This is a genomic window from Prevotella sp. E9-3 (assembly GCF_022024015.1).
Lineage (GTDB): Bacteria > Bacteroidota > Bacteroidia > Bacteroidales > Bacteroidaceae > Prevotella.
Map to the genome: position 1 here is coordinate 749,730 of NZ_CP091786.1, position 230,686 is coordinate 980,415.

The following is a 230,686-nucleotide window of genomic DNA, read 5'->3' on the forward strand; positions in this document are numbered from 1 at the left end:
CCATACCACCAATCCTACCCTCAGCAAGGTATTGAACCAAGTTACTAGTGTCCGCGTGCGTGAGGATGGTGGCATGGGCAGCAACTACAGTTTCTCAATGAACGGTTTCTCGGGCAATCAAGTGAAGTTTTTTCTTGACGGCATGCCCATGGACCATTTCGGCTCCAGTTTCAGTCTGGCCAGCATCTCGGCCAGTCTTGCCGATCGCATTGAGGTGTATAAGGGAGTGCTGCCCGTGTCGTTGGGTACCGATGCGCTGGGAGGAGCCGTCAACATCGTGTCGCGTGTGAATGCCAACTATCTCGATGCCTCTTACAGCATGGGCTCGTTTGGCACCCATCGTGTCAGTCTCGATGGTGCCTACACCGATTGCGCCAGCGGTTTCACGGTGCGCACAAATGCCTTCTTCAATTATTCGGACAACGACTATAAGGTAGATGCCCCCATTGTAGACCTTTCCACTGGCCTTACCATTGGTCAGCAACGAGTCAGACGGTTCAATGATCGTTACCATTCCATGGGTCTTCGGTTTGAGACGGGCTTGGTCAATAAAAGTTGGGCCGACTATCTTCTATTTGGCGTTATTGCCTCCGAGAACCGGAAGCAGATTCAGACAGGTGCCACGATGGATGCCGTTTATGGAGATGTGAAACAGCATAGCTATTCGCTGATTCCAAGTCTGCGCTATAAGAAGACCGACCTGTTTACACCTGGCATGGACCTTTCTCTCTTTGCCACTTATAATATGGTGAATGACTACAACACCGATACTGCTCAAGTTCGATACAACTGGTCGGGCGAACAGGCAGTGTCTAACAGTCGGGGTGAGGGCTATCTGACCGATGCCACTATCCACAATCGTGAGTGGCAGGCCATGGCCAATCTCAACTATGTCATTGACCGCTATCAAAGTCTGACGCTGAACCATGTGTTTACCACCCTTCGTCACAGGCAGGACGATGCCGAACATCCTGAGTATCCATTGAACAATGTGGCACAGAAACTGACAAAAAATATTACAGGCTTGGGATATCAGGTACGAGTGGGCCGTTGGACGGCAAATGTCTTTGGTAAGTACTATCAGATGCATTCCTCAACTCATAAGCTGTTAGACCAGTTCCTTGCCACAGAGCGATATGAGCAAGTGAGTGCCGACAAACGCCAGTTGGGCTATGGTGCTGCTACCACCTACTTCCTGTTGCCAGGATTGCAGGCCAAACTGAGTTTTGAGCAGACCTATCGCATGCCAGAAGCCCTTGAACTCTTTGGCGACGGTTTCCTCCAGAAAAGTAACACCGATTTGAGGCCCGAGAGTTCAAAGAATCTGAATGCAGGCCTGTTGTTTGACCATCGTTTCGGTCTCCACCATGTCATGGCTGAGGCTAATTATATCTACCGATACACCAAAGATTTTATCTACAAGGGAATCAGTCTGACGAACAATCCTACTACAGCTTACGAGAATATTGGCAAGGCTATTACCCATGGCATCGAGACCAGCGTTCAGTACGACTACAGCAAAACGGCCCATGCCGGTTTTAACCTGACCTGGCAGGACATTAAAGACCGTCAGAAAACAGACGAAGCCACCAACTCCTACGTGAGCAACGGCATTACTGAAAACCTGACCTATGGCCAGCGCATGCCTAACATTCCATACTTCTTCGTGAACGGCGACCTGAGTTGGAACTTCCACAATCTTCTGGCCAGAGGAAACACCCTCACATTGGCCTACGATTGCCACTATGTGTATAAGTACTATCTGAGTTTCCCCGGACTAGGACGCCCCGACAGTAAGAAATATATTCCTACACAGTTTTCACACAATGCCTCAATCACCTATTTGATGGCAGGAGGAAAATACAGCATAGGCATGGAATGCAACAATCTTTCCAACGAAGCCCTCTACGACAACTACCGACTGCAGAAGCCCGGACGTTCTGTAGCTATGAAATTCCGCTTGTATCTCTCTAAAATGTAGGAAGTTAAATTAATTCAAGAAAAATGAAACACTTTATTTATATATGCATAGTCATAGCTGCGCTCGGCCCCCTGTTGGCATCTTGCGACAGCGATATGGGCAGCACCGAAGTTCCCTATCAGCCCTATGTGATGGCACTGGGCATAACAGCCAACAATACCACTACCTATTATGTAGTGAACACCGCCGACCTCATGCGCACCGAAGGCACCATCAATGCCTTGGGCAACGGCATCGAACAGACCGGTTATCGTGACTATCAGCAAGCCGGACAAACAGTATTCTCTATTGGAGGCATGGGCGTTACCAGCGCTACAGGCGTTCAGCGCGATGCCGACGGCTTTATTCAGGAACGGGGACGTTTCGTGTTTAATGACACCCCCATTGGATTCTGCCAGGTAGATGACCATCACATGGCAGCCCTCGAACTGCCCACATCAACGAGCAAGGGTGGACGGCTGACTTTCTATACCGTTGACATCAACACCCTCGAACTCACCAACAAAGTGACCACCACCCCCGTGGCCCCCATGGACACCCACGACTGGCCCTACGTTACGGGCATGGAGTATGCCGGCGGGCATCTCTATGTGAGCTACGAGCCCATGAATCCCAACACCTTTGCCTCCGATTATGCTGATACTGCCTTTGTGGCCGTCTATTCTTATCCCGACTGCCAGTTCCGGGGCCTTATCAAGGATGTGCGCTTTGGCAATATAGGCTCGTGGAATGCCTTCAACGGACTACAGAAAGACGAGCATGGCGACCTCTATGCCATGTCCAACACCTCCATGGCCAACGGCTTTTCCCAGTCGCCCACTCACTGCGGCTTTCTCCGCATCAAGGCCGGGCAACTGCAGTTCGATCCCACCTACGCCTTCGACTTTGAGGCTCTCACCGGTCAGAAGGTGGCCCATTGGCTCTATCTGGGCGGTGGCAAGGCCTTTGCCGAGGTGACCACCCGTTTGGATGCGCCCGCTTGGAGCGATGCCGACTTGAAATGTTGTATCATCGATTTGGTAAATAAAACCTCCACCGATGTGGCCGGAATACCCGTTCACAATGGCAACGGCGGTCGCCGTTTTGCCTGCTTTTCCGAGAACGGCTTTGTCTATACCCCTATAGCCACCGCCGATGGCGTTTATATTTATCGAACAGATATAGCAACAGCCAAGGCCCAGCGTGGAGCCAGAGTAGAAGCCAGTTTCGTGGCAGGAGTATTCAGGGTGGAATAGAACTAATTAACGTTACCATAGATAATGCCCTTCGAGAGTTTATATTGCTCTTGGAGGGCTTTAAATGTTTATAGGCTTTTATTATATATGTACGCACGTAAAGGCTAAATGTTGAAATAATGTTAATTGTTATACGATTCTTTTCTTCAAATTTGCTTTGAGTATATAATATTTCTACTTTTGCAGTGTACTATTTTGGTGGTACACGTAAAACCGCCTATATCAACCTATTATAAACTATTATTCTATGATTGAGGTAAATAACATTTTCTTTAAGTACCCTGGCGCTAAGCAGCCAGTTTTCGATGATTTTAGCCTAAAACTGGAATCCAACCAAATCTATGGCCTATTGGGCAAGAATGGTACAGGCAAGTCCACTCTGCTCTATCTGATTGCCGGTTTGTTGCGTGCCCAAAAGGGTAGTGTGCGTATGGATGGCATTGAAACTTGGCGCCGAGATGCCGACGTGTTGAAAGATGTGTTCCTTGTTCCTGAAGAGTTCGACTTACCCTCTATGTCGCTCAGCAAGTATCTTGAGTATAACGCACCATTCTATCCCAACTTTAGCAGGCAGATTCTTGAAGCTTGTTTGCGTGACTTTGAACTGGATACTGAGCTGAACCTGAAAGTTCTCTCCATGGGACAGAAGAAAAAAGTATTCATGTCCTTCGCCTTGGCCACTAATACAAAGTATTTGCTGATGGACGAACCAACCAACGGCCTCGATATCCCTTCAAAGTCGCAATTCCGTAAGGTAGTTGCCCAGAACATGAGCGATGAGCGTACCATTATTATTTCTACCCATCAGGTGCACGATATTGAATCACTTCTTGATCACATTCTGATGCTAAACCAGCACGAGCTGTTGCTCAACGATTCGGTAACCGGTATTATGGAGAAATATGTGTTTGAGTATCGCCGTCAAGATCAGATGGAGGGTGTCATCTATGCTGAACCTACCCTGCAGGGCAATGCGGTGATTGCCCGTCGTCAGGTAGGTGACGATGAGACACAAGTGAATCTGGAACTATTGTTTAATGCTGTAACGAAAGGATTAGTAAAATGAAGAATTTTAATATGAAACGTTTCGGCTATGTGCTGAAACTCGACTTTGCTCAGGGTTATAAGTCTATATTATGGGGCTCGCTCCGCATGTTATTACTCTACCTGTTCCTTTTCTGGTTTGCCCACAAGACAAGTGGTGGCACCTACGATTATTACAATCTTGAAGGGTTTCTGAGGAGAGTTATTCAAACAGCCGCAGGTTTTTGTGATTTTTCCTTGTCCATCTTTTTCTTGGTTGTTGTAAGCATGATGTTTCGTGCTGAACAGAAGAAAGAAAACCGTGTTGTTTTGCTGATGCTTCCGGCTTCAAATCTTGAAAAATTTGTTTCGCGTTGGCTTTACGTGTTGGCCTACTCTGTCATAGGTGGTGTGGGTATGTTCTTTGTGGCCGATGCTCTCCACATGCTATATCTTTGGGCCACCGATTCAATTGTAATGTCGGCATCGCCAGTATTTTTAGACTATATCGTACCCGATCGCAAGACATTAACAGTCATCAACGTATATGTTGCCACAATCAGCGTATATACATTCTTCCTGCTGGGAGGAATATTCTTCAAGCGCAACAATTTCCTTATTTGTGCCACTTTGTTTGTGGTATTTATAACTGTTTTGGTGTTTAACACAATCAATATGCCCGTTTATCAGTCATCCCAACATTTTGGCACCACCTATATACACACCATTATTCATCTGTGCCTTATAGCCCTATTCACTTGGCTGAGCTATAGGCTATTCTGCCGTTGGCAAGTAGTAACCCATAAATATGCAAACATATGATTTTTACAAACGATAAAGCAATCTACTTACAAATGGCCGACCGACTGTGCGACGAGATACTTTCCGGCACCTATCAGGACGACGAACGCATCCCCTCGGTCCGTGAGTATGCCGTACTCTTAGAGGTGAACACCAATACGGCGGTAAAGGCCTACGACGAGTTGGCTCGCGCAAATATCATCTACAACAAGCGTGGTCTCGGCTATTTTGTTATGAAAGGGGCAAAGAAGCAAATTCTGAAAGAGCGCAAAAAAGAGTTCGTGAAAGAGCGACTTCCTGAACTCTTCCGGCAGATGCAGTTGCTTGACATCACTATTGATGATGTTGTTGAGGCTTACAACAATCAGTAGCGTTATTGCCAAAAAACAGAAATAAAGCGGGTAGCTATACCGAACTCTCTCGGATTTAGCTACCCGCTTTTTCAGGTTGTCAAGAACGATTATTTAGTATTTCATCTTTCTCGTGGTTCCATCTGACATTCTTACAATATAGATACGTCCTACTGATGGAGTGTTGGTACAACGGCCGTCGAGTGTATAATAGGAAACGGGGCTGACAGACTTCTGAATATCTTCTACGTTGGTAATATCAACATCAGCTATTCTTGCAGAAGCGTAGTTGCCCACATAGTAGATGCGGAAATTATCGAATATAGCCCAGTCGGCCGATTTCGATATGCTCTTTCGAACACCAAAGCGCAAAGTTCCATCAGCTACATAAACACGGAGAATATTCTCATAGAGGCCTGCCACGAAAGCCGTTTCGGCATCGTGCATGTTGTTGGGATAGGCAGTCAGTCCCGTTGCTGCCAGCAAATCGTTCAATCCAATACTACTGCGAAGACGTACAGCCTGAGTCGCATCGTTGGCATAGAATGTAGCCAACTTGTTGGTCTCGTTGTCGTTTACGCCATTACGATAGAAACCGTTGACGGTCAGAATATACCAGCCGTTCTGCATGCCGGTAAGTGTCTGATAGGTGTCAAAGGTCTTGTTGTAGTGCTCGGCATCGGTGTATGACTGGAAAGCAAATGCTGTTCCGCTCCAGCCGCTATTGTTGTTATTGTTGAAACCACCGTTGTTCACTGTTATCTCGTAGGCATTTTCTATGCGACAGTTCAGTCTGATATTGTCAAACTGCATCTGTCCGGCATAACGGTTGGTGTTATAAACAATGCTTCCCACCTTTACAAACGATGAGCCGATATTGATGCGTGTACCGTCAATATAGAGTGATGTGCCAGCTTGTGACGAACGCAACGAAACATGATGATTGATGGTAGGAGCAGTCTCTGACTTGAAGTAAGTGCCCTTCGTAACGCTGTAGTTGCCCACAACGTTTCCATTCACAACAATCTCGCCGTTGGTAGCTCCGGTGAAAGCGCGGAAAGTAGCTATTGCACCATTGTTCTCATCACGAAGCACAAAGTCGCCGGCACGGTCGGCATTGCTGCCAATAATAGATGTCTGGGCAAAGTCGAAATCAAACTGATAGACTGTGGTATTCTCATATTCTGCGATTTCGGGAAGTGTGAAGGTGGCTGATGTTCCGTTGTTGGCATCAAGCACACTCTTCAGCCAGATACATTTCGAACCGCTGGCACCATTGGTCTGCTGAACGGCAGTAAGGCGACTGCCCATTGCGATTGTCCAGTTGTCGAACCAGTCGGCATCTTCAAAGTTCTGAGTAAACACATCGAGGTAAATACCGTTGTCTATCTGATATGAGGCATCGATAGCGCCACCTACATGCAGGTAGTAGCTCTTATTGGAAGTGTTGAAGAATACGGTACCGAAGTGTCCGCCTACTTGGGCTGAGCATTCCACTCTTACGTCAAGCAGACTTGCCGATCCGGCAGCCATGCCCTGAAGTGTGCCCAACAAGTAGTCGCCGTCGGCAAGTGAACCATTTGAACGGATATCTATTACGGGCATCAGGTACTGAGGACCATACTGCCAGTTCTGGGTGCGTACAAACAGGGAACCTATGTTGAGGCGGTCACCATTGGCATTGCCGGCTCCATTGATGTCAAATACCAGTCGCGAACCTTCCTTAATGGTCAGGTTGCCAACTGTCATGTGGGCATAGCCGTTGTCGTTCACATAAGGAGTGGTCTTCAGGTTGCTGGTGATGTAAAGGGCTGAGCCATATTCCATTGAAACCGACTTGTACTGACTCTCGGCAGCATTCAGGTCTGAACCTAAGAACAACTCTGTAAAGCGGTTGGCCCAGATATCGCTGTTGGTGATGCTTCCGTTGCAAATCAACGCACCCTGCCATACATCTGTCTTACCAGAATGCGTATGAGTCTGATAGGGCAGATGAGCGGCTGAAGAACCTTGTTTGCAGAGATTCGTGGTACCGGAAAGACCGTTGCCAGTCAGACGGATACGATCCCATGTATGCTTGGTTTCGAGATACTGCACACGGTCGCCGCCTTCAATAGTGGTGCGCGAGTTCAAGAAGAGTGTTGAAGGTTTGGCTCCTGCGTTGATGTTTACTGAGTACTGTGAACCGTTGCCGTCGGGCCATACAAATACGTCTCTGCCGTTCAGCGAAGTGGTGATAGAACCATTGTTGCCAATGCCTGTGCGCCCTGTCCAAGTAAGTACAGGAGGCGCTTGGGTGAGTCCTTCCAGTTCGCCCACGAAGAAACTGGGGTGAGGAGGCTGGTTATAGCCTTCTGTCTGCCAGACCATTGCCTGACGATACTGGTGGTCGTACCAGAGAGACTGCATGCGGTGCTCGGTTGGCGTAACAGTAGTATAAACACGAATAAAACGGTTGTCGGATGAACGCATCACCAACTCTTCGCGCCAGTCGCCCAGGATATCGCCTGTGGCACAAGGATTCTTCTTGGTACCGTTGATGCAGGCAGTGGCATACGAGCCATGATTGGTGTCAAAGATGCGCTGTCCCAGTTTGTCAATATAAAGATAGCTCTCGTTCGAACCAGGACCATTGATAGTTTCCGACAGCAGGTCGCCATCCCAGTAGATACGGAAGTTCAAGGCCATGGGATAGGGCGTCTGCGCATTCCAGTTGTTGGCCATCCCGTTAATATATACAGGAGAGGTAGGATTAGGCTGTACATAGCTAAGCGGAATGATGCCCGATGCTGTCGATGCACCGATACCGCCAGGATACTGGTTGGTGAAGTTTCCGGCCATGGCACGTCCGTCGTCACCGCTGCCTGATGTGCGGGCATAGATCTCGCAGGTGGTGGCATTGCGGAAGTTGTTGCAAGGACGGTCCTCGTTGCAGGCAAAGGTCTCAAGACCGCGGCGGAACGGGTCCAGATCGCCCGTGTGTGAGGCATCGCCATGTCCCAGTCCTGTTGATGAGCATCCGTGCAGGGAGGTATCGCCGGTATGGAAGTCGAGCACCATTGAGCCATAAATGATTTCATCACTTCCGTCCTCATCAACATCAGCGATAGAGAAGTTATGGTTGCCCTGACCGTACCATCCGCTGTTGTTGTAACTGTGCCAGGTGTTGCCCACCTTATATAATTTATTAGTGCTCTTGTTCACACGATAGGTGCATGCATCAATCTTCGTATAGATGCCTCTGCCCAGGAAGATATAAGGATTCACACCGTCCAGATAGGGTGCCCCCATGAAATACTTACTGGAACGGTGACCGTAGGAGTCGCCCCAGTCGGACGCATTGCCTCGGGGTAATGGATAAGAGATGACGTCGTAAGTATATCCAGTACGTCCGTTGATATACATGAGCCATTCTTCACCAGCATTCGAGAAAGTCATATTGGCAGTGTGGGTGATACCGTTCCTGATGTTCTCGTTTACATTGCCGATGGTCTGAGTGGTACCATCTGAATGGTGAATCACCGTATTTGCACCGCCTCGGTATAGCACCTCACAGGCCCCGTCCTCGTTCCAGTCGAAGGCTACGGCATCCCATTGCTCGTCGGCACCATAACAGATATTCGGACCGCAATCTATCCACCACAAACGGCCATAGTTAATACTTGATGCATAGACTTCTATCTGGCAGTACATCTGATAGTTGTTGGCTGGGAAAAGATTGTCCTGGTCGGTCTGGTTTTTGCGCTTTACAATGAAGTCGATCTTGCCGTCACCATCCACATCGCCCAGCGATATATCGTTAATCACATAGTTGGCCATGGCTGTCGATGGATTGTTCTGCTTCCATACTGTGACACCATTTCGTGCCTGAACATTGGAAACAGGGATTTCCAAATACTGATTCTGCCAAGGTGTTACGGCTGCACATTGCTGTCCTTCCACACCATTTCTCACTGCGGCAACGGTGTACTGGCTGGAAGTGCTGCCACCAGCATCAGCATAGTTAGAGGCATACAGGTTTTGGGCAATCAGAGAACCGTTTCGGTAAAGTTTATAGGTCACATCGTAATACTCATCGGCCTGTACACGCCAACTGACATATACACCCGAAGAAACTTTTACGGCTACCAGACCACGGTCTAACTGGTCTGTCTTTCGCTGAGCATTGGCATTGCTCACGAATACTGATGAAAGCATGGCAAGTACTGCCACACGTCCATACCTTCTGAGAAAGTTATACAATCTTCCCATTTTTGATAAGTAATTAGGTTAATTAAAAAGAAATTATTGGTTAGTAAAAAAAAGTAGTAATTGCGTTTAGGTACTGCAAAAATAGATGATTGTTGTCGTAATGACAATTATTTCCCTTAAAAAGTGTGAGAATGAATCAAAAATAAAAGTTTTTGTGTCAATAATTACATCCTGTTGCTGTAAAAGCACTACCTTTGCAACTTTAAAAACCAAAAACAACGTTATTAGTGACTAAAAAGAGCTTATTGGCAGTGATGCTGGGAGGCATGCTGCTCCATGCCTCGGCCCAGGTGAGGCTGGCTGAGAACAAAGGAGAAAATTTCCCCTTGTTGAATGGAAAAGAGAAGGCAGTGATTTGCTATGACAAAGAGGATGCCTTGGTGGTGGAACGCAGTGCCAGGATGCTGGCCGAGGATGTGGCCGGTGTGACGGGCACACCGTTGAGGGTGCAGCAAGGCACCGCCGATGCCCGCTATGCCGTCATTGCCGGCACAATGGGGCATAGCCCTACCATAGACCGATTGATTGAGGCCGGCAGGATAGACACCACGGGGCTTACGGGCGCTTGGGAACGCTATCATGTGGCTATGCTCAAGGCACCGGTAAAAGGGGTAAAGAGGGCCCTCGTGGTGGTAGGCAGTGATCGCCGCGGCACTGCTTATGGACTGCTGTCTGTAAGCAGGGCTATAGGGGTGAGCCCCTGGCGCTGGTGGATGGATGCACCGGCCGAAAAACGCAAATCCTGTGTGCTGCAAGTGAGGCCTTTCACATCGCGTACACCCAGCGTGCGCTATCGAGGCGTGTTTATCAACGATGAAGACTGGGGACTGCTCAGGTGGGCACGTCATAACTTCGAGAAGAACCTTGGCAACATCGGTCCGCGCACCTATGCGGCGGTTTGCGAACTGCTGCTCCGCCTCAATGCCAACTATCTGTGCCCGGCCATGCACGAGGCCTCGCTGGCATTCCATCGTCTGCCCGAGAACAGGCTGGTAGCCGATTCGTTTGCCATCGTCATGGGGTCGAGCCATTGCGAGCCATTGTTGCTGAACACCGCCAGTGAGTGGGACCGTGGCAAGTATGGCGCATGGGACTACAACAACAACCGCAGGGTGGTGGACAGTGTGCTGAATGCACGTGCGCTGGAGCTGGCACCCTTTGAGAATGTCTATACCCTGGCGCTGCGCGGCCTGCACGATGTGGCCATGACGGGGGGCAACAACATGACGGAGCGAAAAAACACCATGCAAGCTGCCCTGACTGCTCAGCGGCGGATGGTGGCACAGGCCACAGGACTGCCTGCCGAGAGTGTTCCGCAGGCTTTCACACCCTATAAGGAGGTGCTGGATGTTTACGACAAGGGATTGCGGTTGCCCGACGATGTGACCATCATTTGGCCCGACGACAACTATGGCTATATGAAGCGACTGTCAAGTCCCGACGAGCAGAAACGCTCAGGACGCAGCGGTGTCTATTATCATGCTTCCTATCTGGGACGTCCGCACGACCATCTGTGGATGAACACGCAGTCGCCCTGTCACATGTACGAGGAACTGAAGAAGGCCTACGACCTAACGGCCGATCGCATCTGGCTGCTGAATGCCGGAGATATCAAATCGTGCGAGTTTGCCACCGATCTCTTTCTGGCCATGGCCTACGACTTGGATGCCTTCAACTATGAACGCTGTGCCGACTACCGCACTGAATGGACCTGTGGACTTTTGGGCAATGAGTACAAACCTGTGTATCAGGACATCTTCCGCACATTCTATCGCCTGGCCTTCCAGCGCCGCCCCGAAGGCATGGGGTGGGGACAGGAGTGGGCCACCGACGACCGTCCCATAGAGCAGACCACCGATACGGAGTTTTCGCTCACCAACTATCGTGAGGCCGAACAGCGCCTTGCTGACTATCGTCGTATTGCTGCTATGGCTGAGGACTTGCTCGGCATGATGCCTGCCGAGAAACGCAGTTGTTTCTACGAAGCCGTTTACTATCCTGTGAAGGGCTGCGAGCTGATGAACCGTATGGCCATCGGCGCACAGAAAAACCGATGGTATGCCCAGCAGCATCGTGCAGCTACGGCCAGTGTAAAGGCTGAGGTGCAGCAGTGCTATGACTCTCTGCAAGTGATCACCCGCGACTATAACGCTTTGGAAAATGGCAAGTGGGAGCATATCATGAGCATGGCTCAGGGCGTCACCGCTTCCTATTTCAACTTGCCCGAGCTTAGGGATGCCGAGCTGGCTGGTGAGCCTACGCTTGGCATAATGGCTGAAGGGGAGTATGGGATGCAGGGCCCTCACAGCATACAGACGCTGCCAGCATTTTCAAAATACCGCCCCGATTGTCGCTATTATATAGATGTGTACAATCAGGGAAAGGGAACGCTGGCTTGGCAGGCCACAGCCAGCAGGGAATGGATATGCCTGAGCGAGACAGCCGGCACCACCGACCTGCAACAGCGCATCATGGTTTCGTTGGATTGGGAAAAGGTGCCGCAGGAGGCAGAGGCTACGGGTTTTGTCACCTTCAAGGCAAATGACGGGGCAGAGAAGACCGTTGTGGTAAGTGCCTTTAATCCGGCACGGCCTTCTGTAGATGAACTTAAAGGTATGTACGTGGAGGACAATGGTGTGGTGGTGATTCCTGCCAAGGGCTATGCACGCAAAAAGGAGAATGAAACGGTAAAGATGATTGAGGTGCCCAATCTGGGTTGTGAGGACACCATCATCATGATGGGTGACCCCACACTACCTCGTCAGAACAGTCGTTCGGCCAATGCACCCTGCTTGGAATACGATTTCTACACTTGGGAACAGGGAATGGTGGATGTATATACCTATGTGATGCCAACGTTTACCACCAGTGTGGACCGTGGCTTTGCAGGGCACGAACGCACCAATATTGAGAATCAGTATGGGGTGCGCATAGATGATGGAGTGCAGATGCATCCCGCCACCAACTCGTGGGAGTATGCCCAGCAGTGGTACGAGAGTGTGCAGCGCAATGCCCGTATCAACAAGTGCACGCTCTATGTGAAAGAGCCCGGAAGGCACACACTCCGCATTGTCTGTCAGGACCCCGGAACCATGCTTCAGAAAATTGTTATAGACTTCGGAGGCATGAAACGCTCATACATGGGGCCCTCGGCTTTTAAGCCAGTGGGAAAGTAGTTTGAAGAGTTAAAAAGAATTAATATTTAAGCACGATTGCAAAAAAGATGTATTTTTGCATATCGTGCTTAAGCATTTTTGTATAATAATTTGCTTCCTGCTCATGTCGGTCTCGGCACTCGCAGAAGGTGGGCTGCCCATCGTAGAGATGAGGGGCGACAGGCTAATGATCTACCCCCAGCGAATGGAACTGACGGGCGAGGAGTCGCTGATGGAGGTGCTGCAGATGGTGCCAGACCTGACGGTATTAGGCTACGAAGATGTGATAGGCAACTACAACCTGCGCATAGACAACTGTCCGATGAATGGCGACACAAGGTTGATTCTCAGTCAGATGAAAGCCAGGGATATTGCTACTATTCAGGTTTGCGATAATACTGGTGTGGCCAAGGGTACCATAGGCATGGGGAGGGTGTTGGACATCAACATGAAAATGCCTGAGGGGGCCAGAGGTTTTGTGGAAGGACAGGGCGAGGGCGGAAAGGAAATGACCGGGAATGGTACTGTGAATACGCTGTACGGCAGCCGTCACACCGACCTCTATGCCAATGCCTCCTATCGCCGACAAGAAGGGGACAGGGAATTCCTAACCCTGCACATGACGAATCGATTTGATCGTAGAAACAGACTATTAACCTATTTCACTCAGCAATATTTTGATACTCCTGCAGGCTCGTCACAGAAAGTGATGGGCAGGGCCCGATACTTCCACACGTTCAACGACCAGGGTACTGAACTGCTCGTGGTGGGCAGCTATCAGTATGCGGAAACGCCCGGCTTATCCCACAAGTTGCCATTGTATAATTTTGAGTTGAACACGCCGTTGTTCATCCCACGGCTATCCATGATGCTGGGCACGGAGGGCGATTTCCTGATGACCACTCAGAAGGCTGCCAACAGGGAGTGGGAGGTGTTCAACTATGATGTGTATCTTCAGTTCGTTTATTCTTTGCCCAAGTGGAGGTTCACGGTGGGCCGTCGTGTCATGTGCTATGACTACAAGCTCTATGGACAGCAAAGTGAGCAGACGTCACTGCAGAATACCGAGACCACTCAGAGGTATTCTGACACCCGCCACAATGCAAATGCCAGCGTCATCTTTCTGCCCGACAGCCGTCATCAGGTTCAGTTGGGCTTTTATCGCAAATACTATAATCCGTCCTATGAGCCTCTCTTTGAAAATGCAGCTACGCTTTCTGACGAAGTATGGGCTGTGACTAAGGGACAGTTGGCCGAACGGACTATCAATCAAATGAAGTTGGCGTATGCCTATAGTCAGCAGAAGCTGACCGTGCAGACAGAAGCAAGTTATTATAACATAGAAGGTGATGAGAATTTTACAAAACTGAGTGCATCGGCTTATTGGAAAACGGGATGGCTCAGCATGTCAGGAGGCCCCCACCTCTATGTGGCTGGGAGTGGTGCCTATGCTTCATTCCGATTGGCTCCCACGGTATGTCTGCCACAGGCATGGCGGGTGGGCGTGCAGTTGGTGGCCCACACCGAGAAATCCCCTGAACGGGAGAAGACGGGAGTCCCTGTATATGGATGTTTATCTGTCAGCAAGCAGTTTGGGCAGCACTGGCATTTGGGCGTTGACTGGCACGACATGTTTGATGCCTTCTGCAGCGGGGCAAAAGTAAACAGGCATGCAGCCAATATGAAGTTGCACTATAGGTTCTGACAAAAAAGGAGGTTTGTATGACGAGTATTCAACTGGACATGATTCAGACGGCTGGCATCGGTGCCCTGGCACTCATCGCCGGTATGGTTTTAACACGAAAGGTGGCTTTCCTTCAGAAATTCTGCGTGCCATCGCCAGTAAGCGGGGGCATCATCTTTTCATTGCTCACACTGGCATTGTATGGCTGGTTCGATGTGGAGGTGTCGTTCGACGACACACTGAAGGATGTCTTCATGTTGGCCTTCTTCACTAGTGTGGGCTTCCAGAGCGACCTGAAAGTGATTAAGAAAGGTGGCCGACTGCTGGCCATTATGCTGGGCCTGCTGGTGGTCATCATCGCCATGCAGAACCTGATGCCCATGGGAATCACCCGACTGATGGGTGTTGACCCTCTGATAGGCATGGCCGCAGGAAGCATTTCCATGACTGGCGGACACGGTACGGCAGGCGGATTTGCAGGCGTGCTGGAAACGATGGGACTGCATGGGGCTGGAACTATAGGCATGGCTGCCGCTACTTTCGGACTGATAGCGGGGTCGACGATAGGTGGACCTTTGGCAGAAAAGATTATCCGCACCAAACTCACTCAGGAACAGGTGCAACAGGATGAGGAGATAGACCCGGCCATGGCTGGTATAGAGAGCGACGAGGCATCGCCAACCGGTCGTGCCAAGCGTGTCAGCACCAACGAGCTGGAGTTCCAGCAGTATGCCAAAGCCACTTACTGCCTACTCCTGGTGATGGGAGGCGGCACCCTACTGAGCTGGCTATTGGACAAGACGGGTGTTACGTTCCCCACCTATTTCGGAGCCTTGATACTGGCAGCTATAGCTCGGAACACGCTGGGATTCGTCAGATACAGGAAAGAAGGAGAAATGGTGAAAGCCGACAGGTTGCTCGATATGGAGCGAATCATCAGTGTGGGAAACATCTGTCTGTCCATGTTCCTCGGCATGGCCATGATATCCCTGAAGCTATGGGAACTTCAGAGTCTGGCACTTCCCTTGATCGTCATCCTGGTGTCACAGGTGCTGCTGATGGCCCTCTTTGCATATTTCGCTGCCTTCCCCCTGTTAGGCAGCAATTATGATGCTGCCGTACTGTGTGCTGGCATGTGTGGCTTCGGCCTTGGCGCAACTCCCAATGCAATGGCCAATATGAGTGCTGTGTGCTATAAATACCGCTACACAGTCAAGCCTTTCCTCATTGTCCCCATCATAGGAGCCATGTTTGCCGACCTCATCAACACAGGCATCATCACTCTTTTCCTGAATATTCTATAGGTTCAAGTGAGGTATAACCTATGTGTTAAAAATGTACATTTTATTTGTTCAAATATTCGATTATTTTGACAAATGAAAATCGTAAACTAGAACGGAAAATGCCTCTTTCGCCGCCTCAAAAGGTACTTCTGGACCACTCCCTGCACTCTTTTTGATGAAAAAGTGGTCGTTTAATGTGCTTTTTGGTGTCTATTTCATCTGTTTTGCTCTATTTGCATAAGTGTTGTAATGCACCTGAATAGAAGCTAAATCGCAGTAGAACGTTGATTGCAGTGCAATTTAACGGGATTTGCAGTTCAAATCAATGGTAATTGCAGTGTAATTTAATGGTGATTGTAGCTAAAAAATGGCATTTTTCGGCATAATTTGACGGTGGTTTCTTCCTGTTTTTACCCCTAAATAGTGGCGTTTTGGGGAATTTGACAATTTTTGAAGTGTTTTCCATCTCCATAACTTGCAAATTTTCGACCTGGAATGCACTCGGTGATTTCCGTGCGAGTTATGAGCGTGTTCAAATGTTAAAATGCTAATAGTGTAATGATGGAAAAAAGGAACAAAAATTATCGCTGGGAAGATTGTACTTCAATCGAAAACAAGCAAACGTTTTTATCATGCTCGTTGCAGGGAAAAAGTGAAGGGAAAAGTCTATTATTAATCGTGTTTTGCGGAAAAATGGATTTCTTTTCTTTATTTCGTGGAAATTAATTAATTTTGTACGCATATTGTTCGTGGAGAGTTACAAAAATTAAAAGTAATACGAAAGAAACATGGCTGCAATAGATCAATATATAGAACGCATAGCTGACGAGAATCTGAGAGGAGAAATACAGATGGAGTTACCTCCTCGTGAGGTGCTGCAACGCCCGATTCAGAAGTCCCTGGAGATTGCTAAGGCCCGTTTCGAATACTTGATTGAAGAAGAATAAAAACGACAAAATTATGGACATTCAAAAGATACAACAGTATAAGACAGCATTTGACCAAATAGCAAAGACGGTCAAGGACGACGATGACAATGCTATAGAGGTATGGTACGCCCGTGAACTCCAAGAGGTGCTTGGATACGTGCGATGGGAGAATTTCATTGGCGCCATAGGTCGTGCTATGGAATCGTGTAAAACGTTGGGAATCAATGTTGATGATCATTTTCGTGAGGTCACGAAAATGATAGCTTTGGCCAAAGGCGCACAACGTGAAGTGCAGGACTTTATGCTCACCCGATATGCCTGCTATCTGATTGCTCAGAATGGTGATCCTAAGAAGGAAGAGATTGCTTTTGCCCAAAGCTATTTTGCCGTGCAAACCCGCAAGGCCGAACTCATAGAAGAACGTCTGAACGAGATTGCCCGCTTGAGCACCCGCGAGCGACTGCGCACATCAGAGAAACAGCTGAGCCGAAACATTTTCCAGCGTGGAGTTGATGACCGTGGTTTTGGACGCATCCGTTCCAAAGGTGATCAAGCCCTGTTTGGCGGTTTGACTACAGAACAGATGAAGAAGCGGCTCGGCATCAAGAGTGGAGCCCTTGCTGACCGCCTGCCAACCTTGACCATTGCCGCCAAGAACCTGGCGACGGAGATGACCAACTACAACGTAGAGCAGAAGGATCTCTATGGCGAGACAGATATCACGGCAGAGCATGTACAGAACAACCGTAGTGTTCGTGGCATGTTGGGACAACGGGGCATCAGGCCTGAGTCGCTGCCTCCAGCAGAGGATATCAAGAAGGTGGAGCGTCGTGTGGCGAAGGACGAGAAGGAAATGCAGAAGGAAACTCAGAAACTGCCAAAGAAATAAAACAAGAAAAGATACATGACAGATTTACAAAAAAAATACAGTCAGGCAGACGAGAACAACCGAATACTATCTGCTTATCGTCCGCTGCCACCAGAGACACTAAAGTCGCTGCGTGAATACTATCGTGTGGGGCTGACCTATACCAGTAATGCCCTGGAGGGCAACAGCCTGACTGAATCTGAAACCAAAGTGGTTATTCCTGCTATCTTTCGTCACGAATATATCTATTCGCTCGAAACAGCTCATACCCGCCCAGAGGTGTTCACCGACTTCATTGCCGACCGTGTGATAGCCACCCAACTCGACCTGCTAAGGCTGATGAGAGACGATGGTACGATAAATGGTACGATAAATGATACGATAAATGATACAATAAATGCCAAAGTGTTATCTGAAGCTTTAGGCACAAGTGTCATAACCATCAAACGAGACCTCTATGTCCTTCGTGACATGAATCTCATTCGGTATGTGGGCAGTAATAAAACAGGTCATTGGGAGGTGATTAACGAAGTTATACGTGAATCTTGAAACCAAAAGTAGGCTTATACCTTCGGAGATGGCTCGAAGATGGAAGATAGATTGAAATGAAAAGTGTGTAGAAATACGGAATTAAAAGACAAAGATAAATAACAAATAATATGAAACCAAACGAAGAGCAATTTGAGAAATTCGTGAAGGTTCTCCGCGAAATGTTCATGATTGACGATGCTGCAGATTTGGACTTCGGCATCTATAAAGTGATGCATCAGAAACAGGAGGACATTGAAAAATATCTGAAAGTAGACCTGCAGAAGAGCGTTCAGGACGAAATAGCCCAAAATGTAGGCGGACGGCGTGTTTTTGTTAAAGAAGAGCTAGAGAAAGCAAAACAGAATGCTTTGAATCTTGGTATGTCTATGAGCGACATCATGAACGTGCCTAAGATAAAGGCGCTTGCTGAAGAATTAAAAGGGCTCACTCCAACAGATGAATTGGAGAATATGACCTACGACCACCTGGCAAGGTTCTTCAGTCGCTATTATGATGATGGTGACTTTATTAGCAAACGCAGGTATAGTAGCGTCCACGATGACAGCAAGTATGCTATTCCCTACGGCGGTGAAGAGGTGATGATGTATTGGGCCAATCAAGACCAGTATTATATTAAGTCGAGTGAGTATCTGAAAAATTACTCTTTCAAGCTTGATGGCGACAAAAAGGTGGTGTTCCGTTTGGTGAATGCCACACCAGAGGATATTGGAAACAACAAGACGGATGAAGACCTGATTCGTTGTTTTGCTTTGGCTGATAGCGATGACGAAGATTTCATTTTCGCCGACGGAAGTGAACTCACTATTCGCTTCACATACGAACTGATGAAAAAGGAGCGTGACATTCAAGAAAAGCTAATCAATTCTGCAAGCACAAAGATTGTTGAACGTGTAAATACCGACTTCTCAGCTTTCAATGCATTGATGTATCATTCAAAGGCTGGTATTGATGATTCTCCGTCTATTCTTCAAAAACATTTAAAGGCTTTTGTGAAGCGAAACACCTGCGACTTTTTTATACACAAGAATCTCAAGAGATTTCTTGAAAGGGAGTTGGACTTTTATATCAAGAACGAAATCCTCCATATTGATGACATCGACTCCAGTGAACACAGGATGCGCAGTTATCTGACTCTTATAAAAACCGTAAAGCATGTCGGCTACAATATCATTTCTTTCCTTGCAGGGATTGAAAACTTCCAAAAGAAACTATGGTTGAAGAAGAAATTCGCAATTGAAAGTGAATTTTGTATTACACTCGACAGGATTCTTGACAGAATTGACGAGGCCTTGCTTGAAGAAATCACCAACAACGACGAACAGATTAAGGAATGGATAGATTTGTATGCAATCAATGAGATTGAGGTGGACATATATCACCCGCATGCTTACACAAATCCATTGACAAAGGAATTCTTGAAAGAAAATTCGTTTCTCGTACTTGACACAAAGCACTTCACAAAAGATTTTAAACATCATTTAATAGCAAGTATTGAGAACTTTGATGCACAATGTGACGGACTGTTGATTCATTCTGATAACTTCCAGGCGATAAAGTTTCTCCAAGGAAAATATTTGGAGCAAATAAAGGGAATTTTTATCGACCCGCCTTATAATACTGGTGATGACGGCTTTGTTTATAAGGATGGTTATTCTGATAGCAGCTGGCTTTCGATGCTATATGATAGGTTGGTCAATTCCAACTTGTTATTATCGAAAGACGCCTCAACCATGATTTCTATTGGTGATGAAGAACAAGAATATCTTGCTTCTTTAATTCGCCAAATGGTTGGGAAGGAATCATTCTTTGCAACTTTGGTTTGGGAGAAGAAGAAAAAAGGCAGCTTCCTTAGTGGCAATATAGCAAAAATGAAAGACTATATCCTATGTTATGCCAAAGATATAAAAGAATTTATGGGATATATAGGAGAAATAAATGAAGAAACTGAAACGTATCCTTGCGTCAATCCTGACAATCCCATTAGCACTCGTACATTTAAGGCTGGCATAATCAGTAAATACAGAGAGTCCACTGTGTTTAAACCTGCAGGAAGTATTATATCAGCAGGAAATATGTCATTAAAGCTTTTAGGTGATTTGGTTATCCGTAACAAAATTTTACAGCAAGATATAACCATAGAAGCAAACTGGAGGTATTCCCAATCCAGTTTGGACGGATTTATGGATGAAAATGCCTTGTATATTACTCAAGATTTATATATAAGACGTATAGTCTCAGAAGCGAGGCGTAAACGGATGAAAGACCTTCTCTTGCGTCTGGGAGAAGAAAGTGGTGACGATTTCAGAAAGTTTGACATTAACAATGTAAACAGGTTTGGATGGGGTTCTAATGAAGATGCTAACGAAGAATTGCATCAAATATTGGGAACACAATATGCTGTATCTTATCCCAAGCCATCAAAATTGATAACACTATTACTTGCGTCAACTCGTTCAAAAGCAGGCGTGTTTGCTGACTATTTCGCAGGTTCTGGAACAACGGCTCATGCCGTAATAAACCTTAATCGTGAAGATAAAGGGCAAAGAAAGTATATACTTTGTGAAATGGGTGATTATTTCGATACAGTGATGAAGCCCCGCATCAAGAAAGTAATATACTCAAAAGACTGGGATAACGGCAAGCCAATTTCTCGTCAAGGCATTAGTCACTGCTTCAAGTACATTACGCTGGAGCAATATGAGGACACGCTGAATAACCTTGTTGTAAAGAGCAACAACGGCGGTCTGTTCGGTACTTACTCTGAGAGCTATCTGGGCTACATGCTTGACTTTGAGACACGTGACTCGCTCTTCTCTATTGAGAAATTTGACAGACCATTCGACTATAAGATGCAAATTACACGCCGCAATGAAACCTGCGAGCAGACTGTTGACTTGGTAGAAACCTTCAACTATCTGATTGGCCTCTATGTAGAACATGAAGAATGGCCTGACAAAAATCTATGTATCGTGAAGGGTACAACCCGCGATGGAGAGCGCACCCTCATCATTTGGCGCAATGTAGCCGAGGTGGATAGCGAAAAGTTGAATACCATTTTCGCTGGAATGGAGGACAAGTCTTTTGACCGTATATATGTGAATGGTGACAACAACCTGGATAACCTTCGCACTGACGCTGACATTTGGAAGGTGAGCCTTACGGAGGAAACGTTCAAGCACAAAATGTTTGAGGAGGAATAAAATATGCCTGAGAGAATAAGAACAAAACTGGCAAAACTCCGCCACTCATTAGTGCTGAACCAATATATGTTCAGCTTATTGGGACCAGATGCCAATATCGAGCGTTTAAGCGAACTGTTGAAGGCCCCCATTCTTGAGGGATGGGACGAAGAGAACCATTCACGATATTCGCTGGTGCTGAAGCAATATTTCCGTAACAGCCCAATAGCTGAGAAACTGGAAGAATACGATGAACATATATTCCGGCATACTGAGCGCATCAACAAACTGCGCAAGGAGGCAATTCAATGGAAATACTTCCAATATCTATCCCTGCTTTTCACAGAAGCTTACCTTGATCGCTACTTCAACGGTAGAGAACAACTGCTCGAAGATCTCAACCTGTTCCTGCAAGGTGACCGCTCACATCCCAACTGTTTCAATTCTAATCCAGAAAACTATAACGGACTGGAGCCTTTCATCGAGAAAGACCTGAACAAACTGGCCTACTGGAACGCAACAGGTAGCGGAAAGACGCTGCTCATGCATGTGAATATCCTTCAATATTTGTGGTACTATGAACGCAGCGACAAACGTGAAGGCCGTCTAAACCGCATCATCCTGCTTACACCCAATGAAGGCCTTTCAAATCAACATTTGGAAGAATTTGCTCAGAGTGGAATCAATGCCATCGGTTTCAACAAGGATGCCACAAGACACCTCTTCGAAGGCACTCATATAGAAGTGATGGAAATAACCAAACTTAGTGACGACAAAGAGAAGAACAATGTGACGCGTGTTGACCCCCACGAGTTTGAGGGCAATAATCTCATCATTGTCGATGAAGGTCATCGTGGCTCGTCAGGAGATTCTTGGAAGGACTATCGCAACACACTGGCTGACGGAGGTTTCACCTTCGAATATAGTGCTACTTTCGGCCAAAGCGTTTCGGCAGGCAGTGACCCACAAAAGAAAAAGCAACTCTTGAATGAGTATGCTAAAGCGACCATCTTTGACTATAGCTATAAGCATTTCTATGAAGATGGTTACGGCAAAGACTACAACATTCTCAACCTCACAGAATCACTACAGGCAGGGCAACTTAATCGCTATCTTACGGCTTGCCTGCTTAGTTTTTATGAGCAAATGAGGTTATACGAAGAAGAAAGCGACATAATGCGTCCATTCAATATTGAGAAGCCCCTGGCCATCTTTGTGGGAACAACGGTACTCAAGTCGAATAGCAAGTCGAGTGCTGCCTATAAGGAAAGCGTGAGTGACGTTATATCCATCCTGCGCTTCTTCTATTCCTTCATTTCTAATCACAATACCGTTATTGAAGACATAAGACTGCTGATGACAGGACAGGCAGGACTGCGTGATGAGGAAAACCGCGAGATTTTTGAGGACTCATTCCGCTACCTGCGAGTTTCCGATATGGATGCCAATTTTATCTATAACGACATGCTTCAGCGCCTGTTTAAGGCACCTACGTTGGGAGCAAATATCTATGTTGATAATTTGAAGACAACTGAAGGAGAAATAGCATTACGTATAGGTAGCAACGGGGAATACTTTGGTGTTATTAACGTGGGTGATTCCGATGGTTTGATGAAGAAAATCAAAGAAGAGAAAGATGAAGAAGGAAATGCCCTCTTCGTATGTACAGATGTGGACTTCACCAACAAGTCACCCTTTGCCACCATCAATGATAGAGACAGCAGCATCAATATACTTATTGGTTCGAAGAAATTCACTGAGGGTTGGAACTCTTGGCGCGTTTCAACTATGGGGCTGATGAACATAGGCCGTGGTGAGGGTAGCCAGATTATTCAGCTCTTTGGTCGCGGTGTCCGTTTGAAAGGCTATGGTTTTAGTTTGAAGCGAAGCCATAAATTGGAAGGCTATGAGCACCCTGAGTTACCAGCTTTCATCAATCTGCTTGAAACACTCAACATCTTTGGTGTTCGTGCAGACTATATGCAGAAGTTCCGTGAATATCTGGAGAGCGAGGGAATCAATAAAGGCCCAGAAATGGAACCAATAGATTTACCAGTACTCCCAACAGTCGATTTAGAAAAGACCAAGCTGAAGTATATCAAAGTCAAAGATGGAAAAGACTTCAAGATTGATTGTCCACATATTGAGCTAAAAGCAGAGGAGAAATTGAAGGTTACGCTGAACTATTATCCTCGTTTACAGCGACTGCCAAGTCAGCAAGTAGGAGCCAATGTTACGCATGATTACAATGATGAGAAACTTGAGAAGTCATATTGGCCTTATATTGATTGGGATGATGTGTATTTCGAGTTAGAGCAGTTCAAGCGTTCCCGCAAATGGTCGAACCTCTCGTTTACACGCGATTCTTTGAAAAAAATGTTCGAGGATACCCAATGGTACACTTTGTACATATTAAAGGACGATATGCGCCCTCTTGACTTTATGGCTTGTGTACGCTTATGGCAATCACTGGCAACGAAGCTGCTGAAACTTTACGTGGATGCATTCTATAATCATCGTAAGCACGAATGGGAAGCCGAGAATCTGGAAACAACGTGGTTAACACCTGATAGCGAGAATTTCTTCGAGGAGTATAATATTCTTGTAGACAAGAGCAAAGAGGAAATCGTTGGAAAACTCAAAGCGCTTAAAGCAATGCTTGATGATGCCAAGAATGAAGGAAAAATTTTTGATTTGGTGAAAGAGTATCAGGGGCAGCCATACGAATTTGACCGTACCAATCCCTTCAAGGCGCTTTTCCTGGAACAGCACCTTTATCAACCTCTGTTATATCTGAAAGGCGATGAATATGAAGATGCAGAAAAGGGGCCTCTTGTGGTAATTAAGCCTGCGGCTTTGGTTCCGAGCGAAAAAGACTTTATAGATTCACTCCTGAAATTTATCCAAAACGATCAGGGACTGCTTAATGGTAAGTCTTTGTATCTGCTTCGTAACCGCAGCAAAAAGGGCCTTGGGTTCTTTGATTCGCTTTATTTCTATCCCGACTTCATCCTATGGATTATTGATGGCAAGCACCAATATGTTACCTTTATTGAACCTCATGGCCTTCAGCATGAGAAAGGCTACAAGAGTGCAAAGATTGGCTTCTTCAACAAATTGAAAGAAGAAATCGAGCAAAAACTCCACGATAAGGATATTTCACTTGATTGCTACATTATTACGCCAACGCAAGCTGAAGCAATTGAACATTGGGGTGGCTCAATACTGGATATGAATAAGAACCACATCTACTTCCAGAAAGAACAAAGTGACGGGTATATGCGAATGATAGTGGAGAAAGTTTTGAACGGTTGAATTGAAAGATCATAACACATTATATATTGGATAAAGATGGACGTTTATAATTTCCAGTTCGCAGAAAAATATCAAGGCTTTTGGAAAATAAAAGGAAGCCGAAGGAGACCATTAGCTGGTGTCCTAACAATCAAAAATGACGTTATCTCGTTAGAGGTAATAGGCCAGGATGTCCTAATTAAGAACTGGGCTGTCTCATATATTCCGGTAATTGAAGGTTATGCGTTTTATAAAGATGAGAATCAAAAGAATCATGATTATCACTTTATTTTGAAAGGGCTTTCATTTAAAAAACATTCTGTTTTTGGTGATCATATGCTTAATGCGGAATATGATGTCCGTGTCATATTAGTATCAGACAAAAAGAAATTAGAAACAGATAGAGTGCGTAGTTGCTGCATAAGAAATGGCTTAATGGATAGTTGGGTTAAGGACATTACTATTAATTCCTATTCTTTCGAATTCCCTCCAAATCTCCAGCTTAAATATAAACAGAGTGAGTCTTTGGTTCTATACCAAACGAAATCAAATAGAATATATCTTTACTTTGGTTATGATTATAACTTCCCTGATAAGAATGGTTTCAGACTAGCTCATAAATCATTCTTAAATGTAGAATTTGATGGTCTGAAACACTTTGATGAATCCTTAATTAGTTTGTTGTCTATTCATTGGCTCTTTTCACTTATATGGAACAATAATTCCTCACCTGAGTATTTATGTTTTAGGACACAAAAAGGACAATTCTTATACAAAGAAAGTAGAAAATACACTTATAAATATTCTTTAAAAAGCGGTTCAATAAGTACAGATGTTACTGACTTTGATGAAGTGGCGTTCCCAGAGTTGTTTAGAAAATGGTTTCTTGTTTTGGAATCCAATCTCTCATCAGTAGAATCAATTTTTGAGTCATTAGATAATGACTTCATGAACCCATCATCAAAAATAAAGAACTATACAACAGCTATAGACGGTTTAGTAAAGAGTGAGAAGACAGAATTGGTAGAAGTCGAACAGGGATGTTCTGATTTAATAGAGAAGGTGTCAGGGTACATTAATAAAAAAGAGGCCCAATTACTCAAACGCTTCTTGTTTAAACATGAGCCTTTCACACTCAAAGAGAAATTAGAGAAGATTCTAGGTGACCTAAACTCTTATATTGAATTAAATGTTGAAGATGGTTTTAGTTCAAAGGTTGTTAATACGAGGAATATTTTAACTCATGGTCGTATTCGCAAAAAGGCAGACAAAATATATAATAAGGAACAATACCGAGATTTAGCGCTCTGTTTAGAGTCACTAGTAATGGCATACCTGCTTCAACAAATTGGTATTCCTTCTGAGACTGCAAAGAAAATAACAGGAACTGTTTCATCCCCCAAATGATTTGAATATGGACGACGAATAAAGAATCACGGGATGGTTCTTTGATCCGCTGAAGATGACTGAGGTAAGAGGGCTGATGTTAGATGTATGAAGGCTGATAGTATTATGGAGGCACGAAATAAGGACGGAATAAAAACGTTATAAGAATATAGGTAAGACGAGATATGAGCGAAAAGAACGATAAGGAGCTATACTTTAACTTTGACGAGTATATTCGTCAGGGAGAGCCGTCGCAGCGTGAAGCTGCATACGCCTGGAGTACGGCTATTGGACTTCAGGCGGTGGATGGGCTGAAAACGTCAGAGTATCTGAACGACTTGGCTCGCAGAAACATCGAGGGTGAAATAACCATCGATGAGGTGGAACAGTTGCTCAATAGTTATTACGAGAATAAAACGACTCGTGAAGCTGACGATGATGACAAACAGGAGGCTGACAAAGCCTCGAAGAACATCAAGCGCATACTCTCGGTAAAAACATGCGACTTCTCGACAAATGGCTACATATCCTTGCATCGCAGAATCTTCGAAGGCGTAATGAAACATGCTGGTGAAATGCGAAAGTACGACATTACCAAGCGTGAGTGGGTATTGGAGGGTGACACCGTGAGCTACCTGAATTGGGAAGATCTGCGCAGGGCTGTTGATTATGATATCCAGCAGGAACGTGATTTCAGTTATAAGGGCATCAGTAATGATGAGTTAGTGGCTCATATTGCCAATTTCGTATCTGGACTTTGGCAGATACATGCCTTCGGTGAAGGAAACACACGCACTACGGCCGTATTTACTATTCAGTATCTTCGTTCACTAGGCTTTAATGTGGAGAACGACTTGTTCGCTAAACATTCTTGGTATTTCCGTAATGCACTTGTGAGGGCCAAATACAAAAATGCCATAAAGGGTATCGACTATAGTCCTGTTTTTCTGGAGCGTTTTTTCCGTAATCTACTGCTTGGAGAGCAGTGGGATCTGCGCAATCGTTATCTGCATATTAACCCGCCTGCAGAATGGAAAGAACAGCCAAACCTTACAGTTCCCTCAAAACAACCGACAAGTACCCCGACAAGTACCCCGACAAGTACCCCGACAAGTATAGCTTACACCGACAATAAAAATATTATTAGGCTGGTAAAGGCTTTGGGTGAGGAGCAACTATCCGTCAAAGTGATGATGGAGAAAATCGGCTTGAAAGATAGGGAAAACTTCCTTGACTACTCTCTTAATCCTTCTATGAACGAGGGCTATATCCGTATGCTATATCCTGATTCGCCCCGTCACCCTCGCCAGAAATACTTGCTGACGGTAAAAGGACTGGCTCTTTACAATAGCATATGTCATGGGGACAGTTGATATATAGAAGGCTGATGGCTGATGGCTGAGGTCTGAAGGCTGAAGGCTGAAAGTATTACGGACTCACAAATCTAAGGATTCATTGAAATAAGGCCGGAATAAAAACGTTATAAGTATATATGGAACATGACACTAACAACATCCCCGAACTCCAATCTCCTTTCGAGCAGTTGAGAGAGGTTGATGCCGATGGCAAGGAATGGTGGAACTCACGCAAGTTAGCGCGAGTGATGGGCTATGGCAAGTACTGGAACTTTGAACGTGTCATAGCCAAAGCACAGGCATGGACTTCACAAAAGGGCTATCATCTAAGGGAGCATTTTGTGGAGATAACGGAAATGGCGGAACTGGGCAGTGGTGCTGTCAGAAAAGTGACGAGCATTCGACTTTCACGTGCTGCATGTATGGCTGTGGCTATGAATGCCGACCAAAAGAAAGAGATGGTGAAGGCTGCACAACAGTATTTTAGTTCAACCATGTCTCCAGATGTTGCTGTGAGAAGCATGGAGTCCTCAGTACTCATGTATAGAAGTGGACATGGGAAAGTACAGGTTCAAGTTATCTTCGACACCAATACTTTTTGGCTTTCACAACAGAGAATGGCAGAGTTATTTGGTATCGACGTTCGTACAGTTAATTATCATCTTAAACAGATTGATGAAAGCGGAGAGATACATTTGTCCGACACTATCCGAAAAATTAGGATACCTTCGGACAAATGGTCTGGTGAAGTGATGATGTATAACCTAGATGTGGTCATTGCAGTGGGGTATCGTGTGAATAGCTACGAGGCTACTCAGTTCCGTATCTGGGCAACACAAGTCTTGAAAGAATACCTTACCAAAGGCTTTGTATTGGATGATGAGCGCCTGAAAGGTAAAAACGTATTCGGGGCAGACTACTTCGATGATTTGCTTGACCGCATTCGTGAGATACGTATCAGTGAGCGACGTTACTATCAGAAGATTACGGACATATATAGCGAGTGTAGTTCTGATTATGATAAGGATTCTGAGGAAACTCAGTTGTTCTTCAAGACGGTACAGAACATCATGCATTATGCCGTAACTAAACAGACTGCTGCTGAGATTATCTATGACCGTGCAGATGCAGAACGCCCTCACATGGGATTGACTACCTGGAAGAATGCACCAGACGGAAGAGTTGTGAAATCGGATGTTACTGTGGCCAAGAACTATCTCAGCGAAAAAGAGGTTGATTCGTTGAACAGGTTGAGCAATGCCTTCATAGACATTGCAGAGCAACGCGCAGAAGACCATATCTTGATGACAATGGCGGACTGGTCGGCTCTCCTACAGCGCTACATGGATTTGAATAACCGTCCTTTGCTTCCAGATGCTGGACGTGTGACTCACGAACAAGCGGTAGAAAAGGCACTCACAGAATATGACAAGTTCCGTGTCATTCAAGATAGAGAAATTATGAGCGATTTCGACAAGCAATTGAAATTATTGTTTGGAGATAAGAAAGATTGATTATAATAATTCCATAGTTCACCCATACAACTACCCATACAAGTTCAATCGACATACGACCTTCTTCTGAGAATGTTACACGTTTGGAATTGGCAATCGGTAGAGAATAAATGGGTGTGAAGAGCATGATGGAGGCTGTTGGTTTGAAGAATTATCCGAACTTTATAGATTATTCTCACACCAGCAATAAGAGAAGAATTTTAAATTATTACTTGAATGACGATGGATACTACTCAGAATATATGGAACGGGGCGGTGCAGAATATTGATTCAGTTCCCTTGGTGGTTACCCATAACGAGGAGTTTCTGCGCTGCTTCCGGACAAAAGAACGCATCATGCAGCTCACTGCCGACGATGTGCAGCTGTTGCGTAAGATGGCCGATATGGGCGATGCGTTCGCACAATATGGACTGGGGCGTTGGCTCTATTACATGCAACCTGCCGATGATTCGATGAGTGAGGCTGAAACGCTTTTCCTCGCTTCTATGAACCATGTGCCTGATGCCATGGCGGCCTATGCGCTGATGTGGCGCTATGGTGAAACCAAGGAGAACGTGATGGACCTTGAGAAAAGCAACAAGCTGCTCGAAGAAGCCATCCATCGGGGAAGTGAACGGGCTGCCCAGCAGATGGATCGTTTCCGTATCTTCGGTATGTTCTGTGATGCAGAGCCAGAGAACGTAGCACATGAGATAGAACAGCGACTGGAGCACGATGACGATGCTGACTCTTATTGGAATGTCCTGTTGGCATATGCCTATGAAGCACAAGACCGCAAGGAAGAGGCTGTTGAGCAATATGATGAAGCTATCAAAAAGGGTAACAAAGAGAGTTATTACGATTTGGCAGCTATATATAAGCAGCGTGGCAATATGGCGCTCTACGATAGTTTGATGGAGGAGGGCATCAGGGAGGGCAGTGCCTACTGCTGTTCCCATCGGGCTGACATGATGGAGGAGGATTTCCAACTGTTGTCGGCCGACGAACAGCAACAGTTGCAGCAGTTGTTGTCTGCCCAGTTAGCGAAAGGCCTGAAGATGGGCGATGGCTATTGTGCCTATCTTCTCTGGTCGAATTACTATTATGGTACATTGGGATTCCCCGAGGACACGCTGAAGGGAGTACAATACCTGAAGCGGGGGGCACGACTGGGCGATGTCAGTTGCATTGAGCAGATAGCCACATTGCATGATGACCAGGAATGGCCCGAAGTGATGAGCTGCACCGAGCGCTATGAGCTATGGTTGCGCGCGGCACGCTATCTGCCTGACGACAAGGACGCCCTCTGTCAATTGAGAAGATGTAATGACGAAGCATTCCTGTTGAGGCATAAGGACGAGCTTGAGCGCTACTGGAAGACGCAATGGGAGAAACTGCTGATTGTCAAGGATGAAGAAGATGGTAAATATGATGCCTACGTATGATAAAACTATTTAAGACCGAAAACGAAAAAAGAGCAGAGCGTGTCGTCAAGAATATTGAGAAGATGCGCCAAAACTCACAGGAAATGCGGATGTGGAAGAATATTCCGCTGGCCAAGGAAAGTATGGAACTACTCCAAGCAATTGATGACGATGAGGCCGCATCGGGTATGGCTATGGCCTGTGACGCTATTGTTCAGCAATTGCCTGAATACGACGTGCCACGATTGGTGCTCGATTTGCTGCACCTTGAACTGACACTGATGCAACGTGCCGGTGGACAACTCCCCGATTGCTGTTCTGCTGAGGAGGATGTACGCAACGACATTTGTCGGTTGCAGGACTATATTGACATAGCGCATGTCAGCTATAGCGAATTCATGGAGCGCCACCACCGCCATCTTAATTTTGACCCCATTGAGCGTACCCCGGAGTGGGAGGAGAACTTTTATGAAATAGAGAAAGAATGTGACCACCGTTTAGGAAACGAACCTCGTGGCATGGGCTTCTGCTTCAGTTACTGGAGTACGCTTAGGCAGGTTTTAGCCGAGCACGGTATTGAGTGGCATTCGCCCTCGGAGTTGAATCCAAGAGTGATGTTTGATTAAGTGGCATAAGAAGAAAGTATCACCTGTGAAGAAAAAAATAGCGTGTAACTCATTGAGCTACACGCTATAGTTATAGAATTGTTTGTCAGATTTTACTTCACCTCCTCAAAAACGACTTTAACTGACTATCAATGCGTTAGCACCGGATGTTGCACACATGTCGCAAAAACGGAAATAACCATTGATAATCAACATGTTACAAAATCACTGCAAAGGTACAGATTTATCCCCAAGCAACCAAAAGAAAACACATAAAATATCACATTCTTGCTACATTTTCTTGATTTGGATTGGCAATGGAATTCTGAAATGACATAATTTTATTCTGCCAAATAAGAAGTCTTTGGTGTGAAATAGCCTCTTTTTTGCCCTAAATATATCCTTTGTCCACCAAAAATGGTTAAAATTTGCCCGAAATAAGAAATATTTTCCAAAATGGAAATTATTATCTAATATATTTAGTATATTTGCAAACTGAAGTTACGAAAAGAGTGTAATTTATTGGAAATGAGCGTAGGTTAATTGCTCTTGATAGTAATAGGTTACGATTTAGTTAGTTATCTACTGCATTATCCTTCTGCGCGTTGCGTAACCTTCAAAGAACTCTTCGTATGCAAAAGTAGCTATTTAATTCGAGATTTTGATATAAACTCCCGTTTTTTATCCCCTCATTCATAAGAATTTTCCGTAAAAGCGGTATTGTCCGTCGGCACACCATTGCCCAAAACGAGTTTGGAACAAACGTGTGCCGACTACCGCATAGCTGGAGAAAAGGGCATTGCCTCACGCCTAAACGATGTTTAGACAGATGAAGCAATGCCCCTTTCTTTTGCGCCTATGCCAAGAGGTGCTTTTACGGGTTTTCAAATGATTTTTCTTTTTTCGCTGTCTCTTTTGCCGGAAGCGGAAAGTGAATGCAGAGTGTGTCAGCCTGCCCCATGAATGAAACAGGCGCCCACACACAGCCGGACAAACCGGGAAGAATGATTGTTGCCACCCGGCTGAACAAGTTCCGTCGGATCGGAAACAATCATACTTCCTTTGTTGTGGTTTGCCCTTTTCACGCTTCCGGTGATGTCTTTTTCCTTTTGGTGATTCTTTTTTTTACGGATTTTCCCCTGAAGTTTTTTTCTACACAATCTGCCTCTGTTTTCGTTTACCTCCATTTTGCGCCTTTCAGTAAGCCGCATCAGTCAGTCATTTTCGTTCTGGGCGCAAAGGTAATTCCGGGATTGGACGGGAAAGCAAGGTCAAGCCTCCTGTTTTCGGTAAAAATCTCCAGCCCTGCGGGTAGTATTTTGACCGAAAAACCTTGCATTCCCTAATCCCTACCTTTTCAAGCACCCGAAACGAAAACGACCGATGCGACAGAAAGACGCATAAAAAAAATGTCGGATAAACGAGAGGCAGATAAGATAGTTTGAAACTCAACTCCCTCAGCTCTTGAATCCGCATTAAAAACAAAAAAATCAAAAACAGCGAAGATATGACGGCAACGGCAAATTTCAGACAAATGGCGCAACACATCGGGTTGGCGATATGCGGCTTGATGATGCGCACCGCCTTCGGGGTGTTCGGCATCCTTTGGGGCATCATCAGAGAGATTGTAAACGGAGTGTTCCGAGTGGCGATAGGTGTAATCGTGGCTATCCTTTCCACCATTGCCTTCTTTGGCTTCATCCTTTGGTTATTCACCCTTTAACCCTTACCGACATGGCAAAAAGAAACAGCAAGACGGCAGCGCAGCAGTGCAGATATTACGAGGTGGACAACATCTTCGTGTATATGGTGGAAACGTACATCAACGGCAATTTTGAAACTTTCCGAAGATTGTACCACGAACTGAACAAGGACGCACGGAGGGATTTCATGGACTTCCTTCTCAGCGAGGTAGAGCCGACCTATTGGAGAGAGATACTGAAACAGATAATCTAAAAATGACAGCGATATGAAAGGAACAGACCATTTCAAGAGAACGATATATATGTACTTGGAACAGCGTGCGGAGGAAGATGCGCTATTTGCAAAGAAGTACCGCAACCCTGCCAAGAACATGGACGAGTGCGTGACCCACATTCTGAACTATGTGCAGAAAAGCGGATCGCATCGCTCGAAGGGGAACGCAAGTCGTTCAACAAGGGCAAGCGTGATTCGGAGTTCAAGCTGGAGTCAAAGACCGGCGAGTTGCGCAACAACACGGCTTTCATAGATGCCATGACGGAGGACTGGAACCGCTTCCTGTCGGTGGTGCAGACCGACAAGGAGGGCAACCGCCTTAATATAATAAAGGTGGACGGAGTGGATTCCGCCGATGAGAAGGTCATCGGAAAGCGTTTGCAGGAGATAGCCAAGAATGCCACGACCGGAGGGTTGTACACGCAGGTCGGTGAACTTTACGGTTTTCCGATAAAGGTGGTGAGCGAAAGGATACTCAAAGAGGGATTGGAGTTCACCGACAACCGCTTCGTGGTCGAGGGGAACTACAAGTACACCTACAACAACGGGCATCTGGCGATGGCTGACCCGTTGGCCGCCGCCCGCAACTTCCTCAACGCGATGGAGAGGATACCCTCCATCATCGACCAGTACAAGGCGAAGAACGAGGTGCTGGAGATGGAGATACCGCAGTTACAGGAGATAGCGGGTAAGGTGTGGAAGAAGGAGGACGAGCTGAAGCAGTTGAAGTCCGAACTTGCCGCCCTTGACCGAAAAATTCAGCTGGAGCTTGCGCCACCCACGCCCGAAGTCGCAGAAAAGGAGAATGAAGGGCAACAGCTCAAGCCGGAAGCGGAAGATGTGAGGAACAGGCAGGCGCAATATCCCGAAAATGCACCGCCGCAGATACGCAGTCCGGCGGATAGTATCGTTGCCAACCATGTCATAATCGGGCGTCCGGGACTGTATGCCAAGGAGGAAACCCGGTCCAAAGGATTGAAAATATAACCTAAGGAATTTTATCTGAAGTATTAATAAGGGCTATCCCAAAAGGTCTAAAAGTAAATTTTATCCTTTCTGCAAGTATCTATAGGATGGCAACTGCATTTTTTTCTTTTTGGGCAGCCCTTATTAAAATTTATTCTTATTTTAGGTTATATACATTCATGTCCATTTATGTAAAAAATTCCTGCTGACCTTGTTTATGTCTTGTCAGTCACCATTTGCAAAACCATATTTGACCCTCAAAGAGGCTGAATTTGATAAGTAACTTGCTACATACTCATAATAAGGAGCTAAATAGAACACGAATGGGAAATACACAAATGCTAAACTAAAGAAGATATTGGCCAAAATAAACGCTATACCGAGAGAGAAACTTGATTTTTCAACTTCCTAAAACGGTGTTGTTCAAACATTTCTACTTATTTGTACTTGCCAGTTGAACCTACGCTTCCCTAATAAAATGTCTATGGTAAAAAAAGTTAAAAAATCCTCCCACTTTTGTTAGATATATTTTTTTTGTGTAATTTTGTAATCGTTATGCGGCAGTAATAATATACATATTAATACGAGTTAGTAATCCTGTAGTTCTCATATGCTACGAGGAGGTATTAAAAGGTGCGTTTCGACAATGCATCTATTGTAGTATATTATTGCTTAATCCAAATGAATATTATAAATTTAGGAATTCTTGCTCACATTGATGCAGGAAAAACTTCCGTAACCGAGAATCTGCTGTTTGCCAGTGGAGCAACGGAAAAGTGCGGCCGTGTGGATAATGGTGACACCATAACGGACTCTATGGATATAGAGAAACGTAGAGGAATTACTGTCCGGGCTTCTACGACATCTATTATCTGGAATGGAGTGAAATGCAATATCATTGACACTCCGGGACACATGGATTTTATTGCGGAAGTGGAGCGGACATTCAAAATGCTTGATGGAGCAGTCCTCATCTTATCCGCAAAGGAAGGCATACAAGCGCAGACAAAGTTGCTGTTCAGTACTTTACAAAAGCTGCAAATCCCGACAATTATATTTATCAATAAGATTGACCGTGCCGGTGTGAATTTGGAGCGTTTGTATATGGATATAAAAACAAATCTGTCGCAAGATGTCCTGTTTATGCAAACTGTTGTCGATGGATCGGTTTATCCGGTTTGCTCCCAAACATATATAAAGGAAGAATACAAAGAATTTGTATGCAACCATGACGACGATATATTAGAACGATATTTGGCGGATAGCGAAATTTCACCGGCTGATTATTGGAATACGATAATCGCTCTTGTGGCAAAAGCCAAAGTCTATCCGGTGCTACATGGATCAGCAATGTTCAATATCGGTATCAATGAGTTGTTGGACGCCATTTCTTCTTTTATACTTCCTCCGGCATCAGTCTCAAACAGACTTTCAGCTTATCTCTATAAGATAGAGCATGACCCCAAAGGGCATAAAAGAAGTTTTCTTAAAATAATTGACGGAAGTCTGAGACTTCGAGACGTTGTAAGAATCAACGATTCGGAAAAATTCATCAAGATTAAAAATCTAAAGACTATTTATCAGGGCAGAGAGATAAATGTTGATGAAGTGGGTGCCAATGATATCGCGATTGTAGAAGATATAGAAGATTTTCGAATCGGAGATTATTTAGGTGCTAAACCTTGTTTGATTCAAGGATTATCTCATCAGCATCCCGCTCTCAAATCCTCCGTCCGGCCAAATAAGCCCGAAGAGAGAAGCAAGGTGATATCCGCTCTGAATACATTGTGGATTGAAGACCCGTCTTTGTCCTTTTCCATAAACTCATATAGTGATGAATTGGAAATCTCGTTATATGGTTTGACCCAAAAGGAAATCATACAGACATTGCTGGAAGAACGATTTTCCGTAAAGGTCCATTTTGATGAGATCAAGACTATCTACAAAGAACGACCTATAAAAAAGGTCAATAAGATTATTCAGATCGAAGTACCACCCAACCCTTACTGGGCCACAATAGGGCTGACTCTTGAACCCTTACCGTTAGGGGCAGGGTTGCAAATCGAAAGTGACATCTCCTATGGTTATCTGAACCATTCTTTTCAAAATGCCGTTTTTGAAGGGATTCGTATGTCTTGCCAATCTGGTTTACATGGATGGGAAGTGACAGATCTGAAAGTAACTTTTACTCAAGCCGAGTATTATAGCCCGGTAAGTACACCTGCTGATTTCAGACAGCTGACCCCTTATGTCTTCAGGCTGGCTTTGCAACAGTCAGGTGTGGACATTCTCGAACCGATGCTCTGTTTTGAGTTGCAGATACCCCAAGTAGCGAGTTCCAAAGCTATTACAGATTTGCAAAAACTGATGTCTGAGATTGAAGACATCAGTTGTAATAATGAGTGGTGTCATATTAAAGGGAAAGTTCCATTAAATACAAGTAAAGACTATGCCTCAGAAGTAAGTTCGTACACTAAGGGCTTAGGCATTTTTATGGTTAAGCCATGTGGGTATCAAATAACAAAAGACGGTTATTCTGATAATATCCGCATGAACGAAAAAGATAAACTTTTATTCATGTTCCAAAAATCAATGTCATTAAAATAATGGAGCGGTCAGGAAATTTCTATAAGGCAATACGGTTGGGATATATACTTATCTCCATTCTTATCGGATGTATGGCATATAATAGCCTCTATGAATGGCAGGAGATAGAAGCATTAGAACTTGGCAATAAAAAAATAGACGAGCTCCGAAAAGAAATAAACAATATCAATATTCAAATGATAAAATTTTCTCTATTGGGTGAAACAATACTGGAATGGAACGATAAAGATATCGAGCATTACCATGCACGGCGTATGGCAATGGACAGTATGCTCTGCCGTTTCAAGGCCACCTATCCAGCAGAGCGCATCGATAGTGTGCGCAGTCTTTTAGAGGATAAGGAACGACAGATGTTCCAGATAGTCCGGTTAATGGATGAACAACAATCTATTAACAAGAAGATAGCCAATCAAATTCCGGTTATTGTACAGAAAAGTGTGCAGGAACAGTCCAAAAAGCCAAAACGAAAAGGTTTCTTAGGCATATTCGGCAAAAAAAAGGAAGTAACTCCAGCAGTATCAACCACTATCCTTCATTCGGTCAATAGAAACGTAATCAGCGAACAGAAAGTGCAGGATCGCCAATTGTCGGAACAAGCCGACAGCCTTGCAGCTCGTAATGCAGAACTTAACAGACAACTGCAAGAATTGATTTGCCAAATAGAAGAAAAGGTACAAACCGAACTGCAAAGCCGGGAAAACGAAATAGTTGCCATGCGTGAAAAGTCATTTATGCAAGTAGGCGGTTTAATGGGATTCGTTCTTCTATTGTTGTTAATTTCCTACATCATCATACATCGTGATGCAAAAAGCATTAAACAATACAAGCACAAGACAACTGATTTGATAAGGCAACTGGAACAATCCGTACAACGGAACGAGGCACTGATAACGTCAAGGAAGAAGGCGGTACATACTATCACCCATGAACTGCGCACACCGCTGACAGCAATAACAGGCTATGCCGGACTGATACGGAAAGAACAGTGTGAGGATAAGTCCGGGCAGTATATCCAAAACATACTGCAATCCTCCGACCGTATGCGGGATATGCTTAACACTTTGCTTGACTTCTTCCGCCTGGACAACGGCAAGGAACAGCCCCGTCTGTCACCCTGCCGGATTTCAGCAATCACGCACACACTTGAAACGGAGTTCATGCCTGTTGCCGTGAACAAAGGGCTGTCCTTGTCCGTGAAGACTGGACACGATGCCATTGTATTGACCGACAAAGAGCGAATAATACAAATCGGGAATAACCTGCTGTCAAACGCTGTCAAGTTCACAGAAGAAGGCGGTGTTTCTTTGATTACTGAATATGATAATGGAGTTCTGACACTGGTCGTTGAAGATACAGGTACAGGCATGACAGAAGAGGAACAGAAACAAGCGTTCGGTGCGTTTGAACGTCTATCAAATGCCGCCGCAAAGGAGGGTTTCGGGCTTGGGCTTGCCATAATGCGTAATATTGTGTCGATGCTTGGCGGAACAATCCGTTTAGACAGCAAGAAAGGGAAAGGCAGTCGTTTCACAGTTGAAATTTCTATGCAGGAAGCTGAAGAACAGCTTGGATATACAAGCAATACACCTGTTTATCATAACAATAAATTCCATGATGTTGTCGCCATTGACAATGATGAGGTATTACTTCTGATGCTGAAAGAGATGTATTCCCAAGAAGGAATACACTGCGACACTTGCACCGATGCTGCGGCACTGATGGAAATGATACGCCAGAAAGAATACAGCCTGTTGCTGACAGACTTGAATATGCCCGATATAAACGGTTTCGAATTGCTGGAACTGTTGCGTTCGTCCAACGTGGGCAATTCACCAACAATCCCGGTGGTTGTGGCAACCGCTTCGGGCAGTTGTAACAAAGGGGAACTATTGGCAAAAGGCTTTGCCGGATGCCTGTTCAAACCGTTCTCCATATCGGAACTGATGGAGGTTTCCGACAGGTGTGCCATAAAAGCGACACCGGACGGGAAACCGGACTTTTCCGCCTTATTGTCCTATGGCAATGAAGCCGTCATGCTGGAAAAGTTGATAACTGAAACAGAAAAGGAAATGCAGGCGGTACGGGATGCAGCAAAAGAAAAAGACCTGCAAAAGCTGGATTCCCTGATCCACCACCTGCGCAGTTCGTGGGAGGTGCTCCGTGCCGACCAACCGCTGAATGTACTTTACGGATTGCTTCGTGGCGATGCTCTCCCGGATGGTGAAGCGTTAAGCCATGCCGTGACTGCCGTGCTGGATAAGGGAGTGGAAATAATACGGTTGGCAGAAGAGGAAAGGAGAAAATACGAAGATGAATAAGACAAAAATAATTGTGGTGGAAGACAACATCGTGTATTGCGAATATGTCTGCAATATGCTGTCACGGGAGGGCTACCGCAATATGAAGGCTTACCACCTCTCAACCGCGAAGAAACATCTGCAACAGGCAACAGATAATGATATCGTGGTTGCCGACCTGCGTCTGCCTGACGGCAGTGGCATAGACCTTTTGTGCTGGATGCGAAAGGAGGGAAAGATGCAGCCCTTCATCATTATGACCGACTACGCCGAAGTTAATACCGCCGTGGAAAGCATGAAACTCGGCTCGATAGACTATATTCCCAAACAGCTTGTGGAGGATAAACTTGTCCCCCTGATCCGTTCCATACTGAAAGAACGTCAGGCAGGACAACGCCGTATGCCTATATTCGCCCGTGAAGGTTCCGCCTTTCAGAAAATCATGCACCGCATAAGGCTGGTAGCCGCCACCGATATGAGCGTGATGATATTTGGTGAGAACGGCACGGGCAAGGAGCATATTGCCCACCTGTTGCATGACAAGAGCAAACGTGCAGGCAAGCCATTTGTGGCGGTGGACTGCGGTTCACTCTCCAAAGAGCTTGCACCGTCGGCTTTCTTCGGACACGTCAAAGGTGCATTTACAGGTGCGGACAATGCCAAGAAAGGATATTTCCATGAGGCGGAAGGCGGCACGTTGTTTCTGGACGAGGTAGGAAACCTCGCGTTGGAAACCCAACAGATGTTGCTCCGTGCCATACAGGAGAGGCGGTATCGCCCGGTCGGAGACAAGGCAGACCGGAATTTCAATGTCCGCATCATCGCTGCTACCAATGAAGATTTGGAGGTATCGGTGAATGAAAAGCGTTTTCGGCAGGATCTTCTGTACCGCCTGCACGACTTCGGGATAACCGTTCCTCCGTTGCGTGACTGTCAAGAAGACATTATGCCGCTGGCAGAGTTCTTCCGTGATATGGCAAACAGAGAGCTGGAGTGTAGCGTGAGCGGGTTCAGTTCCGAAGCACGTAAAGCGTTGCTGACACACGCATGGCCGGGCAACGTGCGGGAACTTCGGCAGAAAGTTATGGGTGCTGTATTGCAGGCGCAGGAAGGTGTTGTCATGAAAGAGCATCTGGAACTTGCCGTGACGAAACCGACCTCTACTGTCAGCTTCGCCTTGCGCAATGACGCGGAGGATAAGGAGCGGATATTGCGTGCGTTGAAACAGGCAAACGGCAACCGGAGTGTCGCCGCAGAACTGCTCGGCATAGGCAGGACAACACTATACAGCAAACTTGAAGAGTATGGACTTAAATATAAATTCAAGCAATCATAGCCCGTAATTCACTGAATTTGGCTATCTTTGCATAACATTTGAGAAAAACGGCGATTGGCAGGAGCTTTTCGCCGCCAACATATAGGATAAGACCGCAAGGCGTTTCAAGCGAAAATCTGGTAAATTGGAACTACGGAGACGATTGCGTGATGCTTATGCTATGCTTACGCATAGCGTGCATTCACGTACTCTCCGTAAAGGCTTTACCAGAGCCATCGCTTGAAGGTAGTGTGAATTGCACGCTACTTTTTTACCCTTGCCTAACGAAAGGAAACGATTATGGGTAAAGTTCAGATTCTCGCCGTACTGACGATGGACGGATGTCTTTCTTCAGAGTTATATGATAAAGCACATCAGGATTTGTGCCTTGACCGTTGCGGTCTTGATGAAATCAGGAAGAAAGCCTTTTACCGTGTGACACCGGACTATTCCATTTCAATGCTGCACGAATGGAGAAAAGACTGCACAAACATCCGTTACCTCGCGGAAGCCACACCGGACACGGCAGACTATATAAACGGACTGCTGCGGATGCACGCTGTGGATGAAATCATACTATACACCGTTCCTTTCATATCCGGAAGCGGACGACATTTTTTTAAGTCGGCTCTGCCAGAGCAACACTGGACGCTTTCCTCTTTGAAAAGCTATCCCAACGGTGTATGTCGCATTATCTATATCCTTGATAAAAAAGCAAGATAGCCAAAATGTGCGGCAAGCATACATTTCTATTTTCAGGAATAGAATAAATGTTCCGATTACAAACAATTTAAGTCGGAGATAATTTGTCCTTGTGAAAAAATACTGAATTTTATACCTCTGAAATCCAGCACTTTGTAAAATTGAGTGTTGGATTTTTTATTTTCTGCCGCGTTTTTTGCCAATTATATTCATGTGCGCAGGCAGAAAACAAAGTGTAATTTTCAAAATTGACAGAACCATGAATTATTTCTTGCTGGCGGAAACCGACTTTTTCCGCCTGATAAACGAAGCCGGCGACTGAAATTCTTGCCTGTAATCAAGAAAACTTTCCTGCTTTGAATATTGATGTTAGTGATGACTTGAATAGTCGTACTATACAAACTATGGATGATGCTTTGCAAAAGAACATACGAGATGAAATCACGCAATTGGCAATTTCAAAGAAACGTCCTTGGTTCAAACATATTCCTGGTGGAGAATTCCTTGCTTGTATTGTAATGGATTCTATTGATGCCATCCATGATGATAGTGTGCTAAAAAAGAACATTCAAGAATTGACCAGATGACAGAACTGAATGATTTCATACATAGTCATCGTGGGGTACTTATCGCTCCTGCTGGACATGGAAAGACAACAGCTATTGCTGATTGTCTATTGCAATGTCCAAATGGAGTATGTCAACTCGTTTTAACTCATACACATGCAGGAATAGCGTCTTTACGCAAGAAATTCAGAGCAAAGAATGTGCCAACTTCACGCTATGAACTAGAAACTATAACAGGATTTGCTCAACGTTACGTCTTGGCCTTTATGGGAAAATCGGCTCTACCAGATGAAGATGATAAACATTATTTTAATCAAGCCGTTTTTAAATGCAAAGACTTATTGTGCTCGCGTCTTGTTCAATCGGTCATTACTAATACATACGGAGGCATCTTTGTAGACGAGTATCAGGATTGCACAATAACTCAACATGAGATGATAATGCTCTTGGCTAAAGAATTACCTCTGCATATTTTAGGCGATCCTTTGCAGGGTATTTTCTCCTTTGACCACCAGCAATTAGTAGATTTCAATCGTGACCTGTCTTTCTTCAATCAATATGTTTTTTTGAAAACGCCTTGGCGCTGGCACAATACAAATCCATGTTTGGGAACTGCCATATTCAACATGAGACAGCAACTGTTACAAGGAGAGGAAGTTACTCTTTGTGCCAATACAAATGCTCAGATATTTGTAGAACAATACTCGAAGACTCATGGCAATTATGACATAGATTATAATCGTTGGTTACGAGGAGTCATAAACAAACACGATAGTGATAGCCTATTAATAATCTGTCCATCATATCGAGACATATCAAAATATGGTCAAGAGCGTTTACGGGGAGACTTGAGTGACAGAATATCTCTGAAGTCAATTTTTGACTTTAGTAATAGGTTCCGTGTGATAGATGCCATAGATAGCTCCGAGTACTATTCGGTAGCCAAAGCTATAGACAAGTATATAGAACAGATTCTCACTAATCGAAAGATAAAAAGACTAGACCGTCTTATTGATATACTTGATTCTATGCATATTACCAAAACATCCGTTGATAAATGGATAAAAGGGAATCACATCATCTCCAAAAAATCTAAGAATGCAGAAAGAGGGAAAGAACTGGAACAACTTTTTCAAGCGTTCGAGACACAAACCAATATTGAAACATTGTTTCATGTCATTGATTATGTCATGGAATTACCCGGTATAAAATGTCGTCACAAAGAGGTGTTCTATGCAATAAAATCATGTGTGGAGATTGTAAGAAACAATGGAGTGTCAGTATTTGATGCTATGAAGATTTATAAATCTCGAATTCGGCATCAAGGCAGATTTGTTGATGGTCGATGTATAGGCACTACTCTCTTAACAAAGGGATTAGAGTTTGACACTGTAATTGTTATGGATGCCCATAAGTTTTCAGACGCTAAGAATTTTTATGTAGCTATCTCACGAGCCAGCAAGCGTCTTGTATTTATTACTGATTCCCCAAAAGTTTCATTTAAATAATGAAAGAATAGTAACATTTTCCAAGGGTGTTCAAATTTTTCTAATAGTGCTGGACGAATGGTCAAACAAAAGCAGGTGTTTCCAATTTGGAAATACCTGCTCCTTAATATATATACGTATGCGCGTGAGGACTATTTGCTCAGCGACCGTTTGAGCCTATTGCCTGGATAATGTTTGGCATGGGCATATCGCATAGCACGGCGAGCCCAATCGAGAAAGTCTTCATCCTTATCTCGCCATGGCATATCGTTTGATGTGCCGCCACCGCCTGACACCTGGGCTACGCCAGTCGCGCCATCTATTCCGGCAATGAATACTCTCAGACCAGTGCTTAGCACATCCTTCCAACGGAAATTGTTACGGTCATCAATGAATGTGTCCTCTGCCATCGCATCTGCTTCGGGGATTTCTCGGCATATTTTGACTGCTTCATATAGAACTTGATCAAAAATTGAAGCTTTGAGAATAATCTCGGCTTCTCTGTTGATATAGTTTATCATGACATTGTCTTTCTTCATGATAGCGTCCAACCTTTTCAATTTGGCATTGTAGGTAGATTTGAGACTATCCAATTCTTGATTAACTTGGTCAAGTTTTCCTCGCTTTTCTCTCAAATTGATTCTGATTTCAGTCAGCGTTTGATTGAGAAACTTTATCTGGCGCAGAATATCCTCCTTGTTGGAGTCGGATTCCTGTTGTTGCGCTTCAAGTTCTGCTATCTGTGATTGGATTTCCTCTTGACGACGTGTAAGATTCTCAATCATGGTGGTGAGTCCTTTCACTGCACGACGCTTAGTTTCAAGTTCCTCTTCGAGAGATTTGTTCTCGCGATGCAGTTCACGGTTGTGTTCTTCGAGTGATTTGTGACGTGCGCCTGTTTCATGGATGTCATCGCCACGTTCCAGTCCCCACTTCTCATTGACGGCAGCATACCAATCATGCCATTCACGCATCTTGTCGCGAGCTGCAACAAGAGAACCGCCTCCGAACATGTCCTTTGCGGATAGGCGACCGTCCTCCAAGATTGGAGTAATGGTCGCATGAATGTGACAATTCTTCTCGTCACAGTGTGCAATAAAAGAAATGATGTTCTTCTCACCGATACGTTCTGCGAGAGCCTTGTAATTGTCGAGAGCGAACTGCTCTATCTCAGGCATACGCTTGATGTGAGCATTGTTTCCTCGCTCTTGAAGCACTTGATTTCCGAATGCAAGCTCATTCATGCGTTCACTGTTCCCACCTATAACAAGAGAAACAGAGAGATGTTGAGTGCTTCTGACTATAGGCTCTTTGCCTGTTGCAGCAAGCCTTTCAGCTTTCCATTCTACGATACGTGCATCTACTTTTTCCTTGATGCAGACCAATTGATCTACTGGTGCGATGACACCTCCTTTGCGTACCTCGAAGTTGAGATGCGCACGACTTTTGTCATAATTACGTTCGGGGTCATCAAGTTTACAGTCCCATCGGGACTCATCCCATTTGCGCTGATGTTCTGCGCCGAGTGCTGGAGTCATCTTCATTTTGCTGACTTCGAGCATAGCTTTCTTACCTTTACCCATATAGTTATCCTGTATAATGGTTTGACATAAATGTAATTATTCTGCCAGAGCTTGCTCTTTCATTAGGCAGATCCCAACCCCTCGGAGAGCCTAACAGCCAAGTGCGCTTGGTGTATTAGGCTACACCAAAGGGTTATAATGTCTGCAAGCAGACTCGTTACGGCTTACTTCTCCCAAGGTTCAGCCCCGAGGTACCTGTTCAGATACATCTGGTCAATGGCGTTTGGCGTTTGACTGATGTAGGTTTGAACGTAACCGATGGCTTTACGTTTCTTCTCTTCGCTGAAGGATTCCCAAATGGAGAGCGATTCGTTGCGATAAGTACCGAGTTTCGGATATACCGCTTCGATTGCATCAAGTGGGAGCGATTCCTCAACTGCTTCTGACGCTTCGGTAGCATCGTCTGCGATTTGCTGCGATTCGCTATCAGTTGCAGTTGCTCTCTTGGCGGCCTTCTTCTTTGCAGCCGACTTTTTGCCCATGGCATTGGTCGTATTGATTTCGCTGCGTTTTGCAGAAGACTCACGCTGCGCATCGATAATTGAGCGAAACAGAGTGAAGATAGCTTTGAGCGCACTATTGCTGAACGAAGGAGCAATACCTTTGTTGGCATACTGGGCGATGGCTTTTGCCATCAGTCCCGCGTCCTTATCATCAAGTTCAGCCAACATCACAAGATGATCAATAGGAATAATAAGATTTTTCATACACTACGCATTTAAGATTTTGGAATACACATTAGCATAGACCTGACTGTTGACAGCATAGGTGCAACTTGCAAGTTTGGGATTCGCATAGAATGTGTGATAGAACGAAACCTGCTGATTGCTACTTGTTGCACAGATTGATTGTACAGGCTTCACAATGCCAGCGAGGATTAGCAATACGCCAACACAACGGCAGTATGCGTCAATATCCTTCTTATTTCCAGCATTGGCAGCAAGACTTCCACCGAATATGCACTGGAGTGTGAAGGCATCACGTACAGTTGCCAAAGGACTCTTGTCGTCAAGATTGAGTTCCTGAATGGCCACAATCTCCGAAGGAGTAAGATACTTGCGTCCAGAAGGAAGTTCGTCATATTCGGTTTTGCTGCGATCGAAATCCATGACAACCTTCATGGGCTCATTCATACTGATTGTATTGATAGAAGGCTTGTTTGCCTTAGTTGTCATCTTAACTTTGGTTGGAATGATGGCGAATTCCTTTTTCTTGAACTGTTTCATTTTGAAAGTGTTTTTTGTGGGCTTTCGCCCGGTTTAATACTTTTCTAACTCTTCACATAATTGCCTTTGCTCGTTCGCTTGAGTCGTCCGTCCTGAATGAACTTGTCAATCCACTTGGCGGCAGTGTTGGGATTCTCGTTCATTTCAGAAACGATTCGGTCGTAAACGGATTTGTCGAACTCATCCGGAAGTTTGTGATACAACGCATAGCGACGGGCATTGACACCAGTCTCGATGTCGGGGAGGACATTGCGATTGTTCGTCAGACGCAACTTCAAATAGATGTGTATAGAGTGATAGAGCAAGATCTCACAAATACACAACACAGTATTGAAATCCTCTTCGGAACACTCCAGAATAATCCTTCCGTCTGGAGTTCTGGTTGGCGGTAGGGAACTATCGAATGCACGAATGGCTGTAAGCATCATCATCATGCGAAAGGCAATAAGTCCCAACCGTCGGACGATTCCCTGCATACCATTGTCAACTTCATCGCAACACTCATCATTGAGCCTGGCCAGCCACTCAACAAAGCGACGTTGAAGATGAGTTGGCAATACGAATACAAAAGAACCTTGATTTATGAATATATCGAGCAAGTGTAGAAATTCATCACCCATAATCTTGAATACGGCATGTTTCGAGCGAGTCACATCATCGGTGGCGAAGACATCGCGTATTCCTCGACGAAAGGGAATAAAATAGAAGATGAATCGGCTGAGCAGTCCGTTTTCCGCATCGGGTATGAGGTGGCGTATCTGTTCGGGAGTACCAGCCAAGACTACAGAGACTCTCGGATTGTCGATTTCCAAGTATTCTCTATCTTTGCGACGGCTCATACTGATTGTTTCATGATGGAACGCCTTGCGGAGCAAGTCGGAGTAATTGCCATGCTCGGATTTGAGCGTCTGGCTAAGCGTGTCACCCTCGGTCTCAAAGAGTAGCCCTATACCATCGTTGTCATGCAGTATGCTAATCAAAGAGCTTGCGCTGCTATTGGCTGGAATGATAAGAGTCTTCTGTGGTGGAGTAACTGGCTCCATCGCTTCAGGATTTTTGCCTTTGCACTTCTGATACTCGGACAGTTCAAGCTTATATTCAATCATCCTCTGGGCAGTCTGTTCGTGTAGACGTTGATTGATTGGTGCCACAAGTTCACGGCAGAGCGTCAAAGTTCCTTTGCCCATACCGGCTTCGGCCACAACAAACAGATAAAGGTTGGAGTAAACCACACGTTCATCATAGACACCACACACATTGTAGAAGCAGACAGATAGGCAGCCAATAGCTCCAAGCAGTATCACATCGCGGTCTTCAATGGAGATGGCATTGCCGACTACTTTCTGCAAGAAGGGCGGCAAAGCTCCGAAAATCTCCTCGGGGAAGTGAGGCAGTTCGCTTTCTGATTTTACCCATTTTGCCGTTTTACCATTTTGGTAATTTGGTAAAATGGTATTAAAAGAGTGATGGAGTTCGATGCCAGCCTGGGCTGCATAATGGAAGAAGGAGGCGATGGTCACACCCGAGCCTCTGCCATTCAGACAATGAGTAAACTGCTTGTCTGTGTTCGCTGGCTCATAATCAGGATGGAGTCGGCTGACTCTGTGAAAGAAGTCTCGTCCACGTTCTCCCAATCCATCGGCCAAAGCGAAACCAATATTCACCCACATACCATAATCGGGGGCAATGTCAACGCCATTGGCCTCAATCTCCTGAACAACTCTGTCTATATCAGTAGCGAGGTCTGTTGTAGTCTCAGGAGTGTCATGTGTCTGCAAGGCAGGTAGCGAAGCCTCTTGTTTAGAAGGGACATTCTCCCATTCTTGGGCGGAAAATATTTTCTTCGACATATTCCGAGTATTTAGGGTTAATGTATGCCTGTGGGTCGTAGGGCAGGAAGCAGGAACGAGCCACATCGCTTCCCGATTTATCCACAGGAGGTAATCCAGTTGACTCAATGCAGTTGGCTACAGCCTTGAAATAGCGGGAATGTTCCCAGCCTTTCAAGTCGATGGGGATAATCCACTTCACGCCATCGCCAGAGGGACTCGTGAACATCAGTTCCGTATCGAAGTAGTCGTGCTTTAGCAGTTGCTCTTTGAACCTGTCGGGATTTCCGACATGATCAAAATCGAGGCACAACAAACCTGAGTGCTGAATCAGCTCTTTCTCATTTCGCTTGCGAAACAATCCCGAAAAAGTACAGTAGTCAAAGTGCGTTGCCTTGTACTTCTTAGCTTCTGTGGGTGATGTCAATGAGCGGAGTGTGTCGGTCTGCGGCTTGGCATAGTGACCGACAAGATAGCGATAGACATCAACCACCGTGATGGCACGGCATGGCTCGATATTCTGAATGGGGTTTCGGTAAAAGGAGAATCCATGCAGGTCGTCCATACCGCGCCAGAAATCGGTTGCGTAGTCTTGCATCATACTTCTTTCCCTTTCTTTGAAAGAACAAATTCACGGGCTTCACGCATAAGATCTTCCTCGGACTTCTGAGCGCCCTTTTTTAGCCACTCATCTATTTCCGACTGTAGGAACATAAGTCCCTTGGTCATCTTATGATAGGGAATTGTCTTCTTAGATACCCATTCATAGACAGTCTGCTTCTTGGGATGACTGGGGTGATAAGCACAAAGCTCATCGATGTTCATCCATCGAGGTGATTCACTGGCCTGCTGTTTGTGTCGCAGTGTGTTGACTGTCTCCTGAAGACTGTCAACTTTTTCAATGAGGTAGGTCAATGCTCTTGGCATCTCCTCCAACGATTTTACCTGAAATGTTTCGGTCATATACTTGTATTTTTTTGAATTGAATTTTATGCCTTTTTTCGTTGAATGGCAATGCAAAGTAAGTCACTATTTTACGAACAGCCATAAAATTCGAGTTTCAACAGACCGATATTATAATTGCTTAAGATTTGAGTATGATTTTGCAGCAAAAATCATACTATAAACCTCATAGACAGAGCTTTATAACAACAAAACAAAAGGTGATGAAAACATGTAAATAAGGAAGGGTAATGACATAAAAAAGCCCCCGAAAACTCGGAGGCTCAACCCGATAAAGCAGGTAGAAATCAGATAGCAGGAACACTTTCTACGTTATCATTGGTGGGAGTAAGATTCTCAATATGGATGACATCGGCAGCATTACGCTTACTCTTATCAACAATGTGAGCATAAATCTGAGTGGTCTTTACATTCGTATGTCCAAGCATTCCTTTAATGGTATAGATGTCGGTATCACGTTCGAGTTGCAGAGTTGCGAAGGTGTGACGGCTGCAATGGAATGTGATATGCTTCTTGATGCCCGATGCTTCAATCCATTTCTTCAATGGACGAGAAATCCAAGACGAACCAGTCAGTCCTTCAAATACACGCTGATTTGGTTCTCTACGTTCTCCGCAAAGGGAGTAGGCCTGTTCGTTGATAGGGAGATAATCTACCACATGTGTCTTTCGCTGGGTGAAGTCCACTCGCCATCCACTTCCTGTTTGAGTTATTTCGCCCCATGTAAGATCATGAATGTCACACAGACGGATACCAGTGAGTACAGCAAAGAAGAAAGCACGCTTCAATACTTCATTCTCACAAGGAGTCTTGGCCAATGTTTCTGCTTCTTCAAGTGTCAATGTTTCTCGCTTGACTTTCACATCAGGAATGCCTTTCACCTTGGCTGCGATGTCAACAGTAAGGTATTCGTCAATGAATGCACGATGCAAACCTGCCTTTACAATAGAGAAATATGTAGCGGCAGAGTTTTGCGAGAGAGTACCACCTTTGTTACCTCCCTGTGGAGCAGAGAGCATGAACAGCTTTATGTCTTCAAGTAGTTTTGCTGAGATTGTCTTGAACGGGATGGGCTTTCCTTTAGAGTAGATGGACAGCAATTTACCTACACGAGTCCAGTTGACGATGATAGAGTCAGAGCTGTTAGGATGACACTTGTAAATAATGCTGTTGAAGTATGCAATGAAATCCTGTTCGCCGCGTTCGTTCTGAGCAATCATTTCCTGCTCTCTATCGGAATAAACTACGGCGGTGTCGTACTCCTGCTGACGCAAGGCACGTACCTTGTCGGCATATCGACATGCCTCCTTGTCCAACTGCGATGTGCATTGGATGATGCCATTTGAATCCCGCTTCGGTTTGTACTTGTAGTTACCGTCCTCATCAATCTTGCTGATGGCAGTCATATCCCAGATAGGGGTAGTGATGGTACGGTTAACTGCCTCAATGACTCTCTTAGGCTTTGTGCTGCCCGGATTACGTACAGGGTACGACTCGATGTAGAGGTACCACTCTTCACGGAAGATTGACTTACGGAGCTTAACCGTGACTTTGGTGTGCAATAAAGGTCTTCTCATTTTGTTTCTGATTTATATAAGTTATCAATTTCTTCTTTGGGTACATACACATAGTTGCCAATTTGACGAGAGGGGATGGAGTACTTTCTGACATGTGCCCACACAGAACTATCGTTGATGTGGTATTTCTCGCAGACTTCTCCGATGGTGTAGCAGTCCTCAGGTTCGAGACTGTACTTCTTGGGCAGAGGTGTTTCCTTGATGTGCTTGGCTATCGGCCGCTTCGCAAACATCTTCTCCAGATCCTTACGGTTTATTCTTGTAAGCCTGGTACCAATGTTGATGCTTGGTATCTGACCTCGACGAACCATCAGATACAGCGTATCGCGTTCTACACCATAGATGGCAACAGCTTCCCTGATGGAGATATACTCTCTCACCTTGGGAACACTTTTGGCAATCAAAGCCAACTGCTTTTCTCTGGCTTCTGCTCTCTTCTTACGTGCGTAAGCCACATCACTGCATTTCTTGCAGCAGTAGAGGCTATCGAGCGTTTTGATGATAAACACCTTTCCGCAGATTCCGCACCTTCTTTTGATTTCAAGTCCTAAATTTGGCATCTTTTTGCTTTTTATGAGTTAATATGTGACATGTAACAAATTGAAACAGCCCTCAAACGCCCATTTTCGTATCCTGTACGTCACCGACTATTAAGTACGGATTAGTAGGAATAAGTAGGTTTTAGTCGGGCTTTTCCTACGTTTTTGTCGTGCTACACACATGTAACAAAAAAGCCGTAAAAAAAGGCAGAATAAGCACATAGAAAACATGAGCCCATAAAAAGCAAATGGCGTGTAACTCATTGAGCTACACGCCATTTGATAGTGTTTTGTTATGTCTTTACTTATGCGTCTCATTTGACCTCCTCGAAGTCGGCATCCTGAATGTTGTCGTTAGGATTCGACTGAGCCTGCTGACCACCCTGATACTGCTGACCAGCGTCGGCACCGGGCTGAGGGCCAGCCTGACCCTGCTGGTACATCTTCTGAGATGCAGCCTGCATAACGGTGTTCAGGTTGTTGATGGCATTGTCGATGGCAGCAATGTCACCGCTCTTGTGAGCATCCTTCAGCTGCTGAACAGCCTGCTCTACGTTGGCCTTGTCGGCACCCAGCTTGTCGCCATTCTCGTTGAGGAATGTCTCGGTCTGGAAAATCATAGAGTCGGCCTGATTCATCTTATCGATGCGCTCACGCTCCTTCTTGTCGTTCTCGGCATTCTTCTCAGCCTCAGCCTTCATGCGGTCAATCTCTTCCTGTGAAAGACCTGAAGATGCCTCGATGCGGATGGCCTGTTCCTTACCAGTAGCCTTATCTTTGGCTGATACTTTCAGAATACCGTTGGCATCGATGTCGAATGTAACTTCAATCTGAGGAACACCACGACGGGCGGGAGCAATACCGGTGAGGTTGAACTGGCCGATGCTCTTATTCTGAGCAGCCATAGGACGTTCACCCTGCAGCACATGAATGGTTACCTCTGTCTGATTATCGGCAGCGGTAGAGAAAGTCTCACTCTTCTTGCAAGGAATGGTTGAGTTGGCCTCGATCAACTTGGTCATCACACCACCGAGGGTCTCAATACCCAGTGTAAGAGGTGTAACGTCGAGCAGCACGATGTCCTGACCAGTCTCCTGATTCAGAATAGCACCCTGGATGGCAGCACCTACAGCAACAACCTCATCGGGGTTAACACCCTTTGAAGGCTCCTTGCCGAAGTAGTTCTTAACGAGTGTCTGTACAGCAGGAATACGGCTTGAACCACCTACGAGGATTACCTCGTCGATGTCGCTTACAGAGATACCTGCATCGCGAACTGCATTCTGACATGGTACGAGACAAGCCTGAATGAGGTTATGAGCCAACTGTTCAAACTTTGCACGTGTAAGAGTCTTTACAAGGTGTTTAGGACCTGCAGCAGTAGCTGTGATGTAAGGAAGATTGATTTCTGTTGATGTAGAGCTTGACAACTCAATCTTTGCCTTTTCAGCTGCTTCCTTCAGACGCTGCATAGCCATAGGATCATTCTTCAGGTCAGCGCCCTCGTCGTTCTTGAACTCCTGAACCAACCAGTCGATGATTACCTGGTCGAAGTCGTCACCACCAAGGTGAGTGTCACCATTGGTTGAAAGTACTTCAAATACGCCACCACCGAAATCGAGGATAGAGATATCGAATGTACCGCCACCAAGGTCGAACACGGCAATCTTCATATCCTTATTGGTCTTGTCGATACCGTAAGCCAATGCAGCAGCAGTAGGCTCGTTTACAATACGACGTACGTTCAGACCTGCAATCTGGCCGGCTTCCTTTGTTGCCTGACGCTGAGAGTCAGAGAAGTAAGCAGGAACTGTAATTACAGCCTCGGTCACTTCCTGTCCCAGATAATCCTCAGCAGTCTTCTTCATCTTCTGAAGTACCATTGCTGAGATTTCCTGAGGAGTATATTTGCGGCCATCGATATCTACGCGAGGATAGCCACCTTCATTTACTACATGATAAGGTACGCGTGAGATTTCTTTCTCAGTCTGCTGCCAGTTCTCACCCATGAAGCGCTTGATAGAGTAAACGGTCTTCTGAGGATTGGTAATAGCCTGACGTTTAGCAGGATCACCGATCTTACGCTCACCGCCATCTACAAAACCCACTACAGAAGGTGTAGTACGCTTACCTTCGCTATTTGCAATCACAACGGGTTCGTTGCCTTCAAATACGGCAACACAACTGTTAGTTGTACCCAAGTCAATTCCAATAATTTTTCCCATAGTTGTATTATTTTTAATTATTATTATTCAAAAATCTATGCGGTATTAACCACCAATGAAATAGCAAAGCGTATGCCAAAAGTGATTTTTTTTGCACTTCTCTGCCAATTAACACGCCATTTTGTCATAGAAATAAAAGTTTTTTTCTATCTTTGCAGCGTGAATTATAGTTCTTTTACAATAAAAAAGCCATGACAAAGAAATTTTTTTTATTAGCTTCAATTACTCTTTTGTCCGTATTGGCTAATGCCCAAACCCGTGATCCAAACAATAAGTATTTGGTATGGACCAATAATATTATTTTCTCTGAAGAGAAGCCTGAGGAAGAAAAAGAGGAATTGGCTGAAGAAGAGGAACAAGCCAAAGGTTTCATTGAGACTTATTTCCGCTATGTGAGTATGTGTGATTGGAAGGAAGGCATGAAATTTATGGTGGTTCCTGACAAGAAAGATATGGTGGTACGCACCTTTGCCGACAGTTTAGGACGTTTGGTGAGCAGTATGTCACTGCGTCATAAAATTATGGTTTACAAGGGGCATACTGGTGAAGGTGACCTTCACGAACGTGTAAACTTCGTGTGTGAGGATGACGGAAAGACCTACTACTATGAGTTGCCGACAGCCACGTTCGAGGATTACTGTTTCTCTAAGTTTGGTGTGCCTACGTTAGCCTATTTGGGTGATGTGGATACGGCTATTGAGCAATTGGTAGGTAAAAAACTCATAACAAAGAATGATGTATATAATGTGGACGTTAGTACCACGAGCTATGGATATGAGAAAATCAAGGTTCCTGTAGGAACTGAGGTTACTGTTGTAGCTGCTGGTGTGGGTACTCGTAATTATCCTGTTAAATTGATTGTTGCTGATAATTCCGGACGCGAGTTCTTTCAGAATGTAGCAATCAGCCGTACCAACAGTGGTATGCGTGACAATGAGTTTACCGGCGATGAAGTTAAGCATACCTTTGAGGGCTCTTTTGATTTGTTGGGTGATGCTGCTTTGGCTGACAAAGAATATGATAAGTATATTGGACGTAAAGTGTTCACCCTCTATAAGACAGACATGAAGCTTGAGGATGGAACTATTGAGAGTATTCCACGTTTGACAGGCTTCGAAATTAAAACAATGCATGTACTGGGTGGCACACATTATGTCAAAATGACACTCGACCGTGATGGAAAGCTATACACCAAGCAGGTGACCTTCCAGCAGGAAAGTGTGATTGGCGATATGGCAGGTGAGCATGAAGATTATTATTTTAACCTGTTTGCCAGTGGTAATGTAGGAACTATCAAAGGTGTTCGCAAGGAGCACATGAACGATATTCGCCAAGGTGTTGTTCGTAAGGGCTTCAATGAGTCGGAGGTTAAGCTGGCATTGGGCAATCCAAACAGAACGCTTAAAACCAATAAGACTACATATTCATGGGTTTACACCTCGGCAAAGAATGGTTCACATTCCGTTGTCACTTTCAGTTTGAAGAACAAGGAAGTGTTATATGTGAAATAGTCACTGGACTTTAAGCGTATAGAAAAAGAATCGGCAAAGCAATCGTAATGATTACTTTGCCGATTCTTTTTCTATACGCTAATGGGCAGTTCTTATACCTCGCTTTCTTTAAGCTTCTCCATAATCTGTGCTTCAAGTTCCTCGCACAGTTCTGGGTTGTCTTTCAGTAATGCTTTAGTGGCATCGCGTCCTTGGGCCAGTTTTGATTCGCCGTAGCTGAACCAAGAACCACTCTTTTTGATGATGCCGAACTCAGTGCCCAAATCAACGATTTCGCCGATTCTTGAGATTCCTTCGCCAAAGGTGATCTCAAACTCTGCTTTGCGGAAAGGAGGAGCAACTTTGTTCTTTACTACTTTTACGCGAACCTGATTGCCAATGACATTATCGCCATCCTTAATGCTGGTTACACGGCGAATGTCCAAGCGAACAGAAGCATAGAATTTCAAAGCATTACCACCAGTAGTGGTTTCGGGATTACCAAACATTACACCGATTTTCTCGCGCAGCTGGTTGATGAAAATACAAGTAGTGTTGGTCTTGGCAATGGTCGAAGTGACTTTGCGCAGTGCCTGACTCATCAGACGTGCATGAAGACCTACAGCCGAGTCGCCCATGTCGCCTTCAATTTCTTTCTTAGGTGTTAAGGCTGCTACTGAGTCAATAACGATAATGTCGATAGCAGCAGAGCGTATCAGCTGGTCGGCAATTTCTAAAGCCTGCTCGCCATTGTCGGGTTGTGAGATGTACAGATTGTCTATGTCCACGCCCAGTTTCTGTGCATAGAAACGGTCAAAAGCATGTTCGGCATCGATGAATGCTGCAATACCACCTGCCTTTTGGGCTTCGGCAATTGCATGGATGGCCAATGTGGTCTTACCGCTGGATTCTGGGCCATAGATTTCAATGATACGTCCTTTGGGATATCCACCTACTCCAAGTGCAGCATTCAGAGAGATAGAACCAGTTGGAATAACTTCTACGTTTTCGATTTTCTCCTCGCCCATACGCATGATAGAACCTTTGCCAAAGTCTTTTTCAATTTTTGACATGGCTGCCTGCAAGGCTTTCAGTTTTTCTTGTTGAGGTGAGAGAGCCTCAGTGCTTTCAAATTCTTTTTTTGCCATAATTAGTGTTATTATTATCGTATTATTTCATTGTAAACTCCAGTGTACCTCCATCAACAATCTGTTGGTGTGTAAGGGTAAAGCCTTTCAACGGTTTCCCATTAAGTCTCACCTTTTTTACATAGATACGTTCCGGTGTTTTGTTTTTTGCTGTGATTATAAAGTCTTTTCCATTGGCCATGTGTAATGTGGCGCGTTGGAAGAGTGGTGTGCCAAGCACATATTCGGCGGATCCTGCATGGAATGGGTAGAATCCAAGTGACGAGAAAATGTACCATGCTGACATTTGGCCGCAGTCGTCATTTCCTGCATAACCGCATGGCGTGGCGCGATAGAACTCCGTACGAACCTGATGAACCAATTCCTGAGTACGTTCCGGACGACCGGCAAAGTTGTACAGATAGACCGTATGATGACTTGGTTCGTTGCCGTGGGCATACTGTCCGATGAATCCACTGGCATTGCCGTTTATCTCTCCACTTGTAGCAGTTAGGGAGAAATTCTCGTCAAGCTTCTTCAAAAAGGGCTTTTCACCTCCGAAGAGGCTGATAAGACCTTGAGGATCGTGAGGAACGAACCACATATATTGCCAGGCGTTGCCTTCAACAAAGCATGGCTGTTCGTATGAGAGCGGATCAAATCCTTCTATCCATTCTCCTTTCTCGTCTTTCGGACGGAAGAATCCTGTTGTCGGGTCGAAAAGGTTTCGATAGAAGAGACTGCGGCGGTGAAAACGCTCATAGTCTTCCATTCGTCCCAACTTCTTGGCTACGGCTGCTACGCATGCATCATCAAAACATTGCTCAAGGGTAATGCTAACACTTGTGTTCTGAAGTGTCTGAGGCATATAACCATATTGTTCCCATATTTCAAACGGTGAGTTCAGGTGAGTACGAGTGCTACTTTCTATCATTGCCTGATAGGCTTCCTCAACGTTGATTCCTGGAAGGTTAGCCAAAATAGCATCAGCCACAACGGGAATGGCATGGTTACCGATCATACAGTAGTTTTCCTGTCCCCAAAGATCCCAAATGGGCAAATAGCCATAAGTCTTATGGTGAAGAATCATGTCTCGGACAAACTGACTGGCTACCTCAGGCGCAATGAGTGTGTATAGTGGATGAGCAGCTCGGAACGTGTCCCATAGACTGAATGTGCTATGGTAGGTCTGTCCTGCAGGCATCTGTTTTATCTCGTAGTTGGTGTCCATGTAGCGTCCATCTACATCGCTCATGGTATTGGGCTGCATGAGTACATGATAGAGTCCCGTATAGAAAATCGTTTTCTGTTCGTCGGTTCCTTCTATCTCAATGCGTTTAAGTTCGTGCTCCCAACAGTCGTGCGCAGCTTTTGTGTAGGCATCAAACTGCCAACTGCTGGCTTCGGCTTTCATGTTTTTGCGCGCTCCTTCTACATCAACAGGTGAGATTGCTACTTTTACCGTCAAATGGCGACTGTCTGCTGGGGAGAAACTTAGCGCGCAGCGTAATGTCCGTCCATTGACCACATCACTCTTTCCTGCGTTTCTACTACCATCCATAAGTAATCGTTTGTTGAACGGACGTGAGAATTCTGCACGGAAATAAACTTTGCGAAGTTTTGCCCAACCTGTTATTACACGATAGCCTTCTATTGTATGATCGTTAATGATGCGCAACTGGCTTTGGATAATGTCGTATGAACGGCGACCAGAATAGTAAGCCTGTCCGCGGAATGTTCCACGATCTAAGTCCAACACAATAGTTTGCTCCTTCCCTTCTGGGAAAGTATAACGATGTATTCCTGTGCGTACGGTTGAAGATAGTTCGGCACGTACGCCACTCTCCTGTAAATAGACGCTGTAATAGCCTGGGTGAGCCTCTTCTGCGTTATGACTATAATGTTGACTGAAGTCGGCTGCAGCGAGTTGTTCGGGCGTCACTTCAGAAGAAGTTGGCATCAGACTTACATCGAAAAGGTCTGTACATCCCGTGCCGCTTAGATGGGTATGGGTGAATCCGTAAATTTTGTCTTTGTTGTAGTCATAACCAGAACAAGGATCCCAAGTGACCATTTGTTCTGTTTCAGGACTTAGCTGAACCATGCCCTGTGGCATTGTGGCACCAGGGAAGGTACTACCACTCAGCGCTCCCGTTTCATCAGTTTGTGTGCCAATAAAAGGGTTAACATAAATGGTATAATCCTGTGCCTGCGCCATCAAAAAGGCGCAGGCAGACAGGATGAGAATGGTAAAAGTTCGTTTTTGTGTCATGCTTCAGTGATTACAGTTCTAAATCACCGTCATGAATCTCATGCCAAGGCAGTCCTTGCTTGTTCAACTGTTCCAGGAATGGATCTGGGTCGAACTCCTCAACATTGTGTACACCTGGTTTGTTCCAGAGACCCTTGCAGAACATCATCGCACCTATCATGGCAGGAACACCGGTGGTATATGATACACCTTGCATACCAGTCTCTTCATAAGCAGCACGGTGTGAGCAGTTATTATATATATAATAGGTGTGCTCCTTACCGTCGTTGCCAATACCACGAATGCGGCAACCAATAGAGGTCTGTCCTTCGTAGTTTTCGCCAAGATCCTGTGGGTTAGGCAGAACAGCCTTGAGGAATTGCAGAGGAACAATCTTTACTTTAGCAGTGCCTGAGCCATCAGCAAGTGGTGCCTCGTATTCTACTTCGTCAATGCGGCTCATGCCGATATTCTGAATAACTTCCAGGTGCTTCAAGTATTGCTGACCGAAGGTCATCCAGAAACGTGCACGCTTGATAGTGGGGTAGTTGATTACCAGCGATTCAATCTCCTCATGGTGCAAAAGATAGCTGTCGCGAGGTCCAATCTCTGGATAGGTGAGATCCTTGTGTATCTCCAGAGGTTCTGTCTCTACCCATTTGCCATTCTCCCAATAAAGACCCTTTTGGGTGATTTCACGGATGTTAATCTCTGGATTGAAGTTAGTGGCGAAAGCCTTGTGGTGGTCGCCTGCATTGCAATCAACAATATCTAGATACTCAATTTCCTTGAAGTGGTGTTTCGCAGCGTATGCAGTGAAGATGCTTGTTACACCTGGGTCAAAACCGCAACCGAGAATAGCAGTTAGTCCTGCTTTCTCAAAGCGCTCACGGTATGCCCACTGCCATGAATATTCAAAGTGAGCCTCATCCTTTGGCTCGTAGTTGGCTGTGTCGAGATAGTTGCATCCGCAAGCCAGACAAGCATCCATAATGGTGAGATCCTGGTAGGGGAGGGCGAGGTTGATAACAAGCTCAGGCTTGTAGCTGCTGAAAAGTGCCTTCAACTGTTCTACATCATCGGCATCAACCTGTGCAGTCTGGATAGGCATGTCATAACCTTTGTCATGTATAGCCTTTACCAATGCATCACATTTCTCCTTGCGACGGCTGGCAATCATGAACTCTGTAAACACATCTGCATTCTGAACAATTTTGAATGCAGCTACCGTTGCGACGCCTCCGGCGCCAATCATCAGTACTCTACTCATTTTTTATATAAATATTTATCGTTATTTTATTGCTTAATAATATACTCTCTTTTTATATGTCTTGTTATTGACGACGAAAGATGCCGAGATAACGGGCTTATACACGTTTACCAGTTTGCTTGGTATGTTGAATGTACGAGATTCGCCTTTCTTTATTTTGATAAATGCATTGTCGTCATCCTTCACATTAATATTGAATTGCCCATCAATACCTAATGAAGACAACGTGATAGTACTTGAATAGTTGTTGGTGATTACAATCGGACAGTTTGCTGTCACCATGTCGTTTGCTTTCTGGTAGTCACCACCTCCACGTACTATGTTGACTTTGTCGGATGCAATGAATACAGTAACGGTGCAGTAATCATTATAGTCATCCACTCCCATGTAATTACCGATTGATGCGGTAATTCGTACCTTGGGGGCAGCTTCAGGACCAGATGCCTTCAGTTCTCTTTCAGTTGTTTTATTGTCAATGGATCTTACTATACCGTTATCAACTGTGGCAATAGACTCCTTATCCGTTTTCCATGTGATGGTTCGGCCAGTGTTGGTCTTGGCTACGAGTACAAATGACTGACCTTCTTCAACCTCATGTTCTGCTTCGTTCAGGTAGATGTACTTATGTTGCAGGATGGGGAAAGTCACTGTTTCCTTGAAATTTGAAATAGTGATGGTGTCTCGACGCTCGAAAGCATTGCCAGAGAAGTAAGGTATGGTAATCTTGTGATAGTATTGGTCTATACCAGATGTGGACTTGGCACCAATGCTTACCCATGTCCCTTTCTTGTTGATCTTATAATCAGGTGTCAGAGTCTTAATGGGAAGATTGAATTCACCACCTTCTTTAGCGAAGTTCATACTCTTTCTGTTGTCTTCGAAGTTGATTTCAATCTTTGGATTGGTCGTTTGGGTGAGCGGAATCTTTGCCAATTCCTCGCCACTTACTAATAGTTTTAAATCGCCAATATGCTTCTCATTCGTTTTGTTTTCTGAGAAGTTTAGGGTGATAATCTCATTGTTCTCGTCTATTGGCTTCAGAATATAGTCCACCCAAGTACCCGGTAATTTTACTTGATACTTTGCATTACTGGTTACGTGGAGGTCAATACTTTGCTGTGTGTAGTCAACATCAACCCTCTTTTCTGTGATTTTTATCTGAGTGCGATAATTCTGCGTCAGCTTGAAACTGGTTTTAATAGTACTCGATTCCACATTGGTGCCATCAAGCAGATAGAGGGTAACTGTTGCAGAACGTGCATTGAACGCGTTGTTTACTGCTGAAGTGAATATCACGTTCTTCCCACTGACTTTTCCACTTACCCACTTAGCACCTTGTAAAGTCTCATTGTCAATGATCTGACAACGAATGTTTTTCAGCTCCGTTCCGTAGTGAAGGGTATCTGCAGTTTGATTGTATTCGATAGTCCGATCATTTATTTTCTTGTTGTCGAAAATAGTGTAGTGTTGTTGTTCTATGTTGAAAGAGGTCTTCACTGTGCTTGACTCTATATTACTTCCATTGGGAAGATAGAGTAAAACCTTGGCAGAGCGGTCTGTCTTGGAATTGAGTACATTCGAAGTGAGAACAACGATGTTTTCTTTCTCTCTCACATCAGCTTTCAGCCATGTGGCATTGTTGTGAGTCGTATTATCTGTAACCTGACATTTAATGTCTTTCAGCGAATGCTCGAACTTCAGCGTGTCTGTCTTCTGATCCCAAACGAGTTTTCTGTTTTCAATCTTCAGCGAGTCAAAAATGTCATTGTGCTTCTGGGTTACTGTGAAAACGTACTGCGCACAGGTAGAATCGACAGTATTCGTGTTGCTCATGAAAAGTGTAATCTTTGCAGCGCGATTTTCCTTATTGGTCAGTTTATCTGCTGAAACAATGAGCTCTTTACCGTCTTTTGCCAGCTTAAGCCATGTTGGAGCTTTCTGGGTTGTTGGGTCGGTAAGAATGTATTTAACGTTTGTCAGGTCGAAATTGGGCTTGATGGTATCTTTCTGTTGATCCCATGCCAAAGTGCGATTCTTGACATTGTTGTTGTCGAAAAGATCATTGCGAAGTTGTCTCACTACGAAAGTAGTATGTACGGTAGTGGTATCGATAATCGTACCATTATTGGGTAGATAGAGTGTTACTGTCGCTTTGTTGGTGAAACGGGCATTATTTACTTGAGGTTTCAATATCACCCAGTTGTTCTTTTCGTCAACGGTTGTCTGAAGCCATTTAGGCGCAACATTGGTTACACTGTCAGTCATGACATACTTGATTCCTGTCAGTGGCTTGTCAAAGAATAGTGTGTCACCCACTTGGTTCCATTTAAGGGTGATGACTGTATCTGATGGGAATTTTTCAAACACAGGATTCTGATGTTGAGTGACAAGGAATGCAAAGTTGGCTAATAGCGAGTCTGCCGTTAACGTACTTGCGTTCTTTGGTATCATTCGGATAAGAGCTTGTCTTACACCTGCTGATTTGTAGTTATCAACATGCAGTTTGAGTATTGATGAAATTATTGAGGTCTTGCACCAAGATACATTCTCATCGTCAACGCCCATGACCTTAAGGTTTACAGCATCCTGCAAAATGCGGCCCAGATCAATTATTGTATCACTTGCTGTATAGGGCATAACCAGCTCTGAGATGTTCAAACCGTCAAACATCTTGTTCTTGCGTTGTACAATTTTGAAAATCACTCTCAGTGAAGTGTCGTCAAGGTCAGTACGGCTTGGGTCGGTAGTCAGAACAACTTGCGCACAACGGTCTAAAATGGTTGTGTTCTCCTCAAGTTTTATATCAATTTTCCCATTGGAGAGTTTAATCTCTTTTACCCAAAGTGCCTGCATGTTTGTAGCTGTATCGATAGCTTCCCAGAGAACAGAACGGCTCAGGTCTGCATCTATCAGAAGAGTGCGATTTGTTTCATCTGAATTCATGTAAACAGGAGAAATCTGTAATCCTGTCAGTGGGGAAGGGTAGGTCTGTTTCTCTACGCAGGCATACATAGAGAAAATTGTAATCATTATAAGTAGGTTGTTTATCAAAAACTTTTTCATAATCGCTTATTTCTGTACGTATTCAAATTCAGATAGTTTGTCAAGGTAGTATTGTCTTAAGACTTTCCATGGATAGTAGGGCCACTTGTCTGTTTTTACAGGCAAGGTGGCTTCGCGTTCGTTCAACAGAGCTTTCACCAGCACTTCTCCACTCTTTCCTTTCTTTGGGCGGTAGAATACCAACTGTATATTGCAGGCCATGGGGAATATGTTGTAGTTCCGCCAATAACGATCCAAAGAGTCTGGATTTTCTACGCTGATTCCGCATGAATCAAGTTCAAGCAGGCATGCCAGCGGCATAACACAAACTTCATGGCCAAAACGTAAAGTTGCTTGGACGTTGGCTTTTGCTGCGTCTGCTCCCAATACAGTGTCAGTGGTCTCTATGATGTTCTTTAGAAGATTTCTTTGGCTAAAGGGCATGATGCCACCGGTTTGTGGGGCGGCACCGTAGTTCAGATACCAACCGACGTTGCGTACACACCATTGGGCATAGAGTTCGTCAGTGGTAAAAAGGCTCAGCAAATCAATATCAGTATCATGGCTCTGCATGTTTGCTGCAACCTCAAACAGGTTGTATGTCATATCTATGGCATTGATGCTGTCCTTCACCCATTGCTGGTCGTTGAAGAGAAGTTTCATCAGCCGCTCCGGTTTAGTGACTCGCTCCTGATAAGCCCTTTTCTCTTCCTGTTTTACTCTTTTGCTATGTTCCTTTAAACGGTCATCCCACGGCTGGTTAAGATAATATTGTAGTGACTCACTCACATCGTTATGGATACGAGCTGAGGGATTGGCAGCCATCATTTCCTCGCATTCGGCAATCATAGAAAGAATGCAACGTGGAACTACTGTAGAACGTGCATCAATGGCTACATTTTTCTTTTTAAAAATTTCAGGGAAATGTTCGGTCATGCGTTTGCCAATACCATGGTGCTGGCGCTCGCCAACAGTTGTCAAATCGCCCAGGCGTTTGATGGTACATGGAATAAAAATCTCTAGTTTTTCCAGAACTTCACATCCTGTTGGCGTGAGCTTTCCTTGGCTTTCTGCCTTGCGCAATACATCGGCAACTCGCGAGTAGTCCTGCTTTCCAATCAGCCATCGTGAACCATGACGACCATAGTGACTCAAGTAGAATGGCTCATATCCTTTAGGAGCAGGAGTTAAGGGTTTTGTAGCCGGGTAACGGTCATAGTCCAAGTAGTTGCTTCCGCATAGGAATGGGTTCTCGGCAATTTCTTCGCGTGCCGTTTTCTGCGCCTGAATGGTAAGACAGAGTACAATTGTACAAAAAGAAAGAATGACTTTTTTCATATGGTTTTTGTCAATAAACCTTTTATATAATAAGGTAAATGCAAAATTACAAACTTTCTGTAGAATGACCAAATTCTGTTGGATAAAATACAAAAAAGAAAGCTCTTCTTTTTATTATAAAGAGCTTTCCTTTGGCTGATAAATATATTATTGGGGATTATTTTGCGTCCTTCCCCTCTTCTTTGTTTTCAGCTGATTCGTCTTTAAAATCGCTGATACCGTTTTCAATGAGAATATTGTACCACTGGATAAGTTTCTTGATGTCACTGTTGTGAACACGGTCACGGTCGAAGTTTGGCAGAATCTTAGCAAAGTATTCACGCAGTTCATCACCGCTGGCTTTCTTTACATCAATAGATGCTTTCTTGCCCTTTTCGAGGGTCTTCATGTTGTCAAGAACGGTGGTGAGGGCTACGTCCTCATCGTCGGTGAACATAGCGATGTCGTTGAGGGATGTAATACGGTCTGTTGCAAATGCAGGCTGACGACGGTGTGTGGCGTCAAGTGCCTCTACAATGAGGTTGTTCTTGCCGTTTGTCACAAGCTTGTAAAGACCGGGCTTGCCGGAGATTGCTAAAATTGTTTGTTGCATTTTATTCTTTCTTTAGTTATTATTGTTGTAATTTATTCAAAATGGTCTCTAACTGTGGTAAGAGTGGCTGTATGCCATCGTTCACTATTTCAAAGTCTGCAGCTTGTCGCACCTTCTCCTGTGGCCATTGGCGGTTCATCCATTGACGGGCTTTCTCGTTGCTGATGTTGTCACGCTTCATGATTCGCTCCAGACGGATGATCTCAGGCGCTGTGACAACAATAACCCGATCTACTAAATGACTGATGCCCGATTCGAATAGGATAGCACTCTCCATCCATTGCATTCCGCTTTGTATGAAATCGTTGACTACAGCGGGATGAACAATGTTGTCTATTGCGTGGGCATTGTCTTCAGAAAGCAGTAGAAAACGTGCTACAACTGCTTTGTTCAGTAGTCCGTCGTCGGTATAAGCGTCTGGCCCTAGTAGTTTAATGAGCTGGGACTTTAATTCTGCAGACTCGTGCATCAACCGCTTGGCTGCTTTGTCGCAGTCGTACACCTCAATATTACGTTCAGCCAGGAGTTTGCAAACATAACTTTTCCCGCTCCCAATACCGCCTGTGATGCCAATCTTCATGAATGAAACTATTGGATAGAGTCGTTGTCGTTTACAGACTGCTGTTGCTTGTGGTGGTGAACAGCGATACTGTCAGCAGATGCTGTGTCTGTAGATTCGTTTTTCTGGCTCTGTTCTTCTATAAGGTAGTCAACCTGTTTGACGCTCAGTGCAGCTCTTGTAATGCCTTCTGGGGAAGACTGAAGGTAGATGTTGCATTTGGACGATTGACTTCTCTGTATTTCCTCGTAGTCGGCAACAACCCTAAAATCGTTCTTTGACAAGGACTGATAAGTCTTTACGCCTGTCACGAATTTTACCTTTACTTTTGCCGGGAACGTGCGAAGAATCTTTCCCTTTGGCATGTTAATACCTACCACGGGCACATCGTCGAAACTAACCTCCGTAAGTACATCGGTCATGAATCGTATTGACACCATGTTTGGAAGCATTTTTACACCGGCAATTTTCTGGAGTCTGGCATCTACTGTCAGCGTGTCGCGAAAATCAGAATAGTTCAGCACTTCTGTGTACACCGTGTTGATGCTGTCGAGTTTGGAATGTGACGCATAGATGGTGACACTGTCTGGGTCGTATTCCACACCTGAGATGAAGAATAGCTCTTCTGGTGTTACTGAACCACGCCATTTGATAGGCACGCGCTTCTTCTCTCCGTAGTTGTAGTAGAACGTGAGCTTCTCCGGCTTTATGCTGATCAGTTTTGAAGAACTGGTCAAACGAGAGGTTATCTTCTTGCTCAATTCGCTCGCAGGTACTTCGCCCATTCCATTGTGGCGGGCGTTGCTTTTAAAGTCTATTGTGATATTTTGCATGGCGTCACCATACATATATCCCAACAGAATGATACCTTTGTCGCGTATGGTGACCCGAAGTGTGTCGGTCTCGGGCGAGGTCATCACCACTGTCTTTGGTATGTTCGTGTAATGCACAGGAATGCGTATTTCCTGTTCGTAGTTGTCGTTGAGGGCCATGAGTATCCAGAATACTCCGGCAACGGCAAAAAAGAACAGGAAAATCAAAAATTCTCTGTTTGCTTTACTGAACAGGAAATTGATGATGGAGCGGATGATGTCGCTTGCTTTCACTTACGGGAAAACCTCGTCAGTTCAATTCATACAAGTACAAGAACTTCTATTTCTGCAGAGGAGTGTTTGCTGAATCCTTGAACACTGAACCGCGGTCTACTGTGATTACTACGTCGCGGGCAATTTTTACTTCGACGGTGTTCTTTGTCAGGTCAATGCTTTTTACTGTTCCGTAGATACCGCCGCCTGTAACAACAGACGTGCCTTCGGTCAGTTCGTTCTGAAATTTCTGAATTTCTTTCTGACGTTTCTGCTGAGGGCGAATCATAAAGAAATACAGGATTCCAAACATTGCTACCAGCATGATAATGGTACCCATGCCGCTACCTTGTGCGGCCTGTGCCTGAAGAATGATGTTGGTCATATTCTTACTTTGTGTTATTTTGTTGATTATTCTTGTCTGTCTCTTCTATCCTCAATGGTCTTGAACAACCGTCCTGTCGCAATCAAATGGCGGGCGATAGCATCAAGCATGCCGTTGATATAGCCGGCACTGCGTGGGGTAGAGTAGTATTTAGCCAGTTCTACGAACTCGTTGATAGTAACATTCAGGGGAATGCTGGGGAAAGTGAGCATTTCTGCAATAGCAATCTGCATGATGATGACATCCATATAGGCCAGACGGCTGAAGTCCCAGTTGCGTGAGGCTTCGCTCATGAATCGCTGATACTCCTCGCCATTCAAAATTGTGGCACGAAACAGTTTGCGGGCATAGTCCTTCTCGTCCTCGCTGTCGTATTCTGGCAGCAATTCCTGCTTGGGTCCATTCTTTTCGTCAAAGCGTTTGATGGTTTTCAGTACAAAGGTGTCAACAACTTCTTTGTCGTCGTTCCAATAAAGACTTTGTTCTTCTAAGAGGGCATCAAGGTCGGCGTTGTCTTGAATGAGAGTGCGATAAATCTTACGCCACAGCTCGCGGTCTGCGTCGTAATTGTCCTCATTACTCTCCATGTAATCTTTGTAGATTTGGCTTTGCTCTATCAGTTCAAATAATTTTCCTATGAACTCTGGGCTGTCTTCCCAATGGCGTTTTTGTGTTTCTGAAGACTCTAAAAGTTGCTTGTTGTTCTCAAGCTGCATGGCAAAGCGATTGTAAGCAAACTTCTGTGATGGTTCCACTGAACCCTCTCGTTGTGCTTTTGCCTGTAAAATGTTCAATCTGCGGCGCGATTCTTTTGTAACGGCTACGATAAGAGACAATAAATAATTGTACAGATCGTAAGCTTTCGACAAACTAAAGAACAATTCTTTTTCAGCCGTGTCAATGTTCTTGTTACCGTTTTGATAGTACGCGTAGGTTAACTGAACAATTTTAATTCTGATGATCTCTCGATTAATCATTATTAATACTTTCCTTATTGTTATGCGTTGCAAAATTAGCTATTTTTCCTCTATTTGACAAGAAAAACCATGAAATTTTAGGAATTTAATATTAAAAGGTTTCGTAATTCAATATAAATTAGTAACTTTGCACCCGCTTTTCGCGAAAGCACATTGAATAATTTCGTGTGATGGTGAATTAAGCAATTATTTTTATTAACAACTTAATTTAGAGTAACACATTTAAAGTTATGAGAGAAATTGCTATCAACGGCAAGAAGCGTGAGGCTACCGGCAAGAAGGCTTCTAAGCTGCAGCGCAAGGAGGGACTTGTTCCCTGCAATCTGTATGGTGAGGTAAAAGGCCAGAATGGTCAGCCCGAAGCTTTGGCTTTCTCAGCTCCTATGTCTGAGTTGCGTAAGGCAATCTACAGCCCCCATGTATTTGTCGTAAACCTGAACATCGACGGTAAGGAGTGCAAGGCTATCATTAAGGAGCTGCAGTTCCATCCCACTACCGATGCTCTGCTGCACGCTGACTTCTATGAGGTAAATGAGACAAAGGCTATCACCGTGGGTATTCCCGTTAAGCTGAACGGTCTGGCTCAGGGCGTTCGTGAGGGTGGTAAGCTGAGCTTGTCAATCCGTAAGATTAATGTTACTGCTCCCTACAAGCAGATTCCTGAAGTTCTGAACGTTGACGTTACCAACCTGGGTCTGGGTAAGGCTATCAAGGTAGGCGAACTGAGCTTCGAAGGTCTGGAATTGGCTACTCCCGCTCAGGTAGTTGTATGCTCAGTGAAGGAGACTCGTGCTTCTAAGGCTGCTGCCGCTACTGCAGAGTAATTGTAAGGAATGGACAAGTACTTAATTGTTGGCTTGGGAAACGTCGGCAGTGAATACGATATGACCCGCCACAACACTGGATTTATGGTATTGGATGCTTTTGCGAAGGCATCCAATATCGTTTTTGAGGATAAGCGATACGGTTTCGTAGCCGAGACGACCATCAAGGGCCGCAAAGTTTTTCTTCTGAAACCGTCAACCTATATGAATTTGAGTGGTAATGCTGTTCGCTACTGGTTGAACAAAGAGAATATCGACCAGCAGCGCCTCCTTGTCATTAGTGATGATGTGGCATTACCCTTGGGTGCATTCCGCTTGAAGGCTAATGGTTCTAATGGAGGACATAACGGTTTAGGTCATATTCAGCAACTGATTGGTCAGAACTATGCCCGTCTGCGTATGGGTATTGGCAATGAGTATGCTCGAGGTCAGCAGGTTGACTGGGTATTGGGCCGTTATAGTGATGAAGAGATGAAAACTCTTCAGCCCAGTATTGAGCTTGGTGTAGAGATTATCAACAGCTTCGTGTTGTCAGGTATTGACATCACGATGAATCAGTATAATAAACTGGGGAAGAAATGAGTGAGGCCCGTATAGACAAATGGTTGTGGGCAGCGCGTATTTTCAAAACGCGCAGTATTGCTGCCGATGCCTGCAAGAATGGCCGTGTGATGGTGGGTGGAACTACGGTGAAGCCTTCGCGCATGGTGAAAGTTGGCGAAACGGTGAGTGTGCGCAAACCGCCTGTGACCTATTCGTTCAAGATTCTGAAAACCATCGAGCAGCGTGTTGGTGCCAAGCTCCTTCCTGAGATCTATGAGAATGTTACAACGGCCGACCAGTATGAACTGTTGGAAATGAACCGTATCAGCGGTTTTGTGGATCGTGCACGTGGTACAGGACGCCCCACCAAGAAAGACCGTCGCGCTATGGATGCATTCGTTTCGCCTGCTCTTGAAGGTTTTACTGACTTCGATTTTGATGAAGATTGGGACGAAGCGGATGAAGAGTAAAAATATATTATAGCTATAATCGCACGAATTATAGCTATAATTCTGAAAATTTTAGCTATAATTTATTTCAATAAAAACGCTCCGACTCTTGAATCGGAGCGTTTTTGGTATGTAATAGTTATTGTTTTCCTGTGTTTTCAGAAGAACACTACGTGCGTTTCAATGAAACTCTACAAGCGTTTCAAAGGAAATGATTAGAAACCGTAGATCTCTTTCAGCTTTTCTCCAAGTGCCTCACCGCGCAGGTCGTTGGCAACGATTTTTCCTTTCGGGTCGCAGAGAATGCTTGAGGGAATACTGCGAATGCCGTATGTCTGTCCAGCAATCGACTGCCAGTACTTCAGGTCTGACAGATGAATCCAGTTCAGTTCTTTTTCACGGATGGCACGCTTCCATGCACCTTCTGAACGGTCGAACGAAAGACCGACAACGTTGAATCCCTTGGCTTTGTACTTTTCGTAGTTGGCCTTCACATTTGGCATTTCCATCATACAGGGACCGCACCATGAAGCCCAGAAATCAATCAGTACATAGTTTCCTTTGCCTACGTATTCACTCAGTTTGTGGGTGTTACCCAAAGTGTCTGCTTCAACAACATCGGTAAACATTGCACCAATAGCGCGCACATTCTTTGCGTCCTGTTGTGAACTTACTTGTGCCGTGATGGGCAGTGATGCTAACATCAGGGCAGCCATTAAAAGGATTTTCTTCATTTTCATTGTGTTTAATTTTTGTTCCGTTGGCAAAAGTACATATTTTTCCTGAGAATGGTCGATTGATAATTGCAAAAAAAACTTGAAATATGGTTTAAGATAATATCAAAATCATTATCTTTGCAATCAATCAATTATAAAATTGATGCAAAATAAGGAACTATTCAAAATACTAATCAATCATTATGAATAATCGTGTTGTTGAAGGTTATATGCCTTTTATGGGGCATCAGACCTACTATCGCATTGTTGGCGAGCAGTCGGGAAAAGTCCCTTTGTTGTTGCTTCACGGAGGACCAGGAAGTACCCACAATTATTTTGAGGTTCTCGACTGTATAGCCGATACGGGCCGGCAAGTTATCTCGTACGATCAGATAGGTTGCGGCAATTCCTATCTCGATGGGCATCCTGAACTATGGACACTGGACACGTGGATAGACGAACTTATTGCTATTCGCGAATATCTTCATTTGGATACCGTTCATATTCTTGGTCAGTCGTGGGGTGCCATGCAGGCCATAGCGTATGCAATCGACCAAAAGCCTGTAGGCATTAAATCGTTGATTCTTTCTTCTGGGCATGCCTCCAGCAGTCTGTGGGCCAGTGAACAGCACCGGCTTATTAAGTTCATGTCGGCCGAGGATCAGGAGGCCATCAGGCAAGCTGAAGCCACGGGGAAGTGGGATGATCCTGATTATCTTCGTGCCAACGAGCACTATTTTGAACTGTATGTGACCAGCGTTGATGAACACTCGCCAGAATGTCTAACACGTCCGAAGCGTGCCGGTACGGAAGCTTATTTATATGGATGGGGCCCTAATGAATATCAGCCTTTGGGAAGTTTGAAGGATTTTGAATACACAGACAAGCTTTACCAAATATCTCAGCCCACCTTAATATGTAGTGGTACGCGCGATATCTGTACTCCTGTTGTTGCCGCTTCACTCTATGAGCATATCCCACAGAGCAAGTGGCATCTGTTCAAAAAGGCCCGCCACATGTGTTTCGTGGATGCTCACAAGGAGTATTGCGAAGTGCTTGCTGAATGGTTGCGGGAGAATGATTAGTTTGCTTTGTACTAAGACGTCTGCAAAATAACATGGGGCGCATCCCTGCGCCCCATGCCGTTTTTGCTTTTTATGGAAAAATGACTACTTAATATTGTATTTATAATTAAATCTCTCTTTACTTACCTTTATTTGGAAGCTCGCCTATGCGTGTGAGTTTGAAGTCTGTTGCTGAGAACCATTGCGAATGGCAGGGCTGACCGGTGAATGACTTGTCGGTAGAAACGCCGTAGGCAATAGAGTCGCCAGTCACCATAATGCTGTCAATCAGCAGGTCCGACCAGCCATAGCCTTCCTCGCCGTTTGCCTCGGCAATCTTCTGCCAAAACTCCTGTTTCCACTTCGGCTCTTTTCTCAAGTCGTCCGTTTCTTTAATCTGTGACTTTGCAATTGTGATACTCTCCCAAAGCTCGCCGCCATGATTGCCATAAGCGGGAATCTCTTTCAGTTGAGTCTGATTGCCAATAGCATAGATGAAGGTGCCAGGTCCTTCAGCACGTACGTCACAGTTAAGTGTGTAAATGCCTGGTTCTACTTTCTCCTTACGCTCTATTTGGACAATTTCTTCGCAAGCGGGATTGTAAGCGTCAAGATATCTGATATTGTGATTGCCGTCTAAATATTCTCCGGCCGAGGTGTAGTGCTCGCAGTTCACCGCGGTTAGCAGATTCCATCCCCCTTTGGCTAAATAGTCGGCATCCTCTTCGCTCATCTCGACACCTTGATAGGTGGTGGAGTATGTCTCGAAATCGTTTTCGTGGTCGTACTTTTCTTTATAATTAACTATAAAGATGCTGCATATAATGATGCTGCAGAGTGCTGCTATCCAGATGACGATCCATACGATACGCTGGACGATGCTCATGGGCTGAACCTTATTGGTCAGCGAGAGAATCATGTGTATGGTGGCATAAATGGGAATAAGTAGCAGAATGAATACCGAGCAGATTAAGGTGACCACCACAATGGGGCTGCTGTTGTATATCTCACTAAGCCCCAGGAGACCCAATGGGGCTAAGCTCAGTGAAGGAAATAAAAGTGCTGATATCAGAACGACGATACCAGAAAGTAGGCTGATGCCGCATGCAATACCTACTAATACAGCAATGGCAATGAAAAAGCCGAAGGCGATTTTCAGGATCAGCGTAAAGAAATTGCGCAACAGACTTTGTTGCTCTATTGGCTCGTTTTTGTCAATGACTGCATCGGCCAAGTTTTGTGGTGTCACATTCTTTCCCTCCATTTGAAGCAGTTGTTCTGGAGTTTTTGCTTCAGGCATCACAATGGCCAGAATGATGTATGCCAACAGTCCAAAGCCGTGGGCAAAAAATAGAAGGATAGCCAGCAGTCGCCATACCATTGGGCTGGTGTTCGTATAGGCAGCAAAACCAGATAGTACGCCCGCAAGCATCTTGTCTTTAGGGTTGCGGAACAATTTCTTGCCAGCTGTTCTTTCGCGTATATTGTTATAAATATTCTGTGCAGCTGAACGGGCTGACTGTTCTTGATCATTATCCTCGTTATTGGTTGAGGATTTTTCGTTTTCCTCTCCAGTCAGCTCCTCTGGACGACCAATGCGGGTGATGATGTCTTTTACATGGTCGATAGTGATGGCTTCGGTACCTCTGGTCTTCAGTTCGTCGAACAGTTCGGCAATGCGTGCCTCGATATCATCGACAATCTCATCGCCGCCTTCCTGCTTGCCAAATGAAGAGCGGAGCGACTCGGTGTAGTGCTGCAGCATCTCGTAGGCATCTTCATCTATCTGGAAGAGTCTGCCGCAAAGGTTGATGGTAATATTCTTTTTCATGACAAAAATACTTGGTTCTAAATTGTTAATTTTTTGTTCGGCTCAGCCGATGATTCAGAAGTTGTAATCTGTAGTTCTTAATTCTTTAAGGTAAGAGACTGTACTCGAGAGTTCGCTCCAGGCTGAATCAAGTCCTTCCAGGAATAGCTCGCCATCAGAACTTAGCGCATAGTACTTTCGGGGAGGCCCTTGAGTAGATTCCTGCCATTCGTATTTGAGCAGTCCGTCATTCTTCAGTCGGGTGAGCAGTGGATAAAGGGTGCCCTCCACAACTAGTAGTTCGGCCTGCTTAAGCTGCTGAATAATGTCGCTGGCATAGCAAGGACGACGTTTCAGTAGTAACAATACGCAGTACTCCAACATGCCCTTGCGCATCTGTGATTTTGCGTTTTCAATATTCATAATGCATCGCTTTTATATGTTCACGATGCAAATGTATGTAAAATATTAGTACCTTGTAATACAAAGTACTGTAAAACTATTAATAATTAACATTGTTAAACGAATAAGAAGCGCTGTCACCTCTTTAATATAAGGGACAGCGCTATTTGTTTGGAGGAAGAAATTACGTTGGGTGCTATTGCTTTCAGGGTGATAAATGTTCTGTGGGCTACTGTCTTAAGTATTTAGTAGAGTAGTAGCAGACCAGCAAAAGCACTCATCACAATCATCTTGATAGGGTTGATTTTAAAAACCAGTGTGCCAACAAACGTGGCAATAAAGAGTATAACACTAATACTGAATTGCCAGATATCTTCGTATGGCGTAGAGAAATTTTCCTTGGTACAAAGCAATAGGGTAGCGGCTAAGAGTAATCCTACCACAGCAGGGCGAAGACCTATGAATACTGACTGAACGGTCTGGGTATGCATGTACTTGATAAACATCTTGCTGATAAGAATCATCAAAATGAGTGAGGGAAGCATGAGTGCAAAGGTGGCTGTAAACGAACCTAAGATACCCATGGGGACTGAGTAGCCGGCGTTCACTACGGCCTGATAGCCGCAATAGGTGGCAGAGTTGATGCCGATGGGGCCCGGAGTCATCTGACTGATGGCCACTATGTCGGTGAATTGCGAAGAGGTCATCCAATGCCAACGCTCAACAGTTTCATGCTGAATGAGTGACAGCATACCGTAGCCGCCGCCAAAGCCGAAGAGCCCTATCTCAAAAAATGTGATGAAAAGATATAAGAATATCATGATTTCCTTTTAAGTTTCCCTTTTCTCTGAAAGAGTCAGGGAAAGTGTCCTACTCAGTTGGTTTTATTAGATTACCATATAGCCAGCCGCCAATGCCAGCCGCCAGTATAATGAAGATAGGTGAAACGCCAAGTGCCCAGATAAGCAGAGCACAGGCAACGGGAATCCAAATGGTGGCCCACGTGAGCTGAGCACTCTTTGCCAGTTTGAACGTAGGAACAGCAATGAGTGCCACTACTGCCGGACGAATGCCGCGGAAGATAGAGGCAACGATTGGATTGTCCTGAAACTGGTGAAAGAACATGGCAATAATCAGAATGATCAAGAACGAGGGAAGGGCAGTTCCCAATGCGCAAGAAATGGCACCGTTCGTCTTCTTCAGTTTATAGCCAATGAAAGTGCTGATATTGATGGCAAACACACCGGGACAACTTTGAGAGATGGCTATCAAATCCAGAAACTCCTCTTTCGATATCCATTTATGCTTGTCAACAACCTCAGCCTCTATCAAAGGTATCATGGCATATCCACCACCAAGGGTGAATATGCCAATCTTAAAGAATGTTTTAAATGAATCCCAGTATATGTTCATTACTTGTGAGCTTCAACCCATTTACGTGCATTGACAAAGGCCTCAATCCAAGGCGTTACCTCGTCCTGACGGCGGTCTGCAGGATACCAAGCGTTCTGCCAAGGGAATACGGCACGCTCCAAGTGAGGCATCATGCACAGATGGCGACCATCCTCAGAGCAGATACCTGCTACATTATAGTCAGAACCGTTTGGATTAGCGGGATAGCCTTCGTAGTTGTACTTGGCTATCACGTTGTAAGCGCTTTCAGCTTCAGGCAGTGAGAACTTACCTTCTCCGTGAGCGACCCACAGACCGAGCTTGTTACCGCTCAGCGAGCCGAACATCACGCTGTTGTTCTGAGGAATACTCAGGCTGATGAACTCACTCTCGAACTTGTGTGAGTCGTTGTGCAGCATCTTAGCACCTTTAGCACCTGTGAGGCCAAGTTCAACCATCAACTGACAACCGTTACAGATACCCAGTGACAGGGTGTCCTTGCGGGCATAGAACTTATCGAGTGCCTCCTTAGCCTTGGGGTTGAAGAGGAAGGCACCAGCCCAACCCTTAGCCGAACCAAGTACGTCGGAGTTAGAGAAACCACCGCAGAACACAATCATGTTGATATCCTCGAGTGTCTCGCGACCAGAAATAAGGTCGGTCATCATCACATCCTTCACGTCGAAGCCTGCCAGATACAGACAGTAAGCCATCTCACGCTCACCATTGGTACCCTTCTCACGGATGATGGCTGCCTTGACACCAGAGGGTTGACGGCGATCAGCAGAGATACCATACTGAGCCAATTTTCCTGTGAAGTCCTTGTTGAACTTCATCTCCAGAGGCTGCTTCTTGTAGTTCTCGAAACGCTCCTTAGCCTTACCATTGAAGCTCTGCTTGCAATCGAGCAGATATGATGTCTTATACCATACGTCACGCAGAGCATCGATATCGAAGGTCAGGTCCTTGTCGCCAGCCTTTACCACGATGCTGCGGCTGTCTTCTACCGGATAGCCGATCTTGGCAAAGCCAACACCCTGCTCCTCCATGAAGTCCTTGAACTCCTGCTTGTGCTCATCGCTTACCTCGATCACCACACCGGGGTTCTCAGCGAAGAGTGTCTTTACTACATCGCCATCCTTGCAGATGTCGTGCAGGTTGATATGCATACCACCCTTGGTGTTGGCGAAGCACATCTCCAGCAGGGTGGTAATCAAACCACCGGCAGAGATATCGTGACCGGCCATAATCCAGCCCTTCTCAATCATCTCCTGAACAGCCATGAAGGCATCGGCAAAGTACTCGGCGTTTTTCACGGTAGGAACATCGTCACCCACCTTGCCAAGGCTCTGGGCAAAAGCAGAACCACCCAGGCGCTGCTCGTCGAACGAGAAGTCGATATGATAGAGTGATGCGTTCTTATCGTTCACCAATACGGGGCTTACCACCTTCTTGATGTCTGAAACCTCACCACCAGCTGAAACAATCACGGTTCCTGGAGAGATAATCTTCTCGCCGTTAGGATACTGCTGACTCAAAGACAGCGAGTCCTTACCTGTTGGTACGTTGATATGCAGGTCGCAGCAGAAATCTGAGAGCGCCTTCACGCCCTCATACAGACGGGCATCTTCACCCTCCTGAGAACGACAAGGCCACATCCAGTTGGCTGAGAGACTCAGCGAGTCCATACCTTCAGCAAGAGGAGCCCAAACAATATTGGTCAGTGCCTCGGCTACAGACAGAACAGAACCTGCAGCAGGATTAGCCAAGCCTGCCTGTGGAGCATGACCTATGGCTGTAGCGATACCCTTTACGCCACGATAGTCGAGAGCTACAACACCACAGTCGCTCAATGGCAACTGAATCTCACCCTGACACTGCTGACGGGCAATCTTACCTGTTACAGAACGGTCAACCTTGTTGGTCAACCAATCCTTACAAGCCACAGCCTCCAACTGAAGCACACGGTTCAGGTATTCATTCATCTTATCTTGACTGTAGGTCACGTCCTCGTAATGACGCTCTACAGTATTGTCACGCATGATGGTCTTAGGAGAGTGACCAAACATCTGAGCCACATCAAGGTCGAAAGGTTTTACACCGTCGCCCTGTTTGAATGAGAAGTGGGCATCGCCGGTGGTCTCACCAACCACATACAACGGAGCACGCTCGCGCTCAGCAATCTTACGTACATGTTCGATATGCTTTTCGTCGATGAGCAAGCCCATACGCTCCTGACTCTCGTTGGCAATGATTTCCTTACTTGAAAGGGTCTTGTCGCCAATAGGCAGCTTGGTCATATCAATCTCGCCACCGCACTCTTCAACAAGCTCAGAGAGACAGTTCAAGTGACCTGCCGAACCGTGGTCGTGAATAGAAACAACGGGGTTCACATCCTCCTCACAGAGTGCACGAACCAGGTTGTAGGCTCGCTTCTGCATCTCAGGGTTGGCACGCTGAACGGCATTCAACTCGATACCATTGCTGTAGCGACCTGTATCAACCGATGATACAGAACCACCGCCAAGTCCGATGCGGTAGTTGTCACCACCAACAACAACGACCTTGTTACCCTTCTGGGGCTTCTTCTTCAGACAATCGCGCTTGGTTCCGTAACCAACACCACCAGCCAGCATGATGACCTTGTCGTAAGCGTACTTCTCCTTACCCTCTTGGTGTTCGAAAGTCAGTACAGAACCACAGATGAGTGGCTGGCCGAACTTGTTACCAAAGTCAGAGGCGCCATTTGAAGCCTTGGTAAGAATCTGCTGAGGTGTCTGGTATAGCCACTGGCGGACGGGCAGGATATCCTCCCAGTCCCTCTTAGATTGAGAGTTGAGATTTGAGAATTGAGAGTTTGCTTCCGCATCATCAAGACGGGGATAGGCTGTCATATATACAGCCGTACCGGCGATAGGCCATGAACCTACACCACCACCCATACGGTCGCGAATCTCACCACCCGTACCGGTAGCAGCACCGTTGAATGGCTCTACGGTAGTGGGGAAATTGTGAGTCTCAGCCTTCAGCGAGATCACACTCTCGATATCTTTTATTTGGAAATAATCGCTGGTACTCTGATCCTTTGGAGCAAACTGCTCAACAACAGGACCCTGTGCAAAAGCCACATTGTCTTTATAGGCAGAGAGAATCTTGTTGGGGTTCTCTTGTGTAGTCTTCTTGATCATAGCAAAGAGGCTTGACTCCATCTCCTTGCCGTCAATGATGAATGTACCACCAAAAATTTTGTGACGGCAGTGCTCAGAATTAATCTGAGCAAAACCGAAGATCTCAGAATCAGTAAGAGGACGACCGTTCTGCTTCTCCAGTCCATGCAGATACTCTATCTCTTCAGGACTGAGGGCCAAACCCTCCTGCTCGTTATATTCCTCCAGATTGTCCACATACTTGATGGGCTCAGGTTTGATGTTGATAGTAAAAATGTCTTGGTTTAGTCCGTTATACTTGCGTTGCAGCATGGGGTCGAAGTCTTCGCTGTCTGCAGCAATAGGGAAATACTCCTCTATACGCGAAATGCCGCCAAGATTCATGTTTTGTGTAATCTCAACGGCATTTGTTGACCAAGGAGTCACCATTTCACGGCGCGGACCAGCGAAACAACCTTCCAGCGTTTCGCCATTTAAGAGCGTAGCACCGCCATAAAGCCAACAAAGTTCATCGATTTCCTGTTTTGCGAGCTGATGGTCTACCTCAGTAGCTATCACGCTCTGTTGTGGAGTCTTGAAGAAAAGAATCATAATTTTCTTAATACCTTAATATTATATTAAAAATTTGGTTGCAAAGGTACGAATAAGCGAGCGAAATACCAAATTTTTATGATATGTTTTCAGAAATGGAATATATTGTTCACGATTTGTGAGTCATGAAAGATAACAAGTGACGTTGTTTCTGTTTTGATTTATATCAATTATTTATAAAAACATGGCTAAAAACTTACAATTTGTTTGTAAAGTGGGTAAATTAGTTATACTTTTGCAATGTGTTTTTCATAGTATTAGATTTAAGGTTAACAAAGGTTGGGTCACAGCGGTGACCCTTTTTTGTGCTCGCAAACAATTTGTATTATAAAATTTTTTATAATTTTCTTTGGCGGAATTAGATTTTTTTTCATACTTTTGCTTTTGTGAATACTTTATGTTTCAATCTGATAATATCAATCTGACAAAACTTTAATTCAATATTTTTTTCAACCTAAAAACGTTTATAACATGAAAAAGTATTTAGCAGAACTAATTGGTACGTTCGTATTAACTTTCTTGGGCTGTGGCACGGCTGTAGCTTTGGGCTGTGGTGCTGATACTGCATCAATAGTAGGAACCGCCGTAGCTTTTGGATTGGCTGTAGTGGCTATGGCTTATACCATTGGCGGAATCTCAGGATGCCACATCAATCCTGCCATCACCTTGGGCGTTTACATCAATGGCGGCATCAGTACTAAAGATTGTGTTCTGTACATGGTGTTCCAGGTTATTGGTGCTGTTCTGGCCGCAGCTTGTCTGTATGGCATTGTTTCTACCGATCCTTCTCTTGTTATTACTACCTCTACAGGAGCCAATGCCTGTGCTTACGGTACAACCAATGGCTTGCTGGTAGAAGTTCTGTTGACAATGATTTTTGTGCTGGTGGTATTAGGTGCCACCTCTAAGACCAATGGCGCTACCAACAATTTTGCAGGTCTTGCCATTGGCTTGTCATTGATTCTCATCCATTTAGTAGGCATCCACTTTACAGGAACCTCTGTCAATCCTGCCCGTTCTATAGGTCCAGCCTTGTTTGAAGGTGGTAAGGCATTGACCGATCTCTGGGTGTTCATTGCCGGTCCGTTTATTGGAGGCGCACTGGCTGCCTGCGTGTGGAAACTTATCGAACCTACTGAAGAGAAGTAAACTATTTGTAAACTGCGCGTTACATTTTTGGCCTGCGGGTTTATCAGAAGAGTAGGAGAACTTTAAAAAATCCGAAAAACCTGATAAATCCGTAGGCTCTTTTTCTGTTTTATTGAAAGATTTCCGTAATTTTGCGCTCAGAAATTTGATAATTAACAGTTTAATTGATTAATTAATTATGGTAAACTACAAAGATTTGGGTCTCGTAAATACTCGCGAGATGTTCAAGAGAGCAGTAGCTGGTGGCTACGCTATCCCCGCTTTCAACTTCAACACAATGGAACAGATGCAGGCTATTGTACAGGCTGCTGTTGAAACAAAGTCACCTGTTATCATGCAGGTTTCTAAGGGCGCACGCAACTATGCTAACGCTACTATCCTTCGCTACATGGCTGAGGGTGCTGTGGCTTATGCCAAGGAACTCGGTTGCGAGCATCCTGAGATCGTACTTCACCTCGACCACGGTGATAGCTTCGAGCTCTGCAAGGACTGCATCGACATGGGCTTCTCTTCTGTAATGTACGACGGTTCTTCACTGCCCTACGAGGAGAACATCAAGATTTCTCGTCAGGTTGTAGAGTATGCACACAAGTATGATGTTACTGTTGAGTGCGAGCTCGGTGTGCTGGCTGGTGTTGAGGATGAGGTTGCCTCAGAGGTAAGCCATTATACAAAGCCCGAGGAAGTTATCGACTTCGCTACACGTACAGGTTGCGACTCACTGGCTATCTCTATCGGTACTTCACACGGTGCTTACAAGTTCAAGCCTGAGCAGTGCACACGTGACCCCAAGACTGGCAAGCTCGTTCCTCCCCCACTCGCATTCGACGTTCTGCACGAGATCGAGAAGAAACTTCCTGGATTCCCCATCGTTCTCCACGGTTCTTCTTCAGTTCCTCAGGACGAGGTTGACACTATCAACAAGTTCGGTGGTAACCTGCCCGACGCTGTAGGTATCCCCGAGGAGCAGCTCCGCGAGGCTTCTAAGAGCGCTGTTTGCAAGATCAACATCGACTCTGACTCTCGTCTGGCTATGACTGCTGCTATCCGTCAGTACCTGGCTGAGCACCCAGATCACTTCGATCCTCGCCAGTACCTGAAGCCCGCTCGTGAGAACATGAAGAAGATGTACATCCACAAGATTAAGGAAGTACTCGGTTCTGACGGCAAACTGGCTCAGTAAACCATAAAAGACAATAATTTAAGGGGGCATGTCGATAACAGACATGCCCCCTTTTCTTTTCTATTTCTTTTTCTTCTATCTTTTCTTTTTAAAGAAGTCTTGCATCAATTGCCTACATTCTTCTTCGAGAATGCCACCAGTAATATTTGCTTTTGGGTGCATCACATTGGGTGCATAGCGCCGAAAACCTTTCTTTTCATCGGGTGCGCCATAAACAATGCGAGGCAGTTGTGCCCAACCGATGGCTCCGGCACACATGGGGCAGGGTTCTACCGTCACATAGAGCGTACACTCAGTAAGGTATTTCCCGCCCAGTTCGTTGGCTGCCATCGTAATAGCCTGCATCTCGGCATGAGCAGTTACGTCGCACAAGGTCTCTGTAAGGTTGTGGGCTCTGGCTATGATACGGTCTTTACATACGATAATCGCCCCAATGGGCACCTCACCCTTCTCCCCTGCTTTGCGAGCCTCATCGAGTGCCCGTTGCATGTATTGTTCGTCTTTACTCATTCTTCATTCTTCACTTTTCACTCTTCACTCATCCAGCTCACGGTCATGTCGTAATCGTCACCGTCCCACACGCAGCCGTCGTGGTCTTCGTAACCATCGATGCTGTTCGAGAAATGAATGGACTCACCTGGGGTTAGGATTCTCGACGGGCAGTCATATTCCTTGAAAACGATGGCGTTGGGACGAATCTCTTCAATGCGCACACTGCGAAAACCTTGGATGTCCAGTTCTCCTACCTTAGCCTCAATATCGAACTTTTTCCTTTCCACCTTGCTGCCACCGCCCATCGACCATTCATCGTCTGTCCAGTGTACGTGAAGCATGATGGGGCCGTCGGGAGCTTCTGAATCCAGAAACTTGCCGTTCGCCCAAGATCCTTCCTGACGAATGCCTGCACTGGGGTAGGTATAGATCCCATGTCCGTGGCAGAGTCCGTTATGGAACTCTCCTTCATAGCGACGAGGCTCTTCTCCGTAGTCTACGCTGTCAGCGTCGGTGTAGATGCCTTTACCCTCAGGACGACCGTCCTTGATTTCTCCTTCGTAGACCTTCTTATAGTCATACTCTATGCGGTCGGCCCATACCAGTACCTCCTCTGTGAGCTTGTTGCCGTAGGGGTCGGTCTCCAGCTCCATCCTCTTGGCTCCCTGTGGGTCGTATTCCCATTCTGCCTTTTCGTCCGTCTGCTTGCCCTCTTTCCATTCGCCCTTCAGCATCTTACCGTCGCTGGCACGGTGATAGGTGCCGTAGCCGTTCCAAGGCTGAAGCAGTCGCGTGCTTCTTCCATAGTGCGAGAACGAGTCACCGTTCTTATAATAGACAACGCATGAGGGGAAGCTTACGTCGCATTCGGCCTTCCCGCCCCATTGTCTTATGCGGATGCCGTTGGGCAGCAGTATCTCCATGCGACTGGTATCGGTTGAGTCATTGTTGAACTCATAGGTTACTTCGCTCTCCCATCGCTGCACTTCCTTGCCGTTACAGTATTCTATAGCGACAGGCTTCTCGCCCTCAATGATTTCGATGCCCCATTTCACGCCGCATACCCACATGGTGATGCGCTTCAGTCCCTGTGCATCCTTCCAGCGGTAGATGCCCATCAGTTGGTCGTTGCCGTCAATCCAGCAGTCGGGTACCTCGCTGCCGTCCTTGAACTTGTACTTGCCACTTGCTGTGTAAGCTGGCCCGTTAATATGCGCGTAGCTCAGATGGAAGAAACCCTCGAAACGGTCGCCGTTGGGATAGTCGATAGCTCCGTTGCCGATGGGACCTTGCAGTTGTTGCCGGATGGTATCGCCCCACTGCCAGTCACCATAGTATTTCTTTCCGTTTTCGTTGAGTTGTCTCATAGCTAATAGGTGTTATGGGTTCATCATGCATGTCTTTGCTACAAAGATAGTCAATTTCCAGATAAATCATGAAGAAATCAGATATAAATTTGCATAAGTCGGGGAAAATGGCGATATTTGCAAAGATAAAAGACATGCATTTCCAGCTTGATACATATTGCCGAGACCGATTCCACCAATCGCTGGCTGAAAGAGCACAGGGGGGATGAAGACTGCGTAGTAGTGACCGACTACCAGACGGCCGGGCGTGGTTGCGGTACCAACCGTTGGGAGTCTGAAAGGGGGAAGAACCTGCTATTCTCAGTGCTAATCCATCCGCCCAGTTCGTTGGCTGCCATCGTAATAGCCTGCATCTCGGCATGAGCCGTTACGTCGCACAAGGTCTCTGTAAGGTTGTGGGCTCTGGCTATGATACGGTCTTTACAGACGATGACGGTACCTATCGGTATTTCGCCTTTTTCTTCCGCTTTCCGAGCCTCGTCCAAGGCCTTGAGCATAAATTGCTCGTCCTTTTTCTGTTGTTCCTCAGTTGTCATGTGAAATGTTCTTCAGTTGTCAAATGATGTATTGTACTTCTTTGAATGCATATCGGCGCTCATGTCCGCTGTCATCTGTCAGAAGCAGATGACCGTCATCTTCCACATTGGCTATTTCGGCCATGAACACACCGTCCTTGTCAGTATAGGGGTGATAACCTTTGCGGCGATAGAGCGCAGCCATATAGTCAGCTTTCAAATCCTGACAAAGTCTCTGTTTAAAGCATTGCAGGATGCTGTTCAGTAATTCTTCGCGGTTGGTTTCCTGTTCTGTAATCTGCCAAAGTGATACAGGATTGGGAGCATCACTTTCAAACATCTGCTGGTTCACGTTCAGTCCCACGCCAATGATGCTTTCCTTGATGAACTTCCCTTGGAGTGTATGTTCTATCAGAATACCGCATATCTTCCCGTTTCGCCAATAGATGTCGTTGGGCCATTTGATGCTTAGGTCGCCGATATACTGTCCCAATGCGTCGGTAATAGCCAGTGAGATGGCCATAGAGATATGAAATTGTCTGTTGGCAGACAGTTTCCCTTCTTGGGCAATCGTTCCCAGAACAGACTCAGTAGGGTGTATGCGTATAGAGAAAAGCAGGTTCTTTCCGCGCTCACTTTCCCAGCGGTTTGTTCCGCATCCTCTACCAGCCGTCTGATAGTCGGCTACCACCACCATGTCCCTCTCTGAAGGATTGTCTTTCAGCCATCGGTTGGTGGAATCGGTCTCGTCAATATATTTAATAATGTAGTCCATAATGATTGTTTTGCAAATTTCGTAAAATAATTTTTAAGTGCCAAAAGAATGGAGAAGCTTTTTCATTGTTTGAATGCCTGTTCTAAATTTTGGCCATTATTTTCTGAATTTTGGCCAAAATTTGAAAAATAATGGCCAAAATTTATTTTCGTATTTAGTGAATTGCGACGGAACAGAAATTAGGGAAACATGGAAAACTTCAACAGCTGTAATCGTATTATTTTGCGGTATATGAGAAAAAAGTTTCTATTTTGTTTGGAACTTATTGTTTTTTTTTTATCTTTGCGCCCGAAATGCGTTAAATGGCTGAAGATAGCCTGTTTTGATGCATTTCTTGGAATAGCCAGGAAGCTAATTCCTATACTAGCCCGACCAATATTAATCTTAACTATAAATTAAATAGTCATGAAAATTAAATCTTTTTTCTTATTAACTTTTTTGAGTCTATCATTACTTGCAAAGGCACAGTGTTTCCCCGTTGACACACTGAAGTTGAACACCACTTACCGATTGCTTGAGAAGAATCCGGGCAATGAGGAGTTGAAGAAACAGTTTTTTGATTCATTCCCTAACACTTGGTTCGATTTTATCTCAACGTACGGATATTCTTCTCAAGAAGGATATGACCTTTCTATGTATTTTATGGTAAATAAGCACCTAGATGCATTGGGCTCGCAGTCTTCAAAGGTTTCGGATGCTGCTTATTGTGAGAAAATTGTGAGTCTTGCAATTGGTGCTATCTTAGATGCCGACGGTCCGAATGCCCTTCACGGTCTGGAACACGCAGTTATGAAAAACAAGACAAAGGCGATGATGAGCGTGATTGCAAACTTGACAGAGCCTGACCAGATGTTGTACTGGCAATTCTACTGGTCTGCCTTGTTTAAAAAGGATTACGTTGATGAATACGAGCAATTGCGCAAAAAGCTGATTAACGATTATCCTAACGAAACGAAGATTATGGATATCGCCTTTGAATATTTTTGTGGCAAGGTGCTTTTCGGATCCTGGAACCATATCAATGGCCGTAAATTAGCTTTTGAAGGGCGGTAATGAAAATAAATTCTGTTTACCAATTGATTGAAAAGAAAAATTCTTATCTTTGCATCAGAGATTAAACAATTGTTATACTATGGCAAGATTTAAGAGAATTCTTTTGAAGTTATCAGGCGAAAGTCTGATGGGTAAACAGGGATTCGGTATTGACCCTGAGCGACTGAGCGACTATGCGCAGCAGATTAAAGAAGTGAGTGAAATGGGAGTGCAGATAGGCATCGTTATTGGCGGTGGCAATATCTTCCGCGGATTGAGCGGCTCCCAGAAAGGCTTTGACCGTGTAAAGGGCGATCAGATGGGCATGTGTGCCACGGTTATCAACTCGCTGGCGTTGAGTTCTGCTTTGGGCGCTATCGGCGTGAAAAACAAGGTGCTGACGGCTATCCGCATGGAACCTATCGGTGAGTTCTACACCAAATGGAAGGCCATAGAGGCTATGGAACAGGGGCAGGTATGCGTTTTTTCCGCAGGTACAGGCTCGCCTTATTTCACTACTGATACGGGCTCGTCGCTGCGTGGTATAGAGATTGAGGCCGACGTGATGTTGAAAGGTACACGTGTGGATGGTATCTACACGGCCGATCCAGAGAAAGACCCCACCGCCACTAAGTTCAACGATATTACTTATAAAGAGGTGTTGGCTCGTGGCCTGAAGGTGATGGATCTCACAGCCATCTGTATGTGTCAGGACAACAACCTGCCTATCTATGTGTTCAATATGGATGTTGTGGGCAATCTGAAGAAGGTAATGGAGGGCCAGGAAATCGGAACTCTGGTGCACAACTGATTCCGGTCACGCCTTATTCAATTTAGAAGGCTTCAATAAATAAAAGAAATCAGAACAACGATTCCCATTGTGCTGGTTTCTTTTATTTATATAGATGGGGAACAGCAAATAAATACAATGATTACTTTTCGGTGAATTCAACGTATTCGCCCTCATCCTGGCTGAATATCTTCTTTTTACGTTCTTGGCGTGAGCGGTCGTCAATGATGGTGAATCCTTGATCGGTAGTAGCTGTTTGGTGTTGCTGCTCCTTTTGCTGTTGCTGAGCGTTGGGCTTACGGAAATGACTTCCGGTGTTGGTACCTTTAAAGTAGTCCTTATCAAATTGAGGGCCCTCGCCATCACCACGGTAATGCTTGTCGGCCATTCGCTTAAAGGTCTCCTCGTCGTAATCGCCTGTGATATGCTGACGGATGCGCAGGTACAGTTTCCGCAGGTGGTAAAAGGCAACCAATAAAATGACCGCCCCGAATGCTGCAAGAAATAAGATTACTGCACCGAAAATCTTCATGATGAGAAATTTATTTGCGGGTAATCAAAGAAAGTATCACATACCATGCAATCACAGCAGCGATGCCGATAACGCTGAAATTGATAGCGAGAGGGCAGATAATCATCAGTGCAGAAGTGATGACAAAGATGTATTTCACTTCGTTACCTTTCCATCCCCAATGCTTGAATTTCAATGCGAAAAGGGGCAGTTCGGCTACAAGCAGATAGCTGCTTACTAACAGCATTGCCACGATGATCAGGAATAGATAAGTATCAGGAATTTCGAGAGAGTTTACAAAATCTGTCTCTTCATCGAGAAAACTGATGAGTGAGCCCCAGAACAATGCGTTGGCTGGGGTGGGCAGTCCGATAAAAGATGTGGTCTGTCGCTCATCCAGGTTGAACTTGGCCAGTCGCAGAGCTGAGAAAGCTGCCATGATAAAAGCTACGAAAGGCATGAAAAGCGAGTGCAGGTCAAAACACGAGAGGTATGAGAACACAATGGCTGAGGGCGCTACACCGAAGGTAACGACATCGGCCAGTGAATCAAGTTCCTTACCAATGGGCGAGCTGACGCCAAGAAGTCGTGCCGACATGCCGTCAAAGAAATCGAATACGGCACCAATGATAATAAACAACAATGCTATTGACAACATGCCATAGATTGCAAAGACAATGGCAATACAACCAGATATCAGGTTGCAACAAGTAATGGCATTGGGAATATGCTTCTTCATAATTCCAACTATTTTAAATGTATGAACTATGAATGATTATTGGGGCAAACGTGCAATAACGGTCTGATCGCCTGTAGTAGGCTGCCCCATATTTACCTCAACTTTTGAGCCGATAGGCAGGAATACATCGACACGCGAGCCTAACTTGATAAAACCCAAGTGCTCGTCAATATAGCAGTCTTCCTGTTCCTTGGCATAAGTAACAATGCGACGTGCCATAGCTCCTGCAATCTGACGAACGAGAATGTCCTGACCGTCAGGGGTTTGAATCATGGTGTCGGCATGTTCGTTTTCTTCACTGGCCTTGGGAAGCCAGGCACGGTGATAGTTGCCGTTAAAGTGTTTCACGAATTTTACCTTACCGTCAACGGGGAACCAGTTGGCGTGAACATTCAGCGGACTCATGAATATACTGATCATGAGACGCTTATCGTGGAAGTAATTATTCTCTTCAACTTCTTCGATCACCACAACCTTACCATCAGCAGGCGCCACAACAATACGCTCGGTGTCGCCCGAAAAATAACGGATAGGACAACGATAGAAGTTCAGCATCAGCAGCCAAGCAGTGCCAAAGATAGCTATAAAAATGATAAAAGGAATTGGCGTGTCGAACGAACGTCGCAGAATAACGCCTAATGCGATGATTGCAAAAAGAATGTAGAGCAACTCTTCAGTGCCCTCTCGATGTATTCTAATTTTCTTAAGTTTCTTGATTCTTTCTCCCATGGTTAGCGTTAGCTAATTGTGTATATTAACTGCAAAGGTAATGCTTTTTTGTAAAATGGCAAACTTTTTGATTGTTTCTTTGCGTTTTAGTGAATAAAATGACCATTTTATGTTAGATTAATCTTTACAGTTCTGCTTCATTTGGGACATTATCAGTCCATTTTATAACCGGTAATTCTTTTTCGTTGAAACTGATAGGCAACCAAAGGTGAAGACTCTGTGACAGATGGCGCGGATTCCAGATATCAGCCATGAACACGAACTCTTTTCCTGTTTTCATGATATAGGTGCCCTGTGCACCGAAAGTTTTGTCGGCAGGCATGTCGTGATAGCCTGTAGCCACACCCATGAAAGGGGAGGGCAGTTGGTGCCAAGGCCCCCAGATGTTGTCGGCTGTAAACAAACGCGCTTCGTTTGGAGCCCAACCGGTGCATCCCGAACAGATGAGCCAGTAGCGCCCGTCGTGCTTGAAGATACAAGGCGCTTCGTTTTGTCCGCCTGGTGCCACCATTACATATCGCCCCGTGTAATCAAGATAGTCGTTTGTCAGTTCACTGATGAGAAGTGTAAGGTTTTCTTGCGATGAGGTGAGGTGATAGGCACGTCCGTCATCATCGATATAGACCGTCATGTCGCGACTCATTTGTCCGCTATTCATATCGCGCCACAGGTACATGCCTTTCTCTACCTCTTTGCGCCATTCAGGTGTCCACCACTTGTCCCATTTGGAGGCATCAGTATTTTTTGCGGCAGCTATCTGCTGCTGATTCATGTTGAAAGGCCATTTCCCTGCGTGCAAGCGAGTACTTCTCAGGTATCGGAACGGACCAGTAGGCGAGTCGCTCTCAGCAAAGGCCACTCGGGCGGCTTCATAGCCGCGTCCTTTCAGCTCTAAATGAAAAAGCATCACAAATTTTCGCGTCACCTTGTTGTATATCACCTTTGGTCGCTCCATAATACATCCGCGCTCAATGTCGTGCCCGTTTTCTTCACTTACGCTTAGAGCGATGCCTTCGTTTTTCCATTGTTGAAGGTCGGCGGATGAATAAACGGCAATACCTTTCTCTGTGGTGAATCCGCGATAAGGGCGATGCTCACCGTACCAATAGTAAGTACCTTCGTGGAAAATGATGTTTCCGCCGTGGGCGTTGATATGCTCCCCGTCTGTAGCAAGCCAAAGTTGGCCGTTCTTGAACTGAGCACAGATGGCTGTTGCAAAACACGATGTGATAAAGAGGACGAGAAGTCGTAGTAATGTTTTGTGATGTTTCATCTTTTTGGGTAGTTATTTTGTTCGGTACAAATGTACAAATAAAAAACAGAAAAACTTGTAACAATGACAGAAAAGATGTAATTTTGCAACAGAAACAGACTATCATTATTATTTTTTTTATTTATTCATTTGTAATGGTAAAACATATAATTCTTTGGACATTGCGTCCTGAACTCTCAGAAGAAGAGAAACAGACGGTAAAGGCTGGCATCAAAGCCGGTTTGGAAGGCTTGGTTGGCAAAGTGCCAGGCTTGTTGGAGGTGAAAGTGAATATTGACGGTCGCCTCGCTTCTTCAAATGCCGACGTGATGCTTGATTCCACCCTTGAATCGGAAGAGGCCCTAAAAGGTTATGCCGTACATCCAGAGCATGTAGCCGTAGCCAATAACAAGGTGCGCCCTTATACAGTAAGTCGTTCATGTCTTGATTTTGAAATCTGATAGGCATGGAAGACTTTATTCATCTGCACGTACATACTTATTATTCCATCCTTGACGGACAATCGAAAATCAAGGACCTTGTGAACAAAGCCATTGGTGATGGCATGCGCGGCATGGCCATTACCGATCACGGCGATATGTTTGGCATCAAGGAATTTCACGATATCGTGATGGGTGTAAACAAAGGCCGTAAAAAAGAGGGCCTGGACCCCTTTATACCGATCTTCGGTTGTGAGATGTATGTAGCCCGAAATGGTCCAAAGGAACAAAAGAATGGCAAGCAGGACCAGAGCGGCTATCACCTGATTGTGCTGGCCAAGAACTATAAAGGCTATAAGAACCTTATCAAACTTGTTTCCAATTCGTGGGTGGATGGCTACTACATGCGCCCACGTACCGATCGTGCCGATCTGGAGAAGTATCATGAGGGACTGATAGTCTGTTCGGCTTGTATTGCCGGTGAAGTGCCTAAGAAAATTCTTAATGGCGATATTGCCGGTGCCCGTGAGGCGATAGAATGGTATCATAACCTTTTCGGTGACGACTATTACTTGGAGTTGCAGCGCCATGAGGTAAAAGACCCAACCATCCGTGCCAACCGTGAGACATTCCCTTTGCAGCAACAAGCCAATAAGGTGCTGATTGAATTGGCTCATGAATATGGCATCAAACTGATTTGTTCGAACGATGTACACTTCGTAGAGCAGGAGAATGCCGAGGCTCATGACCACCTGCTTTGTTTGTCAACGGGTAAGGATTTGGATGATCCCACGCGTATGCTTTACTCCAAACAGGAGTGGTTCAAGACAAAAGCCGAGATGAACGAGATATTCTCGGATGTGCCTGAAGCTTTGAGCAATACTTTGGAGATTCTTGACAAAATTGAAATCTACTCCATCGATCACGACCCAATCATGCCTTTCTTCCCCATTCCTGAATCGTTTGGTACTGAGGAAGAGTGGCGAAAGCGTATCACCGAGGAACAACTCTATGAAGAGTTTACACGCGATGAGAATGGTCAGAATCCTATGCCGCGTGAGGAGGGTGAGAAGAAAATCAATAAACTGGGCGGTTACGACAAACTCTATCGCATTAAGTTTGAGGCCGACTATCTGGCTGAACTTGCCTATCGTGGAGCCAAACAACGCTATTCACCCGATGAGGAGATAAAACTGGAGCAGGTGAAGGTGGAAACCGAAAATCCCGATGCCTCATTCTTTGTGCTTCGGTCTTCACTCCCCAAGGACGTAGATGATCGTATCCGTTTCGAACTGCACATCATGAAGACCATGGGTTTCCCAGGTTACTTCCTCATTGTGCAAGACTTTATCAACTCTGCCCGTGACGAACTTGATGTATGGGTAGGCCCTGGTCGTGGATCTGCAGCAGGTTCGGTAGTGGCCTATTGTCTGGGTATCACCAAGATTGACCCGCTGAAGTATGACCTGCTGTTCGAACGTTTTCTGAACCCGGACCGTATTTCTCTCCCTGATATTGATACCGACTTTGACGATGATGGTCGCGGAAAGGTACTGAAATGGGTAATGGATAAGTATGGACATGAGAACTGTGCGCATATCATTACCTATGCCTCAATGGCCACGAAGAACTCTATTAAGGACGTGGCCCGTGTAGAAAAGCTGCCACTTGCACAATCGAACGCCCTTTGCAAGGCCATCCCTGACCGACTGCCTGATGGCTTGAAGATGAACCTTAGCAATGCCATCAAATGCACTCCTGAGTTGAGAGAAGCTGAGGCGTCAAACGATCCGGTGCTGGCCAATACCATTAAGTATGCCAAAATGCTGGAGGGAACCGTGCGTGGTACTGGTATCCATGCCTGCGGATTCATCATCTGTCGTGATCCTATCAGCGATTGGGTGCCTGTTTCTACAGCCGATGACCCAGACTTCAAAGATACAAAAACCAACTGTACGCAGTACGATGGTCACGTAATTGAATCTACGGGACTCATCAAGATGGACTTCCTTGGACTGAAAACTCTTTCAGAGTTGAAGGAAGCTTGTGCCAATATCAAACTCACGCGTGGAATTGATGTTGACCTTGATCATATCCCTATCGACGACCCCAAGACCTATGAACTTTATCAGCAGGGACGAACCATTGGTACCTTCCAGTTTGAGTCGGCGGGTATGCAGAAGTATCTTCGTGAATTGCATCCAACAGTTTTTGAGGACCTTATTGCCATGAACGCCCTCTATCGTCCAGGCCCTATGGACTATATTCCACAGTTCATTGCCCGAAAGAACGGTCGTGAGGAGATTACCTATCCTATTCCTTGTATGGAGAAATACCTGAAGGATACCTATGGTATTACGGTCTATCAGGAGCAGGTGATGTTGCTCTCTCGTCAGTTGGCCGACTTTACCCGTGGTGAGAGTGACGCTTTGCGTAAAGCTATGGGTAAGAAGAAGATTGAGATCGTAAACGCCATGAAGCCGAAGTTCATTGAGGGCGGAAAGAAGAATGGGCACGATCCGAAAATTCTGGAGCAGATCTGGGCCGACTGGGAGAAGTTCGCTTCCTACGCTTTTAATAAGTCGCATGCTGCCTGCTACTCGTGGGTGGCCTATCAGACGGCTTACATCAAGGCTAACTATCCTGCCGAGTATATGGCAGCTATCATGACGCGCCGCCGTGATCAGATTACTGAAATCACCAAACTGATGGATGAATGTAAGCAGATGGGCATTGCTACGCTAGGTCCTGATGTGAACGAGTCGTACCTGAAGTTCGGTGTGAACCATAAAGGCGAGATTCGTTTTGGACTGGCTGCTATCAAAGGTATGGGCGATTCGGTGGCTGAAGCAATCATCAATGAACGTAATCAGAATGGTCCTTTCACCAGTATCTTCAATTTTGCTGAGCGTGTGTCGCTGAGTGTGAACCGCAAGGCTTTCGAATCGTTGGCTTTGAGTGGAGGTTTTGATTCGTTTGGCATCCGCCGAGAGGTTTTCTTTGCCGAAAACAGTAAGGGCGAAACATTCCTCGACTCGTTGGTTCGCTATGGTCAGAATTATGCTCAAGCCAAGAACGAAGCGGTGAACTCTCTATTTGGTGGGTTCGATAGTGTTGAGATCGCTACTCCTCCCATCCCAAAGACCGATGAGCGCTGGAGCGACATCGAACGACTGAATAAAGAGCGTGATCTGGTGGGCATCTATCTTTCTGCTCATCCTCTCGATGAGTATAAGATAGTGCTCGACAATCTGTGCAATGCACGTTGTGATGAACTGGCTGATAGGGGCGCAGCCCTTAAAGATCGTGAGGAGATCACCTTGGGCGGCATCGTAACGAGTGTACAGACACGTTTCGGAAAAGACAACAAACCGTGGGGAATCATCACCCTCGAAGATTTCAATGGATCGGGCGAGTTGGTGTTCTTTGGCGATGACTGGGTGAATATGAATGGAAAGTTTATTGAGGGGGCTGCCGTCTATGTCACTGGAAAGATGCAGTCGCGTTTCTACAATTCCGATCAGAAATCGCTGAAGGTGACCAATGTTGAGCTTCTTCAGACTGTTAAGGAGAAAGCAATCGACCGCATCACTATATCGATGAATACGGATACTTTGGACGACAGCATTGTGACCGAACTGACTGAGCTTATTTCTGAACACCCAGGCAAAACGAAACTCTTCTTCCAGTTGAGAGATTCTTCAGGAAAACGTCATGTGCTGCTGCGCTCGCAGAAGATGATGGTGGATGTGCGCCATTCGCTCATTGACTATATAGAACGAACGGAATCGCTCGACTATAAGATTAACTAAGGTGCTCAGAGTACAATCTTGATGATAGGAAGAGTACTATTCTATACAGAGAAAAAGAAACGCTGACCAATTGGCCAGCGTTTCTTTTTGGTATTTATTCTCGGTCTATTTAACCAGAACCTTCTCGCTTATGGTCTGTCCGCCATTGGTGCGTACAGTCTTGATGAACATGCCGTTGGCAGGCTTAGCCACCTTGCGACCAGAAAGGTCGTAGTAAGTTACCTGAGCATTCTTCAAGTCTGCGCTCATATCAGCAATACCTGAAGGGTTGGTCACATTGGCCTTATTGGCGTTCACTACCTCACCAGTAGCGGTGTTAATGAGCAGGGCAACCACCTTCAGCTTGCTCTTGTCCTGAATGATTGACTGATTGCTGGTGTTCTTTACAGCCGACAACTGGAAGCTGTAGTTATGAGCAACAGGAGCATCAGCTTGCACAGTTGCAGGAATACTGTTTCTGATACCGCCGATAGTTGAGGTCTTCACAGCCACATCGTTGAATGTCAGGCCAAAGACTGTTCCTTCAGAGGTCGTTGTGAAGTCGTCCATGAACTTAGGATAACCTTGAGCGCCGTTACTGTAATAGTTGCTCTGTCCCCATGATTTATCGCTCAGTCCATCGTGTACGAGGATATATTCAAGGGCATATTTTCCATTCTCTACATCGAAGGGGAAGGTGACCTCAGTCTTCACAGACACAGTAGTTCCTGTAGCATTGAGGGTAGGAGTTACCTTAATGTCGGCAATACCAAATTCCTTGCTCTGCTCCTCCAGGTCGTTAACAATGCCAAACTCGTTGTTTCCGCTACCATAATAGGCATCCAACTCTACAGAGCGCTCCATCCATGCATCGGGGAAGCCTCCAACAGCAGAGGGGAATTTGCTTGAATCCAGAATCTCCAGTTCATCGCCGTTGTGATAGCTTACGAGTACATAGTCATCGGGATAGAGCTCGGCCAACTTCTCCAAAGCAACATATCCGCGGGGGCAATATCCGCACCAGAAACCGGTGTACTCTTCAAGCAGTACGCGATGTTTAGGAACCGTGTTCAGAACAATCAGGTCGGTGGTAGCGCTGCTGTTGGCATCCTCATTGGCAACTCCGTTCACCTTGGCAACCTTGGCAGTCAGAGTATAGTTACCGCGCTCTGCAATAGCAGGAACATTGAGTGTCACGGTGTTTTTCTTACCAAAGAAAGGAATGACGGTTGTTGCAATGTGCTGTGTGCCGTTCTTGCCGTTTACGCTATATTCAACGTCGATCGACTGAATACCTTTGGCACCATGATTAACAATCGTGAGAGGAAGTTCGAAAGCTTCACCACTCTTAACATATTTAGTATTGTTTTCTTCCAAAGAAGCAGCATCGCTCTTCAAATTGCTGCCACCTACAGTAACGGTGATCATTGAACTGCCGTTGTATATATCTGAAACATTCAACCACTTCAGGAAGCCGTCAGAAGTGTGGAGGTAGAAGCCGCCGTCGTTCATCTGGTCGGTGATAGCTACAGGAGCGGCATTCAATTCGCTCTCAGTATCGTTGATGGTGAATGAGTAGCCCACATATACACCTCCTTCAGGAATCTGGTAAGGCTTTTCGAGTTTAACGGTGATGAAACCGGCTTCGGTAGGAGTGATATCCTTTACAGCCAGGTCGGGAGTGTTCTTGCCGTTCTCAACACGCAGTTGTGAGGTTACGAATGCTTTGATGTCGGAAACACCTTCAATTTCCTGCAAGGGGAAGGTAATGCTTTCAATGGCAGTACCCACGAGAGCAGGCTCAGACAGTTTGATGGCTACATCGTATGTCTCAGTCTTGTAGTTGTTTGATGCGCTGTTGATATTCTCCTCGCCTGTGAAGAAACCGTAGTTGATGCGGTTGTCGTTTTCACCGATAGTTACTTCAGGATATGCGGGTGTTGCAGCAGCGGGCTGAACATCAGCGCCCAGTTCAGTTACTTCGGCCCAGACTATCTCTGAACGACGCTCCTCACCGGCACCACGATAGATGGCCTGAACACCATAAGCCTCAGGACCGATCACATAATAATATGCGGTGTGTGTGGTTCCGTCAGCATAGATGTCCCAGTTGTCTTTATAACCGAAAGGCAGCTCGTCCATCTTCTCTACCTCCTGACTTGCATAGTCATCCCATGATAAAGAGAGCTGTTTCTCTTCACCGTTCACCTTTACCCAGATGGCATATGAGAGTTTCTCAGGCATAATATAGTTGCCATCCACATCCTTTGTGTTGATGTCGGCAGCAATGGATCCCCATCCATAACCGCTGAGGTAATAGTTGATTCCGCCTTCGTAGAGTTCGATATTCTCTGGGTTGGCAGGAGTTGCAGCCACCTCAGTAAAAGGTTCCATTTTAGACTTGTCAAGTGTGAAGGCATAGGCAACTTCCTCTTTGCCTGCATTAATAAGGAATGTAGAACCGTTAGAGAGTGTTTTCTTGTTGGAATCAAAATCAAAAGTGATGTCGGCATCGTTGAGCTCGTACTCGGTGTAATACTCTTCAGAGTATTCATCATAGGCTTCTTCGGCAGTTGCTGACACTAAATACTGATGATAGCCGGCAATAAGGTCGGCACCGATATACTGACCGTTCTTGAATGTTGCCTTGTTGCCATCAATGGTACCCTTTATCCAGTTCTCTGGCAGGTTGGGATCAACACCTTGTACATAGACATCGTTGCCATCGAAGCCAACATTCACCAATGTACCGCTGAAACCGTCAGCTGATAATGAATACACTTCGGTCTGCAGATTCGCGGGAGCTTCAACCAATGGATCGGTCACCGTCTTAAACGAAGCGTTCCAGTCGGCATAGCCAGACCAAGAGTCGTCATCGTCATAGACCAAGCCTACTGTGTCACCATCCTTCATAGAGATGTTGCCAGTGGCTGCATCGTAATTAAGTACGAGGGTCTGATTGTTGTCCTTAACGTAGGTGTTTCCGCTTGTCTTGACTTTGGCAACCTCCAAATTGTAGCCATAGCTTTCGAAAGCAATAGCTGTCTGTGGCAGCTGGATAGTGATGGTCGAACCATTGAGGGTACCCACGGTCCAGGTGTTGGCACCTGCCTGAGAAACCAGATTCTGAATATAGACTTTGTTGTTGTCGCCAAACACTACATTGCCTACAGCGCCAGAAAGGGTGGTCTGGAATACATATCCAAGTGTGACGTAATAGGCTTCACCACTACGCTCGTAGCATACCTGTTTTCCTTCGGGCGTTTCGTTAATAACAGCTGTGCTTGCACGGCGTGAAGTAGCAGAGTGCTTCTTGACCAGCGGTTTCTTGGTCAGCAGGTTGTGAGCGGTTACTGACTGGCGCAGGCCTTTTTGAACATCCATGCTCTTTTGCATTTGTTGCGCCTTCAGTGATGGCTTCACTTTCATGTCCTTACCTGCAACTTTTGCGAGTTGCTCAACGTGTTGTTTTGACAGGGGACGACCTTGTAACTGTCCCTGTGCAAAACTACTTGCTGTCACCAAAAGGACAGCCAGCGTAATCAGAGTAAAAAGTCTTTTCATTTGTTTAGTAATTTTGGTTTTGATAAAAGAAATATATTATTTTAATTGAATCTTCTGCGACTTCACGTTGCCATTAGCAAAGAATGTCTTCTTTACGAAGATGCCGCGGGTAAGATGGCTGACAGGCTGTCCCTGCAAATTGTAGTACTTCACGGTATTGGTGTTCTTGTTGATGGTATTGATGCTGGCAGGATCGCTGTAAGTGAAGTTCAGTGTGATGGTGGGACCGTACTTGGCGATAGCCCATTCAGCGGGTTTCAGAGGGTTCTGCTTGTAGGTGACCAACTGGTAAGTAACCACACAATTACCAGAGGTTGCTTCCTCATCAGGGAACCATTCCGTTTCCATGTCTTTCAGTTGACCTGCTGTGAAATTGGCATGGCCAGTCTCCCATTCACCCGTTTCTCTTCTCTGGGTGCAGTTAACAGGGAAACAAGTTTGAAACGATCCGTTGTCTAGTTTCGCTATTTCATAAGTACCACCACCTTCAACATTCGTATCTGAGATGTTCTTCACAAAAAGAGTTGACGGCATCTGAATGCCTCCGAATCCATCGTCTTCGGCTTCTGTCAGATTCAGAACAGTACCATCCTCAAAGATGTTACCGTTCTTATCAGCAAACTGTAAGGGAAAATCACTTTGTGCTTGTGTGCCGAGGGCTGCGATGAGTCCTAAAAAGAACGTAAAAATTTTCTTCATAAGCTTATATATTATTTTTGTGTTAATGATTCAACTTTTGACTTTACTACTTGTTCAACCCCATTGTCGTTGTAAACGAAGACCACAACGCTGAGGTTGGCAGGGTTCCACGCAGCGTCAAGGGCCTGAACAAAGCTCTGTTGTTTTTCCTCATCCTTGTTGATAGAGAAATCATCGCCCATCGGGTCGTTAACAGAAGTACGGAACACGTGATTGTGAACGTAATCGCGCTTGTTGCCACCAGTCCAGTCGGGATTTTCATCAGGAGCATCCGGCATCGTCTGAATATCCACAATGTTGTCTTCAATCACCCATACCTGCAGTTTGCCGGCTACATTCTCAATGGCTTTCTCGCTCACCGTGATGTCAATATTGCTGCCATTTACCTTGGCTTCTGCAACGATTGAAAGGTTCGCTTTGGTGGCAAGTTGCTTTCCAACTTCTGTAGTCCAGTCGAGTACGGTATAGAGAATGGGCTTCTGACGGTTGATGAGAGCGCCCGGTTGGGCTTCTACCTTCCAATAGTCGAAATAGTCACAGCCTGTCTGAGTGGCCAAAGACAGTAGCTTGGTGCCCGAAGCATTCTTTCCGAAAGGACCAGAATGGATTCCCACTGCTACGATGCGACTGCCGAAGTCACTCTCCTGAAGTTGTTCGATGGCTTGACTGCCTTTCGGACAGTTCACGCAGCGCTGTCCTGTAAAGTCTTCAATCAGGATATTCTTGTAGATGGCATTCTCGCCAGTGTTGTCAATACTTACTTCAATCAGTCTGTCGGCCTCGTCAATGTGGTCGCAGGAAAAGAATAAAGGAAGAAGGGCTAAAAGAATATATAGTTTATTCATCGCGTTTTACTTGTTTAGTGGTTGCGTTTAATAGGATAACTCTCGCTGTTTGACTGGTTCGCTTTTAGAAGTTATAGTTGTATGAAAGAGTAAATCCTTTCGTAGCCGGAACATAGCGGCAAACGCCACCCGAGCAGTTGTAGCCGGCACGGGTGCGGCCATAGCCGGCCTGTATGCGGTGCGATCCGATGTTGTAGGTTACCAGTCCCTGATAGTAGTGCAGGTGAGTGTTGTCGGAATAGAACTCCGGGTCGCTATCGCCACAGTTCCACATATCACTTACGGTAACCATCCAGTGGGGAGCCAGCGACAGTTCCAACAATCCGAATACCCAGTCGCCCTGATCCTGCTTGGTGTTAAGGTACTGCACCTCACCGCGCAGCTTGGTCTTGGGTGCCAATTGGTACATACCGTCGGCCACGAAGATGTTTGAGTGGATGATGCCGCCTTCGCCTTCTACCACCGTCTTGTTGTAGCGCTGGTTCATGTACATCAAGTTCAGTTTGAAGTCGCGTGTCATACGACGGCTCAGTTGAACGTTCAGGTCCTGGTAGTAGGTCTGATTACCCCATTTCAACCAGGCATTCTGAATAGATCTTACATACGAATAGTTTAGTTTTACGTTCATGCCGTAACGACCGCCAATGGCCGTCTTGCGCTTGAAGTTGTAGCCCAGTTCCGTCTGGTAGGCCCATTCGCCCGCTGCCAGTTGGGTGGCATAGGGATAAAGGGCAGCAAGCGCGTATGTGTGGTCGAGGGTGAATGCAGGGAGATGATTCAGGTGAAGAGCTGTTCCGTTGATGTTTCGCTTGCTGCGGAACGACATATTTTCTGAACGTTTGGCTTGTAGCAGAATGCTGAGGCCCTTTTCAGAATAAGAGCCTGAGAACATCGCCACATGACCGTTGTCGTAGCTGAAGTTGTTGTCGAATGAGGGGTCTTGTGTCTTCTGGGCATATTCAACCAGCATTCCCCAAGGACCTTTGTTCAGATTGGCTCTTACATCCCAAGCATTTACATACTTCGGTAAGTTCAGGCGATGGGTGAGATCCACAAAGATATCCTCATCCTTTTCATATTTGTTCACCCACGAAGCACCGAGACTCAAACGGGTATCGTTCTCTTCCAGAGTGGGAATCCACTCGTCAAGGTTGATATCGGCATTGGCTCCTGAGGTCAGACCGCCGTCCCATTTCCAATAGTGGCGTTGCTTACCGCTGAGCAGTTTTAAGGTAACACCCTTCATGGGCTTCAAGGCCAAGCGGCCGCCCAACAGTGAGTTGTCGATACCCAGCGAACGCTCTTCGTAAGTGCGGAGGATAAAACCAGAACCAAACTGTTCATAAAAAGTACCAAGTGTGAGTTCGGCTTTCTCCAACTTTCCTTTTACCCAGAAATTGGGCACGCCCCATCCTTTAAAGTCGTTCTCAAAGCCGGGGAGGGGATGATCCATATATTCCAGGCGAGCCCCTGCATCTACAAATTTGCTCTGCATCTGCAGGTCGGCATAGGTGTTTGTCAGCAGGTCTTCCTTCTTCTCGGCGTTGATGTCCTTGTCAGTTTGAGGAATGAGCATGTCGCTCTGAATGCTTCCAGAGAATGTAACCTCTTTCTGCTGAGCCTGAATTGTCAGGCAACAACAGAATGCGGTGATAGAAAGAATGTATCGTTTCATTTACTTAATCAGTTCGCGTACTTTTTCAATAAGTTCTGTTTCAGCACCATCGGTATATCCGTTGTGCTTGTAAACAATCTGACCCTTGCCATCGACAATCAGTACATAGGGAATCATCTGAATGCCCAATGCGCGCTTGAAATCGCTATTGGGGTCAAGCAGTACGTCGTACTCCCATCCGTGATTGTCAACCAAAGGTTTCACCTTATTAATATTCTGCGCCTGATCAATGCTTACAGCAAAAATCTTAACTCCCGTTTCTTCACGCCACTCATCATAAACCTCGGCAATAGCGTCGAGTTCGCGGTTACAGGGCTTGCACCAAGTGGCAAAGAAATCAATGATGAAAGGTTTGCCTCCATTGTTCAGCGTATCAGTTTGAACAGTACGGCCATTTATATCTTTTAAAACGGTCTGAGGCAATTGTGCATAAGAAATTCCAACAAAAAGAAATGCCAGAATAGAAATAATGATTGATCTTTTCATTTTTGCGTCTAGTTATCTAAATCTAAAAAACAGCCGCAAAGGTAATAAAATATAATAAAAAATGAATTTTTTGCAATTAAAATGTTCTAAAAAAGGTAATTTTCTTGCGTTTTTGTTACCGTTTCCTTATCTTTGCAATGTTATTTTGCATATATATGCCTAAATGGCAGTATCCGTGTTTCGGCATATCGTTTGCAATATAATTTTGTGAGAATATTGTTTAATTTAAAAAAGTTTATACAAAATGGAAGTACAAGTAACTAACGAGAACTTTGCAAGCTTGAAGAATGGCAATCTGCCCCTTGTAGTTGATTTCTGGGCCACATGGTGCGGTCCCTGCCGTATGGTTGGTCCTATCATCTCTGAACTGGCCGAGAAGTATGATGGCAAAATCGTTGTAGGCAAATGCGACGTTGAGGAAGCCGACGACCTGGCTGCTGAATTTGGTATCCGTAATATTCCTACCATTCTTTTCTTCAAGAATGGCGAAGTGGTCGACAAGCTGGTAGGTGCCGTGTCGAAAGCCAAGTTTGAAGAGAAGTTCGAAGCCCTGCTGTAATAGCTATGGCAAGCCTGGATGAAGAACTCTTGATGGACGAAGAGGAAAACCGTCGCGAGATAGCATATATCCGTGAACAGTTGCCTGCCGACCTGAAAGAGAAATTCTCTGACGACCAGCTGCTCTTTATCATCGATGCCATAGGCACCTATTTCTATACCAGTGGCATTCTGGAGAGCAACTCCGACGAGGTGGATATTGATATGGAGGCTGTTTCCGATTTCGTGTGCAGCGAGGCCAAGGAAGAGGGCGAGGGCACGTTCGACCCTCAAGAGGTGTTCTTCGTCGTTGAGGCCGACCTCGATTTTCAGGAACAGAACGCATAAGAGTGTAATACTCGTTTGATAGAAATAAAAAGCGATGTGGTTGACAGACTACATCGCTTTTATTTGTTGTTAATAGTTCTTCTCTTCTGCTTTAATACACCGTCTGACAAAACAAATTATAGCTATAATTTTTCGAATTTTAGCTATAATTATCGCAATTATAGCTATAATTTGTTTTGGCGCTTTTTCTGTTCGGTCACACTATTCAATCTGTTATGTTGGAGAATGATAACTACTGAATCCGAAAAGTACAAGTACTCGAAAAGAACCTTGTTTTTTTGAAAATGTTTTTTAAATTTTGGCCAAAAGAACAAATGATTTATGTCAATATAATATAGTTTCGTTTTTTTTCTCTATCTTTGCCGGCAGTATTACGAAGATCAAAACATTAAAAGCTATAAACTTTCAACATGATGAAACAGTTTTTCCCGATTCTGCTCGGCTTGTTGGGTTCCACAACGATGTGCCTCGCAGCCAATGAAAAGACCGATGTGACAGCACAGTACATAACGAATGCCTCGTTCGAGGATGATGATGTAACCAAACTTTCTCCCAAAACCGAGAAGGCCGACGGTTTGCGTGGCTATGTAGTGACAGCCCCCAAAGGATGGACGGTAGTGAATAACGCAACTGCCGTGAGCCTGATTCTGACGAGTGATTGCTTTACCGACAATAACTTTGGTAAAGTGACCACACTGGCCGATGGCACGCAGGCCTATTACCAGCGTGTGGGGTGGAATGACGGTTCGTCAAGTTTGAAGCAGACCATTACCTCTCTTCCTAAAGGTAAATATCAGTTTTCTGCCAAAGTGCGTTCGGCCTATGCCAATAGTGCCACTTCAACTGTTGACCTTGTGGCAGGAACCGAAAAAAGCACCAGTGCCTTCCCTCAGGGTTCGGTTAATTGTTTCACCACAATGAAGTGGAATACCGTCTCCATCGATTTCGAGCAAAAGGCAGACGGAAGTCTGACTGTCGGTTTTGTCATTTCGTGGTTGTCAGGGGGCTCGTGTGTGATGTTCGACGATGTGCGTCTTTATCAATTGGCTGACGATGCCGTGATTCCTGACGTGCCCACCGAACAGGATGTTGAAAGTCCTACGGAGAGTGTCGTGAACAGTGATTTCGTGGCCGAGCCTCAGATGAAGGGCGACCTGTTGCAGATGTTGGCCAATTTTGCTACCTACCTGAAGAATGACTTCCAGAATGAGACCAACAATAGTAAAGGTGAGGCCAACGGTGTGTTCAAGGGCGAAAGCACTGGAAACAGCAATGAGGCTGGTGTGCGCACCAATGCCGACCTGTCTATGATTTGCGCTTTCTTGGTGAAATATGCCAATGGAAAAGTAAATCTGCCGGCTGGCGTGACATGGGGTGACCTTGAGTCGATGGCCATGAAGAGCCTCGTATTTGCCTATAGCACGCATAAGGCAAACAACCTGAAGAAGTGTAAGGATAATAAGAACTGGGGCTCTACCTCTACAAGTGATTATGTGTGGGAGTCCTCACTTTGGGCTATGTCTGTGGCCTATAGCGCTTTCTTCCAGTGGGACAAACTGAGCGACGCCCAGAAGAATTATATCTATAAGTTGTTGAAGGCTGAGTGCAATTACGAGTTGTACCGTTCTATTCCAACAGGCTTTGCCGGTGATACGAAGGCAGAGGAGAATGGTTGGGAAGCCGACATTTTGGCAGCTACGTTGGGACTGTTCCCCAACGATGCATTGGCTCCACAATGGTTCCAGCGCCTCCGCGAGTTTGCCATCAACAGTTACTCGCAGAAAGACGACGCAACCAACCGTACGGTTATTGACCCATCCTACGACAATAAGACAGTGGCCAATCTCTATAAAGGGCAGAACCTCTACGATGACTATACCCTTCAGAATCACAACTACTTCCATACCTCTTATCAGAATGTGGTGATTCAGGAATTGGGCGAGGCCGCCTTGGCGCTGAAGTTGTTCCAACAGGGACTCTATGGCGAAGAGAAATGGGCCACCAATGCCTTGATGCACAATAATGACAAGGTGATGAATGAGGTGCTCTACTGGTTGGCTCTGGCCGATGGTGAATTGGCTATGCCTAACGGTAACGACTGGAGTCTGTTCCTCTATGACCAGATTACTTCTTATTCAACAAATGCCTGTTTCCTCCGCGATCCGCATGCTTTAATGTTGGAGAATCTGGCCTATAAGATGATTAAGGCCCGTCAGACTACAACAACTGATGGTTCGTGGTTGTTGCGTGCCGATGTGGGAGCCCGTCGTATGGGCGTTGAGGCTCATCGCGTGATGATGACCTGGCTGATGCACGAAGTGATGTCGACAGCCGACCTCACCGCTACGAATTGGAACGATTTCAATGCAAAATACAGCGCTGCAAAGATTCTTTCTTCTCAGAATATCGTGCGTGCTGCCAGCGACTCGCGTTTCACCTGCTTCTCTTGGAGTACAGGATTGAGCAGCTATACTGGTTATATTGCCGTCAACTCTGTGGACAAGAATAAGATAGTGGTTCCTTTCCGTGCCAATAATACCGGTAATTTTATTGGCTGGTACGATGTACAGGGAAAGAAAACTAATGCAACACCTGTTGTGTCGGGTATTTACGACCTGCAGGGCAACAGCTATGTGATGAATGGTGAGCTGAACACCAACGATGCTGCACTGAACAATAGGTTCGCTCTATACTCTACACCAGGAAATGCTGTCGTATATATTGATTATGTACGTGCGAATACGGCTGCCACCATATCGGCTGAAAAGGGCGGGCTGATGGCTATCAGCGTTGATGAGCTGACCAAGACCAAACGCACCCTCTATACTGCTGACGGACATAAGCAGCTGGATGGATCGGCTTTCACCTCGCTGAATGGTAATTGGGTGAACGTTGACAATGCCTTGGGTATCGTCCGTTTGGGCGATAAACAGTTTGCTTTTGGCGAGAAAGCCAACAACAACTCGGTGATGACAGCCAAGCTGTACAGCTCGTATAGCAACAAGAGCCGTTCGGTGACGGTGAATGAGGTGGTGGACCGCCGTGCCATTACTTATTATTCAAATATGGATGCTGTTTCCACATCGCAGTTGGCAGGATTCAATCAGCAGTTGTCAACTCCTGAAGGTTGGAACGGAGTGATCGCCTTCGATCCTGACAGTACTGCTTATCTGTTGCTCAGCAATTTTGCAAGCGACCAACCCTGTGTGTTGAGCGATATTCAGACACCATTGGGACGTCCGGTATTCAGAAGTAGCGATATGATGGCTCAGGCCGGTAACGGTCGCTTTATTGCAGAAGAGAATCACAGCGTTGTCAACACGCTGAAGTTCTTTGTAAATAGTGAAGGACTGCGTGCAGTACAGGATCCCAACAATCCTGATGTGGCATATTTTGAAAGTTTGAAGGATAGCGAGTACGAGTTTGCTGTCAAGGCTGTAACCTCTAACGGTATCGTGGAAAAACTGGTAAAGACAACGGGCAGTTTTACTGCTAAAATAGTGGGAGGCGACCTTCTGATCGAGGAAGGTGCCACGTTTCCTGAAGACCAGAAAGAAGACCTCACGAAAGGCTACCAGGACATCACGGCCGAAACACTCGTAAATGCTTCGTTTGAGGAAGACGAAACCTATGGAAAGGCCGATGGCAATGCTACATGCGATGCAGGAACTTTCAATCCGTGCTATGTAAATACAGTGGCTGCTGTTAATTCCAAGTGGCCGAATATCCTGCCTGTGAAAGGATGGAAGGCCGGCAATCAGTTGAGTGGCGGTTCTAACTTCTGCCGAATGTACTCTATGCCTTATAGTACCACTCAATACTGTGTAAGTCCGAAGGCAGTAGGCAACTATGCCGACCGTTGCGGACGCCCCTTGTTTGATGAGGAGTGTGGTGACCGAACCCTCACCGTGTTGAACTCGTGGGACGCAGGCTCGAACGCCATTACGCAGGCGGTGACACTTGATGCCGGTAAGTATCGCGTGCTGATGAACGTACGCTATATTTGTCCTAACGAGACTTCAAACAACGGAAAGGTGGTGAATACCAGCGGTAACAATACCAATACATCGCTCACAGGCATCAAGATTGGTACAAAGACCGACTATCGCTATCCCTCAGAGCGTGGCAGCTGGCAGCAACTCTGCTATGATTTTGAGCTTGAAAAAGAGACCGCTGTCACCCTCTCGTTAGGCTTTAAGACCTCTGCAGGTGTCGGCGCAGCCAACAATACATTGCTTTATGTGGACCATGTCCGCCTTTTGTCAAGTGACGAGAATGCTACTGGGGTTCAGGAGTTACGTCAGTCGTCGGTCAAGTCAACAAATACTTATGACTTGCAGGGACGATTGGTAAATCCTTCTGCTGCGCTCCGCGGTATTTATATTCAGAACGGAAAGAAAGTCCTTTATTGATTTTCTTTTTTCCATAAAAAACACCGAATTAATGTGCTTATCCAACATTAATTCGGCGTTTTGTTTGTGAGAGGTGTTATTATTTCCTTGAGATTACTTTCTTCACTGTTCCATCGCTGAATCGTACAACATTGAGACCGCGACGTAAACCGCGTTGCTGGATACCTCCGGTAGAATAGATGGAAGTTGGCTGACTGTCAGCATGGTGATGAATCGTTACTGACTGGTTGGCATCTGTTGGAGTGCTGACAATACGGGACAGGGCCAAGATTGAAGCATAAGCATTGGCCTGTGAGGTGAAGGTAACGGCATTCAACAAGCGATTCTCATCAACAGGTACAGAAAAGTCGAACAGGCAGTAGTGGTTGTCGCCGCTATAGCTATTGTCATCACGTCGGATATTGCCCAAACCGCTAACAGCCTCATTGCCCTGTATTTGTTCTGAGCGTACAGACCAGTCGCGAATCTGGTATGTGCCGGCATTGGTTTCAGTGCCGTCGGCATAGTGAAGGGTGACATTTACCGTAGAGGCACCGTTGCCGCTTGTGGCGAGAATGAACAACTCGCTGGTCTCAATAGGCGTAGAAAGAGTAATGGTGCCTTGTTCGCCACTTCTGTGAAGAGCCAATGCATTGTTTGCGGTATAATTCTGGAGCCGATATTTTACGTTTTCGTTGGCAGAGATAATATAGCCATCGGCAGGCAGACCGCCCGAAGAACGTAGCTGACTGGAATACAGCGCACGGTTTGACGCATCGATGGTGAGGGATGTGTTATTGACTGCAGGCAATTTCTCAACAACGATATCGGCCGTCCACCCATCGCTCACTTCTATCGGTTCTGTCTCGATGTTGCGTGGTGGCAATAGATATTTATCCATGAAACGCAGGCGTTGTTGAATCCAGTCTTTCAGATAGTCAACTGCATCGTCATAGTCTTGTGCATAGTATGGCAAAGGCCAGATGTTGTTGCGCGTGAAAATACCCCAGGCACGTTCGTTTCGTTCAGCAGCACCTTCGGCTTTCAGCATGGTGCTTAGTGAATCGACGACAGCCATGATTCTTGGAGTTGAATGATTGCTCTCACGATATTGGCGCCAACGTTCTTTAAGGGCACTGACATACTCATCATCCTGAAGCATTCTATACCAGTAGAATGGTATTGGACAATCATCGCTCTGATTGTTGATGTTCATCATATACTGCCATTGGTCAGTACGGTCGCCTCCATAATAGTTGGCATTGCCCCAGGCAATATTGTAGTCCCAGAGTGTTGTTTTCCAGCGGGGGTCCAAACTCTCGGTAATTTGACGTTGGTTGCTGCGTTTATAAAGATGCGTGCTCAGTCGATAGCCGTCAATGTTCATTGAAAGTTCGGTGGCCAGCATATAGTCAATAAACGACTGCACATCGATGTATTTGCGATAGCCTTCGTTTTCGTCAAGCCAATTGTCGGCCATGAACGAATCTTCCATCTTGTCTATTTCTTTGTGAAGAGCCTGACGGGTGCCAGTAGGCAGTGCATCGAATTCGTCATTGTCAGGGTCTTTGTATTCATACTTGATGTTGAACCATGTGGCCACGCGACTACCGTCAAGAGACTGCCAAGGATGATGTTTCGATGCATAATAGGGATTGTAGCCATGATCAATAGCTACATGATAATCGCCAGATAAATCACCGTCATCTTCGCCTGGCGTGTTTAAGTTCATGCGGTGCTTTCCGCCTGAAGTACGCTCGCATAGGGCGTATATGCCATAGTAGGTGCCGTCAAGAATGACTTCGCACATGCGGGCACTGGGTACCCAATCGAACCAAGGACGTCCTAACTCGAACGAAAGAACATCACGAAACATCGTTTCATCGGCCCAAGGAGCTATAAAACCCCACTTGTTGTCTTTCTTCATGCCGAGAATCTTCACCTTCTGTTTTTCACCACCATTGACAGGTAGTACGTTCGAAGCCAAAGTACGGAAAGCCAGCGGTTTTTTGTCTGATGACGAGAAGGAGGAATTTCCCCTGTATTTTAAAGCAATATCGCCTTCGTAGTCTATATGTTGTCCTGGGAAACTGACGGTGTCGGCAAAGTTCAGTGAGCCGTCACCATTATGCAGAATCTTCATCCTTGCCAGGATGTAATCATCGGTGCGTATCATGCGACCGTTGGTGTTAATGAAGACAATGGGAAGATTCGTCTTTTCTATTTTGACATTTTTGTCTAATAGCAGACTGCGATAGTTGTCTCTTGACTGTGAAAACATCGTCAATGACATCATGCAGCATGCTGCGATAATTAGTAAAGTTTTAGGTTTGAATTGCATGTTGTTGATAATACTTACTATTTAGTTGGAAAATGGTTGGTGGCTCAGAGTTGTGCGGAGACTGTTCGGCTGCCGTCGGAATTCTCTGTGATAGTCACCTTGACAGCATCGTCGGGGAGTACTTCTTCTATCAGTTCAGGCCATTCGATGAAGCAGAGATTACCGCTGTAAAAATAGTCTTCATAGCCCATATCGTAAACTTCTTCGAGTTTTTTGATGCGATAGAAATCAAAATGATAGATTGGTGATGAAGGGGTTGTATATTCGTTGACAATGGCAAAGGTAGGAGAAGTGATGACATCTTCTACACCTAACTCTTCGCAAACAGCTTTCACGAAAGTGGTCTTTCCTGCACCCATCTTTCCATAGAATGCAAAAACTGTATGGTCACCAATTAAACTGATAAACTGGCGTGCAGCCTCATGAATATGGTCTAAGTCCTGAATCAGAATTTCCATAATAATTTGTCTTAAACGGCTGCAAAGTTAGCAAATTAAATAATAAACGCCAAATTTTTTAATGAAAACGAACTAGCTATAAATCAGCGGCGTTTACCGTTCATGGTGATGAGCGGAATGAGCATCTCTTCCATCGAGATACCGCCATGCTGGAAGGTGTCGCGATAGTAGCTGACGTAATAGTTATAGTTGTTGGGGTAGGCGAAGAATGAATCGCCTGTGGCAAATACGTAGCTGGTGGAAAGATTTGGCTGGGGGAGTTGAGCCTGGCGTGGATCTCTGATTACGAAGAGGTCTTTCGAGTCATAGCCGAGGTTCTTTCCCAGTTTGTAGCGCAGGTTTGTATTGGTGTTGCGGTCACCAATGATTTTGACTGGCTTTGTGCAGCGGATAGAACCATGATCGGTGGTAACAATGACATGGCAGTCTGTTTGTGCAATCCAACGGAAAAAATCGGCAATGACAGAATGGCGGAACCATGAGAGGGTGATAGAACGATAGGCCGATTCGTTGTTGGCCAGTTCGCGTACCATTCGGCTTTCTGTTCTTGCATGGGAAAGCATGTCAATGAAATTGAATACTACTACATTTAAGTCATTATGAAGGAGTGTATTCGCTTGCTGTAACAGTCGTTCGGCATCGGCCGAGTTGTTGATTTTATGATAAGAGAACGATTCATGCCGGCGATAGCGCTCCAACTGTGTTTGGATGAGCGGTTCTTCGTTCAGGTTCTTGCCTTCTTCTTCATCTTCATCAACCCAGAGATCGGGGAACATATGGGCTATTTGGTCGGGCATGAGACCCGAGAAAATAGCATTGCGGGCGTATTGGGTAGCAGTGGGAAGAATACTGTAGTATAGGTCTTCGTCAATATCAAATTGGTCTGCCAGTTCACCGGCTAACATACGCCATTGGTCGTATCGGAAATTGTCGAGTACTACAAGGAATACTTTTTCTTTCTTGTCGAGTAGAGGGAATATGCGGCGTTTGAAAATGTCTGTTGACATAACCATCCCTTCCTCTCTGGAAGGGTTGGGCTTTACCCAATCCAGATAGTTCTTCTTAACAAATTTCGCAAAACCGAGATTGGCTTCTTCTTTCTGCATTTGAAGCATCTCGGTCATCTGTGAGTCGGTGGAAGATAGTTCCAACTCCCAATGAACCAGTTTGCGATACACCTCTATCCAGTCCTTACAGGTACGGCAGTCCATGATTTGCATGGCTATTTGTTGGAACTGCTGTTGATATCGGCTTTGGGTTACTTCCGTTTCCAACTCCCGGCGATGAATATTCTTTTTCAGCGTGAGTAGAATCTGGTTGGGATTGACGGGCTTTATCAAGTAGTCGGCAATCTTCTGTCCGATAGCCTGGTTCATGATGTTTTCTTCCTCGCTCTTGGTCACCATGACGATCGGCGTAGCTGGCGATAACTCTTTGATGCGTTGCAAAGTCTCCAAACCGCTGAGGCCAGGCATCTGCTCGTCGAGCAGTACAAGGTCAAAGGATTTCTCACGGCACAAATCGATTGCGTCAGTGCCGTTGGAGGCTGTGGTTACGTCATAGCCTTTTTTCTGAAGGAAGAGTATGTGAGCTTTCAAAAGCTCCATCTCGTCATCAACCCAAAGTAATTGTCCGTTGGTCATGGGAAGTAGAGAGTTAGGAATTTGCTATTGTTGAATTACCAGAAATCTTCATCGAAATCATTGGTATTCTTATTATCAGCAGGAGTAGGCGTTTCTTCCTGAGAATTGTCTTGTTCGTTTTCTTCGTCAGGTTGCTCAATGACTTCAGGAATCTCCAGCAGTTCTTCGTTGCTGATAGTAAGAGGTGCAAAAGTGCGCTGGTAGAATTCATCATAGTCTTGATAACTATAGCGTGTACCAATGAGTGAGAGGTTGTGATCGCTGATGATGATGCAACGGCATTTATGTATCAAGGTCCGCATGGACTCATTGGCATATAGCTTGCGCGCATATTGCAAAGCCTCGTCATAGTTCAGGAAACCGCTTGTTAGCAGACGTGTGATACCAGGCTGCTGCTCGATATTCAGTTCGAAATTGCGTACCGTGAAGTTTGAAAAGTTGTATCGTGCCATTTCAAACAGCAATTGATTGCTGTTAACAGAGTCTGGCAGATAGGCCATTACAAAGAGGAATGGCAGGTTGCGATCGGACGAGAGAGTGTCTGTCGATGTGGAGTCATCAGACATGGTGAGATCTCGGCGAGCCCAAATATTGTCAAGGTCAAATTTTCCTCCATAGAGTGTGCGTCCTTCTTGAACACCTTTGATAATCATGCCGGCCAAAGGACTTACCTCACTTTGCGGATACTTCTCAACCACTTGGCGAAGTTCTTCCAGACAACCTTTTGCATCATTCTCATTCAATAGTGTCAGACCATTGATAAACAGGAACTTTGGACGGTTTTCACCCAAGGGGAAACGTTCGGCAGAAAGGGCCGCATTGGTCTTTACCTCACCATATCGGGCCTGTTTGAAGGCTTCATAGGTGGAAGCATAAAGAGAATCTTCTATATGAACACCGAAGCGGGCATTTTCAGCATAGAAAGGATCACTGAGCAGTATGGTCCACTCACTTTCAGGATAGTCGGCTTTCAAATGTGTAAGACATTCGCTGGCACGGTCGTGTTCGCCTAATCGGGAGTAGAGTAAATACAAGTGATACCAAGCCTCATCGTTCTTTTCGTAGTCGGGGAAAGAATAGGTCAGTCGTACGAGCTGTTTCTCAGAAAGACGAAGTGGCCTGCTTTGACGAGCATTGTCAAGGGTTGAATTGTCCAGCTTGTCCTTGAAAATAATGCCAGAATTGAACAGGGCTTCTTGAATAATGGCATTGCTGGCTTCTACCTGCTCTTCAGTGAAAGGAATTTGGGCCAGATAGTACTCGCGTTTGTGCGGATCATTTTGCGCACTGTCATTCTCAAGGGCTTCTCGTTCAGAGGCAATGGAATCATCGATGGCATCCAGGGCTGAGAAGAGTGAGTCGGCTATTTCCTGTCCGGCATTGTTCATGTCGATATTAGTATTGGCCAACACGGTGAGGTTCGAACGTTGCCAGTTGTCTTGATTCTCACGCTTACCCCACTGCTTTTGGAACTGTTGTTTACCCTGATTAACAGCCATCTGATTGTAGAAATACCATTGGCCGTTTCCTTGTTGAGTGGGATTGGGAGTTTGCTGGGTGGTCTGCTGACGATTTCCTATGGAACCGGCTTTTTCAAGAGCCTTCTCAACCTCTGCTTCACGGGCTTTATCGCGTTCTTCTTTTTCTTTTTTCTTTAAAGCCTCAATCACACGGTCTATAGCCTCGTTACGGTCTTTTTCAGACATCTTAGCCAAGGCTTGAAGTGAGTCTTGCAAGTGGATGGCGTCTGTATGAGGAACCAGTTCATCTAGTACTTTTGACCGGCGAGACAGCTCGTTGTAATCAGGACGGTCCTTATCCAACAAACCGATTGCTTCTCCATAGCAGCGCTGGGCATCATTATAGCGTTCTTTGTCCCAATACAAATCGCCTAATCGTAGTAGCAATACTCCTTTCTCAATACCGCTGCGTGTAGATTTCTCGTTTCCGGTTTCGTAGGCGCCGATGGCGTGCATCGTGTCGCATTGAGCAAGGTAGATGTTACCAATAGCATAGTAAATCTGGTCAAGATAGTCTTTGTTGTTGTCAGAACGGGCCATGCGTCTTAACTTGCTGATTATCTTGCGACTATTACCTTTAGCCATTACTTCGGTTTGGGCAATCCGGGCGTTGAATTCCAGTTCGTATGGTGGATTCTGACGAATGACGCGCTGAAATGCCTTGTATGATTCTTGGCGATGTCCTAAAGAAGCTTCAAGTTGAGCTGTCAGGAACCACATGCGCGCTTTCTGAACTTTACGTTTCTCGTGTTTGATAGCTTTCCTCAGATAGGGGAGGGCACGTTCATAATCACCACTCTTTATATAATAATTGGCAAAAGTGTAGTCCCAATCGTTCTGGGCCTTATAGTGAATAGAGTCGCGCGCCATATTGCGTACCACATCTTCTGCATCGTAAAGCCAGTCAAGCTCCATATAACTGCGTGCCAGCCACGAACGGGCTATTCCGTTGATGGCAGGCTGGGTCTGGTAGAGGCGAGACATGTAAGAGAATGTGGCTGCCGACTCGTCGAAAGCTCCTTTTTGAAATTGTGACTTACCCATAAGAAGCCAAGCTTTCCAAAGGAATGGGTTATATTCGCGGCGTGAGAGCCACTCCTTGTCTTTAGCAGTCTTACGGCGCGTTTTATTCCATTCAGGACGAGTCTTGATGCTATGCTGTTTGATGGCTTTCTCGCTCTTTTCAATGGCACGCTCAAAATTTCCTTTGCCAAGTTCTCGACTGTTTTTGTTGCCAACGGTATAAAGCGGTAATTGCTCGGTGAAATTGTCCTTGTTGCCTTTCTCCTTCTCTTCCGCTCCGTCTATATAGGCCAATGAGCCATTATAATAAGTGTTGTAACGAGCGTTGAACGAGTGCCACCAACGACTTTTTGCTGTATTCTTCTGCGTAGAGCAACCTGCCGTTGTCAAGAGGACAAGGGCTAAATATATAATATATAAGGTATAAGAAGCTCTGCGCATATATGTTTTTAAACGCTGGTAGCAACAGGTTTATTGCCTTGTTGCTTCTTTTTCTCCTCCATCAGACAGGCTATCTTGCACGAACCATCAGTCTTACTGATACAGGTAGAACAATCTTTCCCTTCTACAATAGATTCTTCTTTACTGCCAATAGAAGAGAGAGCGGCCACCGCACCAAGAGCAACGATGGCTATGATACAAATAAGAGCAAAATTCATGATTTACTAATAGTGAATCCCACTTGTTCTAAGTCATCCCAGAAACGGGGATACGACTTCGTAACCACATGTGGGTTGTTAATAATGATGGGTTGCTGAAAAACAATAGGACTAAATGCAAGTGCCATTCGATGGTCTTCATAAGTGTCGATGGCAGGCAGAACTTCGGCTTGACAACGTTCTCCATCCCATAGTAGTTCACAATCATTGATGTCATGGAGTATGAAGCCAAGTTTGCGCATTTCTGTCTTTAAGGCCTTGATGCGGTCGGTCTCTTTAATCTTGAGTGTTTGCAGACCTGTGAAATGGAAAGGAATATCCATCATACAGCAAGTCACCACAAAAGTTTGTGTCAAGTCTGGAGAATTGATGAAGTCGTATTCTAATCGAGATACATGATGCCCGTTTTTACGTAAGGTAACGGTTGTTGGCACGCCAGGCTCTTTCGATGAAAAAATTGTTTTGATGCCTAATAAACTGAAAATGTAGCGTACTGATGAGTCACCTTGTTTTGAACCATCCATCAGGCCTTCTAAACGAATTTCAGCATCACGCTGAGAAGACAACGCTACCATCTCGTACCAATAGGAAGCAGCACTCCAGTCGTTTTCAATGAAGTAAGGACGGGAACAATATGGCTTTGGGCGTACGGTGATGGTGTCCACAGAAGTCCATTCTGCGTCTGCTCCGAATTCGCGTAAAGTCCATAGCGTCAAATCTATATAAGGACGTGAAATAATCTCGCCAGTGAGTCGAATCTCCAAACCGTTTCGCAACATCGGACCAATTAATAGCAAGGCAGAAATATACTGCGAACTCACATTTCCTGCTATCTCTAAACGACCTCCATCCAACTTTTGACCTTTGATACGAAGAGGTGGGAAACCTTCTTCTCCAGCATAGCTAATGTCAGCGCCAAGCATACGGAGCGCATCAACAAGAATTTTAATTGGGCGGTGCTTCATGCGCTCAGATCCTGTGAGCAGATGTTCACCATTCTCTGTTGATGCAAGGAAGGCTGTCATGAAACGCATTGCGGTACCTGCTGCTTTGATGTCAATAGTCTCTGGCATCTTGCGCAGGGCTTCTACTATAACTTCAGTATCGTCGCAGTCACTTAAATTCTGTGGGAGTTCCTTGCCACCGAGTAGGGCGCAAATGATAAGGGCACGGTTGGAAATACTCTTTGATGCAGGTAATTTCACTGTTGCATTGAGATTCTCAGGGGCATGAAGTTCGTATTGGGTCATATACAATTATATGCAAAAAAATTAATTGTACAAATGTACGAAGAAATATTTGACTTGCCAAATAATAAATATTAAATTGTTATATGGTTTCCAAAGAAAATACTATCTTTGCAAAAACAATCTAAAAACATCATGATGAATAATTATGTAGCAAGTCCCCAGCGTTATGAGGCAGGCATGAACTATGAGCGTTGTGGACGTAGTGGTGTACTTTTGCCAAAAGTGAGCCTTGGCTTTTGGCATAACTTTGGCGGAGTAGATTCTTATGAGCGTTCACGTGAGATTACTCACTATGCTTTTGATCATGGAATTACTCATTTTGATCTGGCGAATAATTACGGACCTCCTTATGGTTCTGCAGAACAGACAATGGGCCGATTGATGGACGATGACTTCCGACCCTATCGTGATGAACTGTTCATTGCTACGAAGGCAGGTTATGATATGTGGCCTGGACCTTATGGTAACTGGGGATCGCGAAAGTATCTGATGGCTTCACTCGACCAGTCGTTAAAACGTATGCATCTCGACTATGTTGATTTGTTTTACTCTCACCGCTATGATCCTGAAACTCCATTAGAGGAAACTCTTCAGGCATTGGTTGATGTGGTGCGTTCAGGAAAGGCTCTTTACGTAGGAATTTCGCGTTGGCCTTTGGAAGCTACGCGCATTGCATTCAAGTATCTGAAAGAACGTGATGTACCTTGTTTGATTTATCAGGGACGCTTGAATATGCTTGATCGAGAGCCACAAGAATCAGGAATACTTGATTTGTGTAGGGAGAACGGTGTCGGATTCATTTCGTTCTCTCCATTGGCCCAAGGATTGCTTACCGACCGTTATCTTAATGGTATTCCAGATGATTCACGCATGTCAAAGGGTAAGTTCTTGAAAGAAAGTATGCTGACCGATGAACTACTCGAGAAACTTCGTCGTTATAATGCACAGGCTCAGCAGCGTGGTGAAACTTTAGCCGAGATGGCATTGGCATGGATTCTTCAGCAAAAGGGGGTAACATCAGTGCTGGTTGGGGCAAGTTCTACATCTCAGCTTGAGAAGAACCTTAAATGTGTTTCGGCACCACCTTTTGATATTCAACTTTAGTGCTAAACGAATAAGAGCGGCCTCCTGACCGCTCTTATTCGTTTACTTTATTTGTTTTTTCTATTACTTTATCCGTTCTTTCCCTCTTACTTAATCTTCGAGGTGATAGGATTCTTCACACCTTTATAGCTCTTTAAGAACACTTTTGCTGAACCGAATGAAAGGAAAAGATCAAGGCGTACAGGAATGTGGTTGGCGTCATCAGTGACATAGAAACGGATGAGCTCATTGTTTTTGCCATCATCGTGCTCTATGAATGAGAATACCAGACATCTGAATTTTTCTTTTGTACCATCAATTTTGTAAGTTTCCTTACCTTGAAACTTTAACCATGAATTGGAAAGCCGCTTGGCATCGGTGATGGGCATTGGTATAACATCACCAACTTTCATGTTTGAAGCGTCGAAATTTCGAGCACGCAAAAAGATGCTCATCATGTCATAGACACAGTCTTTATATTCTTTCTCTTTCCAATGAACTGCACCGTCTGCATCTACACGGTGCATCTTAACGTGGCAATTGTTGTATGGATAGGAATACCACAATTCGTCAATGTAATAACGCTTGCCTTCGAGCGAGCCCTTGCGATGATAAAGTGGGTTCAAATCTTTGTCGCAATAGCTAAGTAATGTATCGCGCATTACGAATACTCCGTCAAGTTTGTCATTTCCTCGTGTGATGAGGCTGGTACGATAGGCTTCTTGTCCCTTATAGACAGATTTTACTGTTGACATTGAGGCTGACCCTACTTTCAGCCATACGAACTTCCAGTTGAAATAAAGGTCATAGGCAAGAAATTCACCACCTTGGAATGCGTTGTTCTCAATCCCGCATTGGGCTTGTGAATTTGTTGGATTAATGACTAATGCGCAGATTGCCAATGCGATACTGAGAAACCATTTATTCATTTTTGAAATAGTCTTTTTCATAAGCGTAAAAACTTTGTTAATATTTTGGGTTTTCTCTTTTGACGGAACTTATCCCAAAATGTTTAATCATCTGCTTTTTTTTATTGCCTGATACCAGAATTCTTAGTCCTTCGGAACATAAGGAATGCCCTTAGATGCTGCTCGTTGGGCATTGCGGTCACGAAGTTGTTTTTCCTGATCGGGCTTTTGTTTGGTGATTGCCACAGGCTTCTGACGGAACAGTGGACGGCTGTTTAGTGCCCAATTGCGGGTAACATCCCATTTTGCCTTGCATTCAACCTCTTCGTGGAAATAATATACCGGTTCAGGTTGGCGGTCAGCATCGTAGTCGCCAGTATCCCAGATTCCATTCTTGTTCCAGTCGATAATAGCACGTAAATAATACTTCTTTGGAGTTACGTAATAGAATTCGGCTGTTCCATCCTGAACAGTGGTTTCTCGTACAACCTTGTCGCCGTTGTCCATCATCTGTATAATGACGTTGCCACTATCGGGCATGTTGGTGATATTCACCATCAATGTACTAAACTCGTCTTCAGAACGCACTTTAATACCCTGTTTGATAGGCTTGTTAACTTCGCCAAAGATGGTCTGGAAGGATGCCGAGTCTATTTCCAAACTATATTCTATGTCTGGGCGCCATTCTGCCTTGACCACATAAAGGCGTGGATTGATCTGTTCAAAAAGCAATGGTGCGTTGTACCATAGAGAGTCTATCATTGAATAGAGGTGTACACCCTCGGCATGACAAGAGTCGAGCGGAACAGGCATTTCAATAAATACGTTCTGGTTTGGATTCAGTTGTCCGTTGGTACTCAGTTTTGGACGCAGGAACTCAATGGGCATGATACTATCGTAAGGCTCATTGCGTTTTTTCTTCTTTTCCTGTTCTTTCTGCCACTTTTCAAATTCCTTTTGCTTTTCTTTCAGTCGCTTTGCATAAGGAATCTTAGCCAAGGCCTCGATTGTGTCAACCTTCTCTACTAACAATCCCGTACTGTCGGTCATCATATAGGTGGCCTCCATTCGCAGGGTGTCCTGATTAACAAGTGCAGTGTCACGCAGCCAATAATAGATGGTGTCGAGTTTGGTGGAAGGTTCCACAAAGAAGGCATTGTCAGCTTCAAAGTTCAGTCCGCGAAGACGGGGGAGTGAATCACTTCCGTAGCTGAAGAAAAAGCCGAGTTTTTCAGGCTCCTTGCGTTCGGTCTTTACCAGATAGCGATCAGTTTGAGGAACTTGGAAAGAAAGCAGTGTCACTTCATCGGGCAGAAAGTGGGTGTATTCCACGCGGTTGATGCGACTGATGCGCAATGAGTCCATCCAAATAGTGTCTTGACGAGTATCGAGTTTGGATGAAGGAGTTACAACTTCGTGAGAGAAGGCTATATCCTCGCTCTTCTGACCATAAACGAAGTCTCCGTCAGCGTCTTTTAATGCAAACACACGGTAGTTGCCGGGCGCTACGCCTTTAATAGTGAAACGACCGCTTCCGTTTGTGCGCGATACACGCATCATGGGCAACTTATGGAATGTTGTGTCAACACAGGTGCTGTCCAGATACAGACCGACAAGCATTCCCTTGATGGGTTCTAAGTTCTCGGCGTTTAGCACATATCCGCTCACTTGTAGCGTATCAATTTGTTTGCCTGTAGAGAATGTGAAAGCATAATTACCCATGGGGTTTCCTTCATTGTTGTCGCTGATGGCATCGCTGAAGTCGATGGTATAAGTAGTATTGGCCTTCAGACTGTCCTGTAGGTCAATGACAATTCGCTTGCCAGTAGCTTTTATCTCTGGCATTTCAAGTTGCGGCGGTGATACAATAACCTTATTCTGCGCATCCTCTATCTTTATATACTCGTTGAAGTTGATGGTTATGCGGCGTGAAGTAACATCGGTACCTCTATCGGAAGGAGAGGAACCAACCACTCGTGGTGGAGTGTCATCGAACCATCCACCGTCGGGAGTACCCATACGAGCACAGGAAGTGAGGCAGATAAGAAGAAAAAGGTATAGCTTTTTCATTGGTTCATTGTAATCAGTTGTTCAATAATTTTCCTTTCGTTGCTCAATCGGGGCACTTTGTGTTGTCCGCCCAGTTTGCCGTTGGCCTTCAACCAGTCGTTGAACAAGTTAGGGCGTGCCTCGATGATCTGAAGAGGTTGCAGCGTGATGTCCTTGTAGCGCTTGGCTTCATAGTCGCTGTTTACTTCCTGCAGTTTGCGATCGAGAATAGCGGCAAATTCATTAAGGTCGGTAGGACGCTTGGCAAACTCAATCACCCATTGGTGGCTGCACTTTGCATTGGCATCCATGAACACAGGAGCAGCGGTGTATTCACTTACCACAGCACCTGTTTTCTGACAAGCGTATGCCAATCCTTGTTCAGCATTGTCAACAATCAGCTCTTCTCCAAATGCATTGATAAAGCTCTTCGTGCGGCCGGAAATCACAAATTTGTAAGGATTGGTAGAGGTGAAACGAATAGTGTCACCAATCATGTATCGCCATAGTCCGCATGATGTTGAGATAATCATGGCGTAGTTCTTACCCGTTTCTACGCCCCAGAGAGGAACGATCCGGTCGGTTCCCATTTCCTGGAACTCATAGAACACGTCATAGTCAAGCATCAGCAGCATTGATTTGTCTGCAGGATCGTCCTGAATACCGAAGAAGCCCTCACTGGCGTTATATGTCTCCATATAGTGCATCTTCGGACTGGTGATGAGCTTTTCATATTGCTCACGATAAGGCGTGAAGGCAACACCGCCGTGGAAGAACACCTCAATATTGGGCCATACGTCTTCCAAGTGTTCCTTGCCACTAATCTCCATCACACGATTGAGAACAGAAAGCATCCATGAAGGAACGCCACTTAAATTGGTCACGTTCTTCGTCATGGCTTCACGGGCTATGCGGTCGCGTTTTACTTCAAAATCAGAGAGCAGCGCAGTCTGTTTTGAAGGCACACGGATTAAGTTGACAATTGGATTGATATTCTCAATGAGGATCGCACTGAGGTCTCCTACCAACGAGCCCGGCAGGTTGTAGTTGGGCGCATGGCTGCCTCCCAGAATTAATCCGCGTCCGTCAAACATACGACTTTTCGGATTGTTACGCAGATAGAGGGCCACCACATCAGCACCTCCTTTATAGTGCAAGTGCTGGAGACCATCAGGCGATACCGGGATGAATTTTGATTTGTCGTTGGTGGTTCCACTTGACTTTGCAAACCATTTTACACGGCCTGGCCATAGCACGTCTTCTTCACCATGGCGCATGCGGTCAATATCAGTCTTAACCTCTTCGTAAGTGTTAATGGGGGTGTTGCGAACAAAGTCGTCATAGCCTTTGGCAGCGCCAAAAAGATGGTTGCGACCATATTCTGTATCTTTTGCCTTTTCCAGCAGATGGCTGAGCACCTCACGTTGAAGGGCCTCGCCTTCAGTCTGATGGCGCTCCAATTCTCGCCAGCGTTGTTGGAAAAACAATCTTGCAATGCTTGTAAGGCTCATCGATTTATATTTTAGTAAAATTGATTGCAAAATTAGTCAAAACTCTTGTAATAGTTGTAGGTTTTACTTTTTTTAATTATCTTTGTCCGCACAAAAGTGATAAGAAACAGATCAAGATAATATGAAAAAGCTACTTTTTGTTATCGCAGGCATGGCCTTGTCTATAATCTATATGAATGCACAGCCTGCCCCACAATGGCCTGAAGTGAAAACAGAAATGAAGCCTGGTGCCCGTTGGTGGTGGATGGGATCTGCTGTTGATGATGCAAACCTAAACCTTCTTATGAAAGAATATGCCCGCACAGGTATCGGAACATTGGAGATAACCCCTATCTACGGTGTTCAGGGTAATGAGAATAACGAGCGTAGCTATTTGTCTCAGTCATGGATGGATGCCTTGAACACCACGCAGACCTATGGCCAGTCATTAGGCGTTGACATAGATATGAACGGTGGTACGGGATGGCCTTTTGGAGGACCGTGGGTAAAAAACAATGAGAGTGCCGGAAAACTGGTGACAAAGAGTGAAACGAAAACTTCTGATGGTACTATCCCGCTTTCTTTCGATGTGAAAAGTCCCGAAGGCAATAGTCCTTTGTCAAAGGTGATGGCTTATCGGCAGGATGGCGACCAACAGGTGGTTGAAGTGACACAGTTCGTAGAGGGAACAACCCTTTCGTGGCTCGCTCCTGCAGGCGAATGGTTGCTGTTAGCTGTCTATAATGGTCATACTGGTCAGATGGTAAAACGGGCAGCTCCTGGGGGAGAGGGACTCGTGCTTGACCATTACGATGCCGATGCCGTGAAAAACTATCTTGCTCATTTCGATGAACGTTTTGCAGCAACGGGCGCACAGTGGCCGCACTCTTTCTTTAATGACTCCTATGAAGTGTATGGGGCCGATTGGACTCCTAAAATGTTTGCTGAGTTTGAGAAATACCGGGGCTACAAACTTGAGGAACATATGGACCAGTTGTTAGGACTGGGTAAGCGTAAAGATACTGGCAATCAGGTTCTGGCCGACTATAGGCAGACGCTCTCTGACATGTTGCTCAACAATTTTACTCGTCAGTGGACCTATTGGGCTCATTCTCACAATGTGACCACTCGCAATCAGGGACATGGTTCACCCGGCAATTTGATAGACTTCTATGCCTCTGTGGATATTCCTGAGATTGAGGGCTTTGGAATTACTGATTTTAAGATTCGTGGCTTACGTACAGATGCAGGCTTTACCAGTCAGAATCTGAGTGATCTGGCTACGTTGAAATATGCTTCGAGTGCAGCCCATGTCGCAGGAAAACGACTCGTGTCGAGCGAAACCTTTACGTGGTTGGCTGAGCATTTCCGTGTTTCTTTATCGCAGATGAAACCTGAGTTGGACCTAATGTTTCTTTCAGGTGTCAATCATATCTTTTTTCATGGAACAACCTATTCCCCAACGGAAGCAGCATGGCCAGGATGGAAGTTCTACGCTTCTGTTGATATGAGTCCTACCAACAGCATTTGGCGTGATGCTCCCTGGCTTATGCAATATGCTACCCGGTGTCAGAGTTTTCTTCAGATGGGACAACCCGACAATGATATTCTTGTGTATGCTCCTTTTGTTGATGCCATGCACAAAAATACGGGCGCAAATGCCAGTCGGTTGCAACTGTTTGATATCAACAAACTCTCGCAGATGATGCCTTCGATGGTGACGGCGGTGAACAATATTGGAGCCGCAGGATTGGACTGCGATTTTATTAGCGATGAGCTTCTGCTCACAACGACTTTTGTAAACGGTCAGCTTCAGACAGCGGCAGGTACACGTTATAAAGCACTGGTTGTGCCAGTGAGTACCAATATTCCTGAACCTACCAAGCAGCATCTGGATGATTTGAAGGCTCAGGGCGCTGTCATCGTCTATGACAATACCGCAGCCGGCATTGCATCACTGAATATCGCTGGTGAACAGATGCGTACTGATCTCGGTCTCCGCACTATCCGCCGTGCCAATGACGTGGGGTATCATTATTTTATAGCAAACCTTTCGTCAGAGGATATTTCCGGATGGACCTCTCTCAGCGTTCCCTTTGCCGAGGTATTGCATTACAATCCTCTCACAGGCAGAATTAGTGCCGCTGCTGTAGAGAATGGCAAAGTGTGGCTTTCGCTTCGCTCAGGAGAAAGTATGATTCTGCAAACCATCAATCATGGCGTGGAGAGAGGCTTGATTCCGCAGTCAACCGACCAGCCTTTTGTTGAGATGGCAGGTATTCCAATCCATTCGAAGTGGACGCTCACCTTTTCTGATAGCACCTATAGTGCCACACCTGCGCAAACCTATACACTTGATACTCTTTCTACATGGGAGCATCTGGATGCAACCACCTCGTCTGTCATGGGCACAGGCGTTTATGAAACCGTTTTCAATGTGAGTCCCTCTTTATTGGCAATGGCTAATAATGGTATGTGTCTCGATTTGGGCGATGTGCGTGAGAGTGCCCGCGTCTATGTTAACAATATCTTTGCTGGCTGCGCATGGAGCGCACCTTTCAAACTGGATGTTACAGGTATGCTTCACGAGGGTGACAATACCCTGCGCATCGAAGTTACCAATCTTCCAGCCAATCGTATCAGGCAGATGGATATTGATGGTACACAATGGAGAATCTTTAAGGATGTGAATATTCTTGATATTGTTAATGGAAATACCAGTCAGCAGGGAGTTACCTATAATGATTGGGAACTGGTTCCTTCAGGACTTCATTCTTTGGTGAAATTGGTGCCTCTTCGTCGGTTGTCTGACGAGTTGTCGTCAAGGCTGATCTCGTTTGTTCCGAATCTTACTGATTCTTCACCTCGCCTTTATCATCCATGTTATCAGCTTACCACACCAACGGGACTTCCCATTAGCCAACTCGAAGTGACTACAACCGATGGAAAAGCATTCAGCGCATACACTTTGAGTGATGACCATTCGCAACTGGTAGTGATGGGCGATGCCGATGGCTATATCCTACTGAAAGCTACCGATTCTGCTGGTAATAAGAGTGAGACCTACTTGACGGGGAAAGGGCTCTATTTGCAACAGACTGCCATTGATTTTACATCTGATGAGGCTCCCCTTTGTGGATGGCAGGTGATGACAAAGACTGCAGCAATACAAGGTTTTGACGTGACGTGTAACTGGTGTCGCGCTCCTGGTCAGAACGCTACTAAGAAGGCCGTGTTGGCAGACGGGGTGACAGCACAGAGTGAGTCAGCTATCTATTATTTCTACTATCCTGGCTATGGCATGGCAGTGGGTGATCATGCACAACTGACTATACCTGCTGAAACAGATGATGTGGCTCTATTGAGTTATCTTGTAGGTTCGGCAGAGAAAGCTACTTACAATCCTACCGATTCCTTATTGCTTTCTACCCGATGTGAGGAAGGAATCCAGACTATCGTGATGCCTTTAATGAGTCGAAAAGACTTCTATCTATATCGTTCCTTACAAGTTTTCCGTCCGTACAACTCCTCTTTGGGCGTATCGCCCGTTGTACTTTCTCCTGCCATGGAAACAGGTAGCTTCTATACACTCCAAGGCATCCGGGTTTCTCACCCTCAGCGAGGACTCTACATTCGTAACGGCCGCAAAATAGTAGTGCGATAAAGTTAAATATTTATTTCTCGCTAAAAATAGATTTCCCTTCAGCTTTTAGTCGATAGGGAAGTCGAACCCGTATAAATTAAATATTGAATATAGATCACTGAACGTCAATTGGATATAAACTTCTTCGTTTTTCCATTCGTTTTCTCAATAAATATATTATTTTTTGCAAAAACGTAGTCGATTCAGAAAAATTTCGTAATTTGGGATAAAATCGCAAACCTTTTGTAAATAAAGGCAGTTCAGAGGATTGAGAAAAATCTAGGTTACGAACTGGCAACGATTCTCATTTCCTCATTCTGCTGTGATTTGCTTGTCAATGAACTCCCAACTTAGAGCCACCAGCCTGTATTAATGGCTCGTTGTCGGGGACAAAGGTACACAAAATGTGTGAGATAACAAAACTAATGATAGATTATTTACTATTGTTTCATAAAAGCTATTAATCATTGATAGTTGTCTGTGAAAGGTTATAATAAAAAAGAGGGTCTGTCCCCCCCTCTCACGTGTTTTACAAGAATATGTGCTGGATTGCCAGTCCAACGCCAGCACTCACGGCTGACTCAAATAACAATTTGACCATATACTTAACCGCCTTCACCATTTTGGTCTACCATGCAGCTCGGCGGTGACTTAGGAACTACAGGAGACCTCTTTTAAGTTTTCTCATTTTGATACTAATTTAAAAATTGCACACAGCATTATTGCTATGCAGGTTTTATAAGCCTAATGCGTCATACAAATGATCCCAGTCAACGCCTTCTTCCGGATAATCTCCATATTGGCCATCTGTTAGAGCATCCCATGTATCTTCCTCTGTCCATTGATAGCTATCATCTTCTTTGTATTCAAATTGCCCTCTTTTTGTATTAAACCAATAGCCGTATTCGATATTAATAATCCCATTTTCATTTACTTCTGCCGGCGATTCCACAAAGGTCTTTGATGCGTCATCATATTTTAGCCAATAATATTCATCCCAATCTCTTGCTGCAATAATCCGTCCAAACTCGTCTGCTTCTATCATTTCATATTCATGCAGTAGGAATTCTTCTCCATTCATATAAATCCCATTGCCTGTTTTGTCTGACACAATGAATAGCAAAGTATATATTATATCCCACGGATTTGTCTTATTTCCAATCTCACCTACTTCATAAGAATATTCATAAGCTGAAATATAGTCAAACTTTGCAGGTACAATGATTGCCCCATCTTTAATAATGCCTTTTTTCCGATTCTTGCTAAAAACAAAAAATTGATGTTTCCTATTAACTGCAAGCTTCTTCCTCATATTTTCTATGATACAGGAGAATACTGCCTTTTTAAACATGTACAATGTGTAAGTACTTATTCTATCGTCTTTCTTTCTAGCGATAAAATATGCATTGAAGTCTGGATTGGGCCTATTTTCACCTACAACATTGTCAAATATGAATGGTGTGATTTCCGAATAGACAAATGGTATAAGAACTTCAAACACATCTTTCTCTAATTCTTTGCAAAGTCCAAATCGGTCGCTTCGCATCTTCATTGGCAGGCAATCGCATTTGCCTATTTTAATAAGAAACAATTGCTTACTGAAATAGACATTATACGAATCAAGAATCGGTAATTCGTAACATACTTTTTCTAAATAGAATTTTGGCATTTCGATTAGATGTATAAATTCAATTCTTACACTCCCACGAAGTCCAGTGCATTCCGCTTGATGATAAGCGGATAGCGTTCGGGATGCTGGAGGCTCTCGATTTCGAGGTCCACGTCGAGGTCGGGCCACTCGATGGCCTCGGGGCCGGACATCTGGACGTTCAGCACGCTGCGGATGGGCGCGTCCTGCATCCACGGGATGCGGTTGTATGACAGGAAATAGTCGTGGCCCAGCACAGAGAGCATGATGCCCTGCGCGTTAATCATCAATACGCTTGCCGATGTGCTGGCGGAATTGTTCTTTGAAGCTGTCTGCATATTTCTCTACGATTTTCTTGATTTCACTCAGTTTGTGTTCGGGGATGCCCGTGTTCTTGGCCAGTTCCACGCGGGGCTCCAGCCAGTATTTGGCCTCGTGGCCGCCGCAGATGACGTGGATGTGCATCCGCTCCTCCTCATTAGAAAATATCTTGAATATATATTCGTTCTCGCGTTTGAATACTGGACTCATAATTACTTGTTATTTGGGTGCAAATTTACAAAAAGTTTCCCATATAATGGGCGTTTCAAGAAAAAATATGCAAACGAACAGGTCATTATGCCAATATAAGGACAAGAAAAAGGAACAAGTCTCCCTCTATTTATAAATGCCAACCACGATGACCTGCTATCTTTTGTTCTTCTGTCTGCTGTTTTTGGGTATTGCATTTCAGTTGTTTTTGAATCCATTGTACAATGGGAGACTGTTCAACTGTGAGTTGTAGTTTATCCTTCGCAATCCTGATAATTTGAGCTGTGACACTTTCTGCCCAGACTCTTGGACTTCGTTTGTCGGTCTGCAAATTCTCCTCTTTTTCCATCTTTTCTCCCTTTACTTTTTTCTTTTCTTTTTTCGAAAATCAAGACAAATAAAAATCTCAATCTAGAACGGAAAGCCCTTGTTTCGACCCTCATTTATATGTTCTTACCCCATAGCTCGGAGCTGAGAAATACCTGTTTTTCCACTTTTTTCCTGAAAAAATGCGTATTTTGTCATGTTTTTTCTTGATAGGATGGCATTGCCTTAACTACTATGGTAAAATGGAACTTTTGTTTCACTGCAACTGAATGTCCGCTATACTGCAACTGAATGGTGGTTGCAATGTAACTGAATGGTGGTTGTATTGCAATTGAATAGTAGTTGCATTTCAATTGAATGGTGGTTGTGGTATAGCTGAAGTGCTATTGCAGCATAATAGAAACGTTACAACATGAGAATGGGAAAGGATATGCAATTATTTGATATTCAGATAGTTCTAAAAAATACGAAGACTTGTCATAACTCGCGTATTTCCGACCCACTTTCGATTTGGTGAATTCGGAGCGAGTTTTGAGCCCAGTTAGCATGTTAAATTATTATGAAATTGGTCATTTTATCAATCAATGACTCGATTCCCTTCAAGGTGTCTGTTTTTTCTATTTTTTACAAAAAGAAAAGGAACATTTCAGCCGAAATGTTCCTTTTCATTTAATATGTATTCAATGTGGTTTTACTTAATCACCACTTTCTTACCGTTGTGGATAGCGATGCCACGATAGTTGTTGGCTACGCGCTGGCCCTGAAGATTGTAGATGACAAACTTGCTTGCCTTGTCGGCCTTCATAGTGGTTACACCAGCAGGATCTGCAACTTCTGCCTCTGCCCACAGGGTCTTGGCTTCAACGAGGAAATAGAATGTTACGTCATAATTGCCGTCTTCTAAGCCTTCATCCAATTTGAAAACCTGATTTTCACCCATATCATTGCCGTATGACTCTGACCATGAATGGTTGGCGGCAACTTTAAACTCATATTCAGTATCTTTTATCAGTGCAACATTTCTCCTTACCAAGGTGAACTCGCCTTCATTCGTTTTTATCATGTCATTGGTAGTGTCAGCAGGATCCCACTCGCTTCCACAGAGTTCTGCTTTACCACAGATAGTCCAAGTCTTTTCAGCGAATGAATGGTCAGCAGTCTTTGTGGTAGTTACAGAGATAGCCTTTGTATTAGAATTGAAAGCAATTTCAACTGTGTAGAGACCTGGTTCGTTAACAGAAATCTCATAGTTGCCACCTTCGTCATTACCATAACTCTCATCCCAAGCGTGATCGGCGCAAACCTTGAATGCATAAGGTGTATTCTTGTCGAGCGCTACATCTTCTTTTTTCCAATTATAGTTTACTTGGTCTGTAGTGGTCATGTCATTATCAGTAAGTGTAGGATCCCATGCTGTTCCGCAGAGCTCAGCAACACCAGCTACGGTCCATGTCTGATCACCTTCCGGAGCTACATATTCACCGGTCTTTTCAGCTGTAGCACTCACTTCGAAAGACTGGGAGTTGAAGGAGAAGGTAATTTTGTATTCAGCATCCTCGTTGATAACCAGCAGTGCGTTGTCAGCAGGATAAGCTTCGTCCCACGAGTGGTTCTTGACAACTTTGTAACCATAGCCTGCATCTTTAGCCTTCACCATCATATGTTCCTTTACCAGCGTATAGGTAATCTCGTCTGTGGTAGTCATGTCGTTGGCTTCATCAGAAGGTGTCCATGAGATGCCAGTAATGGCTGTTTCACCAGCAACAGTCCAAGTGTCTTGTGCTTGCATGGTTAAAGTAGCTGCAAGCATCATGATAAGAGTAAAAATTTTCTTCATAATTGTAGTGTTTAAAAGTTAATAATATGAATTAATAATGTTTATTTTGAAATAATTTTCTTTCCGTTCTTTATAACTATACCGCGATAGTTGGCATTTGCTTGCTGACCTGTGAGTGTATAGGTCTTTGCGGAAGTTGAATGCTTGTCGCTTTTGACTGCCTCAATGGCAGTAGGCGTAGTCAGATAGCCGGAAGCATCATAATAGCCACCATTATAGAATACAAAGTCGGCAGTTTGCTTGCCACCATTGTTGCTTACTACAATACCTGTAGGCATGTTTGCACCTGCTTCACCACCATCCCAAAGGTAGATGTCGTGCATGTCACTGTCTTGTCCCACTTTAGTCATAGCATCACCGGGCCATGTCTTTACAGTGTTAAAGTTGATTTCGTTCATGCCCCATACCCATGCATAGGGTGTTGGGAAATCTTTGTTTGCCTGGAAATAGAAATAGATATGACCTTCGATGGGCTTTACACAGGTAGGAATTTCACCCTTATAAGGATTGTCGGTACCAGGGCGCAACCCCTCCACATTGATATTATTGCTCACGTAATAGGCGAAGTTTTCACCGGTAGCAATCTGCTTGAAACCATTGGTGTCATAGCTTGGACGGCCACAGAGTACGAGTACGGTACCTTTGCTGCCTTGGGTCTTGATGACGTAGCCACCGCTTACTGCTTTCTGCTCGGTAATATTGCTTTGGTTGGTAAGTCCACAAGCTTTTCGAGCCAGAATCATGTTGCCGATGGCGATGGGATAGCTCTGCCAGTGCTTCAAGAAAATGCAAGGAGTGCCAGGCATAGCAAGAATGATGGCGTTTGCTGCAAGAACACTACCCGTCAGGCGGCTCTCGTTCTCGTAGGTGTCATGGTTGTCAACGAAGGTCACACTGTAGCGACTCCAGTCGGGGCTGCCAGCAAGACCTTTGTTGCTCAACGCACCCCAATTGCCTTTACAGGCTTCGTTGAGTTGGTATTTGAAGGGGAAATCGAAAGCGGCAGAAGTCTTGCCAGTAGCGTTGATCCAATTGGTAATGGCATCAAAGCCATCCCAATATTCGCCAACACAGAATTTGGGCTGTACGGCTTCATTGTACAGTTTGGTGTAATAGCCCGAATAGCCTTTTACCATATCAAGACGGAAACCGTCATAGCCAAGGTTCTTCAGCAGATAGCGTAGATAAAGCTTGATATTGTTCTGTACATTGGCAGAGGTGTGATCGAGATCGCGAAAACCAGAGAAATCGTCACCAGTGTCGTTGTTGCCGGTTACTTCCCATCCTTGAGAGGCAGTATATCCGCCATCATCATTTTTACAGATATCGGCACCGCTCCATTTGATTTCATATTTTTGTCCCTCAATAGTAGGTGATTCTTCCACGAAGTCAATCCATGAACTGACCTGCTTTCCGTCTTTCATCACTTTTTTACCTTGAGGTTTCTTATGGTTGAGCACCACATCTTCGATAATGCTTACGTTCTTCTCCTTGAACGCCTTAATCATTTCTGTGAGCTCACGATGCTGTCCGAATGAGCTTTTGTGGCGGAACCAGTAAACGGGATCATATCCCATTGAATTACCATCAGTACACCATGCTGAGTTCGGTACCCAAATGGCATTAAAGTATGTGGAGAGTTCATCAACCTGTGAGGTTAGTTTGGTCCATTGGGTGTCTTCAAATGAATTCCAATAAAAACCTTGTAGCATCACACCGTCGTAGTTGGCTGGCCACTGAGCGTGTGATGATAAAACAATAAATAGTGTTGCAATAAGTGAGTAGATCTTCTTCATGTTATTTCTACGTTAGTAGGTAGATATGGTTTTTATTATCGAAGCAAAATTAGTTTTTTTTTGCTTCACGAGTATCTTTTTTATATATAAAAAAATGTATTGCCGTATGTAAACGTTTGCATTCTGTTGCACTTCCTGTTGACGATGTCTTGTTATTTGAAACAGGCGGAGACTTTTGGAAGTCTCCGCCTGTAGGTGTTTAGTCGAAAGATAGTATCAGGCTTATCTGATGATGATTTTCCTGCTCTTACTTTGCAGGTTGCTATCAATCGTTTTGACAATGTAAATGCCGTGGGGAAGGGTAGAAGTGTCGCTTCCAACGTATCGTCCATCGAGTGAATAGACGTGTTGATTGCCGGTGGAACCATCGGCTTTAGTGCTTTCAATAGCCGTGGTGCTGTATTTTAGCTTGTGTTTCGATCCGCTCTTTTCGGCCAGAACTTCAAAATATGCATCCTTTGTCAGCTTCTCGGTGTCAACGGTTTGGGGTGAGCCTGATGCGGTGCTGAACACGAATTGAATATAGTCGTTCTTGCTGTTGATGCTGTATTCGTTGCAGTACCAGTCTCTACCGTTGATTGTCACCTTGTTCGTGACAGATACTCCGGGCCATGATGTGCCAGCACGTGAACCATCGCCTCCAAAGGAATGATAGTTGCATTTTGTCCATCCCACCTGGTCTGTGTTTACATACACGCGTATGGTATATGGTGAGAAATCACTGACCTTATACTCTCGTTTGATGATACCGCTTACACTGCTGCCTACCAATATGCCCGCTGTCAAAGTTACGTTGCCAGAGGGAATCGTAATCTGTGTGCCGCTTTCCACAGTTTCACTTGTAGCGGTGGGCGTGGTCCCGTCAAGGGTATAGACAATTTTTGCATTGGACTGCTGTGTAACAGCCGACAGCGTGACGTTTAATCCCTTTGGGTAAGAGCCAGAAGCTACATCGGCCCAAGCCGTTTCCATGTTGTTGTCCATTAGATAGGCGTAGTGGTAGCCTTCCAATACTTTAGTGAATCCGTCGCACGAAAAGGTCTTTGCATTGTTTCCTACTGCCACCATCATCGAACCTTTCTTGCCCACAGCGGTGGCGGCAAATAATTGCTGCTGCTGTGTGTGCGGGGTGATGGTGCATTCGTTGTGAAGTCCAACGGCACGACGAACGGCAATCATGGCACTAATCTCTCGTTTGTAGGCTTGCCAATGTTTAAGGAAGATGCAAGGTGTTCCAGGGTTGGCCAACAACCAGGCGTTGGCGGCCAGTGTGTCGCGGTAGATAGGATCTTGCGGATAGGAGGCCGAGCGGTATTCTGTGTCGTGATTCTCAACAAAAGTGACGGCATAGCGACGGTAGGCTTCCTGCGAGGCAACGCTGGCATTCTTTAGCTTCCGCCAGTCTTTGCCATTGATGGCGTCGCGTACGGTATAGCGGAATGGGAAGTCGAAGGCGGCACTCTCAATGACCTGTCGGCCACCGCCAATCTTAGTGTAACGTAGCCAGGATGTGACATTGTTGACAGCTCCATCCCAGTATTCTCCAACGGAGAACTCTGGTTGCGCGTCAGCATTATACATGCCGGTATAGGTTCCGCTATATCCTTTTACCATGTCGTAGCGAAAACCTGCATACCCCAGATCTTCGAGCAACATGTGCAAATAGGCTTTCACCGTGGTTTGCACGTTTTCACTCGTATGGTCGAGGTCTCGCATGCCGTCCCAGTCTTCACCAGTGTCGTAATTGCCGAGCGCGACACCCAGTCTGTCGGCTTCTGCCTTTGCTTTCCCACCGTCATCATTGCCGCACACATCGGCTGCGGTCATTTTGTATGTGACACCATTATAGGTTTCTGAAGGAAATCCGAACCATCCGCTGCTACTCTTCCGGTGATTGACAACCACATCGGCTATAGTGCCAATACCTTTCTGCTTGAAGGTGGCAATCAGATTGCGTAATTGTTGCTCTGTGCCGAACGAACTGTTGTAGTGGCCAGGAAACCAGTAAAGGTCGTCGTAGCCCATAGAAGTTCCTCCGCAATTACCGCTTTGAGGTATCCATACCAGTGAAAAACTTTGTGAGAGCTCATCGGCTTGCGACTGGAGATTTGTCCATTTTGTGGCATCGTAGGAGTCCCAGTAGAAACCTTGCAGCATAACACCTTCATATTCCGATGGCCAACCTTGTGCCATCATTGTGATGGTGGAAAGCAGAAGGGTAAGCGAAGTAAGTATTCGTTTCATTGTGTTGCCTTTTTTTATTATCTGTATTGTTAGTGAAAACAGGCGGGCGCCTTTTGGGTGTCCGCCTGTATGATGAAATTGAGTATCTTATTCCTCTACAGGAACAAAGTGAGCAGCACCGGTAATGTCGCAGAAATAGATATCATAGGTACCTGCGGTGATTGTGATGTTCTTGGCATCAACAGTGCAAATCTTTGCCCAGTCGTTTGTAGCATTCCATTCGCCGTCTGCCGAACCGAAGCCCCAGTTGGTATCCCATCCATGGTTGGCACGGAACTTCAGTTGGGTGTCAGCGGTGAAGGTGTACTGAACATACCAGTTGTGCTTGTTACGGTCAACAGCGGTGAGGTCAATATCGTTATCCCAGTCTCCACCAACACCAATCAGTGAGATATTAGTGTAAGTGGGCTGATTTTGATTCTCCAGCTCTGTCCATGTGAAGGTGAGTGCTTCCAGGTCGATAGTAAAGGTATAGAAGACGTTCTTTTTAGGAGCAATGAAGTAGTTCTGAGCATTGCCTTGGGTGACATTGCCACTCTCCGCTTTAGAACCTTTGACTTCTGTACCATATACCTTGCTGAAATCATTGTTCAGACGGTCGTTCTTCCAATAGTTGATATTCCAGATCAGCATGTCGTTAGAACCGAAGAACTTGGTTGTATAGGTATATGCCATATCATTGCCTTCAACTGGGGTCATCACATATTTGTTGGCAGAAGCAACTGCAGTAGTTGTGGACATACCGAAGATGTAATAATACGGATCTTCAAGTTTTTCTGGTGTCAATTTCAGTTGGAAAGAACCGAGCGTGATGAGCTGTGACTCTTTGCCTTTAAGGGCGTTTGCATAAAGATTTGCATTGAAGGTACGTTCAGTAGCTTTCTTGCCATAAAAAGCATAGACGAGTTTGGCCAGTTCTTCCTTTGTAACCATACCGTCCTCTGATGCAACAACATTATGAGCTGTAGCATTCTCCTTGTCGGCAGGTTTGGCTTCCAAGCGGATGTTTTCCAACGTAACACCTGCTGGAAGTGTACCCTTCTTCAAGGTAAACAGTTGAATAGCATCTTCGGTCATTGTACCCAAATTGATGCTTGACGATGCTATTGCTGTGGGAGTGGCCTCGAACCCTTGAATCACAATGCCTGGCTCCTGCTCATATACCACAGGCTCAACCCAGTCGCTGTGGCTCTCATCGCAGGCGGTCAGTGACCAGCCTGCAACTGCGAGCATTATATACATTGAAATTTTTTTCATATCATTTACTGTTTTTTTTGTTATTCACTTATTTCAGGTCACCAGTGTCGTTAGAGAAGTTCAGATATACTTTCTGGCCAACCTTACCGTTGACGCGTTCCTGATCGCCACCATTGCCACGATAGACAATCTGTTTGTCGAATACGAAGAACTCTGTCTTCCACCAGTCGTTGTTCTTTACTTTCACGTAAGCACGTGTTCCACCGTCTCCATCTACTGGACTGGTCAGTTCAGGCGAAACGAACTCACCGTTCATCTCGGTTGGCGTCTCAAATTTCACGTACTTGGTAAAGTCGTTACGCAAATCAGCTTCAGACCAGCAGTTGTCAGCTGTAATGCCAGCTGCAGAATTGATGATACTTGTACCAATCAACCATACTTCAGTCTCGCTGAAACTAAAGGTCAGATTCATGGTACGCTTGTCATTGTCAACCTTACCTGATATGATTACGGTGTACCAGCCTGGTGTGGTAGTCTTGATGATACCTTCGTCGCTGACTGAGAATCCGGCAGCCGTGCAAGTATAGGTAGTGGTAATCATGTCTTCTTCATAGTTCGGTGCACCAGCTACAGGGCTCACCTGAACACCCTCAGTGTCAATGTAAGCGATACGCCACTGTGTGCTCTCGTCACCATTGACAGGAACAGACTCAACAGCTTTCTCCCAATCGTTGCCGTTGAACTTCCCGTTGAAATAGAATGGGTTTGGAACACTCACGTCAGGAAGAGCAAACTTGGTCTTTACTTTGTTCAACTTGACGATATTGGAGAGTGCTTCTGTCCCAGTAACTCCGGCAATGAAAGCGCGAATACGAAGATATACGGTCTCTTCAATAGGAAAGTCTTCCTGTTTCTTGTTTCTTTTCTCCATGAGTTGCTTGGTAGTTGCAATTGCCAGTTCCTTGGCTGAAACGTTCATCTTGTTAGACGAATAGGTGGTTGTCAGCTCATTTGGCTTACTCATGTCTTCATCGACGGACAATTGTACCACATAAGTAGCAGTGGCAGGGAATCCGTAAGATGGCTGTGTACAGGTCAGCTCAATAGATTCTGAGTTCTCTAGGTCGTAGGTGCCATTGGCAAATGTGGGGGTATTCAGTTTGATGGGCTGTTGCGGTTTTGACAGGTCAAGGACGGGATTGTCGTCACGATCTGCATCGCAGCCTGCAAAAAGCAGCGCGCCCAACAACAATGAAGCCATTATATTAAACTTTTTCATATCTATTCTGTTTTAAGTTTCTTAAAATCCTTCGTTCTGTTTCAGATTTCTGTTTGCATTCAGTTCACTGTTTGGAATAGGGAAGATGTTGAAGCGAGCATCGAATTGTGTACCATTCTCGCTACCACCCATCCATTGCCAGGTATAGGCGCTTTGTCCGCCGTACATACCAAAGCGAATCAAATGCATGCGGCGCTGGCCTTCGAAACCGAACTCGCGCGACCACTCTTTGATGATGTCGTCAAGTGTAAAGGTGGTCTGGTTCTTTAGTGGGTTGGTTGCAGTGAGGTTAGCACGGTCGTGCAGAGCTTTAATGCGGTTATAACCTTCAGCGGTACAGGTTCCACCATTCAAACGGGCATCAGCTTCAGCTGAAATCAGATAGGCCTCAGCCAGTCGTAGCATGGGGAAGTCGGTGTCCACGAACTGTCCACCGGCATGGTGGCTTGATGTGCCATCGGCATGAATGTTGGTGAATTTTACATAGGTAAAACCACTTGTCCATTTCGTTTCATCGGTCATGTTCAAAGTGTGCTCTTTCGTGAAAAACAGTGCACGGTCGTCTCCTGCTTTGGCAACCACGTCTTTCTGAGCACCCTGAGGAACGTCAGAATCTTTGTTTGCTTTTGGGAAGAATGCCTGTACAAACTGCTTGCGTGCACGAATACCAGCCCAGTTCTCAGAAGTTCCGAAACCTGTTACAGGGGTGCCGTCGGCTTTCGTTGCACCATAGAGGTCTAAATCAGCCACTTCGTCAACATTGTACATTGAAGCTATCAGGAATAGAGAACCGCCCCAAGTCTGGGTTTTTTCGCCATCATGCAGGGCAGGAAGGATAATTTCGTCCTGGGCACCATTGGTGTCGTTGTCGCCCATGAACAAAAGCTGATAAGGGCTGAATCCATTGTTTGGAGTAGTGCAAAGTTTGTAGCTTGTGCCAATAGCCTTGTCGGCATAGGTCTTGGCCTCACTCCAATGTGCAGTACCAGTATAGACTTCTGAATTCAAATACAGACGTGCCAGCAATAGGTAACCGGCAGCTTTGTCTGCACGTCCATAGTTTGTAGTGCGTGCGTCTGCCAGTATTTCGTCACTGCTACCTTCACCTATCACATCCTTTAATTCGCTTTCAAGGAAGGCGTACAAGTCAGCACGCATAATCTGAGGTGCATTCTCACTTGAAAGAGTTGTGAGGAATGGCGGGTTAGCATAGAGATCCATCAGGTAATAATAGTGTAGGGCACGCATGAAACGGGCTTCGGCGCGTTTCTGTTTTGTCGCAGCATCACCTCCTGTGGCATTATCCAGATAGAAATTGCAAATAGTGACACCGAACATCAAGCGATAGTACAGCGCTTTCATCATGGGGTGGGAATCACTCCATGCATTATGGTTAAACTCAGGAAGACCAGGGTCGTTCCAAAAACAATGTGCCTCGTCTGTGGTCAATTCGTTAGCGTTCCAAAGTTGGCGAATCATGTTTGAGGTTCCCTCATCAATATCATCAAGGTCGGAATCGCCATTAGGACCAGTCTGACCTGTCAGAACCAAGTTTCCATAGATCTTATTGAAGATGTAGTCTTCATTGAAGTTTGATACCTGCTGTGGATTCGCATTGTTTACTTCCAAGTCCTTTACGCACGATGTCATAAAGCAGGAGCAAGCAAAAGCGGCAGCTGGCAATATATATTTCAGTTTCATAATCTTACTCTTTTAAAAATTGTTTTTTGACTTTAGAAATTCAGCGTTAAGCCAACAATCGTAGTAATAGGACGAGGGTACATATCACCACCGATACCGCCTGCCACCTCGGGATCAATACCGGTATAGTTGGTAATGGTCATCACGTTCTGAACTGTTGCATAGATTCGTCCGCTAATACTTGCATCCCATAGCTTGTCGAAACTATAGCCAAGCGTTACATTATCCAACTTCAGGAACGAAGCATTCTCAACGAAGTAGTCTGAATAATACTGCTGTTCGGCAGGATTGGTGAAACCGCGGTTCACAGCGTCGTACTGGCGATTGCCTAAGAATCCTAAGGTATAGACTGAACCGGCACCAACATTCATGCCACCTGCAGCTACATTATTATATACGTAGTTGCCAAGGCTTGCACGCATCGAGAATCCTAAGTCCCAACTCTTGTACTGGAGTTTAGAAGACAGACCCATCGTTACGTCAGGAGCAGGCTTGTAGTAATAGTATTTGTCACCGCTATCAAGGAAACCGTTGCCATTACGATCTACGAAAGTGTTGGGAATAGGATCGCCATTCTGGTCGTACACCTGCTGATATACGTGGAAGGCACTTGCTGCCTGACCTACGGTATGAGCCTGTACAGTACCACCAGTTCCGGTACCGCCACCACCAGTCTCAACATAATAGTCATCGCCTTCACCACTGATCAGCTCGTCAATCTCATTCTTGTTGTAAGTGAAGTTATAGCTGACTTCCCACTGCCAGTTCTTTGACTGGATAGGACGTACGGTGGTTGCAAACTCGAAACCAGTGTTGTGCAGCGAACCAATATTACTGGTTACTTTATTGCGGAAGTTTGAACCTGAAGCAACGAATACTGTATTAATCAGATCGGTCGTCTTACGATAGTACCAGTCTAAGTTAAACTCAATGCGGTTGTTCAGGAATGCAAAGTCCAAACCGGCATTCCAAGTGGTGGTCTTTTCCCAAGTCAGAGAAGCATTGTAAGCCTCGGGACGATAGGTAGTACCATCACCTAATACAGGATAGAGAGCGTGTGTATTTGTGTTTGGCTTGAACACAGGAATATAGGTGTAGTCACCAATACCCTCTTGCTGACCGGTAAGACCCCAGCCTAAGCGCAATTTTGCATCACTCAGTGCATTCAGATTTCTCAGGAAAGGCTCTTCCTTCATTCGCCATGCAAGGGCTACTGAGGGGAAGTAACCCCATTGCTGATTCTTGTTGTCGCCCATCCAGTTGAATCGTGAAGAACCGTCAGCACGAAGTGTGAAGGTCAGCATGTAGCGATCCATCAGTGAGTAGTTCATACGGCCGAAGAATGAAACCAGATAGTTTTCAGTTTCATACTGTGTTGTCTGGTCTTCTGCAGGAGCATCATATTTGCTGCCAGGATTGACAGTATTGTCAAATGGAACCATTCCGTAACCATACCAGTCGGTTTTCTTATGGAAATGTTGCCACTCGTAACCACCCATGATGTCAAAATGATGAACCTTGGCAAAGTCTTTCATGTACTGTGCATACAATGACAACTGAAGGTTATAGGTATCCATGGTGTTCCATCCAGTATAGCCATAGTAGTTGTTCGTAGCCGAATAGCGGCTTACGTCATTGTTCTGTTTACCAGTCGATAAGTCCATTGCCGCATTCATGTGCAGATGAAGGTCTTCAAAGCCATGAATAGAGTAGTCTGCCTCGAAATTGCCTAACAATGACTTTGAAGTGGCACGGTCGTGTTTCTGCTTTAATAGTGCTACTGGGTTGGCTGTAGCATTGCTGTTCTTTGTGTATTTCCAGTTCGCAGCTCCATCATAGGCTGCACTGGTGTACCACTGAGCGTATCCATCAAAATAGTCTTGATAAACAGGGTCGTCGCCAGTAATAGGCTTGGTTGGGTCCATCCACACTGCTGAACCTACAGCACCGCCATCGGCATAACGGTTCTGTGCTAACATACCCTTACCATTGATGTTCAGTTTCAGGTGATCCTTCAATAGTGAGGGAGAGAGGTTGAAGCTACCAGTAAAACGGGTGAAGTTAGAGGTTTTCAAAATACCGTTCTGAGTTGTAGCACCAACTGAAACACGGTAAGGCATGTTCTTCAAACCACCAGCCATTGTCAGGTTGTGCTCTGATGAAACGGCCGTACGGAAAATCTCATTCTGCCAATCTGTGTCAGCATATCGCTTGTTGCCATCTGCGTCTATATAGCCCAAAGCCTTGAAAGCATCGCTATCTTCAGTGTAGAGATTGTGAATAAAATTAACGTAGTCTGGACCATTCAAAACATCAACGGTCTTTTTCTTAGTAGCAATAGATACGTTGCCAGTGTAGGTGAAGGTTGGCTTCTGGTTGGCACGTCCCTTCTTCGTGGTAATGATAATGACGCCGTTAGAAGCGCGGCTACCATAAATAGCTGTAGCTGAAGCATCCTTCAGTACAGTGAACGACTCGATATCGTTCGGGTTTACCATTGATAGAGGGTTAGCCAAGCCTTGCACACCATAGTTGTCCATTGCCAGACCATCGATCACAATCAGAGGGTCGTTGCTGGCATTCAGTGAAGAACCGCCACGGATACGAATCTGTGCGCCACCACCTGGGGTACCATCGCCCGGGGTTACGTTTACACCGGCAATCTTACCGCTGATCATGTCTTGCGCATTCACATTCAGACCATGGTTCTTGTCGTCTGGCTTGATAGCTGTTACAGAACCGGTTAAGTCGCTCTTCTTAGCTCGACCATAACCAATCACGACAACGTTCTCCAATACTTGAGCATCATCCTTCAGGATAATCTCAACACTGGGGGCTGCTGCTACGCGAGCCACCTGATAGCCTACATAGCTCACTTCAAGGGTGGCTCCTTGTGCTGCCTGAATTGTGAAGTTTCCATCGAAATCACTTAATGTTCCGCCTTGCTGACCAACAATGCGAACCGTTGCACCGATGATGGGCTCTCCTGTAGAATCCTTCACATTGCCTTTCACATTGATTTGTGCATAGGCACACACAGTCATGAATAACCCCATGAGAAGGGCTAGGGTCCTGACAGGAATTCTTCGCAAGCGAAGCGACAAACGTCGGTTGGTAATGTTTACCTGCTTCATCATTTTAGGATAGTGTTAAATGTTTATGTTAGTTTAAAAAATTAATTTCTAGGCATGGTATGTCAGGCTATTGGTTAGCCCAGACTTATTAAAATCGATGCAAAGATAGGTCTCTTTCCAACTTTTTGTAATATTTTTAATAAAAAAACGTTATGCAAGATGATGCAACCGTTTGCAATGTGATTGTTTAATAATTATAAAGGTTATTGAATACAAATTTGTGTTTATTACTATCTTTGCAATGTCAATAGCTTAAAACTGTAAACCCTGAGATGAAAGAATCTGCTCCACTGACAATGAAAGACATAGCCCAAGCATTGGGCATTAGTGTGGCTACTGTATCACGAGCTTTGCAAGATAATCCTCGTATTTCAAAGGAACGTCGGCAAGTGGTGCAGCAATATGCGCGTGAGCATAATTTTACGCCGAATATGTTGGCTGAATCGCTGAGGCATAGTCGTGTGCAGCCTGTGAAAACCATTGGGGTGATTATTCCTGAACTTGTTCATTACTTTTTCTCTACGATTCTCGCTGGAATAGAGGAGGAAGCATCGGCCAGAGGCTATCGTATAATGGTTGCACAGAGTATGGAACATTATGAGCGTGAAGTGCAATTATGCCAGTCGTTTTTTGAAAACAAGGTGTGTGGCATTATTGTTTCTCAGGCTAAAAATACTCAGGATTATAGTCATTTCCGGCGTTTGATTGATGCGGGTGTTCCTTTGGTGTTCTACGATCGCATCTGTACAGGCGTAGATGCCAGTAGGGTGGTGGTCGATGACTATATGGCTGCCTATAATGCTGTGAGCTATCTTATTCAGACTGGTTGCAGGCGTATCGCTTATTATGGCTCGCAGATGAATCTTGAAATTGCCAAGAATCGTTTCAATGGTTATAAAGATGCCTTGCTGAAACATGGTCTGCCTTTTGATGAGCATCTTACTCGTATTTGTGACAATCGTCATGATGCAGAGATGATTACCCCCGACATGTTTAACGATACTCCTTATCCCGATGCTTTCTTTGCTGTGAACGATGATACAGCTCTCGGCATTCTCTATACGGTGAAGCGAATGGGACTGCGTGTGCCGGAGGATGTCTCTATATGCGGTTTCTCTAATGGAATACGAGCTGTGTCCTGTGAACCGATGCTTACCACTATTGAACAGCATGGTAGAAAAGTGGGTGAAGAGGCTGTCGATATATTGTTGGGCCATGTTGAAGGACGAATTCCTAAGGAAAAAGTTGAAAAGCGTGTCGTTCGCACGCGCCTTATAATAAGAGGTACTACTCGATAAATGTAAAAAAAAAGACGATATGAAACAAAAACCGGATTTAAGTTTTTGGAAGCTCTGGAATTTGAGCTTCGGTTTTTTTGGCGTTCAGATTGCTTATTCGCTTCAGAATGCCAATATTTCCAGAATCTTTGCCACTCTTGGGGCCGATCCGCATACTTTAAGTTTCTTTTGGGTTCTGCCGCCGCTGATGGGTATGCTTGTACAACCGATTGTGGGTACGATGAGCGATAAGACATGGACTCGCTTCGGTCGTCGTATTCCTTATCTTTTTGTAGGCGCTGCTGCCGCTGTCTTGGTGATGTTCCTTCTGCCCAATGCTGGTTCGTTGGGCCTTACCGTCGGTGCAGCTCTTTGGTTTGGCGCCTGTGCCTTGATGCTTCTTGACACCAGTATCAACATGGCTATGCAACCGTTTAAAATGCTTGTAGGCGATATGGTGAACGAGCAGCAGAAAGCCAAGGCTTATTCCATCCAGTCGTTTCTTTGCAATGCCGGCGGACTGGTAGGTTTTGTTTTTCCTTTCCTGTTTACTGCAGTAGGCATCGCCAATACTGCTGAGGCTGGTGTTGTTCCCGATTCGGTTATCTATTCTTTCTATATCGGAGCAATTATCCTTATTCTTTGTGTTCTTTATACCACAGCAAAAGTGAAGGAGTGGAATCCGAAAGAATATGCTGAGTATAACGAAAGCTTTACTCTCGATTCTGAAAATGAAGAGCGAAAAGAAGATAGTGCCGGATGGCTTTCATTGTTGAAGAAAGCGCCTGTTGCCTTTTGGCAGGTCGGCTTGGTGCAGTTCTTCTGCTGGGCTGCCTTCCTGTATATGTGGAACTATACCACAGGAACCATTGGTGATACTGTATGGGGAACTACCGATGTTACTTCCGAAGGATATCAGGCTGCAGGCAACTGGACCGGAATTGTGTTTGGCGTTCAAACGCTGGGTGCTGTACTATGGGCAATGGTACTGCCACAGTTCCGCAATATGAAGATAGCCTATGCTTTCAGCCTCTTGTTGGGCGCCGTAGGCTTTATCCTTGTACCCTTCGTTACCGACCAATACCTATTGTTCGTCCCGTTCCTGCTCATTGGATGCGCATGGGCTGCTATGTTGGCTATGCCTTTTGCATTGGTCACCAATGCCTTGCAGGGCTATGGACACATGGGCGCTTATCTGGGCCTGTTCAACTGTACCATCTGTATTCCTCAGATTATTGCCGCTCTTTTAGGTGGTACCATACTCTCACTGGTTGGCAGTCATCAGTACAACATGATGTTCGTAGCTGGTGTCAGCTTGTTTATCGGCACCCTGTGTGTGTTTGCAATCAAAGCTAAGAAATAATAACAAACTACTATACAATATGAATATTCAGTTTAACCTTGACTATCGCACCTCTTATGGAGAGCGACTGAAACTGGTGGTCGTCGATAATGGAAAGCCGGTAGAGAACTATGAGATGACCAGCGCTGACGGAGAGCATTGGGTGCTTGAAATGACACGTTCGGCCAAGACAGGTACTTTTATTGACTATTATTATAGTGTATGTAACGACCAGCAGGAACTGCGCCACGAATGGCTTGCAGAGCCTCACCGCTTGGAATTTGCAGCCGTTCGTGGAACTCATTACACCGTCTATGATCACTGGCTTGACATTCCCGAAGACAGTTACCTCTATTCTTCCGCCTTTACTGAGTGCGTGGCCAATCGCAAGCGTGCACTCAGTGCCGGAACTGAGTTTGCACGGACCATTCGACTGAAAGTGCGGGCTCCACAGTTGCGCGCAGGCGAGTATTTGGTGTTGGTAGGTGCTCCCGAATATCTGGGTGCTTGGGATGTGAAACGTGCATTGCCCATGACTGAACACGAGTGTAACGAGTGGGTGGTCAGTCTGGATGCCGATCGTCTGCCCGGATGGTTTGAGTTTAAGTTCGTTGTCCGTAATATCGAGAACGAGTCTGTAGCCCTTTGGGAAAATTCCATGAACCGTTGTGTCCAACTTCCTGATATTGAGGGAAACGAGGTGGTTGTCTATGAGCTCCCCCAAGCATATTTCACTATCTATCCTTGGAAGGGAGCAGGAACGGTTGTGCCTGTGTTCTCATTGCGCAGTGAAGGTAGTTTCGGCGTGGGCGATTTCGGCGACTTGAAGCTCATGGTTGACTGGTGTGCAAAGACCCGTCAGCGTATTCTTCAGGTATTGCCCATCAACGATACCAATATGACAGGAACTTGGCAGGATAGTTATCCATACAATAGTATCAGTATCTATGCCTTACATCCGCAATATACTGATTTACGACAACTCCCTCAGTTGAAAGACGAGTCGCTCAGACAGCAATTCGAAGCGCTTCGAATTGAACTGAATGCCCTTCCTCAGATAGACTATGAGCGTGTGTTTAAGGCTAAGATGGACTATCTGAAAGCATTGTTCAAACAGGAATGGGCACGCGTGAAGCGTACCAAAGCCTTTAAGGATTTCTTTGAACAGAACAAGGAATGGCTTGAACCCTATGCCCAATTCTGTGTGAATCGTGATAAATACGGTACTCCGGAATTTGCCAAGTGGGGTAGTGATGCAAAATATACCGAGCATACTGACGACAAAGCCTCTCTCGCTGCACGTGAGTTCTGGTACTTCGTTCAGTTTAATCTTGATCAGCAGATGCGCTCAGCCCATGCGTATGCGCGTAAGAATAAGGTGATACTGAAAGGCGATATTCCTATAGGTATATCTCGTGATGGTGTTGAGGCTTGGGTTGAACCACGCTATTTCAATCTGAATGGTCAGGCTGGTGCACCACCCGATGCTTTTGCTGAGGACGGTCAGAACTGGGGATTCCCCACTTACAACTGGGACGAAATGTTGCGTGACGGATGTCAGTGGTGGGTGCGCCGTTTCCGTAAGATGCAAGAGTATTTCGATGCATATCGTATTGATCATGTATTGGGCTTCTTCCGAATATGGGAAATCCCTATGCCCGAAAAGAGTGGATTGTATGGTCAGTTCCAACCTTCTGTACCGATGAGTGTCGATGAGATAGAGAATCGCTGGCATCTGCCTTTCCGTCAGGAATTCTATCTCGAGGATCATAAACAGAAGAATATGTGGCATCCACGTATCAATGCACCTAAATTAGAGGCATTCCGTAACTTGCCCGGCGATGAGCAGCAGCGGTTCTGGGATATGTACAACGACTATTTCTATCGTCGCAACAATCAATTCTGGTATGAGGAGGCTATGAAAAAACTGCCTCGTCTTACACAGGCCACCCGTATGCTTTGCTGTGCAGAGGACTTAGGTATGGTTCCTGATTGCGTGGCTTGGGTGATGCACGATTTGCGTATTCTTTCTCTTGAGATACAGTCCATGCCGAAAGACCCCTCATTGCGTTTCGGAAAACTGAAGCGTAATCCATACCGTTCGGTCGATACCATCTCTACTCACGACATGGCTACGCTCAGACAATGGTGGGATGAAGACTGGGATCAGACACAGGCTTACTACGGCATGATGCTCCATCGTGAAGGGCCTGCTCCTCATCCACTGCCAGGATGGTTGGCTAAGGATATTGTTTCGCGCCACCTTACCTCACCTTCTATGTTGTGTCTGGTTTCATTGCAAGACTGGATGTCAATTGACGAGGGACTCCGTTTGCCGGAGGCTGATGCAGAGCGTATCAATATTCCGGCCAATCCGCGACATTATTGGCGCTACCGTATGCACATCAGTATCGAACAGCTTATGGCTTCCAACGAATTCAATAATACTGTTACAGAACTGATTGTGAACAGCGGTCGAAAATAAACATACCTTTTTTACTCTATACTATTGTTTCAAAAACACGTCAACTGCTCCGAGCATACACAATAAAATGTAGCTCGGAGCAGTTTAAAGAAACAGGTAGTAATAATTTTATTAAATATTGTAAGTAATATAAAAGTAAAAAACAACCGTAAGTAATTTTTAGTAATGAGAAAAAGAAACTTGTTATTGGGCCTGCTGATGATGCCGCTGATGGTAATGGCAGGTGAGGTGAAATCGCCCAACGGCAACATCGTGTTAAACTTCTCGCTCGATGCCAAGGGACGTCCCACCTACGAAATGTCGTACAAAGGTCGTCCGGTAGTTCTCCAGTCGCGTTTAGGATTGGAACTGGCCAAGGACAAGCATGCCTCAAAAGGGTACGATGAGACCGATTTGATGGAAGGCTTTCAGTTGCAGAGTGAGGCTACCTCGACTTTCGATGAAACCTGGCAACCTGTTTGGGGTGAGACACGCGACATCCGTAATCACTACAATGAGTATGTCGCTACCTTGACACAATCCAAAGAGCAGCGCACCATCGCTATCCGTTTCCGTGTCTATGATGATGGTATTGGTTTCCGATACGAATTTCCACAGCAGCGAAACCTGAACTATTTCCTGATTAAAGACGAACGTTCTGAGTTCCGTATGGCTGGCAATCATACTGCATGGTGGCTTCCCGGCGACTACGATACGCAGGAGCAGGTGACCCAGGAAACCCGTCTTTCAGAAATCCGTGCTCGCATGCACGATGCCGTGAACTGGGGTAACTCCAGTGTGGCTCCTTTCTCTGAAACAGGTGTGCAGACATCGTTGCAGATGAAATCAGACGATGGCCTCTATATCAATATTCATGAGGCAGCCTGTCTGGACTATGCTACTATGCACCTTGAACTGGTTGATGCAGAAACTAAACATCTTACCACAAAACTGGGTGGAGGTACCAATGCCTATACGCCCAACCCTCAACCTTCTAACTATTCTTTGCCCGAGCCCTACACGTTTGTGAGTCATCTCACACCCGATGCCACAGGACTGAAAGGTTGCATGCAGACTCCTTGCGAAACTCCTTGGCGCACGGTGATGGTCAGCGATGATGCACGCGATATGTTGTCGTCTAACCTGATTCTGAACTTGAACGAACCCTGTAAGATTGAGGATACCAGTTGGATTCATCCCACCAAGTATTGTGGCGTGTGGTGGGAGATGATTGTGGGTAAGAGCTCCTGGAACTATACCGACGAATTTCCCAGCATTCATCTCGACAATATCGACTGGACAAAGGTGAAGCCTAACGGTCGTCATGGTGCTAACAATGAGAAAGTGCGCCGCTATATTGATTTCGCTGCCGAACATGGTCTTGACCAAGTGCTGGTTGAGGGATGGAACGTAGGTTGGGAAGACTGGGCCAACATGTGGAAACGCGATGTGTTCGATTTCGTGACTCCATACCCCGATTTCGATCTTAAGGCCTTGAATGAGTATGCCCATTCCAAAGGTGTGAAGATTCTGATGCACCATGAAACGAGCAGCTCTACCCAAAACTATGAGCGCCACATAAAGGAGGCTTTCGAACTGATGAACAAATACGGTTATGATGCTGTGAAAACTGGTTATGTGGGCGATATGATTCCCCGTGGCGATCACCACTATTCACAGTCTATGAACAATCACTACCTGTATGTCATCAAGGAGGCTGCCAAGCATCATATCATGGTGAACAGTCATGAGGCAACACGTCCTACAGGTATTTGCCGCACCTATCCCAATTTGGTGGGCGGCGAGAGCGCACGTGGAACTGAATACGAGGCTTTCGGCGGTTCTAATCCTAATCACACCTGTATTCTTCCTTTCACCCGTTTGCAGGGCGGTCCGATGGACTATACTCCCGGTATCTTCGTCACCAGACTGTCAGAGTGGAGCAGCAATCCTTCATGGGCTCGTATCACCCTTTGCGGTTCACTCGCTCTATATCTTACTATGTATTCTCCTTTGCAGATGGCTGCCGACCTGCCTGAGAATTATGAGCGTTTCCTGGATGCCTTCCAGTTTATTAAGGATGTGGCATGCGACTGGGATGACTCTCGCTATCTGGAGGCTGAGCCTGCTCGCTATATCACTGTAGCCCGTAAGGCAAAGGGCACCGACAATTGGTTTGTAGGAGGAAAGTGCAATGAGGACGGACATAAGGTCAATGTGAAACTCGACTTCCTTGATAAAGGCCGTAAGTATGAGTGTACCATCTATCAGGATGCCAAGGATGCTCACTATGAGAAGAATCCGCAGGCGTATGTAATCACTAAGAAGGTGGTGAAAAAGAATGATGTGTTGAAACTGACTGAGGCTCCTGGCGGTGGATTTGCCGTGAGCTTGAAGGCTCTCTAATATGGACATAAAAAATCGGAGCAATGGCAAGTTGCTCCGATTTTTTTTTGTATCCTATTTAAAAAGCGAGTTTTTTATCTTTTCAGATGAACGAATACAGGATAGTGGTCAGAAGGTAGTCTTCGTTCATACTTGCTAAAATTGATTTCTTGAGGAGCATGCTCTCCTTTCTGCGTGATAGCCGATTGGTCGGTTGCTTTCCAGTAGCAGTTGGTCAAGATGCCATAGCGGTCAACCGTCAGCTGTGGTGAAACGAACACATGGTCAATGCGGCTTTCTGTTTTCAGGTCTGAGTCGAAACTGTTGAACGTTCCATTCTCAGCAAAACGCAGACGGGCATGCTCGTAGCTGTCTTTCAGTATGCCCGATTCGGTGAAGATGGTATAAATCTCGTCGTTTTGGTCAACATTGAAGTCGCCTGTCAGTATAACGGGATCGTTCTTTTTCTGCGTGATGGCGCGGATACGTTCTACCACCAGTTTGGCAGCCTCGCGACGTGCTACTCGTCCTACGTGATCCATGTGAAGGTTGAAAAAGTAAAAGCGTAGTTTGGTTGTGCGATCCTTGAAATGTCCCCATGTACAGATACGGGTGCAGGCGGCATCCCATCCCAAACCTGGCTTCTCTGGTGTCTCCGAAAGCCAGAAATGACCATTGTCAAGTAGTTTTATCTTCTTTGTGTCGTAGAGAATAGCCGCATATTCTCCCTTCTCCTTGCCATCATCACGACCTACACCAATATAGTCGTAGCCATCCAATTGCTGAATCATATCATGCAATTGGCCTGCCAGTACTTCCTGAGCACCGAAAATGTCGGGATGCTCAAAGTTTAATTGTCCGCAAATCACGGGGCATCGTTGTTGCCATGAATTGCCTTTCTGGGCATCCCCTTCATTCTGATAGCGGATGTTGTAACTGCCCACGTAGAGGGATTGGGCCATACCGGATATAAACATCAGGCCCAGAGCAATGAGTAAAATAGTTCTTTTCATTATTACTGTAATTGTTGTAGTTTAAAGTTTGTACTCTTGATAATAACGACTATAGGTGGATGGTTATTGTGTAAATAGAGGAATAGCAAACGTTTGCGCGTTTAATAAGCTTTTCGTTTGCTGAAAGGAAATACATATTTAATAATATTTTGTATCTTTGCAGCCATAGCAAATCAATAACAATAAACCTAATGAAAACACTTCTTATAGCAGGAATCATGCTGGCTCTCTTGCCTTGCAACCTCTCCGCTCATGTATCGGGTGAAGAGGTGAAGCCTTCGTGTGAGTCTTTCTTTTTCGACGAGATGACTTATTCACCTGTCGAGACGGTATTCAAACTGTTTGCACCCGATGGTGTCAAACAGGTTTTGGTGCGTATCTATAAGGATGGGGAAGGTGGAAAGGCCCAGAAAACTATCAAAATGCGGCACGTAGGTAAGGACTTGTGGCAAGTGGCAGTGAAAGGTGACTTGGCAGGGCGTTTCTATACCTTTGACATGGGCAAGGGAGAAACACCGGGTGTTTTTGCTAAGGCTGTGGGCGTGAATGGTAAGCGTGGCGCCATTCTTAAGACATTCCCGGGCAGTAAGGAGTGGGACAAGCGGCGTCCTGTTATCAAGTCGCCTGCCGATCTGGTGGTCTATGAGATGCACCATCGTGATTTCTCTGTGGCTCGCCGCGAATCGAAGTATCCAGGCAAGTATCTTGCATTGACAGAACCATGGGCTGTTCAGCATCTGAGAGACCTTGGCGTTAATGCTGTTCATATCCTGCCAAGTTATGACTATGGTTCTGTTGACGAGACCCGTCTTTCTCAGCCACAGTACAACTGGGGATATGACCCGGTGAACTATAATGTGCCAGAGGGCGGATATTCTACCAATCCCTACGACCCGGCCTGTCGCATCAGTGAGTTCAAACAGATGGTGGAGAGCCTGCACAAAGCCGGAATTGCCGTGATTCTGGACGTCGTGTATAATCATACCTTCGATATCGACCATTCCAATTTCCAGCGCACCTATCCCGATTACTATTATCGCAAGACACCCGAAGGCTATTACAGCAATGGCTCAGGATGTGGCAATGAGACTGCTTCTGAGCAGCCGATGATGCGCCGTTTCATGATAGAGAGCGTGAAGTATTGGGTGAATGAGTATCATATTGACGGATTCCGTTTTGACTTGATGGGCGTTCATGATATTGCAACGATGAATGCCATACGCAAGGCACTCGATGAGATTGATCCTACTATCTTCATCTATGGCGAAGGTTGGAGTGCTGGCGGTTGCGCATTGCCTAACAACCAGTTGGGCATGAAAGCCAACATTCCTCAGATGCCGGGCATCGCAGCTTTCAGCGATGATATTCGTGATGCCCTGCGCGGACCGTTTAGCGACGACACCAAGTGTGGATGGTTGGGCGGCTCTTATAATAATAAGGAGACGGAAAGTCTCAAGGCCGGTATCGCCGGAATGATAGCTCATCCTCAGATAGACTATTCAAAGGTGAACTATTCTTCAAAGCCTTACGCTATGGATCCTACACAGATGATGAGTTATGTGTCTTGTCATGACGATATGTGTCTGGTTGACCGTCTTCGTGCCAGCATTCCTGGTATTACCGATGAAGAACTGATTCGTCTCGACCTGTTGGCACAGACAGCAGTGTTCACTTCTCAGGGTGTGCCCTTTATGCTCTCGGGTGAGGAACTGCTCCGCAGTAAGAAGGGCGTCCATAATTCTTATGAATCGCCCGACTCTATCAACCAGCTCGACTGGCAGAACAAACTGCGTTATCCTCAAGTGTTCCAGTATTATAAGGGACTCATCCAACTGCGTAAGCAACACCCCGCTTTCCGATTGGGAAGTGCCGATCTGGTGCGCAAGCACTTGGAGTTCCTTGACGCTCCCGAAGGCGTGGTGGCTTATCGCTTGAAGAATTTTGCCGGACGTGACAGATGGCGCGATATCATTGTCGTACTGAATTCTACCCGTCAGGAACAACAGATTGCCGTGCCTGAAGGAAAATATACTGTGGTCTGTGCCAATGGCGTTATATCGCTGGCTTACAGAGGAATATCTGCCGTTGAAGGCAATACTGTCACCGTGTCGCCGCAGTCGGCATTGATAATACATAATTAATAATGAAACCTTAATATCCAGATATTAAATGAAACGTATTCTATTACTAATCGCCTTCGTGGCACCAATGATGACGATGAGCGCAGCAAAAACGACAAAGGTCACTGTTGACCGTATCGACCCCACCGACTGGTTCGTTGGTATGAAGAATCCGCAGGTGCAGTTGATGGTGTATGGCAAAGGCATCCGCAACGTACAAGAGGTGACTACCGACTATCCCGGCGTAGCGATTGATAGTCTGGTGCGACTTGATTCGCCCAACTATCTTCTTGTTTACATGAACCTGAAGAATGCTAAGCCCGGAACAATGACGCTCAGCTTCAAAGTGGAAAAGGGAAAACCCGTGAAAGTTGACTATCTGCTGAAGGCACGCGAGATGGAGGGAAGTCAGCGTAAAGGTTTCGATATCAGTGATGTACTCTATCTGCTCATGCCCGACCGCTTCGCTCAAGGTTCGCATCACAATCCACAGATAAAAGGCATGCAAACTTATCGTGAGGACCGTACCGCACCTTCACTGCGTCATGGCGGCGATCTGGAGGGACTGCGCGAGCATCTTGATTATTTCAACGAACTGGGAGTCACTGCCTTATGGTTTACTCCTATCCTTGAAAACAACTCGCCCGACAATGATTTCGGCTATAGCACCTATCATGGCTACGCTACTACCGACTACTACAGAGTGGATCCTCGTTTCGGCTCGAATGCCGATTATCGCCAACTTATCGACGATGCACATGCCAAGGGACTGAAAGTGGTGATGGACATGATTTTCAATCACTGCGGATTTGAGCACCCCTGGGTGGCCGACATGCCTTCAAAGGATTGGTTCAATCTCTCTGACTGGCTGAAACAGTCGTACGGTACCAGTGATTCGCGCGGCACAGACTTCTTGCAAACCAGTTATAAGCTGACGCCCGTAATGGATCCTTATGCATCGGAAGTGGATAAGCGTGAAACCGTTGAAGGATGGTTCGTGTCAACCATGCCCGACCTAAACCAGCGCAATCAGCACCTGATGCGATACCTCATTCAGAATTCTATCTGGTGGATAGAGACAGCTGGCATTGATGGTATTCGAATGGATACCTATCCCTATGCCTATCGTGAACCGATGGCTCAATGGATGAAAGAACTCGACGAGGAGTATCCGAACTTCAACACCGTTGGCGAAACATGGGTCACAGTACCCGCTTATACTGCTGCATGGCAGAAAGACTCAAAACTGAGCGATCAGAATTCCTATCTGAAAACTGTGATGGACTTCTCGTTCCAAGAGGCACTCGACTCCTGCAAACATGAAGAGACCGATGGATGGTGGCGTGGCTTCAACAGGTTGTATAACTCGTTCGTTTACGACTATCTCTATCCGAACCCTTCTTCTGTCATGGCCTTTATCGACAATCACGATACTGACCGCTTCTTGGGTGATGGATGCGATTCGTTGGCCTTGAAACAGGCCATGGCTTTGTTGCTCACTGTCAATAGGATACCTCAACTGTACTATGGTACTGAGATTATGATGAACGGCACAAAGAGCATCACGGATGGTAATGTCCGAAAGGACTTCCCCGGAGGCTTCCCCGGCGATGACCATAGTGCTTTTACCAAGGAAGGCCGTACAAGGGTCGAGCAGCAGATGTTCTCCTGGCTCAGCCGACTCCTTCATTGGCGTAAGGGAAATCCGCTCATCTCAAAAGGCAAGCAGATTCAGTTCATTCCTCATCAGGGCATTTATGTCATTGCCCGTCAGTATGAAGGACGTACTTCTATGACTATTCTTAACGGAACAACCAAACCGGCTGTGCTGGATGTGAAACGTTATGCCGAGGTCATTGGAACTACCAAACGTGCCAAAGACGTGCTGACCAACCGTTACTATGATCTTTCACGTTCTATTCAGTTGAAACCACGTCAATCTTTGGTCCTTGCTTTTTAATTCTTGAACTCTATTGCTTGATATGCTAAAATAAATTTTGGCCATTATTTTTCAAATTTTGGCCAAAATTCAATGAATAATGGCCAAAATTTATTTCAGCCTTATTTCTGTTGCAGCTCGATAGCCGTTCTGTTACGTCCCGGTTCTTGTTCTCTTTGCCAGCAGCGCGATATACTCTAAAATAAATTATAGCTATAATTTCCGCGATTATAGCTATAATTTTCCGAATTTTAGCTATAATTTATTTCAGCGTGCTTTCTTTTGCGGTCCAACATGAGTTCTGTTCCGCCCCAGTTCTTCGTTTCTTTCTCTCCAAAACTAATTTTGGTGGAATAATATCCGAGAATTGTTAGAATAATAACCGAGCTTGTTAGAATAATATCTGAGAATTGTAGATGGCCTTTCTATTCACTCCCCTCCCTCACAGGGAGGGGTTGGGGGAGAGTCTTCTTCTTTCCACGCGCGCATAATATATAAAAGGTATGCCCTTTTCCTTGAATTGACATATATCAAATCAGGGGTAAAAAATGCACTTTCTCTCAAATTTTTTATTGAAAAGTTTTGGTGGTTTGAGAAAAATTCGTACCTTTGCATCCGCTTACGAGGAACACCTCCTCACGAGCGACTAAGAAAGAGTTCTTTGAAAGATTTACATAGACAGTGAAGTAGTACAAGAAGCGAGTACTTTTATAAGTACTTGGGTAACAAAAGTCAAACCGTTAAATTCTTGAATGAATTACTGGATAGTTGTTCTGAGACAGAGTAAGAGATACTAGTTCTACTAGTTACACTAGTGGTACTGGTTCTAGAGATACAAATTTTACAATGAAGAGTTTGATCCTGGCTCAGGATGAACGCTAGCTACAGGCTTAACACATGCAAGTCGAGGGGCAGCATGTTGGTTGCTTGCAACCGATGATGGCGACCGGCGCACGGGTGAGTAACGCGTATCCAACCTTCCCCCTAGTAGGGAATAGCCCGGCGAAAGTCGGATTAATACCCTATGTTGTTCATTGAAGGCATCTGATTTGAACCAAAGGTTTTCCGCTAAGGGATGGGGATGCGTCTGATTAGGTTGTTGGCGGGGTAACGGCCCACCAAGCCCACGATCAGTAGGGGTTCTGAGAGGAAGGTCCCCCACATTGGAACTGAGACACGGTCCAAACTCCTACGGGAGGCAGCAGTGAGGAATATTGGTCAATGGACGGAAGTCTGAACCAGCCAAGTAGCGTGCAGGATGACGGCCCTATGGGTTGTAAACTGCTTTTGTCAGGGAATAAAGTGAGGCACGTGTGCCTTTTTGTATGTACCTGAAGAATAAGGACCGGCTAATTCCGTGCCAGCAGCCGCGGTAATACGGAAGGTCCGGGCGTTATCCGGATTTATTGGGTTTAAAGGGAGCGCAGGCCGGAGATTAAGCGTGACGTGAAATGCCGCGGCTCAACCGTGGAAGTGCGTCGCGAACTGGTTTTCTTGAGTGAGTACGACGGAGGCGGAATTTGTGGTGTAGCGGTGAAATGCTTAGATATCACGAAGAACCCCGATTGCGAAGGCAGCCTCCGAGTCCTTAACTGACGCTAAAGCTCGAAAGTGCGGGTATCGAACAGGATTAGATACCCTGGTAGTCCGCACGGTAAACGATGGATGCCCGCTGTTTGCGATATACAGTAAGCGGCCAAGCGAAAGCGTTAAGCATCCCACCTGGGGAGTACGCCGGCAACGGTGAAACTCAAAGGAATTGACGGGGGCCCGCACAAGCGGAGGAACATGTGGTTTAATTCGATGATACGCGAGGAACCTTACCCGGGCTTGAACTGCAGGAGAACGATTCAGAGATGATGAGGCCCTTCGGGGCTCCTGTGGAGGTGCTGCATGGTTGTCGTCAGCTCGTGCCGTGAGGTGTCGGCTTAAGTGCCATAACGAGCGCAACCCTTTTCATTAGTTGCCATCAGGTGATGCTGGGCACTCTGGTGATACTGCCACCGTAAGGTGTGAGGAAGGTGGGGATGACGTCAAATCAGCACGGCCCTTACGTCCGGGGCTACACACGTGTTACAATGGGTGATACAGAGAGCCGGTCGTCCGCAAGGACGATCCAATCCTTAAAGTCATCCTCAGTTCGGATTGGGGTCTGCAACCCGACCCCATGAAGCTGGATTCGCTAGTAATCGCGCATCAGCCATGGCGCGGTGAATACGTTCCCGGGCCTTGTACACACCGCCCGTCAAGCCATGAAAGCCGGGGGCGCTTGAAGTCCGTGACCGCGAGGATCGGCCTAGAGCGAAACTGGTAATTGGGGCTAAGTCGTAACAAGGTAGCCGTACCGGAAGGTGCGGCTGGAACACCTCCTTTCTGGAGAGGACGCTATACAGTGGTTTGATAACCCCAGTGCTTCTTTACTACACAACTGTTTAATAAAGAATAGAGAAAAATGAGGCTGGGCAGAGGCACCCCCTCTGACCGACTTATGAGAGTCCTATAGCTCAGTTGGTTAGAGCGCCACACTGATAATGTGGAGGTCGGCAGTTCAAGTCTGCCTGGGACTACTCTGAGGTAATTGTCAATTATCAATTTTCAATTATCAATTCTCTTAACGGGGGATTAGCTCAGTTGGCTAGAGCACCTGCTTTGCAAGCAGGGGGTCAACGGTTCGAATCCGTTATTCTCCACTATTCGGTTCAGATTACTCAGACGACTCGGAATACTCTGAGAGGAACCGGAAGAGATCTTTGACATATTGAGACACAAGACTGTAAGTAAAGACTTTTTAGAAGTCACAAGATTAGAAATAATCTCAATACAGCTGAAAGTATGAGCAATTCTTGCTTTTGCCAGGTATTGCGCTATATGATAGCGCTCTTACCGGCACGAGTTGGAATGTAGGCGAAATCGAGTTAGGGCGTCTGGTGGATGCCTTGGCTCCCGGAGGCGATGAAGGACGTGATAAGCTGCGATAAGCCTCGGGTAGGTGCAAATGACCTTTGATCCGAGGATTTCCGAATGGGACAACCCAGTCATATGAAGTGTGACTATCCCTGCTTATGTAGGGAAGCTAACCGAGGGAACTGAAACATCTTAGTACCTCGAGGAAGAGAAAATAACAATGATTCCCCCAGTAGTGGCGAGCGAACGGGGAAGAGCCTAAACCGCCGGTGTAGCAATGCACCGTCGGGGTTGTAGGACCACGCCGTGGCATGTTGATGTGGAGTAGAACCGTCTGGAAAGACGGATCATAGAAGGTGATAATCCTGTATACGAACACAGATTCAGCCTAGTGGTATCCTGAGTAACGCGGAACACGAGTAATTCTGCGCGAATCTGCCGGGCCCATCCGGTAAGGCTAAATACTCCCGGGAGACCGATAGTGAACGAGTACCGTGAGGGAAAGGTGAAAAGCACCCCGATGAGGGGAGTGAAATAGTCCCTGAAACCAGGCGCCTACAAGCGGTCGGAGCTGCATTTTGCAGTGACGGCGTGCCTTTTGCATAATGAACCTACGAGTTACCATCACCAGCGAGGTTAAGCTTCTATGTAGCGGAACCGCAGTGAAAGCGAGCCTGAATAGGGCGTTGAGTTGGTGGGGGTAGACGCGAAACCGAGTGATCTACACATGTCCAGGATGAAGTCCCGGTAACACGGGATGGAGGTCCGCACCGATAAGCGTTGAAAAGCTTCCGGATGAGGTGTGTGTAGGAGTGAAAGGCCAATCAAACTCGGAGATAGCTCGTACTCCCCGAAAGGCATTTAGGTGCCGCGTCGGATGATCACCGTGAGAGGTAGAGCGACCGATAGGTCAAGAGGGCTTCACCGCCTATCGAGACCTGACGAACTCCGAATGCTCACGGTCTGCAGTCCGGCAGTAAGGGGGCGGGTGCTAAGGTCCGTCCCCGAGAGGAGAAGAATCCAGACCGCCGTCTAAGGTCCCGGAATCCTGTCTGAGTTAGTCTAACGAAGTGTGGCCTCGATGACAGCTAGGATGTTGGCTTGGAAGCAGCCATTCATTCAAAGAGTGCGTAACAGCTCACTAGTCGAGAGGCCGTGCATGGATAATAATCGGGTATAAGACAGGTACCGAAGGCGCGGGATAGCAATAATAAAAGTATCGGTAGGGGAGCATTCCTGCGACGCCGAAGCCATGGGACGACCCTTGGTGGAGTTTCAGGAAAAGCAAATGTAGGTATAAGTAACGATAAGGAGGGTGAGATTCCCTCCCGCCATAAGACTAAGGTTTCCCGGGCGATGTCATTCAGCCCGGGGTTAGTCGGGTCCTAAGTCTCAGCCGAACGGCGAGGGCGATGGCAGACACGGTTAATATTCCGTGACTTCCCTTACGGGCGATTGTGGAGACGGAGCAGTGACACTGCCGCGCACCGACGGATGTGTGCGTTGACGGGTCTAGGCTATGAGGATGGCAGGCAAATCCACCATCCGAGCTGATGCCCCATAGTACGGCACTCCCTTCGGGGAGAGCCGATAGTGCAGGTAATCATACTCCCGAGAAAATCCGCTAAGCTTAACCGTTAGGGAACCCGTACCGCAAACGGACACACGTAGTCGGGTAGAACATACTAAGGCGTTGAGAGAGTCGTGGCTAAGGAACTAGGCAAACTGACCCTGTAACTTCGGGATAAAGGGTCCTCCCCTCCGGGGGAGGCGCAGAGAATAGGTCCAGGCAACTGTTTAACAAAAACACAGGGCTGTGCAAACTCGAAAGATGATGTATACAGCCTGACACCTGCCCGGTGCTGGAAGGTTAAGAGGAGATGTCATACGCAAGTTGCAGCATTGAATTGAAGCCCCAGTAAACGGCGGCCGTAACTATAACGGTCCTAAGGTAGCGAAATTCCTTGTCGGGTAAGTTCCGACCTGCACGAATGGTGTAATGATCCGGACGCTGTCTCGGCCACGATCTCAGTGAAATTGTAGTATCGGTGAAGATGCCGATTACCCGCGATGGGACGAAAAGACCCCGTGAACCTTTACTACAGCTTAGCACTGACCTTGGTCATCGGATGTGTAGGATAGGCCGGAGGCTATGAAGCGGCGTCGCCAGGCGTTGTGGAGCCATCCTTGAAATACGGCCCTTCTGCTGCCTGAGGTCTAACGGGTGATAATCCGGACACTGCTTGGTGGGTAGTTTGACTGGGGTGGTCGCCTCCAAAAGCGTAACGGAGGCTTCCAAAGGTGCCCTCGGGCCGATTGGTAACCGGCCTTACAGAGTGCAATGGCATAAGGGCGCTTGACTGGGAGGCAGACATGCCGAGCAGGCAGGAAACTGGGGCATAGTGATCCGGCGGATCCGTATGGAAGGTCCGTCGCTCAAAGGATAAAAGGTACTCCGGGGATAACAGGCTGATCCCCCCCAAGAGCTCATATCGACGGGGTGGTTTGGCACCTCGATGTCGGCTCGTCACATCCTGGGGCTGGAGAAGGTCCCAAGGGTTGGGCTGTTCGCCCATTAAAGTGGCACGCGAGCTGGGTTCAGAACGTCGTGAGACAGTTCGGTCTCTATCTATCGTGGGCGTGGGAGTCTTGAGTGGACCGGTCACTAGTACGAGAGGACCGTGATTGACCGACCTCCGGTCTGCCGGTTGTACCGCCAGGTGCACCGCCGGGTATCCGCGTCGGGTTCGGATAAGCGCTGAAAGCATCTAAGTGCGAAGCCGGCCACAAGATTAGGGCTCCATATAGGGTCGTCGCAGACTACGACGTTGATAGGGTGCAGGTGTAAAGACGGTGACGTCAAAGCCGAGCACTACTAATTGCCCGAATGGTTTCTCCGATTGGCGCTTACTTTCAACTGTATCTTCAGTCTTTGTGTTGATATGTCATAACCTATATTAAGGTGGTTATTGCAGCGGGGTCCCACCTCTTCCCATTCCGAACAGAGAAGTTAAGCCCGCCTGCGCCGATGGTACTGCAATGCAATGCGGGAGAGTAGGAGGCCGCCGTCTTTCTTGAGAAAGCCCTGTTTCAGCAATGAGACAGGGCTTTTCTGTTGTTGATGGCGTTGAAGGGGGAAATAGGATTCTTAGGATTTTTTGGTGGTTTCAGTATTTTTCTTTACTTTTGCACAAATTGAATAAATTATGGACGCAAAAAGAATCTTGAAGTTTCTGCGTGAAGTGCAGGCAAATAATAATCGGCCTTGGTTTCAAGAACATAAGGCTGAATACGAAGCAGTTCGCTCTGATTTTGAACAGGGCGTGAGTAAGGCTTTAGAGCGTATCGTTACTTTCGATCCCTCTATTGGTCATCTGCAAGTGAAAGACTGTACATATCGCTTTTATCGTGATACCCGTTTCTCTCCTGACAAATCACCTTATAAGAATCATTTAGGCGCATATATGTGTGCGCATGGCAAGAAAGCATTGCATGGTGGGTATTATATTCACTTAGAGCCTGACCACTGTCTGGTGGCTGTCGGGTGCTATTGGTTGCCGACGAATATCTTGACTTCTTGTAGAAACGAGATAATGGCCAATACTGATGAATGGCTTCGTTGCGTGGAGAGTAAAGAGTTTCTGAAATTTTTCGGTGGCAACGACGATGCTTCATGGGACGACCCGCAGGGATTCGGATTGGAGAAGCTGAAGACGTGTCCGTCTGGTTTTCCTCGAGACTGGGAATATGTGAAATATCTTCGTCTGAAGAATTATTGTTGTTGGCATCATGTAGATGAAGACTTTTTTGAAGGTGACGGATGGCTGGATGAGTGCGAGAAAATGTTCCGTGCAGCCAAGCCGATGATGGACTTCACCAATAATGTAATCGATGACTACGAATAGTTGTTCTGAGAATATGAAGAAAATCAGCATTCTGTTCGTTTGTCATGGTAATATATGTAGAAGTCCGATGGCCGAGTTCGTGATGAAAGATTTGGTAGAGAAAGCTGGCCTTTTGGATTCATTCTATATTGAGTCGGCTGCTACATCAACAGAAGAAATAGGTAATGAGGTGTATCCGCCTGCCCGTCGTAAATTGGCTGAGCACGGAATATCGTGCAAGGGAAAGACGGCTCGTCAAATGACTGCTCGCGACTATGATCGTTTTGACCTGCTTATCGGTATGGACGAATGGAATATTCGGAATATGAGACGCATCTGTGGGAATGATCCTGACGACAAGATACATATGCTGCTTGACTATACCGACAGACCTGGAGAAGTAGCAGATCCGTGGTACACGGGTAACTTCGATGCAACTTGGAGAGACGTGCAGGAGGGTTGTAGTCGTTTGCTCTCACTCCTTTCTAAAGGGAAATAAGCAATTGTTGCAATATTTGACTGCTTTCTGCGTTATATAGAAAGTGCTCTAAAGAGAAAGTATGCAATGGACTGATCGCATCCGGCAGGTTAAGATTTTACTGGTGTTCTCGGCAATTGTGATTGCCGGGCTCTCGTTGTTAGTGTCACACTATCTGGTGCGTGACCTACAGGTTGAGGAACACGGTAAGATGGAGGTTTGGGCGCAGGCTATGAATGCTTTCAATAATGCCGACGAGACCACGGATCTTGCCTTGGTGATGAGCGTCATAGAAAGTAATAATACCATTCCTGTTATCGTGATGGACAAGGATGGAAATGTGACCGATTGGCGCAATATAAAGGTGGAAGGCGATGATACGCTGTCCTTTATAGCCGATTACGGACAACGCATGCAGAAAGCAGGAAATCGTATTAAGATAGAACTGAACGGCACTTCAGACTACCTGTATGTTTGCTATGACGAATCGACTATGTTGAAACGACTCACCATGTGGCCCTATTGGCAGTTGGGAATCGTTCTTATCTTCGCCATCGTAGCTATCTTTGCTCTGTTGTCGTCGAAGCGTGCTGAACAGAATAAAGTGTGGGTGGGACTTTCGAAGGAAACAGCCCATCAGTTAGGCACTCCTATCTCCAGTTTAATGGCATGGGTAGAGATACTGAAAGAGAGTTATCCGCAGGATGAACTGATTCCTGAAATGGAACAGGACGTAAGGCGCTTGGAACGAATAGCAGAGCGTTTCTCCAAGATTGGCTCTTTGCCAGAACCTGTCGATGCATCAATGAACGAGGTACTGGATCATGTGATAGCCTATATGGACAAGCGAACTTCGCAGAAAGTGTCTATCAAGGGACATTATCCAGACCATGACGTGATAGTGAAGATGAATGCTTCGCTTTTCGAGTGGGTAATAGAAAATCTCTGTAAGAATGCAGTCGATGCCATGGAAGACGGGCAGGGAAAAATCGATCTCTGGCTGTTGGAAGAGGATGATATAGTGGCTATTGAAGTGACCGACAACGGAAAGGGAATCAAGAAGAAGAACGTGGGCAATGTGTTCCGTCCTGGCTTTACCACTAAAAAACGCGGATGGGGGCTTGGACTGTCGCTGGCCAAACGTATTGTAGAAGAATATCACAAGGGGCGTATCTATGTGAAAAACTCGGAAGTAGGCCGAGGCACTACCTTCCGAATAGAATTGCGAACCCGAAAATAAACGGTCAAGAAAACTTGTGCTTTTTCTTTGCACATACCATACTTTAATGTGCAGAAATAAGGCTCTATATGAAAAAGATATACGTTTTTATTGAAAAAAGCTTAATATTCGGCACAAGTTTTGAAAAATTTGAGTAACTTTGCACCCCAAAAAGCGAATAAATGTGTAGTTTTGAGCAGTTTAAAATAGATTTGAAAGCACTCTCTGAAGATATTACATCTTTAGAATATGAGTTGACTGACGACTATTTTTCTGCTTTGAACGATGCTGATATACAAGGAGGCTCTCTGCATGTGTCGGGGTCTATACGCAAGGCTGTCGGCTTTTTTGAACTTCTGCTTGATATCAGTGGCACAGTCCGCATACCCTGCGATCGTTGTTTGGACGACATGGATCAGCCTATTAAGACGAATTTGCGTCAAGTGGTGAAATTGGTGTCTGCCGATCAGATAGAAGAGGGAAGCGGAAGCTCTTTGCAAGACGATCTTGTAATGGTTGATGAGAACGAAGGCGTTCTCGACATTACATGGACGTTGTATGAGACAATAGCCTTAGCGGTACCCATCCAGCACGTTCATCAACCTGGCGATTGTAACGATGCTATGATGCGAGTGCTCACAGAACATTCGGCTGCCCGAAGCAGTGATGCGGACGCAAAAAAGGAGATTGACCCACGTTGGAGCGCTTTAGCAAAATTGAAAATTGAAAATTAAAAAATTAACAATTAAAAATTAAAGATTGATATGGCACATCCTAAAAGAAGACAATCAAACACTCGTACCGCTAAGCGTCGTACCCATGACAAGGCTGTAGCTCCTACACTGGCCGTATGCCCCAACTGTGGCGCTTACTATGTTTATCACACAGTATGCCCCACCTGTGGTTACTATCGTGGCAAGGTTGCTATCAAGAAGGACGAAGAAGTAGCAGAGTAATCAATGGCTAAGATAAACGCGATCATCACTGGCGTGGGTGGCTATGTGCCTGACTATATCCTCACCAACGAGGAATTGTCGCGCATGGTTGATACCAACGATGAGTGGATTATGACGCGTGTCGGAATCAAGGAGCGCCGAATTCTCACTGAAGAGGGTCTCGGCACTTCTTATATGGCGCGCAAGGCTGCCAAGCAACTGATTCAGAAAACGGGCGTTGACCCAGATAGCATTGATGCACTGATTGTGTCGACTTCAACAGCCGACTATAAGTTTCCTTCGACAGCCAGCATCGTGCTGGGCAAGCTTGGACTGAAGAATGCAATGGCATTCGATTTCTGGGCTGCTTGCTGTGGATTCCTCTACACGCTTGACGTGGCTTCGACAATGATTCAGTCGGGCCGCTATAAGAAGATTATCGTGATTGGCGCTGATAAGATGTCATCGGTAACTGACTATAAGGACCGTTCTACCTGTCCCCTCTTTGGTGATGGCGCTGGAGCTGTTCTGCTGGAGGCTACTGAAGAAGAGAATATCGGTTTCATGGATTCTTATCTGCGTACGGATGGAAAGGGACTGCCCTTCCTTCATATGAAAGCAGGCGGTTCAGTATGTCCACCGAGCTATTTCACGATCGATCATAGACTACACTATACTTACCAGGAAGGCCGTACGGTGTTCCGTTATGCTGTGACCAACATGAGTGACGACTGCGCACTGATTGCTGAGCGCAACGGACTGAACAAAGAAAACATCCAATGGGTGGTTCCTCATCAGGCCAATATGCGCATCATCGAAGCAGTGGCTAAGCGCTTGGAACTGCCAATGGAGCAGGTGATGGTTAATATTGAGCACTTCGGTAATACATCGGCTGCCACCATCCCCTTGGCATTGTGGGAATATGAGAACAAGCTGAAGAAAGGCGACAACCTCATCCTCACAGCTTTCGGTGCAGGCTTTGTTCACGGAGCATGCTACTTGAAGTGGGCGTATGATGGAGGTGAAAAGTGAAAAAGTGAATAATTTGCAACCGCTTTTATATGCATAAAGCAGGATTCGTAAATATTGTTGGAAATCCCAATGTAGGTAAAAGTACGCTCATGAACCAGTTGGTTGGTGAGCGTATTTCTATTGCTACCTTTAAGGCGCAGACCACGCGCCATCGTGTTATGGGTATAGTGAACACGCCTGATATGCAGATTGTGTTCAGTGATACCCCCGGTGTGTTGAAACCCAATTACAAGCTGCAGGAGTCAATGCTCGCTTTCTCGGAGAGTGCACTCACCGACGCTGATGTGTTGCTTTACGTCACCGATGTAGTGGAGAACCCCGAAAAGAACATGGAGTTTTTGGAGAAAGTGCAGAAAATGACCATCCCTGTTCTCCTGCTTATCAATAAGATAGACGAGTTGTCTAATCAGGAAACTGCGAAAACTTCGGGTTCTCAGGGCGCAACGAAAACACCTTGGGCTTCTAATCCTCAAGCTCTCCTGACCGCTATTGTTGAAAAGTGGCACTTACTGTTGCCCAATGCCGAGATTCTTCCTATTTCGGCAAAGAATAAGTTTGGTGTTGACCTGCTGTTGAAACGCATTCAGGAACTATTGCCTGAAAGTCCGGCCTTTTTTGATAAAGACCAGTTGACAGACAAGCCCGCCCGCTTCTTTGTCAGCGAGATAATCCGTGAGAAAATCCTCTTGTTCTACGACAAAGAGATTCCTTATTCGGTGGAGGTTGTTGTGGAGCGCTTCAAAGAGGATGACCGTCAGATACATATCAATGCCGTGATTTATGTGGAGCGTGATAGTCAGAAAGGTATTATCATCGGTCATCAGGGCATTGCACTGAAGAAAGTATCTACAGAGGCCCGCAAGACGCTTGAGAAATTCTTTGACAAGCACATCTTCCTTGAGGTGTTTGTGAAAGTGGATAAAGACTGGCGTTCATCGAAGAAAGAACTTGACAACTTCGGCTATAATCCAGATTAATTCCCAATATCTTCATATAATTCAATATTTGAATAATATTCAATAGCTGTCCGCAATGAAACAAGCAATGATTTTTGCCGCAGGGCTTGGCACAAGACTGAAACCGCTGACTGATACAATGCCGAAAGCGTTGGTGCCAGTGGCCGGACAGCCGTTGCTGTGGCATGTCGTGCTGAAACTGAAAGCTGCCGGCTTTGAGCGCCTGGTAGTCAATGTGCATCATTTTGCCGACCAAATCGTGGATTATCTGAAGGAGAACAATAACTTTGAATTGGATATTCGCATCAGCGATGAGCGTGACGGACTGTTGGAGACTGGAGGCGGAATAAAAAAAGCCTTGCCCCTGTTTGATGCGGAGAGTCCGATACTGATTCATAATGTCGATATATTGAGTAATGTGGATGTGGCAGCACTCTACGACAATGTGTCTCAGAATAGTCCAGATGCCCTGCTCTTGGTGAGTTGGCGCAATACGAAGCGCTATTTGCAGTTTGATGACACGATGCGTCTGCAAGGCTGGATCAACATCGAAACAGGAGAACAAAAAGGTAATATATCTTCTCTCACCTCACAACTTTCATCTCTCAGAAAATTGGCCTTTTCAGGCATTCATGTACTGTCGCCCAGTGTGTATCCTCTGTTTAAGGAGATGCCCGACCGCTTCGGTATCATGGACTTTTATTTGAAATACTGTCACCAGTGTACCTTTATGGGGCTTGAAATGAAGGACCTCCGTCTGATGGACGTTGGCAAGCTGGATACACTGGATCAGGCTGAAAACTTTATTAATAACTTATAATATGCAACAGAAGATTATCATTCTTGATTTCGGTTCGCAGACCACACAGCTGATAGGCCGTCGTGTGCGCGAGCTGGATACCTTCTGCGAGATTCTCCCTTACAACAAGTTCCCAAAGGATGACCCCTCAGTGATTGGTGTTATTCTGAGTGGTTCGCCTTATTCGGTTCACGACCCAGAGGCGTTCAAAGTGGACTTGAGCCAGTTCGTTGGCCGACTGCCGGTGCTGGGTATTTGCTATGGAGCACAGTTTATCTCCCATTCCCTTGGCGGTAAGGTGGAGAAAGCTGATTCTCGCGAATATGGTCGTGCCCATCTTGAAACTGTTGATACAGAGAACCCTCTGTTCAAGGGCTTTGAGAAAGGTTCACAGGTTTGGATGAGTCATGGCGATACCATTACTGCCATTCCTGAAGGTTTCGAAGTGATTGGCTCAACCAAGGACGTAAAGAACGCAGCCTTTTGGTGTGCTCCCAACTCTCATCTCTCATCTCTTAACTCTCAACTCTCCACAGGTATCTGGGCCGTACAGTTCCACCCCGAGGTGTTCCACTCTGTACAAGGCAGTCTGCTGTTGAAGAACTTCGTTGTTGATATCTGTGGTTCTAAGCAGGAATGGAGTGCAGCCTCGTTCGTCGATACCACCGTTGCCGAACTGAAACAGCAGGTGGGTAACGACCGTGTGATTCTTGGCCTTTCGGGTGGTGTTGACTCCAGTGTGGCTGCCGTTCTGCTGAATAAGGCCATTGGCGACCGACTGACCTGTATCTTCGTGGATCATGGCATGCTGCGCAAGAACGAGTTCCAGCAGGTGATGGACGACTACAAGGTACTGGGCTTGAACGTGATTGGCGTGGATGCCAGTGAGAAGTTCTTTGCCGACCTTGAAGGTGTTACCGAACCCGAAAAGAAACGTAAGATTATTGGTCGAGACTTCGTGGAGGTGTTCAATGCCGAGGCTAAGAAGATTACCGATGCCAAATGGTTGGCTCAGGGAACCATCTATCCAGACCGTATTGAGTCGCTGAACATTACGGGCAAGGTGATCAAGAGTCACCACAACGTAGGCGGTCTGCCCGAGGAGATGCATCTGCAACTCTGTGAGCCTCTGAAATGGCTGTTTAAGGATGAGGTGCGCCGCGTAGGTCGCCAGTTGGGCATGCCTGAACATCTGATTACCCGTCATCCTTTCCCCGGTCCTGGTCTTGCTGTTCGTATCCTGGGTGATATCACTCGCGATAAGGTTCGCATACTTCAGGATGCCGATGATATTTATATCCGTGGTCTCCGCGACTATAAGGTGAAGCTCTCTGGCGAAGAGGCACGTAAGGTGCTGGCTGCCGGTGTTCCCGCTGAGATGACCGACGGTGAGATAGAAGTGTCACTCTACGACCAGATATGGCAGGCAGGAGCGATCCTGCTTTCTACTGTTCGCTCTGTAGGCGTGATGGGTGATGAGCGTACTTATGAGAATCCCGTGGCTTTGCGTGCTGTAACCAGTAGTGATGCCATGACAGCCGACTGGGCTCATCTGCCTTACGATTTCATGGCAAAGGTGTCAAATGAGATTATCAACAAGGTGCGTGGCGTGAACCGCGTATGCTATGATATCTCTTCAAAACCACCTGCAACTATTGAGTGGGAGTAATCCAGACACAAGAACATCCGTGTCTGTTATAATAGTAAGAATCCGAGAATTGAGAAATTCCCGGATTCTTTTTTTTATATGTAGTCTTTTTGTTTTCAAAAGTGAAGAAAATACCAACTTATTTCTTTGGAAGTTGTCCGAAAGTTTGTATCTTTGCCAACAGAAAAAGAAAACTATACTGGTTAAACTTTTTAAACAAGAGATTGCCTATGGGCTGAGAAAAGATTATTACAGAAAAGGGCATATAGGATGAATATCCACTTTTAGATTCTTGTTTCTGAATATTGGGGAATTGAAAGAAACAATCAAGAACGAAAGTTGGAGTTTACGCTTAGTAGTGTGGACTTTTACTCGTTTAAGACTAATAGGTTTTCCCCAATACCTCAGATTACGTAGACGAAGTAAATTGTCCACGTTTTTCTTTTTGTGTCTATTCAATTAATAACTAAAACAATTATATGATTATGAAGAAACAATTACTTTTATTTGCATTGATGCTATTGCCATTAGTAGCCAGTGCCCATGACATCGAAGTAAACAATACCGATGGTGTCACCATTTATTACAACTATATTAATGATGGCACAGAGTTGGAGGTAACGTTCAAGGGTAACTATTCTGATTCATATAATGAATATCAAGGCAATTTAGTTATCCCCCAAAAAGTTACTTATATGGACCAAACGCGTAAGGTGACAAGTATTGGATATTCTGCATTCTATGGCTGCTCCGGCCTTACCTCTATTACTATTCCTAAAAGTGTGACGAGTATTAGAGATGACGCGTTTGAAGGTTGCTCTGGCCTTAACTCCGTCACATTCCATTGCAAACAGATTGGTTCATGGTTTAAGGGATTACCTTCTATTAAAGAAGTAGTCATTGGTGAAGAGGTGAAGAGCATTGGAAATTACGCGTTTGAAGGTTGCTCTGGCCTTAACTCCGTCACATTCCATTGTAAAGAGATTGGTTCATGGTTTAGCGGATTCTCTTCTATTAAAGAAGTAGTCATTGGTGAAGAGGTGACGAGCATTGGAAGTGATGCGTTTAAAGGATGCACTGGCCTTACCTCTATCACTATTCCTAACAGTGTGACGAGCATCGGATATTCTGCGTTTGAAGGATGCTCTGGTTTTACTTCTATCACTATTCCTAACAGTGTGACGAGCATTGGAAATTATGCGTTCTCTGGCTGCTCTAGTCTTGCCTCCGTCACTATCCCCAATAGTGTGACGAGCATTGGAAATTACGCGTTTAAAGGATGCTCTGCCCTTACCGCCATCATAATCCCCAATAGTGTGACGAGCATTGGATATCACGCGTTTGAAGGATGCTCCAGCCTAACCTCCGTCACATTCCATTGCAAAGAGATTGGTTCATGGTTTATGGGATTCTCTTCTATTAAAGAAGTAGCCATTGGTGAAGAGGTGACGAGCATTGGAGCCAGTGCGTTCTCTGGCTGCTCCGGCCTTACCGACGTCACTATTCCTAATAGTGTGACGAGCATTGGAAATTTCGCGTTCCATGACTGCTCCGGCCTTACCGACGTCACTATCGGTAATAGCGTGACGAGCATTGGAAATGACGCGTTCTATAAGTGCTCTGGCCTTACCTCCATCACTATTCCTAATAGTGTGACGAGCATTGGAGATTACGCGTTCTATGGCTGCTCTAGCCTTCAATCTGTTTATAGTAAAGTTGAAGACGTCTTTATTATTTATTATGATACTTTTGCTAACAATACTTATAGTAATGCTAAGTTGTATGTTCCTATAGGCAAGAAAGCTGATTATGAGGATACTCGATGGTGGAGTAACTTTGCTAACATTGAGGAGTATGATTATGGTACTGACGCTCCTGTAGATCAGCCAAAGTTCCTTGCACCTACTATCATTTATCAGGGTGGAGCGCTGACCGTTCAAGGTATTGATGATGGTACGCAAGTCAGTGTCTATAGTGTCAATGGCACTCAGGTAGGTACTGCCATTGTTCAGAACGGACAGGCAACTGTTAGCACCACTCTTCAGTCTGGTTCTGTCGCTATCGTAAAGATTGGTCAGAAGAGCGTGAAAGTACTGCTGAGATAGCAAGTAAGGAAAACTATATATGATTCGGGGGCAGAGCAAACATAATTACTCTGTCCCCGAATTATTGGTTTATTAGTGTACCGGGCATAGGAGATAGATGTTTTTTAGTCAAATTTTGCTCGAATTATATGCTAAACCTCAAATAGATGATCATTTTTCGATAAAAATGAGTATTTTTGCAAGGCTATAAACGAGAATATTTTTTTAATGGAATTAAAGACCCTTATAGCGGAATGTACCGCATACGATTTCAAGGTGATGCTTGAAGAAAAGAAACCTAAGAGTTGGCTGAAAAGCGTAAGTGCCTTCGCCAATGGCTTGGGCGGTTCACTTTTCTTTGGCATTGATAATGATGGAATCGTCAAAGGACTCGATGATGTACAGCATGCTTGCGAGACTATCAGTAGTAAGATTCGGGATTATATGGATCCTCTACCAGAGGTGGAAATGATTCCTCATGGTGTAGATGGCTTACACATATTGCAGCTCAAAGTCAATGCAGGGCATTACACACCATATTATTACGTTGGCGATGGTCAGCGCATAGCATTTGTCCGAGTTGGTGATGAGAGCATGCCTGCCACAGCAGAGCAAATGGTACGTTTGGTATTGAAGGGTTCTAATAAAACCTACGATTCCCTTCACACGGATTATAAGGTTGAAGACTATGCTTTCACAATATTAGCGAATACTTTCAAAGACCGCACCAAACAAGAATGGGACAAAAAGTATCTCTTATCGTTTGGACTTGTAACAGGTGCAGGGAACCTTACAAATGCAGGCGCATTGTTTGCCGATGATTGTCCTTTATGGCAGTCTCGCCTTTATTGTACCAAATGGGATGGAAAGGAAAAGGGCGATGCCATCAACGATGCAGAGTTTACAGGCAATGTGTTAATGTTGCTTCGCGAAGCAATGAACTTTGTGAAGTCAAACACAAAGAAAGGCTGGGAGAAACTGCCTGATGGGCGAAAGAATAAACCAGAGTATGCGGAACGTGCAGTTCTTGAAGCAATGGTTAACCATTTTATCCATCGTGACTACACAGTGATGGGTGGCGAGGTACATCTTGACATATACGATGACCGTCTAACCGTCACCTCTCCTGGTGGAATGTACAATGGTATGCTGATTCAAGATTTAGACATCGCAGACGTTTCTTCAGAAAGGCGCAATCCCATACTGGCAAATGTGATGGCTCAACTTGACTACATGGAGAAACGAGGTAGCGGATTATAACGTATCTGTAATGAGACCAAAGCCTTGGAAGGATATAAAGACGAGTTGAAGCCCAAATTCAAATCCACTCCGACACAATTCCAAACTATCATCTTCGCCTCCACCGACACCCCGAATGTCGGAGACCATGACGGAGATATGTCGGAGACGAAACTCACTGAGCGTCAGCAGAAAATCCTCAATCTCATCAAAGAGTCTCCGACAATCACCGGCAAACAAATGTCGGAGACTTTGTCGGTGAGCCAACGCACCATCGAGCGCGACCTTTCTGCAATGCAGAAAAAAGGTATTCTGAAACATGAAGGCAAGGATAATGATGGGAAGTGGACTATTTGTCAATAATATTTGAGTGAAAATATTACTGAAATCGTCAGTGAATAAATCTATAGTTGTTTCGTGGACGGAACCGACTAAATGTTGCGCGCCGAAATAATGAATACTGTCAACTTATTCACTGTATGTTAAGAAGCAACAGATAAACGCGTAAACAAAATTATAGCTATAATTGCGAAAATTATAGCTATAATTTTTTGAATTTTAGCTATAATTCTATTGAGCATGAAAACTAATAGAATTTTGTTTGATAAGAATTACGATGCAATTCTTATTATTTTTCTTTCCATAATATGCAATCTCGCTTTCTTACTGACCATGCTGGTAGTTTATTCAGATGCGTTGATACTGGTAGTGTATTCAATGGTATTGTGTTAAATTATAGAAAAGAGCCGAGACGATTGCCTATATATTACTAAATATTTTATATCTTTGCCCCATTGATTACTAACTTACTTTACCAAAACGCATGAAGAAATTTTTTTGTATAGTAGCCTTGGCTATGGTATGCCTAATGGCCAGTGCAAAGCCCATTTCACAAGAACAGGCCCGACAGCGTGCTGCTGCGTTCCTTAAACTGCGCAATGACGTAAGAAAACTGGCGCCTGTGAGTCCTGCAAGATTGGCTCCTCGGCGAGCAGCATCACTCTCGGCAGAACAGCCTTACTATGTTTTTGAACGTGGAACGAATGAGGGCTTTGTTATCGTGTCGGGCGATGATCAGACCATTGATGTGTTGGGCTATAGCGAAGACGGCACTTTTGACTATGAACAGGCTCCGCCAGCCCTTCGAGAACTGTTGGATGACTATGCCCGTCAGATAGAAATGATACAGGCCGGAAAGTCTGTGGCAGCTCCCGTTGTGAAGGCGGCGAACAGAAAGGCGATAGCTCCCTTCGTGAAGAGTAAATGGAGTCAGGGCGCACCCTACAACAACAAATGTCCATTGGATGCCGGAAGTCGTTCGGTGACAGGTTGCGTGGCAACGGCCATGGCCCAGATTCTTTATTACAACCGTGAGAAGTCCGTCACCGAGACTCAGGCTGATATGCCTGCTTATTCAACCTGGACAAAAGGGCTGAAAGTGTCGGGTATTGCAGCAGGAGCCCCTATAGACTGGGATAATATGAAAGACACCTACGGAAGTTCTGATACCGAAAAGCAGAAAACGGCTGTGGCCAATCTGATGCTCTACTGTGGCGTAGGCAGCAAGATGGACTATACTAACAGTGCGTCTGGCGCTCAATCGTGGGATGCCTATCAGGCCATGAAGAACTATTTCGGTTATTCCTCAGCCAAATGGTATGACTACCAGAGCGTAACGAGCAACGAGCAGTGGGACGAGATTGTCTATAATGAGATGGCTGCCCAGCGCGCCGTCTATATCAGTGGATCGAATGCCACCGTGGGTCATGCTTTTGTAGGATGCGGTTATGATGGTACCCGTTATTATATCAACTGGGGATGGGCCGGACAGAGTGATGGCTATTACTATCTGACAAATCTCACCCCAGGGCAGGGCCAGGGTACTGGTGGCAGTGCTGACGGCTATAATGAGTACAAGCAGATTATTACCAACCTGGAGCCGGAAAACTATGAGGCCAAGGTGATGAGTTTTGCTGATGCGGCGGTGAAAAGACTTTGCGTAGAAAAGTGGGATGCTGATGGAGACGGTAAGTTTACCTATGGTGAAGCAGCCAAGGTGACCGACTTAGGCGATACCTTTAAAGGAAAGACCATCAAGAACTTCAAAGAGTTATACTATTTCACGGGCCTCTCAACTATTGCTGATGATGCCTTCAATGGATGTCAGCAACTGGTGAGCGTACGCCTTCCCAAATCGATTCGTTATATCGGTGCACGCTCGTTTATGGGGTGTCAGAAAATGAATCAGCTGGATATCAGTGAAGGACTGCAAACCATTGGTGAGGACGCTTTCAACGGGTGTAAACTGCTGACGAGTGCTATATTGCCTGCAGAGGCATCTGCAATTCCTGCTCGTGCCTTCAAAGGATGTTCAGCCATTACCGAAGTGTCGCTGCCAGTCTCTGTAACTTCAATTGGTGATGATGCTTTTGCCGATTGTACAAAACTGGCATCTTTTGAGGTAAGCAGTTTCCAGCCTTCTGGTATCACGATGGGCACTTCAGTATTCGGTTCCATAGATCTTTCCAAGGCTACGTTGAGTGTGATGCCTGGTACGAAAGTGTTCTTCGCTTCTGCTGAGCAATGGAAAGAATTTGGCAATATAGTAGAGAAACGTGAGCGTTCAGGCGGTAACTTTGCAACCTTGGAGGCTGGCAAAACCTATTATATCTATAATGTGGGTACCGGACGCTACCTGACGAAAGGAGAAGCATACGGAAAGCAGGCTGTAGTGGGTGAAGAGCCGATGCGCTTTGATGTAAAGACCTCTGCAAGCCTGGGCGAGAATGTGTACTATCTGTCGTCTCCTGATACTGGAGTCAGTGGTAAGTATTTGTTCCGTACATCGACAGATAATAATGTGGGAGCTGGGGTGAAAGCCTGTTTCGTTGACGGCTCGTCACTGAATGGAAATGCTTATTGGAAGATAGTTCCTGTAGGTGACTTAATATATACTCTGCAGACTCCGTCGAATAGGTCTGACTATGAGGAAGGCCGTTTCTTAGGCATACAGACCGACCATGAGAGCAATGCGGCATCGCCAACTTTCGGTGCCTACTCGGATGTGGTATATGCCGAGCATCCGTTGAACTGCCAATGGCGTTTTGTGCTCTATGATGAGGCTATTGCTGCCCGTTATGAAACTGCTGAGAAACTGGCCTCACTTCTTGAAATTGCTATCAAAAATAATGTGAATCACTCAACAGAACAAGCTGTCTATGATAACGTAGAAAGCAGTTATGAGCAACTGCGAGAGGCAGTGAGCACATTACGCAAGAAACTGAACTTCATTGATTTTGCCAGCGATGAAGTCCGTGCTTTGTGTGTGGCCCGTTATGATCTTGATTATGACGGAGAATTGAGCATGGCAGAGGCAGCCAATGTAACCGACTTTGTTATCAGTTTTGAGAACAATAAAACGCTGGAGACCTTCGACGAATTCCAGTATTTCACCAATGTTCAGTATGTCTATGGCCGTACTTTCTACGGATGCGCGAATCTGAAGTCGATTACGCTACCTAAAAATCTTGAGAAGATTTACTACTATGCTTTTTATGGATGTAGGAGTCTGACATCGGTTACTCTTCCACGTTATGTCAATACTATAGGCGCTAATAGCTTTGGTGGATGTACGGCATTAGCAGAAGTTCGTATTGAAGGTGATGTTCCGTTCGCTATTGAGACTACAGTCTTTGGCACTAAGTCGGCAGATGCATTCACCATCTATGTACCATTCGGCGAGAAAGAGAATTTTGAAGCAGCTGATGTTTGGAAGAATTATACCATCAAGGAAATGCGTGGCTATGCCAAACCCAAGCGTTCTTCCTTTGCCGTTGATAAGCCAGGATATTTCGTGAATGTCGCTACAGGCAAGATGATGAGTAAGGGCGAGGCTTATGGTACTCAGTCGGTGGTAGATCATAATGGTATGGTGTATCAGATGAAACGTATCAAGTCTATGCCGGAGGGACAGTATTATTTCTATTCGAACAATACTGGTAAGGACGGAAAAGTATTGTTTAGGGTGAGTACAGACTCAAAAGTGGGCGAAGGGGTGAAGGCTTGCTTCGTAGATGGAAGCTTGAAGGCCAGTGCCTACTGGAAAGTTGATTCTGTTGATACAGGTATTTATATTTTCAGCGTTCCTGAGACCGATGCGGAATATGTTGAAGGCCAGCACATGGGCGTTGATGAGAACCATGAAAGTAGTGCTGCCAGTCCGACGTATGGTATCTATTGGGATCTCTATGGAACGGAGCCTGACTGTCAATGGGCATTCATTGCAGAAGAAGATATGAAAGCCGCAAAAGAATTTGATGCATTGGCTAACCAACTGAAACTGTTGCTGGAAACGGCTGCTCAGCAAGAAATAGATGCTCAGTCAGAGCAGCTTGTATATGACAATGCTGCAAGTACGGCAGATGATATGGAAACCGCTATCAGTTCATTGCGTGATAAATTGCATTTCATCACCTTTGTGGAAGAACAAGTTCGCAAAGCGTGTCTGGCCAACTGGGATGCCAATGGCGATGAAGAACTGTCGTATGAGGAAGCTGCCGGCGTGGATGATATTGGAGAAGTGTTCCGTGGCATCTCGAATGTAAAGCAGATAAGTGAACTGCGTTATTTCACATCGTTGAAGTCTATTCCGGAGAATGCTTTCCGTGGAGCTTCTGCTTTACAGACTGTAGTCTTGCCTGAAAACGTAGATACGATAGGAAAATACGCTTTCTTCAGTACAGGTTTACATTATCTGGTATTGTTGAACAATAAGAAAAAGGTTCCTTTCGGTTCAAGCAGTGTGCCAGGTAAGAGTACGGTATTCGTACCTGCCAACATGATAGATGAATATATGGCTGACGAACAATGGACATCAAAATCAATGATTACGGAATATACAGGGAAACCTGTGGTGACGGTGAATGCAAGTCGTGAGTATGGTCGAAAAGTTGCCACTGCAACCGTGATTGTGTTGGGTGCACCCATTGATGGCACCCCTGAATATGTTTGTGATGCCATTGCAGAACCGTCACAGCCTGTGGGAGAATATCCTGTTATTGTGAGTGCCGGTACGGTGACTACTCCTGATGCAACATTCCAGGATGGCGTGTTGACTATAGTACCTGCCACGCTCACTATTACTGCCAAGAACTGTCAGAGAAATATTGGTGAAGAGAATCCTGTCTTTGAAGTTGAGTATAAGGGCTTCAGAAATAGTGAGACAGAAGAGGTGCTTATAGCAAAACCAGTGCTGACCTGCAGCGCTACTGCTGATAGTCCAGCTGGAGAATACGAGATTACGGTGGGCTCAGCCGAAGCAGCAAACTATACCATTACCTACGTGCCTGGTGTGCTGACTGTTGTCGATCCGGCAGGTGTTCACGACCTGTCTGCTGACAGATGGCAATCAGACAAGGTGACGGACTTGCAGGGTAGAAAGGTGAATACCCTGAAACGAGGTATTTATATAGTTGGCAACAAGAAAGTACTTGTCAAGTAATTCCATCAACAAAAACGACGTCTGGACATTGATGACCAGACGTCGTTTTTTATATCTATTCGTGTATAAGGATTACTCAATGATCTCTTTAGCACGAGCCAGGGCTAAGTCGATGTGATTGCAGATGTTTTCTTCGCCGAGTAATTGAACGAAATGGTTGCGGCGAAGAACAGCTTCAACTTTGGGATTTACACCTGAAAGAACAACTGCGATACCTTCCTTCTGACTCATAAGACACATGTTCTCCAAGTTGTGAAGACCCGTAGAGTCGATGAAAGGAACCTTTCGCATACGAATGATGCGTACCTTTGGACGATCACCGAAACCACCCATGAGGTCTTCAAACTTATTGCCGGCTCCGAAGAAATAGGGACCGTTGATCTCATAAACCTCCACACCTGTAGGAATGGTGAGGTGTTCCAGATTTCCACGCTCCATATCAGCATCCTCGTTAAGGTCAATCTCATCATATACAGCTTTCACATCGGTAGTCTCGCTGATACGTTTCATAAACAACAGACAGGCACAGATAAGTCCTACCTCGATAGCTATAGTGAGATCGAAGATAATGGTAAGGAAGAAAGTGAGCAGAAGAACGGTTACATCGCTCTTTGGATTGCGCATCAAAGCCGAGAAAGAGCGCCAACCACTCATGCCATAACTCACAACAACCAAAACACCAGCCAGACAAGCCATAGGAATGTATTGGGCTAAGGGCATGAGAAATAGGAATATGAGGAGCAATACGGCAGCATGAACAATGCCCGCGATCGGAGTGCGACCACCATTGTTGATATTGGTCATGGTACGTGCAATGGCTCCAGTGGCAGGAATACCACCAAAAAGAGGCGACACGATATTGGCCACACCCTGGCCGATGAGCTCAGTGTTGGAATTGTGGTGATCGCCAATAACACCGTCGGCCACAGTGGCTGAGAGCAAACTCTCGATAGCACCTAAAATAGCAATGGTCATAGCAGGAGCAACCAGTCCTTTAATGGTTTCCCATGAAAGATCAGGAACAACTGCATCGGGCAGCTGGGAATTGATGCTAAAACGGTCGCCAATCGTCTCAATAGTGGTGATACCTGCATACTGCTTCAGAAGGAGAACGACTACAGTCATTAGAATAATTGCTATCAGCGAACCGGGAATACGGCGACTGAACTTGGGAGTGATAGCAATAATGACCACGCTGACAACTCCGACTAAAGAACTCCATAAATCAATATTCTGAAGGTTTTGAAAATAGGCAATCCATTTTTCAATAAAATCAGCGGGAACAGATTCCATTTGCATACCCAGCAAGTCTTTAACCTGGGTAGTGAAAATGGTAACGGCAATACCACTGGTAAAGCCCACAATGATGGGGTAGGGAATGTACTTGATAATCGTTCCAAGGCGAAGTAAACCGAAACCGATCAGAAATACACCAGCCATTAAGGTGGCAATGGTAAGTCCCTGCATACCATACTGATTGATGATGCCGGCAACAATAACAATGAATGCACCTGTAGGACCACCAATCTGAACTTTGCTACCGCCAAAGGCCGAAATAAGGAAACCTGCAACGATGGCAGTGATAATACCCTTCTCGGGCGATACACCACTGGCAATACCAAAGGCAATGGCAAGCGGAAGGGCAACGATGCCGACAATAAGACCGGCCATCAAGTCGGCCATGAATGTCTGGCGGTTGTAGTTGCGGAGTGCCGAAATCATCTTCGGCTGAAAATCAAATGTCTTCACTTTACTTCTTTTTTTCTTCTAAATACAACTCTTTTTACCTAATTATTATGGAAAGGCTGCAAAGTTACTGCTATTTTATGGGTTATCCAAATATTTTTTTTCAAAGATTTTTGTTTTCTCAGAAAAATTACTATTTTTGCAATGGAATAATGAATACGCTAACCGTTTATTGCTACAAATATAATGTGTAACATGAAAAGCTACTTTTGGATATTTATTATATGCACTCTGTTTTGTTTGTCATGTGGAAGCAGACAGGAGGCAATAGAGGATTTGCGTGTCTTGGTAGAAGATATTCGCACAAATGGCAATGAATATACTGCTGAGCAGTGGGCAGATGCCGAAGGTATCTTTGAAGAAGTGTGTGATGAGCTTGAACAGTATGAGTACACACAGGACGAGAAAACAGAAATCTCTCGATTGAAAGGAGAATATATGCTGGCAATCGGGCGTTGGAAGGTACAAGATAAAATGGACGTTGTTAGAGACGTGGTTGAGCAAGTATCTGGCGCTGTGAAAGGATTGACTGGCGAAAAGGAAAATTAAATAATTCAATTATATAATCTTATGGAAAAGAAACCATTTTTCGGAAGAGTCCTCCTGACCGCAGGAATCATGCTGTCAGGAGTAAGTCTATTGACCTGTTGTTGTAGTAGTGAACCATCCATTGATATGCCTACAGAGGTGAAAGCCTATTATGAGAAAGACTTTGTTTCTGCAGATGAGAAAGATGCTTTTTCGGCTTATTTTGACTTATCGAATGGTATCATTGAGGCTTATAAGACCAATGCCGGCGCCGAACAGTTGATGAAACAAACTGTAAACCGACTGACCAGTGGCGAGAATTGTACCGTTTACTCTATGGCTGATGACCAGATTGAAACCCTTGACCTGAAACAAACTGCTCTTTACAATAAAATTGTTGACGCCTCTTCCTATCAGCGTCAGATGGCCCCCATTGAAAAAACTCTCTCACAGATTGTGGCTGAATCAAAGAGCTCACTGCTCGTAACTGATTTTGAGGAGTACACTCCCGATAAGCGTATTCAGCATGCCAGCTTTGCTGCGCCTTATTTCCAGAAATGGCTGCAGGCTGGTAAAGATATAACTTTCTTTGTGTTCAACTATAAAGAAGGAAAAGTAGATAAGCATTTGTATTTTGTTGTTTTTGATAATAAACAGCATAATCTGCTGAAGTTGGTGCGCGAGTCAATGGGCGGTTCTATCCCCAATGGTGAGTTTACACTCTCTCCCGATGCTTATAGCTGCACAACAGAATATCCCAGTGCCACTAAGGGCGGCAACTACCACATGGCCGACGGCATGCTGGACATAGTGACCAACGTCAACGAAGACGGAACAGGCAACTGCTACACCAATTACGGTGAGGGCGAACGCGTGGAGTATTATCCCATAGGCGACGTATGGCAGAATATTCTGGCCAATGCCAAGGGCGCAGCTGAAGAAGGCAATGATCCTGTGTTTACAGACCTTTGGCGCAACCTGTTCTTTGACTTCTCTTGTCAGGATAGTTATATCATAAAGAAACTTGATGTACGTGTGACCAATGTTCAGAAAGACTTTGACAGTTTTTTGGCCAATAAATTGTTTGCAACTGATAAAGAAGCCTATTTCGCTCAATACGAGAGCGAAGAACTGTTGCCCGAACATAAAGGAACGGCACCGATTGCCGAAATCAAGGATATGTTTGTACTTGATCAGGACCTCTTTGATGAAACATTCCAGGCAACAGCAGGTAAAAAGACAGAGCTAGGTGTTAAGTTCTCTACGAACTTTACTGGAACACCAGTAGGCGCTGAGGATACAGACTTACTGCGTATTGATGTAGTCATTGCAGAAAGTGAGCCAAACCTCAGTCCACGTCTTGAAGAACTGTTCTCTTTCAATGGAAATAATAATCTGAAAGATGCTATTGCAGTGACTCTTCAGAATTCTAATCCTCGTGGAACTATCATCTATACCTACTTTGTAAAGTTGGCAGAGTAAGAATAAAGAATCAATAATAACAAAACTTAAAATTTATAAATTATGAACGGATCTGTTGTATCGGCCTATATTATCGGCCTAGTTGTTTTTCTGGTGCTAATGCTTGTGTCGGTTATTATAGCCAATAGTATTTCATACGAATTAGGTGCCAATCCTAAAGATAAGGCAAAGCGCAGAATGTGGTTCTGGATTATTTGCGCACTTGTGCCCATCTGTGTTTTCGGTATCAACTATTTTGCTGGTTATCAGGGCATCAAAGTGCCTTCAAAGGCAGCTGCTTATATGACAGCAATGAGTATTTCTACAGGTGTTGCTACTGTGCTGTATATCGTTTGCGGAGTAGTTCTGTCGAAAATTTTCAACCATGGCAAATTGTCAAGCTGGTTCTAATAGCTTGAGCTGTTTTTGAAAGCCAAAAATGGAAGAAGTAGTGAGAATTTTTTTGGAGAATCTGATAATTTGAAATAATAGATAAATGGCAAAACTATTTGTAATAGCCATAGGCGGAACAGGCATGCGATGCTTGGAGTCGTTTGTTCACCTGTGTGCCATTGGCATGTTCGATAATCATGAAGTTGATATCCTTACACTTGATACTGACCAAAGTAATGGTAATAAGGGTAGGGTAGAAGAACTCATTGATATATATAATAAGGTGAAGTCGAATGATGAGACGAATATTGACGGAGGTACTATTAACCGTGATACATTCTTCTCAGCTAAACTGAACCTCTATAAGTTCTATACCAACTATGGAGACCAAAGCCGTAAATCGTTCAAGGTGCTTTCACATACAAGCAACAACGAGACGAAGGGTGAGAATAAGGATATTTCCGATTTGTTCTATGATGAGGCTACCGTTCAGGAATTTGAATTGGATCATGGCTATCGCGCTCAGACCCATTTGGGATCGATGCTGATGTATCACGGAATAATAGAGGCTGCCCGTAATGCAAAACAAAAAGGTGATAATGCTGAAATACAGGATCGCAACCTGAAGAGTTTCCTTGAGAAACTGCAGGAAGCCCAGGGCGATGCCCGTGTGTTCGTGTTTGGCTCTGTATTTGGCGGAACAGGTGCTTCAAGTATTCCCGTAATTCCTGTTGCCCTGCGTGATGCAGCCGAGATATTGACCGATGGCCATACACTCGATCTTACAAACGTGAAGTTTGGCGCAACATTGCTCACCAACTATTTCTCGTTCAATTCACCAAACTCACAGTATAAGGCATCGCAGAAGGTAGTGGCCGACTCAAACAATTTTGCATTGAATAGTCAGGCTGCTATGCAGTTCTATCAGGAAGATCCTACGGTTCGTTCTACTTATAAGCGCTTCTATCATATCGGTTGGCCATTGCCAAAATTTGATGTAGGTAGTAAGGGCGATACCATCACGGGCGGACAGGAACAGAAAAATGCCTGTCATGTGGTTGAGTTGATGTGTGCCTGCGCTGCTTATGACTTCTTTACTGTTGATGATGCTGAATTGGATCGTAAGGAAGCTGCTTATTATTATCGTTCTATTGGTGATGAGGGTGGTGTACTCACATTCCAGGGTAATGACTTCCTTACCAATGGCGTGCTGTTTGAGAATAAACTTGGTGCATTCTTCACATTCGCACACATGGTTCTCTCACAGAGTGAAGCTGCCTGGTCGGATGATGCTATTCCAACAATCGGCACACATGGATTTATTGCCAAATTTGCTACGCAGAATATTCACGACTATGATGGCATAAGCCTGAACCAGTGCAAGGAGATCAACGACTATCTGCGCCTCTTTGGATATAAGTTTGATAAAGAAAACAACATGATTAAGGGATGGATTTATCAGATTTACAACTCTGTGAAACCTGGCCGCTTCCTCTTTAATGAAACAGCTTTCAAGGAACTGCGTCAAGATATGAAGAGTATCAGCTGTGGTCAGTTGTTTATCGACCCCAATCATAACTGGAGTAAGATTTCAGGTCTGATTAGTAAGAGCGATAACTCGGTAGATGAATTGATCAAGACTCTTACTGACGAGAAATCAAAGCCTCGTGTGGCCGACCAGTTGGTAAATACTACTAAAGAGAAGTTCTTGGCTCATATCTACAACGCCATCACTATCAATCAAAAGTTTGAACTCAAATAAAGAAGACGCAATATGGCAGAATATAAACCATTAGTAATAGAAGTCGAACCGAAAAGCATGCCTGCCGGCGTGCAGACCAAATGGCAGGACTTTACGGCACATATGCCGATCTTTACACGCGATATCATTACGCCGGCCATCAGTCTGGAATCGGGCGATGTGAATGCCATTGTTTCAGGCGTGCCCACAGCCTATGCACGTGCCAACCTCTTCAACCTTGCTATGAACTATGGCAAAGGAAACAATGAGGGAGCTCTAAACCTGAATGCTTATTATGCACAACTGGCCAGTGAGTGGCGTGGTTTCATTGCATGTATTGCTCTTGATCATCAGCGTATTGAGGTGGAGCGCGTGAAACTGGCTTATAGCGATGGCAAAGATTTTAAGGAAACAGCTAATATTTATGAGCCAAAGGGCGCCTTTGGTAATATGCTCTTTGACCGTAAAGTGCTTTGGAGTGACCTTGAAGCCCAAGGACCTGAGCGTGGCATTCCTTTTATCGATGTTATCAAGTACGACGGTAAGGTTGTTGGTGCTACTTCACCAGATAGCCTGTTGTTTACTTCCGTTTCTTATAAGGTGCAGCCTGGTAAGGAACGTCCGTTCGTAGATTTTGCTTCAGGGCGTTTCATTGATCCGTTGAAGAACGATATGGTGGCTCATCAGACTTTGTCACTATATGCTTATGTACGTCATCTCATAGATAATATAGATAAATTGTCTGCTTATTATGACGGACTGAAATCGCCTCTAGGTCGTGATCTGAAGCCGAACTATTCAAATTTGGTAAGCGTTCTGGAGTCATGGAGTACCGAAATTGCCAAGTATGCCGAAGAACGTGGCTATAAACTGGAAACTGCAGCAATTCCTCAGGTCGAGACTTTCAAGAAGCCATTCTCGTTGGCATTCAATTTCAAGAACCAACTCTATGGTATCAACGGTACCATCGTTACAGAATATCGTGATGGCGCTATTGAGTTTAATCCTAAGGAGTTGATGTTGCCAAGTGATGCCGAGATAGCACGACTGATTATTCAGGGAGCTATGAAAGAAGGCGTTGACCGTACGTCTAAACTGCCTGTCTATGTGATGCCGGCAGAAAAGAAAGACCGTACAGGTGCTGTGACCGGTACTGCATATTTTGCCCTTCCATTGAGCACATTGGGCGTTAGCGTTTTTGGTGATAATATCGGCGCATTGGTGGGACAGGCTTCAACAGGATCTGCTATTAAATCGCAGATGAAGGCTGTGTATTTTGAAGATAGTGAATACAATAATCTGGAGGTGAAACTTACTCTGCAGGTAGAAGACGGAACTACACAGGAAATTCCAGTCGTTTATACTGTTAAAGGAGTGATCCGTAATGCAGATATCATTATCTGGCCAAATTTCATTTCGAAGCATTGGAACCGTTACTATCTCTATTCTGAGATGCCTCATTATACTTTCTCACAGGACTTCCCCTTCCGTGCCGTTCCTTTTGTAGGTGATAAGGATAATGAGTTCAGTATCATTACTGAGGATGATGAAACACCGCTCTATTTGGCAAAGGCTAATAAAGCTCAGAGTAACGAAACGAAGAATGTGAAGGTAAATCTTCATATTGAATCAAACGATAAGACAGCTGGTAATAAGTATAAGTACGAGATTTATGAGTCTAACCAACCTTATAAAGGCTTGAAACTGACAACATCGAACGATAAGCATGCCGGCTTCCTAATTGTTCGCTACGATGTAAATATCAATTCAGAGTATCCCCATATTGTTACTGAGGAACCTCGGAACAAGGTACGTGTGGGTGTTGACTTTGGTAGTACAAACACCTCAGTGGCTTTCTGCAACAGCAATACAGGAGAAGTGTCGGGCTTGCAGTTTAAAAACCGTCGTGTGTCACTTCTTAGTATTGGCGATGATGAAAACGGCGTGGCAGACGAGAAGCATCTGTTGTTCTTCCAGTCGAATCCCATCCGTTCAAATGCTATTAAGAGTGTGCTGACACTTCACGATCCCAACCGATTGTCAATGACCAACGGGGCATTGCTCACTACAGAATTGCGTCAGGTTGTTAAGGGCGGATTCCCGTGCTTCAGCAGTAACTTGCCTATTGCTTCGGTAACTGAGAAACTAATCCAGTTGAACTGTGCTAAGTGTGGCCCTGTGAATCAGGTGCACAATATGAAGTGGGTTGATGATGATATTGATAAAGCATATAAGGTAGCTTTCTTGTCGTCGTTAATGCAGCAAGTATATGCTGAACTCTTTGATCGTAATGAACGCTTCTATCCTGAATGTGTTATTTGGTCATTCCCGTCAGCTATGAGCAAGAGTCTTTTGCTTAGCTATGAGGATATCTGGAGCGAATTAGGCAAGAGCAATCCGCTGACGCCGAAGATGATTCCCGATATCAATGGCATGCAGGTGAATGCATTCGCCTTGAAAGTGTCGAGTCATACTAACAAGGATACTGATGAAGCACCCTCTGCCTCAAGTGGAGGAAATAGTGATCCTTTCGGTGGAAGTAGTGATCCTTTTGCAAGTAATGGCGGATTCGGTGCCGACCCGTTCGCATCTAGCAACGATCCTTTTGGTAGCAATAATGGATTTGATAATGCTCCTGATGCGTTTGGTGGTAACAACAATACCGACTTTGGCAATAGCGGTGATGCCTTCAATGCCGCAGGTGGTGTTGGTCAGCAGAATGCAGCCAAGCCGTCTTTCATTATTGATAATGACGATGCAAAGATTGAGTTTGATGTTGAGAAGATAATTGGTGATAGAGCCGAGGTATATCAAAGTATGACTGAAGCATGTGCAGTGGCCAACTATCTCACTTCCACCAATATACCAGTAAACGATCGTAATACGTTGACTGTTTGCTTTGACATTGGTGGTAGTACGACCGATATTTCAGCCCTCACTCCGTTAGAGAATGGCTCAAAACTCACGATGATTAAGCAGAACTCTATTCGTTTTGCAGCTCAGCGTGTGTCACAGGCTACCAAGTTCTCGACCAACTTCCAGAAAGTGCTGCTGCAGACATGTGATAACTTCGGTTTGAAAATACAGGGCCTTAATCTCATGGAGTCGAAATTCTCTCCTGCTACAGCACCCTATTATTTCGAACAGATGGTTGACCGGTTGACTGCCGAACAGTTACCGTTCTTCTACAAGCAGATCGCTATAAACTGTCGCGATTTGTTTAGCGTGAACCTCTATGTCACAGGCCTGATTATGTACTATGCTGGCATGATTGTGAAAAAACTCATCAAGCAGGTGCGTAACAGTAAGGAGTGCTCTTGGCTTGCAATGGGTGGTCAGCCTGCTAAGCCCAATGTTAATATTGTATTTGCCGGTAAGGGCGCCCGTATCATGGAGTGGCTCAGTATTGCAAACGGCCAAAATCAGGCTATGGAGTACTACCTGAATATGTTCATGGGCGGTATGGGCGGTAAGCAAGAGGCTGCCCAGTATCTGCCAGGCTATCCTCGAATTGTATTCCCACAGGCTGGTTATGTTGATGTGAAATACGAAGTCTCAAAAGGACTTACCATTAAGAATACTTCACTTTATCGCCCGAAGAACGAGTCTCCAATGGAAATTATTGGTGAAAGTGGTTTCAGTCTGAATGTTGATGGCGAAATGAAGCCAGTAAACTACGACAATACTATTACACCTGATATGATTCGCTTTATTGGTTCGCAGTTCTATACCAATCAGGCTGCTGGTGATAAGTTTGTTGCTTTTGTGAAGTACTTCTACACTTTCGCAAAGGATAATTTCAATATGAATATGCCGTGGCAAATGATAGAAGGTGGATTGCGTAACATGAATATTACAAGCTATATTCAGAATCTGCCAGAGTATCATAAGGCCAAACAGAGTAAAGGAGGCTTCGACTTCGTTGCTCCGATTATCATTTTGGAAGGCATGAAGTTCTATGACGAATTCTTATTAAAAGGAATTAGTGCACAATGAATTGTGGATTTTTAATTAAGTTGTCAGGAAATAAAATATCTTTCCTGTACAACAAAGCTGATAAGAATGGTCTGTTCCCTTTCGATGGGAACAGACCTGTTCTGCCTTTAGCCATCCTTCGAAAAGAAAATGAATTGGTTATTGGCGATGCCGCTCTGAAAGCTCATCAGACGGGCTCTTCTGATGCTTTTGTCGATGTGTTGAAAGATGCTAAGCGGCCAGGAACATTCAAACTGTCGGGCAAAGATTATGCCTATGGTGAACTGCTTTTGCTTGCTATTGAGAAACATATTAGCGAGTTTATGCAGCAGGCTTATCTTTTGCAAGGTAAGACTTATGATGATTTGAAGCCTGAACTGCCCATTGGATTCTTGTTTAATGACTGTGTTACTGAGGCTGATCAGGAATATGTGATGCAGAGTTTCGAGAGTCATGGATATGGAAATGTAAGTAGGATAGATTTTAGTCCCTATCTTTTCAATAACTTCCGCACACCTCATGTGTTAGTCGTATCTGGTGACGGACGTGATATTTCTCTTCGTCTCTATGACCGTGAACAGGCGAAAGTTGTGCAGCAGCGTCTTCTTCCTGGTGCAGGAATAGATCCACGTGTGAAAGCTGTTGCCGAACTGTTCTACAACAATCTCACTCCAGCAGGTGCTTCAAGAGATAAGGCCATGCCTAAATTGGAGATAGAGGCAATGGAAGTGTTGGAACGCAATCCTGCCGAACATGAAAGTGCTATCAGTATTGATGGCATGCACTTCGAGTTCTTTACTACCCGTCGTGAGATAGAAATAGCGTCGGCAAACATTGCCAATCAGTCGGAAAATTTAGGGATTGCTGAATTTCTCCATGAAGCAGGTGCCGATTTGGGAGATTGTTCAATGATCGTGTCGCCTGAGTTGGCTGCTAATACTTATTTCCGCAATGTACTGAAGAGCACCTTCCCTGAAATCAAATTCGTTGACGCTTCAATTGAGAAAGAAGTGCTCAAAGCTATTGATGCCGCTATGCGTGAAGGTGGCTTCAACATGCATAAGTTTGGCGATGAAGATAACAATATCGTTTCTGATGGACCCGTTGTGAAGCATCAGACCGAGGATGGCGTTACCATTCTTGGCAATAAAATGGCCAAAAAAGATATAAAGGGAGAGCCTCATTCTACTTATATCATTTTTAATGTTATCGTTCCAAAAGGTGCCAGCTTTGTTGAAATACGTCGTCGTGACCATAAGGCGCCGAAGGAGGAGGAAAAGCTGATCGTTCGTCTGGCTCCTACCTATGATGATGCAGATGACGAGAATCGTACACTCGTTCCTACAGAGTTTACCGATCAGGGTCTGAAAGAGTTGACGCCTTATCGTTATAACTTCGTGGCCGTTTATTTCAATGAGTATGGACAGGAGTCGCATACAGCAGATTTGGAACTTGACTATCGTACAGTTCCTGATGTGGTGACCAACGAAAAGCCTATTGCCTTATTGGTGACCAATGATACTGAGACAAATGCTACGTTGAAGTGGTCTGTGCCAAAGCGTGCTAAGCTGCGTATTTTCTACAGCGATTCTCCTTTCACTCAAAAAATAAATGATGTAATCATTGACGAGTCTGAACTGCCTGGCATTGATCTTAATGTTGATGATGCTGAGCAGCAGTATATCGTAAAGAAAGACTTTCATGGTGAGCATTTCTTCCTTCCCGTTACTATTCGTAATGGCCGTATGGTTGCCGGCGACCCTGTTTGCGTACAGTCTAAGCCGCAGCCTCGTGATGTTAAGGCAGTCTATGTGAAGGAGGATGATGTAGTACGTGTAGAGTGGGAGTGGGGAAATTTGCAAAATGTGCAGGTCACCTGGCAATATCCAGGCGACAATCGTACACCTGTTGATGTTCCTCTGAGCAGTGAGGGACGTATAGATGTTGCAAAATCGCCAAAACAGTCTCAGGTTATTGTAGAGGTCCGTTCTACGTTTACCAGTAAAGTGGATGGTCAGCAGGTGGGTAGTGTGCCAGTAAAACGTACCGTTTCTATTCCGGCTGCCAATATTGATTTGGTTAGCGTGAAGAAAATAGCTAAGGGTAAATATAACTATACTCTTGGTACGCTGAACGAAGTACCAGTACCCTGCGACTTGCGCTTATTGGTGAAAGAAGGTGATGCAGATTTTGATAATCCTGACAAGCGCTTCGATATCAAACGCGAATTCTGGCAGCAAGGTAAAGCCTCAAAGCAAATTGATTTCACACCTCGCAGTGAATATTCCGATATCTATTTCCGTGTCGTTAGTGCTGATGAGGCGTCATTAAGCCGCATTAATTTCGTCGCTTCTGAGCGAACTCTTTTGGCTCCGGAACGTACAGAAAAGCCAGCTACTGCAAAGGGTAAAGACGAGACTCCTACTTTCTCAGACAGAAGTGTTGAACATGAAGAGTCATCATCTTCTCCTAAGCGTCCTGCGGATACACCGATATCTTCGGGAACGGGTAAAGGAAACAGTCATACGTTCCGCAATTTTATTATTGGTTTGCTGTTGTGCGTCGGTGGCTACTTCGTTTACAACAACTTTATGGGTACCAAGGAACCACAGCAAGAAGAGGTGGTAAATGTTGATTATACCTCTGTTTCGCTCAATCCTTCCGATGTTACGCTGACTGTTGACGAGACTTATAGCGTAGTGGTAACTGGTGAACCTCAGGATGCAAATGAAACGTTTTCTTGGGAATCCAAGAATACTGAAGTGGCAACCGTATCTGCTGAAGGAATCGTGACAGCAAAAGTGGCTGGTCGTGTGGAGATTGTTGGCACAACTTCGCGCTCGAATAAAACGGTGGTCCTTAATGTAAGGGTTAAAGCCAAGAAAGCTTCTAGGACATCACAGCCCCAAAAAGACGAACCGGCTGTCGTTGATAAACCTACTCCTAAGCATGAGGGTGGTTTCACTTTAGAAAAGGTTAAAAATAATAGCACCCCTCAGCCGGCCTCAACTCCATCTGAAAGTAACTCCAGTGGAACAGGTTTTAAGCTTGAAAAGATTAAGAACCAATAGCTTTGAGAGTCTCTTTTCTATTGGATAAAAAAGAAACAGAGCATTTCCGTTAGTAGGAGATGCTCTGTTTTATTTATATCTGCTAATGGTTACTTCTGTTTCAGCAAATCGCGAATCTCGGTCAGCAGTTCTTCCTGGGTGGGACCCTTTGGAGCTTCAGGAGCGGCTGCTGCAGCCTCTTCCTCTTTTTTCTTCAAGTTCGACAACTTATTGATACCCTTGATAAGTAGGAAAATACAGAAAGCCACAATTAGAAAATCAAGTGTGGTCTGTAAGAATGCGCCATAATTAATAGTTACTGGCTCCTGTTCTGGGGTGAGAGGATTTACGGGCAATTTCACACTGAGATCGGTAAAGTTTATACCGCCAATCAGCCATCCAATGGGCGGCATAATGACATCGTTTACCAATGAACTTACGATTTTTCCAAATGCACCGCCAATGATTACACCGACAGCCATGTCCATCACGTTGCCACGCATGGCAAATTCTTTGAATTCTTTAATAAATCCCATAGTAATACTCTTTAGGTTGTTGTTTAAATATAATAAAGAAATCTATTTATTGACTTTTGCAATCTGCGTTTTGCAATCTGCTATGTCGATTTTGGACTATTGCCCATTTTGTTTTTCAATTTCCTTTTTTCAATTTTATTAAGATTGAATTTTGATGCAAATATAGGAAAAAAATAGTAACTTTGCGCTCGAAACAACAAAAAATTGTATTTAAAGTATTAAAAAAATAGATTATTTAGTTTTAAACCCTTTAAATAAACAAGTAAAACAATGACAAAAGTAGCTATTAACGGCTTTGGCCGTATCGGTCGCCTCGCATTCCGTCAGATGTTCGAGGCTGAAGGTTATGAAGTAGTAGCAATCAACGACTTGACCAGCCCCAAAATGCTGGCTCACCTGCTGAAGTACGATACCGCTCAGGGTGGTTTCTGCGGCAAGATTGGTGAGAACAAGCACACTGTAGAGGCTGGTGAGGATTACATCGTAGTTGATGGTAAGAAGATCACTATCTATGCTATTCCTAACGCTGCTGAGCTGCCTTGGGGTAAGCTGGATGTAGATGTAGTTCTGGAGTGCACAGGTTTCTACACATCTAAGGAGAAGGCTTCTGCTCACCTCACTGCTGGTGCTAAGAAGGTTGTTATCTCTGCTCCTGCTGGTAACGATCTGCCTACTATCGTTTACAATGTAAACCACAAGACTCTGACTCCTGCTGACACTGTTATCAGCGCTGCTTCTTGTACAACAAACTGCCTGGCTCCTATGACAAAGGCTCTGAACGACCTCGCTCCAATCCAGAGCGGTATCATGACAACTGTTCACGCTTACACAGGTGACCAGATGATCCTCGACGGTCCTCAGCGCAAGGGTGATGTTCAGCGCGCTCGTGCTGGTGCTCAGAACATCGTTCCTAACTCAACTGGTGCTGCTAAGGCTATCGGTCTCGTTATCCCCGAGCTGAACGGTAAGCTGATCGGTGCTGCTCAGCGCGTTCCAACTCCTACAGGTTCTACCACTATCCTGCACGCTGTTGTTAAGGGTGATGTAACTGTTGAGAGCATCAACGCTGCCATGAAGGCTGCTGCTAACGAGAGCTTCGGTTACACTGAGGAGAAGCTTGTTTCTAGCGACATCATCGGTATGAAGTTCGGTTCACTCTTCGACGCTAACCAGACCATGGTAAGCAAGATGGAGGACGGCAACTCACTCGTACAGGTTGTTTCTTGGTACGACAATGAGAACTCTTACACTTCTCAGATGGTTCGTACCATTAAGTACCTCGCTGAGCTGAAATAATCTTGCTCAGAACTTAATAATTGCAAATACATAAGCATTAATACAATGAAAAGCCATTCTGCATTCAGCAGGATGGCTTTTTCTTAAACCAACCAATCTTTTTCGTTAAAATCATAGCGTTGTTTCTCTTTAATATGAGAAAATTATTATTTGTCTTATTGACTTTTTTTGTTACGTTAGCCACACTTTTTGTCTCTTGCAATCAATATGTAAGTTCTCCTGTCCCTTTGTCGGAAATAGAGAAAATCAGTAGTCGATTGGCTGAATATCGCATTCATCGAAACTATTCTGATGCTTTCCTATTGATTGATAGTGCCGAACGAGTTGGAATTATGTCCAATTCGATGGCTAATGGTGAACGAGGATGCCAATATGCCGAAAATCAACAGTTTGCCATTGCTGAGCCATTGCTCTTTAAAGCAGTAAACGATAGAGATTTAAAGCACAATTTCTATCACTCTTATCTGAACTATGCTGATTTCTTGGTATATAGTAGGATTAAGACCTATAAATATCATGAAGCTTTGACGTTAGCTCAGCAAGTGTGTAGCGAGACTCGCTACAGCAACTCGCTCCCTGAACAGCTTGCAGCCTTGCAGATGTATGCTTATATAGGTAGCTGCAATGTTCGTCTTCATAATTTCAAAGAGGGTCGCATTATCGGCGATAATGTCTATCTCATGTGTAAAGATTATGAGAAACGAGACACCGTTGCTGCCGAGAAAACTTTTATGGCTATTATAACGATGTTGGAGGCCTATATAGCTATTGACAATTGGATGGATATGGACACTTGGAGTGTTCGTGCCTTCGAACAACTTGACAAAGTTCCGCAATATCGTTTTAATCCGGATGAATATGATCATTGGTCTGGCTATCTGTACTATGTGCGCAGTATGGCATTGGATGGACAAGGGCGTAAAAGTGAAGCTGCAGAAGCTTTTGAGAAATTTTCTAACACTCACTTCAGTGAGGGACTTGGCGGTTTGAATGCTGTATATTATTTGGCTCAGAGTAAACAGTGGACACGTTTGGAACCATTGCTTCCCAGATTTGATTCCCTTCAAGCAAGTTTTGGCTATAAGATGATGCCTGAAGTGTTGGATGAACGTTATCGCTATGCCTATGAAACCTATCGCTATCTGGGTCGTAATGAAAAGGCTTTGGCTGTTGCCGATTCTGTGTTCTTTCATTTCAGAGAGGCCATCGAGAATAATCATGACTGTAAGGCAGCTGAACTGGCAGTCATGTACGAGGCTCAGGAGAAAGAGCGTGAGCTGAAGGAAAAAGATTCTATGTTGTCTCGTGTTTGGACAGGGGCTATCGCAGGCTTATTGCTACTGATGATTGGCTGCCTGTTTGTAGTTATCATGGTTCGCCGTCGTTCTGAATTGCGATTGAAGGAAGAACACCAGAAACTGGTAGCAGCCTACGATCAGCTGATGATAGCCAACTCAAAGGCTGAGGAATCGTCTAAGATGAAGAGTATGTTCATTAAGCAGATCAGTCATGAGATTCGTACCCCATTGAACATCCTTTCAGGTTTTACCCAAATACTTACAAATCCAAGCGTTGAACTGGACAGTAATACCAAGGCCGACGCCTGTCGTACCATACAAACCAATACCACGCGTATCACTAAGCTGGTGAACCACATGTTGGAGTTAAGTGATATCTCCAGCCGTTCTGTTGTCGAACGAACCGATAAAGTCTCTGTACGCCGAATTGGCGAACAGGCAATTATCGATTCCGAGATACTTAACAATCCGTCTGTAAAGTTTAGCTTTCCCGAAAATCCTGCAGTTGACGAACAGGTGATTCTTACCCATTCTCGTTCGGCTGTTCGAGCTTTGACCATGTTGCTCAACAACGCTCAGAAATTCCTTGGAAAGCCACATGCCAAAGTGTCAGGAACAGTTACTCTTCATATAGAGTTGGACCATCGGGCCTCTGTTGTTCTCTTTATTGTTGAAGATACGGGTATTGGCGTTCCCCCGCAAGAAGCTGAACACATATTTGAAGAGTTCGTCCAACTGAACAATTATTACGATGGAACGGGCATCGGTCTTACTGTGGCTCGCAATTCCGTTCGTCGCATTGGCGGTGAAATTGTCTTGGATACCACTTATCAGACAGGTGCCCGTTTCGTTATGTCGCTTCCTTTGTAGAAGTGATAGGGAATATGGTAATTGTTTAGTTTATTTCAAAACTTCTTTTCGTCCGTCTATGATGTATAATCCTGGACGTGCTGCATGTGCGGAGAGTTTTCTGCCCGTTATGTCGTAAATAGTATTCTGACTCATGTGGGGTTTAGAAGAATACTCGCGTATGCTGGTTGTAGTGGCTTCCTCCTCTGCACATTTGTATAGGCGGAAGTTGTCTATTTTAAACCATGTCTCTGTGGGCGCATCGCAGGTGCTCACACCGATGTTGAGGCTTTGGGGCTCCAGTATCTCGAAATCCAGTACCAGTGGCTGCATAGGGTAGGTGTCGCTCACACCGGCAGTGGGTAATTGGTCGCGGAACAACACCTCTTTCTCACCAGCAAAGAGACATTGCTTGCCCAGTCGCAGAGTCGTAGTGCTGCGATTGCTGGCTTGCATGTCAACCGTTAACCGATAAGTTCCCTCTGGGAGAGAACTTATCGTTTGGCTGATTACGGGCTTTAGTGTTGTGGAACCATCCCATACACCGAAGATGAACTGTCCGTCGGTAGCGGCTGGATCGCCGTTTCCACCGCCTTGGTTCACACCCCACCATGTGGTATTGCTATTCACTGTCCAACCGGTTGGTGCCTGTTGGGTAAGAGTGCGACCATCTGCTTCAAAACTGGGGTTGGTAATATACTGGTTGGTCACATCAATCATTGCTGTGGTTTTGATTCTACCCTTCAGCTGTACTTTCTGTTGAGTGCCGTCATAGTTGATGGTAGCGTCAAATGCAGTGGATTCACCGTCACCGAATCCCTTTTCCGTGCATACACGTACTATACGGAATGTACGCTGTTGCAGCATACCAGGGAACGCACCCTTGCGTTCGCCAATGGTAAGTGTCTGCGACTTCTCGTCCCAGGTAAAGGGAATTTCTGTGTATTCACCCTCCTTATAGCCATATCCGTCAAGTGCGTCTTCATAGAGAGTGAACGAACCATTGGCACCAGGATATACGCGAATTTCCAGATTGTCCCACTGCTTCTCTGAACTGTATTGTACCTCAGGTCCCCAAGGTAGGATAGTTCCGGCAGGGATGTAAAGGGGCATGATGTCGGCAGGAGTCATTCGCTTGATGTTCTGACCGCCTTTGTTAGCCTCACCTGTCCAGAAGTCGTACCACAGCGAATCCTCTGTTGGCAGGTAAATGTTGCGACTGGCTGATTGCTCAGTAACCACCGGTGCCACAAGGAAGGCATGTCCTAACATGTACTGATCTTTTACGTCACAGCATTGGGCATCGTCCTCAAAAGCTACAGGCATTGACATCATAAATGTTTCGCCGTTGTTCACCACCTGATGGGCGGTGCTGTAGAGATAAGGGAGCAGACGGTAGCGCAGGCGGATGTAGCGAAGGATATTGTTGTAGTCGCCTTGTGCATCGTCCTTTGCACCAAACTGCCATATCTCGCGTGGAGTCTGGTCGCCGTGGAAACGCATCATCGGACAGAAGGCTGAGAACTGTGTCCAGCGGGTGTAGAGGTGACGCCATGCGGCATTGTTCACACCACCGTTATAGCTGCCAATGAAGAAAGCACCTGTATCACTGTTCCAATAGGGCAGACCTGATACTGATAGGTTGCAAGCGGCAGGAATCTGTCGGGCCAGTGTTTCCCAGCTTGAAGTGATATCGGCACTCCAAATAAATGCACCAGTACGTTGCATGCCGAGGAAGGCTGAACGAGTGAGGATGCTTACACGCTTGTTGCTGAGCTCTGTCTGATTCAAATGATGATCGTACACACCCTCTACATGAGCCAAGGGGAAAGCATTGCGAAGTGAACGGAATGTGCGTCCGTCCAAATCAGTCACATAGTCGTAGTCGGTGGTCTTATTGCTGAAGTCGTCGGGCTCTGACGAATCAAGCCACAAGGCATCGATGTCTTTGTTCATCAGTCCGTTGTACAGATAATTCCAGAAACGGTCACGCGTGTTCTTGCTATACACGTCATACGGTCTCGTGGCCTGTCCTGTAGGATAACTCTGAATAGGAATCAGTCGGCCAGCATCTCCGAACTCCTTGTACTGTTTGGTGTCAGGACCGAAGTTGGCCCATACACTGATCATCAGTTTGGCATTCATCTGATGCACCTCATCTATCATACGCTGGTATTCGCTGTAGTTGGGATTCAGAAACTCCATGGCGTTCCACATGTTGTCGCCGCCCCAGTACTGCCAGTCCTGTACCACACAGTCCAGTGGTACCTGTTCTTCGCGATAGCGCTTTACCACGTTGATTACCTCCTGGGCACTCATATAGCGCTGTTTGCTCTGATAAAGACCGAAGTTCCATAATGGAGGCAACTGAGTTTCGCCTGTTAGGTGGCGCAATGAGCGCAGCACATCGGCCGAGCCATTGCCCACCAATACGTAGTAATCGATTGCGTCGCCTGTCGATTTTAGTGTAGTGGCATCCTGATTATCTGAAAATTGTGTTGGTGAGTAATTATCCCAGTAGAAACCGTAGCGGCGTGATGAGTAGAAATAGGGGATGTAAATACTACGGTTGTCCTGAATCATGGACAGTTGGGTGCCGCGCATATTCAGTTGTCCGTTCTGAATTTGGCCCAGTCCGTATATCTGTTCGTCATCGGCCAGGCGGAACGTCTGTACCAGTTCAAAACTGTCGTTCGGTCCATCCTTTGTTGGCTTGATGATGGTAGCAGTCTCAGTCAGCAGTTGCTGGCCGTTCGTACGATAGATGCATACCAGTCCCTCACGCAGATTGTACTCTACACGGGCTTTCAGACTGTTTACTACAACCTTACCGTCTTGCTCTTTAATATCCAACTGAACATTAGCATCATAATCGGCCTTAACAACCAGACTCTGGGGAACTACTACATTGTCGAGCCACTTGCTGACACGTACCACAGAATCGTTCACGAAGCAAATGCGCACTGATTGATTGTCAAGCAGTGCTGTAATGCCATCCCCGTTCTTTACATAAGAGAACGCACGCGTAGCGCGTATATAGTTGTCGAGTGCCTGTTGCAAGGCTTTCATCTCAGTAGCGGCATCGCCCAAGTTGTTGATGCTTAGCGTCCCGGCAATCGTTTTTGCATGGGTAATAGCCGTTTTCAGTTCGTTCTGTACAGACTCCGTGCCAGCGCGCTGGGTGAGCGCCTCTTCTGCTTCTTTGATAAGGGCGTTAAGTTCTGCCACAGCTTTGCCCACTAATGCCTCGTCTGTCAGTCCTAATGTGGTCTTCACGGCAGGGTATTTAGTAGCGATGGCCACATCGCTGTAGTAACCCACATCGCTGATGGTTCCGCTATTGCCGGTGGCTGTCAGTCCCATAGCCAGTATGAATCCGGTTCCCTCACTCTTCAGAACCATCTGTTCGGCTCCAGTGTTGAACCCCGCAAAGAGCGGTTCCTGTCCGCGAATGTTCCAAATGAATATCTGCTTGCCATTATCGCTGACCACGAAGTCGGCTGGTACCTGCGATCCGCGATTCCATCCGTTGATCCACCACACGTAGCTATCGGCAGTTCCTGTTTTGAGTCCTGAACCCACCACGGTGAACCATTTGTCGTCGCTGGTGATGAAATACTTGTTGTCGCACTCGCTGCCCATTTTGAAAGCCACGTTGTTCTGACCACTGGCTTTCACAGTGAACGTCTCATCCGTGTAACTGAACACAGACTGAGGAGCTCGGTTGTTGTCGGTTGAGGTGTACTCGTTTGGATGGAACTCATAATGAGTTTGAGCCATCACGGTGCTGCCGGCCCACATGGTGAAGGTCAACAGGCATGTTTTAAGAAAAATAGTTGTTTTCATTGATGGTGTTGTTATCGGTTGGTTAAACATTCCGACTGCAAAATTAGCCGAAATGCCCCGTTCCATCGCAACACAAATGTTGATTCAGATAGTAGAAATGATGAATTCAACGCCTATTATAGGCCTGTTCAACAAATGTTATCCTTTGTAGTCAGATGGTTTGCATCCGTATTCTTTTTGGAAACATTTGCTAAAATAGCTGGTCGAACCGAATCCCGTTTGCTCGGCAATCTCAGTGATACTTTTGTCGCCGGTTAGAATCATGTCGGCTGCGTGTTTTAGGCGTATGTTGCGAATGAATGATACGGGCGATTGCTGGGTGAGTGCCGTCAGTTTCCTGTACAATCCTGTTCGCTCCATGCAAAGGTCGGCAGCCAGTTGTTCCACTCCATAGTTTGGCTTTGACAGATGTTGTTCCACCAATAGCGTAGCCCTTTCAATAAATTCGTTCTCTTGTGGTGAAGGTTCATTGTCGGCATGATGCTCAATGGTCTGCCCTGCGGAATCTTCGCTCGTGGCAATCCGAACCTGTTTGCGTCTGGTTCTGATCACTATCGTCATCAATCCTATACCAATCACAATGAGGAGTAGGCCTGTCTTTGTCCATATAGAGTTCCACCAGGTTTGTTCTGTCTCAGTATCAGGTTGGGCGAATGGGGCCTTTTCATCGTCGGTCGGATTGTCGAACATGCCGCTCTGAGGCGAACTGTATAGCAGACCGTCGTGATACGTGCCCAGCCATATTCCGCCTTCGCGGTCCTGGTAGATGGTGTTCGCTCCTGTTGAAATGGTCGAGCCGTCGGGCAGCGTCAGGGTTGTGATCAACTCCCATTCGTTGTTGCTCAGGTTCATTCGCAGATATCCCTCGGCGGTAGAAATATAGGCTATGTCGTTTGGAGTAACGATGAGAGTGTGCAGGTAGAAATCAGTTTTCAACAGCGTCTTCCACTGGTTGCCGGCAGGGTCGAAACAAAGGAAGATGGATTTTCCGTTGCCTCCTGTCCTTACCTGATAGAAACGGTCTTTTGAATGCTGTACTGTCGAAGTGTTTGCATATTGTGAAATGTAGTTGCCCTCATAGGCTGCTACCTGCATCAATTTTTTGTCCTCTTTCAAACCGTACACGATTACTTGCCCGTTGTTGAAGAAGGCATAGAGACGGTCTTTCCACACATCAATGTTCTGGACTATACTCTTGTCCTTGGGCAGTTCGAGGCGATGTTTTCCGCAGTATAGTATTCTTTCTTTTAGTGTCCATAGCCTTCCAGTTGAATCATAGAAAAAGTCATCGGCCCCATGAGGTATTACAGACTTGATGTGTTTCCTTCGGTTCAAGTCGTAGCAGGCCACTCGTTGCCAGTCTTTCACCCATAGACGGTCCAGACTGTCCACTATCAAGTTGGTGGCTCCGTAGTATCCAGGTAGCTGCTGCCAGTGCTCTTCCGTTCTTTTGATGTGTTCAAAACGCCCGCCATTATAAATATCTATGGTGTGTTTTGTCACAATCAGCATACGGCCGTCAGCCAACTGCGTCATCTGCAGTACGGTGTCGTTGGCCAATCCCTGTTTCTGGCCCAACAGACAGAAAGTGTTTTCTGAGGCCATTCCAGTTACCGTTGCCAACAGCAGCACGAGGGTGATCCATATCCTATGATTTGTGAATGCCAGGTTCATAGTTATTGTTTTGCGTGCAAAGATATGCATTTTTTCTGAATGTCATCATTTTTTGTCAGCTAAAAAAGAATATTTGTCGTTCCGGGCATCAATAGTAAAAACGGTTGTCGAATTCTTTCAAAGAAATTCGACAACCGTTTTCTAATGGATCAACTTAAACATTTCTGTGCTTATTTGAGATGTCGCATCACCTTCCTGAAGTAACTGTCTGTACTTTTAGTAGAGTAGCATGGACCTCCATTCCATGAGCGAATAGCTCTTTCTACGTTGTTTGTTTTGTTGTGGTGCGACTGAATCAGAAGGAACATCTCTTTTGATTTTTCAATGCTGTATCGGTCGTTCAGTGAGAATCGTTTGTCACTCTTGCGTTTATCTAATATCTTGTTGCATTCCTTCACGAGGATGGGAGTGATTTGCATAGCGCCTACTGAGTTGCCACTCACAGCGTTCGGATTTCCTTCGCTTTCAACTTTAATAATGGCCTCCATAATGGGAGTCCAGTCGAATTGTTCTTTTTCTGAGTCCTGATAATTTTCATTATTACTATCAATTGGAGCCGAGGCCGCCAATGGAATACTTACTATGAAGGTTAGGCTCAGAAAAGCAATCTTCACAATGTTATTCATCATATTTATATTGGTGTTCTCGTCACGAGAAGTAGTTTATCCGCTGATTTCAAGTGCAAAGATAAGTAAAAATCAAATACTGAACAAGAAATAAATGTTAAAACTTTAAGGTGACAGCCATTTCATTAACTTTAATCAAGCAAATAAACCCATTTTTTGAAAGATTTTTTGATAGTAATTTGCTTTTATTTATTACATTTGCAGGGACATATGAAAAGACTCATCACCATACTTGGACCAACTGCCAGCGGAAAGACTCCTTTGGCTGCTTCATTGGCGCGTAGAGTAGGGGGAGAAATACTCTCGGCCGACTCGCGGCAAGTGTACCGTAGGATGGATATAGGGACGGGTAAGGATCTGAGCGACTATGCAGGGGTGCCATATCATTTGATAGATATTTGTGAACCCGGTACCAAATACAATCTTTTCCAGTATCAGCAGGATTTTTTCGATGCCTATCAGCAGATAGAGAGCCGGGGTGCCGTGCCTATCCTTTGTGGTGGAACAGGACTGTATATTGAGGCTGTGTTGAAGGGATACAAACTCTCGCCTGTGCCACAGAACCAGCCTTTGCGTGACAGGTTGGAAGGAAAGTCGCTCGCTGAACTTACCCGAATGCTGGAGGAACTGAAAGCCAAAAACGGCTCTAATATGCACAACAAAACCGATGTCGACTCCTGTCAGCGTGCTATTCGTGCCATTGAGATTGAGACTTACAATCTTGAGAATCCGATGCCGTGCAGAGAACTGCCGCCTATCGACTCCCTTATCATTGGCGTCAACATCGATCGTGAACTGCGACGCGAGAAAATAACCCACCGACTGAAAGCCAGATTGGAAGAAGGGATGGTAGATGAGGTGAGAGGGCTGCTGGATAGCGGTATTCCAGCCGACGACCTGATATACTATGGCCTGGAGTATAAGTTCGTAACCGAATATATAGTAGGTAGGCTGAGCTATGACGAGATGTTCCGACAGTTGGAAATAGCAATTCATCAGTTTGCCAAGCGCCAGATGACTTGGTTCCGTGGCATGGAACGCAGAGGCTTTACTATTAATTGGATAGACGCCACATTGCCAATGGAAGAAAAAGTTGAAAAGATTTTGGCGCTTCTAAATATGTGATTTTAAATAATTATTCCTCATATAACCTTTTTTCAGAATGGCAGTAGAATCAACACGATGGGGCATACTTTTCTGTCCGAAAGCGGGGGTAGCCAACAAGCGCAAGCGTTGGGAACGACTGAGACAAGTGCTCGACACAAAGGGCGTAAGCTATGACGTAGTGCATAGTGAGAGTTCGGACAGTGTGGAGCGATTGGTGACAATGCTTATATCGAATGGCTATAAGACCATCATCATCGTTGGGGGCGATTCGGCTTTGAACGATGCTGTGAACTGTCTGATGAAAGAAGAAAAAATCGTTAGAGACGAGATAGCGCTGGGCGTGATTCCTAATGGCGTGATGAACGATTTCGCACGATTCTGGAATTATGATGAGAATAATGATGAACAGACTGTAGATTGGTTGGTAAAGCGTCATGTCAGGAAGATTGATGTGGGGTGTATTCGCTATACGAACAAGGCCAACGAGCGATGCCACCGTTATTTCCTGAACTGTGTGAACATCGGTATGACGGCCGATATCATGAACCTGCGCCGACAGACCAGAAAACTGTTCGGCTCACGAATGCTGTCTTTCCTGTCGTCGTTGGTAGTGATGCTGTTCCACCGCATGGACTATAAGATGTTACTGAAAATAAACAGTGATGTGGTTGACCGTAAGGTGATGACGGTGTGTGTGGGTAATGGCCCCGGTTATGGACAAACCCACAGTGCTGTGCCTTACAACGGCTTGCTTGACGTGTCGGTAGTATATACTCCGGAGGCTATACAAATACTGTCGGGTCTTTGGCTGTTAATCACTGGACGTTTTTTGAACCATCGCTCCGTGCACCCTTATCGCACACGCGAGGTGGTGGTTGAAGAAGCCAAGAAAGCCCTTGTAGGAGTAGATGGACGACTCATGAAAACTCCTGTAGGCGGATACAGAATACAAGTAGAACAGGAGGTCATCAATTTCCTGATTCCTAATTGATTCGTTTATTGAATCGCAAAATGTATTTTATTGCGCATTAATTCTTCTTATATTGGAAATAAGGTGAATACCTATTGAAATAAATTATAGCTATAATTTTTCGAATTTTAGCTATAATTGTCGGGATTATAGCTATAATTTGTTTCAGTCGAATAATTGTTTAAGTAGAAAAGACGTTCTGTTATCAGGTAATAGATAACTTGTTCCAGATTAATTGAATGGAGGCTAAAATAAATTTTGGCCATTATTCTCACAATTTTGGCCAAAATTTAAAAAATAATGGCCAAAATTCTAAATGGTGGGTTATCCCCTGTCAGAGATTAGCTGAAGTTCGTCAATGTTGATGAACTTGATTTTTCTTCCTTCAATAGAAATAAGACCTTCCTGTGCAAACGACGATAGCGTGCGGATGGCATTACTGGTAGTCATGTTCGACATCTGCCCCAAGTTTTCACGACTCAGATAGACAGAGAGCGTCTGTCCGTCTTCTTCCACGCCGTATTTCTGTCTCATCGTCAGCAAAGATTCGGCCAAACGGCCGCGGATGTGCTTTTGGGTGAGACTTATGGTTCGTTCAACCGAGAGATCAAGTAAGGAAGAAAGTTCTTTGAGGAAAAGCATGGCAAAATCGCTGTTCTCCCAAATAAGGTGAAAAAGGAGACTTACAGGAATTCGGGCCACTAATGTGTTGGCACCTGCAATGGCCGTGGAATGATAGTAGCCTCCAGCAATGGCAGCTGCATAGCCGAATAGTCCACCAGGTTCTACCATGCGAACAATTTGCTGCTGCCCGCCAAGACCGTTGCGGAACAATGTTACTTTGCCCTGCATCAGAAAGTACATGTGAGTGGGACACTCTCCTTCATGATACAGAATCTCGTCACGCTGTAGTTCGCACGTGGAAATGTTTTCGACAAACAGCTCGCGCTGCTCGTCAATCAACGGGTCCCAGAGTATTGAAATGGATTTGGCTGTTTCCTCTTTGTCAAATTCTTTTTCCACCATGTTTCTATAGCTGTTTTAACGGTCGGCAAAATTAGTAAAAAGCTTTCAGATGTCCAAAAAAATAGCCCCTTTTGTGCTTTTTGGTTGAAAAAATGAAAAAAGATAAGCTTTTATTTTGTCATAATCTGAAAAATGCTTACTTTTGAAGGCAATCTAAAATCTACCTTATTATAAATTAAAACAAATAAAAACCTTAAAATAGGAACTATGAGTTATTTGCGATTTGAGAAAGCCGTGATGACTAATCTTGAGGAGTCACTACGCCGCGAATTGCTCCGAACGAATCGTTCAGGTGCCTATAGCGCTTCGACATTGGTCGATTGTAACACGCGCAAGTACCATGGACTGTTGGTGGTCCCTGTGCCTGAGATTGACGACGAGAACCATGTGTTATTGTCGTCGTTCGACTGTACGGTGGTTCAGCACGGAGCTGAATTCAATCTTGGACTCCACAAGTATCAGGGCAATAACTACAGCCCTAAAGGGCATAAGTACATTCGTGAGTTTGATGCCAGTCTGGTACCCACTACTGTTTATCGTGTAGGTGGTGTGGTATTGAAGAAAGAGGCTATTTTTCAGGCTTATGAAGACCGTATTCTGATTCGCTATACCTTGGAGGATGCACACTCGGCAACCACTTTGCGTTTCCGCCCATTCTTGGCATTCCGCTCAGTACGTCAGTTTACTCACGAGAATAGCGTGGCCAGTCGTGACTACCAGAATGTGGAGAATGGTATTAAGACCTGCATGTACAGAGGGTATCCTGATTTGTTCATGCAATTCTCAAAGAAAAATGAGTTTATTTTCCAGCCCGACTGGTATCGTGGCATAGAATATCCGAAAGAGCAGGAACGTGGATATGCGTCTAATGAAGACCTTTATGTACCTGGTTATTTTGAAGTGCCAATCAAGAAAGGAGAAAGCATTATCTTTGCGGCCTCTACATCACAGACAAAAACCAGTACGCTGAAGAAACTGTTCGAAGAAGAACTGTCTGTTCGTGTTCCACGCGATAATTTCTACCACTGCCTGGTTACTGCTGCTCATCAGTTCCATAACCGTAAGGCCGACGATACTCGCTATCTGCTGGCAGGATATCCCTGGTTTAAATGTCGTGCACGCGATACATTCATTGCACTGCCAGGACTCACTCTGGCTATTGACGAGCCCGACTATTTTGAACTCGTGATGCAAACGGCTGAACGCGGACTGCGTGAATTCATGGAAAACAAACCGTTGACAGTCCAGATATACGAGATGGAACAGCCCGATGTTCCCCTATGGGCCATCTGGGCTATCCAGCAATATGCTAAATATGTAGGGCGTGATGAGGCTTTTGCCAAATACGGTAAACTGATTCAGGATATTATCCGATATATCATGGCCAACAAACATCCCAACCTGCGTTTGGATGACAACGGACTCGTATATTCAAACGGTCGTGACCATGCTGTGACCTGGATGAACTCGACTGCTAACGGCCGTCCTGTTGTACCCCGCTCTGGTTATATCGTTGAGTTCAACGCACTATGGTATAACCTGATAAAGTTCGGTGCCTCGTTGGCCAGTGAAAAAGGCGATACTAAAGGTGTTGCTGTACTGGAGAAACTTGCAGAAAAAACCAAGGCATCGTTTGTTGACACCTTTGTGAATGAATATGGCTATCTGCTCGACTATGTTGACGGAACCATGATGGACTGGAGTGTACGTCCTAATCAGATATTTGCAGTGGCACTCGACTACTCACCATTGTCGCAACAGCAGATGAAGAGTGTAGTCGATATATGTACGCGCGAGTTGCTCACACCAAAAGGACTGCGTTCACTCTCACCAAAGAGTGGAGGCTACAATCCTATGTATGTGGGTCCCCAGACGCAGCGTGACTATGCCTATCATCAGGGAACCGCATGGCCTTGGCTGGGCGGATTCTATATGGAGGCTTGCCTGAAACTGTACAAACGTACACGCCTGTCGTTCGTTGAGCGGCAGATGGTGGGATATGAAGATGAGATTGACTATCATGCCATTGGTACTATCTCAGAACTTTTCGACGGAAATCCGCCTTTCCATGGACGTGGCGCCATGTCGTTTGCCATGAATGTGGCCGAGATTCTGCGTACGATGAAACTTCTCGAAAAATATTCATATCAAAAATAAGGAGGGACGACTATGAAAGTTTTAATGTTTGGATGGGAGTATCCTCCTCATGTATTCGGTGGACTGGCCACCGCAAACTATGGTATTTCTGAAGGCTTGAAGGCTCAGGGCGACATTGAGACAGTACTCTGTTTGCCACATCCCTTTGGCGATGAGAGTCAGCATGCCTGTCGCATCGTGGCTATGAACGCAGTGCCTATTGCCTGGCGCGATGTGAATCGTGATTATGTGCAGAGCCGAGTGGGAAATATCATGGATCCCGACTATTATTTCAAGTGCCGTGAGCATCTCTATGCCGACTTCAACTATATGAATGTCAACGACCTGGGATGTATGGAGTTTGCCGGAGGATATCCGGGTAATCTGCACGAAGAAATAAACAATTATTCGATTATTGCCGGTGTAGTGGCAAGAACAGAAGAGTTCGACATTATTCATGCTCACGACTGGCTGACATTCCCTGCCGGCATTCATGCCAAACAGGTGAGTGGAAAACCATTGTGTATCCATGTGCATGCTACCGATTTCGACCGTTCACGCGGAAAGGTAAATCCAACGGTTTATTCCATTGAGAAGAACGGTATGGACAATGCCGACTGCATCATGTGTGTATCAGAACTGACCCGCCAGACGGTTATCAATCAGTATCATCAGGACCCACGCAAGTGCTTCACGGTTCACAATGCCGTTTATCCTTTGCCTCAAGAGTATCAGGACATTCCACGCCCAGATCATACAGGAAAAGAAAAAGTGGTGACTTTCCTGGGACGTATCACGATGCAGAAAGGTCCTGAATACTTCGTTGAAGCTGCTAATATGGTGCTCCATCGCACACGTAACGTTCGTTTCTGTATGGCAGGTTCAGGCGATATGATGGATGCAATGATTTATTTGGCCGCCGAACGAGGCATTGCCGACCGCTTCCACTTCCCCGGTTTTATGAGAGGTAAGCAGGTGTACGAGTGCCTGAAAGCTTCCGATGTGTATGTAATGCCATCAGTATCCGAACCGTTTGGTATCTCACCGCTTGAGGCTATGCAATGCGGAACGCCTACTATCATCTCGAAACAATCCGGATGTGCTGAAATCCTTGATAATTGCATCAAAGTAGATTATTGGGATATTCATGCATTGGCCGATTCCATCTATAGTATCTGTACCAACGATTCGTTGTTCCACTACTTGAAGGATGAGGGAAAGAAGGAGGTTGATCAGATTACATGGGAGAAGGTAGGCCGCTGGATACGTACTCTCTATCTACGCACCCTTGGTTGGGAAAATTGAAAAATGATAATTGATAATTGAAAATTGATAATTATGAAAACGATTTGTTTATATTTCGAGATACATCAGATTATTCATCTGAAGCGTTACCGTTTCTTTGACATCGGTGCCGACCATTATTATTATGATGACTACGAGAATGAGCGTAGCATCAGCGATATTGCCGAGCGCAGCTATATGCCTGCGTTGAACACCTTGTTGCAGATGATCAAGGAGAATGGCAATTATTTTAAAGTGGCGTTCTCACTCTCGGGTGTTGGAATAGAACAGTTAGAGATGCATGCCCCACAGGTTCTGGAGAAGTTGCAGGAACTGAACGAGACCGGTTGTGTGGAGTTCTTGGCTGAACCTTATAGTCACGGCCTTTCTTCATTGGCCAATGAGGAAAGCTTTGCTCGCGACATCAAGAAGCAATGCCAGAAAATGGAAGAGTATTTCGGCAAGAAACCGACTGTTGCTCGCAACTCGTCTCTTATTTATAGTGATGATATCGGTGCTCAGATTGCAGCCTTAGGTTTCAAGGGTATGCTGACGGAAGGCGCTAAGCATGTTCTGGGATGGAAATCGCCCCACTATGTGTACAATTGCAATATGGCCCCCAATCTGAAGTTGCTGTTGCGTGATGTTGAACTGAGTGACGATATTTCACTGCGTTTCAATAATGCCGAGTGGGAGGGCTATCCCCTCTTTGCCGATGCTTATATTGACCGTATTGCCCGTTTGCCAGAGGAAGAGCAGATCATCAATATCTTCATGGAACTGTCGGCTTTGGGTATCGCCCAGCCGTTGTCATCGAATATCCTCGATTTTATCAAGGCACTTCCCGTTTGTGCTAAAGCAAAAGGTATCACCTTCTCTACACCAACAGAAATCTGCATGAAGGTGAAGAGCGTTGGTCAGTTGGATGTGCCCGACACATTGTCATGGGTAGATGAGGAGCGCGATGTAAGCTGCTGGTTAGGTAATGCCATGCAGCGTGAGGCTTTCAATAAACTGTATAGTGTGGCCGACCGCCTGCTTATTGCCAATGATCCACGTATCAATCAAGACTGGGACTACCTGCAGGCATCCAACAACTTCCGCTTCATGACCACAAAGCCATCGAATGTGGGATTGGATCGTGGTATCTATAGCGGTCCTTTCGATGCCTTTACTAACTATATGAATATCCTTGGCGATTTCATCAACCGTGTAAATGCCCTTTATCCACTCGAGATAGACAATGAGGAACTGAACTCACTGCTTACCACTATCCGAAATCAGGGTGATGAGATTGAGATGAAGGACAAGGAAATCATTCGTTTGAAAGCTCGCCTGGAGAAATTGGAACCAAATGCCGATAGTCCTAAGAAAGCCCCAGCAAAGAAAACTGCAGTAAAAAAGGCTCCAGCCAAGAAAGCAGCCAAGAAAGCAACTGAGCCTGCTGAGGCACCAGTAGAGAAAAAGGAAGATTAATTGTTGATAGAAAGAATCAATATTCTTACTGAAAAAATATTGATTTTGATTAAATACATTGAAAAGTCCGGCCAATATAGTCATATTGGTCGGATTTTTTCATTGTTTGGTTTGAATGTGTCATTCCGATGTAGGGAGATATGCTATCTTTGCATATATTATTATTTATATGGTGAAAGATTTTTTGTATATAATACGATTACTCAGGCTAAACTTGTTGGTGGCCTTTTCCTTCTTGTGTATATTCCCTTCAGTGGCCTCGGAATTTCAATTCAAGAATTATGACACCAGTGTAGGATTGTCGCAGAACTCTGTTCTTGCCATCGCTCAAGACAATATGGGCTTTATGTGGTTTGGAACACGTGATGGATTGAACCGTTTTGATGGAAAATCATTCAAGATTTATCGTAAGAGTACGGATCGTCATGGATTGGGCAGTAATCGTATTTCCTGTATCTATGAGAGTCCAAATAATGAACTGTGGATAGGAACAGAGCGTGGGGTGTTCATCTATTCTCCATATAGCGATTCGTTTCGCCATTTCGACCTAAAGGCCGACGATGGAGTAGAAGTGACTGCTTTGACTACGGTGATAACCGGCGACGGACAGCGCATCTTCATTGGTAGTACCAGTCAGGGAGTCTTTATCTACGATATAGAGAAAAAGAAATTGGAACACCACTTGGTGAACGGAGCCCTCTCGGTATCGGGAATCTATGTAGATAGCAATAAAACCCTCTGGCTGGCCTTTTACAATAGTGGTCTGTGCTACACGCGTAATGATTTCAAGACCATTGTTGATTTCACGGATGAAAACGGTCGTAAGATTCTTGATGGAGAAACTGTTACCGGAATGGAGTTCTCAGACGCTGATAATATCTATCTGTGTTCGTCGGCCTCGGGACTGATGGAATTGAACATCAATACAAGAAAACTTACACCACTCATTGCTTCGGCTAAAGGTAAAGATCTGTATGCACATCACCTCATCAAGAGCGACAATAAACTGATGATGGCTACAGAGAATGGACTCTTTACTTATGATATCAGTACCCGGACTTCAAGGCACTATCGCTACGAATCGACCAATCCTTTTGCGCTGACAGATAATTCACTTCAGACTGTCTATCGCGATAAAGACGGCGGTATATGGGTAGGTTCGTTCTTTGGCGGCGTGAGCTATGCGCCAAGAATGTCTTACGCTTTCAGTAATTATATACCAAGAATAGATGTGACTGGTTCTTTGCCTGGTCGTCGTGTCAGTAAGTTGGCTGAAGGAAAGGACGGACGTATCTGGGTTGGTACTGAGGATGGAGGTCTTAGCTATTATTCTCCGCAAACAGGTCGTTTCCATTTTGTAGAAACAAGTTCCGCTTTTTCTAACGTGCAGAGTCTTTGCGTGAAAGGGGAACAAATCTGGGTGGGCACATTTGCCAATGGTCTGAAAGTAGTAGATGCCAGTACCGGAAAACTTTTGCACAGTTATGGCGCAAGTCTTGCGCCCGGTCATCTGCACGATGATATTATCTTCTCGTTGTATGCTACGCGTAACGGACATATTTATATTGGCACATTAGGCGGTCTCTATACTTATCATGCCGAGGATGACAGTTTTGAGTTCTATGAAGAATTGCCCAAGCATGAAGTATATGATATAATGGAAGACCGTCATGGCAATTTATGGGTTGCCATCTATGATCATGGCGTATATATGCGTCCTGTAAGAAGTACGAAATGGCAATGTTTCAGTACTGTCAACTCAACCCTCGTTGACAACAATGTGGTGAGCCTGTTCGAAAACTCACTTGGACAAATATGGGTGGCTACCGATGGAAGCGGAGTAAGTTGTTACAACCCTTCAAAGCAAAGTTTTGAAAAAGTACCTATCCCCAGTAACCAGCCCAAACGAGTTGTGCTGGCTATGACCGAGGACAACGAGGGGCTGATGTGGCTGACTACCAATGAAGGTCTGATGTGTTATAATCCGGAGAATTCTGCTACACGTTTGTTTACAACCGCCAATGGGTTGATGGACAATAACTTTAGCTATAATTCGGCCCTTTGTAGCAGTAATGGACGTATCTATCTGGGATGTCAGACAGGGCTGGTGGCTTTCTCACCAGAAAGTTTTCTTGGCGTTACGGCAGCTCCTGTGGTAGTGGCCACTGAACTGGTGATACAAGGTAGGACGGTTGATCATTTCTCTGAAGATTCTCCGTTGGCACAGAGTATCACTACAACCAAAGAACTAATCCTTAATCATCAGCAAAACTCGTTTGCCCTGAAGATGGCCATTCTTTCGTATCGTGATGCCCAGATGAGACAAATCAGTTATATGCTTGAAGGCTTTGACCACGAGTGGCAGTCACTGTACAGTGACAACTATGTTCGCTACACCAACCTTCCCGCCGGACATTATGTACTTCATGTACAGGATATTACCGAGTCTGGAAAAATAGCAGAACCCTATACACTCGTTATCACGGTGCTCAGTCCCTGGTATCAGCGTTGGTGGGCATGGTTGAGCTATCTGTTGATCATATCGGGCATCATTTATTTCTTGTATCGTTACTGGACCGAGCGGGCTCGTATGAGTCGGCGGTTGGCAATGGAGAAGTTTGAACATGAGAAAGAACAGGAACTCTATCAGAGCAAGATAAACTTCTTTACCAATGTGGCACATGAAATTCGTACGCCTCTCACACTGATAAAAGGTCCCTTGACGGATATCCTGCAAAAGGATATTGAGGATGATGATGAACGTGAAAATCTGAACATCATGGATCAGAACGTGACGCGGTTACTGAATCTTACCAACCAGTTGTTGGATTTTAGAAAGACAGAGCGCAACGGACTGAAACTGAATTTCGAATCGTGCAACGTCGCTCAATTGGTGAAGGATGTGTATGTACGTTTCAGACCTCTTATGCAGAATAAAGGAATTGACGATACGATGAAACTTCCTTTAGAGCCTCTTCAGGCTCATGTGGATCGTGAAGCAGTAACTAAGATAGTGAGCAATTTGCTGACAAATGCGACAAAATACTGTGACCACTTTGTTGAACTTACATTGGAACGAATTGCTGACACGATTGTCTTGACAGTTCGAAACGATGGACCGGTCATAGACCGCGAGATACGTAAACGTATTTTTACACCGTTCTATCGCTCGGAGTCAGCACAGTCGCAGTTGGGTACAGGTATCGGACTGGCACTTGCCCGTTCGTTAGCGGAATTGCATAGCGGAACCCTCGATATTGTTGATGATCCCAACTTGAATGTGTTCCAGCTTACACTGCCTATCGAACAACAACAAACCCTTCTGCATGGGTTGGATGCCGATGCTGTCGAAGAAAAGGATCAGGAAACATCTGTCGACGATGTTGTTTCGCAAGAACAAAACACCGTGCTGATTGTCGAAGATAATCCACAGATGCAGAGTTATGAGAAGAACCATTTGAGTCGGCATTATCATGTGCTGACAGCCGATAACGGCGAAGATGCTTTGAAGGTGTTGACCGAACATGAAGTGGATGTCATCGTTTCCGATGTAATGATGGAAGGAATGGATGGATTCGCACTCTGTCGTAGTGTAAAGGAAAATGTTGATTTCAGTCACATACCCGTCATACTTCTAACAGCTCTTACGCTCGATTCTGCCAAAGTGAAAGGAATGGAGAGCGGAGCCGACAGCTATATTGAAAAGCCGTTCTCAATGGATTATCTACTGAGTGTGATTCAAAATCTGTTACGCTCTCGCCAGACTGCCAAACATGCTTATGCCACATCGCCTTTCCTTCAACAGGAAACTGTGTCTATTTCAAAGGCCGATGAAGAACTGATGCATCGTTTGGAGAAAGTGATGGCTGAACATTTGACAGATAGTGATTTCGATATTTCGCAGATGGCTGCTGAGATGTGTATGAGCCGAACCAATCTGAACAGAAAAATCAGAGGAATGTTCGACCTTACACCTAATAATTATATTAAGGTGGAACGATTGAAAAGAGCAGCCCAGTTGTTGAAGCAGGGCGACTGCAAAGTGAATGAAGTGTGCTATATGGTAGGCTTCAGCTCACCAAGCTACTTCACTCAATGCTTCCAAAAGCAGTTCGGACTGTTGCCAAAAGACTTTATTCTGCAAAATCAGTAACGTTGGCTCATTTTTTATGCTTTTGTGTTCGAAATTTATATTCCCAAAATGTCGTTGTAAGTAAATTTGCATCGTTAAAACCTAATTTTTTTCTCTAACTTAAACAATTAAAATTATGTTGAAAATTTACTTTAATCAAATGGGAAGACTGCTGGCAATGCTAGTAGTATGTATGATGGCTGTAAGTGCATCTGCTACTCCGTTCAAGAACATTCATGTTCAGCTCAATGCAAATGAATCTGGACGTGGAAAAGTTTACATCCGGACAGAGGATCCTTCGAACCAGCAGACCCGTAAGTCTGAGAGTGTCACTTTGAAAGCTACAATTGGTGAAAATGGTAAAGACTTGGCTCGTGAAGAGGGCGATCCTCTGCTTGGTCTTTACATGATTTGGCTCTATGGTGAACCTGAGGATGGTTTTGAACTTGCTGGCTTCAGTCTGGTCAAGAAAAATGATGGCGAATATACAAAGGCTGATTTGATCGCTTCTACATATACGGATAATGGAAACTTTGATGATCCTTATACTGCAGAGAAAGTTGATGAAGGGTATGAGTTTATCTTCAATGCAAACTGTCCGCGTGAGGTAGATGCAGACTCAAATAATTTTGCTAATGCTGATGAAGCTCGTGAAGCAGCTCGTGCTTTGGATAACTGGAATGAAGAGCCTGACCATGTGATTTATGCGGTATTTGTACCTAAAGGAACTGTACTACCAGATGGCGACTCAGAAGGCGTGGAATCAGTAAAGGCTTCTGATAAGCAACAACAGGCTTACACTTTGCTTGGTACTAAGGCATCATCTGCCCAGAAAGGAATTGTGATTGTTAATGGTAAAAAAGTTGTTAGATAGTAGTAAGTAGTAATTGGTGACAAAAGCGCCTGTCGCAGTTTCTACGTTCAGGCGTTTTTGTCTTTTTAAAATGATAATGCTAACCATTGAATATTTGTCAATCAAAAATATTAACTTTAAGACTAATTTTTGCCTATATGAAAAGTAATAATACTATTATCAGACTATTGTTTGCATTTGTGATTTGTTTGTTTTCCATTGGTGTACAGGCAGATGCTTATTACAAAAATTTTAATGTAAAACTGGGTGCAACGCCCACCGGATGTGGAAAAGTATATATAAGCTATACTGTTGACAATAATGAAACCAAGGAAACTGACCATGATGCAGAATCTGTGGATGCGAATATCACGGTAAGTAGTGGCTCGGGATATCATTGTAAGTTATACGCAGAACCTAATTCGGGCTGGGAGCTCGCAGGCTTTGTAACTGAACTGAAAGAGTCGTATGAAGATGCAGACTTCTTATTGAATGAAGATGGTTCAGACCTATTGCTCTCAGGAGGCTCTGTATTGCTTGGAGAAAATGAAACAACAGATTATGACGGAACAGGTGATAAAGGGTATAGTGATGCTCAAGGAAAAGGGTGGACAAATGCTCCCGTTAAACAGTACTATGCTGTCTTTAAAAAGCAGGATACCTCCGTTAATAATGTAACTGTTAATTATTATCACCCATTTTTAAGTGGCGAACAGGATGCAAGCTTTGGTACCTTTACAAATGAGAGTATAAACGATGGCTCTCAAGTACGGCTAACAGCAATTCCTTCGTACGGCATGCGTTTCGTTGCCTGGCATAATGCTGATGGATCTGTCGCTTCATCTGATTTGGTGATTGAAGTGAATAATGTCAAATCTAAGTATAGCGCCGAGTTTGATCTTCTTCCTCTTACTCTTCCAGCTGAACTTTGTACTTATAGTGCCACTACGCAAGTACGTTTGGACAATTGGAATAATGAGGAACTGAAAGGCTACAAAGTGACAGCTGTTGGAAATACTTTGAGCCTCAAACAAGTGCAGCATGTAGGGGCCGATGAAGGCGTTATCCTTCAAGGAGAGGCCAACCAAACTTATGAGATGACTTATCAAGGTCTGTTCCTTAACGAGGATAATAGTGACAACTTGCTGAAAAGTACTGCTAACGGTCCTGTTGAGGCTAATGGAAAAATCTATGTACTGGCCAATGGTAATAATGGAATCGGATTCTATCGTCTGAAAGATGGAGAGTCTGTCTCTAGGGGTAAGGCTTATTTGGAATTGGACGACGATGCTCGTGGCTTTATCGGTTTTGATGATGATGAGATTGTCACCTCAATCGTCAGTGTGAGCAAGAATGCTCAGACGGAATCTAGTATCTATAATTTGGCAGGTCAACTTGTTAACGATGCTTATAAAGGTATTGTAATCAAGAATGGTCGTAAGGTGATTCGCAGATAAAAGATTTTTGTTATGAGAAATAATTATTTGTCACCAGATATAGTCCTGTACAAAATGTCTGCGCAGAATATGATGATGAGCAGTACGCTGGAGATTGCAGTCTTTAATGACCCTTCCGATGAAGAAGTTGACGGCTCACAGGTTTTGGCCCGACCCAACAGTTTTGAGTGGGATGATGAGGAAATGTAAAAACATAATACTATACTTAGCCTGTGCGCTGACAGTCTTTTGGCTGTCGGCCATGGGCGCTTTTGCACAACAGCAGAACGATACGGTTGATGATGCTCAGCAACAGAATGATATGGTTGATGATGCTCAGCAACAGAATGATATGGTTGATGAAGATGGACTGGCCACTGATATCACCGTTTCTTTACTCAGTGTTGCGCCCGGCTATACCGTCTATACGGCACATGGGCATTGCGCGTTACGCCTTCAGTGTCCATCGGCAGGGCTTGACTATTCTTTTACTTACGGACTTGACGATACTGTTGAAAATCGGTTGGCCTTTTTCACAGGGGAAGCCAAAGGAGAGTACTCGGCCGTCCAAACACATGATTATCTGCAGGAGTATGCCAATGAGGGTCGTCGGGTAGTAGAATATGAACTGAACCTCAATCTCTATCAGAAAAGACGCTTGTGGGAATTACTCGACAACGAAGTTTCTTACGGTTCCGTTCGCCCTTATAATTATCTTACCACCAATTGTTCAAGTATGTGTGCCTTTGCTGTAAAACGTGCTTTGCAAGGTGAAGCAAAAATGGTTTATGGTTCGGCATCGCCTATTCTGAACGGTACATATCGCGATTTTGTTCATGTTATTTCACGGCATCGCCCCTGGGTTGATTTCTTTTGGAATAGCTTGCTTGGATCTGAGGGAGATAAGGTAGGACAGAATGGTGAAAAGTATTCTCCCTCATTGCTTGTCGAGACTTGGAAGCATGCTTCTATCGTTGATAAATTTGGCAGTCGCAGGCCATTATTGATTGATAGTAATGGCAGTGAGCTGATAAGTGGTGATGACGGGCAGCATACCTCGTGGTTCACACCAACTATTTGTTTTGCCCTTCTTCTCCTTTTGGTGATACTTCTAAGTGTGGCTGAACATACAGGTCATCTGCATAAACTGGCTTTTACGGTCGATGCCACATTGATGTTGTTGCTCACGGTGATAGGTATGGCTCTTTGCTATATGACCTTGTTCTCATCGCTTGATGGCTCTTCAGGAAACTGGTATGCACTTGTGTTTAATCCACTTCCTTTGTTGGCTTGGCTCCTGTTTCGCAAGAATAAGAGATATGTCTATTTTTACCTGTTCTATTTCTCTTTCTTGCTTGTATTTATCATGTTTACCCCTTTCGTGGCTCAGATAGATATGCCTCATAGTTTAATGATAAGCATGCTGGCTGTTCGCTGCCTGTCAAATGCGTGGAGGATGAAATATAAAACGGATAACAGTAAATGACAACAAGACTTCTCAACTCAGTTCTATGCTCTTTGGTTGCTTTGGTGGGCTTTGCTCAGCCAAAGAACTTTTTCGTGGATGGTTTCCATGGCGGACTCTACGGACACTATCCCCTTGACACCTACACACAGTTTATGGTTGATCAATTGGAGGCCCACCCCGACTGGAATATCGGACTCGAGATAGAACCTGAGACATGGGATACGGTAGCTGTCCGTACTCCCGAGGCTTATAGGAATTTTCAACAGAAAATGGCAGGATCGCAGGTAGAATATACCAACCCTACCTATGCGCAACCTTACCTATATAATATAAGTGGTGAAAGTATTATCCGTCAGTTTCAGTATGGTATGCAGAAACTGCGCCTGCATTTTCCTGGTATTACTTTCACCACTTATAGCAGTGAGGAACCTTGTTTTACCAGTCAACTGCCACAGTTACTCCGCCTGTTGGGATTCAAATATATCTCCCTAAAATGTCCAGATACCTGTTGGGGAGGCTATACCGAAGCATATGGAGGCCAGTTGGTGAATCTGGTGGGTTCTGATGGTAGCAAAATGATTACTGTTCCTCGCTATGCCTGTGAGGAACTGCAGGAAGGCTCGGTATGGCAGACAATTGCCTGGAACAATTCTGATACTTTTTTGAAGGCTTGTCAGCAAGCAGGTATTCAGAATCCTGTAGGAATGACCTATCAGGATGCCGGTTGGACTTATGGCCCATGGTTGCGTGACCATAAGGGTAATACTGAGTATGTGTTGTGGAGCGACTATATCGAGCGGCATACTGATCATCAGGCTGCGAAGGATTGGTACTGGTCGCAGGAGAATATACATCCCGGACTAATGTGGGGCTCGCAGGTGATGCAACGCATAGGGCGTGAAGTACGTAAAGCTGAGAACCTATTGGTTCAAGCAGAAAAACTATGTGCTCTTACTGGTAGATATGCTAATCTGTCACAGGTTGATGAGGCTTGGCGTACACTGATGTTGGCTCAGCATCACGATTCATGGATAGTACCCTACAACCGACTTAAAAATTATGGAACATGGGCCGATGCCGTTCGCTGTTGGACTGACAGTACCATGGCAACAGCTCAACGGATGATAGCAGATGCCTCAGATGTGCCAGCTGGCATGGGAGATTATGTTACCTTCTACAATACTACTTCTCATGAGCGGAATGAAGTGGTGAAGACCATCGACAATCGGCTGCTTTGGGTACATATTCCTGCTTTTGGCCAGATTTCATGCAAGGTGGATACCGCCGGCATAGCCCAACCGAATCCTGAACGGTGGAAAGGACAGTCGGAGGCTGTTTTGGAGAATGACCAGTATCGGTTGACTTTTGATTTGAAGCGTGGAGGAATCATTAGCAGTTGGATAGACAAGCAGCAAGACGGAAAGGAATTAGTCAATCAGTCGGCTGAACAGTCTTTTGGCGAACTGCGTGGTTTCTTCAGTGAGCGCGGAGGTATGCGCTCATCGGTTGAGAACGAGGCAAAAGCCACTTGTTTGGCTGATCATCCTCTTCTTCAACAGATCCGTATTGATGGCGAAGTGGCAGGCGTTCCCTTCTCGCATATCGTAACGCTGACAAAAGGCCAGCGCAGGATTGATTGCAAGTTGAAGATACATTGGACTGAAGATACTCCAATTGGAGGTCCTTACCATTCACAGGATGATAAACGTTTAACTCCCTTTTACGACACACGATACATGTTGCGTCTTTTTCTTCCAGTATCCTTGCAAAAGCCATTGCTGAGCAAAGACGCTCCTTTCGATGTGTGTGAAAGCAAACTTGACAATACCTTTTTTAATAGTTGGGATAGTATCAAGCACAATGTGGCCCTTAGTTGGGTTGATTTGAGCGAAGGTGCTAAAGGTTATGGATTTGCGATGTTCACTGACCATACCACAAGCTATTCATATGGAGAGGACGAACCACTTGCACTCACTGTCCAGTATTCGGGTAGTGGTCTGTGGTGGCGCAATTATCCTATTGACGGTCCCTCCGAGATTGATTATGCCCTAATGCCACATCCTGGACGATGGGACAATGCTCACCTGCAGCAAATTGCTGACGATTGGCACAATCCGATTATCGTATCCCATAGTCATACTGTTCCGCAACCAACACGTTCCTTGCTCTCAGCTACTTGTCAGCTCAGCGCAGCCATCACACAACCAGACGGTTCGCTGCTGTTGAGGCTCTTTAGTGCTGATGGAACAACTGGCTATGAAAAAGTAAAAATGAAATTTCCAGTGGCCGATGTAGAGGAGGTTGACCTGAACGGGAATACAATCTCTCGGCTTATCCCCGATGCTAAGGGCGTCGTCACATTGAAAATGCCCCGTTTTGCCATTAAAACTCTGAAAGTAAAACCTATCAACTAATCATTAATCAATTATGTGTTTAAGATACCATCTGTTCTTGTTCGGCTTCATTACCCTTATAGGGTGTCAATTTGGTTGTTCCAGTAATGAACAACTCACACCAGCCGACTATGTCAATCCATTTATTGGCGCAAGTACAAATGTCGATGCAGCCGGTGCCTACCACGGATTGGGAAAGACCTTTCCTGGTGCAACCACACCGTTCGGCATGGTTCAGGTGAGTCCTCAAACCATTACCGGCGGCGATAATGGCTCTGGCTATAGCTATGAGCATCAGACCATCGAAGGCTTCTCTATGACTCAGATGAGTGGCATAGGCTGGAATGGCGATATGGGCAATCTGACAGTGATGCCCACCGTAGGACCAATGAAAACAGTAGCAGGTAGAGAAGATGGTTCCATCAGCGGTTGGCGCTCGCACTACGACAAACAGACCGAAGTGGCTAAAGCAGGCTACTATGCCGCCACACTGACCGACTATGGCGTTCGGGTGGAAGCTACAGCAAGTACCCATTGTGGCTATCTGCGTTTCACTTTCCCCGAAGATACACTCTCACGGATTCAGATAGATTTAGCGCGCAGGGTAGGGGGAACTGCTTCCAAAGAGTATGTGCATGTTGTGAATGACAGCATCATTGAAGGATGGGCCGAGTGTCTGCCCGAAGGTGGTGGTTGGGGAAATAGTCAAGGGCATTCTCGCTATACTGTCTATTTCCATGCCCGTTTAAGTCAGCCTATGCAAACATACGGCTTTTGGTCGGCCGATATCAAAAGCGATGAGCCTCGCCTGCTCGAAAACGTTACGAGCGATGACTATCTGCAACGTGTGGCTCAGGCTCGTATTCTTCGCGACACCACTGAGATGGAAGGCTCACACATCGGTTTCTTTACAGAGTTTCCTACATCAGCCAACCAACAGGTTGAAATGCGCCTTGCCATATCTTATGTTGATATAGAAGGTGCACGCAGCAATTTCGAGGAAGAGGCAGCTGGAATGGATTTCGAAAGTGCCTGTCGCTCAGCACGCAAGCAGTGGAACGATGCATTGAGTCGTATAGAAGTTGAGGGAGGAACGTCTGAAGAACGAACGGTGTTCTATACTGCCCTCTATCACACCATGATAGATCCTCGCATACATCAGGATGTTGATGGGCGTTATGTAGGAGGCGACTATCAAGTTCATCAGGCTGACAGTTCCTTTACCAAACGAACAGTATTTAGTGGTTGGGACGTATTTCGCAGTCAGATGCCATTGCAAACCATCATCAACCCACAACTGGTTTCTGATATGCTAGCCTCGCTCACCACAATGGCTCAGCAAAGTGGCCGAGGCTATTTTGAACGCTGGGAACTGCTCAATGCCTATAGCGGTTGCATGTTGGGAAATCCGGCTATTTCCGTGCTTGCCGATGCCTATGCCAAAGGAATCCGAGGATATGATGTTGATACTGCATATCAGTATGCTAAAAACTCTTCTGCCCGTTTTGGCAACGACGAACTTGGCTATACTCCCGGCTCACTCTGTTTGTCGTACACTCTTGAATATGCCTATACCGATTGGTGTATAAGCCGTTTGGCAGAGATGTTAGGAAAGAGTGAAGATGTTGCAATATACAAAGAAAAGGGACAGGCCTATCACAATATTTTTGACAAAGAGAAAGGTTGGTTCCGTCCACGTCAGGCCGACGGCTCGTGGATGTCTTGGCCCGAAGAAGGAATATTGAAGGAGTGGTATGGATGTATGGAGTGTAATCCTCTTCAACAAGGTTTGTTCGTTCCTCACGATGTGAATGGGATGGTGGGCTTGATGGGTGGTCGTGAACAAGTGATTGCCTGTTTAGACAGCATGTTTGCCAAGACCCCTCAGCAGATGTATTGGAATCTTTATTACAACCATGCCAACGAACCTGTACATTTCGTTCCTTTCCTTTACAATCGTTTGGAACAACCACGTAAAACCCAGTATTGGACTCGTTTCATCTGCAGGAATGCCTATCATGATAAAGTGGAAGGATTGGTAGGCAATGAGGATGTGGGGCAGATGTCGGCTTGGTATGTGTTGGCGGCTTCAGGCATCCATCAGTATTGTCCTGGTGATACGCGCTTTGAAATAACCAGTCCTGTGTTCCCCCGTGTCACTTACCACCTGTCCAATGGAAAGAACTTTTCTATAGTTTCTCATAACACAAGCGATTCGAATGTGTTCATCAAACAGGCCAGACTGAATGGAAAAATGCTGGATGGTTGGCAGATTGATTATTCCGATATAATGAATGGCGGAGTGTTAGAACTTGAAATGGAACCTTAGTTTTGTAGTTTTTAAGTTTCGGGAGTTCTTAACTCCTTCAGTGAATAGATAAAATGAAATATAACCAAAGATAATAGATTCGTATATCAAATGAATATAAGAAGGTCTTTAACTGCATTCCTGTGGTTAGTAGCTCTGATGGCTACGGCTCAATTGCAGCATTTTTCTCTTGATAGCAGTAATCCTGATATAAAGTGGCAACTAGCACCTGAGCGTAACATGCACGATGCAATAACAGGTGTGGTGCCTGGAACTGTGTTTACTGCTTATGTTGAAGCTGGCCGTGAAAAATGCCCGGAATACGGCAGCAATATTTATCAGGTAGATGAAACAAAGTATAGTCGTCCTTTTTGGTATCGTACTGAGGTCGTACTACCGCAAAAACCCATGCACGGTCAGCATGTATGGCTTTGTTTAGACAATACAAACCGTTATGCCGATGTGTTCTTCAATGGAAAGAAAGTGTCGGGAACTGCTGATTCAGAGAAAGACATTAGTGGGCACATGCTTCGTTCACGTTTTGATGTGACCAGTCTCTATCAGCATCAGAAAAATGTGGTAGAAGTGAAAATCTACGATCCAGACCAAAAGAAAACCCGTAAAGCGGAAGGGCCTTATGGAGTAGCATGCAGCCCCAGTTATCTGGCTGGCGCAGGATGGGATTGGATGCCATATATTCCTGGACGTTTGGCAGGAATCACAGGGCATGCCCGATTAGAAGTTACTGGAGATGTACAACTTGTTGATCCGTGGGTGCGTAGTTTCCTTCCACGGAAAGAACGCGCTGAGTTGACGGTTCTTTCTGATGTCGCCAATTATTCTGACCAAGCGAAAGATGTAACGATTGAGGGTACCATTATGCCTGGTAATATTAGTTTCACTAAGCGCTTGCGAGTAGAAGCCGGTGATACAGCCCAACTGCGTGTGGATCATCAGGATGTAGAAGCTCTTGTGATTCGTCATCCACAATTATGGTGGCCAAATGGTTATGGCCAGCCTAATCTGTATGAATGTAAACTGCGTTGTAAGGTGGGTAATGTACTTTCCGACCAGCGTTCATTGCGTTTTGGAATTAAGCGTTATGACTATCGTATTGAAACGAACGATGTTGGCTATCCTGTGTTCCAACTCTATATTAATGGTCAGCGTCTCTTTGTGAAAGGTGGAAACTGGGGCATGAGTGAGTATCTGCTGCGTTGTCACGGAAAAGAGTATGAAACAAAAATTCGCCTGCATCGAGATATGAACTACAACATGATTCGTTTGTGGACAGGCTGTGTAACAGACGATGAGTTTTATGACTATTGTGATGAGCAAGGAATAATGGTGTGGAACGATTTCTGGCTTTATGTAGCATGGAACGATGTAGTAGAACACGATGCCTTCAAGCGGAATGCACGCGACAAGGTTAGACGACTGCGCAATCATCCTTCTATCGCTGTTTGGTGTGGCGCCAACGAAACCCATCCTGTGGCAGATATTGACCAGGCTCTCCGTATGATAGTGATGGAAGAAGACGGTAACGACCGTATCTATAAGTCTTGTTCAAATCAGGATGCACTTTCCGGTAGCGGATGGTGGAAAGACCTCCCCCCACGCCATCATTTTGAAACCTCGGCAAGTAACCTGGCTTTTAACAAGCCTTCCTATCCCTATGGGAATACCTTTGGTTATGGATTCCGTTCAGAGATTGGTATGGCCACTTTCCCCCAATATGAGAGTGTCAGCCTGTTTATTCCCAAAAAAGATCAATGGCCTTTGCCAACCGACGACCAACTGAAAAATGAGGATGACAATGTTTGGAATCATCATTTCTTTGGCAAAGAGGCTTTGAATGCAGATCCTGTGGGCTATCGTGAATCTGTTGACAATCGCTATGGCGCATCAAAATCATTGGAGGAGTTCTGTGAGAAGGCCCAACTGATTAATTATGAGGATATGCGCGGCATGTATGAGGCCTGGCAGGACAAAATGTGGAACGATGCCTCAGGATTGCTTATTTGGATGAGTCATCCAGCCTATCCTTCGTTTGTATGGCAGACCTATGATTATTATTATGATCCGACGGGATGCTATTGGGGCGCTCGCAAAGCATGTGAACATCATCATATTCAGTGGAACTGTCTGACAGGAAGCGTGAAGGTGGTGAACACTTCAGGCGAGGCGCTTAACAATGTGAAGGCCCAAGCCCTCGTTTTCAATATTGACGGACAGCAGTTGGACAGGCGTGAAATGATACTGACAGTTCCTGCCAGTGACAAAAAAGAGGCTTTTGTGTTGAACAATTTGCCGAAAGGTATGTTGTTTGTTCGTTTGCTGCTGGAAGATTCTGCCGGCAGACAACTCTCTGAGAATTTCTATTGGACGAACACTGAGCGAGACCTCGATTATAGTAGTCTGGCTAAAATGCCTGAAGTACGCCTTACGGTGACGCAAGATGGAAAAGGAAAGATTCGTTTGAAGAATCCGTCTAAGAACGTAGCCTTTGCTAACCGTTTACGACTAGTTGATTCCAAAACTGGCAGTAGGGTGTTACCTGTCATCTGGAGCGATAATTATATAACTCTAATGCCGGGCGAGGAACGCATTGTCACCTTTGAGGCTGAGAAAATGCCAGAATCTGTCAAAGTGCTCGTGAAACCCTTTGGCCATAAAGAACGTGTGTTGTCAAAAGTAGAGAACAGAGCTACTTTGAAGATTGGTAAACTATTGTGCGAGAATCTAACTAATCCATTGGGCATCGACAATGTTCAACCTCATTTTAGTTGGCAGTTAAAAGCATCTGTAAATGGTGCTTCGCAGGTGGCTTATGAAATTCAAGTTAGCTCCGATAGTCTGTCGCTCTTGAAAGGTAAAGCCGATCTTTGGAGCACGGGACGTGTTGAAAGCGCGGAACAAGTGATGGTTCCATATTCTGGAAAACAACTTCAATCTCGTCAATTATGCTATTGGCGCGTAAGAGTTTGGGACGAGCATCAACAACCGTCAGATTGGAGTGGGGTGTCTCGTTTTAGCGTAGGACTATTGAATGGTATGGCCGGTAAGTATATAGGCATGGATCCACAATATGGTAGCATGCAAGCTCCTTTGCTACGCAAGCAAGTGAAGCTGTCGTCCCATCATACGACTTTTGTTTATGTGAATTCTCTTGGCTATCATGAACTCTATGTCAATGGTCGTAGGATGGGGCAGAACGTTCTTCAGCCAGCCATGTCACAGCTTAGTCAGCATTCACTGATCGTTACCTACGATGTAAGCCAGTATGTGAAAGAAGGATTGAACGATATTGTTATCTGGGCCGGTCAGGGATGGTATCGTAACAATACTTTCAAGGCTCAGCATGAAGGTGCGCTGGTGAAGGCTCAGATAGAGCAATTGACGGATAATCAGTGGGAAATATCGGGACAAACAGATTCCTCTTGGCTTGCATCGCCCAGTGGATATGAATATACAGGCAATTGGTATCCCCTGCAGTTTGGGGGTGAGCGCGTTGATGCTCGTTTGGTTCCTGTAGATATGATGAGCTCGACTTTGGACAAACGCCAATGGGTGTCGGCTCGTGAGTTTACCGTTACTGGAATGACGGCTACTCCACAAATGTTCGCGGGTAATAGGATTATCGACAGGGTACATCCGGTGAGTGTTGAACAGTCTCAACCTGGCGAGTGGCTTTTCGATATGGGACGTGTTCTTACGGGATGGGTGGAGATGCATCTCGATGATACAAAAGATGGTCAGCAAGTCACAATTGACTATACCGACTATATTCCCTTAGGTGGAAAGTTTGAGAGTCAGGGTGAAGGCGATATCTATATCGCTGGTGGTGGCGCTCAGGAAGTGTTTTCGAATAAGTTTCACCATCATGCCTTTCGCTATGTTCGTGTCCGTTCAGACGTTCGCCCGGAACTCTGTGCTCTTCAAATCTCGGGAACTGACGATGAACACGCAACTTTCAGTTCCTCCGATACTGATATCAATGCTATCCACGATATGATAAGCTATACTATGCGTTGTTTAACTTTCAGTGGATATATGGTGGATTGCCCGCATTTGGAACGAATGGGATATGGCGGTGATGGCAATTCTTCTACTATGACCTTGCAGACTATGTATAATGTATCTCCCACTTTCCTAAACTGGCTTACTGCATGGGGTGACGTTATGGAGAATGACGGCTCATTGCCCTATGTGGCACCTGCAGGTGGAGGTGGCGGCGGTCCCTATTGGAGTGGTTTTATTGTTCAAGCCCCTTGGCGTACCTATTTGAATTATGGTGACAAGCGACCTTTGGAACGCCTCTTCGATAAAATGAATCTGTGGTTGAACTATGCCGAAAAGTATATGGTTGATGGTATCCTCCAACCCTGGCCTGATACGCCCAACAGGATGTGGTTCCTTGGCGATTGGTTGGCTCCCAATGGCGTAGATGTGGGGGGCGAGTCACCTCTTCTTGTCAACAATTGCTTTCTTAGCGAGTGTTTGGGAACTATGTCTCAGATAGCTTGTGTATTGGGCAAAGATGCTACCACCTACGAAGTACGTAGAGATGCGTTAAACAAGCGCATTCATGAAACTTTCTACCATGACGATACCCATACCTATGGTACAGGATCACCTCTCGACATGTCTTATCCTATGTTAGTAGGTGCTGTCCCTTCTGCTTTGTACGAAACAGTGAAAAGTACGCTTTTGAATCGTTCAAAGACAGTCTATAACAGTCATATAGCCGTAGGTTTGTTAGGTGTACCCATTTTCACAGAGTGGACCATTCGCAATCAAGCTTCCGATTTCATGCTCGAACTATTGAAACAGCCCGATTATCCTGGCTATCTGAATATGATAGCCAATGGTGCTACCACTACGTGGGAATATTGGAATGGTGAGCGAAGCCGTGTTCACAACTGCTACAATGGTATAGGCCTTTGGTTCTATCAAGCATTGGCCGGTATTCAACCCGATGTTAATCAACCTGGTTATCGTCATGTTTTGATAGCACCTCAGCGCCCACAGGGAATAGAGTGGGTGAAAGCCACCAAGCCTACTCCTTATGGTGAGTTGAAGGTGGATTGGAATTCCGATTCCCTCGTTGTGACCATTCCGGTAGGTGTGAATGCCGATGTTTGCTGGGCAGGCAAGACGCACAAGGTAACATCGGGACAATGGATGTTTAAATAATATTAACACTTACCTTTTAGTGGAAGTCAACTATTCAATCGTGCTAAGTACATAACACCAAATGAACTATAACTTTATCCTGTTGTGCTTACACGGAACCTAATAAATATTATAAACAATCTATGAAAAGAAAAGGTAACTATCTTGTGCTATTTCTGATGATTATTGGGATAGCATCTTGTGGTGATGATTTCCTGGATCAGACAGCGACCACCGACCTGAGTGAGGAAAGCGTCTTTGCCGACAGTGCCTATGCCGCTGGTTTCCTTACGGATATCTATGCTGACATAGGGTTTGACACCGATCTTGACCGTTTTGGTGAAGGTGGACTACAATGTGCCACCGATGAGTCTGAACCGCGTGCTTCATCACGCATTTCTTCTGGACTGGCTTTTGCCACAGGAACGATAAATCCTGTTATTGTAACTACTGACGCTTGGGAAAAATGCTATTCAAACATACGCAAGTGTAACAAATTTATGCAACGCATTGGTGATGCTCCGATGATTGAATCAGCCAAGCTTCAGTACAAAGCTGAGGCCCGTTTCCTGCGCGCGTGGTACTATTATATATTATTGCGACATTATGGTGGTGTTCCTATAGTGTATGATAAAATCTATGGTGCTAACGAGCCTATTGATGCTACCCGCCAGAGCTACGAGACCTGTGTGAACTATATTATTGATGAGTGTAATGCTATTCTGGCCGATAATATACTTCGTCCTCGCAATTCTGGTCGAAGCAATGGCCGAATCAGTCAGGCTGCCTGCTATGCTCTTATTATGCGTGTTACCCTTGATGCAGCATCTCCTTTGCATAATGGTAGCGGTTTTGGTACCGATGATACCAAGTTGCTGTTGGGGTATGCCAATGCTGATCCACAGCGCTGGGAGCGTGCGTATGAGGCAGCGAAACGTGCTATGCAGATGCAGGGTGACTATCGCCTGTATGAGGTGCATACCTGTCATAAATTTCCTGATGCCAACGATGGAAAGCCTGAGCCAGGGTGGGGATTCTATGCAGTCCAATCACCTGGTGAGTTTGTCAACGTGACCAGCGATGGGGCATTCTCTTACCCCTTTGCAGCTTATCAGGAGATTATTCTGATGAAGAAACAGGAAATACGAATTACTACCTGCCAGATGCTTGACCCTCCATCGTGTGGTGGCAACGGTGCAGCCGGCTATGCATATTATGATTTGGCAAAGGCCTTTCCAATGATTGACGGTAAACCGATTGGAGAGAGTTCTTATGCCTATAATCCTTTGCAGCCAAATCAGAACCGTGATCCTCGTTTTGACGTGTCAATCATCTATAACGGTAGCAAGATTTGTAATCAGACTGACTATTTCTATCCTATTTATACCTATAAGGGTGAAAACTCTACTCAGGATGCTGTCTATTCCGGTACGCCAACAGGACTCTATACACGTAAGATGTTGCCTCGTGCAGCTTCTGGCAACTGGTGGATTGAACCATTGCAATCGCGCCCACTCATTCGTTTTGCTGAGGTACTCCTCTCTTATGCCGAGGCAGTCAACGAATGGAAAGGTCCTGACTTCTCGGAGACCCTTGGTGACGGGAATACCTATAGTGCTTTGGAAGTTCTTAAACTGATTCGCCGTAGGGCTGGTATTGCTCCTGGAACTGATGGCATGTATGGGCTGAAGGCTGGTATGACGCAGGATGAAATGCGTGAGGCTATTCGCAATGAGCGTCGTATAGAATTAGCTTTTGAAGGCTTCCGCTTCTTTGATGTGCGTCGTTGGATGATTGCCGAGAAAACTGAAAATCAGCCTATGCATGGTCTTGAGATTACCCGTGTAGTTGATGAAAACAACAAGGTGACCTATGTACCGCGTGAATTTGTAGTTCGTAACCATGTTTTCCGCAAGGCAATGTACTTCTGGCCTATTCCATATGCTGAAATAGTGAAGACACCAGCGCTGAAACAGAATCCTTATTACGACTAACTGAAAAATCTAAATATTGAAATAACATGAAACGATACAGATATTCAGACTTTTGGACTGTAATGCTATCAGTAGGATTGGGCCTATTGTCAAGTTGCAGCCAGTTCAATGATGACTCGAATCCCTTTGAGATTTCTGAGGCAGTCAAGGACGTGAGTGGTGTATGGAAGTTGAAAGCCGTGACGCGTAACAATATTGATATTACAAGTGAGATGGATTTCACAAAGTTTGCATTGCGTATGAATAGTAATGGAACTTACGAGCTGGAAAACTACTTACCCTTTGTTGTAGAACGCAACGGAACGTGGAAAACCGATGATCCTCAGTTCCCGTTCCGCTTGTCTTTCCTTGAACAAGGGGCTGCCAATAGTGTTGACGTAGATTTTAATTTTCCTGTAACCAATGGTCTCCGTTCTTTGCAAATCACTCTCTCTCCAGGGTGTGCCAGCAATGTATATACCTACTATATGGAGCGTCAAGACCAATGACTATTTAGAATAGAACGCTATGAAGAAGATTTTAAAACATCAATTCTCTGTGTTGGGCCTTGCTCTAGTAGTAGCTATCGCAGTATTCGGTTGCGTGTTTCTCGATGGATATACCATTGCCCAGCTCGATGAGAATGGTAAAGAGGTTTACTATGCAAAGGCAAATTCAGATGTTCTGTTTACAGTAAACGGACATGTGCAGTGCCGTACAACCGACAATAACGGTATCAATACCAAACTGGTATTTGCTATTCTTGCTCCTAAAGACTGGGATGTGGCCAATCATGCAGTAGTGACCTATAAATGTGATTTGGCCGATGATCGAAATGTAGAAATGTCCATGTCGGTCATTCCAGAGTCGCAGTTGCCAAAGAGTGGTGGCGGTCGTACATGGCGCCAGTGTCTGGTGAATGAGTATGGTGTGGGTCCCAATGTGCTTGATGATATGGAATGGGTAACCTATCAGAGTGATATTACCTGGAATATTCGTAACAATCAGGATCCAACCTATAAGATTTTTATTCGCACCAAGACTGGCCGTCATAATCTGAAGTGTAAGATTGGCTTTTTCGTCAATCATACTGACAATGGCTTTAGTGGAAGTAATGACGAGCAGAAAGTTACTTTCGCCTCCGAATGTTTCGAGGTGGTTGGCGGCGTTGGTGCAACAATAGATTTCTGTAACCGTCATTTCAATCGTATCTCACCTCTTACAGCGTTGCAGAATGATTATGTGACTGTCAGTTATCAGGGCGATGTCGATCAGAGTGGTAATCCTCTCTATAATGAGAGCGATATCTATTTGCAAGGTAAGGCTGTGACTACTGATGGCAAGGTATATACCATCGACCAGCGTAATGATGCTACCCGTATGAAACCTTTGGATTCTAAAGGAAAGACTTATAGTATCACTATATGGCCTGCAGGTTTCTTTGGGGTTCCCATTGACGAGCAGATGGATCATTTTGAGTATTATTTTACTAATCGTGATGGTTCTATACGTCTCACTCAGTCTGACGATGACTTTGTGCAGTTTGGCACACCTCTACCACCCAGTATGAGCGACCGTAAAAACTTCAATTTTAAGTTTGAATGCGATTGACAACCCTCTTAAGCAGTATCATTATGAAAACAACATACAAATCTTTTTTAGCCGCTGTCATGCTGTTTCTCTCAGCAACAGCAGTACTGGCTCAACAGCAGAAAAGCGGTTTGGTATGCGATGAGCGCAATAATCCTATAGCAGGCGTTGTTGTTAGTGTGAAGGGTGCTAATACATCTGTTGTTACCGATGCTGAAGGCACTTTCCCTCTTACTTTTGAAAATGGCGACGTGCTAACTTTTAAGCATATCGGCTATCTGTACAAGGAAGAACGCTACTCGTCTTATAAAACAAAGACCTATACTGTTCATCTTACTGAGCGTTTCAAGGACGAAGAGAAACCTCTTGTCCTGTTTGATGGAAGTACTCGTTCCGTCGATGCCAATCTGGGCAGTGTATCAACCGTCTATGGAAAGGATATGGAGAAATACCTCTCTACTGATATTCTGACTTCGTTGCAGGGACGTATGGCGGGTTTTAATATCTCACAATATCGTGGTTCCGACTTGCCTCGTACCTCAGTGAATACTTCTTCCGATCTTATTGGATTCCGTCCGGCCAGTTACGGTCAGACACCCTTTGGTGATAACACGCGTTTCTCGCTCAGTGCGCGCGGCATGTCGCCTGTGGTTATTGTCGATGGCGTGGAGCGTGAACTACTTTCGCTCGATCCCGAAGCTATTGAGTCGGTAACATTGCAGCGCGATGCACTTTCTTCTATGTTCTTAGGAATGAAAAGTTCGCGCGGTGCCCTCATCGTGACCACGAAGAATCCTATTTCTGGGAAAATGCATTTCAACTTCACTGGCAAGTGGGGCATTCACAGCAGTGTGAACGAGCCCAAACCTGTTTCAGCCGCTCAGTATGCTTATCTACTGAATGAGGCATTACAGAATGATGGCCGTGCTCCTATTTACAATGCTGCTGACCGAGATGCTTATGCCAATCAGAACGACCCTTTTATACATCCTGATGTAAACTGGTACGATGAGTTGATGAACAATCATGCTCTCTCACAGAGTTACAACCTGAATGTATCAGGTGGAGGTCGTGTGGCACAGTTCTTCGTTTCGTTAGGCTATACCAACGAGGAAGGACTTTTCAAAACCAATGATGAGAATGGCTATAATACCAATCTCGATTTGAATCGCTATATGATTTCGTCGAAGGTGAATATTAATATTACCGATGATTTCACTGCCACGATGACGGCTATTGGACGTGTGATTGAGGGCAATCAGCCTGGTGGTTCAGGCTCCGGTTACAGTGACCTGCTGTTGAATATGTGGCGAACTCCAAACAATGCTTATCCTGTGAAGAATCCTGACGGCACTTGGGGCGGTACCATGGCTCATACCAATAACCTTGCTGCCCAGGGATTTGAGTCTGGCTATATCAACGATAATACTCGTGATGTACTTGCAACCTTGAAACTGAAATATGATTTCAATAAATTGGTGACGGGACTCTCTGCCAAGTTTGCGGGAAGCGTGGCCCAGCAGACACGTACGGCCATTATCCGTACTAAACAGAATCCAGTATATAATTTCAGTATCGTTGATGGCAAACCGACCTATCTGCTTTATGGAAATTCAGTAACTCAAAGTAATAGTTTCCGTGCCGTATCGACCTATCAGAACCTGTATGGTCAGCTCTCGGTTGACTACGAGCGTCAGTTCGGCAAACATCATCTGAAAGCCAGTGTGATGGGTGATACCCGTCATGAGGTTGTTCAGTATGACCTGCCTATGATTCCAAGCAACATCATGGAGACTGTTCAGTATGACTATGCCGGTCGCTATTTCCTCCAAGCCGCTACCACACAGAGCTATTTCAACCGATATGCACCCGACAATCGTTGGGGTCAGTTCTTTGCCTTTGGCGCAGGTTGGGACATCAGTCGTGAACAGTTTATGCAACAGGCCACATGGTTAGACAAACTGAAACTACGTGCCACCTATGGCCATACAGGTAATGGTATTGACAATTCTGGCTATTACCAGTATCGTCAGCGCTTCTCGCAGAATGCCACGGCAGCCTATCCGCAGGGGTCTTCGCAGAGTACCAATGGCGGTATCTTTACTACTGAGACAATGCCTATAGCCAATCAGTATATTACCTATGAAAAGGCTCATAAACTAAACATCGGTCTTGACTTCGCTTTGTTGAACCGCCGGTTGTCGGGAACTATTGAATACTATAACGATAAGTATCTGGATCTGCTCCAGACACGAGGTAAGAGTATTGAACTGATGGGTGCAACCTATCCCACGGAGAATATCGGTCGTTCGCGCCGACAAGGTTTCGATGTATCCCTTACATGGCAAGATCATGTAGGCCCATTGAACTATTATGTATCTGGTTCATGGAGTTTGGAAAAGACCAAACTGCTGTTTATGGACGAGCAGGAACAACCCTACAATTACCTTCGTCAGACAGGTCGTCCTGTGGGTGTAATCTATGGTTTGCAGGCTATTGGCTTTCTCTCAGCTGAAGATATAGCAAATGGATATCCTGTGATGGAGGGTACTGAGGTTCAGCCTGGAGATGTGAAATATGCTGATTTGAATAGCGATGGGATTATTGATGAATATGACCGTTGCGTGATAGGAGGTGATAAACCCTTACACTATTTCGGTTTGGATATGGGATTGGAATTCCATGGCTTCGAATTCTCAATGATGTGGCAGGGCGTGTATAATCGTGATCTTTACGTGAACGACCGTACTCTGGTTGAGGGCTTCCAAAGCATCGGTAATAGTTATGGTCAGGCTTACCAGAATATCATAGGACGCTGGACCCCTGAGACAGCCTCAACAGCCACTTATCCTCGTCTGTCTGTTGGTGGAAATACCTATAACTACGGAGGTTACTACAACTCGTCGTTGTGGATGCATTCTGGTAATTTTATTCGCCTGAAGAATATCTCCCTGGCTTATAATTTGCCCGAGACTATCTGTCGTAACTATTTGAGTGGGCTTCGGGCTAAGGTTTTTGTCAATGCCCAGAATTTAGTAACTTTCTCGGCTTGTGATCTTGTTGACCCAGAGGTGTCGTTCACTTCATCGCCTCTGCAGCGTTGTTTCTTCACAGGCATCAGTCTCAATTTCTAAACACGAAACGGTATGAAAGCTAAACATTATATTTTCTTACTCCCGGCGGCATTTGCCGTTATACTCACATCGTGCATGGACGATTATGAGCCCCTGCCGGCCGATGAGTTCACCACCGACTATCTGTTCTCTACTACCGACTCGCTGGGCACACAGGCACGTCAGTACTTGAACAGTATCTATGATATTATGGAGAATGGCCACAACCGTGTGGGGGGTGACTATCTTGATGCCTCTACTGACGATGCCGTCAGCATCGACATGGATGGCGAACCCGATGTGTTGCGTTTGGCTACCGGGCGCTATACTGCCAGCAACCGTGTGAACAGTGACATGCGATGGGGTGAGTATTATACTGGTATTCGCAAGGTCAATGTACTTATATCAGGTATAGACCGTGTACCTTATCGCGCTACTTATCGCAATGCGTTGGGACAGACGCGCAATCTTGGAGTATCTTTCAAGGCTGAGGCTCGTTTTCTGCGTGCCTGGTTCTACTTCCAGTTGTTGCGCCGTTATGGCGGTGTGCCTATCGTGGGCGATAAGGTGTTTGATTTGAACGATGATATGGAACTGCCTCGCAACACCTTTGCTGAGTGTGTTGACTATATTGTGAAAGAGCTCGATGATATTCAGGATTCCCTACGTAGTGTGGGCACATTGACCAATCTGGCTGAGTTTGCCCATACTCCTACTAAACAAGCTTGTCAGGCTTTGAAGTCGCGTTTGTTGCTCTATGCAGCCAGTCCGCTGTTCAATGGCAATACTGTTGAGGCTGGCAATCCATTGGTGGGCTATCCCGACTATGACGCCAATCGCTGGAAGGTGGCTGCCGATGCTGCCCGCGATTTTATTAATGGCGCAGGTCATAAGGGTAAGGATAGTATCACTCTGACCGACGATGTACGTGACGTGTTCCTGAATTTCTATAGCTATGGTTCAAACCCCGAGCTCATTTTCTTCCGTCAGAACGGTCAGAGTACAAGTGTTGAGTCTAACAATGGCCCTCTTGGGTTTACTGGCACTCGTTTAGGACATGGCCGTACCTGTCCTACTCAGAATTTAGTTGATGCCTTCCCCATGGCCGACGGCCGTAAACGTGGTGACAGTCCTACCTATGCCTATAGTGATGCCA

155 protein-coding genes, 2 tRNA genes, 3 rRNA genes and 6 pseudogenes (2 of these 166 only partly in view) are annotated in these 230,686 nt (G+C 45.4%); 99 read left to right on the forward strand and 67 right to left on the reverse strand.

Features of this window, described 5'->3' with window-relative positions:
• The 5 genes from L6475_RS02725 to L6475_RS02745 form a co-directional block, all read left to right on the forward strand.
• Positions 1 to 1,981 carry the 3' portion of a TonB-dependent receptor domain-containing protein gene (locus tag L6475_RS02725; RefSeq protein ID WP_237822280.1) on the forward strand. Its footprint begins 185 nt before the window's first position, so 1,981 of the gene's 2,166 nt are visible here — the last part of the coding sequence; the start codon falls outside the window, past its left edge; the stop codon is at positions 1,979 to 1,981.
• Between the two features lie 23 nt (positions 1,982 to 2,004).
• Positions 2,005 to 3,216, forward strand: coding sequence for a DUF4374 domain-containing protein (locus L6475_RS02730; RefSeq protein WP_237822282.1), 1,212 nt, complete (start codon positions 2,005 to 2,007; stop codon positions 3,214 to 3,216).
• A 247-nt stretch (positions 3,217 to 3,463) separates the two neighbouring features.
• Positions 3,464 to 4,282, forward strand: a complete 819-nt coding sequence (locus tag L6475_RS02735; protein ID WP_237822284.1) for an ATP-binding cassette domain-containing protein — start codon at positions 3,464 to 3,466, stop codon at positions 4,280 to 4,282.
• Positions 4,279 to 5,061 carry a hypothetical protein gene (locus tag L6475_RS02740; RefSeq protein ID WP_237822286.1) on the forward strand — a complete coding sequence of 261 codons (783 nt, stop codon included), beginning with the start codon at positions 4,279 to 4,281 and terminating at the stop codon, positions 5,059 to 5,061. Before L6475_RS02735 ends, L6475_RS02740 begins: the two co-directional genes overlap by 4 nt.
• Positions 5,058 to 5,411: a GntR family transcriptional regulator gene (locus L6475_RS02745; protein WP_237822287.1), complete on the forward strand. Its 354-nt coding sequence runs from the start codon at positions 5,058 to 5,060 to the stop codon at positions 5,409 to 5,411. Before L6475_RS02740 ends, L6475_RS02745 begins: the two co-directional genes overlap by 4 nt.
• Before the next feature lie 93 nt (positions 5,412 to 5,504).
• Here the strand turns inward: L6475_RS02745 and L6475_RS02750 are convergent, their stop codons facing one another.
• Complete coding sequence (locus L6475_RS02750) at positions 5,505 to 9,641, reverse strand: hypothetical protein (protein WP_237822289.1); 4,137 nt, start codon at positions 9,639 to 9,641, stop codon at positions 5,505 to 5,507.
• 227 nt (positions 9,642 to 9,868) lie between these two features.
• On the opposite strand from L6475_RS02750, the gene L6475_RS02755 reads away from it, so the two are divergent.
• The 13 genes from L6475_RS02755 to L6475_RS02815 all read left to right on the forward strand — a co-directional run bounded on the left by L6475_RS02755 (position 9,869) and on the right by L6475_RS02815 (position 30,870).
• On the forward strand, positions 9,869 to 12,817 hold the full coding sequence (locus tag L6475_RS02755) for a glycosyl hydrolase 115 family protein (RefSeq protein ID WP_370641630.1): 2,949 nt from the start codon (positions 9,869 to 9,871) through the stop codon (positions 12,815 to 12,817).
• A gap of 166 nt (positions 12,818 to 12,983) precedes the next feature.
• Positions 12,984 to 14,501, forward strand: a complete 1,518-nt coding sequence (locus L6475_RS02760; RefSeq protein ID WP_237822291.1) for a hypothetical protein — start codon at positions 12,984 to 12,986, stop codon at positions 14,499 to 14,501.
• A gap of 17 nt (positions 14,502 to 14,518) precedes the next feature.
• Positions 14,519 to 15,784, forward strand: a complete 1,266-nt coding sequence (gene gltS / locus L6475_RS02765) for a sodium/glutamate symporter (RefSeq protein ID WP_237822293.1) — start codon at positions 14,519 to 14,521, stop codon at positions 15,782 to 15,784.
• 767 nt (positions 15,785 to 16,551) lie between these two features.
• A complete protein-coding gene (locus L6475_RS02770) occupies positions 16,552 to 16,710 on the forward strand; it encodes a hypothetical protein (RefSeq protein ID WP_237822295.1) in 159 nt (52 codons plus the stop codon).
• 13 nt (positions 16,711 to 16,723) lie between these two features.
• A complete protein-coding gene (gene dinD / locus L6475_RS02775) occupies positions 16,724 to 17,581 on the forward strand; it encodes a DNA damage-inducible protein D (RefSeq protein ID WP_237822297.1) in 858 nt (285 codons plus the stop codon).
• Between the two features lie 15 nt (positions 17,582 to 17,596).
• The gene (locus L6475_RS02780) at positions 17,597 to 18,109 is read left to right on the forward strand and encodes a hypothetical protein (RefSeq protein WP_237822299.1); all 513 of its coding nucleotides are present in this window, start codon (positions 17,597 to 17,599) and stop codon (positions 18,107 to 18,109) included.
• Positions 18,110 to 18,219: 110 nt separating this feature from the next.
• The gene (locus L6475_RS02785; RefSeq protein ID WP_237822301.1) at positions 18,220 to 21,312 is read left to right on the forward strand and encodes a site-specific DNA-methyltransferase; all 3,093 of its coding nucleotides are present in this window, start codon (positions 18,220 to 18,222) and stop codon (positions 21,310 to 21,312) included.
• 3 nt (positions 21,313 to 21,315) lie between these two features.
• On the forward strand, positions 21,316 to 24,606 hold the full coding sequence (locus L6475_RS02790) for a DEAD/DEAH box helicase family protein (protein ID WP_237822303.1): 3,291 nt from the start codon (positions 21,316 to 21,318) through the stop codon (positions 24,604 to 24,606).
• A gap of 36 nt (positions 24,607 to 24,642) precedes the next feature.
• Positions 24,643 to 25,992: a HEPN domain-containing protein gene (locus L6475_RS02795; protein WP_237822305.1), complete on the forward strand. Its 1,350-nt coding sequence runs from the start codon at positions 24,643 to 24,645 to the stop codon at positions 25,990 to 25,992.
• Between the two features lie 164 nt (positions 25,993 to 26,156).
• Complete coding sequence (locus L6475_RS02800) at positions 26,157 to 27,344, forward strand: Fic family protein (RefSeq protein WP_237822307.1); 1,188 nt, start codon at positions 26,157 to 26,159, stop codon at positions 27,342 to 27,344.
• A gap of 119 nt (positions 27,345 to 27,463) precedes the next feature.
• Complete coding sequence (gene rhuM, locus L6475_RS02805) at positions 27,464 to 28,840, forward strand: RhuM family protein (RefSeq protein WP_237822309.1); 1,377 nt, start codon at positions 27,464 to 27,466, stop codon at positions 28,838 to 28,840.
• Between the two features lie 222 nt (positions 28,841 to 29,062).
• Positions 29,063 to 30,265, forward strand: a complete 1,203-nt coding sequence (locus L6475_RS02810; RefSeq protein WP_237822311.1) for a hypothetical protein — start codon at positions 29,063 to 29,065, stop codon at positions 30,263 to 30,265.
• Positions 30,262 to 30,870 (forward strand): hypothetical protein, encoded by a 609-nt coding sequence (locus tag L6475_RS02815; RefSeq protein WP_237822313.1) that lies wholly within the window; start codon positions 30,262 to 30,264, stop codon positions 30,868 to 30,870. The genes L6475_RS02810 and L6475_RS02815 overlap by 4 nt, the downstream gene beginning before the upstream one ends.
• Before the next feature lie 595 nt (positions 30,871 to 31,465).
• On the opposite strand, the gene L6475_RS14540 is transcribed toward L6475_RS02815, so the two are convergent.
• The gene (locus tag L6475_RS14540) at positions 31,466 to 31,678 is read right to left on the reverse strand and encodes a hypothetical protein (RefSeq protein WP_007567577.1); all 213 of its coding nucleotides are present in this window, start codon (positions 31,676 to 31,678) and stop codon (positions 31,466 to 31,468) included.
• A 106-nt stretch (positions 31,679 to 31,784) separates the two neighbouring features.
• Here L6475_RS14540 and L6475_RS02820 point away from each other — a divergent pair, with 106 nt between their 5' ends.
• From L6475_RS02820 to L6475_RS02875, 12 genes and pseudogenes are all read left to right on the forward strand, one after another.
• Positions 31,785 to 32,195 (forward strand): hypothetical protein, encoded by a 411-nt coding sequence (locus tag L6475_RS02820; RefSeq protein ID WP_004291538.1) that lies wholly within the window; start codon positions 31,785 to 31,787, stop codon positions 32,193 to 32,195.
• Between the two features lie 161 nt (positions 32,196 to 32,356).
• On the forward strand, positions 32,357 to 32,572 hold the full coding sequence (locus L6475_RS02825) for a hypothetical protein (RefSeq protein WP_004291535.1): 216 nt from the start codon (positions 32,357 to 32,359) through the stop codon (positions 32,570 to 32,572).
• 11 nt (positions 32,573 to 32,583) lie between these two features.
• Entirely contained in the window at positions 32,584 to 32,805 is a 222-nt protein-coding gene (locus L6475_RS02830) for a hypothetical protein (protein WP_004291534.1), read from the forward strand.
• Positions 32,806 to 32,818: 13 nt separating this feature from the next.
• Positions 32,819 to 32,971: pseudogene (locus tag L6475_RS02835) on the forward strand (Cas9 inhibitor AcrIIA9 family protein); the annotation flags it as partial.
• Positions 32,962 to 33,813, forward strand: a pseudogene (locus tag L6475_RS02840) (hypothetical protein); the annotation flags it as partial. The pseudogenes L6475_RS02835 and L6475_RS02840, both read left to right, overlap by 10 nt.
• A gap of 660 nt (positions 33,814 to 34,473) precedes the next feature.
• Positions 34,474 to 36,399 carry a tetracycline resistance ribosomal protection protein Tet(Q) gene (gene tet(Q) / locus L6475_RS02845; RefSeq protein ID WP_004291466.1) on the forward strand — a complete coding sequence of 642 codons (1,926 nt, stop codon included), beginning with the start codon at positions 34,474 to 34,476 and terminating at the stop codon, positions 36,397 to 36,399.
• On the forward strand, positions 36,399 to 38,717 hold the full coding sequence (locus L6475_RS02850) for an ATP-binding protein (RefSeq protein WP_004291467.1): 2,319 nt from the start codon (positions 36,399 to 36,401) through the stop codon (positions 38,715 to 38,717). Before tet(Q) ends, L6475_RS02850 begins: the two co-directional genes overlap by 1 nt.
• Positions 38,710 to 40,032 (forward strand): sigma-54 dependent transcriptional regulator, encoded by a 1,323-nt coding sequence (locus tag L6475_RS02855; protein ID WP_004291471.1) that lies wholly within the window; start codon positions 38,710 to 38,712, stop codon positions 40,030 to 40,032. The genes L6475_RS02850 and L6475_RS02855 overlap by 8 nt, the downstream gene beginning before the upstream one ends.
• Positions 40,033 to 40,311: 279 nt before the next feature.
• Positions 40,312 to 40,734, forward strand: a complete 423-nt coding sequence (locus L6475_RS02860; protein WP_004291474.1) for a dihydrofolate reductase family protein — start codon at positions 40,312 to 40,314, stop codon at positions 40,732 to 40,734.
• A gap of 190 nt (positions 40,735 to 40,924) precedes the next feature.
• A pseudogene (locus tag L6475_RS02865) lies at positions 40,925 to 41,032 on the forward strand (RteC protein); the annotation flags it as partial.
• Positions 41,033 to 41,069: 37 nt separating this feature from the next.
• Positions 41,070 to 41,300: a hypothetical protein gene (locus tag L6475_RS02870; protein ID WP_237822315.1), complete on the forward strand. Its 231-nt coding sequence runs from the start codon at positions 41,070 to 41,072 to the stop codon at positions 41,298 to 41,300.
• Positions 41,297 to 42,787 carry a UvrD-helicase domain-containing protein gene (locus tag L6475_RS02875; protein ID WP_237822317.1) on the forward strand — a complete coding sequence of 497 codons (1,491 nt, stop codon included), beginning with the start codon at positions 41,297 to 41,299 and terminating at the stop codon, positions 42,785 to 42,787. The genes L6475_RS02870 and L6475_RS02875 overlap by 4 nt, the downstream gene beginning before the upstream one ends.
• A 131-nt stretch (positions 42,788 to 42,918) precedes the next feature.
• On the opposite strand, the gene mobV is transcribed toward L6475_RS02875, so the two are convergent.
• From mobV to dnaK, 9 genes are all read right to left on the reverse strand, one after another.
• A complete protein-coding gene (gene mobV / locus L6475_RS02880) occupies positions 42,919 to 44,349 on the reverse strand; it encodes a MobV family relaxase (RefSeq protein ID WP_237822319.1) in 1,431 nt (476 codons plus the stop codon).
• A gap of 164 nt (positions 44,350 to 44,513) precedes the next feature.
• Positions 44,514 to 45,056, reverse strand: a complete 543-nt coding sequence (locus L6475_RS02885) for a DUF6291 domain-containing protein (protein ID WP_237822321.1) — start codon at positions 45,054 to 45,056, stop codon at positions 44,514 to 44,516.
• Between the two features lie 3 nt (positions 45,057 to 45,059).
• Positions 45,060 to 45,575 (reverse strand): hypothetical protein, encoded by a 516-nt coding sequence (locus L6475_RS02890; protein ID WP_237822323.1) that lies wholly within the window; start codon positions 45,573 to 45,575, stop codon positions 45,060 to 45,062.
• A gap of 44 nt (positions 45,576 to 45,619) precedes the next feature.
• The gene (locus L6475_RS02895; RefSeq protein WP_237822326.1) at positions 45,620 to 47,425 is read right to left on the reverse strand and encodes a DUF3987 domain-containing protein; all 1,806 of its coding nucleotides are present in this window, start codon (positions 47,423 to 47,425) and stop codon (positions 45,620 to 45,622) included.
• Complete coding sequence (locus L6475_RS02900; RefSeq protein ID WP_237823977.1) at positions 47,376 to 47,969, reverse strand: BT4734/BF3469 family protein; 594 nt, start codon at positions 47,967 to 47,969, stop codon at positions 47,376 to 47,378. Before L6475_RS02900 ends, L6475_RS02895 begins: the two co-directional genes overlap by 50 nt.
• A 32-nt stretch (positions 47,970 to 48,001) precedes the next feature.
• A complete protein-coding gene (locus L6475_RS02905) occupies positions 48,002 to 48,367 on the reverse strand; it encodes a helix-turn-helix domain-containing protein (RefSeq protein WP_237822328.1) in 366 nt (121 codons plus the stop codon).
• 287 nt (positions 48,368 to 48,654) lie between these two features.
• The gene (locus tag L6475_RS02910; RefSeq protein ID WP_237822330.1) at positions 48,655 to 49,944 is read right to left on the reverse strand and encodes a site-specific integrase; all 1,290 of its coding nucleotides are present in this window, start codon (positions 49,942 to 49,944) and stop codon (positions 48,655 to 48,657) included.
• Positions 49,941 to 50,504 (reverse strand): helix-turn-helix domain-containing protein, encoded by a 564-nt coding sequence (locus L6475_RS02915; RefSeq protein ID WP_237822332.1) that lies wholly within the window; start codon positions 50,502 to 50,504, stop codon positions 49,941 to 49,943. The genes L6475_RS02910 and L6475_RS02915 overlap by 4 nt, the downstream gene beginning before the upstream one ends.
• A 293-nt stretch (positions 50,505 to 50,797) precedes the next feature.
• Positions 50,798 to 52,708, reverse strand: a complete 1,911-nt coding sequence (dnaK, locus tag L6475_RS02920) for a molecular chaperone DnaK (protein WP_237822334.1) — start codon at positions 52,706 to 52,708, stop codon at positions 50,798 to 50,800.
• 191 nt (positions 52,709 to 52,899) lie between these two features.
• On the opposite strand from dnaK, the gene L6475_RS02925 reads away from it, so the two are divergent.
• Entirely contained in the window at positions 52,900 to 54,219 is a 1,320-nt protein-coding gene (locus L6475_RS02925) for a hypothetical protein (RefSeq protein WP_237822336.1), read from the forward strand.
• 92 nt (positions 54,220 to 54,311) lie between these two features.
• Here L6475_RS02925 and recA read toward each other — a convergent pair whose 3' ends face one another.
• The 10 genes from recA to nusB all read right to left on the reverse strand — a co-directional run bounded on the left by recA (position 54,312) and on the right by nusB (position 66,824).
• Positions 54,312 to 55,346 carry a recombinase RecA gene (recA, locus tag L6475_RS02930; RefSeq protein ID WP_237822338.1) on the reverse strand — a complete coding sequence of 345 codons (1,035 nt, stop codon included), beginning with the start codon at positions 55,344 to 55,346 and terminating at the stop codon, positions 54,312 to 54,314.
• A 22-nt stretch (positions 55,347 to 55,368) separates the two neighbouring features.
• Positions 55,369 to 57,597: a GH92 family glycosyl hydrolase gene (locus L6475_RS02935; protein ID WP_237822340.1), complete on the reverse strand. Its 2,229-nt coding sequence runs from the start codon at positions 57,595 to 57,597 to the stop codon at positions 55,369 to 55,371.
• 10 nt (positions 57,598 to 57,607) lie between these two features.
• Positions 57,608 to 58,846, reverse strand: a complete 1,239-nt coding sequence (locus L6475_RS02940) for a saccharopine dehydrogenase family protein (protein WP_237822342.1) — start codon at positions 58,844 to 58,846, stop codon at positions 57,608 to 57,610.
• Between the two features lie 33 nt (positions 58,847 to 58,879).
• A complete protein-coding gene (locus L6475_RS02945) occupies positions 58,880 to 61,876 on the reverse strand; it encodes a hypothetical protein (RefSeq protein WP_237822344.1) in 2,997 nt (998 codons plus the stop codon).
• Between the two features lie 39 nt (positions 61,877 to 61,915).
• The gene (locus L6475_RS02950) at positions 61,916 to 63,226 is read right to left on the reverse strand and encodes a histidine-type phosphatase (RefSeq protein WP_237822346.1); all 1,311 of its coding nucleotides are present in this window, start codon (positions 63,224 to 63,226) and stop codon (positions 61,916 to 61,918) included.
• Between the two features lie 157 nt (positions 63,227 to 63,383).
• Positions 63,384 to 63,818, reverse strand: coding sequence for a DUF5606 domain-containing protein (locus L6475_RS02955; RefSeq protein ID WP_237822348.1), 435 nt, complete (start codon positions 63,816 to 63,818; stop codon positions 63,384 to 63,386).
• Positions 63,819 to 63,837: 19 nt separating this feature from the next.
• The gene (gene coaE / locus L6475_RS02960) at positions 63,838 to 64,398 is read right to left on the reverse strand and encodes a dephospho-CoA kinase (RefSeq protein ID WP_237822350.1); all 561 of its coding nucleotides are present in this window, start codon (positions 64,396 to 64,398) and stop codon (positions 63,838 to 63,840) included.
• 8 nt (positions 64,399 to 64,406) lie between these two features.
• Positions 64,407 to 65,483: a CdaR family protein gene (locus L6475_RS02965; RefSeq protein WP_237822352.1), complete on the reverse strand. Its 1,077-nt coding sequence runs from the start codon at positions 65,481 to 65,483 to the stop codon at positions 64,407 to 64,409.
• A 46-nt stretch (positions 65,484 to 65,529) separates the two neighbouring features.
• On the reverse strand, positions 65,530 to 65,847 hold the full coding sequence (yajC, locus tag L6475_RS02970) for a preprotein translocase subunit YajC (RefSeq protein ID WP_237822354.1): 318 nt from the start codon (positions 65,845 to 65,847) through the stop codon (positions 65,530 to 65,532).
• A gap of 26 nt (positions 65,848 to 65,873) precedes the next feature.
• Positions 65,874 to 66,824: a transcription antitermination factor NusB gene (nusB, locus tag L6475_RS02975; protein WP_237822356.1), complete on the reverse strand. Its 951-nt coding sequence runs from the start codon at positions 66,822 to 66,824 to the stop codon at positions 65,874 to 65,876.
• Between the two features lie 230 nt (positions 66,825 to 67,054).
• Here nusB and L6475_RS02980 point away from each other — a divergent pair, with 230 nt between their 5' ends.
• The 3 genes from L6475_RS02980 to L6475_RS02990 are packed head-to-tail and all read left to right on the forward strand — an operon-like array spanning position 67,055 to position 68,661.
• Positions 67,055 to 67,648, forward strand: coding sequence for a 50S ribosomal protein L25 (locus L6475_RS02980; RefSeq protein ID WP_237822358.1), 594 nt, complete (start codon positions 67,055 to 67,057; stop codon positions 67,646 to 67,648).
• A gap of 9 nt (positions 67,649 to 67,657) precedes the next feature.
• Positions 67,658 to 68,230: an aminoacyl-tRNA hydrolase gene (gene pth, locus L6475_RS02985; RefSeq protein ID WP_237822360.1), complete on the forward strand. Its 573-nt coding sequence runs from the start codon at positions 67,658 to 67,660 to the stop codon at positions 68,228 to 68,230.
• Positions 68,227 to 68,661, forward strand: coding sequence for an RNA-binding S4 domain-containing protein (locus L6475_RS02990; RefSeq protein WP_237822362.1), 435 nt, complete (start codon positions 68,227 to 68,229; stop codon positions 68,659 to 68,661). Before pth ends, L6475_RS02990 begins: the two co-directional genes overlap by 4 nt.
• A 194-nt stretch (positions 68,662 to 68,855) precedes the next feature.
• On the opposite strand, the gene L6475_RS02995 is transcribed toward L6475_RS02990, so the two are convergent.
• Complete coding sequence (locus L6475_RS02995) at positions 68,856 to 69,374, reverse strand: peroxiredoxin family protein (RefSeq protein ID WP_370641632.1); 519 nt, start codon at positions 69,372 to 69,374, stop codon at positions 68,856 to 68,858.
• A gap of 185 nt (positions 69,375 to 69,559) precedes the next feature.
• On the opposite strand from L6475_RS02995, the gene pepI reads away from it, so the two are divergent.
• Positions 69,560 to 70,441, forward strand: a complete 882-nt coding sequence (gene pepI / locus L6475_RS03000; protein WP_237822365.1) for a proline iminopeptidase — start codon at positions 69,560 to 69,562, stop codon at positions 70,439 to 70,441.
• Positions 70,442 to 70,559: 118 nt separating this feature from the next.
• Here the strand turns inward: pepI and L6475_RS03005 are convergent, their stop codons facing one another.
• The 5 genes from L6475_RS03005 to purL all read right to left on the reverse strand — a co-directional run bounded on the left by L6475_RS03005 (position 70,560) and on the right by purL (position 77,782).
• Complete coding sequence (locus L6475_RS03005; RefSeq protein WP_237822367.1) at positions 70,560 to 72,251, reverse strand: PspC domain-containing protein; 1,692 nt, start codon at positions 72,249 to 72,251, stop codon at positions 70,560 to 70,562.
• Between the two features lie 54 nt (positions 72,252 to 72,305).
• A complete protein-coding gene (locus L6475_RS03010; protein WP_237822369.1) occupies positions 72,306 to 72,653 on the reverse strand; it encodes a PadR family transcriptional regulator in 348 nt (115 codons plus the stop codon).
• A gap of 224 nt (positions 72,654 to 72,877) precedes the next feature.
• Positions 72,878 to 73,453, reverse strand: a complete 576-nt coding sequence (locus L6475_RS03015) for a chromate transporter (RefSeq protein WP_237822371.1) — start codon at positions 73,451 to 73,453, stop codon at positions 72,878 to 72,880.
• A 49-nt stretch (positions 73,454 to 73,502) separates the two neighbouring features.
• Positions 73,503 to 74,045, reverse strand: coding sequence for a chromate transporter (locus L6475_RS03020; RefSeq protein WP_237822373.1), 543 nt, complete (start codon positions 74,043 to 74,045; stop codon positions 73,503 to 73,505).
• Positions 74,045 to 77,782 (reverse strand): phosphoribosylformylglycinamidine synthase, encoded by a 3,738-nt coding sequence (gene purL, locus L6475_RS03025; RefSeq protein WP_237822375.1) that lies wholly within the window; start codon positions 77,780 to 77,782, stop codon positions 74,045 to 74,047. Before purL ends, L6475_RS03020 begins: the two co-directional genes overlap by 1 nt.
• Before the next feature lie 471 nt (positions 77,783 to 78,253).
• On the opposite strand from purL, the gene L6475_RS03030 reads away from it, so the two are divergent.
• Both L6475_RS03030 and L6475_RS03035 read left to right on the forward strand, forming a co-directional pair.
• Positions 78,254 to 78,931, forward strand: a complete 678-nt coding sequence (locus L6475_RS03030) for an MIP/aquaporin family protein (protein WP_237822377.1) — start codon at positions 78,254 to 78,256, stop codon at positions 78,929 to 78,931.
• Positions 78,932 to 79,109: 178 nt separating this feature from the next.
• On the forward strand, positions 79,110 to 80,114 hold the full coding sequence (locus tag L6475_RS03035; RefSeq protein ID WP_237822379.1) for a class II fructose-bisphosphate aldolase: 1,005 nt from the start codon (positions 79,110 to 79,112) through the stop codon (positions 80,112 to 80,114).
• Positions 80,115 to 80,189: 75 nt separating this feature from the next.
• On the opposite strand, the gene L6475_RS03040 is transcribed toward L6475_RS03035, so the two are convergent.
• Positions 80,190 to 80,624 carry a nucleoside deaminase gene (locus L6475_RS03040; protein ID WP_237822381.1) on the reverse strand — a complete coding sequence of 145 codons (435 nt, stop codon included), beginning with the start codon at positions 80,622 to 80,624 and terminating at the stop codon, positions 80,190 to 80,192.
• Positions 80,625 to 80,641: 17 nt separating this feature from the next.
• Positions 80,642 to 81,973: a hypothetical protein gene (locus tag L6475_RS03045; protein ID WP_237822382.1), complete on the reverse strand. Its 1,332-nt coding sequence runs from the start codon at positions 81,971 to 81,973 to the stop codon at positions 80,642 to 80,644.
• A gap of 222 nt (positions 81,974 to 82,195) precedes the next feature.
• On the opposite strand from L6475_RS03045, the gene L6475_RS14545 reads away from it, so the two are divergent.
• A complete protein-coding gene (locus L6475_RS14545; RefSeq protein WP_370641672.1) occupies positions 82,196 to 82,336 on the forward strand; it encodes a hypothetical protein in 141 nt (46 codons plus the stop codon).
• Here the strand turns inward: L6475_RS14545 and L6475_RS03055 are convergent.
• Positions 82,288 to 82,509 (reverse strand): annotated as a pseudogene (locus L6475_RS03055) (nucleoside deaminase); the annotation flags it as partial. The gene L6475_RS14545 and the pseudogene L6475_RS03055 overlap by 49 nt on opposite strands.
• 19 nt (positions 82,510 to 82,528) lie before the next feature.
• Positions 82,529 to 83,263 carry a biotin--[acetyl-CoA-carboxylase] ligase gene (locus L6475_RS03060; protein ID WP_237822384.1) on the reverse strand — a complete coding sequence of 245 codons (735 nt, stop codon included), beginning with the start codon at positions 83,261 to 83,263 and terminating at the stop codon, positions 82,529 to 82,531.
• 405 nt (positions 83,264 to 83,668) lie between these two features.
• Between L6475_RS03060 and L6475_RS03065 the strand changes: the two genes are divergently transcribed.
• A complete protein-coding gene (locus L6475_RS03065; RefSeq protein ID WP_237822386.1) occupies positions 83,669 to 84,316 on the forward strand; it encodes a hypothetical protein in 648 nt (215 codons plus the stop codon).
• 79 nt (positions 84,317 to 84,395) lie between these two features.
• Positions 84,396 to 85,106 carry a UMP kinase gene (gene pyrH, locus L6475_RS03070; RefSeq protein ID WP_237822388.1) on the forward strand — a complete coding sequence of 237 codons (711 nt, stop codon included), beginning with the start codon at positions 84,396 to 84,398 and terminating at the stop codon, positions 85,104 to 85,106.
• A gap of 121 nt (positions 85,107 to 85,227) precedes the next feature.
• Here the strand turns inward: pyrH and L6475_RS03075 are convergent, their stop codons facing one another.
• The 4 genes from L6475_RS03075 to L6475_RS03090 form a co-directional block, all read right to left on the reverse strand.
• Positions 85,228 to 85,617, reverse strand: coding sequence for a DUF4834 family protein (locus tag L6475_RS03075; protein ID WP_237822390.1), 390 nt, complete (start codon positions 85,615 to 85,617; stop codon positions 85,228 to 85,230).
• A gap of 10 nt (positions 85,618 to 85,627) precedes the next feature.
• A complete protein-coding gene (gene pssA, locus L6475_RS03080; RefSeq protein ID WP_237822392.1) occupies positions 85,628 to 86,335 on the reverse strand; it encodes a CDP-diacylglycerol--serine O-phosphatidyltransferase in 708 nt (235 codons plus the stop codon).
• Positions 86,336 to 86,371: 36 nt separating this feature from the next.
• Positions 86,372 to 87,064 (reverse strand): phosphatidylserine decarboxylase family protein, encoded by a 693-nt coding sequence (locus L6475_RS03085; protein ID WP_237822394.1) that lies wholly within the window; start codon positions 87,062 to 87,064, stop codon positions 86,372 to 86,374.
• A 124-nt stretch (positions 87,065 to 87,188) separates the two neighbouring features.
• The gene (locus tag L6475_RS03090; RefSeq protein WP_237822396.1) at positions 87,189 to 88,337 is read right to left on the reverse strand and encodes a glycoside hydrolase family 43 protein; all 1,149 of its coding nucleotides are present in this window, start codon (positions 88,335 to 88,337) and stop codon (positions 87,189 to 87,191) included.
• Positions 88,338 to 88,471: 134 nt separating this feature from the next.
• Between L6475_RS03090 and L6475_RS03095 the strand changes: the two genes are divergently transcribed.
• Both L6475_RS03095 and dnaE read left to right on the forward strand, forming a co-directional pair.
• Entirely contained in the window at positions 88,472 to 88,777 is a 306-nt protein-coding gene (locus tag L6475_RS03095) for a Dabb family protein (RefSeq protein WP_237822398.1), read from the forward strand.
• A 5-nt stretch (positions 88,778 to 88,782) separates the two neighbouring features.
• Positions 88,783 to 92,568, forward strand: coding sequence for a DNA polymerase III subunit alpha (gene dnaE, locus L6475_RS03100; protein WP_237822400.1), 3,786 nt, complete (start codon positions 88,783 to 88,785; stop codon positions 92,566 to 92,568).
• 105 nt (positions 92,569 to 92,673) lie between these two features.
• Here the strand turns inward: dnaE and L6475_RS03105 are convergent, their stop codons facing one another.
• The 5 genes from L6475_RS03105 to L6475_RS03125 form a co-directional block, all read right to left on the reverse strand.
• The gene (locus tag L6475_RS03105; RefSeq protein ID WP_237822402.1) at positions 92,674 to 96,111 is read right to left on the reverse strand and encodes a thioredoxin family protein; all 3,438 of its coding nucleotides are present in this window, start codon (positions 96,109 to 96,111) and stop codon (positions 92,674 to 92,676) included.
• Positions 96,112 to 96,147: 36 nt separating this feature from the next.
• Positions 96,148 to 96,810, reverse strand: a complete 663-nt coding sequence (locus tag L6475_RS03110; protein ID WP_237822404.1) for a hypothetical protein — start codon at positions 96,808 to 96,810, stop codon at positions 96,148 to 96,150.
• A gap of 11 nt (positions 96,811 to 96,821) precedes the next feature.
• Positions 96,822 to 97,655, reverse strand: a complete 834-nt coding sequence (locus L6475_RS03115) for an Omp28 family outer membrane lipoprotein (protein ID WP_237822406.1) — start codon at positions 97,653 to 97,655, stop codon at positions 96,822 to 96,824.
• Between the two features lie 64 nt (positions 97,656 to 97,719).
• Positions 97,720 to 99,330 carry a DUF6029 family protein gene (locus L6475_RS03120; protein WP_237822408.1) on the reverse strand — a complete coding sequence of 537 codons (1,611 nt, stop codon included), beginning with the start codon at positions 99,328 to 99,330 and terminating at the stop codon, positions 97,720 to 97,722.
• Entirely contained in the window at positions 99,331 to 99,816 is a 486-nt protein-coding gene (locus tag L6475_RS03125; RefSeq protein ID WP_237822410.1) for a TlpA disulfide reductase family protein, read from the reverse strand.
• A gap of 244 nt (positions 99,817 to 100,060) precedes the next feature.
• On the opposite strand from L6475_RS03125, the gene trxA reads away from it, so the two are divergent.
• The 3 genes from trxA (at position 100,061) to L6475_RS03140 (ending at position 105,113) form a co-directional block, all read left to right on the forward strand.
• A complete protein-coding gene (gene trxA, locus L6475_RS03130; RefSeq protein ID WP_237822412.1) occupies positions 100,061 to 100,375 on the forward strand; it encodes a thioredoxin in 315 nt (104 codons plus the stop codon).
• 5 nt (positions 100,376 to 100,380) lie between these two features.
• Positions 100,381 to 100,701: a hypothetical protein gene (locus L6475_RS03135; RefSeq protein ID WP_237822414.1), complete on the forward strand. Its 321-nt coding sequence runs from the start codon at positions 100,381 to 100,383 to the stop codon at positions 100,699 to 100,701.
• 410 nt (positions 100,702 to 101,111) lie between these two features.
• Positions 101,112 to 105,113, forward strand: coding sequence for a hypothetical protein (locus tag L6475_RS03140; protein ID WP_237822416.1), 4,002 nt, complete (start codon positions 101,112 to 101,114; stop codon positions 105,111 to 105,113).
• A gap of 79 nt (positions 105,114 to 105,192) precedes the next feature.
• Here the strand turns inward: L6475_RS03140 and L6475_RS03145 are convergent, their stop codons facing one another.
• The 6 genes from L6475_RS03145 to L6475_RS03170 form a co-directional block, all read right to left on the reverse strand.
• On the reverse strand, positions 105,193 to 107,433 hold the full coding sequence (locus tag L6475_RS03145) for a CotH kinase family protein (protein WP_237822418.1): 2,241 nt from the start codon (positions 107,431 to 107,433) through the stop codon (positions 105,193 to 105,195).
• A 44-nt stretch (positions 107,434 to 107,477) separates the two neighbouring features.
• The gene (gene tsaE, locus L6475_RS03150) at positions 107,478 to 107,891 is read right to left on the reverse strand and encodes a tRNA (adenosine(37)-N6)-threonylcarbamoyltransferase complex ATPase subunit type 1 TsaE (RefSeq protein WP_237822420.1); all 414 of its coding nucleotides are present in this window, start codon (positions 107,889 to 107,891) and stop codon (positions 107,478 to 107,480) included.
• A gap of 83 nt (positions 107,892 to 107,974) precedes the next feature.
• Positions 107,975 to 109,534 (reverse strand): bifunctional response regulator/alkaline phosphatase family protein, encoded by a 1,560-nt coding sequence (locus L6475_RS03155; RefSeq protein ID WP_237822422.1) that lies wholly within the window; start codon positions 109,532 to 109,534, stop codon positions 107,975 to 107,977.
• 35 nt (positions 109,535 to 109,569) lie between these two features.
• Complete coding sequence (locus tag L6475_RS03160; protein ID WP_237822424.1) at positions 109,570 to 112,518, reverse strand: tetratricopeptide repeat protein; 2,949 nt, start codon at positions 112,516 to 112,518, stop codon at positions 109,570 to 109,572.
• 8 nt (positions 112,519 to 112,526) lie between these two features.
• The gene (locus L6475_RS03165; protein WP_237822427.1) at positions 112,527 to 112,736 is read right to left on the reverse strand and encodes a hypothetical protein; all 210 of its coding nucleotides are present in this window, start codon (positions 112,734 to 112,736) and stop codon (positions 112,527 to 112,529) included.
• On the reverse strand, positions 112,733 to 113,986 hold the full coding sequence (locus L6475_RS03170) for a 3-phosphoshikimate 1-carboxyvinyltransferase (protein ID WP_237822429.1): 1,254 nt from the start codon (positions 113,984 to 113,986) through the stop codon (positions 112,733 to 112,735). Before L6475_RS03170 ends, L6475_RS03165 begins: the two co-directional genes overlap by 4 nt.
• Positions 113,987 to 114,118: 132 nt before the next feature.
• On the opposite strand from L6475_RS03170, the gene L6475_RS03175 reads away from it, so the two are divergent.
• Positions 114,119 to 115,090, forward strand: a complete 972-nt coding sequence (locus L6475_RS03175) for an aldo/keto reductase (RefSeq protein WP_237822431.1) — start codon at positions 114,119 to 114,121, stop codon at positions 115,088 to 115,090.
• 86 nt (positions 115,091 to 115,176) lie between these two features.
• Here the strand turns inward: L6475_RS03175 and L6475_RS03180 are convergent, their stop codons facing one another.
• The 3 genes from L6475_RS03180 to L6475_RS03190 form a co-directional block, all read right to left on the reverse strand.
• A complete protein-coding gene (locus L6475_RS03180) occupies positions 115,177 to 116,019 on the reverse strand; it encodes a DUF3108 domain-containing protein (RefSeq protein WP_237822433.1) in 843 nt (280 codons plus the stop codon).
• Positions 116,020 to 116,121: 102 nt separating this feature from the next.
• Positions 116,122 to 118,047, reverse strand: coding sequence for an Ig-like domain-containing protein (locus L6475_RS03185; protein ID WP_237822434.1), 1,926 nt, complete (start codon positions 118,045 to 118,047; stop codon positions 116,122 to 116,124).
• Positions 118,044 to 119,537 carry a GH3 auxin-responsive promoter family protein gene (locus L6475_RS03190; protein WP_237822436.1) on the reverse strand — a complete coding sequence of 498 codons (1,494 nt, stop codon included), beginning with the start codon at positions 119,535 to 119,537 and terminating at the stop codon, positions 118,044 to 118,046. The genes L6475_RS03185 and L6475_RS03190 overlap by 4 nt, the downstream gene beginning before the upstream one ends.
• A 151-nt stretch (positions 119,538 to 119,688) precedes the next feature.
• Here L6475_RS03190 and L6475_RS03195 point away from each other — a divergent pair, with 151 nt between their 5' ends.
• A complete protein-coding gene (locus L6475_RS03195) occupies positions 119,689 to 123,180 on the forward strand; it encodes a glycosyl hydrolase (RefSeq protein WP_370641673.1) in 3,492 nt (1,163 codons plus the stop codon).
• 715 nt (positions 123,181 to 123,895) lie between these two features.
• Here the strand turns inward: L6475_RS03195 and L6475_RS03200 are convergent.
• From L6475_RS03200 to L6475_RS03250, 11 genes are all read right to left on the reverse strand, one after another.
• On the reverse strand, positions 123,896 to 124,828 hold the full coding sequence (locus L6475_RS03200; RefSeq protein WP_237822440.1) for a hypothetical protein: 933 nt from the start codon (positions 124,826 to 124,828) through the stop codon (positions 123,896 to 123,898).
• A gap of 26 nt (positions 124,829 to 124,854) precedes the next feature.
• Positions 124,855 to 125,094 carry a DUF2442 domain-containing protein gene (locus L6475_RS03205; protein WP_237822442.1) on the reverse strand — a complete coding sequence of 80 codons (240 nt, stop codon included), beginning with the start codon at positions 125,092 to 125,094 and terminating at the stop codon, positions 124,855 to 124,857.
• The gene (locus L6475_RS03210) at positions 125,087 to 125,338 is read right to left on the reverse strand and encodes a DUF4160 domain-containing protein (protein ID WP_237822444.1); all 252 of its coding nucleotides are present in this window, start codon (positions 125,336 to 125,338) and stop codon (positions 125,087 to 125,089) included. Before L6475_RS03210 ends, L6475_RS03205 begins: the two co-directional genes overlap by 8 nt.
• Before the next feature lie 130 nt (positions 125,339 to 125,468).
• Positions 125,469 to 125,687 (reverse strand): hypothetical protein, encoded by a 219-nt coding sequence (locus L6475_RS03215; RefSeq protein WP_237822446.1) that lies wholly within the window; start codon positions 125,685 to 125,687, stop codon positions 125,469 to 125,471.
• Between the two features lie 669 nt (positions 125,688 to 126,356).
• Positions 126,357 to 127,502 carry a hypothetical protein gene (locus L6475_RS03220; RefSeq protein WP_237822448.1) on the reverse strand — a complete coding sequence of 382 codons (1,146 nt, stop codon included), beginning with the start codon at positions 127,500 to 127,502 and terminating at the stop codon, positions 126,357 to 126,359.
• A gap of 41 nt (positions 127,503 to 127,543) precedes the next feature.
• Positions 127,544 to 129,298 (reverse strand): alpha-amylase family glycosyl hydrolase, encoded by a 1,755-nt coding sequence (locus L6475_RS03225; RefSeq protein ID WP_237822450.1) that lies wholly within the window; start codon positions 129,296 to 129,298, stop codon positions 127,544 to 127,546.
• Positions 129,299 to 129,520: 222 nt separating this feature from the next.
• Positions 129,521 to 131,542, reverse strand: coding sequence for an alpha-amylase family glycosyl hydrolase (locus tag L6475_RS03230; RefSeq protein WP_237822452.1), 2,022 nt, complete (start codon positions 131,540 to 131,542; stop codon positions 129,521 to 129,523).
• Between the two features lie 87 nt (positions 131,543 to 131,629).
• Positions 131,630 to 132,799 carry a hypothetical protein gene (locus tag L6475_RS03235; RefSeq protein ID WP_237822453.1) on the reverse strand — a complete coding sequence of 390 codons (1,170 nt, stop codon included), beginning with the start codon at positions 132,797 to 132,799 and terminating at the stop codon, positions 131,630 to 131,632.
• Between the two features lie 28 nt (positions 132,800 to 132,827).
• Entirely contained in the window at positions 132,828 to 134,018 is a 1,191-nt protein-coding gene (locus L6475_RS03240) for a SusE domain-containing protein (RefSeq protein ID WP_237822455.1), read from the reverse strand.
• A 21-nt stretch (positions 134,019 to 134,039) separates the two neighbouring features.
• Complete coding sequence (locus L6475_RS03245; protein WP_237822457.1) at positions 134,040 to 135,719, reverse strand: RagB/SusD family nutrient uptake outer membrane protein; 1,680 nt, start codon at positions 135,717 to 135,719, stop codon at positions 134,040 to 134,042.
• A 32-nt stretch (positions 135,720 to 135,751) separates the two neighbouring features.
• Positions 135,752 to 138,856 (reverse strand): SusC/RagA family TonB-linked outer membrane protein, encoded by a 3,105-nt coding sequence (locus tag L6475_RS03250; protein ID WP_370641633.1) that lies wholly within the window; start codon positions 138,854 to 138,856, stop codon positions 135,752 to 135,754.
• Positions 138,857 to 139,125: 269 nt separating this feature from the next.
• Between L6475_RS03250 and L6475_RS03255 the strand changes: the two genes are divergently transcribed.
• The 4 genes from L6475_RS03255 to L6475_RS03270 all read left to right on the forward strand — a co-directional run bounded on the left by L6475_RS03255 (position 139,126) and on the right by L6475_RS03270 (position 146,342).
• Positions 139,126 to 140,151 (forward strand): LacI family DNA-binding transcriptional regulator, encoded by a 1,026-nt coding sequence (locus L6475_RS03255; protein ID WP_237822459.1) that lies wholly within the window; start codon positions 139,126 to 139,128, stop codon positions 140,149 to 140,151.
• A 19-nt stretch (positions 140,152 to 140,170) separates the two neighbouring features.
• Positions 140,171 to 141,493: an MFS transporter gene (locus L6475_RS03260; protein ID WP_237822461.1), complete on the forward strand. Its 1,323-nt coding sequence runs from the start codon at positions 140,171 to 140,173 to the stop codon at positions 141,491 to 141,493.
• Between the two features lie 19 nt (positions 141,494 to 141,512).
• Positions 141,513 to 143,957: a 4-alpha-glucanotransferase gene (locus L6475_RS03265; RefSeq protein WP_237822463.1), complete on the forward strand. Its 2,445-nt coding sequence runs from the start codon at positions 141,513 to 141,515 to the stop codon at positions 143,955 to 143,957.
• Positions 143,958 to 144,122: 165 nt separating this feature from the next.
• Positions 144,123 to 146,342, forward strand: coding sequence for a glycoside hydrolase family 97 protein (locus L6475_RS03270; RefSeq protein WP_237822466.1), 2,220 nt, complete (start codon positions 144,123 to 144,125; stop codon positions 146,340 to 146,342).
• Positions 146,343 to 146,416: 74 nt separating this feature from the next.
• On the opposite strand, the gene L6475_RS03275 is transcribed toward L6475_RS03270, so the two are convergent.
• Positions 146,417 to 147,334 (reverse strand): endonuclease/exonuclease/phosphatase family protein, encoded by a 918-nt coding sequence (locus L6475_RS03275; RefSeq protein ID WP_237822468.1) that lies wholly within the window; start codon positions 147,332 to 147,334, stop codon positions 146,417 to 146,419.
• Positions 147,335 to 147,525: 191 nt separating this feature from the next.
• On the opposite strand from L6475_RS03275, the gene pulA reads away from it, so the two are divergent.
• The 20 genes from pulA (at position 147,526) to L6475_RS03375 (ending at position 174,071) form a co-directional block, all read left to right on the forward strand.
• Positions 147,526 to 149,475, forward strand: a complete 1,950-nt coding sequence (gene pulA, locus L6475_RS03280) for a type I pullulanase (RefSeq protein WP_255777598.1) — start codon at positions 147,526 to 147,528, stop codon at positions 149,473 to 149,475.
• A 28-nt stretch (positions 149,476 to 149,503) separates the two neighbouring features.
• Positions 149,504 to 151,414, forward strand: a complete 1,911-nt coding sequence (locus tag L6475_RS03285) for a glycoside hydrolase family 13 protein (RefSeq protein WP_237822470.1) — start codon at positions 149,504 to 149,506, stop codon at positions 151,412 to 151,414.
• Between the two features lie 822 nt (positions 151,415 to 152,236).
• A 16S ribosomal RNA gene (locus tag L6475_RS03290) occupies positions 152,237 to 153,766 on the forward strand.
• Positions 153,767 to 153,886: 120 nt separating this feature from the next.
• Positions 153,887 to 153,960, forward strand: a tRNA-Ile gene (locus tag L6475_RS03295).
• Between the two features lie 49 nt (positions 153,961 to 154,009).
• Positions 154,010 to 154,083: transfer RNA gene (locus L6475_RS03300), tRNA-Ala, on the forward strand.
• A gap of 213 nt (positions 154,084 to 154,296) precedes the next feature.
• Positions 154,297 to 157,197, forward strand: a 23S ribosomal RNA gene (locus tag L6475_RS03305).
• Between the two features lie 58 nt (positions 157,198 to 157,255).
• Positions 157,256 to 157,368 (forward strand): 5S ribosomal RNA (rrf, locus tag L6475_RS03310).
• Together the 16S, 23S and 5S rRNA genes with 2 tRNA genes alongside form the textbook arrangement of a ribosomal RNA operon.
• A gap of 135 nt (positions 157,369 to 157,503) precedes the next feature.
• Entirely contained in the window at positions 157,504 to 158,202 is a 699-nt protein-coding gene (locus tag L6475_RS03315) for a DUF2461 domain-containing protein (RefSeq protein ID WP_237822472.1), read from the forward strand.
• A gap of 13 nt (positions 158,203 to 158,215) precedes the next feature.
• Entirely contained in the window at positions 158,216 to 158,680 is a 465-nt protein-coding gene (locus L6475_RS03320) for a low molecular weight protein-tyrosine-phosphatase (RefSeq protein WP_237822474.1), read from the forward strand.
• Between the two features lie 61 nt (positions 158,681 to 158,741).
• Positions 158,742 to 159,899 (forward strand): PAS domain-containing sensor histidine kinase, encoded by a 1,158-nt coding sequence (locus L6475_RS03325; RefSeq protein ID WP_237822476.1) that lies wholly within the window; start codon positions 158,742 to 158,744, stop codon positions 159,897 to 159,899.
• A gap of 191 nt (positions 159,900 to 160,090) precedes the next feature.
• Positions 160,091 to 160,612, forward strand: coding sequence for a DUF177 domain-containing protein (locus L6475_RS03330; RefSeq protein WP_370641634.1), 522 nt, complete (start codon positions 160,091 to 160,093; stop codon positions 160,610 to 160,612).
• A gap of 30 nt (positions 160,613 to 160,642) precedes the next feature.
• Positions 160,643 to 160,834 carry a 50S ribosomal protein L32 gene (rpmF, locus tag L6475_RS03335; RefSeq protein ID WP_237822480.1) on the forward strand — a complete coding sequence of 64 codons (192 nt, stop codon included), beginning with the start codon at positions 160,643 to 160,645 and terminating at the stop codon, positions 160,832 to 160,834.
• 3 nt (positions 160,835 to 160,837) lie between these two features.
• Positions 160,838 to 161,845, forward strand: a complete 1,008-nt coding sequence (locus L6475_RS03340; protein ID WP_237822482.1) for a beta-ketoacyl-ACP synthase III — start codon at positions 160,838 to 160,840, stop codon at positions 161,843 to 161,845.
• A 29-nt stretch (positions 161,846 to 161,874) separates the two neighbouring features.
• On the forward strand, positions 161,875 to 162,822 hold the full coding sequence (era, locus tag L6475_RS03345; RefSeq protein ID WP_237822483.1) for a GTPase Era: 948 nt from the start codon (positions 161,875 to 161,877) through the stop codon (positions 162,820 to 162,822).
• A gap of 55 nt (positions 162,823 to 162,877) precedes the next feature.
• Entirely contained in the window at positions 162,878 to 163,621 is a 744-nt protein-coding gene (locus L6475_RS03350) for a nucleotidyltransferase family protein (RefSeq protein WP_237822486.1), read from the forward strand.
• Between the two features lies 1 nt (position 163,622).
• On the forward strand, positions 163,623 to 165,269 hold the full coding sequence (guaA, locus tag L6475_RS03355) for a glutamine-hydrolyzing GMP synthase (protein WP_237822488.1): 1,647 nt from the start codon (positions 163,623 to 163,625) through the stop codon (positions 165,267 to 165,269).
• Positions 165,270 to 165,733: 464 nt separating this feature from the next.
• A complete protein-coding gene (locus L6475_RS03360; protein ID WP_237822490.1) occupies positions 165,734 to 167,353 on the forward strand; it encodes a leucine-rich repeat domain-containing protein in 1,620 nt (539 codons plus the stop codon).
• A 207-nt stretch (positions 167,354 to 167,560) separates the two neighbouring features.
• Positions 167,561 to 168,592, forward strand: coding sequence for an RNA-binding domain-containing protein (locus L6475_RS03365; protein WP_237822492.1), 1,032 nt, complete (start codon positions 167,561 to 167,563; stop codon positions 168,590 to 168,592).
• 24 nt (positions 168,593 to 168,616) lie between these two features.
• On the forward strand, positions 168,617 to 168,934 hold the full coding sequence (locus L6475_RS03370; RefSeq protein ID WP_237822494.1) for an HTH domain-containing protein: 318 nt from the start codon (positions 168,617 to 168,619) through the stop codon (positions 168,932 to 168,934).
• 460 nt (positions 168,935 to 169,394) lie between these two features.
• A complete protein-coding gene (locus L6475_RS03375; RefSeq protein ID WP_237822496.1) occupies positions 169,395 to 174,071 on the forward strand; it encodes a leucine-rich repeat protein in 4,677 nt (1,558 codons plus the stop codon).
• Between the two features lie 72 nt (positions 174,072 to 174,143).
• Here the strand turns inward: L6475_RS03375 and L6475_RS03380 are convergent, their stop codons facing one another.
• Complete coding sequence (locus tag L6475_RS03380) at positions 174,144 to 175,820, reverse strand: SulP family inorganic anion transporter (protein WP_237822498.1); 1,677 nt, start codon at positions 175,818 to 175,820, stop codon at positions 174,144 to 174,146.
• 192 nt (positions 175,821 to 176,012) lie between these two features.
• On the opposite strand from L6475_RS03380, the gene L6475_RS03385 reads away from it, so the two are divergent.
• From L6475_RS03385 to L6475_RS03410, 6 genes are all read left to right on the forward strand, one after another.
• The gene (locus L6475_RS03385) at positions 176,013 to 176,366 is read left to right on the forward strand and encodes a hypothetical protein (protein ID WP_237822499.1); all 354 of its coding nucleotides are present in this window, start codon (positions 176,013 to 176,015) and stop codon (positions 176,364 to 176,366) included.
• 21 nt (positions 176,367 to 176,387) lie between these two features.
• On the forward strand, positions 176,388 to 177,827 hold the full coding sequence (locus tag L6475_RS03390; RefSeq protein WP_237822502.1) for a hypothetical protein: 1,440 nt from the start codon (positions 176,388 to 176,390) through the stop codon (positions 177,825 to 177,827).
• A gap of 42 nt (positions 177,828 to 177,869) precedes the next feature.
• Complete coding sequence (locus tag L6475_RS03395; RefSeq protein WP_237822504.1) at positions 177,870 to 178,217, forward strand: hypothetical protein; 348 nt, start codon at positions 177,870 to 177,872, stop codon at positions 178,215 to 178,217.
• Between the two features lie 85 nt (positions 178,218 to 178,302).
• Entirely contained in the window at positions 178,303 to 179,961 is a 1,659-nt protein-coding gene (locus L6475_RS03400) for a hypothetical protein (RefSeq protein WP_237822506.1), read from the forward strand.
• 12 nt (positions 179,962 to 179,973) lie between these two features.
• Positions 179,974 to 183,936, forward strand: coding sequence for a nucleoporin (locus L6475_RS03405; RefSeq protein WP_237822508.1), 3,963 nt, complete (start codon positions 179,974 to 179,976; stop codon positions 183,934 to 183,936).
• A 20-nt stretch (positions 183,937 to 183,956) separates the two neighbouring features.
• Complete coding sequence (locus tag L6475_RS03410; protein WP_237822510.1) at positions 183,957 to 186,986, forward strand: Ig-like domain-containing protein; 3,030 nt, start codon at positions 183,957 to 183,959, stop codon at positions 186,984 to 186,986.
• Between the two features lie 89 nt (positions 186,987 to 187,075).
• On the opposite strand, the gene mscL is transcribed toward L6475_RS03410, so the two are convergent.
• Positions 187,076 to 187,501, reverse strand: coding sequence for a large-conductance mechanosensitive channel protein MscL (mscL, locus tag L6475_RS03415; protein ID WP_237822512.1), 426 nt, complete (start codon positions 187,499 to 187,501; stop codon positions 187,076 to 187,078).
• Between the two features lie 270 nt (positions 187,502 to 187,771).
• On the opposite strand from mscL, the gene gap reads away from it, so the two are divergent.
• Positions 187,772 to 188,797, forward strand: coding sequence for a type I glyceraldehyde-3-phosphate dehydrogenase (gene gap, locus L6475_RS03420; RefSeq protein WP_237822514.1), 1,026 nt, complete (start codon positions 187,772 to 187,774; stop codon positions 188,795 to 188,797).
• A gap of 257 nt (positions 188,798 to 189,054) precedes the next feature.
• Positions 189,055 to 190,965, forward strand: coding sequence for a HAMP domain-containing sensor histidine kinase (locus L6475_RS03425; RefSeq protein ID WP_237822516.1), 1,911 nt, complete (start codon positions 189,055 to 189,057; stop codon positions 190,963 to 190,965).
• 30 nt (positions 190,966 to 190,995) lie between these two features.
• On the opposite strand, the gene L6475_RS03430 is transcribed toward L6475_RS03425, so the two are convergent.
• The 3 genes from L6475_RS03430 to L6475_RS03440 form a co-directional block, all read right to left on the reverse strand.
• Entirely contained in the window at positions 190,996 to 194,790 is a 3,795-nt protein-coding gene (locus tag L6475_RS03430) for a TIM-barrel domain-containing protein (protein ID WP_237822517.1), read from the reverse strand.
• 138 nt (positions 194,791 to 194,928) lie between these two features.
• Complete coding sequence (locus L6475_RS14550; RefSeq protein WP_370641637.1) at positions 194,929 to 196,464, reverse strand: helix-turn-helix domain-containing protein; 1,536 nt, start codon at positions 196,462 to 196,464, stop codon at positions 194,929 to 194,931.
• Positions 196,465 to 196,634: 170 nt separating this feature from the next.
• Complete coding sequence (locus tag L6475_RS03440) at positions 196,635 to 197,090, reverse strand: transglycosylase SLT domain-containing protein (RefSeq protein ID WP_237823985.1); 456 nt, start codon at positions 197,088 to 197,090, stop codon at positions 196,635 to 196,637.
• Between the two features lie 210 nt (positions 197,091 to 197,300).
• On the opposite strand from L6475_RS03440, the gene miaA reads away from it, so the two are divergent.
• Both miaA and L6475_RS03450 read left to right on the forward strand, forming a co-directional pair.
• Positions 197,301 to 198,215, forward strand: a complete 915-nt coding sequence (gene miaA / locus L6475_RS03445) for a tRNA (adenosine(37)-N6)-dimethylallyltransferase MiaA (RefSeq protein ID WP_237822519.1) — start codon at positions 197,301 to 197,303, stop codon at positions 198,213 to 198,215.
• A 37-nt stretch (positions 198,216 to 198,252) separates the two neighbouring features.
• Entirely contained in the window at positions 198,253 to 199,188 is a 936-nt protein-coding gene (locus L6475_RS03450; RefSeq protein WP_237822521.1) for a diacylglycerol kinase family protein, read from the forward strand.
• A gap of 303 nt (positions 199,189 to 199,491) precedes the next feature.
• On the opposite strand, the gene L6475_RS03455 is transcribed toward L6475_RS03450, so the two are convergent.
• Complete coding sequence (locus tag L6475_RS03455; RefSeq protein WP_237822523.1) at positions 199,492 to 200,193, reverse strand: Crp/Fnr family transcriptional regulator; 702 nt, start codon at positions 200,191 to 200,193, stop codon at positions 199,492 to 199,494.
• A 207-nt stretch (positions 200,194 to 200,400) separates the two neighbouring features.
• Between L6475_RS03455 and L6475_RS03460 the strand changes: the two genes are divergently transcribed.
• The 18 genes and pseudogenes from L6475_RS03460 to L6475_RS03535 all read left to right on the forward strand — a co-directional run.
• The gene (locus L6475_RS03460) at positions 200,401 to 202,350 is read left to right on the forward strand and encodes a glycogen debranching enzyme N-terminal domain-containing protein (protein WP_237822525.1); all 1,950 of its coding nucleotides are present in this window, start codon (positions 200,401 to 200,403) and stop codon (positions 202,348 to 202,350) included.
• A gap of 12 nt (positions 202,351 to 202,362) precedes the next feature.
• Positions 202,363 to 203,634, forward strand: coding sequence for a glycosyltransferase family 4 protein (locus tag L6475_RS03465; RefSeq protein ID WP_237822526.1), 1,272 nt, complete (start codon positions 202,363 to 202,365; stop codon positions 203,632 to 203,634).
• A gap of 33 nt (positions 203,635 to 203,667) precedes the next feature.
• Complete coding sequence (locus L6475_RS03470; RefSeq protein WP_237822527.1) at positions 203,668 to 205,089, forward strand: glycoside hydrolase family 57 protein; 1,422 nt, start codon at positions 203,668 to 203,670, stop codon at positions 205,087 to 205,089.
• Positions 205,090 to 205,342: 253 nt separating this feature from the next.
• On the forward strand, positions 205,343 to 209,242 hold the full coding sequence (locus tag L6475_RS03475) for a two-component regulator propeller domain-containing protein (RefSeq protein WP_237822529.1): 3,900 nt from the start codon (positions 205,343 to 205,345) through the stop codon (positions 209,240 to 209,242).
• A gap of 115 nt (positions 209,243 to 209,357) precedes the next feature.
• Positions 209,358 to 210,095 carry a hypothetical protein gene (locus L6475_RS03480; protein WP_237822531.1) on the forward strand — a complete coding sequence of 246 codons (738 nt, stop codon included), beginning with the start codon at positions 209,358 to 209,360 and terminating at the stop codon, positions 210,093 to 210,095.
• A 137-nt stretch (positions 210,096 to 210,232) separates the two neighbouring features.
• Complete coding sequence (locus L6475_RS03485; RefSeq protein ID WP_237822532.1) at positions 210,233 to 211,531, forward strand: hypothetical protein; 1,299 nt, start codon at positions 210,233 to 210,235, stop codon at positions 211,529 to 211,531.
• A gap of 12 nt (positions 211,532 to 211,543) precedes the next feature.
• Positions 211,544 to 211,720 (forward strand): hypothetical protein, encoded by a 177-nt coding sequence (locus L6475_RS03490; protein ID WP_237822534.1) that lies wholly within the window; start codon positions 211,544 to 211,546, stop codon positions 211,718 to 211,720.
• Positions 211,704 to 212,996, forward strand: coding sequence for a DUF4105 domain-containing protein (locus tag L6475_RS03495; RefSeq protein ID WP_237822536.1), 1,293 nt, complete (start codon positions 211,704 to 211,706; stop codon positions 212,994 to 212,996). Before L6475_RS03490 ends, L6475_RS03495 begins: the two co-directional genes overlap by 17 nt.
• Positions 212,993 to 215,392 carry a glycoside hydrolase family 38 C-terminal domain-containing protein gene (locus L6475_RS03500; protein WP_237822538.1) on the forward strand — a complete coding sequence of 800 codons (2,400 nt, stop codon included), beginning with the start codon at positions 212,993 to 212,995 and terminating at the stop codon, positions 215,390 to 215,392. Before L6475_RS03495 ends, L6475_RS03500 begins: the two co-directional genes overlap by 4 nt.
• Before the next feature lie 13 nt (positions 215,393 to 215,405).
• On the forward strand, positions 215,406 to 217,700 hold the full coding sequence (locus L6475_RS03505; RefSeq protein ID WP_237822540.1) for a GH92 family glycosyl hydrolase: 2,295 nt from the start codon (positions 215,406 to 215,408) through the stop codon (positions 217,698 to 217,700).
• A gap of 90 nt (positions 217,701 to 217,790) precedes the next feature.
• Positions 217,791 to 220,349, forward strand: a pseudogene (locus L6475_RS14555) (glycoside hydrolase family 2 protein); the annotation flags it as partial.
• Between the two features lie 486 nt (positions 220,350 to 220,835).
• Positions 220,836 to 222,626, forward strand: a pseudogene (locus L6475_RS14560) (family 78 glycoside hydrolase catalytic domain); the annotation flags it as partial.
• A 12-nt stretch (positions 222,627 to 222,638) separates the two neighbouring features.
• Entirely contained in the window at positions 222,639 to 222,875 is a 237-nt protein-coding gene (locus tag L6475_RS14565) for an alpha-L-rhamnosidase C-terminal domain-containing protein (RefSeq protein WP_370641674.1), read from the forward strand.
• Positions 222,876 to 222,997: 122 nt separating this feature from the next.
• Entirely contained in the window at positions 222,998 to 224,848 is a 1,851-nt protein-coding gene (locus L6475_RS03515; protein WP_237822542.1) for a RagB/SusD family nutrient uptake outer membrane protein, read from the forward strand.
• 26 nt (positions 224,849 to 224,874) lie between these two features.
• Entirely contained in the window at positions 224,875 to 225,336 is a 462-nt protein-coding gene (locus tag L6475_RS03520) for a DUF5004 domain-containing protein (RefSeq protein WP_237822544.1), read from the forward strand.
• A gap of 19 nt (positions 225,337 to 225,355) precedes the next feature.
• Entirely contained in the window at positions 225,356 to 226,438 is a 1,083-nt protein-coding gene (locus L6475_RS03525; RefSeq protein ID WP_237822545.1) for a DUF4961 domain-containing protein, read from the forward strand.
• 23 nt (positions 226,439 to 226,461) lie between these two features.
• Positions 226,462 to 229,551 carry a SusC/RagA family TonB-linked outer membrane protein gene (locus L6475_RS03530; RefSeq protein WP_237822547.1) on the forward strand — a complete coding sequence of 1,030 codons (3,090 nt, stop codon included), beginning with the start codon at positions 226,462 to 226,464 and terminating at the stop codon, positions 229,549 to 229,551.
• 12 nt (positions 229,552 to 229,563) lie between these two features.
• On the forward strand, positions 229,564 to 230,686 hold the 5' portion of the coding sequence (locus tag L6475_RS03535) for a RagB/SusD family nutrient uptake outer membrane protein (protein WP_237822549.1). The gene runs 650 nt beyond the window's last position; 1,123 of the gene's 1,773 nt are visible here — the first part of the coding sequence; it begins with the start codon at positions 229,564 to 229,566; its stop codon lies beyond the right edge, outside the window.

Coding starts and splice junctions, on each gene's coding strand:
- L6475_RS03160 (WP_237822424.1), bottom strand. CDS start 112,518: ATGCGCAGAGCTTCTTATACCTTATATATTATATATTTAGCCCTTGTC.
- pth (WP_237822360.1), top strand. CDS start 67,658: ATGGACAAGTACTTAATTGTTGGCTTGGGAAACGTCGGCAGTGAATAC.
- gap (WP_237822514.1), top strand. CDS start 187,772: ATGACAAAAGTAGCTATTAACGGCTTTGGCCGTATCGGTCGCCTCGCA.
- L6475_RS02815 (WP_237822313.1), top strand. CDS start 30,262: ATGATAAAACTATTTAAGACCGAAAACGAAAAAAGAGCAGAGCGTGTC.
- L6475_RS03165 (WP_237822427.1), bottom strand. CDS start 112,736: ATGAATTTTGCTCTTATTTGTATCATAGCCATCGTTGCTCTTGGTGCG.
- rhuM (WP_237822309.1), top strand. CDS start 27,464: ATGGAACATGACACTAACAACATCCCCGAACTCCAATCTCCTTTCGAG.
- L6475_RS03260 (WP_237822461.1), top strand. CDS start 140,171: ATGAAACAAAAACCGGATTTAAGTTTTTGGAAGCTCTGGAATTTGAGC.
- L6475_RS02895 (WP_237822326.1), bottom strand. CDS start 47,425: ATGTCGAAGAAAATATTTTCCGCCCAAGAATGGGAGAATGTCCCTTCT.
- L6475_RS03035 (WP_237822379.1), top strand. CDS start 79,110: ATGGTAAACTACAAAGATTTGGGTCTCGTAAATACTCGCGAGATGTTC.
- L6475_RS03015 (WP_237822371.1), bottom strand. CDS start 73,453: ATGATATTCTTATATCTTTTCATCACATTTTTTGAGATAGGGCTCTTC.
- L6475_RS03320 (WP_237822474.1), top strand. CDS start 158,216: ATGAAGAAAATCAGCATTCTGTTCGTTTGTCATGGTAATATATGTAGA.
- L6475_RS03505 (WP_237822540.1), top strand. CDS start 215,406: ATGTGTTTAAGATACCATCTGTTCTTGTTCGGCTTCATTACCCTTATA.
- L6475_RS03170 (WP_237822429.1), bottom strand. CDS start 113,986: ATGACCCAATACGAACTTCATGCCCCTGAGAATCTCAATGCAACAGTG.
- pyrH (WP_237822388.1), top strand. CDS start 84,396: ATGGCAAGATTTAAGAGAATTCTTTTGAAGTTATCAGGCGAAAGTCTG.
- L6475_RS02910 (WP_237822330.1), bottom strand. CDS start 49,944: ATGAGAAGACCTTTATTGCACACCAAAGTCACGGTTAAGCTCCGTAAG.
- L6475_RS03360 (WP_237822490.1), top strand. CDS start 165,734: ATGAAGAAACAATTACTTTTATTTGCATTGATGCTATTGCCATTAGTA.
- L6475_RS03325 (WP_237822476.1), top strand. CDS start 158,742: ATGCAATGGACTGATCGCATCCGGCAGGTTAAGATTTTACTGGTGTTC.
- recA (WP_237822338.1), bottom strand. CDS start 55,346: ATGGCAAAAAAAGAATTTGAAAGCACTGAGGCTCTCTCACCTCAACAA.
- L6475_RS03175 (WP_237822431.1), top strand. CDS start 114,119: ATGATGAATAATTATGTAGCAAGTCCCCAGCGTTATGAGGCAGGCATG.
- L6475_RS03240 (WP_237822455.1), bottom strand. CDS start 134,018: ATGAAAAAGTTTAATATAATGGCTTCATTGTTGTTGGGCGCGCTGCTT.
- L6475_RS03525 (WP_237822545.1), top strand. CDS start 225,356: ATGAAGAAGATTTTAAAACATCAATTCTCTGTGTTGGGCCTTGCTCTA.
- L6475_RS02855 (WP_004291471.1), top strand. CDS start 38,710: ATGAATAAGACAAAAATAATTGTGGTGGAAGACAACATCGTGTATTGC.
- L6475_RS03090 (WP_237822396.1), bottom strand. CDS start 88,337: ATGAAACATCACAAAACATTACTACGACTTCTCGTCCTCTTTATCACA.
- coaE (WP_237822350.1), bottom strand. CDS start 64,398: ATGAAGATTGGCATCACAGGCGGTATTGGGAGCGGGAAAAGTTATGTT.
- trxA (WP_237822412.1), top strand. CDS start 100,061: ATGGAAGTACAAGTAACTAACGAGAACTTTGCAAGCTTGAAGAATGGC.
- L6475_RS03225 (WP_237822450.1), bottom strand. CDS start 129,298: ATGAAGAAGATCTACTCACTTATTGCAACACTATTTATTGTTTTATCA.
- L6475_RS03250 (WP_370641633.1), bottom strand. CDS start 138,856: ATGATGAAGCAGGTAAACATTACCAACCGACGTTTGTCGCTTCGCTTG.
- L6475_RS03040 (WP_237822381.1), bottom strand. CDS start 80,624: ATGAGTAAAGACGAACAATACATGCAACGGGCACTCGATGAGGCTCGC.
- L6475_RS03210 (WP_237822444.1), bottom strand. CDS start 125,338: ATGAGTCCAGTATTCAAACGCGAGAACGAATATATATTCAAGATATTT.
- L6475_RS03190 (WP_237822436.1), bottom strand. CDS start 119,537: ATGAGCCTTACAAGCATTGCAAGATTGTTTTTCCAACAACGCTGGCGA.
- L6475_RS02945 (WP_237822344.1), bottom strand. CDS start 61,876: ATGATTACAATTTTCTCTATGTATGCCTGCGTAGAGAAACAGACCTAC.
- L6475_RS02900 (WP_237823977.1), bottom strand. CDS start 47,969: ATGGACGACCTGCATGGATTCTCCTTTTACCGAAACCCCATTCAGAAT.
- purL (WP_237822375.1), bottom strand. CDS start 77,782: ATGATTCTTTTCTTCAAGACTCCACAACAGAGCGTGATAGCTACTGAG.
- L6475_RS03110 (WP_237822404.1), bottom strand. CDS start 96,810: ATGAAGAAAATTTTTACGTTCTTTTTAGGACTCATCGCAGCCCTCGGC.
- L6475_RS02885 (WP_237822321.1), bottom strand. CDS start 45,056: ATGAAAAATCTTATTATTCCTATTGATCATCTTGTGATGTTGGCTGAA.
- nusB (WP_237822356.1), bottom strand. CDS start 66,824: ATGATTAATCGAGAGATCATCAGAATTAAAATTGTTCAGTTAACCTAC.
- L6475_RS03390 (WP_237822502.1), top strand. CDS start 176,388: ATGGAAAAGAAACCATTTTTCGGAAGAGTCCTCCTGACCGCAGGAATC.
- L6475_RS03230 (WP_237822452.1), bottom strand. CDS start 131,542: ATGAAACGAATACTTACTTCGCTTACCCTTCTGCTTTCCACCATCACA.
- L6475_RS03020 (WP_237822373.1), bottom strand. CDS start 74,045: ATGAACATATACTGGGATTCATTTAAAACATTCTTTAAGATTGGCATA.
- L6475_RS02770 (WP_237822295.1), top strand. CDS start 16,552: ATGGCTGCAATAGATCAATATATAGAACGCATAGCTGACGAGAATCTG.
- pepI (WP_237822365.1), top strand. CDS start 69,560: ATGAATAATCGTGTTGTTGAAGGTTATATGCCTTTTATGGGGCATCAG.
- L6475_RS03065 (WP_237822386.1), top strand. CDS start 83,669: ATGAAAATTAAATCTTTTTTCTTATTAACTTTTTTGAGTCTATCATTA.
- L6475_RS02875 (WP_237822317.1), top strand. CDS start 41,297: ATGACAGAACTGAATGATTTCATACATAGTCATCGTGGGGTACTTATC.
- L6475_RS02790 (WP_237822303.1), top strand. CDS start 21,316: ATGCCTGAGAGAATAAGAACAAAACTGGCAAAACTCCGCCACTCATTA.
- miaA (WP_237822519.1), top strand. CDS start 197,301: ATGAAAAGACTCATCACCATACTTGGACCAACTGCCAGCGGAAAGACT.
- L6475_RS03140 (WP_237822416.1), top strand. CDS start 101,112: ATGATGAAACAGTTTTTCCCGATTCTGCTCGGCTTGTTGGGTTCCACA.
- L6475_RS03440 (WP_237823985.1), bottom strand. CDS start 197,090: ATGAATAACATTGTGAAGATTGCTTTTCTGAGCCTAACCTTCATAGTA.
- yajC (WP_237822354.1), bottom strand. CDS start 65,847: ATGACCAACATCATTCTTCAGGCACAGGCCGCACAAGGTAGCGGCATG.
- L6475_RS03495 (WP_237822536.1), top strand. CDS start 211,704: ATGATGAGGAAATGTAAAAACATAATACTATACTTAGCCTGTGCGCTG.
- L6475_RS03315 (WP_237822472.1), top strand. CDS start 157,504: ATGGACGCAAAAAGAATCTTGAAGTTTCTGCGTGAAGTGCAGGCAAAT.
- L6475_RS02745 (WP_237822287.1), top strand. CDS start 5,058: ATGATTTTTACAAACGATAAAGCAATCTACTTACAAATGGCCGACCGA.
- L6475_RS03155 (WP_237822422.1), bottom strand. CDS start 109,534: ATGACCAACGGACAATTACTTTGGGTTGATGACGAGATGGAGCTTTTG.
- era (WP_237822483.1), top strand. CDS start 161,875: ATGCATAAAGCAGGATTCGTAAATATTGTTGGAAATCCCAATGTAGGT.
- L6475_RS02785 (WP_237822301.1), top strand. CDS start 18,220: ATGAAACCAAACGAAGAGCAATTTGAGAAATTCGTGAAGGTTCTCCGC.
- L6475_RS03060 (WP_237822384.1), bottom strand. CDS start 83,263: ATGGACTACATTATTAAATATATTGACGAGACCGATTCCACCAACCGA.
- L6475_RS02820 (WP_004291538.1), top strand. CDS start 31,785: ATGCAGAGTGTGTCAGCCTGCCCCATGAATGAAACAGGCGCCCACACA.
- L6475_RS03270 (WP_237822466.1), top strand. CDS start 144,123: ATGAGAAAAAGAAACTTGTTATTGGGCCTGCTGATGATGCCGCTGATG.
- L6475_RS03450 (WP_237822521.1), top strand. CDS start 198,253: ATGGCAGTAGAATCAACACGATGGGGCATACTTTTCTGTCCGAAAGCG.
- L6475_RS03405 (WP_237822508.1), top strand. CDS start 179,974: ATGGCAGAATATAAACCATTAGTAATAGAAGTCGAACCGAAAAGCATG.
- L6475_RS02980 (WP_237822358.1), top strand. CDS start 67,055: ATGAGAGAAATTGCTATCAACGGCAAGAAGCGTGAGGCTACCGGCAAG.
- L6475_RS02760 (WP_237822291.1), top strand. CDS start 12,984: ATGATCTACCCCCAGCGAATGGAACTGACGGGCGAGGAGTCGCTGATG.
- L6475_RS02825 (WP_004291535.1), top strand. CDS start 32,357: ATGACGGCAACGGCAAATTTCAGACAAATGGCGCAACACATCGGGTTG.
- L6475_RS02780 (WP_237822299.1), top strand. CDS start 17,597: ATGACAGATTTACAAAAAAAATACAGTCAGGCAGACGAGAACAACCGA.
- L6475_RS02795 (WP_237822305.1), top strand. CDS start 24,643: ATGGACGTTTATAATTTCCAGTTCGCAGAAAAATATCAAGGCTTTTGG.
- L6475_RS03045 (WP_237822382.1), bottom strand. CDS start 81,973: ATGAGACAACTCAACGAAAACGGAAAGAAATACTATGGTGACTGGCAG.
- L6475_RS03470 (WP_237822527.1), top strand. CDS start 203,668: ATGAAAACGATTTGTTTATATTTCGAGATACATCAGATTATTCATCTG.
- L6475_RS02810 (WP_237822311.1), top strand. CDS start 29,063: ATGGATACTACTCAGAATATATGGAACGGGGCGGTGCAGAATATTGAT.
- L6475_RS03400 (WP_237822506.1), top strand. CDS start 178,303: ATGGCAAAACTATTTGTAATAGCCATAGGCGGAACAGGCATGCGATGC.
- L6475_RS03340 (WP_237822482.1), top strand. CDS start 160,838: ATGGCTAAGATAAACGCGATCATCACTGGCGTGGGTGGCTATGTGCCT.
- L6475_RS03455 (WP_237822523.1), bottom strand. CDS start 200,193: ATGGTGGAAAAAGAATTTGACAAAGAGGAAACAGCCAAATCCATTTCA.
- L6475_RS02905 (WP_237822328.1), bottom strand. CDS start 48,367: ATGACCGAAACATTTCAGGTAAAATCGTTGGAGGAGATGCCAAGAGCA.
- L6475_RS02750 (WP_237822289.1), bottom strand. CDS start 9,641: ATGGGAAGATTGTATAACTTTCTCAGAAGGTATGGACGTGTGGCAGTA.
- guaA (WP_237822488.1), top strand. CDS start 163,623: ATGCAACAGAAGATTATCATTCTTGATTTCGGTTCGCAGACCACACAG.
- dinD (WP_237822297.1), top strand. CDS start 16,724: ATGGACATTCAAAAGATACAACAGTATAAGACAGCATTTGACCAAATA.
- L6475_RS03085 (WP_237822394.1), bottom strand. CDS start 87,064: ATGGGAGAAAGAATCAAGAAACTTAAGAAAATTAGAATACATCGAGAG.
- L6475_RS03530 (WP_237822547.1), top strand. CDS start 226,462: ATGAAAACAACATACAAATCTTTTTTAGCCGCTGTCATGCTGTTTCTC.
- L6475_RS03430 (WP_237822517.1), bottom strand. CDS start 194,790: ATGAAAACAACTATTTTTCTTAAAACATGCCTGTTGACCTTCACCATG.
- L6475_RS02935 (WP_237822340.1), bottom strand. CDS start 57,597: ATGACACAAAAACGAACTTTTACCATTCTCATCCTGTCTGCCTGCGCC.
- L6475_RS02850 (WP_004291467.1), top strand. CDS start 36,399: ATGGAGCGGTCAGGAAATTTCTATAAGGCAATACGGTTGGGATATATA.
- L6475_RS03125 (WP_237822410.1), bottom strand. CDS start 99,816: ATGAAAAGATCAATCATTATTTCTATTCTGGCATTTCTTTTTGTTGGA.
- pssA (WP_237822392.1), bottom strand. CDS start 86,335: ATGAAGAAGCATATTCCCAATGCCATTACTTGTTGCAACCTGATATCT.
- L6475_RS03030 (WP_237822377.1), top strand. CDS start 78,254: ATGAAAAAGTATTTAGCAGAACTAATTGGTACGTTCGTATTAACTTTC.
- L6475_RS03265 (WP_237822463.1), top strand. CDS start 141,513: ATGAATATTCAGTTTAACCTTGACTATCGCACCTCTTATGGAGAGCGA.
- L6475_RS03120 (WP_237822408.1), bottom strand. CDS start 99,330: ATGAAACGATACATTCTTTCTATCACCGCATTCTGTTGTTGCCTGACA.
- L6475_RS14550 (WP_370641637.1), bottom strand. CDS start 196,464: ATGAACCTGGCATTCACAAATCATAGGATATGGATCACCCTCGTGCTG.
- tsaE (WP_237822420.1), bottom strand. CDS start 107,891: ATGGAAATTCTGATTCAGGACTTAGACCATATTCATGAGGCTGCACGC.
- L6475_RS03075 (WP_237822390.1), bottom strand. CDS start 85,617: ATGAAGATTTTCGGTGCAGTAATCTTATTTCTTGCAGCATTCGGGGCG.
- dnaE (WP_237822400.1), top strand. CDS start 88,783: ATGGAAGACTTTATTCATCTGCACGTACATACTTATTATTCCATCCTT.
- L6475_RS03480 (WP_237822531.1), top strand. CDS start 209,358: ATGTTGAAAATTTACTTTAATCAAATGGGAAGACTGCTGGCAATGCTA.
- L6475_RS03375 (WP_237822496.1), top strand. CDS start 169,395: ATGAAGAAATTTTTTTGTATAGTAGCCTTGGCTATGGTATGCCTAATG.
- L6475_RS03385 (WP_237822499.1), top strand. CDS start 176,013: ATGAAAAGCTACTTTTGGATATTTATTATATGCACTCTGTTTTGTTTG.
- L6475_RS03235 (WP_237822453.1), bottom strand. CDS start 132,799: ATGAAAAAAATTTCAATGTATATAATGCTCGCAGTTGCAGGCTGGTCA.
- L6475_RS02730 (WP_237822282.1), top strand. CDS start 2,005: ATGAAACACTTTATTTATATATGCATAGTCATAGCTGCGCTCGGCCCC.
- L6475_RS03245 (WP_237822457.1), bottom strand. CDS start 135,719: ATGAAACTGAAATATATATTGCCAGCTGCCGCTTTTGCTTGCTCCTGC.
- L6475_RS02890 (WP_237822323.1), bottom strand. CDS start 45,575: ATGAAACAGTTCAAGAAAAAGGAATTCGCCATCATTCCAACCAAAGTT.
- L6475_RS02955 (WP_237822348.1), bottom strand. CDS start 63,818: ATGCAACAAACAATTTTAGCAATCTCCGGCAAGCCCGGTCTTTACAAG.
- L6475_RS03095 (WP_237822398.1), top strand. CDS start 88,472: ATGGTAAAACATATAATTCTTTGGACATTGCGTCCTGAACTCTCAGAA.
- L6475_RS03275 (WP_237822468.1), bottom strand. CDS start 147,334: ATGAAAAGAACTATTTTACTCATTGCTCTGGGCCTGATGTTTATATCC.
- L6475_RS03220 (WP_237822448.1), bottom strand. CDS start 127,502: ATGAAGAAAATTTTTACTCTTATCATGATGCTTGCAGCTACTTTAACC.
- L6475_RS03395 (WP_237822504.1), top strand. CDS start 177,870: ATGAACGGATCTGTTGTATCGGCCTATATTATCGGCCTAGTTGTTTTT.
- dnaK (WP_237822334.1), bottom strand. CDS start 52,708: ATGGGAAAAATTATTGGAATTGACTTGGGTACAACTAACAGTTGTGTT.
- L6475_RS03205 (WP_237822442.1), bottom strand. CDS start 125,094: ATGATTAACGCGCAGGGCATCATGCTCTCTGTGCTGGGCCACGACTAT.
- L6475_RS02830 (WP_004291534.1), top strand. CDS start 32,584: ATGGCAAAAAGAAACAGCAAGACGGCAGCGCAGCAGTGCAGATATTAC.
- L6475_RS02990 (WP_237822362.1), top strand. CDS start 68,227: ATGAGTGAGGCCCGTATAGACAAATGGTTGTGGGCAGCGCGTATTTTC.
- L6475_RS02925 (WP_237822336.1), top strand. CDS start 52,900: ATGACAAAGAAATTTTTTTTATTAGCTTCAATTACTCTTTTGTCCGTA.
- L6475_RS03465 (WP_237822526.1), top strand. CDS start 202,363: ATGAAAGTTTTAATGTTTGGATGGGAGTATCCTCCTCATGTATTCGGT.
- L6475_RS03195 (WP_370641673.1), top strand. CDS start 119,689: ATGGCCTTGTCTATAATCTATATGAATGCACAGCCTGCCCCACAATGG.
- L6475_RS03180 (WP_237822433.1), bottom strand. CDS start 116,019: ATGAAAAAGACTATTTCAAAAATGAATAAATGGTTTCTCAGTATCGCA.
- L6475_RS03520 (WP_237822544.1), top strand. CDS start 224,875: ATGAAACGATACAGATATTCAGACTTTTGGACTGTAATGCTATCAGTA.
- L6475_RS03200 (WP_237822440.1), bottom strand. CDS start 124,828: ATGCCAAAATTCTATTTAGAAAAAGTATGTTACGAATTACCGATTCTT.
- L6475_RS03185 (WP_237822434.1), bottom strand. CDS start 118,047: ATGAAAAAGCTATACCTTTTTCTTCTTATCTGCCTCACTTCCTGTGCT.
- L6475_RS03010 (WP_237822369.1), bottom strand. CDS start 72,653: ATGAATATTGAAAACGCAAAATCACAGATGCGCAAGGGCATGTTGGAG.
- L6475_RS03500 (WP_237822538.1), top strand. CDS start 212,993: ATGACAACAAGACTTCTCAACTCAGTTCTATGCTCTTTGGTTGCTTTG.
- L6475_RS03115 (WP_237822406.1), bottom strand. CDS start 97,655: ATGAATAAACTATATATTCTTTTAGCCCTTCTTCCTTTATTCTTTTCC.
- L6475_RS03005 (WP_237822367.1), bottom strand. CDS start 72,251: ATGAAAAAGAATATTACCATCAACCTTTGCGGCAGACTCTTCCAGATA.
- rpmF (WP_237822480.1), top strand. CDS start 160,643: ATGGCACATCCTAAAAGAAGACAATCAAACACTCGTACCGCTAAGCGT.
- L6475_RS02800 (WP_237822307.1), top strand. CDS start 26,157: ATGAGCGAAAAGAACGATAAGGAGCTATACTTTAACTTTGACGAGTAT.
- L6475_RS02740 (WP_237822286.1), top strand. CDS start 4,279: ATGAAGAATTTTAATATGAAACGTTTCGGCTATGTGCTGAAACTCGAC.
- L6475_RS03515 (WP_237822542.1), top strand. CDS start 222,998: ATGAAAAGAAAAGGTAACTATCTTGTGCTATTTCTGATGATTATTGGG.
- pulA (WP_255777598.1), top strand. CDS start 147,526: ATGAAAACACTTCTTATAGCAGGAATCATGCTGGCTCTCTTGCCTTGC.
- L6475_RS03490 (WP_237822534.1), top strand. CDS start 211,544: ATGAGAAATAATTATTTGTCACCAGATATAGTCCTGTACAAAATGTCT.
- L6475_RS02995 (WP_370641632.1), bottom strand. CDS start 69,374: ATGAAGAAAATCCTTTTAATGGCTGCCCTGATGTTAGCATCACTGCCC.
- L6475_RS03135 (WP_237822414.1), top strand. CDS start 100,381: ATGGCAAGCCTGGATGAAGAACTCTTGATGGACGAAGAGGAAAACCGT.
- L6475_RS03460 (WP_237822525.1), top strand. CDS start 200,401: ATGAGTTATTTGCGATTTGAGAAAGCCGTGATGACTAATCTTGAGGAG.
- L6475_RS03215 (WP_237822446.1), bottom strand. CDS start 125,687: ATGGAAAAAGAGGAGAATTTGCAGACCGACAAACGAAGTCCAAGAGTC.
- gltS (WP_237822293.1), top strand. CDS start 14,519: ATGACGAGTATTCAACTGGACATGATTCAGACGGCTGGCATCGGTGCC.
- L6475_RS02735 (WP_237822284.1), top strand. CDS start 3,464: ATGATTGAGGTAAATAACATTTTCTTTAAGTACCCTGGCGCTAAGCAG.
- mobV (WP_237822319.1), bottom strand. CDS start 44,349: ATGGGTAAAGGTAAGAAAGCTATGCTCGAAGTCAGCAAAATGAAGATG.
- L6475_RS02915 (WP_237822332.1), bottom strand. CDS start 50,504: ATGCCAAATTTAGGACTTGAAATCAAAAGAAGGTGCGGAATCTGCGGA.
- L6475_RS03350 (WP_237822486.1), top strand. CDS start 162,878: ATGAAACAAGCAATGATTTTTGCCGCAGGGCTTGGCACAAGACTGAAA.
- L6475_RS03365 (WP_237822492.1), top strand. CDS start 167,561: ATGGAATTAAAGACCCTTATAGCGGAATGTACCGCATACGATTTCAAG.
- mscL (WP_237822512.1), bottom strand. CDS start 187,501: ATGGGATTTATTAAAGAATTCAAAGAATTTGCCATGCGTGGCAACGTG.
- L6475_RS03285 (WP_237822470.1), top strand. CDS start 149,504: ATGAAACGTATTCTATTACTAATCGCCTTCGTGGCACCAATGATGACG.
- L6475_RS03255 (WP_237822459.1), top strand. CDS start 139,126: ATGAAAGAATCTGCTCCACTGACAATGAAAGACATAGCCCAAGCATTG.
- L6475_RS02860 (WP_004291474.1), top strand. CDS start 40,312: ATGGGTAAAGTTCAGATTCTCGCCGTACTGACGATGGACGGATGTCTT.
- L6475_RS03485 (WP_237822532.1), top strand. CDS start 210,233: ATGAAAAGTAATAATACTATTATCAGACTATTGTTTGCATTTGTGATT.
- L6475_RS02940 (WP_237822342.1), bottom strand. CDS start 58,846: ATGAGTAGAGTACTGATGATTGGCGCCGGAGGCGTCGCAACGGTAGCT.
- L6475_RS03105 (WP_237822402.1), bottom strand. CDS start 96,111: ATGAAAAGACTTTTTACTCTGATTACGCTGGCTGTCCTTTTGGTGACA.
- L6475_RS03145 (WP_237822418.1), bottom strand. CDS start 107,433: ATGCAATTCAAACCTAAAACTTTACTAATTATCGCAGCATGCTGCATG.
- L6475_RS02950 (WP_237822346.1), bottom strand. CDS start 63,226: ATGAAAAAAGTCATTCTTTCTTTTTGTACAATTGTACTCTGTCTTACC.